Source organism: Pseudomonas aphyarum, assembly GCF_028657055.1.
Classification (GTDB): domain Bacteria; phylum Pseudomonadota; class Gammaproteobacteria; order Pseudomonadales; family Pseudomonadaceae; genus Aquipseudomonas; species Aquipseudomonas aphyarum.
Window position 1 is genome coordinate 1 of sequence record NZ_JAMDGS010000014.1, and the last position, 223004, is coordinate 223004.

Here is a 223004-nt window from a genome sequence, read left to right on the forward strand (position 1 = left end):
AAGGGCAACGCCTACAGCTTTCAGTTGAGCCAACCGTGCCCGGATCGCGACTACTGCGTGCAGTACGACGAAGCCGACCTGCACTTCGTCCAGCGCCTGTGCGAGGAGGAAGGCATTCACTACCACTTCCAGCACAGCAAGAAAGGTCATCTGCTGGTGTTCGGCGATGACCAGACCGTGTTCCCGAACCTCGGCCAACCGACCGCGTATGTACAGGGCAGCGGCATGGTCGCCGAAGAGCCGGTGATCAAGAGCTTCCGGCTGCGTCTGGAAACACGCACTAGCCGCACCACCCGCCGCGACTACGACTTCGAAAAACCGCGCCTGCAAATGGAAGCCGCGTACAAACCGGACGGCGAGAGCACTGAACCGGATCTCGAAGACTACGACTACCCCGGCCGCTTCATCGACCGCGCGCGCGGCAAGTTCCTCAGCCAGCGCGCCCTCGAGCGCCACCGCGCCGACTACCGTCAGGCCGAAGGTCGCGGCGACCAGACCAGACTCGTCAGCGGCCACTTCATGGAAATGTCCGACCACCCGCGCAGCGAGTGGAACGACCTGTGGCTGCTCACCGAAATCTTCCACGAAGGCAAACAGCCGCAAGTCCTCGAAGAGTCGGTGACCAGCGACACCACCGACAACAAGGACGACTTCCACCAGGGCTACCGCAACACCTTCCTCGCCACCCCGTGGGACGTGTTCTACCGCCCGGCCCTGGAACACCCGAAACCCCGCGTGCTCGGCAGCCAGACCGCCATGGTCACCGGCCCCAAAGGCGAAGAAATCCACTGCGACCAGTACGGCCGCATCAAGGTGCAATTCCACTGGGACCGCGAAGGCCAGGCCGACGACAAGACCAGCTGCTGGCTGCGCGTCTCCAGCTCCTGGGCCGGCGACCGCTACGGCGCCATCAGCATCCCGCGCATCGGCATGGAAGTCCTCGTCACCTTCCTCGAAGGCGACCCCGACCAGCCACTGGTCACCGGCTGCCTGTACCACAAGGAAAACCCGGTGCCCTACGCCCTGCCGGCGAACAAAACCCGCAGCGTCTTCAAAACCCTCAGCTCCCCGGGCGGCGGTGGCTACAACGAACTGCGCATCGAAGACAAAAAAGGCGCCGAACAAATCTTCATCCATGCCCAGCGCGACTGGGATGAAAACGTTGAGCACGACCAGAAGATTCGCGTCGGGAATGAACGTCACGACACGGTGGTGAAGAACACTTATACCGAGCTGAAGGCTGAAGAACACCGCACCACGATTTCCGACCGCAAGATCGAAGCGCGGATGGACGACCACCTGACTATTGGTGAGAGCCAGCATGTGAAGCTGGGGACTGCGCAACTGACCAGTGCCGGGAAAGAGATACACATCAAGGCTGGGGACAAGATTGTCATTGAGGCGGGGACTGAGCTGACGATTCTCGGCGGCGGCAGTTTCATCAAGCTGGATGGCGGTGGTGTGACGGTGGTTGGGCCGGTGGTGAAGATTAATGCTGGCGGTTCGGCGGGTAGTGGCACCGGGATCGGGATTAAACCGCCGGTGTTGCCGGGGGCGGCGGATAAGGATAAGGCGGGGAGTTTGATGGATCAGGCGTTGTTGAATGCACCGCCTGAGAAGGTTAAGCCGAAGGCTTTTTTTGTGTTTTCTGAGTGATCAATGATTACGCTGAAGGATCTATATTATGAATAATCAGAATCAACTTATCTTTGCGTTAGTTATATCTGCGGTCGCATTTTTTTCGAATAGCGCAACTGCAGGTGGTACTGACATTGAGTCCTGCCCATCGAAGACATTCTCAAGTTTTTTAGCTGCTTATACGGAGAGCCCTGCCGTTCAGCGTGAATTTACTCACAATCCATTGAAGAAAATGATAACGGTAGACGCCGAACCAGAGCCAGAGCAGAAAGTGGTTTTAGTAGAAAGGCAAGATATAAACTTCCCTTTAGTTCCTAATGCAAGTAGAAGAGCATCGGAAGGAATTCAGATTGAGATTCTTGAAGAAGCCAAAAAGACTGCGAAAGTGAAAATTGAAAAGCCGGATACTGACTATCAGGTTTTATATATTTTTAAACTTGATCGCTGTTGGTTTTTGGAAGAAATTCAAGACTACTCGCTTTGACAAAATTTAAAAGGATGTTTTATGTCTTTCAGTGAAGTAATGCATCGTGTTCTGCCCCCAGTTAATGGCCATCAACCTCATATCACGGGAGTTTATGGCGAACAACGTGCGAACGGCCCTCACGGAGGAACTGATTTTAATTATGAAGGTGGCCAGAACGGCATCAATCTGCAGAATCCTAAAGTTTATGCACCAATCTCCGGTACAGTCACATTTACCGGTGGTAATTACGGTACGATAAAAATAAAAGACGCGGACGGTAACAGTCACGAAATTCTACACACCAGTAGCCATTCGGTAAGCCAAGGGATGACTGTTGCGGCAGGTGACGAAATCGGAACGATGGGAGGAAAAGGACCGAATGGTATAACTCAATATCCTCGCCATGTTCACTATCAAATGAAAAGTCCTAGTGGCAACCTGATAAGCCCTGAGGTTTGGTGGAGCCAACAGAGTGCTGCGACACCCGCGGCTGCTCCTGTCGCTGCCCAAGGGCCTGCGCCTTTGATGAATTTTCAGTACCCATTCAGACAAGCGGATGGGAAACAGTTTTCCGATGCAGAAGAGGTTTACAAAACTTTAGCGAACGAGCGGTCAGGGCATTATCTGCTGGGCAGCAATAAATTTTGGCATGGCGGCATTCATATCAGCGAAATATCTATACCACAATGTGTGTTGAATGAACCGATTCGCTGTGTCGCTGATGGTAAAGTAGTTGCTTATCGGCTAAATGAAGATTATTTGGAATCGACTTTTGGTGACGGCGAAAAAAAGCTCAAATATTCGAACTCATTTTGCCTTGTGCGCCATGAATATAAATCCGCACCCAATCCTGAGGAAGGGGTGAATAAGGGTAAACAAAACAAACTTAACTTTTACAGTCTATACATGCATTTGCTGCCTTATCAGGGATATCCTCTAACAACCCAAGAGAAGCCGACACCGAAAGTCACAATGAAGGTGGGAGATTTTAAGGCTTACGACGAGGCACCTGTATCAGCACAGACACCTTCACCAGGTAAAGTAGCAAGCGGTACGAAGCTGGAGATCATAGACCAGAAAGATATTGGGAACTTGACGTACGCCAAAGGAAAGATTCTATCTGGCAGTGTAAAGAGCGGGTCTCACAAAGTACGTGGCGTAGGGCGCGAAATCTGGTTTGCTTACATGAAAGACGGTGAACCATACAAGAACTCCAAAGGTAATCGTATCTGGTTAGGAGACGCTATTCCTGAGAGGGCTAGGCCTAATTATTGGCAGGGAAAAGTCAAAGCCCAAGCCACTAGACGCTTGCCGATCTTTCAGCCTCCAGCGGAACCTGTAAACGAAAAAGTCGCGGGTCCTCGTGTTGCTGGAAATTTAGAATTAGCCGTAAACAGTGTAATTGAATTTGACAGCACTATGGTTGTGAACCTAGTGGTCGGCAATGTGTTGCGCCGTATGGCTCCATGCACTTTGGTATCCGGAGGTGTATGGCAAGCGACTGGAAGCGCGCCCTCATCATTTTGGACAATCGTCGAGAATGATCCGTCTAGCCAGTTCGTCCGGTGGGATCTCACACCGACTAATTTCGACAACGTTATTAAAGTTGGTGCTGGCGTTAAGGCAGGCGACCCCGTTGGCTATTTAGGTTTAGTCGAGAATCTTGTTAGCGAACAAGGTGAAATAAGTGGAAGGCGGCAAGTCCATATTGAGATTTTCACAGATGAAGCTGATGTAAATAAGTTTCTTGAAAATTCTGCCGTTTTAAAGACTGGTAGGAAGTACTTGTGGTTGCCATCTAAGACTGTAGTGAAGAATAAAGCCCCTTCTCTAGAAAGTAAGGAGTTAAATAAGGATTGCGTGATAGATCTGAGCAAAGCGTCAGTCATAAAGGAGGGGGGCGAAGAGTATTATGAGGTGAAGTTGTTCGATGGAGATCAAGAAATTAACGGATTGGTAAAGAAAGCAGGAACGGAAGTAATTACACAGCATGATTGGGAAAAATTAGGTTTTCATATAGTTGAAGAGACTAATTCTGATGCTGACGGATTTCTTGACTCTGAAAATATGCCAAAATTTTTTAAAGAAATTTTTGCAAAGATAGATAAGAATCATGATGGGGAGGTTGATGCATCTGAGCTTGCTGACGCTTTGAGAGATCCTGCAATCAGAGATCAGTGGGCTAAGCTTGTCGCGCATCATCCGACGGAGTGGAAGTCAAAGTCAGATGCAGTGAAATGGGCCAAGCTAGATAAGCTTCTAGAGGGATTTCCAAAAACACTTAAGCATGAAAAAGAACGTATTGATAAGTATGTATTTTGGGATGAGCTTGTAAGTATACAAACTATGGCCTCGGACGTTGTTTGGCACTTCCATCCTATTGAATTCATATCTAATCATCTTCTTAAACCTGCCTTGGCTGGTTGGGCCCATAGTGCGTTTGGTAACTTATTGGCAAAAGTTGAGTCAAGTAATGACTATACCGCCTACAATCGAACTGTGGGTAATGAGGTTCAGCCATACTACAATACAAACTTGACGTCGCTGACCATAGCCGAGGTCCAGGCAAAACAAGAAAATAGTGAAATGTTTGCGACGGGAAGATATCAGATAGTTACTTCGACTTTGGCTGATGCAGTGGATAAGCTGAAGTTGGATACGTCGCAAAAATATGACGAAGCTATGCAAGATAAAATATTCGATCAGTACCTTATAAGGATCAAAAGGAAGGCAATTATTAACTACCTGGAAGGTAGCGGCGATGTTGAGGATGCAATCTATGCTTGGGCGAAAGAGTTTGCATCAGCAGGTGTGCGTCGAGGTAAAAGAATAAATCCTACATATCTTAAAGATTCTGCTGGTCACGCAATTCTTGATCCGGTAACTCATAAAAGGCAAATGATTGAACGAGTTGCGGAGGTCGAGGGGGTGTCTTATTATCAAGGTGATGGCCTGAATGTCGCTCATATTAAGCCTGATGAAATGGTTCGAGTTTTAGAGGAGTCAAAAAAGAATGCTAACTAAGATGTTGCCTAGGGTGCTCATGTTATTGTGCGCAGTCAGCTTTTCGGCGCTGGCTGAACCGCCTTTGTTTTCACAATATATGATCAAGGATGTGTATGGAGGAAGCGTTCATTCATTAGTTAATAAGGATACAGGTAGTCAATGGGATGGAATTAGGAAGGATGCAATAAAAGGATCTGTAAATTTTGCTGGTCATTACATTGTATATACTGGCGGATGTGGAGGCTCGTCAATCTGTGGGGAGGTTATAGATGCGAAAACTGGTGAAGTTATCAAGACCCTTCCAAATGCTTATAAGGGGGAGGATGAGGAAACAGGTAAGCCTTTTGATATTGAGTATCATGTAGATAGTAGTTTGATCGTTATAATGGGTGTCACTGAAAATAAAGAATTGGGGGTTGATGGTAATAAGGTCTCGCATAAGTATCGTACACGGTATTACGATTTTGATGGAAAGGAGTTTCATTTGATTATGAGCGAGGATGAGTAAGTTGTTTGTGTCAGCGGTTATATTGGTGTTGAAGCTTTAAAAAGCTAGCGGGATAGATTGTTTGTTGTGCTTAATTAAAATGGACAAATTTATTTGTTACGCTCAGTAAGTTAAAGTGGCGGATTTGTTTGTTCTATATGATCAGATGAAACGAATGTTTCCAGCATCTTCCAGAAAAGGTGACAGATTTATTTGTGGTGTTGCGCTCGGCGGCTTCGATTTTGGTGCGGTGTTTAAATAGATCAGTTTCGTATGTTTGGATTAAAACAGGTTCTAGTTTGCTGTTGGATTTTTGCGGACATCAAGGGATTATGAATTTTAGATTTATTCTTGTTGTGGCTTTTTCTCTGCTGTCTTCAGTTGTGAAAGCAGAAGGAACTATGATTGCGACCGTGCTTCAGGCAGATTTTTCCAAAGATCCAGAAATACAACTGCTCGTCAGGGTGATAGACATTGCAGCGGGGCCGGATTCGCCCTCTATGGCGCTTCGTAAGGAGTGTCTGGCGCGGGTGAAGTCGACCGACCGTCCCGGCCCGGACCCATGCTTTTCGATCGAAATAACCGAGAATAAAAAGCAACGGTCCATCGTTCGCCAAACGCTGCTGAATGATCCTCAGCGCTCAACCGATCCGATCTATCTGGAAATTGTCTACCAATCTGAAGTCAGTGCGAGCGATCCCACCAATCATTATGGGCGTTCTGCCTGGCTGAAAATTGAAGAGAACGGTTTCTACAATTGGAACAACGAAACCAAGCAGGCGTTGGCGGACGTTGTGTGGCCAACTGCGTCGAGTGGGGCGCTTGATCTGGTTGTGACGGATACGGATGCACTGCTCAACCTCGTTTACCGGGAGCGCATGGAACGGTTGGACGAAAATGCACGGAAAGGCCTGAGAGAAACCCAAAGGGCTTGGATAAAATTTCGCGATGCGGAGTGTCTGCCTGAGCCGAAATCGTCTAAATCGGTTTTCGGGGAATGGTCGAACTCCTGCTTGATTCGCGCGACGATAGAGCGAGCCCGTCAATTGGCTATGGCTCCGGACAAGAGCAAACAGTGAACTAAAGCATTTGATCAGCAGGTTTATGGAGTGGGTGAGTCTTGAAAGGATTTCCGCTGTTTTCAGCTTTGTGTTTTTCATGTTGTGCATTTTCAGGCAACGCACGAGAGCCGGTCGTCGATATATACAAAGCCGATGTCGATCAAGTTTCCGGAAAGCTGGTCCGTTATTACCAAACATTCGATAGCCCCTGCGTCAATATTCAGATTCTCAAGCCTGGGGGACAGGGGATTGCGAGCGACTCGATGGAGTTCTGCGACATTGAAGGCAAGAATTTTAACAACGGCTTCACCGATGTCTCATTGGATAGGGCCACGTTTTCCGACACCGAATTGCAGTTGACCTTCAAGCTGATGTCGTTGGTTGGAGTGAATGAAACTACCGAATTATGCAAATTCCGCGTTGATGGTGAACATCTCGCTGAACCTGAATGTACGGCGCAGTAAGGGTCGTGCATGTACATCGCTCAGCCACGCCATCGGAGAGTCAAAGTGAAAGTCGTTCCCCTGTTGTTCCTGGCGTTGACGTGGGCGTTGTCCGCAAGCGCAGCTCCAACCGGTGTCAGTACAAGCCATACAATGCCCACCGCTATGGTCGCTGCACTCACGAAGGAAAACCAAATGCCTGCCGAGAGTTTTCGCGCCATTGCAGATGGCGTGGTGAGCTGGAGCGGGGGAACGATGGCTGCCGTGGTGATTGAGGATCCGAATGGCATTTGCGCGATTTACAGGTATCAAGACGGCCGGTTGGATCTGCCTTTTGACGGCGTGCCCTGTAAGTTTCTGGGGCCACCCATGCTGATGTCGGATAGAAAAACTGCTTTGCCCGATGTCGTGTTCGCCGTCGAGTTGTTCGTCCCCAACCGGGGTGGGATGGCCAAGCACAAGGTCGCGTTTTATTACGATGCCGAGAAGAACGCTTATTGCGAGAGTCAGTCGCTTGCGAGTTGGTATCTGTCGGGAAATCGGGCGCTAGCTCCTGATCTTCAGGATGGGCAGTGTGTAGCGGGATCGGAATAGGCCCGGCCCCGAAAAACGTAAAGCGTTGCTCAGCACCTATTGGGAAATGAACATAGCCACGCAATGCGTCACTCGGTTCGCCAAACGCAAAGCTTGAATGACTCAAGGAAGAACACAGTGAAACGTTTTGTTTTTACCCTGCTGGCAATGCTGCTGCCTGTTACAGCGGTGTACGCGCAGGATGACTGCAGCCATGTCACCTCAAGCCTGGAAATGGTGCCCTGCTCGGAGGCGGCGAAGAAGGCTGCTGATACGCAGTTGAACCTCAGCTACAAGCAATTGATGGCGCGGCTTGAGTCTGATTATCGAGCGGATCCGGCATTGGGCGCGGAGTACGCGGCGAAGGTCAAAGAGTCGCAACGTGCGTGGTTGAAATTGCGCGATGCGAACTGCCCTTTGGAGGCATTCGAGATCGAGACGGGGATGCCGGCGCATGTGTTCGCGGTCAACTCGTGCATCGCCAGAATGAGCCGCGAGCGCTCGGCGTACCTGGACAAGATCGTCCCTGCTCTTGCATCCGACAAGAGCACTTCTACGGCGCCGGCCAACGGCGCTTGTCCTTCGGAGGAATTCCCTGCTTTCCTGACAGCGTTTTCCGCCAGCATTGAATCACAGCGCCGTCTCACTGCGATGACGGTCAAGTCGCTTGTGTTGAAGCCGGTTGCCGGCAAGGACCGTAGTACCTTTGAGCCTTCGACCTCGGGCGTCAGCGGAGCTTCCTTCACCTACCCGCTGATGGCTGCCGTCACACCCGGCAAGACACCTGGAGTCGAGATCGAAGAGGTCGATGACAGTCACGTCAACGTGGTCGATAAGCGGGCGGGCAACAGCAATGTAAAAATCTTCAATTTCTCTCGTCAGGCGTGCTGGGTGCTTGAAGGCGTTGAAGACTGGTCGATCAGCGAGAAGGATCTTGTCGCAACACGTAACCCCGGAATGAGCCGCGCTGAGAATTTCTGCGAACAGCGTGCTGAAGCTTTAGGAGGGTTAGGTTTTCTTGAGCAATACCCTCTGACTGTGGAATTGATTGAAGCGTCCCTGGAAAATTATGTCTGCGCAGCAGAGTCGGGTGATCCAGAGGCGAGCGAGTCAGCGGCAAGACTGAGCCTTTCGCAGATGGCGTCCCAGCTGGAAACCAGCAAGGTTGAGGCATTGTTCAAAGCCGCTTCAAAGACGCCGAGTGGTGCGTTGGGTTATGCCTCGTTTTTTTGTATGGGGAACTCCACCGATTACGATGGTCCTTGCCTCCACCCCAAGCAGGCAGAAGAGCAGGTCATTCGAGCAATCAACATGGGCTCCATAGAGGCGATGAGTTATCTGGCTTCTACCTTTGAGGGTGGCAAGTTGGGAACAAAGGATATGTCCCGAGCGTTAGCCTGTTATCAAATGGCGGCTGATAAAGGTCACCGGTTGAGCATCGACAACGTGGCGCGATTGAAGTCGCAAGGGCCAGAGCCGATCAAGGCGAGCCACTGCATTTGAAACTCGGAGCGCGGATGTGTCGCGATTCTTTGCCGTTAAATTCCAAGTGAGTGGAACTGTGCCTGACTTGTCGATTCCGGGTTTCGTGAGAGCTCCATATCTGCGGGTATTGCTGATTAGCGTTGCTGCGTTCGCGCAGGCCAGTCATGCAGCCGCAAGTGTTGTCTCGGTGGGCAATACGTCGAGTCAGTCGCAGATCGCGCAAGGACCTACCGAAGCTGCGGTCGACATGACACCTTGCCGGTTTTCAATGGCGCTGATTTGAACAGGTGCGCAGCATAGCTTTTGATTGAGCCTGCAATAACCGAATGGAGTTACAGCGTGAAAGGATGTTCAGTTCTACTCGGTGGCCTCTTGGCCATTGCCACATCCGTGGCTTTCACCGCACACGCGTTTGCGGCACCCCAAGTTTTCAAGGAAATTCCGGCAAGTCTGTTGGGGGATGGAACACGACAAAACGTGTTCGTTCTGGCGGGAGACGCGGACGAGGCATCCAATCGGTTGTTGATCGCGCCGGTTCAAGGGCGCAATGAGGACATATTGCTCGATACGTCCAAGGCTTTGCCTCTTACGAAGAGTCAGTACTCGTCTGATCTTCTGGATATTTTTAGCGTGCGGGTTTTCAACGGCCGGCCTGGAGCCATGACGGTTGTGGATCCACAAGAGGAAGAGATCCTGGTCAAACAGCGGTTCGTTGAGGCGGGGGACTACATTGCGCTGGTGACCAGCGAAGAAGACAACGCTGTTTTTAACTTCAATCTTTTGTTCACCTCCAATAACGGCTCAAAGCAGTTTGAGCTGAAGAAAGTGCTGCAAGTGGTCAATAACCACTACTGCGATCGCTCGCTTGTGAGCGTAGCGGAGCTGCCGATTGAGACGCTTGGCCCAACCACTTTGGCTTCATTCAACGGCCTCGAAGCGCTTAAAAAGTTGCGGGCTGCAAACGTGGGCAGCCCTCAGGGCGGTTATAAAAAACTGATGACAGTCGGTTCGGCTGACCTGCTGGATAAAGCGCTGGCGGCCTATCGAAAGGGCGACAGCAGCTCGTTCAAGGAAGTGATGAGTAATATGTTGATGGGAAATGACTCGCATGGCGCGTGCTCTCCGGAAAGTTATATCGTCGGAAAGTACTACTTCTCACAGCACCCTGGTTGGTCCAACGACGTCGGTTTTCTGCTGGGCGAGGCGGGTTACTACACGGAGTCTATCCAGTTACTGAATGCAGTGATTGCCCACAACCCGGAACGGACGGTGGCTTACCTGAATCTCGCAGATAGCTATTGGGCCATGAACGATAAAGAGCGAGCAGTGCCGGCGTACAAGCAATATGCATCGCGTATGTCGGAAGCAGGAAAGGCTTCGAAGATTCCCGCTCGGGTTGCTGAGCGCAGTGCCGGAGTATCGGGATCATGATCAAACTCAAGGCGTTCTTTGGGCTGGTCGCAGGTGCTTCTTTGACTGCTTTGCTGGTTCCTGCGCATGCCAAGGAAGCCTGCAATCCCGACAGCCTTTCCAATCCCGATTTGATCATTTGCGGTCAGCAGACTTTCGAGAAAGTCGATGCAGTGTTGAATGAGCAATACAAGAAAGCGCTGGCCAGTTTGGCGCCCGCCGACAAGAAGCAACTGACCGATGTGCAAAAGAAGTGGGTGCGCTTCAAAGAGGCGAATTGCGAGGATATCTATCAGTCGGCCTTGCCCGGTGCAGAGGCGCCCATCGAAAAGCTTGGGTGCCTGGTGCAAACAACCAATGCCCGGTTGGGGGAATTGGTTGCTCTGCAGACTGGGTTACCCCTGGACGGTTTTTATAAAGCTGCATCGGCCATGGCGGGGCAGGATCGAGAAAAAGGTCTGACGGCTTCCATGGAGCGATTGGGGGGTGACAACTTCGACGATCCGTTGTGGCGGCAGTACGTCGATGGGCACTGCGAAATGAGTGAACGTGTGCTCCGGGAAGACATCGCTAACTGCGCAGTGCGAATGCGTTTTCAGTTACCTCTGAATCGTTGAAGGAATGATCAGATTGAAGTTAATGCGAGTTTTATCTGCTGCACTGTTTGTTCTCTTTCCTATGGCGGCGCACAGTGAGGTCTCGACGGAAATTTATTGCTTCCGTTCGCAAGAGAGCGCCAAAAGCATCAATTTCGAACTCAGAACTTATTACGACTCCTTCTCCAAATGGAGCGGAGCGGCTGTCAGGTACAGCAAGTCGAAGAAGGCCATTTCTCTGGTGTATCGGAATACCGAGCAAGAAATACTGGCAGAGGATCGTCCGTATCAGTTCACGACGACTTGGGTTGAGGTTTCGGAGGGCGCGCTGACGGGGGAGTATGAAATGGTGAGTCAGGGTGCCCGGGTCTATGGAATGACCTATACGAACTACAAAACCGGGAAGAAGTACTCCTTCGAACACGATTTCAGTATGGATTTCTCACCGGAGACGGGCTGTCAGTGGTGAGGAATTGGAAAGTTGGAAAAGGGGACTCAACGTCCCCTTTTTTTCCGTCCGTAATTCAGCTACGGCTTGGTCTGATACTCCCGAAACTCAATGTGATCGAGCGTGCCTTCCACCATCAACCGCACGCCATCCGCCATTCTGCTCAGGCCCAGTGCCATCGAGCGGCGGGGGCCGTCGAGGTCGTCGGCCAGATTGGCGGCGATGGCGCTGATGGACAGGAGGTCTTCGGAGGCGTTGGCCATGAGGGCTTCGGCATCGGCGTTGGGGCAGAGCGCGAACAGGCCGCCGAGGCGTTTGGGGCGTGGGGCGGTGGGTTTGAAATGGTGGTCGAGGGCGCGTTCGGCGGCTTCATGGAGTTTCTTCGAGTCTGGGAATTCGTAGGGGGAAACTTCTTCGTCAGTGAGGGTTGGGTCGATCATCGGTGTAAATCCTTTTGAGTTGGAAAGATTTGCCCCGGTTTTCGGACTTGCACATCCGGTCACCGATTTTGCGGTGACGGAAAGAGGTTATCGATGAACCCCAAGCACGCCTAGTTCATGGACAGCACCGCAGTTTGAAGGACATTTCCCAAGGATTTGCGGGGTAGAGGAACAAGAAGCCACAGCCTTCGGCAGCTCCTACAGGAATGTGTTTCTTCAGGTGTAGGACGGGGGGGGTGTGATGCGGAGCGTCACGGGATGCATTCCCACGCGGAGCGTGGGAATGATCAAGGCTAGGGGCTGGAAATCGTGACTTGGTAGTCATCTGGCAGGAAAAGTCCAGCATCGTCTTCTATCAGTCCAACATAGTGGCGAATCCATCCGAATCCCTTACACTTCCCCAGCCGTTCATTTTCCTTTTGAGGCTGTGCGCATGAAATTTCGTTTTCTTCTGTGGATGCTGGGTCTGTTGATGGGTAAGGCCAGTCGGACAAATCCTGCGTTCCAGCAGCAGTTGGGTGACAAGGATCTGGTGTTTCAGCTACAGACTCTGGACGGGAAAGTGGCGCGGCATTTCGTGGTGAAGGACCAGCGCATTACCAGCAAGTCCGGGGTGGTGGCGGAGCCGGCGTTTGCGATTGCCTTCAAAGACGCGGCGTTCGGGTTTGCCACGATGCAGGCGAAGAACAAGCAGCTGGCGTTCATGCAGGGGATTCAGGACAAGTCGATCCAGCTCAAGGGCAATCCGGCACTGGTGATGTGGTTTCAGGGGTTAATGAAGTATTTGAAGCCGCGGAAGGCCAAGCCGAAGGCATAGGTCTTTCAGGTAGCTTGCCGGCACGGTTCAGGCTCTTCAGCTGTCCGGCTCAGGAGGCTTGGCGTCCAGTGGCTGGCCCCGGTATGTCTTGTAGATCTGCTGGACTTTCGGGTTGTCCAGCTTCTCGTAAGTGATGTCTTCCTTGTCCAGGCCATCCAGGCCTCGGATGCCACTGATGGTCTCTGGCCATTCGTCACGACTGCATATATCGATTACGAACGGGTTGAGGTAGTTATCGAGATGCCTTTCGCGCGGCTCTCGGATCTCGTCGCTGAGGGCCCGCAGGTAGTCGTCTTTGTTTGTTCTTGACCAGTCGATGGCGAATCCGGCTCGATAACAGAGTTCCATGAAGACCAATAGAATCGCGCGGCCATTGCCGTCCAGGAAGGGGTGTGCGAAAGCCAGTTGGCCCATCACTCCACCGGGATGGTCTCTGAAGCGTTTCTTGTCTGCTGCGAGCTTGAGCGCATAGTCGACAGACATTTTGATGGAGTCCGGGCGCTCGAAGACGGTGCTGCGAGGGTCGTCGAGAGAGCCCTTGAAGACTGCGAGGTGGGGGACAAGCTCGTTCCGGTCTTTTCCTGCCCAGTGATAAAAGCCTGAGAACAGGATCTCGTGAACGTTGAGTACAGTCTGGTAATCGATTGGCTTTTTCTTGGCCAGATAGGCAAGCGCTTCTTCGATACTCAATTCGAACGAAAGATGCTCTGACTCTTTTACTTCAACGGGATCTTTCAGTTGCAGCGAGTTTTGAAGATATCCAGCCGTTTCGAAGTCGCCGAACGGATCAAAAGTCATGCGCTACGTTTCTGTGCACGCCTTTCCTGAAGATAGCGCCCTTGGATCGCCAGGATTTCAGATTTGCTCAGAACGCCTTTTCTCTTGAGATTGACGAGCAACTGTTCGATGCCATCCAGCTCGACGACATCGCCAGCCAAACGAGTAATCCCCACGGCCATACGACTCATGCCGTCACGTCTGGCCGTAACCTTGTTGTCTTTGGCTAGCTTGCGGACTTCGCTTGCAACGCTGACAGCATCTGTTTGGGTCATCGGAAATTCCTCTGTTTGCCGTCAAATCATAGCAGCGCGCTTGTTTGCTGTCGTTGCTGGCAAAGTGACCGAAATCGGTGGAACCAGGGCCATATTTTCAATCAAAAAAGGCCCTGGTTGGCGTTCCGAAGATAGCTTTAAGCCTGGCTGAACTGCGAAGCCAGTTCACGCAGCAACACTTCCGCCTCCAGCACTTTGCTGACCACATCATTGGCCTTTTCGCGAGTCAAACCAACGCGTTCCAGCAGCGCATCCGGGATGTCTTCATCCGGGCCGGAGCCGATCCCGCGACCGCGCAGCAGGCGCACGGCCAGGCAGACGAGGTTCGGGTATTCGGCGTAGGCGCCGTCGTAGTTCGGGTCGTGCTGGAAGCGCAGGGCGGTGGCCAGTTCGTCCGGCATGTCCCAATAGCGCATCAGCCAGGAGCCGATCTGTTCGCGGCTGATGCCCAGCAGGTGTTGCTCGACATAGCTGTGGCACAGGTGCGGGTTGACCTCCAGGTGGCGGCAGATCAGCGAGAAGTGCGGCGGGAACACGTGGGCCAGCAGCAGGTAGCCGAAGTTGTGCAGCAGGCCGGCGAGGTAGGTCAGGCCGGCTTCCGGGCGCTGGGCGCGCGGCATGGCGCGGGTCAGGCCTTCGATGACGGCGGCGGTGTAGATCGACTGCTGCCAGTACGGCGTGGTGTGTTGCGGATGATCCTTGGGCAGGCTCAGGGTCTTGCCGAGGGCCAGGCCCAGCGCCAGGTTGATCACCAGATCGAAGCCCAGCACGCGCACGATCGCGTCCTCCACCGAACGGATCTTGCCCGGCGAGGCGTAGTACGGCGACGCCGCCCAGCTCACCACTTGCGCAGCCAGCGCCGGGTCGGTTTCGACCACGCCGGTGATGTCGTCGATGGTGGCGTTCGGGTCGACGCGCAGCTTGATGATTTTTTGTGCGGTTTCGGCCAGCGGCGGAATCTCGATGGTCGCTTCCAGACGCTGCTGGATGCGCCGCGCGGTGAACGCCTGCACGGCCTGGGTGATTTCCTCGCGGTCATCGTCCGGGCGGTCGAGGTTCGGGCGGATGCTGCTCAGGGCTTCGCCGAAGTTGGCGGCGCTGGCCTTGGTGAGCATGGTCTTGAAGTCTTCGCTGGCGATTTCCAGCAGCAGGCCCGGCTCGCCGGAGTTGATCAGCAACTTCGGCTCGCGCAGCAGGCTTTCTTCGTAGAGGCACGGCGAGCTGGTCAGCGCCGGCAGGCCCGGCAGCAGGCTCAGGCTGTGTTTGCCGAGCATCTTTTCCAGGCGCTCGGTGGATACGGCGGTCAGGCGACGGCCCGTCAGCTCGGCGAGGCGGTTGAGATCCAGCAACTGGCTCTGTGGAAACAGCACCATCAGCGCACCGACCGCGTCATCCAGCAACACGGCCTGCACTTTGCGCGAGGCGTTGAGGCCGTGGTGGTCGAGCACTTCTTCGTAGGCGACGCCCAGCTTGTTGAGCAGCAGCCGAATAACAGACGGAGCGTGCGGGGATTCGGGGGCGAGAGCAGCTTCGGTCATGGTCTGTATCCGTTTTTGAAACAATTGCTGGAGTATAACCAGCTTGGTTGGAACGAGCTTTGAGAAACTGCGACGGTGCTCACACTTGGCCGTATTGCTGCCCGTGTCGCAGCCATCGGTCGAGCAACGGGCTGACGTGGGTGGGCCAGCGTTCGAGCAATGCCTGGGCGGCATCGCGCACGGCGGGCAACAGATCGGCGTCGCGCATAAGGTCGGCGACCTTGAATTGCAGCAGGCCGGTCTGGCGGGTGCCAAGCATTTCGCCGGGACCGCGCAGTTCGAGGTCTTTTTCGGCGATGACGAAACCGTCGTTGGTCTCGCGCATGATGCCCAGGCGCTGGCGACCGATCTGTGACAGCGGCGGATGGTAGAGCAGCACGCAATGGCTGACCGCGCTGCCCCGGCCGACGCGGCCGCGCAACTGGTGCAGTTGCGCCAGACCGAGGCGCTCGGGGTTTTCGATGATCATCAGGCTGGCGTTGGGTACGTCCACGCCGACTTCGATCACGGTGGTGGCGACCAGCAGTTGCAGGTTGCCGGCCTTGAATTCGGCCATGACGGCGGCTTTCTCGGCAGGTTTCATGCGGCCGTGGATCAGTCCGACCTTCAACTCGCCGAGGGCGGCGGTGAGGTCTTCGAAAGTGGTTTCGGCGGCCTGACAGGTCAGCTCTTCGGACTCTTCGATCAGCGTACACACCCAATAGGCCTGACGACCTTCGGCGCAGGCGCTGCGCACCCGTTCGATGACTTCGACGCGGCGGGTGTCGGTGACCAGCACGGTGTTGACCGGAGTTCGACCGGGCGGCAGTTCGTCGAGGATCGAGGTGTCGAGGTCGGCGTAGGCGCTCATCGCCAGCGTCCGCGGAATCGGTGTGGCGGTCATGATCAGTTGATGCGGGCACATGCGCCCGCCGACGCCTTTTTGCCGCAGCGCCAGACGTTGCTGCACGCCGAAGCGATGTTGTTCGTCGATGATCACCAGCGCGAGATTCTTGAACTGCACCTCGTCCTGGAACAGCGCGTGGGTGCCGACCACCATCGGCGTGCCGCTGGCGATCTGTTCCAGCGCGGCGACGCGGTTCTTGCCCTTGAGCTTGCCGGCCAGCCACGCCACGTCGATGCCCAGCGGTTCGAGCCAGCGCTTGAAGGTGATGAAGTGTTGCTCGGCGAGGATCTCGGTCGGCGCCATCAGTGCGACCTGATAACCCGCCTCCAGCGCTTGCAGCGCGGCGAGGGCGGCGACCACGGTTTTGCCCGCGCCGACGTCGCCCTGAATCAGCCTCAGCATCGGTTCGTGCTGACTGAGGTCGTAGGCGATTTCGTTGCCGACTCGCTGCTGAGCGCCGGTCGGGTTGAAGCCGAGGTTGGCCAGGTATTTCGGCGGCAGTTTGGTGGCTTTCGGCATCGCCGGCGCGCGCAGGGAGCGCATGCTTTCGCGCAGGCGCTGCTGCGATAACTGGTGAGTCAGCAGCTCTTCGAAGGCCAGACGATGCTGGGCCCAGTGATGGCCGAGGGCGAGTTCGTCGACGTCGGCATCGGCGGGCGGGTTATGCAGGTAGCGGATCGCGTCGGCCAGCGGCGCCAATTGGTAGTCGCGGGCCAGTTCGGTCGGCAGCCAGTCGGGCAGGGTGGCCGGCTTGAGCAGGGTCAGGGTCTGCATGCACAACTGGCGCAGGCGCGCCTGGGTCAGGCCTTCTGTCAGCGGGTAGACCGGGGTCAGGGTTTCATCTACCGGTGGCGGCTCGTCGCCGTTGATGGCGCGGTACTCCGGATGGTAGATCTCCAGCCCCGAGGCGCCGGGCCGGGCTTCGCCGTAGCAGCGAATCCGCGTGCCGCGCTTGAGACCTTCTTTCTGCGCATTGCTGAAGTGGTAGAAGCGCAGGCTCAAGCCGCCGGTGCCGTCCTGCAAGCGCACGACGAGGCTGCGACGTCGGCCCATGACCACGTCGGCGCCGCTGACGGTGCCCTCGACCACGGCGTCCTGGCCCGGACGCAACGCGCCGATCGGTACTACGCGGGTGCGATCCTGATAACGCAGCGGCAGGTGGAACAGCACGTCCTGGAGGTTTTCCAGACCGACCTTGGCCAGTTTCTCGGCCATGGCTTCACCGACACCCTTGAGTGCGGTGACCGACACCTGCGACAGCTCAGTCATGACGCTGGCTTAACCGGCCGTGACCGGCGCGGCAGGTTTGGCGACCGAGCACAGGCGAATGGAGTCGGCGAGGATCTCGATGGCTTTCGGCCGTGGGAAACTGGCGCGCCAAGCGATGGCCACCGTGCGGAACGGCACTGGTGCCGACAACGGACGCACTTCGATCACGCCCGGGGCGTAGTGATGGCTGTCGACCGCCGACAGCGGCAGGATCGAAATGCCCAGACCGGACGCGACCATGTGGCGGATGGTCTCCAGCGAGCTGGATTCGACCGTGGTGTGCTTGGCGCCGTCGTTGCCCTTGGTCAGGGTCGGGCAGGCTTCCAGCACTTGATCGCGGAAGCAGTGGCCTTCGCCGAGCAGCAGCAGGCTCTTGTCGTTGAGCAGGGCGGCGTCGATGGATTCTTTCTGGGTCCACGGGTGCTGGGCCGGCATCAGGACGTAGAACGGCTCGTCGTAGAGTTGCAGGGTCAGCACGTCGGCTTCGTTGAACGGCAGGGCGATGATGATCGCGTCCAGCTCGCCGTTGCGCAGTTTGTCGCGCAGCACGTGGGTGAAGTTTTCTTCGATGTACAACGGCATCTGCGGGGCGACCCGGTGCAGTTGCGGAATCAGGTGCGGGAACAGGTACGGGCCGACGGTGTAGATCGCGCCGACTTTCAGCGGGGCGGTCAGCTGGTTCTTGCCGGCCTGGGCCAGTTCGCGGATGCCTTGGGCCTGCTCCAGCACCTTCTGCGCCTGGGCGACGATGCCTTCGCCGACCGGGGTCAGGCGCACGGCGCTTTTGCTGCGCTCGAAAATCAGCACACCGAGTTCGTCTTCAAGCTTTTTCACGCCCACCGACAGGGTCGGCTGGCTGACGTGGCAACGCTCGGCCGCGTGGCCGAAATGCTGCTCTTGGGCGAGGGTAACGATGTAGCGTAATTCTGTGAGGGTCATAGCAAGCGTCCATGAAGATGCGGGCCAAGCATACCGGCTGCAATCGATAGACGCACGTTATCAGACTGAGTGATGAATGCGACACCGGGCAATGCCGGTTTGCCGTGGATGGATAAGCAAAAGGCACCTTTCGGTGCCTTTTTGGCTGGATCAGGACGAGCTCCGCGAGTGCGGATCAGCGGCGGCGTTCCAGCGAGTACACGAACGGCGCAACGATTTCGATCGCGCCATTGGTCAGCATGTCGGCCGGTGGCTTGGGCAGCGGTTGGGCGCGGCGGATCATTTCCAGGGTGGCCCGGTCCAGATCGGCGTTGCCGGAGCGGCCCACCAGTTCGAACGACAGCACGTTGCCTTCGCCATCGACCACAAAACGCAACCGGTTCAAGCCTTCCTTGCCCCGCGCCTGAGCGCTGGCCGGGTACTTCTTGTACTTGGCCAGATGCGCGAGCAGGGTGCCTTGCCAGCTGGCCTTGGCGGCCATTTGTGCAGGCGACGGGCCCGGTGCAGGCTGGGCGGATTTCTCCGTCGGGGCCTGAGTCGGCTGGGTATCGGCCGGCTTTTCTTCGGACGGTTTCTCCTTCGGCGGATCGGGCAGTTTCTTCTCGATCGGCTTCGGCGGTTTTGGTTTCGGCTTGGGTTTCGGTTTCTGCACCGCGATCTCGGCTTTCGGCGCTTCGGCCAGTTTCGGGATCGGCAGTTCTTCGACCGGAGCCGGTGGCTGTGGTGGCGTGACGACTTTCGGCGGTGCGGGCGGTGGCGGGGCCGGAACCGGTGCCAGCTCGACCATCATTGCCTGCGGCGGCAATTCGATGGGCGGGCGGGCGGTCCAGTTCAGCGCCAGCGCGATGGCCAGCGCGTGAACACCCAGCACCACGGCCAGGCTACCGCTGTAACGCGTCAGCTTATGGCGCGTCGTGATCATTTCTTGACCGCGCTCTCGAGTCCGACCAGACCGACCTTCAGGTAACCGGCGGCGCGCAGGTTATCCATCACGCTCATCAGGTCGCCGTAATCCACGCCTTTGTCAGCCTGGAAGAAGATCGTCGTGTCTTTCTTGCCCTGGGTCTTGGCGTCGAGTGCGGCGCCGAGGGTTTCGGCTTTCACTTCGTCTTCGCCCAGGAACAGGCGCTGGTCAGCCTTCACGCTGAGGAACACCGGTTTCTCCGGCCGCGGTGCCGGTTTGGCGGTCGAGGCAGGCAGGTCAACCTTGATGTCCACGGTGGCCAGCGGCGCGGCCACCATGAAGATGATCAACAGCACCAGCATCACGTCGATGAACGGCGTGACGTTGATTTCGTGGTTCTCGGCCAGATCGTCGTCTGCGCCTTCTTTCAAATGCAGGCCCATGGCCGATTACCCCACTTTCACCATGTGCGGTTGCGAGCTGTTGCGCTCAGGCTGGTGGTCGAGGTCGCGGCTGACCAGCAGCAGTACCTGAGCCGACGCATCGGACACCTGAGCCTTGTAACCGGCGATGGAGCGGGCGAAGACGTTGTAGATGACCACGGCAGGAATCGCGGCAACCAGACCCAGTGCGGTAGCCAGCAGCGCTTCAGCGATACCCGGTGCTACGACGGCAAGGTTGGTGGTCTGGGTTTTGGCGATGCCGATGAAGCTGTTCATGATGCCCCACACGGTACCGAACAGACCGACGAACGGTGCGGTGGAACCGATGGTGGCGAGGACGCCGGTGCCGCTGCTCATGTTGCGGCCACAGGCGGCAACCAGGCGCTCGAGGCGGAAGCTGACGCGTTCCTTGATGCCTTCTTTCTCGCGGGCGTTGGTCGACAGGCGCATTTCTTCCAGCGCGTCGTGAACCAGCAGGTTGGCGAGGGTGCCTTCCTTCGCGGCGGTGGCGCTGGCTTCCTTGAGGGTGGCGGCTTTTTTCAGGGCGGCGATCTCGCCACGCAGGCGGCGTTTGGCGCCCATCAGCTCGAAGCCCTTGGCGATCCAGATGGTCCAGGTGATGATCGAGGCGATGGCCAGACCGATCATCACGGCTTTAACGATCACGTCGGCGTTCTGGTACATGCCCCATGGCGACAGGTCGTGGGCCATGCCCAGGGTGTTGTCGGCTTCGAGGACTTCCGGCGCGTCGGCGGCGCTGGCCTCTACGGCCTGCACCGGGTCGGTTGCGGCAGGTGCGGCGGCCGGAGCGCTTTGCTCGGTGGCGGCTGGCGCGGCGGGTGCCTGGGCGTCAGCGAATGCGGCGACCGGCGCCAGCATCAGGCTGAGCAGCAGGGCAGCCACGGCGCTCCAGGCGCGAGGTCGGTTGGTTGGCGAAGCGGAGTTTTGAATGCGTGTCATGCTGGCCGGACCTGAGATAGAAAAACGGTAATGCTCTTCCAGGCCTCGTGAGGCCGAGAACAAAAGTGGCGTGCATTATTGCAAGTAATTCTTGTTAACAGAAGTAATAGAGTTGCTTTTTTTCCTTCATTGCTAGCCGCTCGTCCCTTGCCGAGGCTAGTCTGTCGCTTTCCGATGGGAGATTTTTGATGTCCGCGCCTTCTGTTTTGATCGCCGGTTGCGGTGATGTCGGCAGCCGTCTGGCCACGCAATTGCTGGCTGCCGGCTTCCAGGTTTATGGCCTGCGCCGTGATATTTCACGTTTGCCGGACGGCGTTATCGGTGTGGCCGGTGACTTGTTCAATGAGGATTGCCCCGAGACCTGGCCGGTGGGTGCTATCGATTATCTGGTGTATAGCGCGGCGGCCACCGATCACGATGAGGCCGGTTATCGCGCGGCGTATGTGCAGGGTTTGCAGCATGTGCTGGGTTGGCTGAACGATTACGGTCAGGAGCCTGAGCGGCTGCTGTTCGTTTCCAGCAGCAGTGTTTATGGCCAGCAGAACGGCGAATGGGTTGATGAAAAATCCGAAACCGTCGCTGCGGGTTATTCCGGTCGGGTGATGCTGGAGGCCGAGCAGGTTGCGCTCAACAGCGGCATACCGGCGAGTATCGTGCGCCTGACGGGTATTTATGGCCCCGGTCGTGAGTGGCTGCTGACCCAGGTGCGTCGGGGTTATCGCGTGGCGGTCGATCCACCGTTGTATGGCAATCGCATCCATGCCGATGACGCGGCGGGGTTGATGGCGTTTCTGCTGGAAGCAGCTCGCAAAGGCGGGGCGCTGGATGACATCTATATCGGCGTGGACGACGCGCCAGCGCCGCTGGCCGAAGTGGTCGCGTGGCTGCGTGAGTATCTGGGTGTCACCGAATGGTCGGAAGATGAGAGCGTGCGTCGCACCGGCAGCAAGCGTTGCAGCAATGCCCTGGCGAAGGCGCTGGGTTGGGTGCCGAAGTATCCGAGTTATCGCGAGGGGTATGCCGCGATTCTTGAGGGGCGCTGCTGATCTTCAGGCGTAAAAAAGGCGGGAGCAAATGGTTGCTCCCGCCTATTTTGTCTCAAGCGCCGATCACTGCTTCTCGAGCAACCACTTGCGCTCACCCGGGGTGAACTGCGGTTGTTCGTCCGCCAGCGCGGTGTTCACGGCCTGCAGGATTTCCAGTTCTTTGCCCTTGCGCACAAAGATCCAGTTGTTGCCCTGGCCGTTCTGCTGCAGCCACATGCTGTCGTTGCCGCTGCTCATCGACGCGCAATCGCCGGCGAGGCACAGCGCATAGCGGTCGGCACCCGGCAGGCCGGAGACTTGCCCGTCAGCCTGGAATTGCACGGTGGCGCCTTCGCCCTGGCCGCTGGTGATCGTCCAGTTGCCGCCCAGATAAGCGGAATACAGCGCGCGTTCGAAGCTGGCGCCGATCGGTGCGCCTTCCGGCACCGGAATCTGTGCGCGGTCGAAGACCTGTTCCGGTTCGTTTTCGTTGGCAGCTTGTTGCAGTTGGCCGCCGTCACGTTTCAGCTCGCTGGCGGAGCTGCCATAGAAATCGACTTTCCAGGCGCCGGACTGTTCGCCGAGCAAGCGACCTTCGACGTTTTCGAAACCGTTGGTGTAGCGGGCCTGATTGGCCTTGGTGTTGACGTCCCACTCCAGGTTCGGGCCGTAAGCCTGAAGCGCTTCGCGCAGGGGGCCGCCCTTGGCAGCGGCATCGATGGCGACCTGATTGATCCAGGTGCCGCTGATGTCACGGTCGGCAGGGTTGCTGGCGCAACCGCCGAGGAAAATGGCGAGCAGCGAGAGAGCAAGCGCTTTGCGCATGGTGGAATCCTTTCAAAACCTTTTCTTTACCGCAGAGCAGTCGGCGCGGCGTCTGAGGCCGCGCCGTGCGCATTACTCGATGACCAGAATGGCATCCATTTCAACCTGCGAACCCTTTGGCAGGGCTGCCACGCCGATGGCGGCGCGCGCCGGGTACGGCTGGTCGAAGTACTTGCCCATGATCTCGTTGACCTTGGCGAAGTGGCTCAGGTCGGTGAGGAAGATGTTCAGCTTGACGATGTCCTTGAACGAACCGCCGGCGGCTTCGGCCACGGCTTTCAGGTTCTCGAACACCTGGACGGTCTGGGCTTCGAAGCCTTCGACCAGTTCCATGGTTTTTGGATCGAGGGGAATCTGACCCGACATGTAAACGGTGTTACCGGCCTTGATCGCCTGAGAGTAAGTACCGATGGCGGCCGGGGCCTTGTCGCTGGTGATAACGGTTTTGGTCATGAATGACTCCTTGTAATGGGGTGGTTATGCACGCATGCGGGTGATGCGGATCACCCCGGTCAGGGCGCGCAGTTTCTTGATCACGCGGGCCAGGTGCACACGGTCGTGGACGCTGACCACCAGTTGGACGACGCTGATGCGACCATCGCGTTCGTCCATGCTGATTTTCTCGATATTGCCGTCGGCTGCGTTGACGCTGCTGGCCAGCAGGGCGATCAGGCCGCGCTGGTGTTCCAGCTCGACGCGCAGTTCGACGTTGAATTCGCCGGTGACATCCTTGGCCCACGAGAGCTGGATGCATTTTTCCGGGTTATGGCGGATTTCGCTGATGTTGCGGCAGTTGTCCAGGTGCACGACCATGCCTTTGCCCGCCGACAGGTGACCGACAATCGGGTCGCCCGGGATCGGCGTACAACATTTGGCGTAGCTGAGGACCAGGCCTTCGGTGCCGCGAATCGCCAGCGGGCCTTCCGGGCTTGGCAGTTGTTCGCCTTCGCCGAGCAGGCGGCGCGCCACGACATAGGCCATGCGGTTGCCCAAGCCGATGTCTTCGAGCAGGTCTTCGATCAGCTCGAGGCGGTACTCGGTGAGCATCGCCTTTACGCGTTCGGCCGGAATCTGTTCCAGCGCACTGTCGAAGCCGTTGAGCACCTTGTTCAGCAGGCGTTCGCCGAGGCTGATGGATTCGGAGCGGCGTTGCAGTTTCAGCGCATGGCGGATGTGCGTGCGCGCCTTGCCGGTGACCACGAAGTTGAGCCACGCCGGGTTCGGCCGTGCGCCGGGGGCGCTGACGATCTCGACCGTGGAGCCGCTTTGCAGCGGTTCGGACAGCGGCGCGAGACGGCGGTTGATCCGGCAGGCGATGCAGCTGTTGCCGACGTCGGTGTGTACCGCGTAGGCAAAGTCGACCGCCGTGGAGCCTTTGGGCAGCTCCATGATCCGGCCTTTGGGCGTGAACACGTAGACCTCGTCCGGGAACAGGTCGATCTTCACGCTCTCGATGAATTCCAGCGAGTTGCCGGCACGTTGCTGCATCTCCAGCACGCCCTTGACCCACTGGCGGGCGCGGGCATGGGTGCCTTTCGGCTGCTCGTCGCCGCTGGATTTGTACAGCCAATGGGCGGCGATGCCGTTGTTGGCCATCTCTTCCATTTCGCGGGTGCGGATCTGGATCTCGATCGGTACGCCGTGCATGCCGAACAGCGTGGTGTGCAGCGACTGATAGCCGTTGGCCTTGGGGATCGCGATGTAATCCTTGAAGCGCCCTGGCAACGGTTTGTACAAATTATGTACAGCACCCAGCACGCGGTAGCAGGTATCGACCTTGTCGACGATGATCCGGAACGCATAGACGTCCATGATCTCGTTGAAGGCCCGACGCTTGCCGCGCATTTTCTTGTAGATGCCGTAGAGGTGTTTCTGACGACCGCTGACTTCACCCTGGATGCCGTCGATGGCGAGGCAGTGGCCAAGGGATTCTTCGATCTTGTTGACGATTTCCTTGCGGTTGCCCCGGGCGCGCTTGACCGCCTGGTAGATCCGCGCGGAACGCATCGGGTGCATCGCCTTGAAGCCGAGGTCTTCGAATTCGATGCGGATCGCGTGCATGCCCAATCGGTTGGCGATGGGTGCGTAGATCTCGAGGGTTTCCTTGGCGATGCGTCGGCGTTTTTCGCCGGACAGCACTTCCAGCGTGCGCATGTTGTGCAGGCGGTCGGCGAGCTTGACCAGAATCACGCGAATGTCGCGCGCCATGGCCATGGCCATCTTCTGGAAGTTTTCAGCCTGGGCTTCGGCCTTGGTCTCGAAGTTCATCTGGGTCAGTTTGCTGACCCCGTCGACCAGTTCGGCCACGGTTTCACCGAACTGCGCTTGCAGCGCTTCCTTGGCAATACCGGTGTCTTCGATCACGTCATGCAGCATCGCGGCCATCAGGCTCTGATGGTCCATGTGCATGTCGGCAAGAATATTCGCCACGGCAAGAGGATGCGTGACGTACGCCTCGCCGCTGCGGCGGCGTTGGCCGTCGTGGGCTTGTTCGGCGTAGAAATACGCTCGGCGGACCAGGTTGACCTGGTCATTGCCGAGGTAGGTCGATAAGCGATCGGCGAGGGCGTCTATGCTCGGCATGATGTCTCCTGCCGTAGGCTGTGATCCCGCGCCGTGCTACGTCGACCAGGCATAGGCTTAGACGGCCTCGTTGGACTCGTCCTCGAACGCAGCGAAGACAGGGTCTTCGTGGACGATTTCCTGCTCGGCGATGAACTCGTAGCTCATCAGGCCTTCAGCGATTTCACGCAGCGCAACTACGGTCGGTTTGTCGTTTTCCCACTGAACCAGGGGCTCTTTGCCGCCGGTGGCCAGTTGACGGGCACGCTTGGTAGAGAGCATGACCAGCTCAAAGCGGTTTTCCACGTGTTCTAGGCAGTCTTCAACGGTTACGCGGGCCATGGTATTCCTCGGAGCGAATGCAATATGCGCGCTGCCCGGTTGGGCGAGCGGACTCAACAGTTTAAAAAATCACCAGCGATTAGGGAAGCGCTGATTTTTTGACCAGACTCTTCAACGCGCTGCAAGTGCCAATGTAAAGCCCTTGCGGCGGTTTTGGGAAGTGCTGTTTCAGCCCAGCAATTCCGCCAGCAATTTGCCGAAACGCACTTGTTGGCGTTTCTGTTGCAGCTGATTGGCGCGGAAAATCGCTTTCAGATCGTCCAGCGCGTGGGCGAAATCGTCGTTGATGATCAGGTAGTCGTATTCGACGTAGTGGCTCATCTCGCTGACGGCTTCGCGCATCCGGCCGTCGATGATCTCGTCGCTGTCCTGGCCACGGTTGGTCAGGCGCTGGTGCAGGGCCTGCAACGATGGCGGCAGAATGAAGATCGAGCGGGCCTGCGGCATCAGCTTGCGCACTTGCTCGGCGCCTTGCCAGTCGATTTCCAGAATCAGGTCGTGGCCTTCGTCCAGGGTCTGCTGCAGACGGCTTTGCGAGGTGCCGTAGAAGTTGCCGAAGACTTCGGCGCGTTCCAGGAAGTCGCCGTGCTCGCCCATCTTCACGAACTCTTCGCGGGTCACGAAGTGATAGTTCACGCCGTCCACTTCGCCCGGGCGCATGGCGCGGGTGGTGTGGGAAATCGAGACGCGGATTTCCGGGTTGGCGTCGGTCAGGGCCTTGACCAGACTGCTCTTGCCCGCGCCCGAAGGGGCGGAAATGATGTACAGGGTGCCGGTGCTGTGGGTCATGTCGGGGTAGCCTTACTCAATATTCTGCACTTGTTCGCGCATCTGCTCGATCAACACCTTGAGGTTGACCGCCGCCTGGGTGCTGCGCGGGTCGAAGGCCTTGGAGCCCAGTGTGTTGGCTTCGCGGTTGAGCTCCTGCATCAGGAAGTCCAGGCGCCGGCCGGCGGCACCGCCGGATTTCAGCACCCGGCGAACTTCGATGATATGGGTGCTCAGGCGATCCAGTTCTTCGGCCACGTCGCTCTTTTGCGCGAGCATGACCATTTCCTGTTCCAGACGCTGCGGGTCCATCTCGGCCTTCATGTCGGCGAAACGGTCGAGGACTTTCTGGCGTTGGGTGGCGAGCATCTGCGGAACCAGTTCGCGCAGGGTCACCACGTCTTCCTCGATGGAGGTCAGGCGATCGTTGATCAGGCGTGCCAGCTCCGCGCCTTCGCGCTCGCGGCCGGCCTTGAGGTCTTTCAGGCCCTGATTGAACAGAGCCAGGGCCTCGGCGTTCAGCGCCTGCGGGTCGCTGGCGTCGGCCACCAGTACGCCCGGCCAGGCCAGCACTTCCAGCGGGTTCAGCGCGGCCGGGTTCTTGATCAGGCCGGCGACGGTTTCAGCGGCAGCGACCAGTTGCGCAGCGCGCTCGCGATCCACTTGCAGTGGCTTGCCGGTGCTTTCCTCGGTGAAGCGCAGGGTGCATTCCAGTTTGCCGCGCGACAGGCCCTGGCGCAGGGCTTCGCGGACGGCGCCTTCGAGGTCGCGAAACGACTCCGGCAGGCGCAAGTGGGGTTCCAGGTAGCGGCTGTTGACCGAGCGCAGCTCCCAGCTCAGGGTGCCCTGAACGCCGGCTTTTTCGACGCGGGCGAAGGCGGTCATGCTGTGCACCATGGGGTGACCTCGCGATACAGATCGGCGCGAATTGAAGCTCCGCAGCTCGATATCAATGAATTTAAGCCGACTGGCAGCAAAGGCGCAGGATTGTAGCGCAGTGCGGCAGATGCGCCCAAACACACGGTGTGACAAAGGGCTGCAGGCCGTCGGCGAAGCGCGTTTCAGGGCCTTCGGTCGTCGGCCGGATTTTTTAACGAGTGCCCAGGCGCGGTGCGCGGCTCTATAATGCTCCGCAGTTTTCCGTCCCCAGTACAGGTATCTCCTATGAAACGTCCAAGTGGTCGCGCTGCCGATCAGCTCCGCTCGATCCGCATTACCCGCAACTACACCAAACACGCCGAGGGATCCGTACTGGTCGAATTCGGTGATACCAAAGTCATCTGCACCGTCAGCGTCGAAAACGGCGTGCCGCGTTTCCTCAAAGGCCAGGGCCAGGGTTGGCTGACCGCCGAATACGGCATGCTGCCGCGCGCCACCGGCGAGCGTAACCAGCGTGAAGCGAGCCGTGGCAAGCAGGGCGGTCGTACCCTGGAAATCCAGCGCCTGATCGGCCGTTCCCTGCGCGCCGCGCTGGACATGTCCAAGCTGGGCGACGTCACCCTGTACGTCGACTGCGACGTGATCCAGGCTGACGGCGGCACTCGCACCGCATCGATCACCGGCGCTATGGTTGCGCTGGTCGATGCGCTGAAAGTGATCAAGAAGCGTGGCGGCCTGAAAGGCGGCGACCCGCTCAAGCAAATGATCGGCGCTGTTTCCGTGGGCATGTACCAGGGCGAGCCGGTGCTGGATCTGGACTATCTTGAAGATTCCGCCGCCGAGACCGACCTCAACGTGGTGATGACCAGCACCGGTGGTTTCATCGAAGTGCAGGGCACCGCCGAAGGCGCGCCGTTCCAGCCTGAAGAGCTGAACGCGATGCTGGAGCTGGCCAAGAAAGGCATGAACGAGATCTTCGAACTGCAAAAGGCTGCACTGGCCGACTGAGCAGGTTTGTAACCCGCAAGGAGGACGCGATGAGTGATGAGCAAGAGTTGCTGCCCAAGCCGAGCCAGGAGGTTCGCCAATGGGCCATGTTTTGTCACTTGTCCGCCTTGCTGGGGATCTGGATTCCGTTCGGCACGCTGATCGGGCCGCTGGTCCTGTGGCAGATGAAGCGCGAGACCGATCCGTTCATCGATGCGCAGGGCAAGGAAGCGTTGAATTTTCAGATCACCGTGGCGATTGCCTCGATGGTCTGCTTTGTCTTGATGCTGTTGCTTATCGGGTTCGTGCTGTTCGGCCTGCTGGCCATTGCGGCGCTGGTGTTGACGATTATCGGCGGGGTGAAAGCCAACGAAGGTTTCCCGTACCGTTATCCGTTCACCTGGCGGTTGATCAAATAACGAACGATCGCCCACAAAAAAACCGACAGTGATGTCGGTTTTTTTGTGTCTGCGAAAGGCCGCTTAGATGGTCAGCGTCCAGTCGTAGTCGACGATCAGCGGCGCGTGCTGCGAGAACCGCGGCTGACGCGGCAGGCGTGCGCTGCGCACGAAGCGCCGCAGGCCCGGGGTCAGGATCTGGTAGTCGAAGCGCCAGCCCAGATTCAGCATCTCGGCCTGTTCGTTGTCCGGCCACCAGCTGTACTGGTCGCCTTCGCGGCTGACTTCGCGCAGGGCATCTACGTAGCCCATGTTGCCGACAATCTCGTCCATCCAGGCGCGTTCCGGCGCCAGGAAACCCGGGGATTGCTGGCTGTCGCGCCAGTTCTTGATGTCGAGCTTCTGCTGCGCGACGTACAGCGAGCCACAATAAATGTACTCGCGACGTTTGCGCCGCTGTTTGTCCAGGTACTTGCCGAAGTCGTCCATGAGCTTGAACTTCTGGTTCAAGTCCTCATCGCCGTTCATCCCCGAAGGGAGCAGCAAGGTGGCAATACTGACTTTGTCGAAATCTGCTTGCAGGTAGCGCCCGTAGCGGTCGGCCGTCTCGAATCCGAGACCGCTGATGACAGCCTTCGGTTGCAACCGCGAATACAAAGCCACACCGCCTTGGGCAGGGACTTCAGCATCGCAGGCATAAAGGAAGTAGCCATCCAGTTGGAAGGCTGGGTCGTCCAGTTCAAAGGCGGAGGCACGGGTGTCCTGCAGGCAGATGACGTCGGCATTCTGTGCCTGCAGCCAACTGAGCAAACCGCGCTCGACTGCAGCCTGAATACCATTGACGTTCACACTGATGATCCGCATAAATGGCCCCAAAAATCGCGTGCGTGTATGATACACGGCGTCAAGCTAATTAGCTAAATCCGTGGTATTTGGGGTTTTTTTCATGCAAGCGTATCAGCGCGATTTCATTCGTTTTGCCATCGATCGCGGCGTTTTGCGCTTCGGTGAGTTCACCCTGAAGTCCGGGCGCACCAGTCCTTACTTCTTCAATGCCGGCCTGTTCAACTCGGGTTCCGCGCTGGCGCAGCTGGGGCGTTTCTACGCCGCAGCCATCGCCGAGAGCGGTATTCCGTTCGACGTACTGTTCGGCCCGGCCTACAAAGGCATCCCGCTGGCGGCGACCACTGCCGTGGCGCTGGCCGAACACCACAACCGTGACCTGCCATGGTGCTTCAACCGCAAGGAAGCCAAGGCCCACGGCGAGGGCGGCAGCCTGGTCGGCGCACCGCTGACCGGTGAAGTGCTGATCATCGACGACGTGATCACCGCCGGCACCGCGATCCGTGAAGTGATGCAGATCATCGCTTCCCAGGACGGCGCCAAGGCTGCCGGCGTGCTGATCGCCCTGAACCGTCAGGAGCGCGGCAATGGCGAGCTGTCGGCCATCCAGGAAGTCGAGCGCGATTTCGGCATCCCGGTCATCAGCATCGTGTCGCTGAACCAGGTGCTGGAGTTCCTGGCTGACGATCCGCAGCTCAAGCAGCACCTGCCAGCCGTTGAAGCCTATCGCGCCCAGTTCGGCGTCTGATCGCAGCTTCAGGCAAAAAAAGACCCCGCTCAGCCAGGCTGAGCGGGGTCTTTTTGTTTGCGCTACGGCTTACGGACGCTTGCGATTGCTGATCAGCGTACCCACACCGGTGTCGGTGAAGATTTCCAGCAGGATCGCGTTCGGTACGCGGCCGTCGATGATCAGCGAGCTGCCCACGCCGCCCTGAACCGCTTCCAGTGCACAGCGGATCTTCGGCAGCATGCCGCCGTAGATGGTGCCGTCGGCGATCAGGTCGTCGACCTGCTGGGTGCTCAGGCCGGTCAGTACGGTGCCCGACTTGTCCATCAGGCCGGCGATGTTGGTCAGCAGCATCAGCTTCTCGGCTTTTAGCGCTTCGGCAACCTTGCCGGCCACCAGGTCAGCGTTGATGTTGTACGACTCGCCGTTTTCACCCACGCCGATCGGCGCGATCACCGGGATGAAGTTGCCTTTGACCAGCAGGTTCAGCAGTTCGGTGTTGATCCCGACCACTTCGCCCACATGGCCGATGTCGATGATTTCCGGTTGGGTCATCTCCGGGGTCTGGCGGGTGACGGTGAGCTTTTTCGCACGAATCAGCCCGGCGTCTTTACCGGTCAGGCCGATGGCGCTGCCGCCGTGACGGTTGATCAGGTTGACGATGCTTTTGTTGACCTGACCGCCGAGGACCATTTCCACCACGTCCATGGTCGCGGCATCGGTGACGCGCATGCCGTCGACGAAGTGGCTTTCGATCGACAAGCGCTTGAGCAGATCACCGATCTGCGGGCCACCGCCGTGCACGACCACCGGGTTGATGCCCACGGCCTTCATCAGCACGATGTCGCGGGCGAAGCCGGTTTTCAGCTCCTCGCTTTCCATCGCGTTGCCGCCGTATTTGATCACCAGGGTCTTGCCGACGTATCGGCGGATGTAAGGCAGCGCTTCGGACAGGACCTTGGCAGTGTTGGCGGCGGCATCGCGTTCGAGGGTCATTCAGGGCTCCGGGTGAATCAGCAATCAGAACGGTAGTTGGAGATCAGGTGCAACGCGTTTCAGTTGGGCATGGAACACAGCCTTGATGCGCTGCAATTCAGCCTCGTCATCGGCCTCGAAGCGCAGCACCAGCACCGGTGTGGTGTTGGACGCGCGCACCAGGCCCCAGCCTTTGGCGTAGTCGACCCGCACGCCGTCAATGGTGGTCAGGTCGGCGCCTGGGCCCCACTGCGCATCGTGCAGTGCATCAATGATGCTGAATTTGCTCTCTTCGGTCACATGGATATTGATTTCCGGCGTGGAAATATCGTTCGGGAAGGTCGCGAACAGCTCCTCGGCCGAAGATTTTTCCTTGCTGAGGATTTCCAGCAGCCGTGCGGCGCTGTAAATGCCGTCGTCGAAACCGAACCAGCGTTCCTTGAAGAAAATGTGCCCGCTCATTTCGCCGGCCAGCAGTGCGCCGGACTGTTTCATTTTCTTTTTGATCAACGAGTGACCGGTCTTCCACATTAGCGGCCGACCGCCATATTCCTTGATCAGCGGGATCAGGCGACGGGTGCATTTGACGTCGAAGATGATCTCCGCGTCCGGATTGCGCGCCACCACGTCACGGGCGAACAGCATCAGCAGGCGGTCCGGGAACACGATGGTGCCGGTGTTGGTCACCACGCCGACGCGGTCGCCGTCGCCGTCGAAGGCCAGGCCGATGTCAGCCTTGGTTTCTTTGACCTTGGCGATCAGGTCGACGAGGTTTTCAGGCTTGCCCGGATCCGGGTGATGGTTCGGGAAGTTGCCGTCGACTTCGCAGAACAGCGGGATGACTTCGCAGTTCAGCGCTTCGATCAGTTGCGGGGCGATCACGCCGGCCGCACCGTTGCCGCAGTCGACCACGACTTTCAGGCGCCGGGCCAGTTTGATGTCCTGGACGATTTCGGTGTTGTAGCGGTCGAGGATCTCGACCTGGGTCACGCTGCCCGTGCCGCTGCTCAGGTTGCCGGTCTTGAGGCGCTCGTGCAGGGCCTGGATCTGTTCGTTGGCGAGGGTGTCGCCGGCGATCACAATCTTGAAGCCGTTGTAGTTCGACGGGTTGTGGCTGCCGGTGAGCATCACGCCGGATTTGCCGGCCAGCACGTTGGCGGCGTAGTACAGCGCAGGCGTCGGCACCAGGCCGACGTCGCTGACATGGCAGCCGCTTTCGGCGATGCCGCGAATCAGCTCTGCAACCAGTTCCGGACCGGACAGACGGCCGTCACGGCCAACGGACACGTTCGGTTCGCCCTGGGCCAGGCTTTGGGAGCCAATGGCGCGACCGATCCAGTAGGCGGTTTCGGCATTGAGGAATTCCGGCACGGTGCCGCGAATGTCGTAGGCGCGGAAGATGCTGTCGGGAAGCTTCGGGGCGACTTGGGCGGGGGTGCTCATCTGCGAAATTGCTCCATCTCGAAAGTGGCTGGACACACCGACGATTCATTCGACGGCAAGCTCAAACTGAAGGGTATGACGGCGGTTTTCACAGAGAGTTCGTGGTGTGAAAGGGCCATGACGCCTTGTCCGGCGTGGCTTTGGCCTGCCAATACCTTGATTTTCAGCGGTAAAGCTTCCAGATGAATCTGCGTATTTTTATGGCGAAGGAGCAGGCTCCCTCGCCACAAAACCAATCACTTGGTGCCGGAATGGCCAAAACCGCCAGCGCCGCGCTCGGTCTCGACGAACTCTTCGACCATTTCGAAGTGCGCCTGCACCACCGGCACCAGCACCAGCTGCGCCAGACGCTCGCCGACCGGCATGGTGAATTCGGTCTGGCCACGGTTCCAGCAGGAGACCATCAGCGGGCCCTGGTAGTCGGAGTCGATCAGACCGACGAGGTTGCCCAGCACGATGCCGTGCTTATGGCCCATGCCCGAGCGCGGCAGGATCAGCGCGGCAAGGTTCGGATCGCCGATGTAGACCGACAGACCGGTCGGAATCAGCACGGTTTCACCCGGTTTGATCACGATGTCCTCTTGCAGCATGGCGCGCAGGTCGAGGCCGGCGGAGCCCGGTGTGGCGTATTGCGGCAGCGGGAATTCGGTACCGATGCGTGGATCGAGGATCTTGGCTTGCAAAGCGTGCATGTAAATTAAACCTGGTTCAGACGTTCGGCGATAAAAGTGACCAGCTGGCGAGCGATCTTGCTCTTGCTGGTCTGGGCGAAAACCGTGGCGTGCAACGCACGGTCGATGACGCTGCAGGCGTTTTCTTCGCTGTTGAAACCGATGCTCGGGTTGGCGACGTCGTTGGCGACGATCAGGTCGAGATTCTTGTCCTTCAGCTTGCGTGCAGCGTAGTCGAGCAGGTGTTCGGTCTCGGCGGCGAAGCCGACACTGAACGGACGGTCGGGACGGGTCGCGATGGTGGCCAGTATGTCCGGGTTGCGCACCATTTGCAGGACGAAGCCATCGCCGCTCGTAGGGTCTTTCTTCAATTTTTGCGGGGCGACGACTTCCGGACGGTAGTCCGCCACCGCCGCCGAGGCGATAAAGATGTCGCAAGGGATCGCGGCTTCACACGCGGCAAGCATGTCGCGGGCGCTGACCACGTCGATGCGGGTGACGCGATCCGGCGTCGGCAAATGCACCGGGCCGCTGATCAGCGTGACGCGGGCGCCGGCTTCCACTGCCGCTTCAGCCAGGGCGAAGCCCATTTTGCCGGAGCTGTGGTTGGTGATGTAGCGCACCGGGTCGATGTTTTCCTGGGTCGGGCCGGCGGTAATCACCACGTGCTTGCCGGTCAACGCCTGACGCTGGAAGCAGTCCGCCGCGAGCTGAGCCAGATCGGTGGCTTCCATCATGCGGCCCATGCCGACGTCGCCGCAGGCCTGGCTGCCCGAGGCCGGGCCGAAGGTCTTCAGGCCACGGCTTTCAAGGAGTTGCAGGTTGGCCTGGGTCGCCGGGTCGCGCCACATGGCCTGGTTCATGGCCGGGGCGACCGCGACGATGGCGTCGGTGGCCAGCACCAGCGTGGTCAGCAGATCGTTGGCGATGCCTTGGGCCAAACGGGCCAGCAGGTCGGCGGTGGCCGGGGCGATCAGCACCAGATCGGCCCATTTGGCCAGTTCGATGTGGCCCATCGCCGCTTCGGCGGCCGGGTCGAGCAAGTCCAGGTGAACCGGGTGGCCGGACAGGGCCTGCATGGTCAGCGGGGTAATGAATTCGCTGCCGCCACGGGTCATGACCACGCGCACTTCGGCGCCCTGATCGATCAGGCGGCGCACAAGGTCGGCGCTCTTGTAGGCAGCAATACCGCCGCCGACGCCCAGAACGATGCGTTTCCGATACAGCCGCTGCATAGGTCTGCCTTTCATTTCGTTGGTGACATACGTGGCGAAACCCCCTCCCCAGGGTGAATTCGCCCGCAAAAAAGATGGGCTACGATATCACAGCGACCGCTACGGAACAGCGGCGCCCACAGACAAGGAAGGTGTATGAGTATTCGCGATTGGCCGGCGGCGGAAAGGCCGCGGGAGAAGCTGTTGGAACAGGGCTCGGGAAGTCTTTCCGATGCCGAATTGCTGGCGATTTTTCTGCGCACGGGTGTATCCGGCAAAAGCGCGGTGGATGTCGCGAGACACCTGTTGGGTCAGTTCGGCAGCTTGCGAGCCTTGCTTGAGGCCGATCTCGCAACGTTCAGTGAACAATTGGGACTGGGACCGGCGAAATTTGCTCAATTGCAGGCCGTGCTGGAAATGGGCCGGCGACACCTGGCCGAGCGCATGCGCCAGAAAACGGCGCTGGAAAACCCGCAGGTCGTGCGTGATTACCTCAAGGCCATGCTGCGCCACGAGCCACACGAGGTGTTCGGTTGCCTGTTTCTCGACTCCAAACATCAGGTGCTGACTTTCGAGACGCTGTTTCGCGGCTCGATCGACAACACCGCCGTGCATCCCCGGGAAGTGGTGAAGCGTTCCCTGGCCAACAACGCGGCGGCGGTGATTCTGTGCCACAACCATCCGTCGGGGAACAGCGATCCGAGTCAGGCTGATCGATTATTGACCAAGCGCTTGCAGAAGGCTTTGGAGCTGATCGATGTGCGGGTGCTGGATCACTTCATCGTGGGCGATGGTGAGCCGCTGTCGATGGCGGAGTGTGGTTGGATGTAGCTCGCAGCGACCGTGGTCGCTGCGAGCCGAGGCGGATTACTTGAGGGTGACCTTGGAGTAGTCCTGCCGCCCGAACGGGCTCACCGAATAGCCCTGCACGTCTTTACGCGTCAGCGCATAGGCGGTCGGATGCGCCAGCGGCAGCCACAATGCCTGCTGCTGGATCTGCGCCTGCGCCTGTTCGTAGAGCTTGGTGCGCACACCTTGCTCGCTGGTGGTCTTGCCGGCGCTGATCAGCTTGTCCAGATCGGCGTTGCAATAGCGGGCGAAGTTGGTGCCGGACTTCACCGCTGCGCAGGAAAACTGCGGCGTGAGGAAGTTGTCCGGGTCGCCGTTGTCGCCGGCCCAACCCATGAACAGCAGGTCATGCTCGCCAGCCTTGGCGCGACGGATCAGTTCGCCCCATTCGATCACGCGGATTTCTGCCTGAATGCCGATTTCCGCCAGGTCCGATTGCAGCAGTTGTGCACCCAGGCTCGGGTTCGGGTTGAGCAGGCTGCCGGACGGGCGCGTCCAGATGGTGGTCTGGAAGCCGTCCTTCAATCCGGCCTTGGCCAGCAACGCCTTGGCCTTGTTCACGTCGTGGGCGTAACCCGGCAAGTTCTTCGCGTAGCTCCAGGTGTTCGGCGGATACGGGCCGTTGGCGGCTTCAGCAGTGTCCTCGAACACGGCTTTAAGGTAGTTGGCCTTGTCGAAGGCGAGGTTGATCGCCTGGCGCACTTCCGGTTTGTCCAGCGGCGGATGCTGGCTGTTGATGCCGACGAATGCGGTCATGAACGCGTCAGTCTTTTCGACTTTCAGCGTCGGCTCCTGCTTAGCCGCCTGTACGTCCAGTGGTTTTGGCGACAGGGCAATCTGACACTCGTTACGCCGCAGCTTTTGCAGGCGCACGTTGGCATCCGGGGTAATGGCGAAAATCAGCGGATCTACCGCAGGCTTGCCGCGAAAGTAGTCCGGGTTGGCCTTGTAGCGGATCGACGCGTCTTTCTGGAACCGGGTGAACACGAACGGACCGGTGCCGACCGGCTGGCTGTTGAGCTTGTCGGTGGCATCGGCCTTCAGCAGCTTGTCGGCGTATTCAGCCGAATAAATGGAGGCGAAACCCATGCTCAGGGTCGCCAGGAACGTCGAATCCGGATGATCGAGGGTGAAGCGCACGGTCAGCGGGTCCAGCGCGTCGATCTTCTTGATCAGGCTCGGCAGCTGCATCGACTGGGCGTGAGGGAAGCCGCTCTGGGCAACTTTGTGCCACGGGTTGGCCGGGTCGAGCATGCGGTCGAAGCTGAATTTCACGTCTTCGGCGGTCAGTTCGCGGGTCGGCTTGAAGTAGTCGGTGGTGTGGAACTTCACCTGCGGGTGCAGCTTGAACACGTAGGTCAGGCCGTCGGTGCTGACTTCCCAGCTGTCGGCCAGGCTCGGGACGACCTTGCCGCTGGCGGTGTCGAAATCCACCAGGCGGTTCATCAGCACGTCGGCCGATGCGTTGGTGGTGGTCAGCGAGTTGTACTGCACCACGTCGAAGCCCTCGGGGCTGGCCTCGGTGCAGACGCTCAGGGCGGCGGCCTGGGCCAGTGGACTCAGTAACAGCGGGGCGAAGAGCAGGGGGAGGGCAGCGAGGCGCATGGTCGGCTTCCTTTACAGATCGAAGGCCCATCTGCAAGTGCAGTCTGGAAAAGGCCTACCCTAGTGGTCGCGATTGCAAATGACTATCCCCTTTTTGCATTTTCGGGGCTGCGCGGCGCAGGATTTGTCGGAAGAGACGGCGGGAAAAGTCTCGATCGCGGGTATGATCGGTTTTCTTCGACGAATGGTATAAATTGCCGGCAGCCTTTACCCAAAGCGCTTTCAGCCGGAAAAAGCGGCTTTTTAGCCATTCTTTGCACACGGAAAGTTGTTGCTCCGTGGTCTTTCTGGTATAAAGCAGCGCTCTTTTCTAGGGGCCCGGTTCCTTCGCTTGTAGGTGTAGCCGGTAAGACCTCTAAAGAATCGCGGCGCCTGGCGCCACAATGACTAGAGATTAAGCGGCCAACCCATGCCGGGTTGGGCATGTGGTTTTAGAGGGCTGAGGCATGTCTAGAGTATGTCAAGTTACCGGTAAGGGTCCGGTGACTGGGAACAACATTTCCCACGCAAACAACAAAACCCGTCGTCGTTTCCTGCCGAACCTGCAGCATCACCGCTTCTGGGTTGAAGAAGAGAAACGTTTCGTACGCCTGCGCGTTTCCGCCAAAGGCATGCGTATCATCGACAAGCGTGGCATCAGCGTTGTGCTGGCCGAGCTGCGTCGCGACGGCAAGGTTTAAGGGAGCTAATCATGCGTGAATTGATTCGTTTGATCTCGAGCGCCGGTACTGGTCACTTCTACACTACCGACAAGAACAAGCGTACTACCCCGGACAAAATCGAGATCAAGAAATATGATCCGGTTGTTCGCAAGCACGTGATCTACAAGGAAGGCAAAATCAAGTAATTGATTTTTCCCGACTTACGAAAAAGGCCCGTATCTCACGATACGGGCCTTTTTTGTTGCCTGACGAAAGGCCTCAGGCCTTCTGTTCGAAGATCACATAGACCTTGCGGCAAGCCTCCAGCACTTCCCAGGTACCACGGAAACCGGCGGGAATCACGAAGCGGTCGCCGACACGCAGGGTCTTGGCATTGCCTTCGCCATCACGCAGCACCGAAACGCCCTGCAGGATTTCGCAGTATTCGTGCTCGGTGTAATTCACCGTCCACTGGCCCACCGCACCTTCCCACACGCCGACGCCCATTTGCCCGCAAGGGCTGTCGTATTGATTGAACACCGCTTGCTCGGGATCGCCCTTGAGCACTTTGGCCGGGTCCGGGCGATAGCGTTCGGCTTCGGTTGTGGTCAGGCTGATGTCGACGACGTTCTGGATGTTCATTGTTGTTTTCTCCCGTGATGACGGCGCGATGGCGTGAAAGGGCCAAAGTCTATGTTGATTAAATTGAACGCCGCAAGGCCGTATGGCGAGCTTATGTCAAATATATTGAAACAACCCCGGCCGCTGGTTTAGGGTGGCGGATGCCTTGGGCCGAAAAGCAGGCTGGCCGGGCAGTATTCCTGAGGACGACCGCGACGATCGCGGCGCTCGTATTGAACAAGAGGAGGACACTCGAATGACCACCCTGACTCGTGCCGACTGGGAACAACGCGCCCGCGACCTGAAGATCGAAGGCCGCGCCTACCTCAATGGCGAGTACACCGATGCCGTCTCCGGCGAGACCTTCGAGTGCATCAGCCCGGTCGATGGTCGTCTGCTGGGCAAGATTGCCAGCTGTGACGCCGCCGACGCCCAGCGCGCCGTGGAAAACGCCCGCGCCACCTTCAATTCCGGCGTCTGGTCGCGCCTGGCACCGACCAAACGCAAAGCCACCATGATCCGTTTCGCCGGCCTGCTCAAGCAGCACGCCGAAGAACTGGCCCTGCTCGAAACCCTCGACATGGGCAAGCCGATCAGCGATTCGCTGTACATCGACGTGCCGGGTGCTGCGCAAGCGCTGAGCTGGAGCGGTGAAGCGATCGACAAGATCTACGACGAAGTCGCCGCTACGCCGCACGATCAACTGGGTCTGGTAACCCGTGAGCCAGTCGGCGTGGTTGGCGCCATCGTGCCGTGGAACTTCCCGCTGATGATGGCCTGCTGGAAACTCGGCCCGGCCCTGTCGACCGGTAACTCGGTGATCCTCAAGCCGTCGGAAAAATCCCCGCTGACCGCCATCCGTATCGCGGAACTGGCGGTCGAGGCCGGCATTCCGAAAGGCGTGCTGAACGTACTGCCGGGTTACGGCCACACCGTCGGCAGGGCGCTGGCTCTGCATAACGATGTCGACACTCTGGTGTTCACCGGTTCGACCAAGATCGCCAAGCAACTGATGATCTATTCCGGCGAATCGAACATGAAACGCGTCTGGCTGGAAGCTGGCGGCAAGAGCCCGAACATCGTGTTTGCCGATGCACCGGACCTGCAAGCCGCCGCCGAATCCGCCGCCAGCGCCATCGCCTTCAACCAGGGCGAAGTCTGCACCGCCGGTTCGCGTCTGCTGGTCGAGCGTTCGATCAAGGACAAATTCCTGCCGATGGTGATCGAGGCGCTGAAAACCTGGAAACCGGGCAACCCGCTGGATCCGGCTACCAACGTTGGCGCGCTGGTTGACACCCAGCAGATGAACACCGTGCTGTCCTACATCGAATCGGGCCACACCGACGGCGCCAAACTGGTGGCTGGTGGCAAGCGCATTCTTCAGGAAACCGGTGGCACCTACGTCGAGCCGACGATTTTCGACGGCGTGAGCAACGCGATGAAAATTGCCCAGGAAGAGATCTTCGGCCCGGTGCTGTCGGTCATTGCCTTCGACACTGCCGAGGAAGCGATCAACATCGCCAACGACACGCCTTACGGCCTGGCGGCAGCGGTCTGGACTCAGGACATTTCCAAGGCGCACCTGACTGCCAAGGCCCTGCGTGCCGGCAGCGTATGGGTCAACCAGTACGACGGCGGCGACATGACCGCACCGTTCGGCGGCTTCAAGCAGTCGGGCAACGGCCGTGACAAGTCGCTGCACGCGTTCGACAAATACACCGAGCTGAAGGCGACCTGGATCAAGCTGTAAACCGTTGAGGGAGCCTGCCGAGGCGGGCTCCCGAACGATACAAAGATCCCTGTGGGAGCGAGCTTGCTCGCGAAAGCGGTGTATCAGTCAGCACATTTGCTGAATGTGAAACCGTTTTCGCGAGCAAGCTCGCTCCCACAGTGTTTTGTGGTGCACATAAAAATTATCCACAGGAGCGTGGACCATGCGTTGGGCGACGTATTTCGCCGTGTTGGCGTCTGTCTTGAGTGTTGGCCTGGCCCTCGGTGTCAGCATGCCGCTGGTGTCGTTGCGCCTGGAGGGCTGGGGCTACGGCTCGTTCGCCATTGGCGTGATGGCGGCAATGCCGGCCATTGGCGTGTTGCTGGGGGCGAAGATTTCCAGTCATCTGGCAGCGCGTTTCGGCACCGCGAACCTGATGCGCCTGTGTCTGTGGGCCGGGGCACTGTCCATCGGCCTGCTGGCGCTGCTGCCGAGCTACCCGATCTGGCTGGTGCTGCGGCTGATGATCGGGGTGATCCTGACCATCGTGTTCATCCTCGGCGAGAGCTGGATCAATCAACTGGTGGTCGAGCAGTGGCGAGGACGATTGGTCGCTCTGTATGGCAGCAGTTATGCGTTGAGCCAACTGTCTGGTCCGTTGCTGTTGGGCGCACTGGGAACGGATCACGATTACGGTTTTTGGGTGGGTGTCGGTCTGCTGATCGCTTCGCCGTTTCTGCTGCTGGGTCGCAGCGGCGCACCAAGCAGTGAGGCCAGCAGCGTGACCTTCGGCGATCTGTGGGGCTTCGCTCGCGAATTGCCGGCCATCGCCTGGGCGGTGTCGTTGTTCGCCGCGTTCGAAGCGATGATCCTGACGCTGTTGCCGGTGTATTGCCTGCAACAAGGGTTCACCGCAGAGATTGCGCTGGCGATGGTCAGTACCGTGGTGGTGGGCGATGCGCTGCTGCAATTGCCCATCGGTGCGCTGGCCGATTATCTGTCACGGCGGACCTTGTTCACCGGCTGCGCAGTGGTGTTGATGCTGTCGAGTCTGGCGATCCCGATGCTGCTCGACACCTTGCTGATCTGGCCGCTGTGGGTGCTGTTCGGCGCCAGTGCCGGTGGCCTGTTCACCCTGTCGCTGATCCTGATCGGCGAACGCTACCGCGACGATGCACTGGTGCGCGCCAACGCGCATGTCGCGCAGCTGTGGGGCGTCGGTTGTCTGGTCGGGCCGTTGATGGCGGGCGCGGGCAGTCAGTGGATCAGCGGGCATGCGCTACCGTGGTTGATGGCAGCCGGGGCGTTCGGGCTGGTGATTCTGCTGTCGCGGCAAGGGGCATTCGGCAAGGTGCCGGAGCCTGCTTGATGAAGCGGCTGGAGCGGGCTGCTACAGCATCCGCTCCAGTCCCACCGTGGTGCTGAACCACGCATTGAAGCGCCGCCACCAACTGCCGGGCTCTTTGGTCAAGGTGTGCATCTGGCCGTTGTCCTCGGTGACCCACACCACTTTTCCGTCCTGCAGTTTCGCTTCGTAGCTGAGCGCTGGCGCCATGCCTTGCAAGGCCAGTTCGCGAACGTGGGCTGCCAGTTCAGGGCTGTCCACCAGCACCCCGACTTCGGTGTTCCACAGCACCGAGCGCGGGTCGAAATTGAACGAGCCGATGAACGATTTTTTGCCGTCGAAGATCATTGCCTTGCTGTGCAGGCTCGAATCCGAGCCGCGATAGGACTTGCTGTAAAACAGGTGCGGGCCGCTGCCGTAGTTATCCCCAGGCTGGCGCCGCAGCTCAAACAGCTTCACGCCATGTTCCAGCAACGCCTTGCGATACGGCGCATAACCACCGTGCACCGCCGGCACGTCGGTGGCTTCCAGCGAGTTGGTCAGCAGGCTCACCGACACGCCGGCATCCGCGCGGCCGGTCAGGTAGACCAGCCCCGGCTGCCCCGGCACGAAGTAGGCAGAAATCATCACCAGTTCTTTGCTGACGCCGGTCAGCTCTGGCGCCAGTTGGGTCGTCAGCAACAATTGCGGATCGGGTTCGCCCTTGGCCAGCACCTTGCTCGGCGCATCCCACAGCGCCTGGTTCCAGGCCCAGATCAGCTCCTTGCGCCAGATATCCATGCGCGGGTCGGTGCGGTAGGTCATCAACTGCTGATACAGCGCGTGATTCTGTTTGCGGGTTTCCTCCAGGGATTCTTCCAGGCGCGTGCGGGTGTTCTGCAGGTCTTTGGACGTGGGTTTGCTGGAGAGGAACTCGTCGATCGGCTTGCTCAGGGCGCTGTTCCAGTACTGGTCGAAACTGTGCCCGAGCTGCTCGGCGACCGGCCCGACACTCAGCATGTCGATATCGGTGAAGTTCAGGTTGGGCTCGGCATCGAAGTATTCGTCGCCCAGATTGCGCCCGCCGACGATGGCCGCGCTGTTGTCCGCCAGCCACAACTTGTTGTGCATCCGCCGGTGTTGCAGCGACAGGTTGAACAGCCGCCCGGCCGCCCGGGTCACGCCGGTGCTGCGCCCCAGGTGCAGCGGATTGAACAGGCGGATCTGGATCTGCGGATGTGCCGCCAGGGTGGCAATGATCAGGTCGAGGCCGTCGCTGGTGGTGTCGTCCAGCAGGATCCGCACCCGCACGCCACGATCGGCGGCCTTCAACACTTCTTCCACCAGCATTCGCGTACTGATGCCGTCATGGACGATGTAGTACTGCAAATCGAGGCTGCGTTGCGCGTTGCGGATCAGCTCGGCGCGAGCGGTGAAGGCTTCGGTGCTGTTGGATAGCAGGCGAAAGCCGGACTGGCCCTTGTAGGGCGCCGCCTGGGCCTGGATCGAACGACCGAACGCGGAGTCGGACGCCGGCAGCGCCTGGCTTGGTTCGCGCGGGACATCCAGCGAGGCGCATCCGGTGAGCAACAGGGCGGACAACAGTGCAGGTGGCAGGAAGTGTCTGGAGCTCAAGTCGGGTTGTTCCGGGTATGGGCGAGGTCTGGAGTATGGCACGGCATGCGCAGCGTGTTGCCCGTTCGCGCGGGCAATTGATCCGATCCCTTGGGCAGAGCGGTTTGTAGCTCATGGCTGTCGGCAGAACACCGTTTATTAAACATATTGAGGATTTTTCAGACTCATATCAGCTACGCCTTGCAGCGATTTTTCCGTTGCTGATTGTGCCCTCGCCTTACATCGCTGCCGGGAAGCAATCTGAATAATGACGGCGCTGATTCTGAGGCAGGAAAGTTCCTGTTTTTCAGCAGAAGAAGCGCAGCTGGCTGTCATCTTTCGATTCTTATGGAGTGAGAATTTTCATGCGCAAGACCTTTCGTGCAATCGCTGTCGCAAGCGCCCTGTGTCCGGCATTGGCCATGGCCGATGGTGCAGACCTGACCATAACCGGCACCATTATCCCGACCTCGTGCACGCCGTCCTTTGCCGGCGGCAACACAGTGGACCTGGGTGACATTTCCGCTGCGTCACTGAACCGGGACAGTCAGACCGAGCTGACCAATCACAACGTCTCCCTGAACGTGAGTTGTTCGGCTTCCGCACCCATGGCCATCAAGGTGCATGACAACCAGGCCCATACCCAATTGCCCGGAATCGTCGTCGATGGCTCGGACTGGGCCATGTACATCTACGGGATTGGCGAGGTGGCCGGCACAAAGATCGGTGGATATGGTCTGCGCTTCGGCACGCCGACCGTTGATGGTCAAACCTCGATCGTGATGTACAAGCAAGGTGCAAACGCCAATTGGGACGTCCCGGCGCCTGCCACGCTGGTCGGTAAAAACTATGAAGGCAATCTTCGTTACTCCTGGGGCCGCAGTCTGGCTGCCGGGCCGCTGCCTGGCGTGGTGCACACCTTTCCCATGACACTGGTGCCGGTGATCGGGCCGGCGTCGAGGCTTCCGATCGCCTCTGAAATCGCGCTCAACGGCTCGGCAACGTTCGAGCTGCTCTACCTCTGACAGATCGCGCAACGCGCAAATCATCGACAGGCGTCGGTCGCTTCCGAAGCCTGTCTTCTTCAATCAATGTTATCGGCTGGCCTGTGGCCCGGCATGGAAGCCGGCTGCGCGCTCGCCTGTGGACAACGTCATGAACGCCTTTGTGCGAAATGCCATCGCCAGCATCCTGCTGGTTTTCTTGTGGGTGCCCGGCCCTGTCCGGGCGGCGGGAATGGTGCCCGAGACGCCTGTCGTAGTGCTCGACGAAGGCGTGGGTGAGGCCGGTATCAATGTGTTCAACAGTGAATCGCATCCCGCGCTGCTGCACACCTCTGTTGAAGACGTGCCGCAGGACACCGAGTCATTGCTTCTGCTGACACCGCCGGTGGCACGGGTCGAGGCTGGTGCAACCCAGCGCGTGCGTTTCATCCTGCGCAGTGCAGAGCCTTTGAAGACCGAGCGCCTCAAGCGAGTGGTATTCGAAGGGATCGCGCCGCAGGACTCGACGGGCAAGGCGCAGGTGAGCCTGAGCGTGCGGCAGAACATTCCGGCAATCCTGCGTCCGGCGAATCTGCCGGTCGACCGCGAGCCGTGGAAGCATCTGGTCTGGTCGCGGCAAGGCGCTGAGATTCAAGTGCGCAATCCCAGTCCGTATGTGGTGCGGCTGGGCCATTCGGTGACGCTACTGCCTGGCAGTAAAGAGATGGATCTGGGACGCACCTATGTGCTGCCCGGCGAGCAACTGACCTTGAGCGGAACGCCTGATTCGAACCATGTGCCGCTTCAGGTGCGGCTGTTTCCGGTGACCACCTACGGTTTCGCCATTGCGCACTTCGATGCTCCTTTGGTGACGGATTGATGCATTGGCGTTGTCTGGCCGGCGCGGCGCTGATCATCGTTCTTGGCTCCGCTCCTGTCGCCAGAAGCGCCGAGGGTGTGTCCGTGCAGTTCAATCAGGATGTACTGAAATCACGCGGGCTGGATCCGCGCCTGGCCGAGTACTTCAGCCAGGCGCCGCGTTTTCGCGAGGGCGTGCAGGCCGTCGCGCTGTCGGTCAACGGTGTGCCGAAGGGGCGGGTGCAGGTGGTGTTCGATGCCGAAGGCGAGTTGTGCTTCACGCCGTCCCTTCTGGAGCGGGGCGGCATCCGGGCGGCGGATTACGTCGAGCCGTCGGGTAAGGCGGGGTGCGAACTGTTCGCCCGGCACTTTCGGGGTGCGGTGGTACAAGCCGATCCGTCACAGGAACACATCTCGCTGCTGTTGCCCACCGATGCGCTGGTGCCCGATCGCCCGGCCGATCGCAGCTTTCTGAACGGGGGCACGGCAGGCCTGTTCAACTACGACGCCTTGCTCCTGGGCAGTCGTTTTGCCGGCCAGTCTTCGCAGTTCCGCAACCTGAATGCCGAGCTGGGCCTGAATGCGGCTGACTGGTCGTTTCGCAGTCGTCAGGTGTACAGCGAGTTTGCCGGACAAGATCGTCTCGAGCATTTGTATGCCTACGCCTCACACACCTCGGAACGCTACCGGGCCAACCTGCAACTGGGTCAGTTGAACATGGTCTCGCCGCTGTTTGCCGGTGAGGCGTTCAACGGTGTTCAGGTGCAACCGGAACTGGCCCTGATGGCGCTGGACGATGACAGCTCAGGTGCGCGGGTTGAAGGCATTGCCTATTCCGCCGCGCGAATCGAAGTCACCCAGAACGGTGCGCTGATCTACACCACGGTGGTGCCCGGTGGGCCGTTCACGCTGGTGGGTTTGCCGCTGCTCAGCCAGAGCGTGGATCTGGAAGTGACGGTGCACGAAGAGGACGGGCAGCAACGGCGTTTCATTGTGCCGGCGACGCAGTTGCGGGGCGGGATGACGGGCAGGGCGGCGGGCTATGGGCTGGCGGTCGGTCAGGTACGGCGCTATGCCGGTGACGAGCGTGATGCGCCGTCCTTCCTTGCCGCCAGCAAGGACTGGCAGTTGGGTCCGCGCGGGCAGGTCACGGCCGGCGCCATGCTTGGCACAGGCTATGAGTCGCTGGGCTGGGCAATGCAGGGCGGCATCGGTGATCGGCTGATACTCGGTGGGCGCCAGGTGATTTCCAGGGCACAGGATCAGGCCGTGTCCGGCACGCAATTGCAGTGGACGGCCAGCGGTCGGTTGAGTGGAAGGTTGTCGACAAGTGTTGCGCTGACCCAGCAGACCCAGGGTTTCCGCACGCTGTCGGACACCACCTGGGATTCGCGCAATGATCGACCCTTCCAGCGAGTGCGCAATCAACTGACGGCAAACCTGAGCACCAGCAGCCCGGTGTACGGAGGCTTTTCCGCCAGCTACTCGCGCTTCTCCATGTTTGACGGGATGGCCACGTCCAGAGTCGCCCTGGCCTGGTCGCAGAGTATTCGGCGGGCCACTGTGACATTCACGGTTGAACGGGATGTCGCCGGGGCCTCCGATGATGCCCGTGGCACAGCGGCCTATCTGAGTGTCAGCTTGCCTCTGGGCGCCCGCCAGACCTTGCGCGGTTACGTGCGTAACGACGCCGTGAGCGGCACCCGCAGCGGTCTGCGCTTCAATGAACAATCCAGCGACACCCTGGCCTACAGCATCGGCGCCGAGCGACCGGATGACGGCAGCGCCGGGTTCAACGGGCGGGTCAATCTGTTGCCCCGCTACAGTCAGATGGACATGGGCTATTCCCGTAGCGGCGCCGGTAACCAGAACTATGACATCGGCCTGCGCGGCGGAGCGTTGGTACACAGTGACGGCGTGACGCTGTCGCCTTATCCGCTGCGCGAAACCTTCGCCTTGCTCAAGGCCGGTGACAGCGCCGGGGTGAAGTTGAACACCCCGCGTGGCCCGGTCTGGACCGATCATTCCGGGCACGCCGTGGCAGCGAGTCTGCCGGCGTACAGCAAAGGACGGGTCGAACTCGACACGGCTAGCCTGGGGCGCAATGTCGATGTGCACAACGCTTATCAGGAGGTTGAAGCCGGGCGTGCCGCGGTGGCAAACATGGCGTTCGACATGGTCACCGCACGGCGCGTGCTGTTGCAGGCGCGCATGCCGGACAGCCATTTTGTCCGCAAGGGTGTCGGTGTTTTTGATGACCAGGGGCGGTACGTCACCAGCGTGCTGGAGGCTGGGCAGATTTTCCTGCCGGACGTGCAGCCAGACCTCAAGTTGCATGTGCTGTTGCCGGATGGCCAGCGGTGTCACCTGGAATTCGCCATGAGCCTGGAGCCTGACGTCGACGCCTTGTATGAAACCGCATCGGCCATCTGCCGTACTGTCTGAAAAAGGAAAACACCATGCAAGGATTGAAGACAGGCGCCACGTGCGTGCTGCTGACGGGGCTTTTGGCATTCATGGAAGGTGTGGAGGCGAACCCCGATTGCACGGTCAGGCTCGGCCCGGCCGCCATCGATTTCGGCACCACGACGCGCGGGCAATTGCTGGCGCAATCGGTACAAGGTGAATCGTTGAGTTTCGGTCTTCGCCGTGCTCAGGCCACTGTCCAGTGCAGCCGGCCCGGTCCGTTGCGTCTGGAACTGATCGGGTCGGCCGTCGATGCCGGGCACTACCGCTTCGGCGCCGGTACGCTCAAAGTCCGTGTGTTGAACGTGCGGGTCGACGGCAGGCTGACGCAGTGGCTCATTGAGGGGCCGGATGCTGATGTCCTTCGTCCCGGTTCCAGACTGATACCTGCGCTCGCCGGAGTTGGAATCGAAGGTCAGGGAATGGAAGTCGAGCTGGAACTGGACGCGCGGGTTCCATCGGCGGCGAGCCGGGTCAGTGACCTGACCCGTTTCGACACCGATCTGGGATTTCGCTTGCGCTGAGGTGCGTCAGTTGTGACTGTCCGCCAGAAGCTTGATCGCCGCCGCGCCGACCTTGCGCACAGCCTCTTCGATCAGCGCTGTGGGTTTGGCCGCGTAGTTCATGCGCAGGCAATTGCGGTACTTGCCCGAGGCGGAAAAGATGCTGCCGACAGCAATCTGTACGCCCTGATCGTGCAACGCACGATTCAGTTTCAGCGTATCGAAACCTTCCGGCAGTTCAACCCAGAGCATGAAGCTGCCTTGCGGGCGGCTGGCGCGGGTGCCGGCCGGGAAGTAACGCGTCACCCAGTCGATCATCACGTCGCGATTACGCTGGTATTGCGTGCGCATCCGCCGCAAATGCGGTTCGAAGTGTCCGGCCTTGAGAAATTCGGCGATGGCGATCTGCGGCTGGGGCGCGGTGGAACCGGTGCTGATGTATTTCATGTGCAGCACGCGTTCGAGGTAGCGACCGGGTGCGACCCAGCCGATGCGCAGTCCCGGCGCGAGAGTCTTAGAAAATGAACTGCACAGCAATACGCGGCCGTCTTCGTCGAAGGATTTGATCGTGCGCGGGCGCGGGTAGGTGTAGGCCAGTTCGCCATACACATCGTCCTCGATGATCGCCACGTCGAAGCGCTGGGCCAGGTTGAGCAGGGCGCGTTTGCGCGACTCCGGCATGATGTAGCCGAGCGGGTTGTTGCAGTTGGGCGTGAGCTGGATGACCTTGATCGGCCATTGCTCCAGCGCCAGTTCCAGGGCTTCGAGGCTGATACCGGTGAGCGGGTCGGTGGGGATTTCCAGGGCTTTCATGCCCAGGCCTTTGAGGGTCTGCATGGCGCCGTGAAAACTCGGCGAGTCCACTGCGACGATGTCGCCGGGCTCGCAGATCGCGTGGATGCTGGTGGACAGTGCTTCATGGCAACCGGTGGTGACCACCAGATCGCTGGCGCTCAACTGGCAGCCGGAATCGAGCATCAGCCGGGCGATCTGTTCGCGCAGTTCGAGGGTGCCGTGGATGTTGTCGTAATACAGACCGGGCATGTCCTGACGGCGGCTGATACGGGCCAGCCCGCGCAGCAGCGGTTTCATCGTCGGTGACGAGATGTCCGGCATGCCGCGACCGAGTTGCACCACGTCCTTGCGCGGCACGGCGCGAATCAGTTCCAGCACCTGATCCCACTGGGAAATCTCCACCGGCCGTTGCGCCGGGCGCCCGATTGCCGGCAGTTCCGGCAACTCACGCCCGACCGGCACGAAGTACCCGGACTTGGGTTTCGGCGTGGCCAGGCCGCTGTCTTCCAGCATGCGATAGGCCTGCTGCACCGTGCTCAGGCTCACCCCGTGTTCTACGCTCAAGGCGCGCACCGACGGCAGGCGATCACCAGGACGGTAGAAGCCTTGTTCGATGCGGGTGCCGAGCAATTCGGCGAGGTTCACATAGAGCGTCATGGCACTGCCTCGATGCAGATGATTCGTTAAACCAGTACAGATGCGGCGTAAATCGACAATTCAGTCGCAGAGACAGCAAATCTGTATGGAAATAATACAGATGTGTTGAATCTGTAATGCTTTTGCTCGCCCGCGCATCATGGAATCTCTGGCTACCCAAGTAAACAGGAGCAATGAAAATGAACGGTTTGAGCGATGTGCGGCTGACGTTACACAGTCAGGAACTGGAGGCAGGGCAACAGGACAACGCGCGCAACGAGATCATGCGCAACGCACCGTCCGGCCTGAGTCGCTGGGGCCTGTTCTGGCATCGTCTGCACACGCGCAAGGCGTTGCTGCGCCTGACGCCCGAGCAGCTCAAGGACATCGGGCTGACCCGCGAGCAGGCGCTGGAGGAGGGGTTGAAGCCGTTCTGGCGGATTTAGAGGGATCGTTCCCACGCAGGAGCGTAGGAACGAGCTCACACCAATTCTTTAAGCCGGTGCCACAACATCCCCAACGCCAACAGCGGCGAGCGCAGATGCTTGCCGCCGGGGAAGGTGATGTGTGGCACTTTGGCGAACAGGTCGAAGCCGCCGCTGTGCTGGCCGCTGATGGCCTCGGCCAGCAGCTTGCCCGCCAGGTGCGTGGCATTCACGCCGTGGCCGGAATAGGCCTGGGCGTAATACACATTCGGCTGATCGGCGAGCCGGCCAATCTGTGGCAGACGGTTGGCACCGATGCCGATCATCCCGCCCCACTGATAATCGATCTTCGCTGAAGCGAGCTGCGGAAACACTTCGAGCATCTTCGGCCGCATGTACGCGCCGATGTCCTTTGGATCACGCCCCGAGTAATGGCAGGCGCCACCGAACAACAGACGACGATCCGCCGAGAGCCGGTAGTAATCCAGCGCCACCCGCTGGTCGCAGACCGCCATGTTCTGTGGCAGCAGAGCGTGGGCCTGTTCTTCGCTCAGCGGTTCGGTGGCGATGATGTAGCTGCCGGCCGGCAGCACCTTGCCGCTGAGTTGCGGATTCAGATTGTTGAGATAGGCATTGCAACCCAGCACCAGGGTTTTCGCTCGCACCGAACCTTGTGCTGTATGCACCCGGACTTCAGGGCCGTAGTCGATGCGGGTGACCGCCGATTGCTCGAACAGCTTCACCCCGAGTTGCTGCGCTGCTGCGGCTTCGCCGAGTGCCAGGTTCAGCGGGTGCAGATGCCCGGAACCCATGTCGATCAAACCGCCGACGTAGCGGTTGGAACCGACCACGGTGTGCATTTCGTTCGCTTGCAGCAGTCGGGTTTCGTAGCGATAACCGAGGCCGCGCAGCTCTTCGGCGTCCTCGGCAAAACCTTCCAGATCGGAAGGTTTGTTGGCGAGGTCGCAGTAACCCCAGGTCAGGTCGCAAGGGATCTGAAATTTTTCGACGCGCTGGCGGACGATTTCCACCGCTTCCAGGCCCATGAGTTTCATCTGACGCACGCCGTCGGCGCCGATCACGTTGGCGAACTGATCGAGGCCGTGACCGACCCCGCGAATCAGCTGCCCGCCGTTGCGGCCGCTGGCGCCCCAGCCGATCCGGTGCGCCTCCAGCAACACCACGCTCAAACCCCGTTCAGCCAGTTCCAGCGCGGTGTTCAGCCCGGAGAAACCGCCGCCGACTACGCACACGTCCGCGATCAGTTCACCTTGCAGCACCGGATGGTCGGGTTGCGGCAGGCTGCTGGCGGCGTAATAAGAGGCAACGTGGGGTTGGCTCGCGGTGGCTTGGGCGCGGGCATTCATGGGCGTCATCCTGAGCGGGTGTCGAGAAAATTTGACGGAGCATAAGCCGCAGGCCCGAGGCCGGGCAACATTGGTCGGCCCGTGGTGTCTGGATCACGGCTTTTGCGGCACAATTGCCGCCTATTTCGCTCCGGTTACCGCTGCAATGAGCTGCAACAGTCAGAAAATCCGCACCCTGCGTCAGCAGATTCCCACGTTCGAATGCGTGCCGGGCTGTCATGACTGTTGCGGGCCGGTGACCACCTCGCCCGAGGAAATGTCCCGCCTGCCGCGCAAGACCCGCGCCGAGCAGGACGCGGCCATGGAAGAGCTCAACTGTGTGCACCTGGGACCGAATGGCTGCACGGTGTATGACGAGCGGCCGCTGATCTGCCGGCTGTTCGGCACCACCCAGACCTTGCCGTGCCCCAACGGCCGGCGACCGGTGGAACTGATTCACCCACGGGTCGAGAAGCAGGTGTTCGAGTACATGGCCGAAAACCGGCAGGTGCTGGTTTGAGCGATCAGTCCGGAATCGGCAGGCTCAGGCTCTCTTTCACTTCTTCCATCACGATGTAGCTCTTGGATTCGCGCACGTGCGGCAGCTTGAGCAGGATGTCGCCCAGCAGCTTGCGGTACGAGGCCATTTCGGAAATCCGCGCCTTCACCAGATAGTCGAAATCCCCTGACACCAGATGGCATTCCAGCACGTGGGGCAATTTCAGCACCGCACGTCGGAACTCTTCGAAAGTATCGCCGGATTTGTAGTCGAGGCTGATCTCGACGAACACCAGCAGACTACCCTTCAAGTGCTGCGGATTCAGGCGGGCGTTGTACCCCATGATGATCCCCTCGCGCTCCAGGCGCCGCACCCGCTCGGTACACGGCGTGGTGGAGAGCCCGACCTTCTCGCCCAGTTCGGTGAATGAAATCCGCCCGTCCGCCTGCAGGATCCGCAAGATGTTGCGGTCGATCTTGTCCAGCTCACGTTTGGTCTGAGTGTTGGTACGCATAGGGGATGCGCCTCCGTGAAAAGGGTTTTTGCCGAGAATTGTCGCCAAATATAGGCGCTTATACAGTGAAAAGCACTGGCAAATCTTTTTTACACTGCGCGCATCATTGCTCTAACAACAGACGTACGCGGCACGCCGCGATGAGGGATACAAAATGCGCGTTATGGTCTTGGGTAGCGGCGTCATCGGTACCGCCAGTGCTTACTATCTGGCCCGTGCCGGGTTTGAAGTGGTGGTGGTCGACCGGCAGCCCGCCGCGGCCATGGAGACCAGTTTCGCCAACGCCGGCCAGGTCTCGCCGGGCTACGCCTCGCCGTGGGCTGCGCCGGGCGTTCCCCTCAAGGCCATCAAGTGGCTGCTGCAACGCCACGCGCCGCTGGCAATCAAGGCCACCGCCGATATCGACCAGTACCTGTGGATGGCGCAGATGCTGCGCAACTGCACCGCCAACCGTTACGCGGTGAACAAGGAGCGCATGGTGCGCCTGTCCGAGTACAGCCGCGACTGCCTCGATGAATTGCGCGCCGAAACCGGCATCGCCTACGAAGGCCGCAGCCTCGGTACGACCCAGTTGTTCCGCACCCAGGCGCAACTGGATAACGCCGCCAAGGACATCGCCGTATTGAAAGAATCCGGCGTACCGTTCGAAGTCCTCGACCGCGCCGGCATCGCTCGCGTCGAACCGGCGCTGGCCGGTGTCACCGACATCCTCGCCGGTGCCCTGCGCCTGCCGAACGACCAGACCGGCGACTGCCAGATCTTCACCACCCGCCTCGCCGAAATGGCCACCAAGCTCGGTGTGGAGTTCCGCTTCGGCCAGGACATCCAGCGCCTCGACTTCGCCGGTGACCGCATCAACGGCGTGTGGATCGACGGCAAGCTGGAAACCGCCGACCGCTACGTGCTCGCTCTCGGCAGCTACTCGCCGCAACTGCTCAAGCCGCTGGGCATCAAGGCCCCGGTGTATCCGTTGAAGGGTTACTCGCTGACCGTGCCGATCACCAACCCGGACATGGCCCCGACTTCGACCATCCTCGACGAGACCTATAAGGTCGCGATCACCCGTTTCGACAACCGCATCCGCGTCGGCGGCATGGCGGAGATTGCCGGTTTTGACCTGTCGCTGAACCCGCGTCGGCGTGAAACCCTGGAGATGATCGTCAACGACCTTTATCCTCAGGGCGGCAATCTGGCCGAAGCGAGTTTCTGGACCGGCCTGCGTCCAACCACCCCGGATGGCACGCCGATCGTCGGCGCCACCCCGTTCAAGAACCTGTTCCTGAACACCGGTCACGGCACCCTCGGCTGGACCATGGCGTGCGGCTCCGGTCGCTTGCTGGCTGACCTGATGGCGAAGAAAAAGCCGCAGATCAGCGCCGAAGGCCTCGATATTTCCCGTTATGGCAACACCACCCAGGAGTCCGCAAAGCATGGCAATCCAGCGCCAGCTCACCAATGAGCGCATGAGTCAGATCGTCAGCCACAACGGTACGGTGTATCTGTCCGGGCAGGTCGGCGATGACTTCAACGCCGGTGTCGAACAGCAGACCCGCGACGTACTCGCCAACATCGAGCGCCTGCTCGATCTGGCCGGCACCGACAAACAGCATCTGCTGTCGGCGACGATCTACCTGAACGACATCGAAGCGCACTTTGCAGGCATGAATTCGGTGTGGGATCAGTGGTTGCCCAAGGGCGCCGCCCCGGCCCGTGCCACGGTTGAAGCGAAGATGGCCAAGCCGAGCATCCTGGTCGAGATCTCCATCGTCGCCGCGTTGCCGTAACCCGTTGTAAAGATCCCTCTCCCGGTGCTGTTGGCGGTTCACGCCGTCAGCCAGCGCCGGTTTTTATTCCCATGACCGCCAAGAAGTCTGCTGCCATGCGTCCTGCCCGTGCCCTGATCGACCTTCAAGCCCTGCGTCACAACTACCGTATCGCCCGTGAAGTCACCGGTGCCAAGGCACTGGCGGTGATCAAGGCCGATGCCTACGGCCACGGCGCAGTGCGTTGCGCCCAGGCGCTGGAGGCTGAAGCGGACGGCTTCGCGGTGGCGTGCATCGAAGAAGCGCTGGAGCTGCGTGCCGCCGGGATTCGCGCGCCGGTGCTGTTGCTCGAAGGCTTTTTCGAGGCCGATGAGCTGGCGCTGATCGTCGAGCACGATTTCTGGTGCGTGGTGCATTCGCTGTGGCAGCTCGAAGCGATCGAGCAGGCGGCGTTGAGCAAACCGATCACCGTGTGGCTGAAGCTCGACTCGGGCATGCACCGCGTGGGCCTGCATCCGAAGGATTACCCGGCGGCTTACCAGCGTTTGCTGGCCAGCGGCAACGTGGCGAAAGTCGTGCTGATGAGCCACTTCGCCCGGGCCGATGAGCTGCACGAGCAGAGCAGCGCCGAGCAGGTTGCGGTGTTTGAAGCAGCGCGTCAGGGCCTGGCGGCCGAAGTCAGCCTGCGCAACTCGCCGGCGGTGCTGGGCTGGCCGCAGATTCACAGCGACTGGGTGCGCCCGGGCATCATGCTTTACGGCGCCACCCCGTTCGAAGAAGCCAACGCCGTGGCCGAGCGCCTGCAACCGGTGATGACGCTGGAATCGAAAGTCATCAGCGTGCGCGAATTGCCGGCCGGTGAGCCGGTGGGTTACGGCGCAAAATTCATCACCGACAAACCGATGCGCATCGGCGTGGTCGCCATGGGTTATGCCGACGGTTATCCGCGTCAGGCGCCGACCGGCACCCCGGTGCTGGTGGCCGGTCAGCGCAGCCGCATTCTTGGCCGGGTGTCGATGGACATGCTGTGCATCGACCTGACCGACGTGCCGCAAGCCGGCCTCGGTTCGACCGTCGAGTTGTGGGGCAAGAACATCCTCGCCAGCGACGTGGCGAAGTGGGCGGACACCATTCCGTACCAGATCTTCTGCAACCTGCGCCGGGTGCCAAGGCTCTATTCCGAGGGTTGAAGCGCGAGCGGGGCCCAAGTGTTGTAAATACTGAACGCTGTCGCCATGATAACGCTCAATATTTCTACAGCATCAGGAGGCTCCAGCCTTGGACGTCGGTGAACGACTGCAATCGATCCGCAAGCTCAAAGGGCTTTCCCAGCGTGAACTCGCCAAGCGCGCGGGCGTCACCAACAGCACCATTTCGATGATCGAAAAGAACAGCGTCAGCCCTTCGATCAGTTCGCTGAGGAAAGTTCTGGGCGGGATTCCCATGTCCATGGTCGAGTTCTTTTCCGAAGAGATCCTGCAGGAAAAACCGACCCAGATCGTCTACAAGGCCAACGAGCTGATCGACATTTCCGACGGCGCCGTGACCATGAAACTGGTCGGCCGCGCGCACCCTAGCCGGGCCATCGCGTTCCTCAATGAAATCTACCCGCCGGGCGCCGACACCGGTGAAGAAATGCTCACCCACGAAGGCGAGGAAACCGGGATTCTGGTGGAAGGGCGCCTGGAGCTGGTGGTGGGTCTTGAAACTTTTATCCTCGAAGCCGGCGACAGCTACTACTTTGAAAGTACCAAGCCGCATCGTTTCCGTAATCCGTTCGATGCACCGGCGCGACTAATCAGCGCAGCCACGCCGGCGAATTTTTAAACAAAGAGGCGCCAGGCCATACCGGCGAAGGCACCCGAAACGTTTTTCCACAGCGCGATATAACCCCTTCGACTTTGGGGTTGTTTCAGTGAAGCGGGCTAACCGCTATACTTGCGCCCGCCTGCGAACCGTGGCCGCAGGCGTGAATAGCCACCATTGAGGGTGAACGCGTGAACCTAATTATGAAAATGCTGGCTGCACCAGCAACCGTACTGGCCCTCTGGGCTGTCAGCGCTCAAGCTGCGACGAATGACGACATTGCCAAACGCCTCGAGCCGGTCGGCCAGGTGTGTGTTCAGGGGCAAGAGTGCAAGGGGATGGAAGTCGCTGCTTCGGCAGGCGGCGGTGGCGGCGCCAAGACGCCTGACGAAGTGATTGCCAAACATTGCAACGCTTGCCACGGCTCCGGCCTGTTGGGCGCACCGAAAATCGGTGACGCCGCAGCCTGGAAAGAGCGCGCCGATCACCAGGGCGGCCTCGACGGCATCCTGGCCAAGGCCATCACCGGCATCAACGCCATGCCGCCGAAAGGCACCTGCGCCGATTGCTCGGACGACGAGCTGAAAGGTGCGATCCAGAAGATGTCCGGCCTGAAATAAGCCGCGCTTCTGACGAAAAAAACCGTCTTCGGACGGTTTTTTTGTGCCCGAGAATCAGAAGCCCCCTCACCCCAGCCCTCTCCCCGAGGGAGAGGGGGCCGACCGAGGTGTCTTGCGTCCGACATCGACCTGAAAGACCTTGTCGATTATGGATTCGGCCTAGCTATTTCAAGTCGGCGTACCTCTCGAATATCCTCCATTTAGTCCCCTCTCCCTCTGGGAGAGGGCTAGGGTGAGGGGAGCGATCTGAAGCCTTGCACACATTCCGATCCAATCCCCAAGCTGTTCATTGCAGCAAACTCAAGGCAATCTCGGTCTACCCCTATTCACGGAACGGGCAGGAGGCTTCAGATGGTGCAGTTGTGTTCGATCGAACAGGCAGTGGACGACGTGCTGGCGCGGTTGCCGGCGCATATCCACATGGGCCTGCCGCTGGGGCTGGGCAAACCCAACCCCTTCGTCAACGCGCTGTACCGGCGGGTTGCCGGATTGCCCGAACGGCAGCTGACGATCTACACCGCCCTGTGCCTCGGTCGGCCTGCGTTGGGCGACGGTTTGCAGAAGCGCTTCATCGAACCCTTCGTCGAGCGGGTGTTCGGTGATTACCCGGAACTGGAATTTCTTGCCGACCTGCACCGCGACAGCCTGCCGTCCAACATCCGCATCGAGCAATTCTTCATGCAGCCCGGCAGCCTGCTCAACAGCGCGCCGGCCCAGCAGGATTACGTCAGCAGCAACTACAGCCACGCCGCCCGCGACATCAATGCCGCCGGGTTGAACCTGGTGGCGCAGCTGCTCGCCAGCAGTAGCGAACACCCGGATCGCCTGAGCCTGAGCTGCAACCCGGACATCACCCTCGACCTGTTCCCGATGATCGCCAAACGCCGGGCGGCGGGGGAGACCATTCTGCTGGTCGGCCAGGTGCACACCGAGCTGCCATACATGCCAGGCGACGCCGAAGTCGACATCGACACCTTTGACCTGCTGGTCGACGAGAAGGACAGCAGCACGCTGTTTTCCACGCCGAACATGCCCGTCGGGTTTCAGGATCACTTCATCGGTTTGCACGCCAGTACGTTGGTACGCGATGGCGGCACCTTGCAGATCGGCATCGGCTCGATGGGCGACGCGCTGACCGCTGCATTGCTGGCGCGTCAGGCCGACAATGTTGGCTACCGGGAGTTGCTGGCCGATGTGAATCTCAGCCAGTGGGCGCAATTGATCGAACGCGAGGGCGGCATCGAGCCCTTCGCCAAAGGCCTGTACGGTTGCAGCGAAATGTTCGTCAACGGCTTGCTGGTGCTGGCCGAAGCCGGGATCATCCGGCGCAAGGTCTACCCGGATGTACAGACTCAGGAGCAGGCCAACGCCGGCACCCTCGACGAGGCTGCGCAAACCGATGGCCTGTCGATCCATGGCGGTTTCTTCCTCGGGCCGCGCAGCTTCTATGAGCGCTTGCGTGAGTTGCCGCTGAGCAAACGCCTCGAATTCAACATGACCCGCATCAGCTACATCAACGAGCTGTACGGTCAGGAAGAGCTCAAACGCCTGCAGCGTCTGGATGCGCGGTTCATCAACACTGTGTTCACCATGACCCTGCTGGGCGCGGGTGTGGCGGATCAACTGGAAGACGGGCGGGTGCTCAGCGGCGTCGGCGGGCAGTACAACTTCGTTGCCCAGGGCCATGCGCTGCACGATGCGCGGTCGATTCTGCTGCTGCGCAGCTGGCGCGAATCCGGCGGCGATGTCAGTTCGAACATCGTTTGGGAGTACGGCCACTGCACGATCCCACGGCACCTGCGCGATATCGTGGTCACCGAGTACGGCATCGCCGATCTGCGCGGCAAGTCGGATGCGGTGGTAATCGAGTCGCTGTTGAACATCAGCGACTCGCGCTTCCAGCAGGGCCTGATCGAGCAGGCGCAGAAGGTCGGCAAGCTGCCGAAGGATTTCCGTCTCAATCCGCGCTTTACCGACAACACCCCGCAACGCTTGCAGGCGATTGCCGCGCGGCATCCGAATCTGTTTCCGGAGTATCCGCTGGGCTGCGATTTCACTGAGGTCGAGAAGGATCTGCTGCGTGCGCTGAACTGGCTCAAGAGCAAGTTCAAGCTGACCGAGATTCTGGAACTGGGCAAGGCAGCGCTGGACGCGCCTGAGGCTTCGACTTTCCCCGAGCATCTGGAGCGGATGCAACTCACGAACCCGGAAGGTCTGAAGGAAGACCTGTTTCAGCGGTTGTTGCTCACTGGCCTGAAGGCCACCGCGCAGTAGCATCCGCCGCATCCCGGGGATGCGGCGGCAAGCTTGCGCCTATCAGCGATTACTCGATGAAAGTCACCACGCCATCCTTCAGCGACTTCACGCGAGCCAGCGACTCGACGCGGTAACCCTGCGAATCCAGCTCTGCACGGCCGCCCTGGAACGACTTCTCGATCACGATGCCCAGGCCCGCGACGGTAGCGCCGGCCTGCTTGATGATCGAAATCAGTGCCTGGGACGCCTTACCGTTGGCCAGGAAGTCATCGATGATCAGCACGCGGTCGCTGCTGGTCAGGTGGCGCGGGGAGATGGCCACGGTGCTTTCGGTCTTCTTGGTGAACGAGTAAACGGTCGCCGACAGCAGGTTTTCAGTCAGGGTCAGGGACTGTTGCTTGCGGGCGAAGATCACCGGCACGCCGAGGTTCAGACCGGTCATGATCGCCGGGGCGATGCCCGAGGCTTCGATGGTGACGATCTTGGTGATGCCCGAATCCTTGAACAGCGTGGCGAATTCGTCGCCGATCAGCTTCATCAGGGCCGGGTCGATCTGGTGGTTCAGGAAGGCGTCGACCTTCAGGACCTGGTCGGAAAGCACAATGCCTTGTTCGCGGATTTTCTGGTGCAATGCTTCCATGAAGCTGTCCTCATTTGGCGCTTTGTGCGCCGAAGGTCTAGTAAAAAGTGGTCAATTCTAGCGCTTTAACATCGCGCGTATATCAGCCAATGCGCTGTTGCCCCGCACGGCTTTGACTTCGGTCGGTGTGTCGTCGTTGCCTTCCCAGGCCAGGTCGTCCGGCGGCAGTTCATCGAGGAAGCGGCTTGGCGCACAGTCGATGATCTCGCCGTACTGTTTGCGCTTGGCGGCGAAGGTAAACGCGAGGGTCTGGCGCGCGCGGGTAATGCCCACGTAGGCCAGGCGGCGTTCTTCTTCGATGGTGTCGGCTTCGATGCTGGAACGGTGCGGGAGGATTTCCTCTTCCATGCCCATGATGAACACGTAAGGGAATTCCAGGCCCTTGGACGCATGCAGGGTCATCATCTGCACGCCTTCGGCGCCGTCTTCCTCTTCCTGCTGACGTTCGAGCATGTCACGCAGGACGAGTTTGCCGATGGCGTCCTCGACGGTCATTTCGCCGTCTTCGTCTTTTTCCAGGGTGTTCTTCAAGGCTTCGATCAGGAACCAGACGTTGCTCATCCGGTAGTCCGCAGCCTTGTCGCTGGAACTGTTGGTGCGCAGCCAGTTCTCGTAGTCGATGTCCATGACCATGCTGCGCAGGGCGGAGATCGGGTCTTCGCCGGCGCACTGCTCGCGCACCTTGTCCATGAAGCGCTTGAAGCGCGACAGGCGATCGGTGAAGCGGCTGTCCAGATGCTCGCCCAGACCGAGTTCGTCGGTGGCGGCGTACATCGAGATCTTGCGTTCGGTGGCGTAGTTGCCGAGTTTTTCCAGGGTCGTCGAGCCGATTTCCCGGCGCGGCACGTTGATCACCCGCAGGAAGGCGTTGTCGTCATCCGGGTTCACGATCAGGCGGAAGTAGGCCATCAGGTCTTTCACTTCCTGACGGCCGAAGAAGCTGTTGCCGCCGCTCAAACGGTACGGCACCTGATGGTGCTGCAGTTTCAGCTCGATCAGCTTGGCCTGATAGTTGCCGCGATAGAGGATCGCGAAATCGCTGTACGGGCGGTCGGTGCGCAAGTGCAGGCTGAGGATTTCCATGGCCACGCGCTCGGCTTCGGCGTCCTCGTTGCGGCAGCGGATCACACGGATCTCGTCGCCGTGGCCCATCTCACTCCACAACTGCTTCTCGAATTCGTGCGGGTTGTTCGAGATCAGCACGTTGGCGCAGCGCAGGATGCGGCTGGTGGAGCGGTAATTCTGCTCCAGCATCACCACTTTCAGGGACGGGTAGTCGTCCTTGAGCAGCATCAGGTTTTCCGGGCGTGCGCCGCGCCAGGCGTAGATTGACTGGTCGTCGTCGCCTACCACGGTGAACTGGTTGCGCTTGCCGATGAGCATTTTCACCAGCAAATACTGGCTGGCGTTGGTGTCCTGGTATTCGTCGACCAGCAGGTAACGCACCTTGTTCTGCCACTTTTCGAGGATGTCGGCGTGCTCTTCGAAGAGTTTCACCGGCAGCAGGATCAGGTCGTCGAAGTCCACCGCGTTGAACGCCTTGAGCGTGCGCTGGTAGTGGGTGTAGACGATGGCGGCGGTCTGTTCCTTGGGGTTGCGGGCGTTTTCCAGGGCCTGGGCGGGCAGGATCAGGTCGTTTTTCCAGGCGCCGATCATGTTCTTGATCTCGTCGACGCCGTCGTCGCCTGCGTATTCCTTCTGCATGATGTCAGTCATCAGCGACTTGACGTCGGTTTCGTCGAAGATCGAGAAACCGGGTTTGTAGCCCAGCCGTTCATGTTCCTTGCGGATGATGTTCAGGCCCAGGTTGTGGAAGGTGCAGACCGTCAGGCCGCGACCTTCGCCGGCACGCAGCAGGGTGCCGACCCGTTCCTTCATCTCGCGCGCGGCCTTGTTGGTGAAGGTCATGGCGACGATGTACTGGGCACGAATGCCGCAGTTCTGGATCAGGTGCGCAATCTTGCGCGTGATCACGCTGGTCTTGCCGGAGCCAGCACCGGCGAGCACCAATAGAGGGCCGCCGACGTAGTTCACGGCTTCTTGCTGCCGGGGATTGAGTCGGGACATACGAAAATTCGGGAGTCGTTGACGAAATGGGCCGGCATTTTAACAGGCTCAGCGATTTGTGCTGCTCTCTCCGACTTGTGACGCAGCACGCGATTCAAATTTGCCGGTTTTGTTACTTTCACGCAGGATGCGCGGTGATTTTGCGGCTAATGTTCTCATTCGTGACACAAAATAACGTTCTGATAACCGTTGTCGTTTGGTCATTGGTTGCCGCAACGGCATAATGCCCGCCGCCCACATCATTGCAGAGTCTAGGGAGTCAGCTTGACTACGCCTGTCGAACCCTTGCGTTTGCTGCTACTGGCCGAAGAGCCAGCGTGGACAGCGTTATTGCGCGAGTGTCTGGCTCCGTTGGGGAGTGCGGCGGTGCTGATCAGCGCGCCGAACTGGGAGTCGGTCAGCAGTCTGTTCGAAGACAATCGCCACGCGGTGTTGTTGACCGTTCCCGCGTTGCAGCCGGCGCCTGGCCGTTGCAGCCTGCCGACGGTATTGCTTCTGGAACACGAGCCGGCGACCGCGCCCGATGGCGTCAGCGACTGGCTGGTATTCGATGCCCTCGATGCCGGCATGCTCCGGCGTTGCCTGCGGCATGTGCGCGAACGCGGCGTGCTGGAAAACACCCTGCAACGCCTGGCCGAACAGGATCCCCTGACCGGCATCGCCAACCGTCAGGGTTTCCAGACCCTGCTCACGGCACGCCTCGCCGAAAACGACGGCCGCGGCCTGGCCCTCGGGCACCTCGATCTCGACAACTTCCGTCACGCCAACGACGCCCTCGGCCACCAGGCCGGCGATCGCCTGATCCTGCAAGTCGTCGCGCGGCTGAAAAGTCAGCTGGAAGTCGGCGATCAACTGGCGCGCCTCGGCAGCGATGAATTCGCCCTGCTGATCGACACCCGCCGCGCCCCGCAACGGGCGGAATGGATGGCCGAACGCATCACCGAAGCTCTGGCCGAACCTTACTGGGTCGATGGCGAAAGCCTGCTGATCGGCTCCAGCCTCGGCATCGCCCATGCCCGCGCCCAGGGCGGCGCCGATCCGCTGATGTGGCACGCGCACATCGCCATGCAGCAGGCCAAGAGCACGCAGGGCTGCACCTTTCACATCTTCAACGAGCGGATCAACCGCAACGCGCGAAGCATGGCCGACCTCGAAAGCGAGCTGCGCCGGGCCTTGCGTCGCGATGAGCTGGAGCTGCATTACCAGCCGCGCCTGAACCTGCAGGACGGCCAGATCGTCGGCCTCGAAGCGCTGGTGCGCTGGCGCCACAGTGAGCGCGGCCTGTTGCCTCCTAGCGAATTCGTGCCGCTGGCCGAGCAGAGCGGTCTGATCGTGCCGCTCGGTTACTGGGTGATCTCCCGGGCCCTGCGTGACATGCAGGCATTGCGCGAGCGCGGTCTGCCGGCGCTGCACATGGCGATCAACCTGTCGTTCCGCCAGTTTCAGGACAGCCAGTTGCTGCCGACGCTCAGCCGTTTGATCGCCGAGCGCGGTGTTGAAGCGCAGTGGCTGGAATTCGAACTCACCGAAACCGCCGTGATGCGCCGCAGCGATCTGGTCAAGCAGACCATGGACGCTCTGGGTCGCCTCGGCGTGCGTTTCTCGCTGGATGATTTCGGCACCGGGTTCTCGTCGTTCGTGCACCTCAACAGCCTGCCAATCACCTTGCTGAAGATCGACAAGAGCTTTGTCGGCGGCATGGAGCAGCGCGAAGAGAACCGCAAACTGGTGCACGCGATGATCAACCTTGCGCACAACCTGCATCTGGAAGTGGTGGCCGAAGGGGTGGAAACCCGCGAGCAACTGGATCTGTTGCGCGGGTTCGGCTGCGATCAGGTGCAGGGTTACCTGATCAGCAAGCCGTTGCCGTTGGCAGAGCTGGTTGATTATCTGGTGGCTGATGCCAGTCAGCCTCCGCTGGGAATTGTGGTCTGAAGTACCAGTGGGCGGGAGCAGGGTTGCTCCCGCCGGCCTGTCATTCCGGTTGAGCGATCTTGAAGCCTTGAGGTTGCGGCTCGAGCCGAATCATCCGCTTCATCTTCCATTCGAACGCCAGCGTCAGGCTCACCGCTGCGCAGGCCAGGCCCAGCGCCAGCCCCCACCAGACGCCGGTCGGCCCCCAGTGCAGATGGAACGCCATCAGCCACGCCGCCGGCGCACCGATCAGCCAGTAGCAACCGAGCCCGACCAGAAACGTGGTCTTGGCATCCTTGAGCCCGCGAATGCAGCCCATGGCAATCGTCTGCGTGCCGTCGAACAGTTCGAACCACGCTGCCACGGCGAGCAGGCTCACGGCCAGACGAATCACCTCGGCAAACGCCGGGTCGTTATGGTCGAGGAACAAACCGACCAGCTGATTCGGCAGTAGCCAGAACACCATCGCAAACCCCAGCATCACCACCGCACCGAAGACGATGCCGACCCGCCCGGACATCCGCGCATCGCTCAATTGCCCGGCGCCGTAATGCTGGCCGACGCGCATGGTGATCGCATACGACATCCCCGCCGGAACCATGAATGCCACCGAGACGATTTGCAGGGCGATCTGGTGCGCCGCCAGTTGCGTGCTGCCCATGGTGCCCATGCACAGCGCCGCGAAGGCGAACAGCCCGACTTCCACCGCATAGGTGCCACCGATCGGCAGGCCCAAACGCCAGAGTTCTTTGAGGTACTGCCGGTTCGGCCGCGACAGGCCTTCGCGCAACGGGTACGCGTCATAGGCTGGATGCCGACGGATATGCCACGCCAGCGCCAGTGCCATGCAGTTGGCGACAATCGCCGTGACAAGGCCGATGCCTGTCAGCCCGAGTTTCGGCAGGCCGAACATGCCGGTGATCAGCGCGTAATTGAGCAGGAAGTTGGCCACCGTGCCGGCGAGGCTGATGACCATCACCGGTGTCGCCCGGCCGATGGCGCTGGTGAAACCGCGCAGGGCCATGAAGCTCAGGTAGCCGGGCAGGGCGAACGGCAAGGCGATCAGGAATTGTCCGGCGGCGTTGACGTTGGTCTCGGTCTGACCGAACAGCAACAGCACCGGTTTCAGATTCCACAACAGCAGCCCGGCACCGAGCGCCATCAGCCACGCCAGCCACAGCCCGGCCTGAGTCAGGCGGGCGGCGCCAATAATGTCGCCGGCGCCCTGACGAATCGCCACCAGAGTGCCGACCGCCGCGATCACGCCAATGCAGAAGATCGACACGAACGAATAACTCGCCGCGCCCAGACCGCCGCCGGCCAGTGCTTCGGGACTGAGGCGGGCCATCATCAGGGTGTCGGTCAGCACCATCAGCATGTGCGCCAACTGCGAGGCGATCAACGGCCCCGCCAGCCGCAGGATGGCCCAGAGTTCGGTACGCACAGGACGCTGCATGGCGTTCACATCCTTATAAAAGAGGGAGCAAGAGACCGTCGATTCTCAGGGTTTGGCGCAGGTTGCACAAAGGGATAAAAAGGATGGGTGGCATGATTAAAACTCATCCTGCCGCGATTCTGCTAAGTTGGCGCAATCCCGCCATTGGAGCGCTGTGCATGTCCCGTCGTCTTCCACCCTTGTATGCCCTGCGCGCATTCGAAGCGGCGGCACGCCACAGTTCGTTCACCCGGGCAGCCGAGGAGTTGTCGATCACTCAGAGTGCGGTGAGCCGGCACATCCGCACGCTCGAAGAGCACTTCGCCTGCCGCTTGTTCCACCGCAGCGGGCGCAACCTGCAACTGACCGAGTCGGCGCGCCTGCTGCTGCCGGGCATCCGCGACGGTTTTGCCGCGCTGGAACGGGCCTGCAATACCTTGCGCGCCGAAGATGACATCCTGCGCATGAAAGCCCCATCGACCCTGACCATGCGCTGGTTGCTGGCGCGGCTCAGTCGCTTCCGCCATTTGCAGCCAGGCAACGAGGTGCAACTGACCAGCGCGTGGATGGATGTGGACTCGGTGGACTTCAACAACGAGCCGTTCGATTGCGCGGTGTTGCTCAGTGACGGACATTTCCCGCCGGACTGGGAAGCCAGCCTGCTGTTTCCAGAGGAGCTGATTCCGGTCGGCGCGCCGAATCTGCTCAACGATCAGCCGTGGGACGTGGCGCGGCTGGCCAGCGCCGAGCTGCTGCACCCGACTCCGGATCGCCGGGACTGGCGTAGCTGGCTGGAACACATGGGGCTGTCGGATCAGGTGTCGCTCAAGGGCGGGCAGGTGTTCGATACCCTGGAACTCGGGATGATTGCGGCGGCTAGGGGCTATGGGGTGTCCATGGGCGATCTGCTGATGGTGGCCGAAGACGTTGCCCAGGGACGCTTGAGTCTGCCGTGGCCGACGGCGGTCGCCAGCGGACTGAATTATTACCTGGTGTGGCCAAAGACCCGTCCGGGAGGTGAACGTTTGCGTCGTCTAAGCGACTTCCTGCAAGGCGAAGTCCGCGCCATGACGCTGCCGGCGGTCACGCGCTTGAGCTGAAACGTTCGAGCCTGCACAATGCCGGCCTTTCGCTATACCCCTGCTGATCGCTCAAGTATTCGGTTTTACCGCCGAATACGTGCATGTGGAACCGTCGTGCCGGTCTCCACGATTCACCCCCACTATTAGAAAATTTCCGAGTCGGGATCAAGGAGGATCCCGTGGCTCGGCCAGGAGCTGTCCATGTCTCAACCTCGCGCTCGGATCGCCTCGCAGCTGGGCCTCGCGCTCGCCGTGATACTGGCGATAGTCATCAGTGGCAGTACGGTGTTCGCCCTGCGTTCGCTGGACACCGCCAACCTCGCCACCCGTGAAGAACACCTGGCCAGCGAGGCACGCCTGCTCGCCGATCAGCTGAGCACTTTTCACGGCACGCTGCGTGAAAGCACCCAGCGCCTGAGCGGGTTGTTCGAGAAGCGCTTCAGCGCGGGCCTGAGCATTCACCCGAGCGAGCCGGTCAATGTCGCGGGCACCCAGACTCCGGGCCTGCACCTGGGCAGCGAAGTGTTGAACAACAACTTCAAGGAAGTCGACGAGTTCAAGCAGATGACGGCGGGCGTTGCCACGCTGTTCGTGCGCAGCGGCGAAGACTTCATTCGCGTCAGCACCTCTCTGAGCAAACAGGACGGCACCCGTGCCATCGGCACCGTGCTCGACCACGCCCACCCGGCCTATGCGAAGTTGATGGCGGGGCAGGGCTACGTCGGCCGCGCCTTGCTGTTCGATCGTTCCTACATGACTCAGTACACCCCGGTGCGTGACAGCAGCGGCAAGGTGATCGCGGTGTTGTTCGTCGGTTTCGATTACACCGACGCGCAGAACGCCCAGTTCGCCAATCTCAAGCGCTTCCGTATTGGCCAGACCGGCTCGCTGGCGTTGCTGGACGAGAAGAACCAGTGGCTGGTCGCGCCTGCCGGCGTGCAGGCGCTGGATCAAGCGCTTCCCGTAATCAACGGTTTGGCGAAAGCGCCGGGTAAAGGACAGTTCTGGAGCGACAAGTCCGAAGACTTCTACAGTATCGCCGTGCCGTTCGAAGGCGGCCCGTGGTCGGTGGTGGCGAGCATGCCGAAAGCCGAGATCCGCGCGGTAACCTGGAGCGTCGGCACTCAGCTGGCCATCGGCAGTCTGCTGGCGATGTTGCTGGCGGTCGGTTCGGTGGTCTGGTTGCTGCGCAGCAAGCTGGCACCGTTGAGCGATCTGGTACGTCAGGCCGAAGCCCTGGGTGCCGGTGATCTGAGCGTGCGTCTGAGCGTGTCGAGCAACGATGAAATCGGTCAGCTGTCGCGCGCGTTCAACCAGATGAGCCAGGCCCTGTCGACCATGGTCGAGCACATTCGCCGCGCCTCGGAAGAGGTCAATCGCCGTGCTCAAGCCCTGTCTGGTCTGTCTGGCGGCGCGTATGAAGGCATGGAGCAACAATCCGGCGAGATCACCAGCATGGCCGGTGCCGTTGAAGAGTTCTCCGCTACGTCGCTGAACATTGCCGACAACATGGGGAACACCCAGCGTCTGGCCCAGGAAAATGCCCAGCAGACCCAGATCGGTCGCACGTCGATGGAAGAAGCGTCTTCCTCGCTGGAGCAGATTGCCGGCGCGCTGAACACCACCGCTACCGTGATCAACACGCTGGGTCAGCGTTCTCAGGAAATCGGCGGCATTGTCAGCGTGATCACCTCGATTGCCGAACAGACCAACCTGCTGGCGCTCAACGCGGCCATCGAAGCCGCCCGTGCCGGTGAACAAGGTCGCGGCTTTGCCGTGGTGGCTGACGAAGTGCGCAATCTGGCGTCGCGCACCCGTCAGGCGACGGATGAAATCTCCGGGATGATCCACAGCATCCAGCAGGAAACCGGCAACGCCATCAGCACCATGGAGCAGGGCAACGTGCTGATGCAGGAAGGCCTGTCGCGTAACGCCAATGTCGCTTCGGCGCTGGCGCGGATCGATGAGCAGAGCCGTTCGGCGGGGCAACAGTTTGCGGCGATCACCACCGCGACCCAGGAACAGAGCAGCACCGCGACGCTGTTGAGCAGCAATCTGCAGAGCATCGCGATGGCCAACAGCGAGCAGCGCGAAGTGGTGTCGAACCTGGCAATCACCGCCAAAGAACTGGAAGGCCTGGCAGCCGACCTGCGTCAGGAGGTCGACCGCTTCCGCTGAGGCGACGTATCGGCTTACTGGTACGCGGAGAGGTCTTCGCTGGAGTCGACCTCTCCCCATTCTCCGCTGTAGGCCACGGCCGCGACCGGAACCCGCCCCGCGTCGATGACACGTTGCAGGGTGTTGGTCATGTGCATCTTGTCGCGTTGTTCCGGGGTCAGTTCGGCTCGTAGCCGAACGACCTCTGCCCAGCCCTCCGGGGTGAAGCGCAGCAGCCCCATATACTGACCCTGAACTTCGTCCACCGATTGCGGCTTGTTGCCGATTTCGGCCAGCGTGCCGGCGTCGGTCAGGCGGAACGTTTCGGCATCCAGCAACGGATCGCCGAAACGCTGCGTCCACAGTGCCAGCCAATGGGGGTCGTAGGTGACGGCCAGCGATGCTTCGTTGGTCATCAACGACCTAACGGCGTCAGGGCTGTAGAAAATATCGGAATAACTCACGATGCACGGCTGGCCCTGCAGCCAGGATTCGGCGCACGCCAGCGACGACACCATGTTGGTGTCCGCCCAGCGTGGGTTATGGAATTCGATCAGGCCACGCTCGGCCAGCAACTCTCTTTTATAGCCGGTCACTATGGCGATTTCGCTGATGCCCGCCGCGCGCAAGGATTCCAGCTGCCATTCGAGCAGTGGCTTACCCCGCAATTCGACCAGGCACTTGGGGCGCTCATCCGTGAGGCTTTTCATGCGACTGCCACGTCCGGCAGCCAGAATAATGGCTTTCACAACACGTCTATCCCGTGAGTTATTGAAGGGGGTCGGGTTCGCCGAACAACAGCCGGATACGTTCAAGGTCGTGGGCGGCAAAATCCGCTTCGCGCTCCGGGTGCCACATCCAGCCTTCCCAAGGCAATTGAAGGTGGCGGATGGCTTCGATTTCACCGTCTTCGCTGCGCGCCATGACGTCGAAACCCTGCGGGCAACCGGCAAGAGCGAGGCCGTGATAGCTGTTCACCTCGGCGACGATCCGGCCGGACAGCTGATGCCGGGTTCGAACATGACCGGTCACCGGTTTCAACTCGCCGCCAGCCTCGTGCGCCAGCATCTGCATGCCGCGACAAATGCCCAGGACTGGCAACTGACGTTCGCGAGCGTGATCCAGTAACTCGCTCTCGGTACGGTCGCGGGGCGGGCACTGACCGATGTCATTGCCACCCGACAGCACAATGGCGTGTGGCGCGACGGCCGCCAGCCAGTGATCGAGCGGCAAGCCGTTGGGCACGGGTACCGGGATGAAACCGGCTGCCAGAAGGAACCCGATCAGTCGCTGATCCAGTGCATCCCGGGTTTCTTCGCGCTCTGGATGGCTGTCCACCCGTTGACTGACTGCGACCACCTTCATGTCATCATCTCCACCCGGCGGCCCGGGCAATCCAGGTGCAGGGTATCCGCGGTCGACCAGCGCCGGTAAAGCACTTCACCTGCCCCAATGACGGCCGGCAGGCCAAGCTCGCCGGCACGGATCGCCATGTGCGAGTTGGCGCCGCCCCAGGCTGTGATCAATCCGGCAATCGGGTAGGCGAACAACCAGTCGAACCCCGGATCGGCATTGGGAATGCAGACGATGGCCCCGGCGAGTTTGTCCCGGTCGTCACACAGTACAACCGGTGCGGTCACACGTTTCTGGGTGATGAAATTGGGCGCCGTTTCCGGCCACTCGAAGCTCCAGACATCTTCCGGCCGGGTGATCACCGGCGGCAGGGAGACCTTGAGCGTCTCGGCATAACGCGCCTTGCCCTGCTCGATGCTGCGCAGCAGCACCTCTTTGGGATCCGCTGCCGCCACGTGCAGTTCGGTGAAGGCGCGGATGTCGCAATAGGCCAGGTCTTCGCGATCGATACCGTGCTCGGCACCGACTTGCGCAATCAGGGCAAGGGCATCGGAGAGATTGCGGGTGAAGTGAAACTTGGCCAGCTCCCGCAGTTCGATACCGTTCTGCAGGAAGTCCAGCAAGCCTACCGGATCCGGCTGCAAGCCATGGGCTTCGAGCAGTTTCACGATTTCGCGCATCTGTGGCAGCGTCAGCGAAAACGGTTGCAGCGGTTCCGGGGCGGCCGGACGTTGAGTCCAGTCGAAATAGAGTTCCGGCGCTTCGTCGTAGCGGGGAGAAAGGATGTCGTAGGTGCCCGGCCGCAGATGGCCGTAACGGGCGAGGAAGGTCGTCTTGTCGAGCGTCGCCCGGTCGCGCGCCAGCTGCCCGCTGACGGTTGAAACCCCTGCCATGAACGCATCGTAGTCGGCCTGCGAGAACACGCCCACGGACACCAGCGACCTGAGCATCTGCACGGCGACGAAGCCCGCACGGGCCAGGCCGGCGAAGGGCAGGGTGCCGTAACGTTTTGCGTCTTCCAGCAGCCAGTAAATGCGCTCCAGCGGGTCGGCGTCGGAGGCCAGCAGCTCTTCACGACGGGCATTGAGTACATCCAGCTTGTTGGCATCGCTGCGCCACAGACCGTCCTTGGGATGGACGATGCGATTGGTCAGCTTGCGCAGGCTGGTGCTGATCGCTTCCAGCTCGTGGGGCTGAAAGCCTGCATCGGCGAGGCGCTCCAGTTGTTGCGAGAGATCCAGGGTGTAGCACGAGAACACGATTTCGAACTCCACCTTGTCGTGGAGTGTCGGTTCGGCCAGTAATCTGTCGATGTAATAGTCGACCAGTCGTCCCGCCAGATCCTCATCGAGGTCCGCCGGAATGAACGAGTTGAACGACAGGCGCACATCGATATAGGGCAGGCCGAAAAAGTGCGGCATCAGCGGAAAGCTGCGCAGATTGCGATAGCCGTAGTTGTGCCGCTGGTAGGCCCAGATGGAGTCGGTCACCAGATCCCGGTACAGCGAGAGCGCCAGCGGTTTGGGCCGGATTCCGATGATCTCCGCCGGGTTCCAGTCAGGCATCACGCCATAGACCGTGCGCTGGCCGATCAGGAACGGATGCGGTCGCATGCCACGCGCGACTTTGCGCTGAATGCTGTCCAGGCGGGCCGATTGCTCTGTATCGGATTCCGGACGGGAGGGCAGAATCAGCGGCCGGGCCTGTAACAGCCAGAGCGCTTCGCCTTCGGTTTCACGGGTGACTGCAAACTCGCAGTCGACAGGTCCGCCGCCGAACAGGTCCAGCAACTCTTCGAGCAAACCGACCACAGGCGCGAGCGCTGTGGGCGCTGAAACCATGCTGTGGGCGGCCTGCTGCCAGAGCCGACCGCCCATGCCACCGGTCACCGAGGCGGTGTCGCTGCCTTCCGACCAGTTCACCACGCGATACGGCGCGCAGGTGTTGGGGTCGTGGGAAAAGGCCACGCCGGAGCGCAGCACATTCCCCAGCATGGGCTGGATCAGGATCTCGTCCGATGGATACACCTCGCCATAGCTGTCGATCACCTGTTCAACCGCCGAGGCCAGCCCTGCGTCATCGACATCCGGGATCGACAGGAAGGCGCCCGCGAAGGACGCCTGGGCGCTGTCCTCGCGCCCGCAACTGGAACGCACGATCCACGGGGCGGCCGGCAATCGTTCCCGGATCGCCTGGACACAGGCTTGCCGATCCCGTCGCCAGTCCGCCACAGTGAATGCCAGCAGCGGAGCAATGCGGGCCGAGGTGAGCCGTCCTTGCAGGCTGGACAGCGTCCCAGCCTTGGTAGAGAAATGCAGGGCCATCAGGCGTTATCTCAGCTGGGCGACCCAAATGTTCGTCGAGTACGGGATCTGGATCGAAGGCGTCTTCAAGCCTTTGAGGTAGTCGTCGATGGCGCTGATCACTTCATGGAAATTCGCACCGGCCTGGCGCTCCAGCGTCGCGTGGGAGCGCCAGGCTTCCAGGCATTCCTCGATGCTCTGCTCGTGAATGACGCGGGCATCCAGGTGCACGACCGGGCCGAACAGTTCGCTGGCGTCGATCACGGCCGTCTGGTCTTCGCGGCGGGTGCCGTAGCCATAACCGGGTACGCGTTCCTTGATGATGGCTTCGATCCGGGCCTGGATCGGGTCTTCGAGGTTGCGGTGGTTCCACATGCAGGCGAACCAGCCCCGCGGCTTGAGAATGCGCGCGGTTTCCTTGAGCGCCTGCTGGCGGTCGCAGACGTTGAACGAGCTGCCGAAGGTGACCATGTCGAACGCCTGGGTCGCTTGCCCGGTCGCTTCGCCGGTGCCTTCGTGCCATTTGACATTGGCCAGCTCGGCGGTGCGCTTGATGCCGTTGGCGCGCATGGCGTCGTTGGGCTCCACGGCGGTGACGTCCAGGCCGCGAGCGGCCAGCATCAGCGTCAGGTGGGCAACGCCGGCGCCAACGTCACAGAATTTGTCGCCCTGCTCGGCGCCCGCGATCGAAAGCATCGCGTCGATGGCGGCATCGGCGTAGTCAGGACGCTTCAGGTAAGCGTCGGCCAGGGTGGTGTAATCCCATTCGGTTTTCATGCCGGATTCCTTGTGTGAATTTTATTGAGTAGATCGTCTGCCAGGTCTTGCCTGGAGCGCAGGGGGTCGAATTCAACCAGCCAGTCCGCTGCCTGCGGTTCATCCACAGGCAGGTCGAGTCCGGCAACGTTGTGCAGTTCTCCGGCGTGAAACCGGCGGTAGATGCCCTTGGGGTCGCGGCGAGTGAGTTCTTCTACCGGGACTTTGAGATAAACCTCGAAATAGCCGGGCAGATGGGTGCGGTTCCAGGCATGGACTTCATGAAACAGCGAAATCGTTGCGATCACCACGGTGTGACCTTGCGCGGCGATCATTCTGCAGAGGTGGGCGTATTGCATGGCCAGCGCGAGTCGGCCTTCGCGGCCATGGTTTTGCGAGTTGTTCGCAGTGGCGCCGAACACCTCGCGCAGCTCGTCGCCGTCGAGCATTACAACCGATTGGCCGTTGCTGCGCAGACGGGCTACGACTTCAGCGGCCAGCGTTGACTTGCCGGCGCCTGAAAGGCCCGTAATCCAGATCACTTGTGCGTTAGGGTTACATTTCATAGCGTTCTGACCCGTGTCCGGTTTGGATACCTGGCGTGATGAACCTGCTGCCGGTTCAACACGCGATGCAAGTATTCAGTCACGTTCTTTTAAGTTGCCAAAAGAGTCGATGGTTAGTTGGCAGAACATCGAGTCGTGCCTGTGTTCAATCAAGTCGTGAAACACATCCTGCGGTAATGGCAAGTTACTGTATTGACTCTCATAGAACTTCTTGTAAATGAAGTAGCAGTCTTCAGAGGACATCAGGCTGAAACCGAGTGCCAACTCTTTGAGTTCGTCGCCGTTCTTGGCGATGGGCAACAAGTTGTTCATCTGCTGCAGCCAGACCTCGACAGTCGGATTGGACTCGTCGGTCGTCGGAACGTAATAGATCGGCAGCTTGCACGTGTTGAGCATGAACGAGACACCGCCGGTCGAGGCGTCGGTGATGATGGTGTCGCACTGTTGATAGAAAACCGTGCTGCTGGTGCCTGCCGTGTCGATGGTGATCCATTCATACGCAGAGAGCTGGCTGCACAGGTCCTTCAGGGTTGGATGCTGAAGGTCGGCCATGTACGGACGCAGGATGAACCGGGCGTGAGGGATCTGTGATTTGACCGCGTTGATCACGGTTTGCAGGTTCTCGTACAGGGAGGCGCCGCTTGGGCAGATTCCCAGTTGGGTCGGCAGCAGTCCGACAACGAAATCATCCGACGCTTTGTCCGACCCGGGGGCGGATTCGAAGAATTTCGGAACCTTGATGGGCAGAGTCGCGACCGGACTGGTCTTGCGCAGGTCGGCGCGCAAGGCTATGCCATCGGCAATCAGCGATTTCAGGGCCTTTCTGTCGGGTCTGTAGCGTTGCAGGCCCGATCTGATCAGATCAAAACCCGATCGGGACGAAGAAATGACCACATCCCAATAGGACGTCAGTTCGGCGTAGTAATACTTGTCTTTGGTCGGCATTCCCACGTTGCCGTGGGTCATGAAAATACCGAAGTTTGAATCGTCGAGCAGTCGGCCAATCCAGGCATCGTTTGAAATGACGACTTGTGAGGCCAGTTTCGCGATGACTTCGACGTCCACCTGCTCAACCGGATAGTCAAGGATCTCTTCTGCCTCGTGCCTGCTCAGGCCGGTCTTGTCGGTTTGCAGCACGATACAGTTGTAGGTATGGCGCAGGGCATTGAGCGCCGGGATCAGGTATTCGAGGTAGGTTTTTCCGCCACGGGTGACATTGCTGATCAAATAAACGTTTTTCATTATTGATTTGTACTTATAAAGTTTGCCGTGGCAAAAAAAAGCTGGATCGGCTGGATTGTGCGTAGACAATTAATTGATTGATATTGTCTTCGTGCGTTCGCCATTCAAAATCTGTCATCGGCAGTTGTTTCAGTCTGCCGTTTCAAGACGATTTTAATTGATCAAGTATATTGCGCCCGCTGGGCTGAAGAGATCTTTTCCATGATGTGTTGCCTCCATTTTATATTGCTTTAAAGTTTGAAGTTTTTAACTAAAAGCTCTGGTGCCTGATGAAGAGCGCCGTCGTTATATCACATCTTGGCTAATGGCTATCAGTGCGTGCGGACTTTATTTTCAGCCGGCACAGATTGCTTTTAAGCAGCCTGTCCATCCCTTCATTGCGTCGCCGGACGATACTGAAGCGCTTCGGCCAGATGCTCACGGGAGATGGCATCAACCTTCTCTATATCGGCCAGTGTCCGTGCAACCTTGAGCAGCCGATGTGCCGAACGCAGCGACAGGGTCAATCGCTCACAGGCTGACTCCAGCCAGTTTTCATCGGCTGTGGATAACTTGCAGTGCCTGCGTAACCCCGACAGATCGAGAAACGCATTGGCGCAGCCCTGGCGTTTTTGCTGTCGCTCGCGTGCTTCGGCGACCTGGATTGCCGCCGTGGCACTGTCCTCTCCGGGTTTCACTGCCGGATTCAAGGCAGTGGCCTCTCGCGCAACGGTCAGGTGCAGATCGATCCGGTCCAGCAACGGCCCCGACAGTTTGTTGCGATAGCGCTGCACCATGTCCGGGGTGCACGAGCAGCGCCCGGTCGGCTCGCCAAGATATCCACAGGGGCAGGGGTTCATCGCGGCGACGAGCTGAAAGCGTGCCGGAAAGCGCACCCGCTCCTTGGCCCGGGAAATCACGATGTGTCCAGACTCCAGTGGCTCTCGCAGGACCTCCAGCACCTTGCGATCAAACTCCGGCAATTCGTCGAGGAACAGCACGCCATGGTGGGCGAGGGTGATTTCGCCGGGCTGGGGTTTTGAACTGCCACCGACCAGTGCCGGCCCGGAGGCCGAGTGATGCGGTTGGCGAAACGGGCGCTGCGGCCAGTGAGTCAACGGTGCGCCGCTGGCGACGGATTGAATCGCTGCCACTTCCAGCGCTTCAGTCTCGGCCAGCGGTGGCAGCAACCCCGGCAAACGGCTGGCCAGCAATGTCTTGCCTGTCCCCGGTGGCCCGCTGAACAGCAGATTGTGGCCGCCAGCAGCGGCAATCAGCAGCGCCCGTTTGGCGGCCAGTTGACCCTGTACTTCATTCAGGTCGGGATAGGGTTTGGCGGCATGGATAAGCCCATCCGAGACATAAGGCTCGACCGGTGTATGCCCATTGAAATGCGCCACGGCCTCCAGCAGATGATCGACCGCAATCACCCTCAGTCCGGACGCCAGACAAGCCTCCTCGGCATTCGCCCGTGGCACCACCAGCGTCCGCCCGGCCTTGCGCGCCGCCAGCGCCGCCGGCAACACCCCGCGCACCGCCCGCACTGCGCCGGATAACGCCAGCTCACCCAGACACTCCACGTCATCAAGCGTCAACGTCGGCACCTGCACACTCGCCGACAGAATCCCCAGCGCAATCGCCAGATCGAACCGCCCGCCATCCTTGGGCAAATCCGCCGGCGCCAGATTCAACGTGATCCGCCGCGCCGGAAACTGCAGACCGGAATTGATGATTGCACTGCGCACCCGATCCTTGCTCTCTTTCACCGCCGCTTCGGGCAGGCCGACCATGGTCAGCGAAGGCAAGCCGTTGGCCAGGTGGACTTCAACGGTGACGGCGGGGGCATCCACGCCAATCTGGGCGCGGCTGTGGACGATGGCGAGGGACATGGTCGTTCCTTGAGTTGAATCGAGGGGCCGCTTCCTGCGGGTTTTTGAAGGGTAGTTGAGCCGGGTTCTAGCGTTTGAGTAGAGGTTTACAAGACGTATCAGAAAGCGGTTGTGCGGCCCGATGCATTCATCTTCTGCCTGCTAACAGACCACTTGGCTCAAGCTCAGGTCCGCACGTAATGGCAACTTCAATAAGCCTCCGTTGATTGGCTGACAAATTTCCAGTCAGTCGAAGTGCTTCGAGGTGTAGTTCAACAACCTGAAGTAGCTTTGTCTTTCTCTTTTTATCCTTCACAGAGACCTCCTTTCTGATGGGTGTCGCTAATGTAATGACAGGCGTAAGGACAACTTAAATAGGCGCAGACGCTGATTTTTGTAGGGGCATGCCCTAATAGTTGTAGGACGCCAGCGAAAGCGACTCGACGGTCTTGTATCGCAAAGTCGGATGCTCCAGTTTGGCCACTCAATGCAGCCTCTGGAGGCGAAAAATGAACAACAACGGTGTGCGCCCAATCCATCCGGGCGAGGTTCTGAATAAGGAATTCATGGAGCCGTTGGGCATGACGGTCATGGACTTGGGCATGCCCACAAACTGGCCTGAAACCGAGATCGAGAAGCTTGTGAAATGCCAACTCAGGATCTGCACCGATCTGGCAATCAGGCTGGCCATTCACCTCAACACCACGCCTGAGTTCTGGATGAATCTTCAGTCGACTTACGATTTGCGAAAAGCTGAAGTTTAGAGAGGAGTTTCCGTCCGTGATCAAGTTGAGTGGCTGGCGCATTGCGCTTGATCTGAATCCAAGGTCTTACGGCGGGGAGCTGAACAGCTGCTGTGACTACTCCTCAGAAACCGATTGTTGCAGCTATCTCAAGGCGAAAAAAAACCGCCTTGAGGAGACGGTTTTCAGTTGCAGGCTTCGGTGAGGCCAAGGCCTGCGCATCCTTAGTGGACACACTCACGTTTGCTGAGGTTATGCAGGTTTGATCGCTGGCACAAGCACCAACGAAATTCCGCCAACCAGTTGCGGGCTGGGATGAGGCCTCACTCAGCCGGCGGCGTCAGCTTCGCTTCCATCTCCGCCACCTTCGCCTCAAGGCTCTCGAGCCGGGCGCGAGTGCGCGCCAGCACTACCATCTGACTGTCAAATTCTTCGCGGCTCACCAGGTCCAGTTTGCTGAAGGCACTTTGCAGCAGCATCTTGAACTGGCTTTCGATTTCGGCTTTTGGCAAGGGCGTGTCGCCGCTGAACAGGCGGGAGGCGGTGCCGCTCAGGGCGTCGAGGAAGTCTTTGGGCGCGAGCATGGGATATGTCCTGGAAACAATGGCCGGCAGTGTATCACGCAGTGTCTATAGTCATTGGCGCAGGCACGGATGCACGCTTTTCGCGCAACTGGATGCACGGCCACGCACCGTTGTTGTGCGTATCCCGAGTGCCATTTGGGTGATGGCATCTGCGGCAGCGGCCAAGGGATTGAAATCAGTGGTTTTTGGCGAGATGGCAAGCTTTCTGCTTAGTCACCTTCGACCCATGCACTGATGCAGTCGCTGTGACGAATGCAGTGCGGCAGACGGAGCGGGGAGTTTCGTCTGGAGCGGTTAGCTGGCGTCGACAACGAAGCGTTACAAAGCCAGGCACTGCGCTTAGACTTGAGTCGGGTTTGTTTTCCTGGGGCAAGTCCACCAATTCGGGAGAGAGTTTCATGAAGCTAGTCACTGCCATCATCAAGCCGTTCAAGTTGGACGACGTGCGCGAGTCGCTGTCCGAAATCGGCGTGCAGGGCATTACCGTTACTGAAGTCAAAGGCTTCGGTCGGCAGAAGGGTCACACCGAGCTGTATCGCGGCGCGGAGTATGTGGTCGATTTTCTGCCCAAGGTGAAAATCGACGTTGCCATCGACGACAAGGATCTGGATCGGGTTATCGAGGCGATAACCAAGGCTGCCAACACCGGCAAGATCGGTGACGGCAAGATCTTCGTGGTCAATCTGGAACAGGCGATCCGCATCCGTACCGGCGAAACCGATACCGACGCGATCTAAACGCCGCCACAAACCCAACGCCCCAGGAGAAAACAATATGACTCTGCGTAAATTCGCAGGGCTAGGAGCCCTGTTGTCTATCGTAATGCCCGGCCTGGCCATGGCGGCAGACGAAGTGGCAGCTCCAGTCCTGAACTCCGGCGACACCGCCTGGATGCTCACCTCCACAGCCCTCGTGCTGTTCATGACCATTCCTGGCCTCGCGCTGTTCTACGGCGGCATGGTTCGGTCGAAAAATATTCTTTCCGTGATGATGCAGTGCTTCGCGATTACCGGTGTGATCAGCGTCCTGTGGGTCATTTATGGCTACAGCATCGCGTTCGACACCACCGGCATGGAGCAGGGCGTCGTCAACTTCAACTCGTTCGTGGGCGGTTTCGGCAAGGCGTTCCTGGCCGGTGTCACGCCAGCGAGCCTGACCGGCCCCGCGGCGCTGTTCCCCGAGGCGGTCTTCATCACCTTCCAGATGACCTTCGCGATCATCACCCCGGCGCTGATCGTCGGTGCGTTCGCCGAGCGAATGAAGTTCTCCGCGATGCTGATCTTCATGGGCATCTGGTTCACCCTGGTCTATGCACCGATCGCACACATGGTCTGGTCCGGCAACGGCGGCCTGATGTGGGACTGGGGCGTACTCGACTTCGCCGGCGGCACCGTGGTGCACATCAACGCCGGTGTGGCCGGTCTGATTGCCTGCCTGGTACTGGGTAAACGCAAAGGCTTCCCGACCACCCCGATGGCGCCACACAATCTGGGTTACACCCTGATGGGCGCAGCGATGCTGTGGGTTGGCTGGTTCGGCTTCAACGCCGGTTCTGCTGCAGCCGCCAACGGCACCGCCGGCATGGCGATGCTGGTGACCCAGATCGCGACCGCCGCTGCTGCACTGGGCTGGATGTTCGCCGAGTGGATCACCCACGGCAAACCAAGCGCACTGGGTATCGCATCTGGCGTTGTTGCAGGTCTGGTTGCGATCACTCCGGCCGCTGGCACCGTGGGCCCGATGGGCGCACTGGTGATCGGTCTGGCGGCAGGCGTGGTGTGCTTCTTCTGCGCCACCACCCTGAAACGCAAACTCGGTTATGACGACTCCCTGGACGCCTTCGGCGTGCACGGTATCGGCGGTATCCTCGGCGCGATCCTGACCGGTGTGTTCGCCGCACCGTCGCTGGGTGGCTTCGGCACCGTCACCGACATCGCCGCACAAGTCTGGATTCAGTGCAAAGGCGTCGGCTTCACCGTGATCTACACCGCCATCGTCACCTTCATCATCCTCAAGGTGCTGGATGCCGTGATGGGGCTGCGCGTGACCGAGGAAGAAGAATCGGTCGGCCTGGATCTGGCACAACACAACGAGCGCGGCTACAACCTGTAAGCACGCGCCGCAAAAAACTTGCCCGGCTCGCCGGGCATTTTTTTGTCTGGAATTTGTCTTCCCTGATACAGCTGAAAGGATTTTTCGTACTGCTTTGGTCGTGTTTACGACGAGTGTTTTTCTGCGGCCAAAGGCTTACATCATTGAAGGAATATTAGGGCCTTTGTTTTTTTCCAGAGCGCGCTAGAATGCGCCCCGAACGTGCGGAGAACTGTATGTGGCAACAGACTCTGATAACCCTGCGGGCACGGCCCCGGGGCTTTCATCTGGTGACGGACGAGTTGCTCGCCGGCCTGCCTGAACTCAAGGCATGCCGGGTCGGTCTGTTGCATTTGTGGCTGCAGCACACCTCGGCGTCGTTGACCATCAACGAGAACGCCGATCCGGCGGTACGTCGCGACTTCGAACGATTTTTCAATCGTCTGATCCCACAAGGAGCAGACGGCTATGAGCATAACGACGAAGGCCTGGACGACCTCCCGGCGCACTTCAAGGCCAGCGTGCTGGGCTGTCAGATCAGTTTGCCGGTAACGGCGGGCCGACTGGCACTGGGCACCTGGCAAGGCGTTTACCTGGGCGAGCACCGTGATCATGGCGGTGCCCGTAAAGTCCTCGCCACCTTGCACGGTGAAGGGGCATAAACCGTTGGTCACCAATGGTTACCGATTTTTTTCCGGCGACTTTCGACAGTCGCCAAAGCTGGTCTATAACTAATCTGCTTTTCGCAAGTCATGAGGTAGAACATGAGCGACGATGATCTGGAAAACGACGACCTCGAAGTAGGCGACGAAGACGAGGCCGAAGACGGTCTGGAAGCAGCAGCGGAAGACGTTGCTGAAGACGATGGCGGTGACGATACGCCGGCCCCGGCTGCCAAAGGCAAGGCCAAGGCAGCGGTGTCGGTCGACGAGTTGCCGAGCATCGAAGCCAAGAACAAGGAGCGCGATGCCCTGGCCAAGGCCATGGAAGAGTTCCTTGCGCGCGGCGGCAAGGTGCAGGAAGTGGAGGCCAACGTGGTCGCCGATCCGCCCAAGAAGCCGGACAACAAGTACGGCAGCCGTCCTATCTGAGGCGTGCCGCTTGCTTGCTGAAAAAGCCCGCCGTCGCTGCGGGCTTTTTCATGGGCGAAAGAAAATCAGCTGCGGCTGTTCCAGCGGGCGAGCACCGCGGGCAGGTCGTTCAGGCTGCGAATCTCGGCATCCGGCAGGCGCTCCGCTTCCCAGACCTTGCCGGCCGGGTTGAACCAGATTGCACGCAAGCCGGCCTGCTGCGCCCCGGCGATGTCATCCCCTGGATGATCGCCGATATGCACCGCTGCTTCGGCGCTCACGCCGCCGCGTTGCAAAGCCTCGTGGAACAGTCGCGCATCCGGCTTGGCGATGCCGATGTCTTCGGCGCACAGCGCAAACTTGAAGTAGTCCGCCAGCCCGAGACGACGGACATCGGCGTTGCCGTTGGTGACCACCCCGAGGGCGTAGTGCGTGGCGAGGGTTTCCAGGATCGGCTCGACCTCCGGGAACACCTCGATCTGATGCCGCGCATGCAGAAACACTTCAAAACTCTTGTCCGCCAGATCCGACGCTTCGCCGTGGGCGTAGCCGGCTTCCTCCAGCGCATGGAACAGCACCCGCCGGCGCAGCGCGCTGATGCGGTGTTTCAAGCCCGGCTCGTTGGCCAGCACCCGCTCGCGGATCGACCACAGATGCTCTACTGGCACCGCGCCCAGATTCGGCGCATGTTCGCTCAGCCATTCGCGCAAAACCGCTTCGGCGCTGACGATCACCGGGGCGGTGTCCCACAAGGTGTCGTCGAGGTCGAAGGTGATCAACTGGATGCTCATGAATCGTCGCCTTTCATGCGTTTGGCCCGTGGATGGGCGCTGTCGTAGACCGCCGCCAGGTGCTGGAAGTCCAGGTGGGTATAGATCTGGGTGGTCTTGATGTCCGAGTGGCCGAGCAATTCCTGCACCGCGCGCAGATCCTGAGAGGACTCGAGCAAATGGCTGGCGAAGGAGTGCCGCAGCATGTGCGGGTGCAGGTTCTGCCCCAGTTCGCGCTCGCCGGCCAGTTTGACCCGCACCTGAATCGCGCGCGGGCCAAGGCGTCGGCCTTGCTGGCTGACGAATACGGCGTCGTCCGCCGGATTGGTCAGCGCCCGCAACGGCAGCCATTGCTCCAATGCTTCCCGGGCTTTTTTGCCGACCGGCAACAGGCGCGTCTTGCTGCCCTTGCCGAGTACCTGAACCATGCCGTCGGCGAGATCGAGCTGATCGAGATTGAGCCCGGTTAGCTCCGACAGGCGCAGGCCGGAGGAATAGAACAATTCCAGAATCGCCTGATCACGTCGAGCAAGAAAATCGTCCTCCACGGCACCTTCAAGCAGTTGCAGGGCGCGATCGGTGTCGAGGGTTTTCGGCAGCCGGCGTTCACCTTTGGGCGGTGCCAGGCCGGTGGCCGGATCGTGATCGCAGAGGCCTTCGCGATTCAGATAGTGATAGAGCCCGCGCACCGCCGAGAGCAGGCGCGCCAGGCTGCGCGAGGACTGGCCCTGGGCATGCAGGCGGGCGATCAGGCTGCGCAGGCGCTGGATGTCCAGCGCCTGCCAGCTGCCGATGTTCTGTTTGTTGCACCAGCCGAGGACTTTGTCGAGATCGCGGCGGTAGGCCGACAGCGTGTGCGGCGACACCTGCCGCTCACTGCGCAGGTGTTCGCAGTAAGCGTCCAGTTGTCGTTCCATGCTCAGCGTACCGAGCGCAGGGAGCTGTTGACCCGTGGCAGTACGCGACCCATGACTTCGGCGATGTAGCTGAGGAACAGCGTGCCGACCGAGCTCTTGTAGTGCTGCGGATCACGGCTGGCGATGGCCAGGATTCCGTGGATGCCTTGATGGCTGACGGCGACCACGGCGGTGGAGCCGATCTGCTTGCGCTGTTCTTCGCCGAACAGGAAGTCCAGCTCATGTTCACGCAGGCTGCCGCTGACGCTTTTACCTTCGGTGAGCAATCCGCCGATGGCGGTCTGCGCGTCGGCGTGGGTCACCCAGCGACCGACCGGGGCCGGGTTGTCGCCGAGCAGAATCAGGCTGACGAAGGGCACCTGGAAATCCTGGCGCAGGCTGTCTTCGACGCTGATCACCACGTCTTCCAGAGTGGCAGCGTCCATCAGCGCGAGGATCAGGCGACGGGTCTTGTCGAACAGGCGATCGTTGTCCCGGGCGACGTCCATCAAGTGCGAGAGGCGGTGACGCATCTCGATGTTGCGGTCGCGCAGGATGGCCATCTGGCGCTCGACCAGCGAGACGGTATCGCCGCGCTGATGGGGGATGCGCAGGGACGGCAGCAGTTCTTCATGCTCGACGAAGAAGTCCGGATGAGCCTCCAGGTACGCGGCAACCGCTGCCGCCTCCAGGCTCTCGGACGCTGATTCACCGGACTGTCGGGCGGGTACCTGAGGCTTATCGGTCATGGCTTCTGCTCACTCAAAGACGCACTTGTCCTTCGTATACGCGCACTGCCGGGCCGGTCATCAACACCGGTTGGCCGGGGCCTGCCCATTCAATGGACAGACGCCCGCCCGGCAGGTCGATCAACAGTGGCGAATCCATCCACCCCTGACTGATCGCAGCTACAGCAGCAGCGCAGGCACCGGTGCCGCAGGCCTGGGTTTCCCCGGCGCCGCGTTCCCAGACGCGCAGTTGTGCGCGATGGCGGTCGATGACCTGGAGAAAGCCGACGTTGACCCGCGCCGGAAAGCGCGGATGGTGTTCGATTTTCGGCCCCAGTTCATGCACCGGTGCAGTGTTGATATCGCTGACCCGCAGCACCGCATGGGGGTTGCCCATCGATACCGCCGCCAGATCGACCGGCGTACCGTCGACATCGACCTGATAACTCAGGGCCTGCTCCGGCGCCTGGAACGGAATGTCCGCCGGCACCAGGCGCGGGGCGCCCATGTTCACGCCGATCTGGCCGTCGTTACGCACGTCCAGTTCGATGATGCCGCCCTTGGTCTCGACGCGGATCTGCCGTTTGGCGGTCAGACGCTTGTCGAGCACGAAGCGGGCGAAGCACCGCGCACCGTTGCCGCACTGCTCCACTTCGGAGCCGTCGGAGTTGAAGATCCGGTAACGGAAATCCACATCCGGGTTGCTCGGTGCTTCAACGATCAGCAACTGGTCGAAACCGATGCCGGTGTGCCGGTCGCCCCACATTTTTGCGTGCTTGGGCTGAATATGCGCGTGCTGGCTGACCAGGTCGAGAACCATGAAGTCGTTGCCCAGGCCGTGCATCTTGGTAAAACGCAGCAGCATGGGGTTACTCCGGCAGCAGGCTTTCGCCGGCAAACAGCTCGGCCACGGTCTCGCGGCGACGCACTTCAAATGCCTGATCGCCATCCACCAGCACTTCGGCGGCACGGCCGCGAGTGTTGTAGTTGGAGCTCATCACGAAACCGTAGGCACCGGCCGAATGCACGGCCAGTAGATCGCCTTCTTCCAGCGCCAGCTCGCGTTCCTTGGCGAGGAAATCGCCGGTTTCGCAGATCGGGCCGACGACGTCGTAGGTACGCGCAGCGGTCTCGCGTGGCTTGACCGGGGTCACGTCCATCCAGGCCTGGTACAGCGCCGGGCGGATCAGGTCGTTCATGGCCGCGTCGACGATGGCGAAGTCTTTGTGTTCGGTGTGCTTGAGGTACTCGACCTGGGTCAGCAGCACGCCGGCGTTGGCGACGATGAAGCGGCCCGGTTCGAACACCAGCGCCAGATCACGACCGACCAGACGCTCACGTACAGCCTTGATGTAATCGGCGGCCAACGGCGGCTCTTCATCGCGATAACGCACACCCAGGCCACCACCGAGATCGATGTGGCGCAGGTGGATGCCGCAATCGCCGAGACGATCGACCAGATCCAGCAGGCGATCGAGGGCATCGAGGAACGGAGGCAAAGTGGTCAGTTGCGAACCGATGTGGCAGTCGACGCCGACCACTTCCAGGTTCGGCAGGTGCGCGGCACGCACGTACACGTCTTCGGCGTCGGCGATGGCGATGCCGAACTTGTTCTCTTTGAGACCGGTGGAAATGTACGGGTGGGTGCCGGCATCGACGTCCGGGTTCACGCGCAGCGAGATCGGCGCACGAACGCCCAGCTCGGCGGCGACCACTTGCAGGCGCTCGAGCTCGTCGGTGGATTCGACGTTGAAGCAATGCACGCCGACTTCCAGCGCACGGCGCATGTCGTCACGGGTCTTGCCGACACCGGAGAACACGATCTTGTCCGGGCTGCCGCCGGCGGCCAGAACACGTTCCAGCTCGCCACGGGAAACGATGTCGAAACCGGCGCCGATACGGGCCAGGACATTCAGGACGCCGAGGTTGGAGTTGGCCTTGACCGCAAAGCAGACCAGGTGCGGCATGCCGGCCAGCGCATCGGCGTAGGCCAGGTACTGGGCCTCGATGTGGGCGCGGGAGTAAACGTAGGTCGGTGTGCCGAAGCGATCGGCGATGGCGGACAGCGCCACACCTTCCGCGAACAGTTCCCCGCCACGGTAGTTAAAAGCGTCCATGGCGATCCCTTAGTAAACGTCGTGCTTGTGTGCCTTGGAGACAGGCTGCTTTTGCGAAGACTGGGCTTGCTCGGCCGGGTCCTGATCTTCATCGGGCAGGTACAACGGGCCTTTCTGACCGCAGGCCGAAACGAGACAGGCAACCGCGACGAGCGCAGCAAGGGAAGAGATCAGGCGCTTCATGGCGAAATCCTTGAAAATGCGTTAATTGCGCCGGAGTATACCGGCCACCCGGCAGCTTGCCTATGCGACGGAACTCCCGTCCGGCGGGGCTCGGGCTGCGGCGCGGAAACTTTTCCCGCGTGGCGGGTGGATATTTCGTCGCCGGGCAGGGCGCTTGGTCGTTATCCTTTGCAATCGGCTGGCAGCGTCCGTATCTTGCGGCGCTTGAGCCTGATCAGACATTTTTTGAGGTTGCCGCAATGAGTTTGTCCGAAGCCCGTTTCCACGATCTGGTCGATGAAACCCAGGAAAAACTGGAAGACATCTTCGACGACAGCGACCTGGACATCGACATGGAGAACTCGGCCGGTGTGCTGACCGTCAAGTTCGAGAACGGCACCCAGCTGATCTTCAGTCGTCAGGAACCGTTGCGTCAGCTGTGGCTGGCCGCCGTGTCCGGTGGTTTCCACTTCGACTATGACGAAGAAAGCGAACGCTGGATGTGCGACAAGAGCGAAGAACAGCTGGGCGAAATGCTCGAGCGCATCGTCAAGCAGCAGGCCGGCACCGAATTCGATTTCGAAGGCCTGTGATTTCGTGACTGATACTGCGCCCGTCCGTCCGCCGAAGCCGCTCTACAGCAACGTCAGCCCGGCCGTCCCTTCGCCGTGCACCGGCGTGTGCCGGCTGGATGAGCAGAAGGTCTGCCTCGGTTGCATGCGCCATGTCGAAGACATCCGCGAGTGGCGTTCGGCCGATGACGAGCGCCGCCGGGTGATTTGTGCGCAGGCGGCTCAGCGCCGGCAGCTCGCCGGAGCGTAGCTTGTATATTTTTTGAGCTGTGATAGTGTCCGGAAACGCCTCAACCCATCGAGGCCTGGTGAAAACCCCGTCTTTTTTGGCGGGGTTTTGCTTTTTTTGTGTGCAGAAGAAAGGAGTCTGCCCGGATCATGACCGCACCTTCCATCACCCTTACCCGTCTGGACGTGCAACGTCTGGAGCGCCTGATCGACAGCCTGGATGACACGCTGCCGGGCGTGATCGCGCTGCAAACCGAACTGGACCGCGCCGATACCCTGGTCGGTCACGATGAAGTGCCTGCCGATGTCGTGACGATGAATTCCCGTGTGCACTGCCGTGAAGAGAGCAGTGGCAAGGACTACCACCTGACCCTGGTCTACCCGAAGCACGCCAACGCCGACGAAGGCAAAGTCTCGATCCTGGCCCCGGTCGGCAGTGCGCTGCTGGGCCTGAAGGTTGGTCAGCACATCGACTGGCCGGCTCCGGGTGGCAAGACCCTGAAGCTGACTTTGCTCGAAGTCGAATCGCAGCCGGCCAACGGCGGTGATTTCCCGGAGTAACCCGCCTCAGACCTGCTCGAGCGCCTCGTTCAGAGAGCGTTCCAGGTCGGCCTTGTAACGCAGGTACAGATTGCTCGAACTCTGCCCGTCACCGATCACTCCCGACAGGTCCAGGTCGGTGATGTAGCAGCGGTAGCGCTCGCTTTCCCGGCGCTGCCCGACGATCTCCCGGGCGACCACGCTGAACAGCTGGTCGCCATGTTCCAGCTCGCTGAATTCCCGTTGATTGCAATACAGCGTGACCTGCACCTGGCCGGGCGCGGCTTTGCCGACGATCGCCTGCACGTCGTAGAACGGTTTGTTGACCGGCGTCTGCGGTGCCGGGCGCATTTCGACCCGTCGCGCGCGTCCCGGCCCTGATGGCAATAGCTGGTAATACAAGATTTCAAGGCTGGCGGCATGGCCCGAATCCATCGGCAGCAGCGCTTCGCGGCGGAACTGGATCGATTGCAGGAACCGCTGCAACGGCACCAACAGGCTTTGCTCGTCGTGATAGGGCAAGTGCTGTTGCCACAGCGCATTGAACTCGTCGAGCACGTACAGCTCGGCGGTTTGTTCGGTGATCCGGTAGAACACCTGAATGCATTCGGGCTGGCCCATCGGCAGGATCAACGCCAGGTCGTGGTCTTCCAGCGCCATCGGGTCCAGGTGCAGCGGGCTGTAGCGCGGCTGTTCCTCGCCCAGGTAATCGAGCAGCGCCGGCAGGGTGGCGAGGGCGACATGGCTGACTTGACCCGGCACCAACTCCAGCACGTGGTAATGCTGCTGCACCTGGATCAGGTAGCGGTGATTCAGATCGCTGAGCAACAGGGTTTGCGCGGTGTCGACAATTTCTTCCACCCGGCGGGCGATGAATTGCGCGCGGTTATGACAGAAACAGCGCACCCGCAGCGATGGCTGTTGCGGCCCGCGCGGCAGATTGTTGAGGTAATCGCGCAGGCAGTCCATCAAGGCATGCGGGCCGTCGAAGCGGTTGACCAGCACTTCGTTCCAGCTGTTGAGCGTGACCTGATCCAGGGTCAGCACCAGGTTTTCGCGTACGCCGGCGTAGCTCAGGGAGTCCGTGCGCTCGGTGGTCATCAGGATGTTCAGGTCGCGGTGATGCTTGAGCGGGTCGACCCCGACATTCACCAGCATCAACACTTCGCTCGGCACCGCGGCGCGCAGCAGCGGTTCTTCGGCAACGGTCGACAAGGGCAGGGCGATGCTTTGTTGCAGGCTGCCGAGCAGGTTGAACAGTTCGAACTCGCTCAAATCGCTGGTGCCGGGGTGCAGGGCCAGTCGGGTGCTGCCGTCGATCACGCCGTTGCGATGGCACCAGGTCAGCAGTTCCAGCAACTCGCGGCTGCGCTTGATCGGCGCGAAGTGTTCCCACTCCAGCGCCGTCAGGCTGCCGTTGTACAGGCCCCACTGGGTTTGGCCCGGTTCCTTTTTGTTCGGCGATTGCACCAGGGTCAGCGTGTCTTCGGCCAGGTCCGGGGCAATGCCGGGGTTGATGAACTCGACCTTGTCGGCCTTGCGTTCGAACGCTGCGTAGAGCCGCCGGCCGAGGACGTTGAGGTCGCGCTTGTTGATCAGGCTGACAGTCTGTTCGGTGCGGGCGAACTGGGTCAGGAAGCGGTAGCTGTAGTTCAGCTCGTTGACCAGCGCCCGGCGCTCGGCGCTGACCTGTCGTACTTTCCACTGGCTGCGGCTGTCGAGCAGCGCCAGTTGCCGCTGGTCCCAGTGCCATTCGCTGGCCAGCCTTTCCAGCAGTGAACGTTGCCAGCTCTGGGTGCGGGTATTGCCGGTGAGCTTGCGGTTGACCTTGAGGTACAGCGCCCGGCGCACCAGCTCAAGCCGCTCCGGTTCGTTGCGCGCAGTGAGGTATTCCTCGATCCGGCGGTAGACCACCATGTACGGGTCCAGCTCGTCGAGATCCAGCCGGTTGGCGAATACGGCCTGCTTGAAGCGCAGACTCAGACATTGCACCTGCGGATGTTCGCTGGCGTAGACCTCGGTCAGCAGCAGCTTGAGCACCGATTTGTAAGGTGACTCGATGCCCTTGAACAGTTGCCACAGCCCGGCGCCGACGAACTCGCCCGGCGGAATGTGCGCCATCGGCCCTAGGTCGAGGGTTTCATCGTTGCGGATGAAACGCTTGGAAATCAGGGTGTGGGTGTACGCGTCGTAGGCACGCTCTTCATAGACCGGCACCAGCCACCAGATCGGCGTGCGCCCGGCGAGCCAGATCGCGGTGCGGTAGAACTCGTCCAGCAGCAGATAGTGCTGGGTAGTGCCGCAATCTTCGGAGCTGAGCTGGGTGTCGCGCTCGCCTTTGACGAAGCGCACCGGGTCGATCAGGAAGAAGTGCGCCTCGGCCCCCTGGCTGGCAGCCCAGGTTTCGAGCAACTGGCATTTCTTGCGCAGCTCGGCGAGTTCGCTTTCGCTCAGGTCGGGGGCGTGGCAGACCCACACGTCCATGTCGCTCTGTTCGGCCTGAGCCAGGGTGCCGAGGCTGCCCATCAGGAACAGACCGTGAATCGGCCGTGGCGGGTTGCTGCCGTGACGTGGCTTGTAGGAGAACGAGCGCGTCAGGCGCTGGGCTTCGGCAAGCGCATCGGCGTCCGGTTCGTAATTCGACAGCCCGGCCGGCGTGCTGCCGGAGACATAACCGGGCAACAGCGGATGATTGACGTGAAAAAACAGCGGCAGCAGCGTCAGCACACTTTGCTGGCGCGTCGACAGGCCTTCGAGCGCCCGGTTCAGGCGGCCTTCATTGAGTTTGAGAAAACGTGCACGTAGCTGGCTGAGTACCTTGCGGTCGATGCCTTCGTCCAGGTCGGGGCGGATTTCATGGGTGCGGGTCATGTCGGCTCAAACCGGCGCGCAGGGCTCGGAGGCAAGGGGTCTCGGGTGTCCGGGAGTTTAGCGCCTGAGCGGCAGGAGTTTTAAGCTGAATTTGTTTTTTGACGTCAGATTTCTATCGCGCGGCGATGGGCGACGTTCATGGCTGGCCCGCGGAAATCCCGTGGCAGGGGTTTCCGTGGGCAAAGTCGGGAGGATCAGGCGGTTTGCTGCTCTTTGAGAATCGTCAGTACGGTTTGCACGTTCTGTGCGGCATCGCGACCGAGGCTGGTCAGGTAACCGCCATCAGGCTGGTCTGTCAGTTCTTTTTCGAACAGGCGTTGTGCGGCGGCAATGTGCTTCGGGGCAGCGGTCTGATGAATTTTCAGACCTTCCTGGGAACTGTCCAGGTTGAAGAGTGCGAGGACTTCCAGTTCGGCAACCAACTCAGGGGTAAGCGACATAAGGACTCCAGACTTTCTAGGAATTGGACGACAGCGCCCCTAAGGTGAACCTGCCGGCGCGGCCTGTCCAGTGCGCGTGTCAGGGTTTTTGTCCCGGGGTGGATTCCAGTGTAGTCAGGGGGCGGCAGAAGGCTGCGCAGATGGGTGACAAATTGTGTGGGAGCAGGCCTGCTCCCACAAGGCGGGGCCGTTTACTGCTTTTCCGGTGGCAGTTCCGGCAGTGCGCGCAGCGCGGTTTCGTACCACTCGGTATCGAACGCGCGGTCTTCGTCGAGCATCGCGTCGATTTCACAGGCCAGCACGTGGGCCATCAGATTCAGGATGTCGTCACGCTCGTAACCGACCAGCGTCAGCTTGTTGAAGGTTGCCTTGGCCGCTGGCGGGTTGTCGCTTTCGATCTGGTTCTCGATCGCTTCGATCAGCGTCGATTCGGTGAACTCTTCTTCATCATTGTCGATGTCAGTCGGCTCGCTCATGGCAGGCTCCTCAAGGAAAGGCGCCAGTTTACCCGCATTCAGCGGCGTGATGCTGCTGGCGAGAATCGCGGTAGCGATCTATAAACAGGCACTGCCCACCCCGCACGGCCTGGAGGCTATGTGATGTTCAAGCTCTATGGATTCTCCGTCAGCAACTACTACAACATGGTCAAACTGGCGTTGCTGGAAAAAGGCCTGCCATTCGAAGAGGTCACGTTCTACCCGACGCCAACGCCTGAATCTCTGGCCATCAGCCCGCGCGGCAAGGTGCCGGTGCTGGGGGCTGAAGGCGGTTACATCAACGAAACGATGGTGATGCTCGAATACCTCGAAAGCAGCCAGAAGGGTGTGCCGCTGTTGCCGACCGAGCCGTTTGCCCGCGCCCAGGTGCTGGCGGTGGCCAAGGAAATCGAGCTGTACATCGAGCTGCCGGCCCGTGCCTGTTACGGCGAAGCGTTTTTCGGTACGGCGCTGCCGGAGGCGATCAAGGAGAAAACCAAGGCTGAATTGCTGCTGGGCTTTGCGGCGCTGGGGCGTCACGGCAAATTCGCCCCGTATGTGGCGGGCGACACCCTGAGCATTGCGGACTTGTACTTCCTCTACAGCGTGCCGCTGGCGGCTGCGGTGGGGCACAAACTGTTCGGTCTGGATCTGTTGGCGGAGATGCCGAAGGCCAAGGCGCTGCTGGAGCGGCTTGAGCAGAATCCGCACGTGCAGAAGATTGCGGCGGATAAGGATGCGGCGATGCCGGCGTTTTTGGCGATGATCGCCGCCAAAAAGTAGAAAATCTGTTTTGGAACCAGTTCGCGGGCAAGTCGACCATTCGACTTGCCCGCGATGCTTTTAGCGGCTGGCGATCAGCGCCTGACCGCGAACCACGGCAGCCTTGACCTGCGCCGGCGCAGTGCCGCCGATGTGGTCACGGGCATTCACCGAGCCTTCCAGGGTCAGCACGGCAAACACGTCCTGCTCGATCTGGTCGCTGAACTGACGCAGTTCTTCAAGGCTCATTTCCGCCAGATCCTTGCCGGTGTCGACGCCGTACTTCACGGCATGACCGACGATCTCGTGGCAATCACGGAACGGCAGGCCACGGCGTACCAGGTAATCCGCCAGGTCAGTGGCGGTGGAGAAACCGCGCAGCGCCGCTTCACGCATGATCGCGTGCTTTGGCTTGATCGCCGGGATCATGTCGGCAAAGGCGCGCAGCGAGTCGCGCAGGGTGTCGGCGGCGTCGAACAGCGGTTCCTTGTCTTCCTGGTTGTCCTTGTTGTAGGCCAGCGGCTGGCCTTTCATCAGGGTCAGCAGGCCCATCAGGGCGCCGAACACACGGCCGGTCTTGCCACGCACCAGCTCCGGCACGTCGGGGTTTTTCTTTTGCGGCATGATCGAGCTGCCGGTGCAGAAACGGTCCGGCAGATCGATGAACTGGAACTGCGCGCTGGTCCACAGCACCAGCTCTTCGGAGAAGCGCGACAGGTGCATCATAGCGATGCTCGCGGCCGAGCAGAATTCGATGGCGAAGTCACGGTCGGACACGTTGTCCAGCGAGTTGCCGCCGACGGCATCGAAGCCCAGCAGTTGCGCGGTGTATTCGCGGTCGATCGGGTAAGTGGTGCCGGCCAGCGCGGCGCTGCCCAGCGGCATGCGGTTGGTGCGCTTGCGGCAGTCGACCAGGCGCTCGTAGTCGCGGCTGAGCATTTCGAACCAGGCCAGCATGTGGTGCCCGAAGGTCACCGGCTGAGCGGTCTGCAGGTGGGTGAAGCCCGGCATGATGCTCGCGGCTTCACGCTCGGCCTGCTCCAGCAGGCCTTTTTGCAGACGGGTGATCTCGCTCAGGATCAGGTCGATCTCGTCACGCAGCCACAGGCGGATGTCGGTGGCGACCTGGTCGTTGCGGCTGCGGCCGGTGTGCAGCTTCTTGCCGGTGACGCCGATGCGGTCGGTCAGGCGTGCTTCGATGTTCATGTGCACGTCTTCGAGGTCGACGCGCCAGTCGAACTGGCCGGCCTCGATTTCGCCCTGGATGGTCTTCAGGCCATCGATGATGCTGTCGCGCTCGGCATCCGTCAGCACGCCGACCTTGGCCAGCATGGTGGCGTGGGCGATCGAGCCCATGATGTCGTGGCGATACAGGCGCTGGTCGAAAGTGACGGAGGCGGTGAAGCGGGCGACGAAGGCGTCGACGGGTTCACTGAAGCGGCCGCCCCAGGACTGATTGGTCTTGTCAGTGCTCATGAATTCGCTCGTATCGGCTTGAAGAAAGAAGGCGTGAAACGCTGGCGCGGATAATAACAGGGTTGCCAATCCTGTCGCTGACACTGGTCGATACGTTTTTTTCTCATGGCCTGATCCATAGTCGCCGGTGTCGCCGGGGGATTTGCGCAAGGATATTTTCCGATTGAGCAATATCGGCCCGACGAGCGTCTACAGTAGGACATAGGGGTCGACGTGGCGGCGGATCGCGCAAAGGTCCGGCCACCGACTATAAGAAGAGAGAGGGGTGGGTGTATTGGCCATTGGCATACCCTGCGTAAAACGCAGTCGGCGACGGGCGTCAGGCGGTACGTTGCAGGTGTCGGCAAATATTGCCGGCCGACGTACGGCACTTTTTGGCGCTCACGCTAGTCTTAGCGTGGATCGCGGTGACGGACGTCACTCCACTTGTCTACGCTATCCTTGTGCGAGACTCACGCAGGAATCCAGCGCAATATGAATGTCCTGATCGTTGATGACGAACCACTGGCCCGCGAGCGACTCAGCCGAATGGTGAGCGAGCTCGAGGGCTACACAGTCCTGGAGCCCAGCGCCACCAATGGCGAAGAGGCGTTGGCGCTGATCGACAGCCACAAGCCGGATATCGTGCTGCTCGATATCCGCATGCCGGGCCTCGATGGCCTGCAGGTGGCTGCCCGTCTGTGCGAACGCGAAACCCCGCCAGCCGTGGTGTTTTGCGCAGGTCCCGATGAATTTGCCGTGGAAGCCCTGCAGGCCAGCGCCGTGGGCTATGTGGTGAAACCCGTGCGAACCGAACATCTGCATGACGCCCTGAAACGGGCTGAACGTCCCAATCGGGCCCAGCTCTCGGCCCTGACCCGCCCTGCCGCCGAAAGCGGTAACGGCCCGCGCAGCCACATCAGCGCCCGTACCCGCAAAGGCATCGAACTGATCCCGCTGGATCAGGTGGTGTATTTCATTGCCGACCACAAATACGTGACCTTGCGCCACGAAGGTGGCGAAGTCCTTCTGGATGAACCGCTCAAGGCGCTGGAAGATGAATTCGGCGAGCGCTTCGTGCGGATCCACCGCAACGCGCTGGTCGCCCGCGACCGCATCGAGCGTCTGCAACGTACACCGCTGGGTCATTTCCAGTTGTTCCTCAAGGGGCTCAACGGTGACGCGCTGATCGTCAGCCGCCGGCATGTGGCGGGTGTGCGCAAAATGATGCAGGGGCTTTAGTCCGCAGGCTCCGGGCGGTTCTTCGTTCTTTTCACCAGGCATCGCAGGCCAGGGAGGCCACGCCGTTTCTGATTCAGGTCAAAGTGGATTTGGCTGAGCTGTTATTATCCGCCGTATCTATTCAGTACGGATTGATCCATGTCCTCTCGCGAAATCCGCATCGCCACCCGCAAAAGTGCTCTGGCCCTCTGGCAGGCCGAATACGTCAAAGCCCGTCTGGAAGCAGCCCACCCGGGCCTGCTGGTGACGCTGGTGCCCATGGTCAGTCGCGGCGACAAGCTGCTTGATTCGCCCCTGTCGAAAATCGGCGGCAAGGGCCTGTTCGTCAAGGAACTGGAAACCGCGCTGCTGGAAAACGAAGCCGACATCGCCGTGCATTCGATGAAAGACGTGCCGATGGATTTCCCCGAAGGCCTCGGTCTGTTCTGCATCTGCGAGCGCGAAGATCCGCGTGACGCGTTTGTCTCCAATACGTATTCCAGCCTCGACGCGTTGCCAGCCGGCAGCATCGTCGGCACCTCCAGCCTGCGTCGCCAGGCACAGTTGCTGACGCGCCGTCCGGATCTCGAGATCCGTTTCCTGCGCGGTAACGTCAACACCCGTCTGGCCAAGCTCGACGCCGGCGAGTACGACGCGATCATCCTCGCGGCAGCCGGCCTGATCCGCCTCGGTTTCGAAGACCGCATCACCTCGGCCATCAGCGTCGACGACAGCCTGCCGGCCGGTGGCCAGGGCGCCGTCGGTATCGAATGCCGCAGCGCCGACACGCAAATCCATGCCTTGCTCGCGCCCCTGCATCACGCCGACACCGCTGACCGTGTCACGGCCGAGCGTGCCCTCAACAAACATCTGAATGGCGGCTGCCAGGTGCCGATCGCCTGCTACGCCGTGCTTGAAGGCGATCAGTTGTGGCTGCGCGGTCTGGTGGGCGAGCCGAGCGGCGGCAAGCTGCTCAGCGCGCAAGCCCGTGCGCCGCGTGCCGCAGCGCAGATGCTGGGCGTGCAGGTTGCTGAAGACCTGCTCAGCCAGGGCGCCGACGATATTCTCAAGGCAGTCTACGGCGAGGCAGGTCACGAGTGACCGCCTGGCGCCTGCTGCTGACGCGTCCGGCGGAGGACTGTTCGGCGCTCGCCACCGTGCTGGCCGAACAAGGGTTTTTCAGCAGCTGTCTGCCGCTTTTGGAAATCGCCCCACTGCCGGTCTCTGACACAATGCGCCGCACAATCACGCAACTGCCGCGTTACAGCGCAGTGATCGTGGTCAGCAAACCGGCGGCGCGTATCGCGGTGGATCTGCTCGACTCTTTGGGTCTGGCGACGCCGACGATGCCGTGGTTCAGCGTGGGGGCGGCGACCGCCGCTATCCTTCGGGATCGAGGGCTGGATGTAAGCTTCCCGGAAGCAGGTGACGACAGCGAGGCCTTGCTGCAATTGCCGCGTCTGCTGGCGGCGGTGGCGGTGCCCGGTTCGCAGGTGTTGATCCTGCGCGGGGAGGGCGGACGCGAGCTGCTGGCCGAGCGCCTGCGCGCGCTTGGTGCTAGTGTCGAATACTTGGAGTTGTACCGTCGCGACCTGCCGGACTATCCGCCGCAGGAGCTGCCTCGCAGGATTGCAGCGGAACGCCTGAACGGGCTGGTGGTCAGCAGTGGACAGGGTTTCGAGCACCTGCGCCAACTGGCCGGCGACAGCTGGCCTGCACTTGCGCAGTTGCCGTTGTTTGTTCCAAGCCCAAGGGTTGCCGAGCAGGCCAGTGCCGCCGGGGCCCGAACAGTTGTGGATTGTCGCGGCGCCAGTGCCGCGGCCTTGCTGACGGTGTTACGGGAGCATCCCGTGCCCGTTCTCTAATGCAAAGGATGGATACGTGAGCGAAACAGCCTTGCCTAAAGATGACGTTCAACCTGTGATCGATGCACCGGTTGATGCACCGCCACCGGCCGCGGAACCGCGCCGAGGCAACGGATTGGCCATTCTCGCGCTGCTGCTCGGCGCCGCCGGTGTTGCGGTGGGTGGCTGGGGTGTGTGGCAGGTGCGACACCTGCAGACCAGCACTCAGAATCAGTTGAGTCAGGTCCAGGCGTTGAACGATCAGGCCCAGACCCTGAAGCTCAACGAACAACGACTGACCGAGCGCCTCGGGCAATTGCCCGGTGCCGATGAACTTGCCGATCGCCAGCGTCTGGTGTCGCAACTTCAGGGCGATCAGCAACGCCTCAACCAACGTCTGGAAACCGTCCTTGGCGCCAGCCGCAAGGACTGGCGCTTGGCCGAGGCCGAGCACTTGCTGCGTCTGGCCAGCCTGCGTCTTTCCGCCCTGCAGGACATCAGCAGCGCCCAGGCGCTGGTGCAGGGTGCCGACGAAATCCTGCGCGAGCAGAATGATCCCGGCTCGTTCGCCGCCCGCGAGCAAGTGGCGAAAACCCTGGTAGCGCTGCGCAGTACCGCGCAGCCGGACCGCACCGGGCTGTTCCTGCGCCTGGGCGCCTTGCGCGATCAGGTCGTCGGCCTCACCGAGCTGGCACCGGAGTACAAGGATCGCGGTGATTCGCTGCTGGGCCTGACTTCCGATGGCGACGGCGCCAGTCGCTGGGCGCAGTGGTGGGATCAGATCTCGCGCTACATCCGCATTGATTTCAACGCCGACAAAAACGTCCGGCCGTTGCTCGCCGGCCAGAGCCTGAGCCAGGTGCGTCTGGCCCTGAGCCTTTCGCTCGAACAGGCACAATGGGCCGCGCTCAACGGTCAGGCGCCGGTGTACACCCAGGCCCTGGCCGAAGCACGTGATGTCCTCACGGGCAACTTCAATCCGGACAACCCGCAGAGCAAAATCATGCTCGAGCAGGTCGCGGAATTGAGCAAGCAGCCGGTTACCGTCAACACGCCGGATCTCGCCGGAACCTTGAGCGCGGTGCAGGCGTATCTGGAGCGCCGTAACGTCAACGCCGAAGACTCGGTGAAGCCCTTCGCCAAACCGGCCGCCAGCACCGCGCAGGAGGCGACGCCATGAAGCGCCTGTATGTGATCGTGTTTCTGGTGATTGCGGCAACGGCGGCGCTGGGCCTGGCGATTGCCGAGCATTCCGGTTACGTGCTGGTCGCCTACAAAAGCTTTCGTTATGAATCGAGCCTGTGGGCGACCCTGGCGGTGGTGGCGGTGCTGTGGCTGCTGGTGTGGGGCATCAAGGCGTTGGTCGAACTGGTGCTGACCTCCGGCGGCGTGGTCAATCCATGGTCGCGTCGCAACCGCAGCCGTCGCGTGCAAGTGGCGATCGAGCACGGTCAGCTCGATCTGGCCGAAGGCCGCTGGGCCAGTGCCCAGCGTCACCTTTACCGGGCCGCCGAGGCCGAGCGTCAACCGTTGCTGTATTACCTGGGCGCCGCCCGCGCCGCCAACGAGCAGGGTAACTACGAGGAAAGCGATCGCCTGCTTGAGCGTGCCCTCGAGCGTCAGCCGCAGGCCGAACTGGCGATCGCCCTCAGCCATGCGCAGTTGCAGACCGATCGTGGCGATACCGATGGTGCGCTGGTTACCTTGCAGGCGATGCACGAACGTCATCCGCACAACGTCCAGACATTGCGCCAGTTGCAGCGCCTGCATCAGCAGCGCGGTGACTGGTCGTCCGTGATCCGGCTGTTGCCGGAACTGCGCAAGGACAAAGTCCTGCCACCGGCCGAACTGATCGAACTCGAGCGTCGTGCCTGGGGAGAAAACCTGTCCCTGGCGGCCCAGCGTGAAGAGGATGGCGCAGTCGGTTTGCAGTCGCTCAACCGGGCCTGGCAGCAACTGACGTCTGCCCAGCGCCAGGAGCCGGCGCTGGTGTTGGCCTACGCCGAGCAACTGCGCCAGCTGGGCGCTCAGGTTGAGGCGGAAGAAGTGCTGCGCACGGCGCTCAAGCGCAAGTACGACAGCCATCTGGCGCGTCTCTACGGTCTGGTGCGCGGCAGCGATCCGGCGCGTCAGTTGCAGACGGCCGAAGGCTGGCTCAAGGATCATCCGGGCGATGCCAGCCTGCTGCTGACGCTGGGGCGTCTGTGCCTGCAAGCCAGTCTGTGGGGCAAGGCGCGGGATTATCTGGAAAGCAGCCTGCGAGTGCAGCGCAATCCGGAAGCATGCGCCGAGTTGGCGCGCCTGCTGGCCCGTCTCGGCGACACCGAACGCAGCAATCTGCTGTTCCAGGAAGGGCTCGGTATGCTGGATGAACGCCTGCTGGCTTCGCCATTGCCCGTAGCTGTTCGAGCGTGATCAGAAAGGGGGAGCATGCTCCTCCTTTTCTTTCCCGGTGACTGAATAGTTACCGGCAAATCCCCTCCCGGGCAAAGTCCTACAGAGGGCTACACCGATTCCTTCGGTGCCTGTCGGGATTTCCCTACACTTCTGCTGAAGTGTCGCCAGTGACCTGCCTTGAAAGCCCGAGGCCCTTTCCTCTACCGTAACTGCCTGTCTTTATTGTTACGGATAAGCCATGTCGTTGGCCTGCTCACGCTCCCTGTTCTTTATGGCTTTCACTGCGGGGATTCTGGCCCTGGGAGCTTCTTATTACCTCGAATACGCGGTCGGTCTGGTGCCTTGCAGTCTGTGTCTGGTCCAGCGTCTGTTCATGAGTGTCCTTACCCTTTGTTGTGGTGTGGCGGCGATCCATGGACCGCAACGTGTCGGTCTGTCGCTGTACTGGACGATGGCGTTGCTGACCAGCCTTGGCGGGACGACAGCGGCGTGGCGGCAAGTGCTGCTGCAAAGTGATTCCCTGCAAAGGCTGGCGCATTGCGGGCCCGGGCCGGAAGAAATGTTCAGCAGCTTGCCGTGGTTATGCGCCCTGATGCGCATGTTCAACGACACGGCCGATTGCGCGGAATTGTCCTGGACGCTGTTCGATCTGAGCATTCCGGAGTGGAGTCTGCTGTTTTTCGTGGGGGTGTCGATCCTGGCCGTTTACCAGTTGCTGCGACAGGTCTGGATGGCGTTGCAGCAACCGCTCAGCGGCCAACCGTCGCACCCGGTGCTGGTCAGGGATTAAACACTTGTATGAACTTTCTCTCCTGCGTACCTTGAAGCCATAGGCGTGCGGGCATAATCTGGCCCGCACGTGTCATTGGAATTGTGTTGCTCGATGACGCTCTGCCTGGCCGCCTCTCAAAGCAATATTCACAAGAAGGGGCGCGGGTGTAGAGCAGCATGACCCACAAGGGAAGAGAGATCGCCATGCTCGAAAGTTGTCAGAATGCTCAGGAACGTTGGGGTGGAGTTCATCTGCTGATCGACCGCTGGCTGCAGGAGCGTGAGGAATTGATCGCTGCCTATGACAAGCTGGGCGCCAAACCTCAGGCGCTGTCCGAGGATCGAAAGCCCTTGCAGGAATTCTGCGGCGTGCTGGTCGATTACGTCTCGGCCGGGCACTTCGAGATCTACGAACAGCTGACGGGCGAGGCCAAGGCCTTCAACGACAAGCGCGGCCTGGAACTGGCCGAGACGATCTATCCACGGATCGATGTCATCACCGAAAAATTGCTCGCGTTCAACGACCTTTGCGATGAAGGCAAATGCGTTGCGGAGAAATTCAAGGAGCTGGGCGGTCTGCTCCACGAGCGCTTCGAACTGGAAGACTGCCTGATCGAAGTGCTGCATACCGCACACAAGGAAGAGGATTCGGTTCAGGCCTGAATCGAACCTCGCAAGAACCAGAAACGGTGCGCCCACAGCGCACCGTTTTTTATTGGGCGATCAACTGGTCGCGCCGCGCAATTCCACTTCGAACACCAGTGGTGTGAATGGCGCGATCAAGTCGCCGGCACCGTCGGCGCCATAAGCCTGATCCGATGGAATCACCAGACGCCACTTCGCGCCCACCGGCATGTTCTGCAGCGCGGTGCGCCAGCCGGCGATCACGCTGTCGAGATTGAACCACTGCGGCTGGCTGTTCTGATCGAACACGGTGCCGTCGGGCAATCGACCGATGTACAGCACCTGCACTTTTCCATCCGGGCCGGCCTTCGTGCCATTTCCCGGCGCCAGCTCGGTCAGCAGGATGCCGTCGGCCAACTCCTTCACACCCGGTTTGGCTTTTTCGGCGGTGAGAAAACGTCGCTCGGTTTCCATCGCGGCTTCGGTTGAAGGCATCGCCGCCTGCTCGGCTGTCTGCGATTCGTGATCGGCGAGAATCTGCTCGATACGTGCTTCGCTCAGTGCCAGCGGCTTGCCTTGATAGGCCTGTTGCAGACCTTCGATCAACGCCTGGATCTGGAGCTGCGGCACTTCCTGACGCAGTCGTTCACCGAGGCTGGCGCCGAGGCTGTAAGCCAGATCGTGGGCGTCGTTTGCGGTGGTTTTTTCGTCGGCCTGAGCCACGGAAAAAATCATGCAGAGGGATAAAAAAAGGTAGCGCGACATGGGCACTCTCCGTCCTGAATTGCGGTGGATTATGCCAGCGCGAACGTCTGCAACGGTGAACTGCTTTTGCCAATGCGCAGAAGTTTTTCGCAAGCCTGCAACCGAGTGCTTTCGATACTGTCAACATGCCCTAGCGGCGGTAGCAGCAGAGGTCTAGTATGAGCCGCACTCACGTCAGCCAGGAGGTAAACCATGTCGGCCACCAAGAAGCCTGTAAACACTCCGTTGCATTTACTCCAACAACTCTCGGGCAGCCTGCTCGAGCATCTGGAAAACGCTTGCTCCCAAGCCTTGGCTGATGCTGAAAAACTGCTCGCCAAACTGGAAAAGCAACGCGGCAAGGCGCAAGAAAAACTGCACAAATCCCGCACCAAATTGCAGGACGCAGCAGCAGCCGGTAAAGCCAAGGCGCAGACCAAGGCCAAGGCTGCCGTGAAGGAACTCGAAGACCTGCTCGATGCGCTGAAGGATCGTCAGTCCGATACCCGCAGCTATATTCTGCAACTCAAGCGCGATGCCCAGGAAAGCCTGAAACTGGCCCAGGGTGTCGGTCGTGTTCAAGAGGCTGTCGGCAAGGCGTTGTCCCTGCGTTCGGCCAAACCTGCAGCGGCGCCTGCGAAGAAAGCTGCCGCCAAACCTGCTGCAAAAGCACCGGCCAAAGCGCCTGCGAAAGCCCCGGCAAAAGCGCCAGTGAAAGCCGCTGCAAAACCAGCCGCGAAGAAACCCGCAGCCGCCAGCGCTGCCAAACCTGCGGCTAAAACCACAGCAGCTAAACCGGCTGCTGCAAAACCGACTGCTGCAAAACCAGCCGCCAAACCTGCGGCGAAAACCGCTGCTGCGAAAGCGGCTCCGGCAAGAACTGCCGCTGCGAAACCTGCTGCCAAGCCAGCCACCAAAGCAGCCGCCAAGCCGGCAGCAAAACCAGCCGTTAAAGCCGCCGCTAAACCAGCCGCCAAAACTGCTGCTGCCAAGCCTGCGGCGAAAACCGCTGCCAAACCGGTTGCTGCCAAACCTGCAGCCAAAGCGGCGGCGAAACCAGCGGCCAAGCCTGCGGTAAAAGCTGCGGCCAAGCCTGCTGCAAAACCAGCGGCCAAACCCGCTGCTGCAGCGAAGCCTGCAACGACCGCAGCCAAGCCAGCGACCGCTGCCAAACCCGCAGTGAAAAAACCTGCCGCTGCCAAGCCGGCTGCCGCTAAGCCAGCAGCAAAACCAGCTGCAGCAAAACCGGCCACTGCACCTGCTGCCAAACCTGCCGCACCGGCAACCCCGGCTCCGACCGCAGCACCGGCAGCCGCCGCCACTACCTCGACCACCGCAACCACGCCATCGTCGGCGCCGGTGTCGAGCGTCGCCAGCAACCCGTCCAGCGCTTCCTAAGCGCCGGTCGCCGCGACGCGCAGCACTTGCAGCGCGTCGCGGTTCAGGTTGGCCGCAGGGCCGGCCAGCACTTCCAGCCAGTCACTCGATTCCTTCGAATTACGCTTCCAGCCCTGCGCGACGCCTTCAAGTCGTGACAGCAGCGCACGCTCCGCCTCCAGCTCCAATCTCTTGATTTGCTCGCGCATGCCCTTGAGCACCGGATCGGTGTCGGCCAGGGTTTTCCACCGCATGCGCAATGCGCGTAACGGCTGCACCACTTCCCGGTCCCAAGGCTCTGTCAGGTCCAGAAGCTGCCGCGCACGCGCCTCGTCACAAGTCGCATCGCGTTGTTCAAGCCATAAACCGCACAGCATCAGGCACACGTTGGCCCCCGCCGATTGCAGGCGCAGGCAGGCATCCTCCACGCCGGGACGGGCGTAGACGGCAAGGGCAAAGCTCCACAGGTCAGAGGACATCGTGCTACTCGCGCCAGTTGCGGGGGAAGCTGGTAGACTCCGCCGCCATTATGATCCGACTTCAGAACCTGACTTTACAGCGTGGCCCGCAACGTCTGCTAGAAGACGCCGAGCTGACCCTGCACGCCGGCCACAAAGCCGGCCTCATCGGTGCCAACGGCGCCGGCAAATCCAGCCTGTTCGCCTTGCTCCGCGGTGAGTTGCACCCGGACTCGGGCGACTGCCTGTTGCCGGCCGACTGGCGTATCGCCCACATGCGCCAGGAGGTCGACACGCTCGAACGCCTGGCGGTCGACTATGTGCTCGACGGCGATCTGCGCCTGCGCGAAGTGCAGCGTGAGCTCGCGGCAGCCGAAGAGGCCCACGACGGCACCGCGCTGGCCCGCCTGCATGCCGAGCTCGACAGCGCCGATGGCTACACCGCCGATGCGCGGGCGCGCAAATTGCTGGCCGGCCTCGGTTTCACCAACGAGCAGATGGATCGTCAGGTAGGAGATTTCTCCGGTGGCTGGCGGATGCGTCTGAACCTTGCGCAGGCTTTGATGTGCCCATCAGACCTGCTGCTGCTCGACGAACCGACCAACCACCTGGATCTCGACGCCATCATCTGGCTCGAAGAGTGGCTGAAAAGTTACCCCGGCACCTTGCTGCTGATTTCCCACGACCGGGATTTCCTCGATGAGGTGGTCGATCACGTGGCCCACGTCGATCAGCGCAAGCTGACGCTCTACCGTGGCGGCTACACCGCGTTCGAACGCGCCCGTGCCGAACGTCTGGCCCAGCAGCAACAGGCCTACGAGAAGCAGCAGGCGCAGCGTGCGCACATGGAAAGCTACATCGCCCGGTTCAAGGCCCAGGCTACCAAGGCCCGTCAGGCCCAGAGCCGGATCAAGGCGCTGGAGCGCATGGAAGAGCTGTCGGCGGCTCACGTCGATTCGCCGTTCGACTTCGTGTTCCGCGAGTCGACCAAGATCTCCAGCCCGCTGATCGATCTGTCCGATGCGCGTCTGGGTTATGGCGAGAAAACCGTGCTGGAGAAGGTCAAGCTGCAACTGACCCCCGGTGCGCGGATCGGTTTGCTCGGCCCCAACGGCGCGGGTAAATCGACCCTGATCAAGAACCTCGCCGGCGAACTCGAACCATTGGCTGGGCGCCTGACTCGCGGCGAGAACACCGTGGTCGGCTACTTCGCCCAACATCAGCTCGACTCGCTGGACGCCAAGGCCAGCCCGTTGCTGCACTTGCAGCGTCTGGCGCCGACCGAACGCGAGCAGACCCTGCGTGACTTCCTCGGTGGTTTCGACTTCCGTGGCGCGCGGATCGATGAGCCGGTGCTGAATTTCTCCGGTGGCGAAAAGGCCCGTCTGGCCCTGGCGTTGATCGCCTGGGAACGGCCGAACCTGCTGCTGCTCGACGAACCGACCAACCACCTCGATCTGGAAATGCGCCTGGCGCTGACCATGGCGTTGCAGGAATTCAGCGGCGCGGTGCTGGTGGTTTCCCACGATCGGCATTTGCTAAAGAGCACCACCGACAACTTCTTCCTGGTCGCGGACGGCAAGGTCGAAGAGTTCGATGGCGACCTCGAAGACTATGCTCGCTGGCTGGTGGAATACCGTCAGCGCAACGCCCCGGTCAGCAACACGCCGGTCAACCCGGACAAGACCGACAAGAAGGCCCAGCGTCAGGCTGCCGCTGCGTTGCGTCAGCAACTGGCGCCGCACAAGCGCGAGGCTGACAAGCTCGAAGCCGAGCTCGGCAAGCTGCACGAAAAACTGGCGAAGGTCGATGCCAGCCTTGGCGACAGTGACATCTACGAGCCGGCGCGCAAGAACGAATTGCGTGACCTGCTGGCCGAACAGGCCAAGCTGAAAGTCCGCGAAGGCGAACTTGAAGAAGCGTGGATGGAAGCTCTGGAAACGCTGGAAAGCATGCAGGCGGAGCTGGAGGCGTTGTCCTGATGGACGCCTTCAAACTTCCATTGCCGGCGATGTGGGTCGAGCCGATCTGGCTCGGCGTGCAGATTCTGCTGATCCTGCTCGCCGGCTACTTCGCCCAGCGCGTCGTTGCCCGATTCCTGACCCGCCTGGGCGAGAAGTATCCGTTCCCGCCACAGCTGCTGATGCCGCTGCGCGGCGGTCTGCGCTGGCTGATCATGGGCAGTGCGCTGATCTTCGTGCTGGAACGCCTTGGGGTCTCGGCCACGGTGCTGTGGACCGCGCTGTCGGGTTTCGTCGCGGTGGCGGCGGTGGCGTTCTTCGCCATGTGGAGCGTGCTGTCGAACCTGCTCTGCGCGATTCTGATCTTCACCGTCGGCCCGTTCCGTCTTGGCGACGTGGTCGAACTGGTCGACACCACCGACAAGCCGGGCGTCAAAGGCCGGGTGGTGGCGATCAATCTGCTCTACACCACCTTGATCGAGGCCGAAGAACTCGGCACCGGCAGCGCCATGGTGCAAGTGCCCAACAGCCTGTTCTTCCAGCGCTCGGTGCGCCGCTGGCGCGGCACGGATATCTTCCCTTCCAGCGGTTTCGAAAAGTGATCGGACGCCGGCCACGTTGGTCGGCGGCCGCAACATCCTGCAAAAAATCGGTAGTCATCCAGCCAAATCCGCATTAGCTTTGAGGATTGTCACGAGTCCGAAGTCGAGGTGTGCGATGGAGCTTCAAACATGGCTGGCGTTTTTTGCCGCCTGCTGGGTGATCAGTCTTTCTCCGGGTGCCGGCGCCATTGCGTCGATGTCCAGCGGCCTGCAATACGGTTTCTGGCGCGGCTACTGGAATGCCCTGGGCCTGCAGATCGGCCTGGCAGTGCAGATTGCCATCGTCGGCGCCGGTGTCGGCGCGATCCTCACCGCTTCGGCCACCGCGTTCCATGCGATCAAATGGTTCGGTGTCGCCTACCTGGTTTATCTCGCGATCAAGCAATGGCGCGCACTGCCGATGGACATGAGCGACGACGCGGCCGTTCGGCCGATCGGCAAACCGTTGGCCCTGGTGTTCCGTGGCTTTCTGGTGAACATCAGTAACCCCAAGGCCCTGGTGTTCATGCTGGCGGTGCTGCCGCAGTTCATCAATCCGCATGCGCCGCTGCTGATCCAGTACGTGGTGATCGGCGTGACCATGATTGCGGTCGACCTGATCGTCATGGCCGGCTACACCGGACTGGCTTCGAAGGTGCTGCGCCTGTTGCGTACACCGACCCAGCAGAAACGCATGAACCGCACGTTTGCCGGGCTGTTCATTGGCGCCGCGGCGTTCATGGCGACGTTGCGCAAAGCCGCCGCGTAAAGCGTACAGGCATAAAAAAGGCGACCTTTTCAGGTCGCCTTTTTTGTGTCTGGAACGCAGAGCGTCCCGGGCTGCATTCCCACGCGGACGCCTCGACGTGGGAACGATCATCGATCAGTGAAGAATCACCGGCGCCGTATCACGCGGCAGATTGTTGCGCTGTTGCGGTTCGCGCGGCTGTTCGTAACCGTTGCCGCCGAGCTGCATGCTCAGTTGTCCGGCCACGTCTTCGCCCAACGCTTTCGAGACATCACGCACCACCCGCGGTCGGTTGAGCGAGATCTTGATGTCGCGGTGGTTCACCAGTTTGGTGTCCTGCGCTTCACCCATCGCCGTGAAGGCCGAAGTGATCTCGAAGGTCTTGGTGTTGATCAGGCTGAAATCCGCCACCAACGTCAGGCCCAGCACGGCGGAATAGCTGTCGGTGTTCGCCAGCTCGTTGACGTCCTGGGTGAAGTCGATGTCCGACACGGTGCCGAACAGCACGTAGTCGGCGCCCTTGAAGTTGCCGGCCTTGATCCGCTTGATCACGTCGTAGACGTCACCCTTGGAGGACGCGGTGTACGGCGTGCCCTGCACCAGCTGGAACATGCCGGTACGCAGGATTTCACCCTTGATGTCGCCGGTGAACTTGCGCAGTTCGGTCTGTTCGATGTAGCTGGTGGTGGCTTCGAGCTCGTTATAGCTCGAAGACCCACTGGCGCTGTAGTAACCCTCGCGGTAATTGCTCTGCGCCGAAACGATGTGGATGTATTGCTCCACACGTTCCTGGTACGCCAGATCCGTTACCGCGACTTTCGGGGCCGCTTGCACGCTGAACGCGCAAGCCAGGGCCATCATGCCAATCCATGTGCGCATCGATTAACGCTCCGTGGTTTTGCGGATCTCTTTCTCGTCCATCCACTCGGCCAGACCGCTTTCAACGTCGATCAGTTGCAGGCTGAATTTGTAGAAGACGTCCTTGTAGTCGCTGCTGCGCTTGACGATCGAGCTGATCGAACCTTCAAGACGGTATTTGGCGGCGATCATGTTGCCGGTCTTGGCCACGGTGCTCTTCTTGTACAGGCCGCTCTGGTTTTGCAGCTTGAGCTGGTCGACCTGGCTTTGCATCGCGGTGTTGTCGCTGGCGAAGCGGGCGGTGCCGGACTTCATCAGCTGGGTCTTGATGCTGGTGGTGATTTCGCGAGTGTCGATGTATTCGCTGGTCTTGTTCTTCACGTCGTAGACCTGCACCACAGGGCGACCCTGCAGAATGCCGGACTGGGCCAGGGAACGGGTCATCGACTCGGCGATCATCTGCAGATCGGTCGAACCGAACTCGTTGGTCACGGTTTCAACGGCCTTGGTGTCGCCGTAGCTGATGTTCTTGCTGCCCAGGGTCGGCGAAGTGTTGGCGCAACCGGAGGCCAGCAGGGCGAGGACGGCGATGAAGGAAAAGCGTGCAAACATGGGAATGCTCTCTGAATCGGGAATAGGGTGTCGGGCTTAAGGCGTCTTGAGTTCCAGACGGAAGTCCACGGCTTTCGGCGTCGGGGCGATGCCCTGGATGAAGCTGGTCTGGGCGCCGTACATCATTTGGCTCTTCCAGACTTCTTCTTCGGCGATCGGGAAACCTTCCGCGCCGAGCCAGGCGAAACGGTAGTAGAACGTCTTGTTGCTGTTGAGGGTGTTGCTCAACTGCACGTTGACGGTCATGAAGCCGTTTTCGCGGGCCACGCGCATCGCGCCGACCACGATGTGTTTCTGCGGGCCCATGGCCACGACCTTGCTCGCGGCACTGCCCGGCTCCGGTGGTGGCGGGGTGGCGCAACCGCTCGCCAAAAGGGCGAGGGCGACGACGGCGATGAGTTTGAAGCGCATGCAAAGACTCCGTTCTTAAGGTTGTTTGAGGCTGGCCACGGCGGTGGCGCCAGCGCTCGGGGTCACGTGGGCGGCGAGGCCTGCGGCGAACACCTGATTGCCGACGGCGCGCAGGGTGATCACCTGATAACGCTGATCGACGGTGACCTTGACCTGAGAGCCACCGACGGCGCTCGGCAGAGTAACCTGGTGCTCACCCTTTTTCAGGCGCAGACGTACCACTTGAGTGGTGTCCGGCAGGGTGCGCCACGTACGGGTATCGGCACCTTCGAGCACAGCTGAAGAAATACCGACCGCCAGACCGGCCAGCGGGTTGGTTTCGTTGATCTTCTTCTGCGCCACACCTTTGGTGATCGCGCGCACGGTGGTGCGCAGGATGATCCCCGGCATGTCATCGCGCAGGGCGCGGCGGGACATGGCGGTGGTGCTGTTCAGTGCGGTCAGGTCGACCTGTTGGCCATCGACACCGATCTGCGCGAATGTCGCGGTGGAGGTGTCAGGTTTGATGATCGGGAACGACAGCGGAGTGATCACCACGTTGTTGGAGATTGGCAGCGGCAGTGGCACGCGGATCGAATCGCGGGCCGGCGCCAGACCGCTTTGCACCACGATCAGGATGTCGCTGTCGTCGCTCTTTACCGGCTTGTCGAGGTTGACCAGCGCCTGCTCCAGCAGCGGGGTGTTCGGGCGCAGCTCGGCAGCCTTGCGGTAGCCCGGCGCAGCGAGGTCTTTCTCGCCCAGGGCTTCATAGACGAAACCGGCCAGGTAATGGCTGAACGCACTCTGGTAGCTGTTTTTCAGGCCGACCACTTCCGGCGCGTCGAGGCTGGCGACCGGGTAGCCCTGCAAGTCCTTGTATTCGGTCTTGATGCCTTCTTTCTCGGCTTCCTCTTCGCTCTTGAGGTATTCCTTGTCGCGCAGGTCGGCGATCACCGCTTCACGCTCGTGCGTCTTCTTGATCGCGGTGCGGGCGCCATCGAAATCGTTGACCGCCAACAGGTTCAGGGCCATCTGCGTGGTCAGCATGACTTTTTCGTAGTCGTAGCCTTCGTAGCGGCGCACCTTGTCGTTGACCAGGAAACTGCCGAACTGGGCCAGGTACTTGTCGGTGTCGAGCTTGACCGAATCTTCCCACTTGCCCACCACCTGGTCGGCGCTGGTCCAGGCATTCTGGCTGCCGGACAGATCGCCCTTGGCGCGCAGCAGTTCACCCTTCTCGAAGTAATAGAGCAGGTCCTTGTTCGGGCCGGTGTTGTTCTTTTCCAGCAGGGTCAGGGCGGCGTCGACGTTGCCGGTGGCCAGTTGCTGGTTGGTCTGGGCCAGTTCGGAATCGTAGTTGCGAAACGCCGAGCAGCCGGACAGCAGGGTGACAGCGCTGAGCGCGATCAGAGTGGGGGCGCGAAATGCCATGGGGGTACTTCTTCCATGAGTAGCGACAGCCTCGGGTGCGGGTCGGGCTGCTGGGACCGATCGGCAGTGGCGCTGGCCTCCTGCCAATTCCTCATAACAAGAGGAGCTTTAATGCCGCAACGCGATAGCGGGGGCGCGGCATTATAAGCGGGCGATGCTGGCTATGTAATAGCTTTTTAATTGCACCGGTTAGTTAGGTGCCATTACTTATCCGGCAGTCTGGCATTGCCGATGACGTTGGCGATATCTCTCAGAACTCGCAGGTTGACCAGCTGGTGATCGCGGTCGATGCGCAGGGTGACCGATGACGCTCCGGGTGCATTGGGCGCATTGAATCGATGATCGCCTTTCTTCAGTCGAATGCGTGCCACCAGTGTCTTGTCGGGGAGCGTGCGCCACGTTCGGGTGTCGGCCTCCTCAAAGGGGTCATGCTCGGTGACGACCAGCGAGGCCTTGGCCGGATTGCGTTCGTTTTCCTGGGCCTGGGAAGTGGCGGCCATGTTGGCGCGGAACATCGCCCGGGAAATGATCGCCGGCATGTCATCGCGCAGCGTACGAAACGCCATGTCGGTGACGCTGTTGATCACGGTCAGCGGGTGTTTGCGGCCATCCACCATGATGTGGTCGAACGCCGGTGTGATGGTGTCCGGCACCAGGATGGGAAACGAGATCGGCGCGATAATGACCAGGTTTTCATTGAGCCGCACCGGGATCGGCACCGTTACCGAACTGCGGGCCGGCGCCAGACCGCTCTGGACGACGATCAGAACATCGCTTTCATCCTCCTTGGCCGGCGGTTTGTCGAGATTGCGCAACGCCTGTTCGAGGAAGGGGATATTCGGGCGCAACTCGATTGCCTGGCGATAACCCGGTGCGGCCAGATCCCGTTCACCCAGCGCTTCATAAGTGAACCCGGCCAGGTAATGGCTGAAAGCACTCTGGTAGCCGTTCTTCAGTTCAATCACCGCCGGCGCATCCAGGGTGGTGACGGGATAGCCCTGCAGATCCTTGTATTGCACGACGATGCCTTGAGCTTTGGCCTGTTCCTCGAGCTCTTCATACTGGCGCTCCCGCTGGCGGGCGATCAGTGCTTCACGTTCGTGGGTCTTCTTGATGTCTGCCCGGGCGCCGTCGAAATCACTTTCGCCCAATTGGTTGAGGGCCATCTGTGTGGTCAGCATGACTTTTTCGTAGTCGTAGCCTTCGTAGCGGCTGAGCTTGTCGTTGACCAGCAGGGTGCCCATTTCATAGGCGAATTGGTTGAGCAGCTTCATGGGGGCGGAAGGTACGGCTTCTTCGCGCTGGAACACCATCCGGTCTGCGCTGCGCCAGGCTTTCTGGCTCTGCGGGCGTGCGTTGGCGAAGCTGAGAATCGAACCCTTCTCGAAGTAGTAGAGCAGGTCCTTGTCTTCCCACGGGTTGTTCCACTCCAGCACATCCAGGGCGCCCTGATAGTCGCCGAGCATCAACCGGTCATTGGTCTGCTGCATTTCCAGATCGTAATTGCGGTAGGCGGCGCACCCGCTCAATTGCAGGAACGTGCTGAACAACAGGCAGAGCAGCAAGCAGTGGCGCATGGAGGCAAGTTCTTCCTTGAGCGAAGAGGCGCTGGGGTCGGGGCATTATAGGGGTGGGTGCTGGCCATGTGCTGCGCTGTTTTTGACAGATCAGATTGGTGCTAAAAGTGCACAGATCATGTTCGGGAACCGCCGTTGTTGACGATCAGTCGCCTTCCTAGACTGAGCGCCAACCTTCAGAACCTGTACAGGAATCGCACCATGACCCTGACTCAAACGCCGCGTTTTGTCTCGTTGTTCAAAACCTTTTTCGCCGGTCTCGGCCTCGCGGCCGCCAGCAGCGCGATGGCCAGCACGGCCGCCGATTCGTCCACCCATCCAACCTTGCGCGCCCTGTCCGGCGCGGCGCCGATCGAGCGCCTCGACCCGAAGACCACCGCGCTGGTGGTGATCGATTTCCAGAACGAGTACTTCAGCGGGCGTCTGCCGATTCCCGACGGCATCGCGGCCATGAACAAGGCTCGTGAGCTGATCCGCTTTGCCGATCAGGTGAAGATCCCGGTGTTCCAGGTCCAGCACGTCGCGCCCGCCGGTTCGCCGGTGTTCGCGCAGGGCGGCGAGGGCGTGAAGTTTCATCCGCTGATGCAGCCGAGGGCGCAGGATCACGTGCTGCAAAAGTCCACGGTCAGCGTTTTCGCCAGTACCGACCTCGATCGGCAGCTCAAGCAGGCCGGCATCAAGACCGTGATTTTCGCCGGGCTGATGACCCACGCCTGCGTCGCCGGCGGTGCCCGGGACGCGGCGCCGTTGGGCTATCAGGTCGTGGTAGCATCCGACGCTTCGGCGACCCGGGCGATCACCCGCGTCAACGGCGACACCGTCGACAAGGACAGCCTGCACCGCGCGGCGCTGGCCGAAATCGAAGACACCTTCGGTGACGTCATGACCACGCAGCAGATCGTTCGCCTGCCACTCGACTGAGGGCTTCGATGAATCAGCTGTTGGCCATGCGCGCGTTCCGTTGCATCGTCGAGTGTCGCGGCTTCACTGCCGCCGCCGAGCGGCTCGACACCACGCATTCGACGATCTCCCGCCAGCTCCAGCAACTGGAGGCGGAGCTCAGCACGCGCCTGATCAACCGCAACACCCGGCGCTTCAGCCTGACGACGGCCGGGCAGCAGTATTACGCCGCGTGCGTGGACATTCTCGATCGCCTCGATCAGGCCGCGCTGGCGGTCGGGCAGGCCCGTGAAACCCCCAGTGGACTGTTGCGCATCAGCTCGCCGGTGGTGATCGGCACGCTGGAGCTGGCGAGCTGGTTGCCGGCGTTTCAGCAGCGATATCCCGAGGTTGAGGTCGATCTGTCCTGCGATGACCGTTTTGTCGACCTGATCGCCGAAGGCTTCGACGTCGCGCTGCGCATCTGCGGGCCGCTGGCGGATTCATCCCTGGTGGCGCGGCTGCTGACGGTGTCCGAGCTGGTGCTGGTGGCATCGCCGACCTACGTCGCGCGGCACGGTCTGGTGCGCCAGGTCAGTGAGCTTGCCGAACATCAATTGCTCGCGTTCGCCGGCGGTGGCGACTGGTCGCTGACCGATGCGCGCGGGCTGACGACAGCGGTGCGCGCCCAGGGGCGGTTCAAGGCAGACTCGATCAGCTCACTGCATGCGGCGGCGCTGGCCGGTGTCGGGATTGCCGCGTTCACCCGGGCCACGGTGCAGGACGATCTGTTGCGTGGCCGGCTGGTGCAGATCCTGCCCAACTACAGCCTCGGCCAGCGGCATTACTACGCGCTGTATCCCCATGCCCGGCATGTGGCGCTGAAGGTGCAGGTGTTCGTCGAATACATGGCCGAACACTATCGCAAGACGAGTGCACCTCTGCGCTAAAACCCGTCGGGCCGCCAAGAAAGCTTGAGGGAAACGCGCTCGACGTGAACAATATGTAACTTCGCATTTCCATTTGAGACTCATTCATGACTGCCGCGTCCCGATTTCTGGCCTGGCTGGTGTTCCCGTTGTGCGCCCTGAGCAGCTTCAATCTGCTGGCCGACACCGTGGAAGGCGCGCCGCAAGCGCTGCACCTGCTCGATTACATCAGCGCCGATTACCCGCCAACGGTACAGGCAGGCAAGGTCATCGACGACGGCGAATACCGCGAGCAGCTGGAATTCACCCAGGTGCTGCAAGGGCTGATCGCCGGCCTGCCGTCCAAGCCGGAGAAAGCGGCGCTGGAGCAGGGCGTCACCGCCTTGCACGCCGCGATCACCACGAAACAGGACGGCGCGGACGTCGCCCGTCAGGCCCGGCAACTGGGGGCGAAACTGGCGGTGGCTTATGAAGTCAGCCAGGCCCCGATCATCACGCCTGACCCGACCCGTGGTGCGCCGCTGTACGCGCAAAACTGCTCGGTGTGCCACGGCGACACCGGTGCCGGCGACGGCCCGGCGGGTCTCGGCATGACGCCGGCGCCGGCCAATCTGCGCGACGCTGCGCGGATGGATCACCTGAGTCTGTACGCGATCTACAGCACCCTCGGCCAGGGCGTCGAAGGCACTGACATGCCAGCCTTCGCCGATCAGCTGGATGACCGTCAGCGCTGGGATCTGGCGACCTACATCGCGCAGTTCAGCGCCGATCCGGCCACGGCCAAATCCGACAAGACCTACAACATCGCCGACCTGGCCCGCCAGACCCCGGCCGAAGTGCAGGCTGCCGAAGGCCCTGAAGCCGCCGCGATCTTCCGTGTGCAACGGGCGCAGCCGCCGCAGGTCAAGCGCGGTCCGGCGCAGTTGCTCGACTACACCGCCGCGACGCTGGACAAGAGCCTGGCGGCGTACCGCGCCGGTGAACACGATCAAGCCTATGACCTGTCGGTGGCGGCGTATCTGGAAGGCTTCGAACTGGTCGAAAGCTCGCTGGACAACGTCGACGCCAACGTGCGCAAGGACACCGAAAAATCCCTGATGGCCTATCGGCAATCGCTGCAGGACGGCTTGCCGGTCGAGCAGGCCGAACAGCGTCTGGACGCGGCCAAGGCCAAACTCAAGGAATCCGCCGGCCTGTTGGGCAGCGATGGTCTGAGCTGGTCGCTGAGCTACATCTCCGGGCTGCTGATTCTGCTGCGCGAAGGTCTGGAAGCGATTCTGGTGCTGGCGGCGATCCTCGCGTTCCTGCGCAACACCGGCCAGCAATCGGCGGTGCGCAGCGTCAACGTCGGCTGGGGGCTGGCGCTGTTGGCCGGCCTCGGGACCTGGGCGCTGGCGGCGTATGTGATCGATGTCAGCGGCTCCCAGCGTGAATTGCTCGAAGGCGCCACGGCGCTGTTCGCCAGTGTCATGGTGTTGTGGCTCGGCGTGTGGATGCACGACCGTCGGCACGCGGCGGCCTGGCAGGATTACATCAAGCAGAGTCTGGTTGGTGGAGGCGGGCGTTTCGGTTTCGCGATCCTGGCGTTCTTCTCGGTGTACCGCGAACTGTTCGAAGTGATCCTGTTCTACGAAACCCTGTGGCTGCAGGCCGGTCCCGCCGGGCATAACGCTGTACTCGCCGGCGGCGCGACGGCGCTGGTGCTGCTGTTCGGTCTGGCGTGGGTGATCCTGCGTGGCTCGGCGAAACTGCCGCTGACGCTGTTCTTCAGCATCAACGCAGCACTGCTGTGCGCGTTGTCGGTGGTATTCGCCGGCCACGGCGTGAAGGCGTTGCAGGAAGCCGGGATCTTTGGCACGCGTCCGGTGGCGTTCTTCGATTTCGACTGGCTGGGGATTCACGCCGATGCCTATTCGCTGACGGCGCAGGCCGTGGCGATTGCGGCGATTATCGTGCTGTACGGTCGTAGCTGGGTGGCTGAAAAGCGCCGAGTGGCTGCTTGAGATGATGCGCGTATGGATCGATGCCGACGCCTGCCCGAAGATGGCCAAGGAGCTGGTGGTCAAGTTCGCCCTCAAGCGCCGCTTCGAAGTGGTGATGGTGGCGGGGCAGCCGCAGAGCAAACCGGCACTGGCGATCGTCAAGCTGATCGTGGTGCCGAGCGGCCCGGATGCAGCGGACGATTATCTGGTGGAGCACGCGGTGCCGGGCGAACTGGTGATCTGCAGCGACATTCCTCTGGCCGACCGGCTGGTGAAGAAGGGTGTGGCGGCGCTGGACCCGCGAGGCAAGGAGTTCGACGCGCAGAACATGGGTGAACGGCTGGCGACACGCAACCTGTTCACCGACCTGCGTGAACAAGGCCAGGTCAGCGGCGGCCCGGCACCGTTTGGTGACCGGGAGAAGCAGGCGTTCGCCAATGCGTTGGACCGGATCCTCACCAAGCTCACCCGCAAACCCTGAACATTACACAAATCCCTTGTGGGAGCGGGCTTGCTCGCGAAGACGGTGTGTCATTCAACGAATAGTTGTCTGACCTGACGTCTTCGCGAGCAAGCCCGCTCCCACATTGGTTTTGTATTCGACCAAGAGATCAGGCGTCGTTTTCGTGAGTCAGCTCTAGCACCCGATCCACCAGCTTGTTGATCCCCGAAGCCGCCTCGCTGATCGTCTGCGCCAGCATGTACGCCGGGGTGGTCACCAGTTTGCGTGCCTTGTCTTCGATGATATCGGTCACCGCGCAGTCTTCGTGGGTGGCGCCCATCTTGTTCATGGCAGCGGCCGTGTCGGCATCGTTGCCGATGGTGCAGGTCACGCCCGGGCCGTAGATCTTCGCGGCCAGTGCCGGCGAGATGCAGATCAGTCCCACCGGCTTGCCCGCTTCGGCGAAGGCTTCGGCCAGCGCCAGCACTTCCGGCTGTACGGTGCAGCCGGCGCCTTCGATGGCGAAGTTCGACAGGTTCTTCGCCGCACCGAAACCGCCGGGCACGATCAGCGCGTCGAAGTCCTCGACATCGGCCTCGCGCAGATCCTTGACGTTGCCCCGGGCGATGCGCGCCGATTCCACCAGCACGTTGCGCGATTCGGGCATTTCTTCACCGGTCAGGTGGTTGATCACATGCAATTGCGCGATGTTCGGGGCGAAGCACTGCACCTGTGCGCCGCGCTGGTCGAGGCGCAGCAGGGTGATGACGCTCTCGTGGATCTCGGCGCCGTCGTACACGCCGCAACCGGACAGGATCACTGCAACTTTTTTGCTCATGGGTTTCTCTCCAGATTCATGGCGTTAAATGTCCACTAATTTGTCGTTCGTTGCCATAGGGTGAAGCCGCGGCTACACCTAGGATCTGTCCACACGGATCTCGATCAGGGCGCGTCATGAACTTCATTCTGTATGCGGTGCCGTTTTTCTTCGTATTGATGGCGGCGGAGCTCATCGCCGACCGCTGGCGCGGGGTGAGTAACTATCGCCTGGCCGACGCGGTGAACAGCATCAGCACCGGGGTATTGTCGACCACCACTGGCCTGTTGACCAAGGGTGTGGGCCTGGTGACCTATGCGTTTGCCCTGGAGCATCTGGCGTTGGTCAGGTTGCCTGCGGACAGCGTCTGGGTCTGGGTGTTTGCCTTTGTCTTGTATGACTTCTGCTATTACTGGCTGCATCGCATGGGCCATGAACGCAACATCCTCTGGGCCGCGCATTCGGTGCATCACCAAAGCGAGGACTACAACCTTTCCACAGCCTTGCGCCAGACCAGTACCGGGTTTCTGCTGGGCTGGATTTTCTACCTGCCGATGGCGGTACTCGGGGTGCCGCTGCTGGTGTTCGTCAGTGTCGCGGCGCTGAATCTGCTCTATCAGTTCTGGGTCCACACCCGGCACATTCCCAGGCTCGGCTGGTTCGAGTGGTGCTTTGTCACGCCGTCCAATCATCGGGCCCACCATGCACAGAACGCTCTCTACATGGATCGCAACTACGGCGGGGTGTTCATTATTTGGGACCGTCTGTTCGGCTCGTTTCAGGAAGAGGACGACAATGAACCGGTGATTTTCGGCGTGACCACGCCGCTGGCGAGCTGGAATCCGTTGTGGGCCAACCTGCAGTTCTACGCGCAGTTATGGGATGACGCGCGCCGGGCCGAGCGCACGTGGGACAAGATCCGGATCTGGTTCATGCGCACCGGCTGGCGTCCGGCGGATGTCGCGGCGAAGTACCCGATGAGCAAGCCGGACCTGAGTCAGTTCCGCAAATTCGAGGTGCCGCTGGACAGCCGTCAGCAGTGGTACGTGGGGTTGCAGTTCGGCGTGTATGTGGCGCTGGGCAGTTATCTGCTGAATCTGGAACGCAGTCTGCCCACCGGCGCATTGCTGCTCGGCTGGGGCGCGGTGGCGTTCGGTTTGTTCGTGTTGGGCGTGGCCCTGGAGAATCGCCCGTGGGCGGGGAAGCTGGAAGTGCTGCGGCTGGCATCGAACCTGCCGCTGGTGTGGCTGGCGCCGCTGGTCGGGCTGTGGCCGACCAGCCCGGGGATGTGGGTCGGCCTGCTCAGTTACAGCCTGCTCAGCGGCATCGGGCTGTATTGCTGTCGCCAGCGACTTACTCGGCTGGCGTCTTAGGGTCGGCGGCCTTGGCCATTTCGGCTTTGTGCCGTTCGGCCTTGGCCAGTTGCTCGGCCTGCTCTTCTTCGTAGACCTTTTTCGCCAACCGGGCATTCTTGAAACGGCGGCGCAGCCACAGGCCCAGGCCGAGAACCAGCAGCGCGCCCAGTACCCACAACTCATACTTCTTGATGCTGCCGAGCATGCCTTCGAGCACGGCGCCGAAGTGGTAAGCAGCGGCGGCCAGGGCGGTGGCCCAGATCGCAGCGCCGATGCCGTTCAGCAGCAGATAACGTCCCGGCGGATAGCCCGACAGGCCGATCGCCACCGGCATCACCGTGCGCAGGCCGTACACGAAGCGAAAGCTCAGGACCCAGATGTCCGGGTGCTTGCGGATGTGTTCCAGCGCGCGGTCGCCCATCATCTGCCAGCGCGGTTTGCGCGCCAGCAATTTGCGCCCGTGCTTGCGGCCCAGGAAGTACCACAGCTGATCGCCGGCATAGCTGCCGAAGAACGCCACGACCACCACCAGTTTGATGTCCATGTATTCACGGAACGCGAGGAAGCCCGCGAGCACCAGGATGGTTTCGCCTTCGAAAAACGTGCCGAGAAACAGGGCAAAGTAGCCGAAGTCATGCAGAAATTGTTGGAGCATTGTCTGGGTGCTGGCGAAATGAACGCGCAGCCTAACCCTTCGGACACATTCAGGAAAGTGTCGAAATGTGTCTCGACGTGAACATTTCCTACACGGACAATGGAAAGCGACTACCTGTCGCAGGGGTGCACATAACTGTAATACGTTGGTCATAATGGCCATCTATAACTGTCACGCTCGCCCGTTTGCGCGGGCTCAGGAGTCTGCCGTGAGCTTTACCCCAGCCAACCGTCTGTTCCCTGCCACCCGCCTGCGTCGCAATCGCCGTGATGATTTTTCCCGGCGGCTGGTGCGTGAGAATGTGTTGACGGTCGATGACCTGATCCTGCCGGTGTTCGTGCTCGACGGTGAAAACCGCCGCGAAGCCGTGGCCTCGATGCCGGGCGTCGAGCGCCTGACCATCGACCTGCTGCTTGAAGAAGCCGCCAAATGGGTCGAACTGGGGATCCCGGCGCTGGCGCTGTTTCCGGTTACCCCGCCCGAACTCAAATCTCTCGATGCCGCCGAAGCCTGGAATCCCGAAGGCATCGCCCAGCGCGCCACCCGTGCCCTGCGTGACCGATTCCCCGAGCTGGGCGTGATCACCGACGTCGCCCTCGACCCGTTCACCACTCACGGTCAGGACGGCATTCTCGATGAAGAAGGCTATGTGCAGAACGACATCACCGTCGATGCACTGGTCAAGCAAGCCTTGTCCCACGCCGCTGCGGGCGCCCAGGTGGTTGCCCCGTCGGACATGATGGACGGCCGCATCCAGGCGATCCGCGAAGCGCTGGAGCTGGCCGGTCACGTCAACGTGCGGATCATGGCCTACTCGGCCAAGTACGCCAGCGCCTATTACGGCCCGTTTCGCGATGCCGTGGGTTCGGCCGCGAACCTGGGCAAGGCGAACAAGGCCTCCTATCAGATGGACCCGGCCAACAGCGACGAAGCGCTGCACGAAGTGGGCGCGGACTTGTCTGAAGGCGCGGACATGGTCATGGTCAAACCCGGCATGCCGTACCTGGACATTTTGTTCCGGGTAAAAGATGCCTTCAAAGTGCCGACCTTCGTCTATCAGGTTAGCGGCGAATACGCCATGCACATGGCGGCGATCCAGAATGGCTGGTTGAGCGAAGGCGTGATCCTCGAATCCCTGACCGCCTTTAAACGTGCCGGCGCTGATGGCATCCTGACTTACTTTGCTGTCCGTGCCGCTCAATTGTTACGAGAGCAGAAATAGCCCTCCCAGGAACATTCGATGAATACCGAAGGACTCACTGAAGTTGCCGTAAAAGAAGCTCAACCCGTGGTCGAGCAGATTACCGAAACCCCGCCGGAACTGGAGCCTGCGCCACCCGCGCCGGCAACAGAGCCCGCCGCGGCGGCGCCGGCGATCGCGATTCCCGGCCTGGATGACAGCAGCCTGTACATCCACCGTGAGTTGTCGCAACTGCAGTTCAACATCCGCGTGCTGGAACAGGCGCTGGACGAGTCCTATCCGTTGCTGGAGCGGCTGAAGTTCCTGCTGATCTTCTCCAGCAACCTCGACGAATTCTTCGAAATTCGCGTCGCCGGCCTCAAGAAACAAATCACCTTCGCCCGTGAACAGGCCGGCGCCGACGGCCTGCAACCGCATCAGGCCCTGGCCCGCATCAGCGAGCTGGTGCACGGTCACGTCGACCGCCAGTACGCGATCCTCAACGACATCCTGCTGCCGGAGCTGGAAAAGCATCAGGTGCGTTTCATCCGTCGTCGCAACTGGACGGCCAAGCTCAAGACCTGGGTTCGCCGCTATTTCCGCGACGAGATCGCACCGATCATCACCCCGATCGGCCTCGACCCGACGCACCCGTTCCCGTTGCTGGTGAACAAGAGCCTGAACTTCATCGTCGAGCTCGAAGGTATCGACGCCTTCGGTCGCGATTCCGGTCTGGCGATCATCCCGGCGCCGCGTCTGCTGCCGCGGATCATCAAGGTGCCGGAAGAAGTCGGCGGCCCTGGCGACAACTATGTGTTCCTGTCGTCGATGATCCACGCCCACGCCGATGACCTGTTCCAGGGCATGAAGGTAAAAGGCTGCTACCAGTTCCGTCTGACCCGAAACGCCGACCTTGCGCTCGATTCCGAAGACGTCGAAGACCTGGCCCGCGCCCTGCGTGGCGAGTTGTTCTCCCGCCGTTACGGTGACGCCGTACGTCTGGAAGTCGCCGACACCTGCCCGAAACACCTGTCGGACTACCTGCTCAAGCAGTTCAACCTGAGCGAGACCGAGCTGTATCAGGTCAACGGCCCGGTGAACCTGACGCGTCTGTTCAGCATCACCGGTCTGGACAGCCATCCGGAGCTGCAATACACACCGTTCACGCCGCAGATTCCGAAACTGCTGCAAAACAGCGAGAACATTTTCAGCGTGATCAGCAAGCAGGACATCCTGCTGCTGCACCCGTTCGAGTCGTTCACCCCGGTGGTCGACCTGCTGCGTCAGGCCGCGAAAGACCCGCACGTTCTGGCCGTGCGCCAGACCCTTTATCGCTCCGGTGCCAACTCGGAAATCGTCGATGCGCTGGTGGACGCCGCGCGTAACGGCAAGGAAGTGACGGCGGTCATCGAGCTGCGTGCGCGGTTCGACGAAGAATCCAACCTGCAACTGGCCAGCCGTCTGCAAGCGGCGGGCGCGGTGGTGATTTACGGCGTGGTCGGCTTCAAGACCCACGCCAAGATGATGCTGATCCTGCGCCGCGAAGCCGGCGAGATCGTGCGTTATGCGCACCTCGGCACCGGTAACTACCACGCCGGCAACGCCCGTCTGTACACCGACTACAGCCTGCTGACCTCCGACGATGCCTTGTGCGAAGACGTCGGCAAACTGTTCAGTCAGTTGATCGGCATGGGTAAAACGTTGCGCATGAAGAAGTTGCTGCATGCGCCGTTCACCCTGAAGAAGGGCATGCTCGACATGATCCTGCGCGAGACGCAATTCGCGCTCGACGGCAAGCCGGCGCACATCATCGCCAAGTTCAACTCGCTGACCGATCCGAAGATCATCCGCGCGCTGTACAAGGCCAGCCAGTCCGGCGTGCGCATCGATCTGGTGGTACGCGGCATGTGCTGCCTGCGTCCGGGCATCGCCGGGGTTTCGCACAACATCCACGTGCGCTCGATCATCGGTCGCTTCCTCGAGCACACCCGGGTGTTCTACTTCCTGAACGGTGGCGAGGAGCAGATGTTCCTGTCCAGCGCCGACTGGATGGAGCGCAACCTCGACAAGCGCGTCGAGACCTGCTTTCCGGTGGAAGGCAAGAAGCTGCTGACCCGGGTCAAGAAAGAGCTGGAACTGTACCTGACCGACAACACCCACAGCTGGAGCCTGCAATCGGACGGCCGCTACATCCGCAACACGCCGACCGGCAACCAGAACCCGCGCAGTGCGCAGGCGACGTTGCTGGAGCGGTTGGGTAGCCCGATTCTGCCGGTGAGCAGCTAAGCGCTTAAAAGCGAAAAGCAGAAAAGCCCCTCACCCTAACCCTCTCCCGGAGGGAGAGGGGACTGACCGAGTTGGATGTTCGAGGTACATCGACCTGACATGTCGAGTCGAACTCAGGTCTGGAAAAGCATGAAGATCGGCTCCCTTTCTCCCTCGCCCCCCCTGGGGGAGAGGGTTGGGGTGAGGGGGTGGCGATCTCAATCACGCTAAAAATCCCAAGCCTGAAACAAAAAGGCGATCCATCCGGATCGCCTTTTTTATGCCTGCCTGTTTCTCAATGCACAGTCAGAACAACCCCCACCCGCGTCAGCCACTCGGCCTCAAGGCCAAAGTCGGCTTGTGTCAGCTGGTTTTCATCCAGCCAGTTCTCCGGGAATTCCACGTCGAGGTTGTTGCCATTGGCATGCAGCGCAACCTGCGGCATCGCCTGGGTGCCGCGGATGTGGTGGAACAGGATGGCGAAACGCAGCAGCACGCACAGGCGGATCAGCTTGTCGCCCTCGTCGCCGAACTCGGCGAACTTGTCTTTGGGGATGTTGCGACGGTGGCCGCGCACCAGCAGGGCGAGCATTTGCTGGTCTTCGCGGGAGAACCCGGCGAGGTCAGAGTGCTCGATCAGGTAGGCGCCGTGCTTGTGGTAGTGATAGTGGGCGATGTCGAGCCCGACTTCGTGCACTTTCGCCGCCCAGCCCAGCAGTTCCCGCCAGATACCGTCGTCCAGCTCCCAATCCACGGCCACTTGATCGAAGGCGTGCAAGGCTTTGCGTTCGACCCGGGCGGCCTGTTCCAGATCGACGTGGTAGCGCTCCATCAGCGAGGTCAGGGTGCGTTCGCGCACGTCTTCGTGGTGATGCCGGCCCAGCAGGTCATACAGCACGCCTTCACGCAGCGCGCCTTCGCAGTGATCCATGCGTTGCAGCTCGAGGGCGTCGAAGATTGCTTCGAGAATCGCCAGACCTGCCGGGAAGATCGCCCGGCGATCCGGCTTGATGCCTTCGAAATCGATCTTGTCGACATCGCCGAGTTTGAACAGGCGGCGCTTGAGCCACGCCAGACCTTCAGCATTCACTTCGCCGGTGCCGTGACCGCCGGCCTTCAGCGCCAGGCCGATGGCGCGGATGGTGCCCGAGGAGCCGATGGCTTCATCCCAGGTCAGGCGGTGCAGGGCGTGTTCGATGCTCATGATTTCCAGCCGCGCCGCTGTGTATGCCTGGGCGTAGCGGGCCGGGGTGATCTTGCCGTCCTTGAAATAGCGCTGGGTGAAACTCACGCAGCCCATTTGCAGGCTTTCGCGCAGCAGCGGTTCGAAACGCTGGCCGATGATGAATTCGGTACTGCCGCCGCCGATGTCGGCGACCAGGCGTTTGCCCGGGGTGTCGGCGAGGGTGTGGGACACGCCGAGGTAGATCAGGCGCGCCTCTTCACGGCCGGAGATGACTTCCACCGGATGGCCGAGGATTTCTTCGGCGCGGCGGATGAATTCGCCACGGTTGCGCGCCTCGCGCAGGGCGTTGGTGCCGACGATCCGCACGGCGCCCAGCGGCATGCCGTTGATCAGTTGGGCAAAGCGCTTGAGGCAGTCGAGCCCGCGCTGCATGGATTCTTCGTTGAGCTGACGCTCATCGTCGATGCCGGCGGCCAGCTGAACCTTTTCACCGAGCCGTTCGAGAATACGGATTTCGCCGTTCTGGGCCTTGGCCACGACCATATGGAAGCTGTTGGAGCCCAGGTCGATCGCGGCGATCAGGGACAGATTCTTGGCTTGGGATTGCGGCATGGTCTGGGGGTCTCGGTCGATAACCCCGACATCGTGCCACGATCAAACGCTGCCGCCAACGCGCATGGTTCAAACCCTTGATTCAGCGCATAAAGTCTCAGCTCACTGCGGACGCCGATCGTTCCCACGCTCCGCGTGGGAATGCAGCCCGGGACGCTCCGCGTCCCAAAAGCGGACGCAGAGCGTCCATTGAGGCATTCCCACGCAGAGCATGGGAACGATCAGTACCACTCAGAGCTTTCAGGCAGTCGCTTCAACCGTGCCAATGAAATTCGCCAGCTCCGGCGTCTGCGGATCGGCAAACAGCTCTTTCGGGTCCCCCACCTCGTGCACCTTGCCCTGGTGCATGAACACCAGCTTGTCCCCGACCTCCCGGGCGAAGCGCATTTCGTGGGTGACCATGATCAGGGTCATGCCTTCCTTCGCGAGCTGGCGGACCACGCTGAGCACTTCGTTGACCAGCTCCGGGTCCAGCGCCGAGGTGATCTCGTCGCACAGCAACACTTTCGGCGACATCGCCAGCGCCCGGGCAATCGCCACCCGTTGTTGCTGGCCACCCGAGAGGCGCTCCGGGAACGCATCGAACTTCTCGCCCAGACCGACACGTTCGAGCATCTGCCGCGCCAGCTCTTGCGCCTTGGCCTTGGGCACTTTCTGCACCACCTGCGGTGCGAGCATCACGTTTTCGCCGACCGTCAGGTGCGGGAACAGGTTGAACTGCTGAAACACCATCCCGACTTTCTGCCGCAGGCTGCGCAGATCGGCGCGGGCGGCGTCGAGGTATTCGCCATCGACTTCGATCACGCCGTCGTTGATCGACTCCAGGCCATTGAGGGTGCGCAGCAGGGTGGATTTGCCCGAGCCGCTGCGGCCGATGATCGCCACGACCTGGCCTTCCTCGACGCTGAGGTCGATGCCTTTGAGTACGTGGTGATCGCCGTAGTATTTATGCAGGGCGGAAATTCTAAGCAGAGGCATGCAGTCTCCTTTCCAGGTAGCGCGCACTGAGGGACAGGGGGTAGCAGAGCAGGAAGTAGCCCAGGGCAACGAGGCCGTAGACCATGAACGGTTCGAAGGTGGCGTTGGCGAGCATGCCGCCGGTCTTGGTCAGTTCGGTGAAGCCGATGATCGAGGTCACGGCGGTGCCTTTGACCACTTGCACCGAGAAGCCCACGGTCGGCGCCACGGCGATGCGCAGCGCTTGCGGCAAGATCACGTAGCGCAGTTGCTCCAGCGGATTCAGCGCCAGGCTCGACGAAGCCTCCCACTGACCATTGGGAATCGCCTCGACGCAGCCGCGCCAGATCTCTGCCAGGTAGGCGCTGGTGAACAGCGTCAGGGCAATCGCCGCTGCCATCCACGGCGAAATCTCCACCCCGGCCAGCGCCACGCCGAAGAACACCAAAAACAGCTGCATCAATAGCGGGGTGCCCTGGAACAGTTCGATCCAGGTGCGGGCGATGCTGCTGGGCAGCGGGTTTTTCGAAATGCGCATGATCAGGATCAGCAACCCGACGATCCCGCCGCCTATGAATGCCACCAGCGACAACGCCAGCGTCCATTGCAGGCCGGTGAGCAGGTTGCGCAGGATGTCCCAGAACGTGAAATCGCTCATTGGCTGCTCCTTGCGCTGCTTTTCGACAGGTAGCGCCGACCGAGCCAGTTCAGCAACTGACGGATCAGCAGCGCCATGCACAGATAAATGAGGGTGGTCAGGGCGTAGGTTTCAAAGGCGCGGAAGTTGCGCGACTGAATGAAGTTGGCGGCAAAGCTCAACTCCTCGGTGGCAATCTGCGAACACACCGCCGAGCCGAGCATGACGATGATGATCTGGCTGCTCAGCGCCGGCCAGACCTTGCCCAGCGCCGGCAGCAGCACCACGTAGCGGAACGCTTCGAAACGGCTCATCGCCAATGCCGCCGCGGCTTCCAGCTGCCCGCGCGGAATCGCCTGGATGCCGGCGCGGATGATCTCGGTCGAATACGCACCGAGGTTGATCACCATCGCCAGCACCGCCGCCTGCCACTCGGAAATCTGCATGCCGAGGGACGGCAGGCCGAAGAAGATGAAGAACAGTTGCACCAGAAATGGCGTGTTGCGAATCAACTCCACATAAACGCCGAAGATCGTCGAGAACGGGCGGATGTTCCACGCCCGCACCAGCGCCCCGACGATGCCCACGCCAACCCCGAGCAGCGCGCCGATGGCCGTCAGCTCAAGGGTGAACAACGCCCCGCGCAGCAGCAGGTCGGTGTTTTCCACCACCGGCAAGAAATCGAACTGATAGGCCATGAAAGTCTCCCGCGGCGCCGGTCAGAGGTCGGCCGGCAGCGGCTCTTTGAGCCAGGTCTGCGCGTTCTTTTCCAGTGCGCCGTCAGCCTTGGCGGTGGCCAGGATCTCGTTGACCTTGCCCAGCAGCGCCGGCTCGTTCTTGTTCACGCCGACGTAGACCGGCGAATCCTTGAGCTTCACTTTCAGCGCGGGGACGCGTTTCGGGTTCTTTTCACTGATCGCGACCATCACCACGTTGCCGCTGGCGATCAGGTCGACCTGGCCTGCGAGGTAGGCGGCGATGGTCGAGTTGTTGTCTTCGAAGCGCTTGATGGTCACGCCTTCGGGAGCGACCTTGGTCAGCTCGATGTCTTCGATGGCGCCACGGGTGACGCTGATGGTCTTGCCCTTGAGGTCGTCGAAGGTGCTGACGGCTGCGTCCGGCGGGCCGAACACGGCGAGGTAGAACGGCGCGTAGGCGCGGGAGAAATCGATGACCTTCTCGCGCTCGGGGTTTTTGCCGAGGCTGGAAATCACCAGATCGACCTTGCCAGTGGTGAGGAACGGGATGCGGTTGGTGCTGTTGACCGGGGTCAGTTCGAGTTTGACCTTGAGCTGCTCGGCCAGCAGTTTCGCGGTGTCGATATCGAGGCCGCGCGGCTTCATGTCCGGGCCGACCGAACCGAACGGCGGGAAGTCCTGAGGCACGGCGACTTTCAGGGTGCCGCGTTTGACCACGTCGTCCAGACCGTCGGCATGGGCGGGGGCCTGGCTCAGCATCAGACCGGCAAACAGGGCGGCGAGGAGGGCGCTGTAACGCTTCGTCATGGACAATCTCCGGATCGGCGGGAAGTGAATTCTGCGATCGGACAGAGCATGGGCCGTGCCAAGACAGCGGTTCGACCCCGCAAAGCCACGGGTTTAGCGGGTTTTTTCGGTCTTACTGGTCTGAACAGTCAGGTCGGGTTTCGCACTGCGATAGCGCATCGACGCGCACCGTCGAACCCCGCTGGGGCACGACTTGCCTGATGCCTCGAATAGCATTACAACTGGCCGCACCTTGGCCTGGTCCGTCTGGAAAACCATGAACTCGATCTCCCGCGCCGTACCCGAAGTGGCGCTGCAAGCGATCCGCAAACTGATTACCGAGCAGGGCTTCGGCCCCGGCGATGCGCTGCCTTCGCAACGGGATCTGGCGGTTCAGCTGGGCGTCAGCCGCGCGTCGTTGCGTGAGGCGTTGTCGTCCTTGAGCGCGCTGGGTGTGGTCAGCATTCAGCCGGGCAAGGGCGTGTTCGTGCAGGCGCCGGTGGAATTGCCGCGCGGCGAGGGCGCTCCGGCCTGGCCGTTTGCCGCCCAGGCTTCGCCGCTGGAAATCTTTCAGTTGCGCTACGCGCTGGAAGGGTTCGCGGCCGGTTTGGCGGCGGTGACGTTGAGCACGTTTGATCTGGACGAACTGGACGACAACGTCGCGGCCATGCGCGAGCAACTGCGCGCCGGCGACTTCGAGGCGGCGGCGAAACTGGATTTCGAATTCCACCGGCGGATTCTGCTGGCCAGCGGCAATCAGGCGATGCTGAGCATCCTCACCGCCAGCGCCGACATCTTTCTGGAGAGCCAGAAACTACCGTTCATCCGCGCCGAGCGGGCCATGGAAACCTGGCAGGAACACCGCAAGATCCTCCGCGCCCTGGCTCGCCGGGCCTCCGCCGCCGCGCAGAAAGCCATGCAGGAACACGTGCGCAACGCGGCGCTGCGCACCGGAATATCGTTCATCGCCCCCGCCAGCGCGTGACTTGAGCTATACCCAAACTCATCGAGTGCCATAGCAAGACTCAATCATCTGCGGCTTCCTGAACAAGGGAAGGGCGGCTATGATGGGCCACGTTTTTTTGCTTACAACCTGGAGAATTCCATGAGCAGCGATCTGATCAAACACGTTAGCGACGCTAGCTTCGAAGCCGACGTACTCAAGGCCGAAGGCGCTGTCCTGGTCGACTACTGGGCTGAATGGTGCGGCCCTTGCAAAATGATCGCTCCGGTTCTGGACGAGATTGCAGAGACTTACAAAGGCAAGCTGACCGTTGCCAAACTGAACATCGACGAAAACCAGGAAACCCCTGCCAAGCACGGCGTACGTGGTATTCCGACCCTGATGCTGTTCAAGAACGGCAACGTGGAAGCGACCAAGGTCGGCGCTCTGTCGAAGTCGCAACTGGCTGCTTTCCTCGACGCCAACATCTAAGCGTCGCGGTAAAGATTGTCCTCAAAAAGCCCCGCAAATTGCGGGGCTTTTTGCGTATTCAGGGCTAGACGCTCCGAAACTCAGGTGATACATTCGGCCCCGCACTGGTTTCTCCACTGCCCCCTGCTAGCCGTCGCCGACGCACTCCTTTTCGAATAAGTACGCGATCCTGTCGCCTTCTCCGCGGCGCGGCCTCATTAAGCCAAAAGCTTAATTTCCCCCCTCCATAAATGATTACGTCATTCCTATATGAATCTGACTGAACTCAAGCAAAAGCCGATTACCGAACTGCTCGAATTGGCCGAACAGATGGGCATAGAAAATATGGCCCGTTCGCGCAAGCAGGACGTGATTTTCTCCCTGCTGAAAAAGCACGCTAAAAGCGGTGAGGAAATCTCCGGTGATGGCGTGCTGGAGATTCTCCAGGACGGCTTCGGCTTCCTGCGCTCCGCTGACGCTTCCTACCTCGCCGGTCCTGACGACATCTACGTCTCGCCGAGCCAGATCCGCCGTTTCAACTTGCGCACCGGTGACACCATCGTTGGCAAGATCCGCCCTCCGAAGGAAGGCGAGCGTTATTTCGCCCTGCTCAAGGTCGACACGATCAACTTCGATCGTCCTGAGAACGCAAAGAACAAGATTCTCTTCGAGAACCTGACCCCGCTGTTCCCGAACGTGCGCATGAAGATGGAAGCCGGCAACGGTTCCACCGAAGACCTGACCGGTCGTGTGATCGACCTGTGCGCCCCGATCGGCAAAGGCCAGCGCGGTCTGATCGTTGCACCGCCGAAAGCCGGTAAAACGATCATGCTGCAGAACATCGCAGCGAACATCGCCCGTAACAACCCTGAAGTTCACCTGATCGTGCTGTTGATCGACGAACGTCCGGAAGAAGTGACCGAAATGCAGCGCACCGTGCGCGGCGAAGTGGTTGCCTCGACCTTCGACGAGCCGCCGACCCGTCACGTGCAAGTGGCCGAAATGGTGATCGAGAAGGCCAAGCGCCTGGTCGAACACAAGAAGGACGTGGTGATCCTGCTCGACTCCATCACTCGTCTGGCCCGTGCCTACAACACCGTGATCCCGAGCTCCGGCAAGGTGCTGACCGGTGGTGTCGATGCCCACGCCCTGGAGAAACCGAAGCGTTTCTTCGGCGCCGCGCGCAACATCGAAGAAGGCGGCTCGCTGACCATCATCGCCACCGCGCTGGTTGAAACCGGCTCGAAGATGGACGAAGTGATCTACGAAGAGTTCAAGGGCACCGGCAACATGGAGCTGCCACTGGACCGTCGTATCGCCGAGAAGCGTGTGTTCCCGGCCATCAACATCAACAAGTCCGGTACCCGTCGCGAAGAGCTGCTGACCGCCGACGACGAACTGCAGCGTATGTGGATCCTGCGCAAACTGCTGCACCCGATGGACGAAGTCGCGGCCATCGAGTTCCTGGTCGACAAGCTGAAAACGACCAAGACCAACGACGAATTCTTCCTGTCGATGAAGCGCAAGTAACATCGTCGGTTGATTCAGAAAATGGCGTCCCTCAGGGGGCGCCATTTTTTTTGCCTGTTTTTTGTACAAATAATGGGAGGTTTTCGATCAGCTAAGGTCAGTGGGTTGGCACAACAAGAAACAGCGCTCGTGATGGGCAGGCTGTACAAAAAACAACCACCTGATTTGGCATTAAAGATTTATGAGCACACTCGCTTATCGAAGGGATATCGACGGCTTGCGGGCAGTCGCGGTAATTGCCGTGGTGCTGTTCCATTTTGGCGTCCCTGGGTTCACCGGCGGTTTTGTCGGTGTAGACGTGTTTTTCGTGATCTCCGGTTACCTCATCACCTCGATCATCTGGAATCAGCGCCAGGCTGGCCGGTTCAGTTTTGTCGAGTTCTGGTCGCGGCGTGCGCGGCGGATTCTGCCGGCGCTGTTTGCGATGATCATCGCGGTGCTGGCGGTGGGCTGGTTCCTGATGGCGCCCAAGGACTATGAAGAGCTCGGGCGTTCGGTGCGCTATCAGGTGCTGTTCGTTTCCAACATCCTGTTCATGCGCCAGGATGGATACTTCGATGTTGCCTCGGATCTCAAACCGCTGTTGCACACCTGGTCGCTGGCGGTGGAGGAACAGTTCTACATCGTTTTCCCGCTGTTGCTGACCCTGATGTCGAGCCGCTTGAAACACTGGCGGCTGGCGCTGTTCGGCGTACTGCTCGTTTCGTTCGGATTGAGCGTCTGGGCGGTTCAGCACCATCCGGAAAAAGCCTTCTTTCTGTTGCCGATGCGCGCATGGGAGCTGTTGGCCGGTGCGATGCTGGCGATCGCGCCGAAACAGGCCTGGCGTCTCAAACCGATGGCGGCGCAACTGTTGAGCCTGTTCGGAATAGGCCTGATTCTGTTGGCGGTGTTCGGTTTCGACAAGCGCACGCCGTTTCCCGGTGCGGCCGCGTTGCTGCCAGTGCTTGGCGTCGTGCTGCTGATCCTGGCCAACGGTCATCGCCAGACCTGGGTGGGTCAATTGTTGAGCAGCCGGGTCATGGTCGGGTTCGGCCTGATTTCCTATTCCTGGTATTTGTGGCACTGGCCGGTGTTCGTGTTTTCCAGCTACGCCAGCGTCGAGGAGCCAGGCGCTTTCGACAGCGCCGGGCTGATCCTGCTGACACTGGTGCTGGGTTATCTGTCATGGAAATTCGTCGAGACGCCGTTTCGCGAGCGGCGCGTGTTGGCCGGGCGTCGACAGATTCTCCTGGCCGGTGCTTTCGGTGTGCTGGTACTCGGGCTGGCCGGACAAACCCTGCGCTGGACCGATGGCCTGCCGTGGCGGTTGTCCGATCAGGCGCTGCAATACGCCAAGGGCCGCGAGTGGCGGCCGGAGTTGATGGCGTGCCTGGCGGACGACAAGACTTCAGACGACAAGCTGTTCTGTCATTACGGCGTGGAAAACCGGCCGACCCAGGCAATGGTATGGGGCGACAGCCATGCCACGGCGCTGATTCCGGTGTTTGACGATGGCGCGAAAGCCCACGGCGTCAGTGTGATCCTCGCCAGCTCTCCAGGTTGCATTCCGGTGGACGGGCTTGAGCATGACGGCGTTTGTGCGCGCTTCAATCGGCGGGTCGAACAGGGCTTGAGCGCGCAGCGCGTCAGTGATGTGGTGTTGGTTGCGCGTTGGAGTCTCTATCTGTATGGCGATGCCAAAGGTGACCTCGGGCATGTGCTCAGAACGCCCGACGGCAAGTATGACCGCGCCGCTGCCGAGCAGCGCCTGGCTGATGGCCTGCGCGCGCGGGTGGCGCAGTTGCGGGCAGGCGGGCATCGGGTCTGGCTGGTGAAAGAAGCGCCGTTGCAGGCTTTCAGTCCGCCGTACCGACTGACGCGGCTGGCGATGCTGGATCGCCCGGTGGATGACGTCGGGCTGAATGTCGTCGAACACCAAAAGCGCCAGGTTTTCATCAGCCAGCTGTTCGCCGATCTGGCCAAAGACCCGGCGGTGCGCGTGGTCGATCCCGCGCCGAAGCTGTGCGATGAAAGCGGCCTGTGCCGTGCCGAGCTCGGTGGTTACTCGCTGTACACCGATGACAATCACCTGTCGGAAGTCGGTGCGCGCTTCGTGGCGCCGATCCTAGAACCGCTGTTTGTCGGCCTGCAGGCGAGGGCAGATCTTGGAAAAGGTCAGGCGAATGCAGCCAAGTAAGCAGTGACGGGCTGCCAGCGACCGGCATAGCAGGTAGGATGTACGCCTATTTTGAGGGTGCCATCGTCAATGAAATTCAAGGATCTTCGGGATTTCGTGCAGCAGCTTGAGCAGCGCGGAGAGTTGAAACGCATCCAGATTCCCGTCTCGCCGGTGCTGGAAATGACCGAGGTGTGCGACCGCACGCTGCGTGCCAAGGGCCCGGCGCTGCTGTTCGAGAAGCCAACCGGTTACGACATCCCGGTGCTCGGCAACCTGTTCGGCACCCCCGAGCGGGTGGCCATGGGCATGGGCGCCGAGTCGGTCAGCGAACTGCGCGAAATCGGCAAGCTGCTGGCGTTCCTCAAGGAGCCGGAGCCGCCGAAGGGCTTGAAGGACGCGTGGTCGAAGCTGCCGATCTTCCGCAAGATCATCGCGATGGCGCCGAAAGTCGTCAAAGACGCGCCGTGCCAGGAAGTGGTCATCGAAGGCGACGACGTCGATCTGGCGATGCTGCCGGTGCAGACCTGCTGGCCGGGTGACGTGGCGCCGCTGATCACCTGGGGCCTGACGGTCACCAAGGGCCCGAACAAGGACCGGCAGAACCTCGGCATCTACCGTCAGCAAGTGATCGGTCGCAACAAGGTCATCATGCGCTGGCTCAGCCACCGTGGCGGCGCGCTGGATTTCCGCGAGTGGTGCGAGAAGCACCCGGGCCAGCCGTTCCCGGTGTCCGTGGCCCTTGGCGCGGATCCGGCGACCATTCTCGGCGCGGTCACGCCGGTGCCGGACAGCCTTTCCGAATACGCATTCGCCGGTCTGCTGCGCGACAGCCGCACGGAGCTGGTGAAGTGCCGCGGCAACGACCTGCAAGTGCCGGCCACTGCCGAAATCATTCTTGAAGGCGTGATCCATCCGGGCGAAATGGCCGATGAAGGCCCGTACGGTGACCACACCGGTTACTACAACGAAGTCGACAGCTTCCCGGTGTTCACCGTCGAACGCATCACCCACCGGATCAAGCCGATCTACCACAGCACCTACACCGGCCGTCCGCCGGATGAGCCGGCGATTCTCGGCGTGGCGTTGAACGAAGTGTTTGTGCCGATCCTGCAGAAGCAATTTCCGGAGATCACCGACTTCTACCTGCCGCCGGAAGGCTGCTCGTACCGCATGGCCGTGGTGACGATGAAGAAGTCGTATCCGGGCCACGCCAAGCGCGTGATGCTGGGTGTCTGGTCGTTTTTGCGACAGTTCATGTACACCAAGTTCGTTATCGTCACCGACGACGACATCAACGCGCGGGACTGGAACGACGTGATCTGGGCCATCACCACGCGCATGGACCCCAAGCGCGACACGGTGATGATCGACAACACGCCGATCGACTACCTCGACTTCGCGTCGCCGGTGTCGGGGCTCGGCTCGAAGATGGGCCTGGACGCCACCCACAAGTGGCCGGGCGAAACCACTCGCGAGTGGGGCCGCGTCATCGTCAAGGATGACGCCGTCACCCAACGGATCGATGCCATCTGGAATCAGTTAGGAATAGATTGATGCGTGTAACCCTGCAGCCCTCCGGAGCGGTGCTCGAGATACAGCCCGGAGAGCGGATTCTCGATGGTGCGCGGCGCCTGGGCTACGAATGCCCGCAAAGCTGCCGCAACGGCAATTGCCATGTGTGTGCGGCGCTGCTGGTGGAAGGCCGGGTCGAACAGGCCGGCAAGGTGCATGACCACGGCGAGTTCTACACTTGCATAGCGGAGCCGCTGGAAGACTGCATCGTGCTGTGGGATGGCGTGCTCGCGCTGGGAGAACTGCCCGTGCGCAGCGTGTCGTGTCAGGTCATCGAATGCCGGGACGTCGGTGGCGATACCTTTCGTGTGCGCCTGCGGGCGCCGGCCGGCAAACCGCCGCGCTACCACGCCGGTCAGTATCTGATGATCGAGCGCGAGAACGGCGAGAAGTCGGCGTTCTCCATGGCCTCGGCGCCCCACGGCGGGCGCGATCTGGAAATCCATGTGCTGGCGCGCGAATCCAGTGCGTTGAGCCTGATCGATCAGCTCACGCGCAACCCGATGGTGCGGGTCGAGCTGCCGTTCGGCGACACCCATCTGGCGGAACTGCCGGACGGGCCGCTGGTGCTGATCGCCGCCGGCACCGGCATGGGCCAGATCCACAGCCTGATCGAACATTGCCGGGCCAACGGCTTCAAACACCCGGTGCACTTGTACTGGGGCGTGCGTCGTCCGGAAGATTTCTACGAAATCGAACATTGGGACGAATGGCTGAAGTTGCCGAATCTGTTCCTGCACAAGGTCGTCAGTGATCAGTGCGGTTGGGAAGGGCGCTGCGGCATGCTGCATGAAGCGGTCTGCGAGGATTTCCCCGATCTGAAACCGCTGCACGTCTATGCCAGCGGCTCCCCGGCGATGGTCTACGGCACACTGGATGTGCTGGTGGAAGCGGGGATGGATGCCCATCAGATGCGTGCGGATGTGTTCGCATACGCGCCGCGTTCGTAAGTTCGTTATAACTCTCCATATAGCCGATCGGTATTTATGTAATTGCATAAATGCCGGTAGGTTATATATCAATCAGGCAATCAATTAAGAACTGTGCCATGGCACTCAAATTGCCTTAAAACATATGTGCCTTATTGTTACAGCGGTGCGTTCTATTAAGTAATTCTTCACCCGCGGGGAGCTGAACGCTATTCGCCATGAGCGCCATTGAAAACGCTTTTCTGAACCTGGCTTACCCTCCGCGGCTCGATCTTGGGCCGCAGCTGACGCACGAACAACTTCTCGCTTCCATGCAATCGACCATGGCGCGCCACAAGGGCGGGCCGGTGTGGCTGTTCGCCTACGGTTCGCTGATCTGGCGGCCGGAATGCTCCGCCGTCGAGCGGATGCGCGGGCGCGTGCATGGCTACCATCGTGGTTTGTACCTGTGGTCCCACGAGCATCGCGGCACGCCGGAAATGCCGGGTCTGGTCTTTGGTCTGGATCGTGGCGGTTCGTGCAGCGGTTTCGCCTATCGATTGCCGGAAGACAATCTGGACAGCGCGCTGTATGCGTTGTGGAAGCGCGAGATGCCGTTCCCGTCCTATCGGCCACACTGGCTCAACTGCCGACTCGAAGATGGCAGCCAGGTTCAAGCGCTGGGATTCGTATTGGAGCGACACCTGCCCAGCTATGCCGGCAACTTGCCGGATCATGTGCTGAGCCAGGTGTTCGAAAGCGCTTGCGGGCGTTACGGCACCACTCGCGATTATGTCGAGCAGACCGCCCACGCCCTGCGCAGCCACGCCATGCCAGACCGGAATCTGGAGGCGCGGCTCAAGCGCTGTAAGTCAAAGACCGATCAGGCGACTGCTTCGCGGCTCTGACTGGCGACTTGCTTGTGCCACAGGGTCGGGGCCAGGAAGGCCATCGACAGCAGGCAAGCGCCCACCAGCAGCACGAAACCACCATCCCAGCCGAAATGGTCCACGGTGTAGCCCATTGCTGCACTGGCCGCGACCGAACCACCCAGATACCCGAACAGACCGGTGAAGCCTGCGGCAGTGCCGGCGGCTTTCTTCGGCGCCAGTTCCAGCGCCTGCAGGCCGATCAGCATCACCGGGCCGTAGATCAGGAAGCCGATGGAGAACAGCGCGATCATGTCGACGGTCGGGTTGCCGGCCGGGTTCAGCCAGTACACCAGCGTCGCCACGGTCACCAGTGCCATGAACACCATGCCAGTCAGGCCACGGTTGCCACGGAAGATCTTGTCCGACATCCAGCCGCACAGCAGCGTGCCCGGAATCCCCGCCCACTCGTAGAAGAAATAGGCCCACGAGGTTTTATCCACGGTGAAACCCTTGGCTTCCTTCAGGTAGGTCGGCGCCCAGTCCAGCACGCCGTAGCGCAGCAGGTAAACGAAGACGTTGGCCATGGCGATGTACCAGAGCATTTTGTTGCGCAGCACGTATTTGACGAAGATTTCCTTGGCGCTGAATTCGTCTTCGTGGCTGGCGTCGTAGCCTTCCGGGTAGTCGTTCTTGTACTTCTCGATCGGCGGCAGGCCGACCGATTGCGGGGTGTCGCGCATGGTCACGAAAGCGAACACCGCTACTGCCAGAGCCACGGCGGCCGGGACGTAGAACGCGGCGTGCCAGTCGTTGAACAGGCCCATGCCGATCAGGAACAGCGGGCCGATCAGACCGCCACCGACGTTATGCGCCACGTTCCACACCGACACCACGCCGCCACGTTCCTTCTGCGACCACCAGTGCACCATCGTGCGACCGCTCGGCGGCCAGCCCATGCCCTGGGCCCAACCGTTGATGAACAGCAGGATGAACATCATGGTCACGCTGGAGGTTGCCCAAGGCGCGAAACCGAAAATGAACATCACCCCGGCCGATACCAGCAGGCCGAACGGCAGGAAGTAACGCGGGTTGGAGCGGTCGGACACCAGGCCCATGAGGAACTTGGACAGACCGTAGGCGATGGCGATGGCCGACATCGCCAGGCCCAGATCGCCACGGCTGTAGCCTTCGTCGATCAGGTAGGGCATGGCCAGCGAGAAGTTCTTGCGCAGCAGGTAGTAACCCGCGTAGCCAAAGAAGATGCCGGCGAAGATCTGCCAACGCAGGCGTCGGTAGGTGCTGTCGATTTTTTCTTCAGGCAATGGAGCCTGATGTGCGGCAGGACGAAAGAAAGCAAACATTCAAGAGCTCCAGATTTCTTGTTTTGACTGCGGATGCGAATGTTACAGTTTCGTTACCGAAAATAGCACCGCTTCCCATCGGCAAAACAGCGGAAATGTTGGAAGTCGCGCGTTCCTTTATGAACATGTCGCTCAGATATAAGTGTGGGGCGCTGTGGGAAATGTTACCCCGGCGTCTTCCTGCCGGGCTTCAGGATTTTGTAAGGCGCAGGTTTGGGAAATGTCCTGCGAACAATGCAGAAGGCGCGGCGTTCTGTTTCAGGCTTCCGGGCTCTACCCTTTTGCGGGTGCCAATCGGGCATTCGTGCGGTGAAGGGGGAGGGCTCATGCGGTGGTGTGTGTTGCTGATGTTGCTGATTGCATCGGGAGGCGCGCGAGCGTCCGAGGTGCTGCTGATTCCGGAAAACAACCCGAGGCCGGTCTATCCGTTGATGCTTTTCAGAGCGGGTGTTACAGGTGAAGTGGGTGCCGAGTTCACCGTCCATGCCGACGGTTCGGTCGACCGGATCAGCTTTGCACAAAACAGTCATCCGGAGCTGGTGGAGGCAGTGAGGGTCGCCATCGAGCAATGGCGATTCAAACCGTGGGCCGTCGAGGGTGACAGACCGGCAGAGAGGCGAGTCCTTGCGCCGATGGTGTTCAGGCTGGATCTGGATCAACCCATCCACATCAACCAGCAACTGAAAGCCTTGAAGTGCCGCACCCTGAACGAATATCTCGGCAACATTGCGGAACAGTCATGGATAGATACCAAGGTGTTCGTTCACACCAGGGCTTACCTTTCCAATGTCCTCCACAAAGCACAGCTGCCGGACGAGCAGCGGCTGGCGATGATCGCCAGACTGAACAAGCGGATTCCGACGATTGTCAGGGGATGCCGCGACAGCCCGGTCCGGACGTACATGAGCCTGTTGCCGGAGGACATTCGCAATCTGATGTAGGGCTGGAGTGCTCTGAAGGGCGGCCCGGAAGTTGCCATCAATCCCGGGTCGCCCGATCAGCTCATCGCACTTGCACCACAACCTTGCCAACAGCCTTGCGCTGCCCGAGATCATTGATCGCCTGCGCCGCATTGCCCAGCGGGTAGACCTGCGACACCAGCGGTTTCAACTTGCCTTCGGCAAACCAGCCGAACAGTTGCTGGAAGTTCGCCGCGTTGTCCTGCGGCTGGCGCTGGGCGAAGGAACCCCAGAACACGCCGAGCACTGCCGCGCCCTTGAGCAGGGCGAGGTTGACCGGCAGTTCGGGAATGCGGCCGCTGGCGAAACCGACCACCAGCAGGCGTCCGTTCCAGGCGATGGCGCGGATCGCCTGGTCGAACAGGTCGCCGCCGACCGGGTCGTAGATCACGTCGGCGCCCTGGCCGTCGGTCAGGCGCTTGATCTCGTCCTTGAGGCTGGTTTCGCTGTAGTTGATCAGTTCGTCGGCACCGGCAGCCTTGGCCACGGCGAGTTTTTCCGCGCTGCTGGCGGCGGCGATCACCCGGGCGCCCATGGCTTTGCCGATTTCCACGGCAGCCAGGCCAACGCCGCCGGAAGCGCCGAGTACCAGCAGGGTTTCACCCGGTTGCAGGTTGCCGCGCTGTTTGAGGGCGTGCATCGATGTGCCGTAGGTCATGCTGAAGGCGGCGGCGGTGTTGAAATCCATCGACGGCGGGATTGGCAGCACGTTGTAGCCCGGCACCGCGACCTGCTCGGCGAAGCTGCCCCAGCCGGTCAGGGCCATGACCCGGTCGCCGACCTTGAGGTGACTGACTTTTTCACCCACCGCGCTGACCACGCCGGAGGCCTCGCCACCCGGGGAGAACGGGAAGGGCGGCTTGAACTGGTACTTGCCCTCGATGATCAGCGTGTCCGGGAAGTTGACCCCGGCGGCGTGCACGTCCAGCAGGATTTCGTTCTTCTTGGCGACAGGACTGGCGACGTCTTCCAGCACCAGCGATTCGGCAGGGCCGAAGGCTTTGCACAGCACGGCTTTCATCAGGGCTATTCCTTTGGGAGTGATGGCCGATAAGTGTAGGTGTGGCAGTCAACGGGTCAACGAGCATGCCCGGCCCTGATAGTCCGCCATAAGCTTGTGCTTGCGCGGCGGGTCGTTATGCTAGGCCGCAAACCGGATAAGGAGCGTATTGTGAAAGCGTGGATCATGTTGTTGCTGGCCCTGTCTCTGCCTGTGGCAGCGCTGGCCGAAGAAGCCAAAGAAGGCGAGGCGCCGAAGGTCAACTACATCACCCTGAGCCCGCCGTTTGTGGGCAACTACGGGCTGGATGGCACCCCGAAGCTCAAGGTCTACAAGGCCGACGTGGCACTGCGGGTGACCGGCGAAGAGGCGACCAAACTGGTCAAGGCCAACGAGCCGCTGATCCGCAATCAGCTGGTGGCGCTGTTCACCCAGCAGACCACCGATGCGATGGGCAGCATCGAGGGCAAGGAAAAACTGCGTCAGGAAGCCTTGAAGCAGACCCAGCAAGTGATGAATGACGAGACCGGCAAGCCGGTGGTTGAAGATCTGTTGTTCAACAACCTGATCATTCAGTAAGGCATTCGTTGTCCGGGCGGGCCTCATCGCGAGCAAGCTCGATCCCACAGTGGTTTTGTGGTGCCACACATTTGTGTGATCGCCGCTGAACCCTGTGGGAGCGAGCTTGCTCGCGATGGCATTTTGTCAGGCGACAAATGACTCAGGGTTTGAGCGCGATAACCGCGGCCCACTGCTCGGCCGTCACCGGCATCACCGACAGTCGCGAACCCTTTTGCACCAGCGGCATCTCGGCCAGCGCGGTCTGCTGTTTCAGGTAATCCAGCTTCAAGACCCGGCTGAAAGTTTCGACGTGGGCGACATCAATCGCGCTCCAGGCGTTTTTCTCCGGCGTGGCTTTCGGGTCGTAATAATGGCTGTCCGATTCCAGGGCTGTGGGATCCGGGTACGCGGCTTCGATTATTTTGCCGATTCCGGCAATTCCCGGCTCCGGGCAGCTGGAGTGGTAGAAAAAGAATTCGTCCCCCACCGCCATGGCCCGCAGGAAATTGCGTGCCTGATAGTTGCGAACCCCGTCCCAGCGCGCTTTGCCGAGCTTTTCCAGGCCCTTGATCGAGAGCTCGTCGGGCTCGGATTTCATCAGCCAGTAGGCCATGGTGTGTGCTCCTCAAGCGGTCATTGGGCAGGTTGTCCGGCAATTTTATGACAAACCGACGGTCGGTTGACGCCAGCATTTGCGCAGAGGTTCACGTTGTCGCAAAATGCCGGCCTTTAAAGCTTGACGCTGCTGCACGGCCTACGAATGGAAACCGCTGCTGTCATCGTGATGATGTGCCTTGAGGGGGGCAATCGATGAAACGCAAACCGGATTTGCTGTGGACTTTGGTGATTTTGTTCGGTCTTGGCGTCGTGACCACCGGTTATGCGCAAAGTCTGTGGGCCAACAAGGCCGATGCACCGATTGAAGTAGCGCAACAAGTACAACAGTCGACAGCCTTCAAACGCTGAAACTGTCTTTTCGACGCCGCTGATCCGCGCGGCGTCTATCCTGCGAAATACCACGCCTTGTCTGTCACCGTTCCCTGCAACGGTACATCCCAGCTCGCTTGCGCGAGACGTTCGACTTTCTGACATTCATGGGCCAGCCCCAACAGCGTCGGCTTGCGCCAGTTCTGGCGTCGCGCCAGATACGCCAGACTGCGATCGTAGAATCCGCCGCCCATGCCCAGACGCCCGCCGACATCGTCGAATCCCACCAGTGGCAGCAACACCAGATCCAGTGCCCAGACCTTGCGCTGACGGGCCAGATTGGCGCGCGGCTCAAGAATGCGGAAGCGGTTGGGTTTGAGTTTTTCGCCGGGGCGGATTTGCTGAAAGACCATTTTGGTCCGTGGCCAGGCACTGAGCACCGGAAGGTAGGTTTTCTTGCCCCGACGCTGGGCGGCGCGCAGCAACAGGCGCGGGTCGATTTCACCGTCGGTGGGCAGGTACAGGGAGATATGTTTGGCCCGGCGAAAGTGCGGGTCTTGTGCCAGTTGCCTGTACAGGCCTTCGGCGGCCTGGCGTTGTTCGCTTCGCGTCAGCGAGCGGCGGGCCTTGCGCAGCAGGCGGCGCAGTTGGGGGCGGGGCAGCAACGCGGGTTCGGTCATGGTTCGGCTTCGGCAGGGTGGGACGAAAACGTACACATAAAAAATCCGATGCCGGCATGCACCGGCATCGGATTCGAATCAGGCTCCCCGGATGAGCCGCTGTCGACTTAGCCCTTGAACCCGAAAGTTCAAGGTGGAGGATGCAGTAGGCTTTAAGGCTTTCCGTCTGGCGGACATGCACACCAGCCCAACGTGCAACCCCCAGGGTAGTGCAAATCGGCTCAGGGACATCGTCAACTGGCAAGCACCCCAGGGAGTGCGGCGAGTATAACTCAAGCGGCCTGGCGAATCAGCCCTTGCTGATGTCCGGATCGTCGGCCAGCACCAGATCGACACGATCGAGCAAGTCACGCACCTGTTCACGGGTCGAACCGCTGGCCTGGATGTCCGGGCGCTCTTCTTTGTGCAAGAGGTCGTGGGTGATGTTCAGCGCGGCCATCACGGCGATGCGGTCGGCGCCGATGACTTTGCCGCTGCTGCGGATCTCGCGCATCTTGCCGTCCAGGTAGCGGGCGGCGCTGATCAGATTGCTGCGCTCTTCCTGGGGACAGATGATCGAATACTCTTTGTCGAGGATCTGCACGGTAACGCTATTGCTTGAACTCATGAGTCTTGCTCCAGGGCCTTGAGGCGCGAAATCATCGATTCGACCTTACGCCGGGCGATTTCGTTTTTTTCAATGAGGTGCGCGCGTTCCTCGCGCCAGGTCTTTTCCTGAGCAAGTAAGAGTGCATTTTGACTCTTTAGTTGCTCGACTCGGGTAATCAGCAGTTCGAGTCTGGCCATCAGCGCTTGCAGGTCGGTGTCTTCCATTGTGTCCACTGATTCGGTCTGATGGGTTTGGCTGGCGGACAGCCTTTAATGGTCTTGGCGAGTCTGTCGATGTAGGATACAAGGCCTTCATTCTAGACATAGCGCCGTCTGGCGCCTAGCTGCCCATGCCCATTCAGAATTCCCCGTACCAAGGCTTTGCCACCCTGCTGAACTCCAGCGGTCACTCCGTTTCGCCTGCCGAACTGCACGGCCTGTTGCTGGGCCGCAGTTGCGCCGGCGCCGGCTTCAATGCCGAAGAATGGCTGATCGATGCCGCCGAGCTGCTCGAAGGCGAGCCGCAGGACAACGTCCGCAACGCGCTGATCGGTCTGCAGGAGATGGTCAAGAGCGAACTCACCGGTGATGACGTCACCGTGGTTCTGCTGCTGCCGAACGATGACGCACCGCTGGCCGAGCGCGCCGCCGCGCTGGGCGAATGGTGTCAGGGCTTCCTCACCGGTTTCGGCCTGAACTGCCGCGACAGCAGCATGCTGAGCACCGAAGCCACTGAAGTGTTGCAGGATTTGGCAGCGATCTCCCAGGTGCAAGACGCACTGGAAGAATCCGAAGACGGCGAAAGCGACTATATGGAAGTCATGGAGTACCTGCGTGTCGCTCCGCTGCTGCTGTTCTCCGAAACCAAAAAGGCCGACGTGCCGCCAGCGGCCAAGCCGTCGCTGCACTGATCGCGTGCCAGGGAAAGCCATCTGCCCATGATCCATATCCCGAAAGCGGAATACGCCCGGCGCCGCAAGGCGCTGATGGCGCAGATGGAACCCAACAGCATCGCGATCCTGCCTGCCGCCGCGGTTGCCATTCGCAACCGCGACGTCGAGCATGTCTATCGTCAGGACAGCGACTTCCAGTACCTCAGTGGTTTTCCCGAGCCACAGGCGGTCATCGTCCTGATGCCCGGGCGCGAACACGGCGAATACGTGCTGTTCTGCCGTGAACGCAACGCCGAACGCGAACTCTGGGACGGCCTGCGCGCCGGCCAGGAAGGCGCGATTCGCGATTTCGGCGCTGACGACGCTTTCCCCATCACCGACATCGACGACATCCTGCCGGGCCTGATCGAAGGCCGCGACCGGGTGTATTCGGCCATGGGCAGCAACCCGGAATTCGATCGTCACCTGATGGACTGGATCAACGTGATCCGCTCCAAGGCGCACCTCGGCGCCCAGCCGCCGAACGAATTCGTTGCTTTGGATCACCTGCTGCACGACATGCGCCTGTATAAATCGGCGGCAGAAGTGAAGGTGATGCGCGAAGCAGCGCGGATTTCTGCCCAGGCTCACATCCGGGCAATGCAGGCCAGCCGTGCCGGCTTGTACGAGTACAGCCTCGAAGCCGAACTCGATTACGAGTTCCGCAAGGGCGGCGCGAAAATGCCGGCCTACGGTTCGATCGTCGCCGCCGGGCGCAACAGCTGCATCCTGCATTACCAGCAGAATGACGCGCTGCTCAAGGACGGCGACCTGGTGCTGATCGACGCCGGATGCGAGATCGACTGCTACGCCAGCGACATCACCCGCACCTGGCCGGTCAACGGCAAGTTTTCCGCCGAGCAGAAAGCGATCTACGAACTGGTGCTGGCTTCGCAGGAAGCGGCATTCGCCGAAATCGCCCCTAACAAGCACTGGAATCAGGCGCACGAAGCCACGGTTCGGGTGATCACCACCGGGCTGGTGAAGCTGGGGCTGTTGCAGGGCGAAGTGGACGAGTTGATCGCCTCCGAGGCCTACAAGGCGTTTTACATGCACCGCGCCGGCCACTGGCTCGGGATGGATGTGCATGACGTCGGCGAATACAAGGTCGGCGGCGAATGGCGAGTGCTGGAGGTCGGCATGGCGCTGACCGTGGAGCCGGGCATCTACATCGCCCCGGACAATCAGAACGTAGCGAAGAAATGGCGCGGCATTGGCGTGCGCATCGAGGATGACGTGGTAGTGACCAAAAGCGGTTGTGAAATCCTGACGGGTGGCGTGCCGAAAACCGTCGCCGAGATCGAAGCCCTGATGGCGCAAGCACGGACCTGCGCGGCATGAGTCGGGTCAATCTGGCAATCATCGGTGGCGGCCTGGTCGGCGCCAGTCTGGCGTTGGCCTTGCAGGCCGGGGCCAAGGCTCGTGGCTGGAAGATCGTGCTGATCGAACCGTTCGCCCCCGGTGACACCTGGCAGCCAAGCTACGACGCGCGCTCCTCGGCGCTGTCCTTCGGCTCGCGGCAGATTTATCAGCGGCTGGGCGTGTGGCAGGAAATTTCCCGCCGCGCCGAGCCGATCAAACAGATTCACGTGTCCGACCGTGGACGCTTTTCCACCGCTCGCCTGTCGGCGATGGAAGAGGGCGTCCCGGCGCTCGGCTATGTGGTGGAAAACGCCTGGCTCGGCCAGTGCCTGTGGCAGCACCTCGACAAAGACGTGATCAGCTGGCGCTGCCCGGCGGAAGTCACTCGCATGGAACCGCTGCCTGACGGCTACCGCTTGACCCTCAACGATGAAACCACGATCGAGTGCGATCTGGCGGTGCTTGCCGATGGCGGTCGTTCCGGTCTGCGCGAGCAACTGGGCATCAACGTTCGCAAGCGTCCGTATAACCAGAGCGCGCTGATCGCCAACATCACCCCGAGCGAAGCGCACAACGGCATGGCCTTCGAGCGCTTCACCGACGAAGGCCCGATGGCGCTGCTGCCGTTGCCGGAAAACCGCTGCGCGCTGGTCTGGACCCGTCTGGGCATGGACGCGCAACGGCTGGCGGACCTGAGCGAGCGTGATTTCCTCAGCGAGCTGCAAGGCGTGTTCGGCTACCGCCTCGGTACGTTGAAACAAGTTGGCGCGCGACATCTGTATCCGCTGTCGCTGGTGGAAGCCGAGGAGCAGGTGCGTTCGCATCTGGCCGTTCTCGGCAACGCCGCCCACAGCCTGCACCCGATTGCCGGGCAGGGTTTCAACCTGTCCCTGCGCGATGCCGATGCGTTGGCCGCCGCGTTGCTGGCCAGCGACAAACCGCTGGGGGATTTCGCCACGTTGCAGGCCTATCGCGAGCGTCAGCGCCTCGATCAGGATCTCACCGTCGGTTTCTCCGATCAGGTCACGCGCCTGTTTGGCAGCACCCAGCCGCTGGTGTCGCTGGGGCGCAACATCGGCCTGCTCGGCCTTGATCTGCTGCCGCCGGCCAAGCGCTGGTTCGCTCGTCAGGCCATGGGGCTGGGGACGCGGCCGGATGCGTGATTGGCTGATCAAGCAGTTTGGCAAGGCGCGGCTGATGCGCTGGATCATGACGTTCTACCCGCCGTACTTCGGCGCCGGTGTCCGGGTGAAGCACATCAGCGATGACTTTCGTGACATTCAGGTCTCGATGGGCCTGGGCTGGTACAACCGCAATTACGTCGGCACCCAGTTCGGCGGCAGTCTGTATTCGATGGTCGATCCGTTCTTCATGTTGATGCTCATGGAAAACCTCGGCTCGAAGTACATCGTCTGGGACAAGGCCGCCGACATTGACTTCATCTCGCCGGGCAAAGGCCCGGTGTTCGCCCGGTTCAACATCGACGACACCCTGCTCGACGAGATCCGTCGGCAGACCGCCAGTGGCGAGAAATACCTGCCGCAGTTGCAGGTCGACATTCATGACGGCGCCGGCAACCTGGTGGCGCGGGTCGGTAAAACCCTTTACGTGCGGCTCAAGCCGCCAGCGAGACAGGCTTAAAGCATGGAAATGCGCGCGGATGTGCTGATTGTCGGAGCCGGAATGGTCGGCAGTGCCCTGGCGCTGGCGTTGCAGGGCAGCGGGCTGGAAGTCCTGCTGCTCGACGGCAGCCCGCTGAGCGTCAAACCCTTCAATGGTGACGCGCCGTTCGAGCCGCGGGTGAGTGCACTGTCGGCGGCCAGCCAGCGGATCCTCGATCGCCTCGGCGTGTGGGACGGCATCGTCAATCGACGCAGCAGTCCTTACACCGACATGCACGTCTGGGACGGCAGCGGCACCGGTCAAATTCACTTCTCGGCCAGCAGCGTGCACGCCGATGTGCTCGGCCACATTGTCGAAAACCGTGTGGTCCAGGATGCCTTGCTCGACCGTCTGCACGATTGCGATATGGGCCTGCTGGCCAACGCGCGGCTGGAGCAGATGCGCCGTTCCGGTGACGACTGGCTGCTGACCCTGGCCGACGGCCGCACCTTGCGCGCGCCGCTGGTGATCGCGGCGGACGGCGCCAATTCTGCGGTGCGCCGTCTGACCGGTGTCGCCACTCGCGAGTGGGATTACCTGCACCACGCCATCGTCACCAGCGTGCGCAGCAGCAAGCCGCACCGCATGACCGCCTGGCAGCGTTTCACCGATCACGGGCCGCTGGCGTTTTTGCCGCTGGAGCGTGACGGTCAGCAGGACTGGTGCTCGATCGTCTGGTCGACCACGCCAAGCGAAGCCGAACGGCTGATGGCGCTGGATGAAGCGGACTTCTGCCGTGAACTCGAACGCGCTTTCGAAGGTTGCCTCGGCGACGTCATCAGCGCCGACCCGCGCCTGTGCGTGCCGCTGCGTCAACGCCACGCCAAGCGCTACGTGGCCGAAGGCCTGGCGCTGATCGGCGATGCCGCACACACCATTCACCCGTTGGCGGGGCAGGGCGTGAACCTCGGCTTCCTCGACGCCGCGGTGCTGGCTGAAGTGCTGCTGCAAGCGCACGAACGGGGCGAACGCCTGGCGGATGTGAAAGTCCTGAGCCGCTACGAGCGTCGACGCATGCCGCACAACCTGGCGCTGATGGCCGCGATGGAAGGCTTCGAGCGGTTGTTCCAGGCCGATCCGTTGCCGCTGCGCTGGTTGCGCAATACCGGGCTGAAAATCGTCGAGCAGATGCCTGAGGCCAAGGCGTTGTTCGTGCGTGAAGCGTTGGGGCTGACCGGGGACTTGCCGGCCCTCGCCAAGGCCTGATGAATGTCGTGCAACATCTGGTAACTCCTTGGGAAAGTGTTCGATTGAGCTCGTAAATGTGAGTCCTTATCATTTGGGCCACTTTTCCCGACCGAGAGACCGCTCCCATGTTGGCATCCAAGCGTGTTCTGACCGCACTGGCCATGACCCTGATCGGCAGCACTGCCGCCCAGGCCGCCGACGAGGTGGTGGTCTACTCCTCGCGTATCGATGAACTGATCAAGCCGGTGTTCGATGCCTACACCGCCAAGACCGGGGTGAAGATCAAGTTCATCACCGACAAGGAAGCGCCGCTGATGCAGCGGATCAAGGCCGAGGGCGAGAACGCCACCGCCGACCTGCTGTTGACCGTCGATGCCGGCAACCTCTGGCAGGCCGAGCAGATGGGCATTCTCCAGCCGTTCACTTCGAAAACCATCGACACCAACATTCCTCTGCAATATCGCTCGTCCAGCCACGCCTGGACCGGCCTGAGCCTGCGCGCGCGAACCATCGCCTACTCCACCGAACGGGTGAAACCGGGCGAACTGACCACCTACGAAGCACTGGCCGACAAGAACTGGGAAGGCCGCCTGTGCCTGCGCACGGCGAAGAAGGTCTACAACCAGTCGCTGACTGCCACCATGATCGAAGTCCACGGCGTCGAGAAGACCGAGAAGATCCTCAAGGGCTGGGTCTACAACCTGTCCACCGACGTGTTCTCCGACGACGTCGCGGTGCTGGAAGCGATCAACGCCGGCCAGTGCGACGTCGGCATCGTCAACACCTACTACTACGGCCGCCTGCACAAGCAGAAGCCGGAACTGCCGGTGAAACTGTTCTGGCCGAACCAGGCGGATCGTGGCGTGCACGTCAACCTGTCGGGCATCGGCCTGACCAAACATGCGCCGCACCCGGAAGCAGCCAAGGCGCTGGTCGAGTGGATGACTACGCCTGAAGCGCAGAAGATCTTTGCCGACGTGAACCAGGAGTTTCCGGCGAATCCGGCGGTGAAGCCTTCGGAAGAAGTGGCGGCGTGGGGGGAGTTCGTGGCGGATACGCTGCCGGTTGAAGTGGCGGGCAAGCGTCAGGCTGAAGCGATCCGGATGATGGATCGGGCGGGTTGGAATTGAGTCTTTCCTGACAGCACCGTTTATCATGAAACCGCTGCCCTCACCCCAGCCCTCTCCCGGAGGGAGAGGGAGCCGACTTGCGTCGAATTCGAAACCTGAGTTCGGCGCGATATTTCAAGTCGATGTATAGCGAAAGAACAATGCGGTCAGTCCCCTCTCCCTCCGGGAGAGGGCTAGGGTGAGGGCAGCAATCCCCACTTGAAATACTCAGCCAAACAACACCACGACTCCCTCAGAGACCCAAAAGTGGCCCACCCCGCCCAACGCCGCTGGTACCCCATCGTCTTCACCATCGCCGCGTTGGTGCTGCTCCCCCTCAGCGTGCTCCTGCTCTCATGGCAAACCATCGATCACCAGATCTGGTCGCACCTCTGGGAAACCCAGATGCCACGCCTGCTGGGCAACACCCTGACGCTGGTCCTCGGCGTAGGCGTCGGTGTGACATTGATCGGCGTAAGCCTCGCCTGGCTCACCAGCCTCTGCGAATTCCCCGGGCGACGCTGGCTCGACTGGGCGCTGATGCTGCCCTTCGCAATCCCGGCCTACGTGCTGGCATTCGTCTTTGTCGGCCTGCTGGACTTCGCAGGCCCCGTGCAAACCCTGCTGCGCGAATGGTTCGGCACCGGCCTGCGCCTGCCGCGAGTACGCTCAACCGGTGGCGTGATTCTGGTGTTGGTGCTGGTGTTTTATCCCTACGTCTACCTGCTGGCGCGCACTGCGTTTCTCGCGCAGGGCAAGGGATTGATGGAAGCCGCGCGAGTACTCGGCCAGTCGCCGTGGCAAGCATTCTGGCGTGTGGCATTGCCGATGGCGCGACCAGCCATCGGTGCCGGCGTGGCGCTGGCGTTGATGGAAACTCTGGCGGATTTCGGCGCAGTCTCGGTGTTCAACTTCGACACCTTCACCACCGCGATTTACAAGACCTGGTACGGCTTCTTCAGCCTGCCCAGCGCCGCGCAACTCGCCAGCCTGTTGCTGTTGGTGGTGATGCTGGTGCTGTACGGCGAGCGCCGTGCCCGTGGCGCGAACCGGGCAAGCAACGAGCGGCCACGGGTCAAGGCGCTGTATCACCTGCGCGGGCCCAAGGCTTGGGCGGCGACCGGCTGGTGTGGTCTGGTGTTCGCCTGCGCGTTTGTCATCCCGGTGCTGCAACTGGTGGTGTGGTTCTGGCAGCGCGGGCGATTCGATCTGGATGAACGCTACGCCGGGCTGATTCTCCACACGTTATATCTGGGCGGCATGGCGGCGCTGATCACGGTCAGCGTGGCGATGTTGCTGGCCTTCGCCCGGCGTCTGGCGCCCACCCGGACGATCAATTCCGCAGTCGGTCTGGCCAATCTCGGTTATGCCTTGCCGGGCTCGGTGCTGGCGGTGTCGATCATGCTCGCGTTCAGTTATCTGGACCGGGAGCTGGTGATTCCGCTGTCCGGCTGGCTTGGCGGGGCGGGCAAACCGTTGCTGCTGGGCAGTCTGGCGGCGTTGCTGCTGGCGTATCTGGTGCGGTTCGTGGCGGTGGCCTATGGGCCGCTGGAAAACAGCCTGGCGCGTATACGGCCATCTTTGCCTGAAGCGGCACGTAGCCTGGGCGTCAGCGGGCCGCGACTGTTTTTCAAAGTGTATCTGCCGCTGTTGCTGCCCGGCACGCTCAGTGCCGCGTTGCTGGTGTTCGTCGATGTGCTCAAGGAAATGCCCGCGACCCTGCTGATGCGCCCGTTTGGCTGGGACACGCTGGCGGTACGGATCTTCGAAATGACCAGCGAAGGCGAATGGGCGAGGGCGTCGTTGCCGGCGCTGACCCTGGTATTGGTCGGTCTGTTGCCGGTTATCGGTTTGATCCGGCGCTCGGCGCACAGAAACACTTAGTCGTCAGTCCTGAATCATGCGGCTACAATGCGCGGCATTCGGTGCGGTCCGTCTGACAGACCCTGTCGCTGAAATCGGCTGAAAGCCCTTTTTTACAGGGCTTTCCGATCCGTGCAGCAGCGCTCCGCACCTTCGCCACGCCCGGAAGGAGAAACCCATGGGACAGCGTACGCCTCTGTATGACCTGCATCTCGCCCTCGGCGCGAAGATGGTCGATTTTGGCGGTTGGGACATGCCCCTGCATTACGGCTCGCAGGTCGAGGAGCACCATCAGGTGCGCCGCGATTGCGGGGTGTTCGATGTTTCCCACATGACCGTGATCGATGTCGCCGGCCCCCAGGCCAAGGCCTGGCTCCAGCATTTGCTGGCCAATGACGTCGAACGCCTGCACAGCCCCGGCCGTGCGTTGTACAGCACCATGCTCAACGAGCGCGGCGGCATCGTCGACGACATGATCGTCTACCGCCTTGAAGACGGTTATCGCTTGGTGGTCAACGCCTCCACCCGCGATCAGGACCTGGCCTGGATGCAGGCACAGCTGGGCAGTTTCGATGTGCAAATGCACGAACGCGCCGAGCTGGCGATGCTCGCCATTCAAGGCCCCCATGCCCGGCACAAGATTGCCGAGCTGGTGACCCAGTCCCGCGCCAACCTGATCCAGATGCTCAAGCCTTTCGAAGGCCACGTCGACGGCGACTGGTTCATTGCGCGTACCGGCTACACCGGTGAGGACGGTCTGGAAATCGCCCTGCCGGCCAATCAGGCCCCGGGATTTTTCAACGATCTGGTGGGCGCCGGCATTTCCCCCATCGGCCTCGGTGCCCGCGACACGCTGCGGGTCGAAGCCGGCATGAACCTTTACGGTCAGGACATCCACCAGGACGTTTCGCCCCTGGCCTCGAACATGGCCTGGAGCATCGCCTGGGAGCCGGCCACGCGCCGGTTCATCGGTCGCGACGCGCTGGAAGCGGAAAAAACCGCCGGCGTGCAGCACAAACTGGTCGGCCTGGTGCTTGAGGAACGCGGGGTTTTGCGGGCCCATCAGGTGGTTCGTATCGCTGATGTTGGCGAAGGGGAGATCACCAGTGGTAGTTTCTCTCCTACGCTTAGCAAGTCGATTGCCCTGGCGCGTGTACCGATGGCGACTGCCGACCGCGCCGAAGTGGAAATCCGTGGCAAGTGGTATCCGGTACGAGTGGTCAAACCGACCTTTGTCCGTCACGGCAAAACCTTGATCTAAACCTTTTCCGGCGGGCACGACCGCTGACAATTTCTTGAGGACACCGAGCATGAGCAACATCCCAGCTGAACTGCGTTTTGCCGAAAGTCATGAATGGGCGCGTCTGGAAGCCGACGGCTCCGTCACCGTGGGCATCAGCGATCACGCCCAGGAAGCGTTGGGTGATGTGGTGTTTGTCGAGCTGGCAGAAGTGGGCAAGGTGTTCGCCGCCGGTGATGCCGCCGGTGTCGTCGAATCGGTCAAGGCCGCTTCCGACATCTATTCCCCGGTTGGTGGCGAAGTGATCGCCGTCAACGAAGACCTGGCCAGCGCGCCGGAAGAACTCAACAACGATCCATACGCCGCGTGGATCTTCAAGCTCAAGCCAAGCGACAAGGCCGAGCTGGACAAGCTGCTCGACGCTGCCGCCTACAAGGCTGCCATCGGCGAATAAGCTGCAGGCGCGACCCCAAAGCCCCGACCCGTCGGGGCTTTTTTCTGCCTGGGACTTTTGCCGTCGGGGTGGCTGCTATGCTGGTTTGACCGTGTTGCATTGACGCCGAGCCGCCAGCCAAGAGAGAGCCCGTCATGTCCCAGTTGCCATCCCTGAGCCAGTTACGCGATCCCCATGCCTTTCTGCGCCGCCACCTCGGCCCCGATGCCGCCGAGCAGCAGGCGATGCTCGACAGCCTCGGCCTCGGCAGCCGGGTCGAACTGATCGAACAGACCGTGCCGCCGGGCATTCGCCTCAACCGCGAGCTGGACCTGCCGCCGGCGCTGGACGAACAGGCGGCGCTGGCAAAACTGCGCGGTTATGCCGAGCAGAACCAGGTCTGGACCAGCCTGATCGGCATGGGCTACCACGGCACCCTGACGCCGACCGTCATCCTGCGCAACGTGCTGGAAAATCCCGGCTGGTACACCGCCTACACGCCTTACCAACCGGAAATCGCCCAAGGCCGGCTCGAAGCGTTGCTCAATTTTCAGCAACTGACCATCGACCTCACCGGCCTTGAACTGGCCAACGCTTCGCTGCTCGATGAAGCCACCGCTGCGGCGGAAGCCATGGCCCTGGCCAAACGTGTGGCGAAGTCGAAAAGCAATCTGTTCTTCGTCGACGAAAACTGTCATCCCCAGACCATTTCCGTGGTGCAGACCCGCGCCGAAGGCTTCGGCTTCGAGCTGATCGTCGACGCTGTGGATAACTTGAAGCAGCACCAGGTGTTCGGCGCGCTGCTGCAATACCCCGACACCCACGGCGAAGTCCGCGACCTGCGGCCGCTGATCGATCACCTGCACGCGCAGCAGGCGCTGGCCTGCGTGGCGGCTGATCTGCTCAGTTTGTTGCTGCTGACCCCGCCGGGCGAGTTGGGTGCTGATGTGGTGTTCGGTTCATCCCAGCGCTTCGGCGTGCCGATGGGTTACGGCGGCCCGCACGCGGCGTTTTTCGCCAGTCGCGAGGAATACAAACGGGCGATTCCCGGACGGATCATCGGCGTGTCGAAAGATGCTCGCGGCAACGTCGCGCTGCGCATGGCCCTGCAAACCCGCGAACAGCATATTCGCCGGGAGAAGGCCAATTCGAACATCTGCACCGCTCAGGTGTTGCTGGCCAATATCGCCAGTTTCTATGCGGTCTATCACGGCCCGGAAGGGCTGAAACGAATCGCCCAGCGGGTGCACCGGCTGACCTGCATTCTCGCCGCCGGGCTTGAACGCCACGGCATAAAACGGCTGAACGAACACTTCTTCGACACCCTCACGCTGGACGTAGGCGGTGCGCAAACCGCGATCATCGAAAGCGCGCAGGCTGTGCAGATCAACCTGCGCATCCTCGGTCGTGGCCAACTCGGTCTGAGCCTCGACGAGACCTGTGATGAAAACACCGTGGCCAGACTGTTCGATGTGCTGCTGGGCGCCGATCACGGGTTGAGCGTCGATGAGCTCGACGCCGAAACGCTGACCTCCGGCATTCCCGACACGCTGCAACGCAGCACGCCGTACCTGCGCCACCCGGTGTTCAACGCCCACCACAGCGAAACCGAGATGCTGCGCTACCTCAAGCAGCTGGAGAACAAGGATCTGGCGCTCAACCAGTCGATGATCCCGCTGGGTTCCTGCACCATGAAGCTCAACGCCACCAGCGAGATGATCCCCATCACCTGGCCGCAATTCGCCAACCTGCACCCGTTCGTGCCCCGGGAGCAGGCGGTTGGTTACACGCTGATGATTGAAGAACTGGAGCGCTGGCTGTGCGCGATCACCGGGTTCGATGCGATCTGCATGCAACCCAACTCCGGCGCCCAGGGCGAGTACGCCGGGTTGCTGGCGATCCGCAAATACCACGAGAGCCGCCAGCAGGGCGGGCGCGACATCTGCCTGATTCCTTCTTCGGCCCACGGCACCAACCCGGCCTCGGCGCAGATGGCCGGGATGCGCGTGGTGATTGTCGAGTGCGACGACGCCGGTAACGTTGATCTGGAGGATTTGAAAGCCAAGGCGTCCGAAGCCGGGGACAAGCTGTCGTGCCTGATGGCGACCTACCCGTCGACCCACGGCGTGTACGAGGAAGGCATCAGCGAAATCTGCGAAGTTATCCACAAGCACGGCGGCCAGGTGTACATGGACGGCGCCAACCTCAATGCTCAGGTCGGGCTGGCGCGGCCGGCGGACATCGGCGCCGATGTATCGCACATGAACCTGCACAAGACCTTCTGCATTCCCCACGGCGGAGGCGGGCCGGGCATGGGGCCGATTGGCGTGCGTGCGCACCTGGCACCGTTCGTCGCCAACCATCCGGTGATTCCGATCGACGGGCCGCAACCTCAGAACGGAGCGGTCAGCGCCGCACCATGGGGCAGCGCAAGCATTCTGCCGATCAGCTGGATGTACATCGCGATGATGGGGCCGCAACTGGCGGACGCCAGCGAAGTGGCGATCCTCGCGGCGAATTACCTGGCGCAGCACCTGTCCGGCGCCTTTCCGGTGCTCTACACCGGGCGCAACGAGCGGGTCGCCCACGAATGCATTCTGGATCTGCGGCCACTGAAGGCTGCCACAGGCATCAGCGAAGAAGACGTCGCCAAGCGCCTGATGGATTACGGTTTCCACGCGCCGACCATGTCGTTCCCGGTGCCGGGAACCTTGATGGTCGAGCCGACCGAGAGCGAGTCCAAGGCTGAACTGGATCGCTTCATCGGCGCGATGCTGAGTATCCGCGCAGAAATCACCGAGGTGCAAAACGGCAACTGGCCGGCCGAGGACAACCCGCTCAAACGGGCGCCGCACACCCTGGCCGATATCACCGGTGTGTGGGAGCGGCCGTACAGCATCGAGCAGGGCATCACGCCGGATGCGCACACCAGGGCGCACAAATATTGGCCGGCGGTGAACCGGGTCGATAACGTCTATGGCGACCGCAACCTGTTCTGCGCCTGTGTGCCGGTGGACGATTACCGCTGATTAGCGGGCAAAAAAATGCCGCTCATTTCGAGCGGCATTTTTTGTGAGCCTCTTATTCCGACGCCACGGCGTTCTTCGCCAGGATCGCATTCGCCAGTTCCATGTCCGTTGCCTGCAGGCCCGGGTTGTCGGCGCGGACTTTCTGCATCGCCGCTTCCAGGTACGGGCCACGGATACCGCCGTCGCTGGCGACGAAGCTGCCGGCATCGTCCTGGGCGGCAACGATCAGTTTGTGATCCTTGAAGGTCAGGTAAGTCGAACCGGTGGTGGCACCGGACGAAATGACGTTACGCCAAAAGCTGTCGGCCATTGCCGAACCGACGGGCAGAGACAGCAGGGCAAGGGTGGCGACAGCAAGTTTGAGACGCATGTTGGGTGACTCCACTGGTGTTGAATAACCGGTTGGATCGCCGTTTCCCCGATCCGGTTCCGTGAGCACTTATTTCTGCTCGCTCTGTGGCGTCACCCGCAGCACTTCCTCAAGCGTTGTCAGCCCGGCCGCGACTTTCTGCGCGCCGGACAATCGCAGGCTGCGCATGCCTTCCTTGAACGCCTGCCGGCGGATCGCAGTGAGATCGGTATCCGGATTGATCAACGCCTTGAGACCGTCGCTCAGTTGCATGATTTCGTAGACCCCGGCGCGACCGTGATAACCGGTGTCGCGGCATTCCAGGCAACCGATGGCACGTTGCGCATTGCCCGGCAGCGGCGCCTGCCATGGCCGGGTCAGGGTTTGCCAGTCTTCTTCATCAAGAGTCAGCGGCGCCTTGCAGTGCGGGCACAGTGTTCGCACCAGTCGTTGCGCCATGACGCCAAGCACGGTGGCCTTGATCAGGTAATGCGGCACGCCGAGTTCCAGCAGACGGCTGATGGCGCTCGGCGCGTCGTTGGTGTGCAGGGTCGAGAGCACCAGGTGCCCGGTCAGCGCGGCCTGAATCGCCATTTCGGCGGTCTCCAGATCGCGGATCTCGCCGATCATGATGATGTCCGGGTCCTGCCGCATCAGAGCCCGCACGCCGGCGGCGAACGTCAGGTCGATGTTGTGCTGGACCTGCATCTGGTTGAAGGCCGGCTCGACCATCTCGATCGGGTCCTCGATGGTGCAGAGATTGACCTCCGGGGTCGCCAGTTTTTTCAGCGTGGTGTACAGCGTGGTGGTCTTGCCGGAACCGGTCGGCCCGGTGACCAGGATGATGCCGTTGGGCTGGCGGGTCATGTCCTGCCAGCGCCGCAGGTCGTCGGCAGAAAAGCCAAGCTGATCGAAATCCTTGAGCAGTACTTCCGGGTCGAAGATTCGCATCACCATTTTTTCGCCGAACGCAGTGGGCAGGGTCGACAGACGCAGCTCGACCTCGCCGCCATCCGGGGTCTTGGTCTTGACCCGGCCGTCCTGGGGTTTGCGCTTCTCGGCGACGTTCATCCGGCCAAGGCTTTTCAGGCGACTGACGATGGCCATCGTCACCTGGGGCGGAAATTGATAGACGTTGTGCAGCACGCCGTCGATGCGAAAACGCACCGTGCCTTGCTCGCGCCGGGGCTCGATGTGGATGTCGCTGGCCCGTTGCTGAAAGGCGTACTGGAACAGCCAGTCGACGATGTTGACGATGTGCGCATCGTTGGCGTCCGGTTCCTGATCGCTGGCGCCGAGGTTGAGCAGTTGTTCGAAGTTGCCGAGGTTGCCGCTCTGCGCATCGGCGTTGCTGGCGCCGCTGACCGATTTGGCGAGGCGGAAGAATTCGACGCTGAAACGCTGGATGTCCGCCGGGTTGGCCACCACCCGTTTGATCGGCAGTTTCAGGACGTGAGTCAGATCCGCCTCCCAACCGCTGACATAAGGCTGGGCGCTGGCGACGGTCACCGCATCGCGGTCGACTGACACTGCGAGGATCTTGTGGCGCTGGGCAAAGGCATAGGACATCAGCGGCGTGATAGCGGCGACGTTGATCTTCAGCGGATCGATCCGCAGATACGGCTGGCCGGCCTGCTGCGCCAGCCACAGGGTCAGGCTTTCCAGATCGAGGTGTTTGCCCGGACGGCTGAGATCGTCCAGTTGCTGGCTGGCGATAAATTCCAGTGGGTGCTTCTGGCCGTGGGCGGCATGCCGACGCCGGGCATTCAGCGCCTGCTCGGCCGAGTCCTGGCAGATGAAACCCTGGGCGACCAGTTCACGCAGTACCTCATTGAGATCCAGCCAGCGGTCCTGAGTGGCGAGTTGAACGGACATGCGGGCTCCTTTTGAACGACAGTGCGCAAAGGATAGTCGTGGCCCCGTCGACCGTTGGGCCACTACCCGACGAAGACGTTTCGGTTCTTGTCAGCCGGCCGCCTGCGCCGGCGCATCCCACGCCGCGTCGGGGTTTTGCAGGTTTACCGAGCAGACGCTGATCAGGTTACGAAGTTTTTCCGCGATCACCTGGGCGCGGTGCCAGCTCAGGCCGCTCATGACGATGTCGATCGACAGCAGATCGTCCAGCCGCTGGACATTCACCTGTTCCGGGGTGAGGCACTGCAAGGCGAACAGGTTCAGCACCCGCACCAGCAAATCCGGCTCGGCCTCGGCCAGGATCTGGTACTGCGCGAGGCAATGGGCGTTGCTGGCGTTCCACACATCGGCACGGGGCGCAGGGGTGTTGATGGCTTCGAGGTGTGGCATGGCAGGTCTCCGGAATCAGTGGAGGAATTTTTACATCCGATGCCGGGCATTTCTTGTCTAAGATGAGCTGATCCGGCGATTGATAAGGTAGATCAATTCGCTATTGGCTTATTTTGAGGATTATTTATGCACAGTGAGCTGGACAGCTACGACCGGCGCATTCTCGCCCTGCTGCAAGAGGACGCTTCCTTGTCCAGCGCACAGATCGCCGAACAGGTGGGCCTGTCGCAGTCGCCATGCTGGCGGCGGATTCAGCGGATGAAGGAGGAGGGGATCATTCGTGGTCAGGTGACTTTGCTCGATCGCAAGAAGATCGGCCTGAACACGCAGATCTTCGCAGAAATCAAGCTCAACGCCCACGGCCGTTCGAACTTCACCGAATTCACCGAGGCGATTCGCGGCTTTCCCGAAGTGCTGGAGTGTTACGTGCTGATGGGAGCGGTAGATTTTCTGTTGCGGATTGTCGCGGCGGACATCGAGGCGTATGAGCGGTTCTTCTTCGAGAAGCTGTCGCTGGTGCCGGGAATTCAGGAGGTGAACTCTATTGTGGCGCTGTCGGAGATCAAGTCCACGACGAGCCTGCCGGTATTGCGCTGATTTGATGACCGTTCCCACGCTCCGCGTGGGAATGCAGCCCGGGACGCTCCGCGTCCCAAAGCGGACGCAGAGCGTCCATTGAGGCATTCCCACGCAGACGGTTCGACGCCTCGACGTGGGAACGATCTTTCGCGGAAATTACATGCGCAGCAGCATTTTCCAGGCGCGATTCTGGTACACCGCAATCGCCTGATGCTTGCGCGCATCGAGCAGTTCGTCGGTGATGGTCGGCTCGTTGGCCAGTTGCGCCAGTTTGTTCAGCTCGCCGTACAGGCGATCCATTTCCGGGATCTCCAGCACGTTGCGCGCGTGGTGCAGCCAGACCTGGATGCGCTCGATGCGCGGCAGTTGCTCGGCCAGATCTTCCGGCTGTTGCTGGTAACGCTGCAATTGCAGCGAAGTGGCTTCTTCGCCCAGCAGGCGCGGCAGCCAGCTTTGCAACTGCGCGGCACCCTGGCGATTGCCACGGGTGTTGCGGTCAGCCGTCCAGGTGCGGGCCAGCAACCAGCGCGAAGCGTTCAGCGAGAACAGGCCCCAGCGCGGGTCTTCCAGTTCTTCGAGGAACTGTTCCGGCGCGGCTTTGCGCACGTCTTCGTCTTCGATGCCGACCTGCACCAGCGGGCGCCAGTCTTCCAGCAGTGCATCCAGCGCCACGCGCAAGTCGTGGGTCGACGGACGCGGTGCGGCCTGGCCGAGGCTGCTCAGCAGGGCGCGCATTTCCGCGAGGTTCTCGACCCAGTCCTGCAGCAGGCGCCAGTGGCCGTTGAAGCGATACTGTTCGGCCAGACGCTGGCTGCTGCCGAGCAAGTGCCAGGCAAGGGCGGCGAAGGCGTCGTCCAGCGGGGTTTCAGCAGTGATGGCCGGCGCCGGCAGGCTCAGCGAGTAGCTGTTGGCGTCGTACAGACGGTAGCCGCGCTCGGCCTTGCTGATGTCGCACGGCATCAGGGCCAGGGTTTCGGCCAGTTCGGCAGCCAGTTCCAGCAACGCGGCAGGTTCGCCTTCGCGCAATTCCAGTTCCAGCTCGCAGATTTCTTCTTTCTGTTTGCCGACGACCACGTGGCCCAGGTCCAGCGCAGCTTCGATGACCACTTTGGTCTTGCCACGGCCCCAGGCGATTTCGGCGCGCTCGCGGACGAAATCGGTGGTGAAGATCGGCTTCAGGGTTTTCTTGTCCAGCTCGGCGAGGGACTCGGGCCAGCATTCGCCGTCGAGTTTTTTCACGTCGAGCTTGGCTTTGGGCAGGTTCCAGTCGTACTCGTTACGCTCGGACAGACCGGCGACGCTCTGGCCACGGGTCTTGAGGGTCTGAATCACCTCTTCGCCGTCCTTGCGCAGGCGCAGGGCAACCTTGGCCCGGGCCAGGTCACGCTCGGGCGTGTCGAAGTACTGATTCATCAACTCACGGCGTTCCCAGCCACTTTTGTTGCGTTTTTTCAGGAGAGGGTGCTCGCGCAGGGCGGCGAGGGTTTCGCGGCTGACGCGGAGTTTGATTTCGGTTTCTTTCTGCATGGCCGGAAAATCCAGGATCGGGAGCGCAGCCGGGGGAATGTGTGGCTGCCAAGGCCGTGCAGTGTACAGGACTGAACCTTCCTACGCTTTGCGGCGGTTTATTCTCGGCGCCGGATGGTTCTATGATGAACCTCAATCCGGGAGTTGGAGTCAGCGATGCCTTTGCCGTCCATGCAAGACCAGTTCGCTGCACTGATCGCCGCGCCGTCGGTCAGTTGCACTCAGCCGCGGCTCGATCAGTCCAACCGGGCGGTGATCGATCTGCTCGCGGGTTGGCTCGGCGATCTGGGTTTCAGTTGCGACATCCAGCAGGTCAGCCCCGGCAAGTTCAATCTCCTCGCCAGTTTCGGCAGCGGCCCCGGCGGGCTGGTGCTGGCCGGGCACAGCGACACGGTGCCGTACGACGATGCGCTGTGGAAAACAGATCCGCTGAAACTCACCGAAGTCGATGGCCGCTGGGTCGGTCTCGGCAGTTGCGACATGAAAGGCTTTTTCGCCCTGATCATCGAAGCCGTGCAACCGCTGCTCGACCAGCCGTTCAAGCAACCGCTGCTGATCCTCGCCACCTGCGATGAAGAAAGCTCGATGTCCGGCGCCCGGGCGCTGGCCGAAGCGGGGCGCCCGCTGGGCCGGGCGGCGGTGATCGGCGAGCCGACCGGGCTCAAGCCGATCCGCATGCACAAGGGCATCATGATGGAACGCATCGATATCCTCGGGCAGAGCGGCCATTCGTCGGATCCACGCCTGGGACACAGCGCCCTCGAAGCGATGCACGATGCCATCGGCGAGCTGCGTGGCCTGCGTCTGCTGTGGCAGCGTGAATTCAACAACCCGCAGTTCAGCGTGCCGCAGCCGACCATGAACTTCGGGTGTATCCACGGTGGCGACAATCCCAACCGCATCTGCGGCCAGTGTTCGCTGGAGTTCGACCTGCGGCCGCTGCCGGGAATGGACCCCAAGCTCTTGCGCAGCGAGATTCTGCGCAGGCTCAACCCGGTCGCCGAACGCCATCAGGTGAAGATCGATTACGCGCCGCTGTTTCCCGAAGTACCGCCGTTCGAGCAGGCCGAAGAAGCGGAGCTGGTGCGAATTGCCGAAAAACTCACCGGCCACGCGGCCGAAGCGGTAGCGTTCGGCACCGAAGCGCCTTATCTTCAGCGCCTTGGCTGCGAAACCATCGTGCTCGGCCCTGGCGACATCGCCTGTGCGCACCAGCCGGACGAGTACCTCGAAATGTCACGTTTGCAGCCTACCGTGCATCTATTGCGGCAGTTGATCGAACATTACTGTCTCAAAACTGTATAAATTGCCCATACACCCACCCGTATTCATGAGGAGAGCGCGCGTGTCGCCAAGCCTGTTCCGACGATAACCATCAGCCCGCTGTGCGTTTTCCGTTTCGCCCCTTTTCCGGCTGCTATTTATTACAGGCCCAGGTTCATGCCCGAATACGTCAATTGGCTTCGCCACGCGTCTCCCTATATCAATGCTCACCGTGATTGCACCTTCGTCGTCATGCTTCCGGGCGACGGTGTGGAGCATCCGAATTTCGGCAACATCGTCCATGACATCGTGCTGCTGCACAGCCTCGGCGTGCGGCTGGTGCTGGTTCATGGTTCCCGTCCGCAGATCGAAACCCGTCTTGCCGCTCGCGGCCTGACCCCGCATTACCACCACGGCATGCGCATCACCGACGCCGCGACGCTGGAATGCGTGATCGACGCGGTCGGCCAGTTGCGCATCGCCATCGAAGCGCGTCTGTCGATGGACATGGCTTCGTCGCCGATGCAGGGCTCGCGCCTGCGGGTGGCCAGCGGCAACCTCGTGACCGCGCGGCCGATCGGCGTGCTGGAAGGCGTCGACTATCACCACACCGGCGAAGTGCGCCGGGTCGACCGCAAAGGCATCAACCGTCTGCTCGACGAGCGCTCCATCGTATTGCTGTCGCCGCTGGGTTATTCGCCGACCGGTGAAATCTTCAACCTGGCCTGCGAAGACGTCGCCACCCGTGCCGCCATCGATCTGGGCGCCGACAAACTGCTGCTGTTCGGTGCCGACCTCGGTCTGATCGACGAAAACGGCAAACTGGTGCGCGAGCTGCGTCCGCAGCAGGTGCCGGCGCATTTGCAGCGTCTGGGCAGCAACTATCAGGCGGAACTGCTGGATGCCGCCGCCGAAGCCTGCCGTGGCGGCGTGGCGCGCAGCCATATCGTCAGTTATGCCGAGGACGGCGCGCTGCTGACCGAACTGTTCACCCGTGACGGTGGCGGTACGCTGGTGGCCCAGGAGCAATTCGAACTGGTGCGTGAGGCGGCGATTGAAGACGTCGGCGGCTTGCTCGACCTGATCAGTCCGCTGGAAGAGCAGGGGATTCTGGTGCGCCGTTCCCGCGAAGTGCTGGAGCGCGAGATCGAGCAGTTCAGTGTGGTCGAGCGTGAAGGGATGATCATCGCCTGTGCGGCGCTGTATCAGATTGCCGATTCGGATGCCGGCGAGCTGGCGTGCCTAGCGGTGAATCCCGAGTATCGCCACGGCGGTCGCGGCGACGAATTGCTCGAACGCATCGAGACCCGTGCCCGGGCGCAGGGCCTGAAAACCCTGTTCGTTCTCACCACCCGTACCGCCCACTGGTTCCGTGAGCGCGGCTTCGAACCGAGCAGCGTCGAGCGCCTGCCGGCGGCGCGGGCTTCTCTCTATAACTATCAGCGCAATTCGAAGATCTTCGAAAAGTCTCTGTGAGATGCGATTGCCCCCACGGGATGCGTGGGGGCAATTGTTTTACTCCGCTACAAACTTCGCACTGACATAAGGCGAGTAGTCAGGCAAAACGCTTTCGACCTTGCCCTGTTCCTTCAAAAACTTCGCCGTTTCACCAATCGCCTTCGCCGTGCCGCCGTCCAGCAGCGCCGTGGTCTGTTGCGCCTTGGCGTCCGGGAAGGCCGAACCGGCTAGCAATTCCGGAACGTCGGCAGCATTGGCACCGGTCAGTTTGGCGATTTTCTGTACAGGTACGGAATCGGCTGTCCAGCTGTCTTTATGGGCGGCGTAGTCGGCGAACGAGTCCAGTGTCACCTTGGCGAACTTGGCCACGACCTCAGGATGTTTCTCGGCAAATTCCTTGCGCGCTACCCAGACTTCGAAGGTCGGCGCGCCCCACTGGCCGACCTGCGCGGCATCGGTCAGGGTCTTGCCGGTCTTGCGGATTTCGCCCAGCGCCGGCGACCAGACAAAGGCGCCGTCGATGTCGCCACGTTTCCAGGCGGCCGCGATTTCTGCGGGTTGCAGGTTCACCACTTTGACTTTCGAGGTGTCCAGACCCCAGTGCTTGAGCGCACCGAGCAGGCTGTAGTGAGAGGTGGAGACGAACGGGGTGGCGATGGTCTTGCCGATCAGGTCTTCGGGCTTGTTGATACCGCTGCCGTTGCGCACCACCAAGGCTTCGGCGGCATTGATCTGCGCCGAGACGATGAAGGCAACGATCGGCAGATTGCGCGAGGCGGCAGCCGCCAGTGGACTGGAGCCGAGGTTGCCGATCTGCACGTCGCCGGAGGCAATGGCTGTCACAACTTCCGGCCCGCTGTTGAAACGACGCCAGTCGATTTTCTCACCGATGGTCTTCTCGTAGACGCCGTCGGCCTGGGGCACTTTGCTCGGGTCGATACCGGTCTGGTAGCCCACGGTGAGGTTGGCGGCATGGGCTGAAAAAGAAATCAGCGCTGACACACAAACTGTAACAAATTGACTAGATAGTGCGCGTTTGGCCATCATGGCGTCGCCTTTTTGATAGGGATTGACGAATCGGGGTTGCGTCAAAGCTAATCGATCTAAAAAAAGGCTAACAAATACCATTTAGTAATGAGCTTAGTCGCCGATACGCTTTATCCCGGTGAAGATGGCAATTGGCTGGCCATATAGCCGAATGGTATGAAAAAGAATGAATAAATTCTTTTTGGGTTTATCAGGAAGTCTTTACCCTGCAGGGACCAAATAACTGCGATTAGACCTTGGTCGTAGACACACAAGGTTACGATTGACTTGTCAGTCACGGTCTGGCGCTAATCGCGCATCTTAGGATCCAGGGGCATCAGACCCCGGACCAGGAACACAAGAATTAGAAACGAGAGGAGCGAAACATGAACAAGTCCACCTTGGCCCTGGCCGTGGCCGTAGGGGTTTTGGCGCAGCAGGCAGGCGCCGCCGGTTTCATCGAAGACAGCAAGGCCACCTTGGGGCTGCGTAACTTCTACATCAACACAGACAACCGTGACAGCGCTGCCAACACCCCTGCCAACAAGCGTGCAGGCGTTCAAAGCAAGCAGGAAGAATGGGGCCAAGGCTTCGATCTGCGCTTCATCTCCGGTTACACCCAAGGCACCGTAGGCTTCGGTATCGACGCCATCGGCCTGCTGGGCGTGCGTCTGGATTCGGGCGGCGGCACCAACGGTGCAACCTCGTCTTCCTACGGCGGCACTGTGTTCCCGAGCAAGTCCAACGGCGAAGCTGTTGATAACTTCTCGAGCCTGGGTCTGACCGCCAAGGCCAAGATCTCCCAGACCGAACTGAAGCTGGGTACCCTGCAGCCGAAGAACCCGGTGATCGTGACCAACGACGGTCGTCTGCTGCCACAAACCTGGCAGGGTGGCCAGATCACTTCCGCCGAGATCAAGGACCTGTCTCTGGTCGCTGGTCAGATCGAGGAAGTCAAAGGTCGTAACTCCAGCAACAACGAGAACCTGGCCATTGGTGGCGTGAACCCACGCATTTCCAACAGCAACAAGTTCATCTATGCCGGTGGTGACTACAAAATCACCAAAGACCTGACTGCCCAGTACTACTACGGCAACCTGGAAGATTTCTACAAGCAACACTTCCTGGGTCTGGTGCACAACTGGGCAATCGGCCCGGGCGTGTTGAAGTCGGATCTGCGCTACTTCAACAGCCGTAGCGACGGTGCCAACGGTCATGACAGCACCTACTTCACCAATGGTTACTACGGCGGCACAGTCACCAAAGGTAAAGTCGACAACAACCTGTACAGCGGTCTGTTCCTGTACACCGTTGAAGGTCACACCTTCGGCGGCGGTTACCAGGTCAGCAACGGTGACAGCGACTTCCCTTGGCTGAACCAGGGTGACGGTTCGTCCAACTACACCATCACCGACATGCAGATCCAGAAGTTCGGCCGTGCCGGCGAACGCACCTGGCAGGGTCGCTACTCGTATGACTTCGCTAAAGTGGGCGTGCCTGGCCTGACCGCCGGTGTTGTCTACCTGCGTGGTGATAACATCGACAACGCCACTGGCGACAAGACCGAGTGGGAACGTGACCTGACCATCGGTTACGTCGTACCTGAAGGCCCGCTGAAAAACGTCGGCTTCATGTGGAAAAACGCTGTATGGCGTAACGACATTCCAGGTCAGCGCGACCAGGACGAAAACCGTCTGATCCTCAGCTACTCGATCCCGCTGTTGTAATAGCGCGCTCAGGTAGCTGACGAAAAAAAGCCCCGTCCGGCATCGCGCCGGACGGGGCTTTTGCGTTTTCGGGTCCGGCTCACCCCCGTAAGCCTTTCCCGATGTTCCCCTCTTTACAGCAACTCAAGGCCTTCTCGAACCTTGAGGGCGATGTTCGTCGCGATGCGGCGGTGCGTCCAGTGAACAGATGTTTAATATTCTTTAAGGATATAAATATCTAGTTATTTATTCTTTTTCAGAAGATCGAATACCGAGCTACAGTTGAGGTCTCCAACCACTCATCAGGAGCCGCACCATGAGCCTCAGACTTGGCGATATCGCCCCCGATTTCGAACAGGATTCCAGCGCCGGCAAGATTCGTTTCCACGAATGGCTGGGCGATAGCTGGGGCGTGCTGTTTTCCCACCCGGCGGACTTCACCCCGGTCTGCACCACCGAGCTGGGCTTCACTGCCAAGCTCAAGGACGAGTTCACCCAGCGTGGCGTGAAAGCCATTGCACTGTCGGTCGACCCGGTGGACTCCCACCACAAGTGGATCGAGGACATCAACGAAACCCAGAACACCATCGTCAACTTCCCGATCCTGGCCGATGCCGATCGCAAGGTGTCCGATCTGTACGATCTGATCCACCCGAACGCCAACGACACCCTGACCGTGCGTTCGCTGTTCGTGATCGATCCGAACAAGAAGATCCGCCTGACCATCACCTACCCGGCGAGCACCGGGCGCAACTTCCACGAGATCCTGCGGGTGATCGATTCGCTGCAGCTCACCGACAACTACAAGGTGGCCACCCCGGCCAACTGGCAGGACGGCGAAGAAGTGGTGATCGTGCCGTCGCTCAAGGACGAAGACGAAATCAAGCAACGCTTTCCGAAGGGCTACCGCGCGGTGAAGCCGTACCTGCGCCTCACCCCACAACCGAACAAATAACCTACCTCGGATCGTTCCCAGGCTCTGCGTGGGGGCGATCGGCAAAAACCACGATGCAGGGTTTCAGGCCGTTTTCACGGCCTGTTTTTTTGCCCGCAGGAAAGGGAAATATATATCTCCAAAAAGAATAACCAAATGAATAAATATGATTTATGGATATATGAATCAGCTGGTAAGGTCACTGACATCGAAGCGAGATCGCAACCCGCGAATCGCCTGTAACGCGCAAGGAATCGTCTGAATGCTGGTCGTCTCACTCGGTGGCAGTCCCAGTCAACGTTCCCGCTCCGGGGTGTTGCTGGAGCGCTCGCAACGCTGGTTGCAGCAGCAAGGGGTGGAAGTGGTGAGTTATCAGGTGCGGGACTTCCCGGCCGAAGACCTGCTCCACGCCCGCTTCGACAGCCCGAAGGTGCTCGACCTGCTGCAACAGATTGAAAACGCCGATGGCCTGCTGATCGCCACGCCGGTGTACAAGGCGTCGTTTTCCGGCGCCCTGAAGACCCTGCTGGATCTGCTGCCCGAGCGTGCGCTGAACCACAAGATTGTCCTGCCGATGGCCACCGGCGGCAGCATCGCCCACATGCTGGTGGTCGATTACGCCCTCAAGCCTGTGCTGTCGGCGTTGAAGGCCCAGGAAATGCTGCAAGGGATTTTTGCCGAGGACAGCCAGATCGCCTACGGCGAAGGCAGTGCCCAGGCGCAGTTGGCGCCGGCGCTGGAGCAGCGGTTGCATGAAGCGCTGGACCAGTTTGTCAGCGCCATGGCCCGTCGGCCGAAGCCGCTGGAGCCGGGGCTGTTGAATGAACGTTTGTTGAGTGCTCGCTGGAGCATTTGAGCCTGCTTTCTAGTCACATCGAAACTTGAAGTACTCACCTTACTCAGCCGCCAACGGCCAAGCAGGTGCAGCCAAAACCCAACAGCAAAAAGGAGAGCGCTATGCGCACTGTATTTTTGCGTCGTGGTCTGGTCGCTCTGTTTGCTGCGGCTGTTACCTTCGGCGCCATCACTCAAGCTCAAGCGCTTTCTACCCATGAAGGCGTGCTTCGGATCGGTTATCAGAAGTACGGCACGCTGGTGCTGCTCAAAGCCAAGGGCACTCTGGAAAAACGCCTCGCCGCCCAAGGCGTCGACGTGCAATGGACTGAATTCCCCGGCGGCCCGCAACTGCTGGAAGGCCTGAACGTCGGCTCGATCGACTTCGGTGTCACCGGCGAAACCCCGCCGGTCTTCGCTCAGGCGGCCGGTGCCGATCTGCTCTACGTCGCTTACGAGCCACCAGCGCCGAACAGCGAAGCGATCCTCGTGCCGAAAGATTCGCCGATCAAATCGGTGGCGGATCTGAAGGGCAAGAAAGTCGCCCTGAACAAAGGCTCCAACGTCCACTACCTGCTGGTGCGTGCGCTGGAAGACGCCGGCCTCAAGTACAGCGACATTCAAACCGTATTCCTGCCGCCGGCCGATGCCCGCGCCGCGTTCGAACGTGGCAGCGTCGACGCCTGGGTCATCTGGGATCCGTACCAGGCCGCCGCCGAGAAACAACTGCAAGCGCACACCCTGCGTGACGGCAAAGGCATCGTCGACAACCACCAGTTCTACCTGGCGACCAAACCCTACGCACAGAAAAATCCCGAGGTGATCAAGACCCTCGTGGAAGAAGTGCGCGCCGTCGGCGAGTGGTCCAAGGCCAACCCGGAAGACGTGACCCAACAGGTGTCGCCGCTGCTCGGCCTGCCGGCAGACATCACCCTGACCTCGGTGAAACGCCAGGGCTACGGCGCGCTGTTCCTGACCCCGGAAGTGGTCGCCGCACAACAGAAAATCGCCGACACCTTCTACCAGCTCAAGCTGATTCCCAAGCCGTTGAGCATCAAGGACGTGATCTGGACCCCGCCGGCCGCTGTGGCAAAAGCGCAGTAATTCGAATCCCCAAGGAGACCACTCCATGAGCCTCAACATCTTCTGGTTCCTGCCTACCCACGGCGACGGCCATTACCTTGGCACCGCCGAAGGCGCCCGCGCCGTCGACCACGGCTATCTGCAACAGGTCGCGCAGGCGGCGGATCGACTGGGCTTCGGCGGCGTGCTGATTCCCACCGGCCGCTCCTGCGAGGACTCGTGGCTGGTGGCGGCATCGCTGATCCCGGTGACCCAGCGTCTGAAGTTTCTGGTTGCCCTGCGCCCCGGGATCATTTCCCCGACGGTGGCGGCGCGTCAGGCGGCAACGCTGGATCGTCTGTCTGGCGGTCGTGCGCTGTTCAACCTGGTGACCGGTGGCGATCCGGAAGAGTTGGCCGGCGACGGTCTGTTCCTCGATCACGAAGCGCGCTATCAGGCCTCGGTGGAATTCACCCGGATCTGGCGCCGGGTGCTGGAAGGCGAAACCGTGGATTACGACGGCGAGCACATCAGCGTGAAGGGTGCAAAATTGCTCTATCCACCGATCCAGCAACCGCGTCCGCCGCTGTATTTCGGCGGTTCGTCGGAAGCGGCGCAGGATCTGGCCGCCGAACAAGTGGAAATGGTTCTGACCTGGGGCGAGCCGCCCGCAGCCGTTGCCGAGAAGATTGAACAGGTGCGCGCCAAGGCCGCCAAGCTTGGCCGCACCGTGCGCTTCGGCATTCGTCTGCATGTGATCGTGCGGGAAACCAACGCTGAAGCCTGGCAAGCGGCGGATCGCCTGATCTCGCATCTCGACGACGACACCATCAAACGTGCCCAGGCGTCGCTGGCGCGGTTCGATTCGGTCGGCCAGCAACGCATGGCTGCGCTGCACGGTGGCAGCCGCGACAACCTCGAAGTCAGCCCGAACCTGTGGGCCGGCGTCGGTCTGGTGCGCGGCGGTGCCGGTACGGCGCTGGTCGGCGACGGCCCGACCGTGGCGGCGCGCGTGAAGGAATACGCGGATCTGGGCATCGACACTTTCATCTTCTCCGGTTATCCACACCTCGAAGAATCGTATCGGGTGGCTGAACTGCTGTTCCCGCACCTCGACGTCGAGCGCCCGGAATTGCCGAAAAGCGCCGGTTACGTCAGCCCGTTCGGCGAGATGGTGGCCAACGACATTCTTCCCAAAGCCGCGTCCCAGAGCTGAGGCGCCGCCATGAAGAAATTTATCCACAGCCTCGCGCCCTGGGCGTTGCCGGTGTTGTTGCTGGCGGTGTGGCAGTTGTCGGTGTCGGCGGGCTGGTTGTCGACACGGATTCTGCCGGCGCCGGTGGCGGTGATCGAAGCCGGCGTGAGCCTGGTGCGCAGCGGCGAAATCTGGACGCACCTGGCAATCAGCGGCTGGCGCGCCGCGCTGGGCTTCACCATTGGTGGCAGCATCGGCCTGGTGCTGGGTTTCATCACCGGCCTGTCGAAGTGGGGCGAACGCCTGCTCGACAGCTCGGTGCAGATGATCCGCAACGTGCCGCACCTGGCGCTGATTCCGCTGGTGATCCTGTGGTTCGGCATCGACGAGTCGGCGAAGATTTTCCTGGTGGCATTGGGCACGTTGTTCCCGATCTACCTCAACACCTATCACGGCATCCGCAACGTCGACTCGGCGTTGGTTGAGATGGCGCGCAGTTACGGCCTGTCCGGTTTCAGCCTGTTCTGGCAGGTGATTCTGCCGGGCGCGCTGCCCTCGATTCTGGTCGGCGTGCGTTTCGCCCTGGGCTTCATGTGGCTGACGCTGATCGTGGCGGAAACCATCTCCGCAAGCTCCGGCATTGGTTACCTGGCGATGAATGCCCGCGAGTTCCTGCAGACCGACGTGGTGGTGCTGGCGATTCTGCTCTACGCGGTGCTCGGCAAACTGGCCGACCTCGCGGCCCGTGGACTTGAGCGTGTGTGGCTGCGCTGGCATCCGGCGTATCAAGTGGCGAAAGGAGGTGCGGCATGACCGCTCAACAACCTCCACGCCTGCTGCGCGGGATTCCGCTGGCGGTGCGCAACCTGCAAAAGACCTTCGGCTCGCGGCAAGTGCTGCGCGGTATCGACCTGCACATTCCGGCGGGGCAGTTTGTCGCCGTGGTCGGGCGTAGCGGATGCGGCAAAAGTACTTTGCTGCGCCTGCTCGCCGGCCTCGATCAACCCACCGGCGGCGATTTGCTCGCCGGTGCTGCACCGCTCAGCGATGCGCGGGATGACACGCGGTTGATGTTCCAGGAAGCGCGACTGCTGCCGTGGAAAAAGATCATCGACAACGTTGGTCTCGGCCTCAAGGGCGACTGGCGTCCGCAAGCCTTGCAGGCGCTGGATGCAGTCGGCCTCGCCGATCGCGCCAATGAATGGCCGGCGGCGCTGTCCGGCGGACAGAAGCAGCGTGTGGCGCTGGCCCGGGCGCTGATTCATCAACCGCGTCTGTTGCTGCTCGACGAGCCGCTGGGCGCGCTGGATGCGCTGACCCGGATCGAGATGCAGCAACTGATCGAACGTCTCTGGCAACAGCATGGTTTCACCGTGTTGCTGGTGACCCACGACGTCAGCGAAGCGGTGGCGATTGCCGACCGGGTGATTCTGATCGAGGACGGCGAAGTCGGCCTCGACCTGCAGGTGGAGTTGCCGCGCCCTCGGGTGCGTGGCTCCCATCGCCTGGCCGCGCTGGAAACCGAAGTACTCAACCGTGTGTTGTCCCTGCCCGGCGAACCGCCGGCGCCGGAACCCGTTTCACCCTTGCCTACGCAACTGCGTTGGGCTCAATAACTCAAGCAAACGACAGGAATCAATGCCATGACTATCAAAGCCATCAACGTACGCAACCAGTTCAAAGGCGCGATCAAGGAGATCGTTCTCGGCGACGTGCTGTCGGAAATCGACGTGCAGACCGCTTCCGGCATCGTCACGTCGGTGATCACCACCCGTTCGGTCAAGGAGCTGGAACTGGAGGTCGGCAGCGAAGTGATCGCCTTCGTGAAGTCCACCGAGGTGTCCATCGCCAAGTTGTAAGGGCGTGGGACAAAAACAACCCCGAAGGGTGTGAGCCCTTCGGGGTTTTTTGTGCCTGTCGCAAGGGTTGCGTCAGAGGTTGCGTTTGGGCAGATACGGCGGCAGATACAACCCGATGTAGGCATCGAACACCCGCATGCCTTCTTCGGCCATGCGCGGGGTGATCTGCCCGTGCTGCTGCACCGAGCGGGCGTAGACGCGGTCGCCCAGTTCCATGGCCAGCGCGAACACATCCACATCGTCCGGCAGTCGCGGCAGTTCGAAGTGATGGTCGAACAGCTTGTGCATCAGGTCGCCCAGTTCGAGATCGTGCTGGCGGTCGGCCTGGGTCACTTCGGTAAGGCCGTGCTGCGCGAGGATCAACTGGCGGGCGGCGGCATCCTCGCCGTAGATCTCCAGCATCCGCTCCTCGACCAGCCGCGACAGGTCGCGCCAGTCGCGTAGGGCATCGTGATCGATCGGCGCTTGCAGGCAGGCGCGGAAGGCGGCGTGCACATCTGCGGTGAGCGCTTCGAGCAGCGCCGGGACGCTGGCGAAGAAGTGGTAGACCGAGGAGGGCGGAATCTGCGCGCGCTCGGCCACGCTGTAGATCGACAGGCTCGCCACGCCCTCGGCGGCCAGCAGCGTGCGCGCGGCGTCGAGTATCGAATCGATCCGCGCCTGACTGCGGGCACGGGGTTTGCGGACGGGGGCGGGACGCGTCATGAAAGTCTCCTGCGGGGCAGCGGGCATTGTACGCAGAGCTTGAATGTCTGCCACAGAGGCCAATAAAAAAACGCCGCTGGCTGAGAAGCCAACGGCGTTTTCCTTTGCTGCAGTCCGCTTAAACGGTGTGCAGGTACCAGTTGTACTCGAGGTCGGAGATGGAGTGTTCGAACTCCTCCAGCTCGCTTTCCTTACAGGCGACGAAGATATCGATGTATTTCGGATCGATGTACTTGGCCATCACCTCGCTGTCGTCCAGCTCGCGCAGGGCATCGCGCAAGTTGTTCGGCAGGCTCTGCTCGTTCTGCTCGTAGCTGTTGCCTTCGACCGGAGCGCCCGGCTCGATCTTGTTGACCAGACCGTGGTGCACGCCCGCCAGCACCGAAGCCATCAGCAGGTACGGGTTGGCGTCGGCGCCGGCCACGCGGTGTTCCAGACGGACCGCGTCGGCGGAGCCGGTCGGTACGCGCAGGGCCACGGTGCGGTTGTCCAGGCCCCAGCTCGGCGAGTTCGGCACGTAGAACTGTGCGCCGAAACGGCGGTAGGAGTTGACGTTCGGGCAGAGGAAAGCCATCTGCGCGGGCAGGGTCTCGAGCACACCGCCGATCGCGTGACGCAGCGCGGCGTTCTGCTCGGGATCCTCGCTGGCAAAAATGTTTTTGCCTTCTTTGTCGAGCACCGAAATGTGGACGTGCAAACCGTTGCCTGCCTGGCCCGGGTACGGCTTGGCCATGAAGGTGGTGTCCATTTCATGGTCGTAGGCGATGTTCTTGATCAGACGCTTGAGCAGGACCGCGTAATCGCACGCCTTGATCGGGTCGGCGACGTGGTGCAGGTTCACTTCGAACTGCGCCGGGGCACTTTCCTTGACGATGGCGTCGGCCGGGATGCCTTGCTCTTTGGCGCCTTCCAGTATGTCCTGGAGGCAGTCGACGTATTCGTCGAGGTCGTCGATCAGGTAGACCTGGGTCGAATGCGGGCGTTTGCCGGAGATCGGCGAGCGTGGCGGCTGAGGGCGGCCGTTCACGTTTTCCTGGTCGATCAGGTAGAACTCGAGTTCGAATGCGGCGCAGATGGTCAAGCCCAGCTCGTCAAACTTTGCAACAACTTGACGGAGCACTTCGCGCGGGTCGGCGAAGAAAGGGTCACCTTCGAGTTCGTGCATGGTCATCAACAGTTGCGCGGTCGGGCGCTTCTGCCATGGCTCGTTGCACAGGGTATCGGGGATTGGATAGCAGATACGGTCGGCGTCGCCGATGTCCAGGCCCAGGCCGGTGCTTTCCACCGTCGAACCGTTGATATCCAGAGCAAATAGAGAGGCCGGCAGGTTGATGCCTTTCTCGTAAACCTTGTGGAGGCTGGTGCGTTCGATGCGCTTGCCGCGCACCACACCATTCATATCCGCAATCAGAAGGTCAACGTACAGAACCTCAGGATGTTCCTTAAGGAACGCGTTCGCTTCGTTAAGCTGAACGGCACGCGGGGGTACCGACATGATGCAACACCTTTGTTGTTAAAAATATCAATCATTGATCTTTTCTGGTTTCAGTCAACCCGAACGGCCTGCCGAAGTCAAGCGAGGCCTTTTCTGCCCTGAAAAAGCGCCACGAGGGCATTTATGGGGCACTTTGGGGCATTTTTTTATCCGTGAAGGACGCGCCACCCGCAGGCTTGAGCAGGCCGTGTTGTATTTTTTACGGGGGTGTTGTGTAAAAAAATGAACAAGGCTAAGCTCGGATCAAACCCATAACAGCAATAATACCGGGGTGCTTCATGTCTCGCCTGCCGTTAATCGGCGTCACCGACTGCTCTTTGCAGTCCGGTCTGCATGCTTATCACATCAGTGGCGACACGTCCGTCCGCAGCGCGGCCAGCAAGGCCTGCAACGTGCCAGCGATCTCCCTGCCCATGGCAGATCGAGCGGCAGCGTCCGATATTCTGGACGTGTGCGAGGGCATCCTCTTTAGCGGTTCTCCTTTCAATATAGATCTCTTTCCCGCTCCCGGCCTGCACCGCGTTCGTCGCCGTGCCCGTGATTCTGCACGCCCGGGATGTGCACAGGAAATGCAACGCCAGCGTAAAGGGCAGGTAAGCTCCTCCTTCATTGTCTATGCGCGGTGCCGGGCGTAAGCCGGCACTGCGCGCAAGCAAGGCCCTTTAACGCGACGCCCCGTGCGTCAAACTTGCCTGACATGCGTCAGGAGACTCAGCCCAGAGGCATTTATGAGTAACAACCTCGACCAGCTCACCGATTGGTTGAAAGACCACAAGATCACAGAAGTCGAATGCATGATCGGCGACCTGACCGGTATCACCCGGGGCAAGATCTCGCCGACCAACAAGTTCATCGCCGAAAAAGGCATGCGCCTGCCAGAGAGCGTTCTGTTGCAGACCGTGACCGGCGACTACGTCGAAGACGACATCTATTACGAACTGCTCGACCCGGCCGACATCGACATGATCTGCCGTCCCGACCAGAACGCCGTGTACCTGGTGCCATGGGCCATCGAGCCGACCGCCCAGGTGATCCACGACACCTATGACAAGCAAGGCAACCCGATCGAGCTGTCGCCGCGCAACGTCCTCAAGAAAGTCCTGAAACTCTACGCCGACAAGGGCTGGCAGCCAATCGTGGCGCCGGAAATGGAGTTCTACCTGACCAAGCGCAGCGACGACCCCGACTATCCGCTGCAGCCGCCGGTCGGCCGTTCCGGGCGTCCGGAAATCGGTCGTCAGTCGTTCTCCATCGAAGCGGCGAACGAATTCGATCCGCTGTTCGAAGACGTCTACGACTGGTGCGAATTGCAGGAGCTGGACCTCGATACGCTGATCCACGAGGACGGCACGGCGCAGATGGAAATCAACTTCCGTCACGGCGATGCCCTCTCCCTGGCCGACCAGATCCTGGTGTTCAAGCGCACCATGCGTGAGGCCGCGCTCAAGCACAACGTGGCCGCGACTTTCATGGCCAAGCCGATGACCGGTGAGCCGGGCAGTGCGATGCACTTGCACCAGAGCATCATCGACATCGAGACCGGCAAGAACGTGTTCTCCAACGAAGACGGGACCATGAGCCAGTTGTTCCTGCACCACATCGGTGGCCTGCAGAAACTGATCCCGGAATTGCTGCCGCTGTTCGCACCGAACGTCAACTCGTTCCGCCGCTTCCTGCCAGACACCTCGGCGCCGGTGAACGTGGAATGGGGCGAAGAAAACCGCACCGTGGGCCTGCGCGTCCCGGATGCCGGCCCGCAGAACCGTCGGGTGGAAAACCGCCTGCCGGGCGCCGACGCCAACCCGTACCTGGCGATTGCCGCGAGCCTGCTCTGCGGCTACATCGGCATGGTCGAAGGCATCAACCCGAGCGCGCCGGTCGTGGGCCGTGGTTACGAGCGCCGCAACCTGCGCCTGCCGCTGACCATCGAGGACGCCCTGGAGCGCATGGAAAACAGCGCGACCATCGAGAAATACCTGGGCAAGACCTTCATCACCGGCTACGTCGCGGTCAAGCGGGCCGAGCATGAAAACTTCAAGCGCGTGATCAGTTCCTGGGAGCGTGAGTACCTGCTCTTCGCCGTCTGATACGCCGGGCGCGGTGGCCAGCCACCGCGCCTTCACCGATAACAAGGAGAATTGGCATGACCAGCAACAACCCGCAAACCCGTGAGTGGCAAGCCCTCAGCAGCGATCACCACCTGGCCCCGTTCAGTGACTTCAAGCAGCTGAAAGAAAAGGGTCCACGGATCATCACCAACGCCAAGGGCGTGTACCTGTGGGACAGCGAGGGCAACAAGATCCTCGATGGCATGGCGGGTCTGTGGTGTGTGGCGATCGGTTATGGACGCGATGAGCTGGCCGATGCGGCCGCCAAGCAAATGCGCGAACTGCCTTACTACAACCTGTTCTTCCAGACCGCGCACCCGCCGGCGCTGGAACTGGCCAAGGCCATCGCCGACGTAGCGCCGGAAGGCATGAACCATGTGTTCTTCACCGGTTCCGGCTCTGAAGGCAACGACACCATGCTGCGTATGGTTCGCCACTACTGGGCGATCAAGGGCCAGCCGAACAAGAAAGTCATCATCAGCCGCAAGAACGGCTACCACGGTTCCACCGTGGCCGGCGCAAGCCTGGGCGGCATGACCTACATGCACGAACAGGGCGACCTGCCGATTCCGGGCATCGTCCACATCGCCCAGCCGTACTGGTTCGCCGAAGGCGGCGACATGACCCCGGAAGAGTTCGGGATCTGGGCCGCCAATCAGCTGGAAGAAAAGATTCTGGAAGTCGGCGTGGACAACGTCGGTGCCTTTATTGCCGAGCCGATCCAGGGCGCCGGCGGCGTGATCATTCCGCCAGACACCTACTGGCCGCGCATCAAGGAAATCCTCGCCAAGTACGACATCCTGTTCGTGGCCGATGAAGTGATCTGCGGTTTCGGCCGTACCGGCCAATGGTTCGGCAGCGATTTCTACGACCTCAAGCCACACATGATGACCATCGCCAAAGGCCTGACGTCCGGCTACATCCCGATGGGTGGCCTGATCGTGCGTGACGAAGTGGTGGCGGTGCTCAACGAGGGCGGCGATTTCAACCACGGCTTCACCTACTCCGGTCACCCGGTGGCGGCGGCGGTGGGTCTGGAAAACATCCGGATTCTGCGCGAAGAGAAAATCATCGATCGCGCCCATGAAGAAACGGCACCGTATTTGCAGAAACGTCTGCGCGAACTGAACGATCACCCATTGGTGGGTGAAGTGCGCGGGGTCGGTCTGCTGGGGGCCATCGAGCTGGTGCAGGACAAGGCCACTCGCAAGCGTTACGAAGGCAAGGGTGTGGGCATGATCTGCCGCCAGTTTTGCTTCGACAACGGGCTGATCATGCGTGCCGTGGGCGACACCATGATCATCGCGCCGCCGCTGGTGATCAGCAAGGCGGAGATCGATGAACTGGTTACAAAGGCACGCAAGTGCCTGGACCTGACCCTGAGTGCGTTGCAGGGCTAAGTGCTAGGCTCTGAGCGATGGAGCTGTTGCGCTGTCGCTCGGAGCTGTCAGAAAGGCTGGTCTTTTCTTGAAAGACCGCCTCGGATCTTGCCAGACTAGCCGCGGTTCCAGTTGTCCGGGTTCGGCCGCTGAACAAAGTGGTTCAAAAAAGAAAAATTTGGAGCATTAACGCATGAAGGCATTAGGCAAAAAGCTCGCTGGCAAGACTCTGCTCGCCATGTCCCTGATGGGCGTGATGGCGGGTGCGGTTCAGGCGGACGACAAGGTGTTGCACGTTTACAACTGGTCCGACTACATCGCGCCGGACACGGTTGCCAATTTCGAAAAAGAGACGGGCATCAAGGTCGTCTATGACGTTTTCGACAGCAACGAAACCCTGGAAGCGAAGCTGCTGGCCGGCAAATCCGGTTACGACATCGTGGTGCCTTCCAACAACTTCCTGGCCAAGCAGATCAAGGCCGGCGTTTATCAGGAACTGGACAAGTCCAAGCTGACAAACTGGAAGAACCTCGACGAAGACCTGCTCAAGGCCGTTGGCGACGCCAGCGATGCGGGCAACAAGCACGCGTTCCCGTACATGTGGGGTTCGATCGGCATCGGCTACAACCCGGAGAAGGTCAAGGCTGCGCTGGGCGTCGACAAGATCGACTCCTGGGACATCGTGTTCAAGCCTGAAAACATCGAGAAGCTGAAAAGCTGCGGCGTGAGCTTCCTCGACGCTCCGACCGAAATGATTCCGGCGGCTTTGCACTACCTGGGCAAACCGACCAACAGCAAAGACAAGGCTGACCTGAAAGCCGCCGAGGATCTGTTCCTCAAAGTGCGTCCTTCGGTTGCCTACTTCCACTCCTCGAAGTACATCTCGGACCTGGCCAACGGCAACATCTGCGTGGCGGTCGGTTACTCGGGTGACCTGGAACAATCCAAGACCCGCGCCAAGGAAGCCGGTGACAAGGTCAAACTGGCCTACACCATTCCGAAAGAAGGCGCCGGTACTTTCTACGACATGGTCGCCATTCCAAAGGATGCCGAAAACGTCGAAGCCGCCTACAAGTTCATGAACTACCTGCTCGAGCCGAAAGTGATGGCCGAAATCACCAACGCCGTGCGTTTCCCGAACGGCAACAAGGCGGCCACGCCGCTGGTGGACAAGGAAATCACCAGCGATCCGAGCATCTACCCTTCGGCTGAAGTGAAGAAGCAGCTCTATGCGATCAGCGATCTGGACGCAGCCACCCTGCGCCTGATCACTCGCAGCTGGACCAAGATCAAATCCGGTAAATAAGCCGGTTTGAAGCAGTCACCGCTGGCCGTCGCCTCCACCCGGGCGGTCAGCGGTGCAATTAAATGACAGAAAGTTTTGCTGGAACGGTTTTTCGAAGGTAAGTTGCGCGCCGGTTTTGTTGCCGGGCAACCGTGACTGTCATGCAGCACGGGGCAACTTGGGCCCAACTAAATTAGAGGACCTCCACTTGCCTATTTTTTCTTCTTTGCGCAATGCCCTGCTGGCCGCTGCCGGCCTGACGTTCGCTGTCGGTGCCCAAGCCGCCGGTACTGTGCATATTTATAACTGGTCGGATTACATCGGCGAGACCACCCTGGCCGATTTCCAGAAAGACACCGGGATCAAACCGGTCTACGACGTGTTCGACTCCAACGAAACCCTGGAAGGCAAACTGCTTGCCGGGCGTACCGGTTACGACGTGGTCGTGCCGTCGAACCACTTCCTCGGCAAGCAGATCAAGGCGGGCGCGTTCCAGAAGCTCGACAAGGCGCAGCTGCCGAACTATTCCAATCTCGATCCGGTGCTGCTCAAGCGCCTGGAACAGAACGATCCGGGCAACCTGTACGCCGTGCCCTATCTGTGGGGCACCAACGGCATCGGCTACAACGTCGATAAAGTGAAGGCCGTGCTCGGCGTCGACAAGATCGACTCCTGGAGCGTGCTGTTCGAGCCTGAGAACATCAAGAAGCTGCACAGCTGCGGCGTAGCGTTCCTCGATTCGGCCGATGAAATGATGCCGACCGTGCTCAACTACATGGGCCTGAACGCCAACAGCACCGATCCCAAGGATTACGAGAAGGCCACGGCCAAACTGCTGGCGGTGCGTCCTTACGTGACCTACTTCCACTCCTCGAAATACATCGGTGACCTGGCCAACGGCGACATCTGCGTGGCCATCGGTTTCTCCGGCGACATCTTCCAGGCGAAGAACCGTGCCGAAGAAGCCAAGAAAGGCGTGAACATCGCCTACTCGATCCCGAAAGAGGGCGGCGCGCTGTGGTTCGACATGCTGGCGATTCCGAAGGATTCGGCCAACGTCAAAGAGGCCCACGCCTTCATCAACTATTTGCTTAAACCTGAGGTGATCGCCCAGGTCAGTGATTACGTCGGTTACGCCAACCCCAACCCGGGTTCGGACAAGCTGATGGAGCAGTCCATCCGCACCGACGAGTCGGTTTATCCACCGCAGGCCGTGCTCGACAAGACCTACGTGTCGATCGAGTTGCCGCCGAATATTCAGCGTTTGATGACCCGCAGCTGGACCAAGGTCAAGTCGGGTAAATAGCTTCAACGTACAAACTATCCTGGGTTCGTCTTGCGTGGGCGAACTGCACTCTTTTTTTCTGGGAGTTTTGTAAATGGCAGTTGCCTCCGGCGCCTATAAGAAAGCCCTCGAGGGCGACCAGACACCGAAACAGGTGCTGGTCAAAATCGACCGGGTCACGAAGAAGTTCGACGAGACGGTTGCCGTGGACGATGTGTCCCTGGAAATCAAGAAGGGTGAGATCTTCGCCCTGCTCGGCGGTTCGGGATCGGGCAAATCCACTCTGCTGCGGATGCTGGCAGGGTTCGAACGGCCCACGGAGGGGCGCATTTTCCTCGACGGCGTCGACATCACCGACATGCCGCCGTACGAGCGACCGATCAACATGATGTTCCAGTCCTACGCCCTGTTCCCGCACATGACCGTGGCGCAGAACATCGCGTTCGGCCTGCAACAGGACAAGATTCCCAAGGCCGAGATCGACGCCCGCGTGGCCGAGATGCTCAAGCTGGTGCAGATGAGCCAGTACGCCAAGCGCAAGCCGCATCAACTGTCCGGCGGCCAGCGTCAGCGTGTGGCACTGGCGCGTTCGCTGGCCAAGCGGCCGAAACTGCTGCTGCTCGACGAGCCGATGGGCGCACTGGACAAGAAACTGCGTTCGCAGATGCAGCTGGAACTGGTGGAAATCATCGAGCGCGTGGGTGTGACCTGCGTGATGGTGACCCACGACCAGGAAGAGGCCATGACCATGGCCGAGCGCATCGCGATCATGCACCTGGGCTGGATCGCCCAGATCGGCAGCCCGATCGACATCTACGAAACCCCGACCAGCCGTCTGGTCTGCGAATTCATCGGTAACGTGAACATCTTCGAAGGCGAAGTGATCGACGACGCCGAAGGCCACGCGACCATCACCTGCAAGGACCTCGACCGGCAGATCTACGTCGGCCACGGCATCAGCACCTCGGTGCAGGACAAGTCCGTGACCTACGCGATCCGTCCGGAAAAACTGCTGGTCACCGCCGACCAGCCGACCTGCGAATACAACTGGTCGAGCGGCAAGGTGCATGACATCGCCTACCTCGGCGGTCACTCGGTGTTCTACGTCGAATTGCCGAGCGGCAAGCTGGTGCAGTCGTTCGTGGCCAACGCCGAGCGCCGTGGCGCACGTCCGACCTGGGGCGATCAGGTCTACGTGTGGTGGGAAGACGACAGCGGCGTGGTACTTCGCTCATGAACATGCGCAAATTCAAACGCCGGCTCAATCGAATAATTCCCGGTGGCCGTCAGCTGGTCATCGGGGTTCCGTTCATCTGGCTGTTCCTGTTCTTCATGCTGCCGTTCTTCATCGTCCTGAAGATCAGCTTCGCCGAAGCGGACGTGGCCATCCCGCCGTACACCGAGATCTACACCTACGCCGAGCAGAAGCTGCAACTGCTGCTGAACCTGGGCAACTACGCGATGCTCGGCGACGACGAGTTGTACATCGCCGCCTACCTCGGCTCGCTGAAGATGGCGTTTTTCAGCACGCTGCTGTGCCTGTTGATCGGTTACCCGATGGCCTACGCCATCGCCAGCGCCCGCAAAGAGATGCAGACGGTGCTGGTGCTGCTGATCATGATGCCGACCTGGACCGCGATCCTGATCCGCGTCTATGCGTGGATGGGCATCCTCAGCAACAACGGCCTGCTCAACGGTTTCCTGATGAGCATGGGCCTGATCGACGAGCCGCTGCAGATCCTCAACACCAACCTCGCGGTGTACATCGGCGTCGTCTATTCGTACCTGCCGTTCATGATCCTGCCGCTGTACGCCAACCTGGTGAAACACGACACCAGCCTGCTGGAGGCCGCTTCCGACCTGGGTTCGAGCACCTTCAACAGCTTCTGGAAAATCACTGTACCGCTGTCCAAGAACGGCATCATCGCCGGCTGCATGCTGGTGTTCATCCCGGTGGTGGGCGAGTTCGTGATCCCGGAACTGCTTGGCGGTCCGGAAACCCTGATGATCGGTAAAGTGCTCTGGCAAGAGTTCTTCAACAACCGTGACTGGCCGGTGGCGTCCGCCCTGGCGGTGGTGATGCTGGCGATCCTGATCGTGCCGATCATCCTGTTCAACCGCAGTCAGGCCAAGGAAATGGAGGGTAAAGAATGAAGCGCTTCCGTTTCTCCAGCCTGATGCTGGTGCTCGGCCTGTTGTTCATCTACCTGCCGATGTTGATCCTGGTGATCTACTCGTTCAACGCCTCCAAACTGGTAACGGTGTGGGGGGGCTGGTCGGTGAAGTGGTACGTCGGCCTGCTCGACAACTCGCAACTGATGGGTTCGGTGGTGCGCTCGCTGGAAATCGCCTGCTACACCGCGATTGCCGCCGTGGCGCTGGGTACGCTGGCAGCCTTCGTGCTGACCCGCATCACCCGCTTCAAGGGCCGCACGCTGTTTGGTGGCCTGGTCACCGCGCCGCTGGTCATGCCTGAGGTGATTACCGGTCTGTCGCTGTTGCTGCTGTTCGTGGCCATGGCGCAGATGATCGGCTGGCCGCAGGAGCGGGGCATCGTCACCATCTGGATCGCACACACCACGTTCTGTGCGGCGTATGTGGCGGTGGTGGTGTCGGCGCGTCTGCGCGAGCTGGACCTGTCGATCGAAGAAGCGGCGATGGACCTCGGTGCGCGGCCGTGGAAGGTGTTCTTCCTGATCACCATCCCGATGATCGCGCCGTCGCTGGCAGCGGGCGGCATGATGTCGTTCGCGCTGTCGCTGGACGACCTGGTATTGGCGAGCTTCGTCTCCGGCCCGGGTTCGACGACCCTGCCGATGGAAGTGTTCTCGGCGGTGCGTCTGGGCGTGAAGCCGGAGATCAACGCCGTGGCCAGCCTGATTCTGCTGGCGGTGTCGCTGGTGACTTTCCTGGTCTGGTTCTTCAGTCGCCGTGCCGAAGAAGCTCGCCGCAAGGCGATCCAGCAAGCCATTGAAGAGAGCGCTGCCGATTCGTGGAAGCAACCGGACGTGCGCCGTGCGCCGACGCCGGAAGCGGCTTAAGTCTGCGGACACAAAAAACCTCGCGACCGGAAACGGCCGCGAGGTTTTTTTATGCCGGTCAGGAAACCCAGGGCGACTGGCGAATCACTTCGACGAAGTTCATCGGCTTGAACCCCGGGGCCTGATCCTTCAGCACATCGGTCTTCACATTGCCGAACGTGGTTTGCGGACGATGACGCAAGCCCTCGGCGAACGCGCAGATGATGCACTCCTTGCAGCCCTCGCCCCGTGGATGCGCATGCACCACCGCCTCACGCTGCACCGTGGTAAACGCCGCGTAGTCCATGCCCAGCACGTCCATCTCGACGCCTGCGGTCACCAGCGCCACGGTCGGACGCAGATGCTTCGGTACCCCCGGCGTGGTGTGCAGAGCGATCGACAGCCAGACCTGCTCGATGTCGTCGTCGCTCAAGCCGTACGGCTTGAGAAACGCGGCTGCTGCGTTGGCACCATCGACTTCGAAGCGCTCGTCATCGCTGCGGTGACCTTCGACCAGGCCCAGGTCGTGGAACATCGCGCCGACGTACAGCAGCTCCGGATCGTAAGCCAGTTGCTGGCGTTCGCCACTCAAGGCGCCGAACAGAAACACCCGGCGCGAGTGGTGGTAGAGCAGGTCGGATTCGATGTCGCGGATGTACTCGGTGGTGGCCCGGGAGAGGGCGCTGCCGGGGATCTGGATACCGGCGATGGTCGTGGTCATGTTGAGCTTCCTCGTCGAAAACGCCGTCACGGCGCTGATGGGGAAAGTCTGTTCCCGGGGGCAAAACCGGACAATCGATCCATGGCTGCGATCCTTGCCATTCCACCTGCAAATCGTGCCAGCTCGCTTCTGCGGCGAGGATTAGCTAGGGTTGGCGCTGATCCGCCATTCCTCGGGAGCCGAGATTGCCATGAACAGAACCGTCGCCATCGTGGTGTTCCCCGGCGTGCAGGCGCTGGACGTCAGCGGGCCGATGGACGTGTTCGCCGAGGCCAACCGCTTCCTGGCGCCGGAGGATCATTACCGGCTCGACGTGATCGGCGTCGAGCGCGGGCCAATGGCGTGCTCCAACGGGCTGACCCTGAGTGCTCACCAGCATTTCAGCGAAGCGCAGGAGGCTTATGACTTGCTGCTGGTGGCGGGTGGGCCGCAGTTGCCGTTTCTGGATTTCGGCGAGGCGTTCGATGGGTGGTTGCGTGAGGCCTGCGGGCGGGCGCGTCGTTTTGGCTCGATCTGCAACGGTGCGTTCATGCTCGCCCGTGCAGGATTGCTGGACGGGCGTACGGTCACCACCCACTGGAACGACGCCGAAGCGCTGGCGCAGTTGTGCCCGTCGAGCCGGGTCGAGGCCGATCGGTTGTACGTCGAGGATGGTCAGCTCTACACCTCGGCGGGGGTGACGGCGGGGATCGATCTGTCGCTGTACCTGCTGGCGCGTGACTACGGGGCCGAGGTGGCGCTGAGCGTGGCCAAGCGACTGGTGGTGTTCACCCAGCGCTCGGGCGGGCAGTCGCAGTTCAGCCCGTTCCTTACGCCCCATGCCGAGCCGACGTCGGCGGTGGCGATGGTGCAGTTGTATGTGCTGGCCAATCTTACGGGCGACCTGACCATCGCCGACCTTGCGAATGCAGCCAACATGAGCGCGCGGAATTTCTCTCGGGTGTTTGCGCGGGAGGCAAAAGTCACCCCGGCGGAGTTCGTCGAGCGGGCGCGGGTGGATGCGGCGCGGGTGATGCTCGAAAGCACCACGGCGCCGCTGAAGACGGTGGCGTATCAGTGCGGGTTTCGTGATGCGCAACATATGCGTAGCGTGTTCAACCGGCGGCTGGGTGTGACGCCGCAGCAGTTTCGGGTGAATTTTGCGGCGATGGTTTGAGCCGGGGTTGACCTGAGACCGCTGCCCCCTCACCCCAGCCCTCTCCCGGGGGGAGAGGGGGCCGACCGAGGTGTCTTGCGCCTTACATCGACCTGAATGAGTGGTGTCGATTATGGATTTGGCGCCGAATGCGTTGCTGCGATTTTGGATTCAGCCGAATTCGTTCAGGTCGGCGTATCTCTCCAATATCCCCCGATCGGCTCCCTCTCCCTCCGGGAGAGGGTTGGGGTGAGGGCGGCTTTTAAGGCTCTGTACGTTTGGGCAACAGTTTCAACGTACTCCGCGTATTCGCCGTAACCTCTTCCTCACTGAAATGCGCCTGCACATACATCCCGTCCACATACGCTTCCGCCTGATCGTCATAGTGGCTGTCGAACGGCACGCCGCTCTGGCCGACCGGGTTGATGGTCAGGCTGTGAGCCGGATCGGCGAAGTCCACCAACCGCCGCGTCGACGGCCCGTAGGTCACCGGCCACGGCGCCGGGCCGATCTTCGCCGAGAGGTTATTCGGCACTTCATGGGAGCCCGGTGCAGCGAAGGGGCCGACGTTGAAAATGCGATCCAGCGGCTTCTGCTGACCCAGCGGATGACCATGGGTCAGCGTATGCGCCTTGCCCCACTGCCAGCCGGAAGCGTTGTCGCCGAGGGTCGACTTCAGGTGCGCCATGCTCGCCTGCCACGCGGCGCGTACGGTGTCGGCGCGGGTCTCCTTGTTCGGCGTGCTGCGGTTGTCCCACCACGGTGAATCGGCATTCGCCGCGAGTCGGGGCAGCGCTGCATCGATCACTCGGGTCGACAGCAGGGTTTCGAAGAAATCATTGCCCAGCTCATCGCGCATTGCCGCGTCGGCCAGGTCATAGAGGAACTGGTTGAACACCGTCGCGCTGACCGAATCCAGCGGATAGTCGCCTTGCCACTGGGCCAGTTGCTCGACCAGTTTCAGCTGCGCCGGATCACGCACCACTTCACGCAATACCGGCAGCAACGGCGCCAGCAGGCGCGGGCCATAACCGGTGGCGGTGCCCAGTTGCAGCTTCTGGTTGGCCTCGTTGTCCCACTTCACGTTCTTGTCGGCGAGCTGGCGGTTGAGCTGTTGACCACGGTCGGCGAGGTTGTAGTAACCGGGAATCTCCATGCCGGTCGGCGACACGGGCTGGAAGTTGGCCGAGACGATATAGCCGCGCGCCGGGTTCTCTTCCTGCGGGTTGGCGCTGAACGGGAAGTAGCCCTCCTTGTCCGCCTGATTGCTGCTGCCGTCGAGAATGAAGCCCGGCTTCACGCCGGCCGGGCGCTTGGGCAACAGCGCCGAGGCCCACCACGCGATATCGCCCTTGGCATTGGCGTAGACGATGTTCAGCCCCGGTGCCTGCACCTTCGCGGCAGCGGCGCGGGCCTTGGCCAGGGTATCGGCGCGGTTGAGCTGGTAGAAGCCTTCGAGGATCGGATTCGGCGTTTCGAGGAACGCCCACCACATCGCGATCGGGGTTTTCCCGGCGGCGCTGCCGAGGGCGTCGTTGACGATCGGGCCGTGGGGCGACTGGCGCAGGGTGATGGTCACCGGCGTCTGGCCTTTCACCGCGATCTGCTGCTCGGTCTTGACCATGTCGGCCCACTGGCCGCGATACCAGACCTGATCCGGGTTGTCCGGATTGACCTTCTCGGCGATCAGGTCGAGGTCATCGTTCTGGAACATGGTCAGGCTCCAGCCGAAATCCAGGTTGTGCCCCAGGAACGCAAACGGCACGAGCGCCTGATGATGACCGTAGAGTTCAAAACCCGGCGCCGACAACTGCGCCTCGTACCACACCGACGGCACCGAAAAACGAATGTGCGGATCGCCCGCCAGCAAGGGCTTGGCGCTCTTGCTGTGGCTGCCGGCGATCACCCAGGCGTTGCTGCCTTCGAACTGTGGCAGGCCGTTGTCGATCAGCGCCTGTTCGCTGAGGCGGGCGAGGGCGTTCAGGCCTTTCCAGTCTTCGGCGGCGAGGGCCGGTGCGGTGCCGGCGTGGCCCTTGGCGAGCACGCCCTTGGGCTGCCAGTCGAGGTCGAAGATGTTGAGGTAGTCGGCGCCCAATTGATCGCGTACGTAGGTCAGCAGCGGTTCGGTGCGAAACGCGGCGGCAAAGCTGTAGGCCATGTAGCCGGCGACGCTGATGCTGTCCTCGGCGGTGAACGGCCGCTTGGGGATGCCCAGCACGTCGAACTCGACAGGGGCGGCGTGCGAGTCCTGATATTGATTGATGCCGTCCAGATAGGCTTGCAGGGCCTTCCACGCCGGTGACTGCTTGTCGAGGCTGGCCACGTAACTGGCGGCGCGTTCGCGGATACGCAGGCTGCGGAACAGCTTGTCGTTGTCGAGCAGTTTCGGCCCGAGCACTTCGGCCAGCTCGCCCCGGGCCAGGCGGCGCATGGCTTCCATCTGAAATAGGCGGTCCTGGGCGTGCACATAGCCGAGGGCGCGGTAGAGGTCGGTCTCGTTTTCGGCGCGGATGTGCGGCACGCCGCGCTCGTCGTAACGCACGGTCACCGAGCCTTGCAGGTTGCGCAACTCCACTTGGCCCTGACGCGTCGGTTGCTTGCTGTAGACATACCACCCGCCGGCGGCGAGCAGGACAACGATGAGCAAGGCAAGAACGGTGAAGACGCGTTTCATGGTGACTCCTTGTGCATTCGGGATTGCCGCCCGTGCGGGCTGCAAACAATTAGCACACGCCTCGTGTGCTGCGCATCGCCGTCCTTGAAATGTCCGGAATGCCTTACTTCGTCTCCGCCGGCCACGGGCAGTAGCAACCGACCGCCAGCGTATGGGTCGCATTGACCGGACGATCATCACTCAACGCTTGCAGGATCGGTTCGATAAAACTGTTGCTGGAGTTGCACGTCAGGCCTTCGCTGTACGGGCCGAAGTACGCCAGTCTGCCGCTGCGGTCCCAGATCGCCACGGCCGGGCTGGCGGGAATCTGTTCGGAGCCGGGCAGCACCGTGATGGTTTTGAGATTGCTGAGGGTGGCGGGCAACTGGCCGTGGCTGCCGGCCTTCTGCACGGCGAAGAACTCCACGCCCTTGGGGCCGAACTGTTCGACCATTTCGGTCAGGTGCTGTTGATTGCCGACGTTGCACGGGCAGGCAGGATCCCAGAAGTGCACCAGACGGATGTTGCCGGGACCGGCGAGGTCGTCGGGCAGGCGCAGCGGATCGCCGGAAAATACCGCGGTGTGTTCGCTGAAAGCCCGCAGGTAGCGGCCCTGAAACCAGTCGTACGCGGCCCACAGCACGCCGGCACACACGATGGCGAGCAGGCTGGCAAACAGTGCGGTGCGGTAGGGCGAACGCATGGTTTTGATTCCTCGAAGGCCGGCTAGCTTGCCATGCTTGCCGCGACAGATGAATATCGCAGGCCGATAAAGTCCGTTTACCGTTCTGGAATTGCCCATGTCTGTTGCCTTCGATCCCGATCACCTGCGTGCGAGCCTCAAGCCTCTGGCCGAGTGGCAGCCGTTGTCCGAGGAGGCGAAGGCGTATCAGCGGTTCTACAAGAGCGACTTTCCGGAGCGTGATGTCTGGCGCGGCATGGGCCGGTTCGACATCAATGGCTATCAACTGGTCAGCCATTGCTGGTGGCCGGCGGAAACAGCCAAGGCCACGCTGTTTCTGTTGCACGGTTTTTATGATCACACTGGTCTTTACCGGCATGTGATCGAGTGGGCGCTGGATCAGGGCTTCGCGGTGATTGCCTGCGATCTGCCGGGGCATGGCTTGTCCAGCGGCGAGCGGGCGAGCATCCGCGATTTCTCCGAGTATCAGGATGCACTGCAAGGCCTGTTCGCCGAGGCGCGCTCGATTGCCCTGCCGCAGCCGTGGCACCTGTGCGGGCAAAGTACCGGCGGCGCGATCATTGTCGATCACGTGCTCAATCATGGTGAAAACAGCCCGGCGCAGGGGCAGTTGATTCTGCTGGCGCCACTGGTGCGTCCGCGTGCCTGGGGCTGGTCGCAGTTCAGTTATTACCTGCTGCGGCCCTTTGTCAGGGGCATCGCCCGGCGTTTCAGCGAGAACTCCAACGATCCGGATTTCCTGCCGTTCCTGCAGGCTGATCCGCTGCAGCCAAAACGCTTGCCGACCGCATGGGTCGGGGCGTTGTCACGCTGGATCAACCGGGTGGAATACGCAAAGAAAAGTCCGCGCCGGCCACTGATCGTCCAGGGCCAGGCGGACATGACCGTGGACTGGCAGCACAACCTGCAGGTGATGAAATGGAAGTTCGACCGGCCGCAGATTCTGTTGCTGGCCGAGGCGCGGCATCACCTGGCCAACGAGACGGCGGAAATGCGCGAGGAGTATTTCGAGTTCTTGAGCAAGCGGATCAAGGGCCGCAACCCCTAGATCACTGGCTGAGGTTCGAGGTGCTCTGGCCGACGGCCAGCCCGGCGCGGATCGCGGCCAGCGCAGCTTGATAGTAGGCCTTGCCTTCGGTGGATTCGGCAAAGGTCGCGAACTCTTCCAGCTCTTCATCCGACAGGTCGCGATAGACATACAGCAGCGTGTTGTTCAGGTCGGCACCGATCTGATCCATCAGGCGCTGGCGTTGACCGTTCAGCATGCCCTGGGCCTGACCGCCGCCGAGCAGGCCGGGAATCATCGAACTCAGGCTGTCCGCCGCCACGCCGGCAATCGCAAGGCTGACTTCGGCACCGGCTTCACGGGCGGGCAGGGCCTGGGCGAGGTGGCCGATGATCAGCAGGCGGCTGTCGCTGGCCGGCATCTTCGGCAGGCCCTTGGCGTTCTTCGCCAGTTGATCGCGGCGGGTCGCCAGCAGTTCAGCGGCGACGATCTTCTTGCCCAACGGAGACTGAAAGAACGACAGGGCCGGTTTCGGATCGGCGAGGTTCTTGCGCAGCTGTGCTTCGGCGCGTTGATCCACGGCCTGAGGGGCGAAGCGCTGATTGCTGTTGTTCACCAGCGCCTGAAACACCGCCGGCGGCAGGCTGTTCTGGTAGCGCTGCTGCGCGGCACTCAGGGCGTCGTTGAAATGCGCGCGTTGTTCTGGCCAGCCGGCGACCTTGTACAACTGGTCGTGGCCGTCCGCCCAGGCGGGCAAAACGCAGAACATCAACAGTGAAAAAAGCAAACGGCGCATAAGGACTCCTGTCGGCAGCCGACTATTCTCCGTGCGGTGCCAGTACTTGTCGAGAATTCGTATCAAGCCGCCGCGTGGCTCTGTCGGATTTCTTGCCGCAGGCATACTATGCGCGCCATGCAAATATCCTCTGATCACCCGCTGCTGTTACGTATCGTCGACGACCTGGCCGAGCGCGGCTGGTCGCAGCAGAACATTTTCCTGCCTGAGTATTTGACCCGCGCACTGGCGGCCGAGTGCCGCAAACGTGACGCCGAAGGTGAACTGGCGCCGGCGGGGGTCGGACGTGGCCCGTTTTCGGAGATCCGCGAGGGGATTCGTGGCGACCATATCCAGTGGATCGACCCCGGTCAGGCCGAGGCCAGCGACCGCTACCTGAACCTGATGGACAGCCTGCGTGAAGCGCTCAATCGCGGGTTGTTTCTGGGCCTGGAAGACTTCGAGTGCCACTTCGCCCTGTACCCGCCGGGTGCGTTCTATCGCAAGCATGTCGACCGTTTCCGCGACGATGACCGGCGCATGGTCTCGGCGGTGATCTACCTCAATGACGGCTGGCTGCCGGAGGATGGCGGGCAACTGCGCATGTACCTGGAGAATGACCGCGTTCATGACGTACAGCCTACGGGCGGTTGTCTGGTGGTGTTTCTCTCCGGCGAAGTCCCTCATGAAGTGTTGCCAGCCAGCCGCGAGCGGCTGTCGCTGACAGGCTGGTTCCGCCGCCGTGGCAACGAGCCGTTCTGATATGCACAGGATTCTGGTCAGTCGCTGCCTGTTGGGTCACCGCGTGCGTTATGACGGTGGGGCCAGCGGGCCGTTCGATCTGCTGGAGCAGTGGATTGCCGAAGGGCGCGTAGTGCCGCTGTGTCCGGAAGTCGCCGGTGGTTTGCCGACGCCACGGGCAGCGGCAGAGATTCCGGGCGGGCAGGGCAGCGAAGTACTGGACGGGCTCGCTTCGGTGATCACTACCGAGGGTGAAGATGTCAGTGCGCAGTTTCTGGATGGCGCGCGGCAGGCGCTGGCGCTGGTGCAACAGCACGGGATCCGGGTGGCGGTGCTCAAGGCCAACAGTCCTTCGTGCGGGAATCTGTTGACCTATGACGGGACGTTCAGTGGGGTGAAGGTGAGTGGCGAGGGGGTTACTGCTGCTTTGCTGAAGCGCCATGGGGTGCAGGTCTTCAGCGAACTTGAGTTGGCTGAGGCGGCGGTGGCTTTGGAAATGTTGCACTGATCCGGAATCTTTACCCTCACCCCAGCCCTCTCCCGGAGGGAGAGGGAGCCGATTGGGGGATATTCACGAGGTTTACCGATATGCACCAACGCCAGTGAATCCATAATCGCCACGCTATTTCAGGTCGGCGTATAGCAAAAGACACCTCGGTCAGTCCCCTCTCCCTCCGGGAGAGGGTTAGGGTGAGGGGGCTTTCAAGGTTTCAACCACTTCTTCGACAACGCCTCCAGCCGCCCATCCGCCCTGATCCGCTGCAAGGCATTCTCCAGACTCGCGTGAAACGCCGGGTTACCCTTCTGAAACGGAATCGCCAGATCCACCGGCGGCCCGACCTTCGGTTTCTCTTCCGTCAGTGCCTGCACCAGCACCAGTGGCCGAGGCTGTTCGTCCTTTTTCGCCAGCAATTGCGCATTGACCTGCGTGTAAGGCTCGCTGACGTCGAAACGATCCTTGAGCTCGGGTGTCAGTGCTATGTGGTTGAGCGCGACGTCGTACTTGCCGCTTTCAACGCCCTGGAGCAGATCGGCTTCGTCGGTGACGATGAAGTCGGCGCGCACATCCAGTTCGTTGGCCAGCAGTTGCCCAAGCTCGACCTCGAACCCCGTGAGCGTGTCGCCGTCCTTGAAATTGAAGGGCGGTGTATTAGCCTCAAGGGCTATGCGCAACTCGCCACGGTCGTTGACGTCATCAATCAGTTCGGCGTGAGCCAGAGGGCTCAGAAGGGGAAGCAGGCAGATCAGGCCAGGCAGAAAACGCATGGTCACTCCTTTGAAATCGATATCGGCCTGTTTTCCAGGCTCGCTTTGCTATGGTTGTCGAGTGCCTTCGACAACGAATGGTCATGAAGTTGTCATGACCGTGCGGATTTTACGGAAAAACTGGAGAAGAAAATGAAAAGCTTTATGTCACGTGCAGCGTTGGCCGGTGTGCTGATGGGTGTTTCGGTACTGGCCAGTGCGGCCACACCGGCACCGAAGGGCGCCGAAGTGTTCATCGTTTCTCCCGAGGACGGAGCCACGGTTCCGCAGACCTTCACGGTCAAATTCGGTGTAAAGGACATCGCGCTGGCACCGGCCGGTGACGTCACCAAGAACACCGGCCATCACCATCTGCTGATCGATGCCAAGGAAATCGTTCCGGCCGGTTCCGTGGTGCCGACCGACGCCAACCACATGCACTTCGGCAAGGCGCAGACACAGGCCGACATCAAGCTCGCGCCGGGCAAACACACCCTGCAACTGGAGCTGGGTGACAGCGGCCACATGGCCTTCGATCCGCCGATCGTGTCGAAGAAGATCACCGTCAACGTCGAATGACGTTTTCGCGTGCATGAAAAAGGGAGCCCGAAGGCTCCCTTTTTTGTCGCTCAACGCTTGATCAGAACAGCACGCGGCTACGGATGGTGCCGTTGACGTGTTGCAGCTTCTCCTGCGCCAGCTCCGAGTACTCGGCGTCGACGTCGATCACCACGTAGCCGACCTTCTCGTTGGTCTGCAGGAACTGACCGGAGATGTTGATGCCGTTTTCGGCGAAGACCTTGTTGATCTCGCTCATCACACCCGGGATGTTTTCGTGGATGTGCAGCAGGCGGTGCTTGCCAGGGTGAGCCGGCAGGGCCACTTCCGGGAAGTTCACGGACGATACCGAAGTACCGTTGTCGCTGTACTTGACCAGTTTTTCTGCCACTTCCAGACCGATGTTGGCCTGTGCTTCAGCGGTGGAACCGCCGATGTGCGGGGTCAGGATCACGTTGTCCAGGCCACGCAGCGGGCTTTCGAACTCTTCGTCGTTGGAGCGCGGCTCGACCGGAAACACGTCGATGGCGGCGCCGATCAGGTGCTTGTCCTTGATCGCAGCGGCCAGGTGATCCAGCTCGACCACGGTGCCGCGTGCAGCGTTGATCAGGATGCCGCCCTTCTTGATGGCGCGGATTTCCTTCTCGCCGATCATCCACTGGGTCGCAGCGGTTTCCGGAACGTGCAGGGTGACGATGTCGGACATGCCCAGCAGCTCGTGCAGGTTGCCGACCTGGGTCGCGTTGCCCAGTGGCAGCTTGGTCACGGTGTCGTAGAAGAACACCTGCATGCCCAGGCCTTCAGCCAGGACCGACAGCTGAGTACCGATCGAGCCGTAGCCGACGATGCCCAGTTTCTTGCCACGGATCTCGAAGGAGTTGGCTGCGGACTTGATCCAGCCGCCACGGTGGCAGGAAGCGTTTTTCTCAGGGATGCCGCGCAGCAGCAGGATCGCTTCGGCCAGCACCAGCTCGGCCACGGAGCGGGTGTTGGAGTACGGCGCGTTGAACACGGCGATGCCGCGCTCGCGGGCCGCTTCCAGATCAACCTGGTTGGTGCCGATGCAGAAACAGCCGACCGCGACCAGCTTCTTCGCGTGATCGAAGATCTCTTCGGTCAGCTGGGTGCGCGAACGAATGCCGATGAAGTGAGCGTCAGCGATCTTTTCCTTGAGCTGGGCTTCCGGCAGGGAGCCTGTCAGGTATTCGATGCTGGTGTAGCCCGCCGCCTTGAGGACGTCGACAGCCGATTGGTGGACGCCTTCGAGAAGAAGGAACTTGATCTTGCTCTTATCGAGAGAAGTCTTGCTCATCTGCGTAAACCTGTATCCCGGAGAAAAATGGCAGGGAGGGGAGCAGCCTGGAGCTGACCCGCACGGCAAGAAAGCCGTCACCGCAGAACCGGCCTTGGGCACTGGCCTGCGGGGTCGGTATGCTAGCATAGCCACCCCGCTAAACACTCATTCCTGCGACGTGAAGCGTTCTCAGGATGACCATGAATTGTTCGAGAGTTCCGTCGATGACCAATCCTGCCCTGATTGATGAACTGAAGACCCTGGTCGAGCCTGGCAAAGTCCTGACCGATGCCGACTCCCTGAACGCTTACGGCAAGGACTGGACCAAGCACTTCGCCCCGGCGCCCAGCGCCATCGTGTTCCCCAAGACCATCGAGCAGGTGCAGGCCGTCGTCCGCTGGGCCAACGAACATAAAGTGGCGCTGGTGCCGTCGGGCGGGCGCACCGGTCTTTCCGCCGCGGCCGTGGCCGCCAATGGCGAAGTGGTTGTGTCGTTCGACTACATGAATCAGATTCTGGATATCAACCTGACTGACCGCACTGCCGTCTGTCAGCCGGGCGTGGTCACCGAGCAATTGCAGAACGCCGCCGAAGAACATGACTTGTACTACCCGGTGGACTTCGCTTCGGCAGGTTCCAGCCAGATTGGCGGCAACATCGGCACCAATGCCGGCGGGATCAAGGTCATTCGCTACGGCATGACCCGCAACTGGGTGGCGGGCATGAAAGTGGTGACCGGCAAGGGCGATGTGCTGGAACTGAACAAGGACCTGATCAAGAACGCCACCGGTTATGACCTGCGGCAGCTCTTCATCGGCGCCGAAGGCACTCTCGGTTTTGTGGTCGAGGCCACCATGCGCCTGGATCGTTCGCCGAAAAACCTGACCGCGATGGTCCTCGGCACCGCCGATTTCGATTCGATCATGCCGGTGCTGCACGCCTTTCAGGGCCGGCTCGACCTGACCGCGTTCGAGTTTTTCTCCGACAAGGCCCTGGCCAAGGTCATGGGCCGTGGCGATGTCCCGGCGCCGTTCGAAACCGACTGCCCGTTCTATGCCTTGCTGGAATTCGAGGCGACCACCGAAGAAGTGGCCAACACCGCCCTGGAAACCTTCGAGCATTGCGTCGAGCAGGGCTGGGTGCTGGACGGTGTCATGAGCCAGAGCGAAACCCAGTTGCAGAACCTGTGGAAGCTGCGCGAGTACATCTCCGAAACCATCTCCCACTGGACGCCGTACAAGAACGACATCTCGGTCACCGTCTCGAAAGTCCCGGCGTTTTTGCAGGAAATCGACGCGATCGTCGGCGAACACTATCCGGATTTCGAAATCGTCTGGTTCGGCCACATCGGCGACGGCAACCTGCACCTGAACATCCTCAAGCCGGACAACCTGAGCAAGGACGAGTTTTTCGCCAAGTGCGCCACCGTCAACAAGTGGGTGTTCGAAACCGTCGAGAAGTACAACGGTTCGATTTCCGCCGAACACGGCGTGGGCATGACCAAGCGCGACTACTTGACCTACAGCCGCTCGCCGGTGGAAATCGAATACATGAAAGCGGTCAAGGCGGTGTTCGACCCGAACGGCATCATGAACCCGGGCAAGATCTTCGCGGTTTGATTGGCAATCCCTGATGAATCAATGAAGGCAGGAGTCGGTAATGAGCTATCAGCACCAGTATGTCGACGGTACGCGGATTCATTTTCCGCTGGGGAAAGTGGTGTGCATCGGCCGTAACTACGCCGAACACGCCAAGGAGCTGGACAACCCGGTCCCTACCGAGCCGTTGCTGTTCATCAAGCCGGGCAGTTGTGTGGTGCCGCTGGAAGGCGGTTTCAGCATTCCGACCGAGCGTGGCTCGGTGCATTACGAGGCGGAAATCGCCGTGTTGATCGGCAAACCGCTGTCGACCAAACCGAGCCGTGAAGAAGTGCTGGACGCGATTTCCGGTTTCGCCCCGGCGCTGGACCTGACCCTGCGCGACAAGCAGGCCGAGCTCAAGTCCAAGGGCCTGCCGTGGGAAATCGCCAAGTCGTTCGACGGCGCGGCGGTGATTGCCCCGTTCGTGGCCGGCAGCACTTTCGCCGACCTGACCGACATCGGTATCCGCCTGACCATCAACGGCGAAGTGCGCCAGGACGGCAACAGCAGCGCGATGCTCAACCCGATCGTGCCGATGATCCAGCACATGGCCGGCTGCTTCTCGCTGCAGGCCGGTGACGTGATCCTGACCGGCACGCCGGTGGGCGTCGGTCCGCTGAACGTTGGTGATGAGATCGTGCTGGAACTGCCGGGCGCCAGTCGCTTCACCAGCAGCGTTCGCTGATCCGTACGTCGCGTTGCCAAGCGGGAGATTGCAGGTTTGAGCTCAGCCCTCAAGCCTGCAATCTCCCGTTTTGGTTTTGTGATGCGGCCTGCAAAGACGCAGGGCATTCCGGCCATTTGCCGTTTTTTTCACATTTTGTCCGGATAATTCCGGTCATTCTGGCGTCTGAGCCGGCCTCTTTGTGCTATTACCCGTAGCCTGAATTTTCGGAACGCGTCCTTCGATGTCATCTCAAACTCAGCTCAAACCCGCCCGCCGTTCACGCTTCGCCCTGCGCTGGTATTCCTGGCTGTTGTTGGCAGTCGCCGCTGCGTACGGGCTGGCGTTTGCCATGCATTGGGATGACCGCGGTGTGCTGTGGGTGCTGGAGCGTTTCGAAAGCACGGCCGAGCAGCAGGAAAGTGTCTGGCTCCCGGACTATCGCGTGGTCATCGACGCCAAGCTATTGCCGGGCATGGAAAAGGACGAAGCTTCGGATTTGTCCTATAACCCGCAGACCAAAACCCTGTTTTCGGTGATGGGCAAGAATCCATTTCTCGTCGAGCTGACCCTGCAGGGTGACGTGCTGCGCAAGATGCCGCTGGTGGGCTGGAGCAATCCGGAAGGCCTGACGGTGATGGAAAACGGCTTGATGGCGATTGTCGATGAGCGCGAGCACATGCTCTCCATCGTCAAGGTCGATGCCGAGACCCGCGAACTGAAGCGCGACGATTTCCCGAAATACGACCTTGGCCCGTCGAAAGACCAGAACAAGGCTTTCGAGGCCATCACCTGGGACGCCCGCAACCAGCAACTGCTGCTGGGCGAAGAGCGTCCGCCTGCGCTGTTCACCTGGAAAAGCGACGGCAGCCAGACGCTCAAGGGCGACAAGCAGAAACTCGACAGCGACGAACTGGACCTGCGCAACCTCTCGGCTCTGTCGATTGACCCGCGCACCGGCCACACGTTGGTGTTGTCCGCCGATTCGCACCTGTTGCTGGAGCTGGACGAGAAGGGTGAGCAGGTCAGCTTCATGACCCTGCTCGGCGGTTTCAACGGCTTGAAGAAAACCATTCCCCGCGCCGAAGGCGTGACCATGGATGAGGAAGGCACGCTGTACATGGTCAGCGAGCCGAACCTGTTCTACCGCTTCGAAAAGCAGAAGTAATTACTCCTACAGCAATTGCAGATCTGTGCAGTTGTGGCTTGAGGCAAGTGGCCATTAAGCTTCAGTTCAGACAGGCGTGATATTTCATCCGCCTGTTTTGACTCCGAGCCTGCCCGAATGCGTCGACTTGCCCGTCCCAAGCCTCTGTTCATCATCCTGTCGGTGATTGCCCTGATCGCACTGATTGCGATCGGCCAATACATGCGCCTGTTCGAGCGTGCCTGGTTCAACCTGCATACGCTCTGGCAGCCGATGAGCAGCGAGGCCATCGGGCTGGATCAATACCGGGTGGACATCGAAGCGAAGGTTATCGACGGGCTGAACGACGACGTCTCGGCGCTGACCTACGATCCGGTGCGCAAGAGCCTGTTCACCGTAACCAACAAGAATGCCGAACTGATCGAGCTGTCGCTGGACGGCACGATCCTGCGCCGTGTCGCCTTGATCGGCTTCGGCGATCCGGAAGCGGTGGAGTTCATCAGCGCCGACACCTACGTGATCACTGACGAGCGCCAGCAACGGCTGATCAAGATCCATCTGGAACACGACACCACGTTCCTCGATGCAGCGGACGCCGAGCAGATGACCCTCGGTGTACACATGAGCGGCAACAAGGGCTTTGAAGGCCTGGCGTACGACTCGGTGGGCAAGCGCCTGTTCGTGGCCAAGGAACGGGATCCGATGCTGATCTATGAAGTGCACGGTTTCCCGCACTTCAATCCGGAAAAATCCTACGCAGTACACGTGATCAACAATCCCAAGCGCGATGCCGGGATGTTCGTGCGCGATCTGTCGAGCCTGCAATACGACGAGCGCAGCGGCCATTTACTGGCGCTGTCCGACGAGTCACGGCTGATTCTGGAACTGGATGTGGACGGGCGCCCGTTGAGCACCATGTCATTGAGCGGTGGCCGGCAGGGCCTGAAGAAAACCGTGCCGCAGGCGGAAGGTATCGCGATGGATGACGACGGTACGTTGTATCTGGTGAGCGAGCCGAATCTGTTTTATGTCTTTAGAAAGCCTTTGCAGAACTAACCAACACCTTCAAACAATGTGGGAGCTAGCAAACTGGCTCCCACAGTTTTTTCATCTACCCACCAAAATGTGGGCAGTTTCGGCTTACTCAGCTTTCAGTGTTTTCACACCTTCGGAAGTACCCAGCAACAACAGATCCGCCGGACGCGCCGCAAACAAACCGTTGGTGACCACGCCGACGATCGCGTTGATCTGCGCTTCCAGCTCCACCGGATTGGTGATCTGCAGGTTGTGCACGTCGAGGATGATATTGCCGTTGTCGGTCAGCACGCCTTCGCGGTAGACCGGGTCGCCGCCCAGCTTCACCAGCTGGCGGGCCACGTGGCTGCGGGCCATCGGGATCACTTCCACCGGCAGCGGGAACGCGCCCAGCACCGGCACCAGTTTGCTGGCGTCGGCGATGCAGATGAAAGTCTGGGCCACGGCCGCGACGATCTTCTCGCGGGTCAGGGCTGCGCCGCCGCCCTTGATCAGGTTCAGGTGTTCGTCGCTTTCATCGGCGCCGTCGACGTAGAACTCCAGGTTGCTCACGGTGTTCAGCTCGTACACCGGAATCCCGTGGCCCTTGAGGCGCGCGGCGGTGGCTTCGGAGCTCGCGACCGCACCATCGAACGCGCCCTTGTGCTGGGCCAGGGCGTCGATGAAGCAGTTGGCGGTGGAGCCGGTGCCGACGCCGACGATGCTCTTGTCGTCGAGTTTCGGAAGGATGAAGTCGACGGCAGCCTGGGCCACGGCCTGTTTGAGTTGATCCTGGGTCATGCGGGCTCCGGAAGCGGGCAAGGTAAGAACGGAAAGGCCGGCATTATAGCCTCAAGCCGGGCTAAAACCTCTGCATTCGTGTGGTCGTCCGGCTGAAAGCCGGGTTAGACTCGCTGGTCCCGCCCAACCGCCAGTGATGCTTTCCGATGCTCGAACAGTACGTCAAGAAGATCCTCACCTCGCGCGTTTATGACGTTGCCGTAGAAACCCCGCTGCAGAACGCTCGCCAGCTCTCCGAGCGGCTGGGCAACGACATCTGGCTCAAGCGCGAAGACTTGCAGCCGGTGTTCTCGTTCAAGATTCGCGGCGCCTACAACAAGCTGACCCAGTTGAGCGACGAAGAGCGCGCTCGCGGCGTGGTCACCGCGTCGGCGGGCAACCATGCGCAAGGCCTGGCCCTGGCGGCGAAAGTGCTGGGCGTGAAAGCGACCATCGTGATGCCCAAGACCACCCCGGAGATCAAGGTCGAAGGCGTGCGCTCCCGTGGCGGCAAGGTCGTGCTGCACGGCGATTCCTTCCCGGAAGCCCTGGCCTACTCGCTGAAACTGGTCGATGAAAAAGGCTACGTCTACATCCACCCGTACGACGATCCGCACACCATTGCCGGGCAGGGCACCGTGGCGATGGAAATCCTGCGCCAGCACCCGCAGCCACTGGACGCGATCTTCGTTCCGGTGGGCGGCGGCGGTCTGATCGCCGGCATTGCGGCGTATGTGAAATACCTGCGCCCGGACATCAAGGTCATCGGCGTCGAGCCCGACGACTCCAACTGCCTGCAAGCAGCGATGGCCGCGGGCGAACGCGTGGTGCTGCCGGCCGTGGGCATCTTCGCCGACGGCGTGGCGGTGGCGCAGATCGGCCAGCACACCTTCGACATCTGCAAGGATTACGTCGATGAAGTGATCACCGTCAGCACCGATGAAATCTGCGCGGCGATCAAGGACATCTACGACGATACCCGTTCGATCACCGAACCGGCCGGCGCCCTCGGCGTGGCCGGGATCAAGAAGTACGTCGAGCAGCGCGGCGTCAGCTGCAAGACCTTCGTGGCCATCGACTCCGGGGCCAACGTCAACTTCGACCGCCTGCGCCACGTCGCCGAGCGTGCCGAACTGGGTGAAGGCCGCGAAGCGATCATCGCCGTGACCATCCCGGAGAAGGCGGGCAGCTTCAAGGCGTTCTGCGAGGCCATCGGCAAGCGTCAGATCACCGAATTCAACTACCGCTACAACAATGGCAGCGAAGCGCACATCTTCGTCGGCGTACAGACCCATCCGGACAACGACCCACGCAGTGCGCTGCTGGCAAGCCTGACCGAACAGGGTTTCCCGGTGCTCGACCTGACCGACAACGAACTGGCCAAACTGCACATCCGTCACATGGTCGGCGGTCGTGCGGCGCACGTGGTCGATGAAGTGGTGCTGCGCTTCGAGTTCCCGGAGCGTCCGGGCGCGCTGTTCAACTTCCTCAACAAGCTCGGCGGTCGCTGGAACATCTCGATGTTCCACTACCGCAACCACGGTGCGGCGGACGGCCGCGTGGTCGCGGGTCTGCAAGTACCCCACGACGAACGTCATCTGGTGCCCGCAGCCCTTGAGGAAATCGGCTACCCGTACTGGGACGAAAGCGACAACCCGGCCTATCAGCTGTTTCTTGGCTGAACGGCTACGCTGATGGGCAGGCCATAAGGAAATCGGATCATGGAAACGTTAACCGCCCTGAAAGCGGCGCACATGCTGGCGACTGCGGTGCTGTTGCTCGGTGCGCTGGGCCTGGGAATCCGGGTCTGGCGCGCACGACGCAATGGTGACGCGACGGCGGGCAGCCGTACGTTGCAGCGGCCATGGCTGTTTGTCTGGCTGTTGATCGTGCTGGCGCTGGTAAGCATGCCGTTCACCGGCTGGTGGATGGTGCATCTGGTGGGCTGGCCGCTGGGGCAGACGTGGATTCTGGCCTCGAGCGTGCTCTACACCGTGGCGGCGCTGGCGTGGTTCTGGCTGCTGGTGCGCTTGAACCGGTTGCGCAAGGCGCCGGGCGGCGTGGGTCGATTCAGCCTGGGGCTGGCGTTGTTCGGATTGGTCTGCTTTATCGCGATTGCCGGGTTGATGGGCGCCAAGCCGGTTTAAGGCTTGAGACCGAGTTGACCCCAATCGCGAGCAAGCTCGCTCCCACAGGGAATTTGTGTGCGACACAGATCCAATGTGGGAGCGGGCTTGCCCGCGAAGGCGTAGTCAGTCGCGCAGACTGATTACCGGCCAGCCGCGCTTCTCGGCTTCGGCCCGCAGGTTCGGATCCGGGTCGACTGCCACCGGATTCGCCACCTGCTCCAGCAGCGGCAGGTCATTCATCGAGTCGCTGTAGAAATAGCTGCCTTCCAGCGAATGCCCGGTTTCTTCCAGCCAGCGGTTCAGGCGCGTCACCTTGCCTTCGCGGAAGCACGGCACGTCGGTGCTGCGTCCGGTATAGCGGCCGTCCTCCATCTCGCACTCGGTGGCGATCAGGGTTTCAACGCCCAGGCGCACCGCAATCGGCGCGGTGACGAAGCGGTTGGTGGCGGTGATGATCACCAGTTTGTCGCCGGCGTCGCGGTGCTTTTTCAGCAGCTCGAGCGCCTTCGGCAGCACGATCGGCTCGATGCAGTCGCGCATGTAATCGTTGTGCCACTGGTCAAGCACGGCCATTTCGGTGCGGCCGAGGATCTCCAGGCAGAAGTTCAGGTAGGCCGCGTTATCCAGTTTGCCGGCCAGGTAATCCTGATAGAACTCGTCGTTGCGCGTCTTGTAGGCGATCGGGTCGAGGAAGCCGCGTTCGCACAGATAATCGCCCCAGGCGTGATCGCTGTCGCCGCCCAGAAGGGTGTTGTCCAAATCGAATAAAGCCAGGCGCATTGCAGTTACCCGCTGAAAAGTCAGTAAAAAGGCCACAAGAATACGGTCTTTTCACAAGAGTGCACATAAGCTCGGAACCTTCGTTGCCGCCTTCACAACCTTTGTGGAACAATGCGGCGACATGCGTTTGCGAGGTTGTTGCCGTGATCGACCCCGATGGTTTCCGCCCTAATGTCGGGATCATTCTGACGAATGACGCCGGCCAGGTGCTATGGGCTCGCCGTATCAATCAAGATGCCTGGCAGTTTCCGCAAGGGGGAATCAATCCCGAGGAGACGCCGGAAGACGCCTTGTACCGCGAGCTGAACGAAGAAGTTGGCCTGGAACGCGAAGATGTTGAAATACTGGCCTGCACCCGGGGCTGGTTGCGCTATCGTTTGCCGCAACGTCTGGTGCGAACCCACAGCCAACCGCTGTGCATCGGCCAGAAACAGAAATGGTTTCTCCTGCGCCTGATCTCCAACGAGCAGCGGGTGCGGATGGATTTGACCGGTAAACCGGAGTTCGATGGCTGGCGCTGGGTCAGTTATTGGTATCCGTTGGGCCAGGTGGTGACATTCAAGCGCGAAGTGTATCGCCGCGCTCTCAAAGAGCTTGCCCCGCGCCTTCTAGCGCGCGACTGACGACGGAGTTCGACCCCGAGCCATGCTCAATACGCTGCGCAAGATCGTCCAGGAAGTTAACTCCGCCAAGGATCTCAAGGCGGCGTTGGGGATTATTGTGTTGCGCGTCAAAGAGGCCATGGGCAGCCAGGTCTGCTCGGTCTACCTGCTTGATCCAGAGACCAACCGCTTCGTGCTGATGGCCACCGAGGGCTTGAACAAGCGCTCGATCGGCAAGGTCAGCATGGCACCCAACGAAGGTCTGGTCGGCCTGGTCGGCACGCGTGAAGAACCCCTGAACCTCGAAAACGCCGCGGATCACCCGCGCTACCGCTACTTCGCCGAGACCGGCGAGGAGCGCTACGCCTCGTTCCTCGGGGCGCCGATCATTCACCACCGCCGCGTCGTCGGCGTGTTGGTCATCCAGCAGAAAGAACGCCGCCAGTTCGATGAAGGTGAAGAAGCCTTCCTCGTGACCATGAGCGCGCAGCTCGCCGGGGTAATCGCTCACGCCGAGGCCACCGGCTCGATCCGTGGCCTGGGCCGTCAGGGCAAGGGCATCCAGGAAGCCAAGTTCGTCGGCGTGCCGGGTTCGCCGGGCGCGGCGGTCGGTACCGCGGTGGTCATGCTGCCTCCGGCGGATCTGGACGTGGTGCCGGACAAGACCATCACCGACATCGATGCGGAACTGGCGCTGTTCAAGACCGCCATCGAAGGCGTGCGCGCCGACATGCGTGCGTTGTCGGCCAAGCTGGCGACCCAGCTGCGTCCGGAAGAGCGCGCGCTGTTCGACGTCTACCTGATGATGCTCGACGATGCCTCGCTGGGCAGCGAAATCACCAACGTGATCAAGACCGGGCAGTGGGCCCAGGGCGCGTTGCGCCAGGTCGTGACCGATCACGTCAACCGTTTCGATTTGATGGACGACGAATACCTGCGTGAGCGGGCGTCGGACGTCAAGGACCTGGGCCGACGCCTGCTCGCCTACCTGCAGGAAGAGCGTCAGCAGAACCTGGTCTACCCGGAAAAGACCATTCTGGTCAGCGAAGAACTGACGCCGGCGATGCTCGGCGAGGTGCCGGAAGGCACGCTGGTCGGTCTGGTGTCGGTGCTTGGTTCGGGTAACTCCCACGTCGCGATCCTGGCCCGGGCCATGGGTATCCCGACGGTGATGGGTGTAGTCGACTTGCCATACGCCAAGGTCGATGGCATTCCGATGATCGTCGACGGGCTCAAGGGCGAAATCTACACCAACCCGAGCGAAGTGCTGATCAAGCAGTTCGCCGAGGTGGTGGAAGAAGAGAAACAACTGGCGCTGGGCCTCGACTCCCTGCGCGATCTGCCGTGCGTGACCCTCGATGGCCACCGCATGCCGCTGTGGGTCAACACCGGCCTGCTGGCGGATGTGGCGCGGGCGCAGAAGCGCGGCGCCGAAGGTGTCGGTCTGTACCGCACCGAAGTGCCGTTCATGATCAACCAGCGCTTTCCGAGCGAGAAGGAACAGCTGGCGATCTACCGCGAGCAGCTCGCCGCGTTCCACCCGCAACCGGTGACCATGCGCAGCCTGGACATCGGCGGCGACAAGTCGCTGTCGTACTTCCCGATCAAGGAAGACAACCCGTTCCTCGGCTGGCGCGGGATCCGCGTCACCCTCGACCACCCGGAAATCTTCCTGGTGCAGACCCGCGCGATGCTCAAGGCCAGCGAAGGCCTGAACAACCTGCGGATCCTGCTGCCGATGATCTCCGGCATCCACGAGCTCGAAGAGGCGCTGCACCTGATCCACCGGGCCTGGGGCGAAGTGCGCGACGAAGGCACCGACGTGCCGATGCCGCCGGTGGGCGTGATGATCGAAATTCCTGCGGCGGTTTACCAGACCAAAGAGCTGGCGCGGATGGTGGACTTCCTGTCGGTCGGCTCCAACGACCTGACCCAGTACCTGCTGGCAGTGGACCGCAACAACCCACGGGTGGCGGACCTCTACGACTACCTGCACCCGGCGGTGCTGCAAGCCCTGCAAACCGTGGTGCGCGACGCCCATGCCGAAGGCAAGCCGGTGAGCATCTGCGGCGAGATGGCCGGTGACCCGGCGGCAGCGGTGCTGTTGATGGCGATGGGTTTCGACAGTCTGTCGATGAACGCCACCAACCTGCCGAAGGTGAAGTGGATGCTGCGTCAGATCAACCTGAGCAAGGCCAAGGATCTGCTGGCGGAACTGATGACCATCGACAACCCGCAGGTTATTCACAGCTCGCTGCAACTGGCGCTGAAGAACCTCGGGTTGGCGAAGATGGTCAATCCGGCGGCGGTCAAGCCTCTCTGAATCAGTGGCGTATTCAAAAGCCACCCCTCATCGGAACGCCGCCCGCCCAACCCTCTCCCCAAAGGGGAGAGGGGGAAAGGGAGCAGATCTCCATGCTGTTCAAAGCCGGAGTTCGACTCGGAATCTCAGGTCGATGTCGCTAGAAAAAACAACTCAGTCGGCTCCCTCTCCCTCCGGGAGAGGGCTGGGGTGAGGGCTTGCTTCTAAAGGTAAATCTCAACTTCCCCCAAATGCCCACCATACGGCCCAAAACTGCGCTCCACCATCCGCCGCGTCCCGTCCGCCTGCACGATCAACGCCGTACTCGCCCGAGTCCCGTAACTCTGGCTGGCAATAAACACACTCGACAGCAACGACTCGGTCGCCAACCCCACGCCGGTATCCGGCAAATCAGCAAACGGCGCCGTTTGCGCATCCCCCAACAACGCCAACAACCGCTCGGGCTGCGGATCATCCAGCACCGCACTCAATGCCGCCTTCGCCTTGAGCAGTTTCGGCCACGGCGTATCCAGCCCGGCGTTGGACAGGCCATAGACGCCGGGCTGCAGCATCACCGGTTCCGAAGATCGGGCATTGAAGTGCCACAGTTCGTTGGCATTGCCCAGCAGCAGGTTGAAGCCGGCATAGTCCGGCGAACGGGCAACAACGTCGGACAAATAATCATCGATCGACAGGTTTCCGGTCAGAAAACCCGCCACCAGTTCACCCCGGGAGCGCCGGGCCGGCGGCTGATGCGGATCACGAATATTGGTCAGCGCCGCAAAACGACCGTTGGCGCCAAGACCGAGCCAGGTGCCCCCGGCCTCAAGATCGCGCCCGGCGTGAACATGCAGCGACTCGGGCCACTGCGCCAGCGGCAGGCTGGGCCGGGCGTAGAACTCGTCACGGTTGGCCGCGACGATCAGCGGCTGGGCATGCCCCGGTCGCCAGGCGAAAACAATCAGGCACATAAGGTGGTCCTTGTGTGTTTTTTGCCCACTCTACGCAGACATCGTCCGTGCATCCATCGCCAGTGGAGCCGAAGGGTATCCATCCGTTACCATGCCGCTCCGGTTTTGGGGATGCGCCTTGGGAGGCAGTCATGGAATTTCTGCTCTATCTGGCGCTGGGCGCCTGTGCGGGCGTACTGGCCGGGCTGTTCGGGGTAGGCGGCGGGATCATCATCGTCCCGGTGCTGGTGTTCAGTTTCACCTTGCAGGGCTTCGATCCGTCGATCCTGACCCACCTGGCGGTCGGCACCTCGCTGGCGACGATCATCTTCACCTCGGTCAACGCCGTGCGTGAACACCATCGACGCGGCGCCGTGCGCTGGTCGATCTTCAAGTGGATGACTGTCGGCATCCTGCTCGGTGCAGGCTTCGGAGCGCTGACCGCCGAAGCGATCTCCGGGCCCAACCTGCAAAAGATCATCGGTGTGTTCGCCCTGGTGATCGCCGCGCAGCTGGCGCTGGACGTCAAACCCAAGGCCAGCCGAACGGTGCCCGGCAAGCTCGGTCTGACCATGGCCGGCAGTGTGATCGGCTGGGCCTCGGCGATTTTCGGGATTGGCGGCGGCTCGCTGACCGTGCCGTTCCTGACCTGGCGCAGCGTGCCGATGCAGCAGGCGGTGGCGACCTCGTCGGCCTGTGGCCTGCCGATCGCCGTGGCCAGTGCAGTAAGTTTCATGATTCTGGGCTGGCATGATCCGTTGCTGCCGGCCCATAGTCTCGGTTTTGTGTATTTGCCGGCACTGCTCGGCATTGCCCTGACCAGCATGGTGTTCGCCCGTCTCGGCGCGCGGCTGGCGCACAGGTTGTCGCCGAAGTTGCTGAAACGGCTGTTCGCGGCTTTGCTGTTTTGCGTGGGCCTGAGCTTTCTGTTCTGAGCCGTCTGTTTTGGCAGGTCGCAATCCTGGCTTAATCCTGAGGTGACAGCGTCGCCCGGGAATTTTTGAAGATTTGAATGCTAACGAGGAGTCGCAATGCTGCCTTACCCGCAGATCGATCCGGTGGCCCTGGCCATCGGTCCGCTGAAAATCCACTGGTACGGCCTGATGTACCTGGTCGGCATCGGCGGCGCGTGGCTGCTGGCATCGCGCCGGCTCAACCGTTTTGACCCGACCTGGACCAAGGAAAAACTTTCCGACCTGGTGTTCTGGCTGTCGATGGGGGTGATTGTCGGCGGGCGTCTGGGCTATGTGCTGTTCTACGATCTGAGCGCCTACATCGCCAACCCGACGCTGATTTTCGAAGTGTGGAAGGGCGGCATGTCGTTCCACGGCGGTTTCATCGGCGTAATGCTGGCCGCGTTGTGGTTCGGCAAGCGTAACGGCAAGTCGTTCTTCCAGCTGATGGACTTCGTGGCGCCGATGGTGCCGATCGGTCTGGGTGCCGGACGCATCGGCAACTTCATCAACGCCGAGCTGTGGGGCAAGGCCACCGACGTGCCGTGGGCCATGGTGTTCCCGCCGTTCAGCGACCCGGCACAACTGCCGCGTCACCCGTCGCAGCTGTATCAGTTCGCGCTCGAAGGCGTGGCGCTGTTCCTGATCCTCTGGCTGTTCTCGCGCAAGCCGCGACCAACCATGGCGGTCTCGGGCATGTTCGCGCTGTTCTATGGCATCTTCCGTTTCATCGTCGAATTCGTCCGCGTGCCGGACGCGCAACTGGGCTATCTGGCCTGGAACTGGCTGACCATGGGTCAGGTACTCTGCGTACCGATGATCATCGGCGGGCTGTTCCTGATCTGGCTGGCCTACCACCGCGCCCCGGCGGCGCCGGTTGCACCGACAGCTTAAATATTCGGACCCCGGCGATGTCTGCCGGGGCTCAAGGACACAGGTAACTCATGAAGCAATATCTCGATCTGGTGTCGCACGTCATCAACAACGGCACCAAACAGGCCAACCGTACCGGCGTGAACACCATCAGCTTTCCGGGCGCCATGCTGCGCTTCGATCTGCAGGAAGGTTTCCCGGCGATCACCACCCGCAAGATGGCCTTCAAATCGGCCATCGGCGAGATGTGCGGCTTTCTGCGGGGCGTGAACAACGCCGCCGAATTCCGTGCACTGGGCTGCAAGGTCTGGGATCAGAACGCCAACGAAAACGCCCAGTGGCTGGCCAACCCGTTCCGCCAGGGCGAAGACGACCTCGGCGAAATCTACGGCGTGCAATGGCGCAAATGGCCGGCATACAAGCAGATCCCGCTGAGCAACACCGCCGCCATCGAACAAACCCTGAGCAACGGCTACAAGCAGATTGCCCAGGGCGAAGAAGACGGCCAGGCCTACGTGGTCTTGTACAAAGCCATCGATCAAGTGCGCCAGTGCGTCGACACGATCATCAAGGACCCGGGCAGCCGCCGCATCCTGTTCCACGGCTGGAACTGCGCCCAACTCGATGAAATGGCCTTGCCGCCGTGCCATCTGCTGTACCAGTTCCACCCGAATGTCGAGACCAAGGAAATCTCCCTGACCCTCTACATCCGCTCCAACGACCTGGGCCTGGGCACGCCGTTCAACCTCACCGAAGGCGCCGCGCTGCTGAGCCTGATCGGTCGCCTGACCGGCTACACGCCGCGCTGGTTCACCTATTTCATCGGTGACGCCCACGTCTACGAAAACCACCTGGACATGCTCAACGAACAGCTCAAGCGCGAGCCGTTCGCCATGCCGAAGCTGAAGATTTCGGATCGTGTGCCGGAGTTTGCCAAGACCGGTGTTTATCAGCCGGAATGGCTGGAACTGGTAGAGCCGAGCGACTTCTCGCTGGAAGGCTACGAGCACCATGCGCCGATGACCGCGCCGATGGCGGTCTGAAAACCGGGTGATCAAACACTGAGGGAGCCAAATTGCTCCCTCAGTTGTTTCTGGCGTTCTTAATGGCCGTGACTGCGGCCCACATGCGAATGCTCGACCTCTGTCGCCACAACCCCGCCGCTCACCTCCAGCCGTTGCAGAATCCCGCACTGATCCGCCTCCGGTCCTTCGCCACAACGCTGGCGCAGGTCGAGCAGTTGCGTCTGCAACGCGAGTAACCCATCGATCCGCGCCTTGACGTGCTGGATGTGCTCGTCGATCAGCGCATTCACGCTTTCGCACTGATCCTGCGGGCTGTCGCGCAAGGCGAGCAGGCTGCGGATTTCTTCAAGGGTCATGTCGAGGGTGCGGCAGTTGCGGATGAAGGTCAGGCGTTCGGCGTGGGCCTGGGTGTAGACGCGGTAGTTGCCGTCGCTGCGGGCCGGTTCCGGCAGCAGGTTTTCACGCTCGTAGTAGCGGATGGTTTCCACGGCGCAATCGGTTTGTTTCGCCAGTTCTCCGATCTTCATGACGGCAATCTCCAAAAGGGTGCTTGACCCTATAGTGGCTACAGGGTCTTTACTTGGCAACAGGCACCTTCATGGACGCGACCAATGAGCGATTCCCTGCACACCAACAAGCCCGGCGACGGGCACGACCACAGTCACAAACTGCAGCCTGTGCATAAACATGCCCACGCCGACGACTCCTGCTGCGGGTCGAAAACCGTTGCGCCGGCGCCGGTTCATTCGAGTGAAGATTCCTGCTGCTCGTCGAAAGCCGCCGCGCCTTCGCTGGTGCAACTGAGTGAGGCGAAAAGCGCCGACGCCCGGCTGAGTAGCTTCCGCATCGAGGCGATGGACTGCCCGACCGAACAGACGCTGATCCAGAACAAGCTCGGCAAACTGGCCGGGATCCAGCAGCTGGAATTCAACCTGATCAACCGCGTGCTTGGCGTGACTCACAATCTGCCGGACACCGCGCCGATCATCGACGCGATCAAATCCCTCGGCATGCAGGCCGAGCCGCTGGAGGCGGGCGTAGATGCGCCGGTCGCAGCGCCGGTGAAAAAACACTGGTGGCCGCTGGCGCTGTCCGGCGTCGGTGCGCTTGCTGCCGAAGTGATCCACTTCACCAGCGCCGCCCCGACCTGGGTGGTGGCGATCATCGCGCTGATCTCGATCCTCAGCGGCGGCCTCACCACCTACAAAAAGGGCTGGATCGCCCTGAAGAACCGCAACCTCAACATTAACGCCCTGATGAGCATCGCCGTGACCGGCGCCGTGTTGATCGGCCAATGGCCGGAAGCGGCGATGGTGATGTTCCTGTTCACCGTGGCCGAGCTGATCGAAGCGCGCTCGCTGGATCGCGCACGCAACGCCATCAGCGGTCTGATGCAGATGACGCCAGAGCAGGCCACTGTGTTGCAGGCGGACGGCAACTGGGTCGAACTGGACGTCAAAAACATCGATCTCGGCGCCCGTGTGCGGGTGAAACCCGGCGAGCGCATCGCGCTGGACGGTGAGGTCGTCAGCGGCAGTTCGACCATCGATCAGGCGCCGATCACCGGCGAAAGCCTGCCGGTGGAGAAAACCGTCGGCGACAAGGTCTTTGCGGGCACTATCAACCAGGCCGGTTCGCTGGAATATGCGGTGACCGCTGCGGCCAACAATTCCACCCTGGCGCGGATCATCCACGCCGTGGAACAGGCGCAAGGCGCGCGGGCGCCGACCCAGCGTTTCGTCGATCAATTCTCGAAAATCTATACCCCGGTGGTCTTCGTCCTGGCGCTGGCCGTGGCGATCATCCCGCCGCTGTTCATGGGCGCCGCGTGGTTCGACTGGATTTACCGCGCGCTGGTGCTGCTGGTGGTCGCTTGCCCGTGTGCGCTGGTGATTTCCACTCCGGTGACCATCGTCAGCGGCCTTGCCGCAGCGGCGCGCAAAGGCATTCTGGTCAAGGGCGGCGTGTACCTGGAGGGCGGATTCAAGCTCGACTATCTGGCCCTCGACAAGACCGGCACCATCACCCACGGCAAACCGGTGCAGACCGATTACCTGTCCCTCGACCCGACCGCCGACGCCACGGCCCCGGCGATTGCCGTCGCGCTGGCCGGGCGCTCCGATCACCCGGTGTCGCTGGCCATCGCCAATGCGGCTGTGGATAAAGGTTTCGCGACGCTGGTTGTGGATAACTTCGAAGCGTTGGCCGGGCGGGGTGTGAAAGGTGAGATCAACGGTCAGGCCTACCACCTGGGCAACCACCGTCTGGTTGAAGAACTGGGCCTGTGCTCGCCGCAACTGGAAGAAAAACTGTTCGCGCTGGAGAAACAGGGCAAGTCCGTGGTGTTGCTGCTCGACAGCTCCGGCCCGCTGGCGCTGTTCGCCGTGGCCGACACGGTCAAGGAAACCAGCCGCGAAGCGATCCGCCAACTGCACGATCTGGGCGTGAAAACCCTGATGCTCACCGGCGACAACGTCCACACCGCGCAGGCGATTGCGGCGCAGGTCGGGATCGATCAGGCCAAGGGCGACCTGTTGCCAACCGACAAATTGCAAGCCATCGAAGACCTGTATGCGCAGGGCCGTCGGGTCGGCATGGTCGGCGACGGCATCAACGACGCGCCGGCACTGGCGCGGGCGGAGATCGGTTTCGCCATGGCGGCGGCCGGTACCGATACGGCGATTGAAACCGCCGATGTCGCCCTGATGGACGACGATCTACGCAAGATTCCGGCCTTCATCAGCCTGTCGCGCCATACCGCCGCTATCCTGAAACAGAACATCGCGCTGGCGCTGGTGATCAAAGCGATCTTTCTTGGGGTAACCTTCGCCGGGCTCGCCACCATGTGGATGGCGGTGTTTGCCGACATGGGCGTAAGCCTGCTGGTGGTGTTCAACGGTTTGCGCCTGTTGCGCAAATAGAGGAAGAGGGACGGTTGTGCTGAGTGCCGAGCTGAAAGCGTTTTACATGGTGGCCCGCCTGGGCAGCATCACGCTGGCGGCGAAAAAGCTCGGCCTCAGCCAACCGACCGTGACCACTCAGATCCGGAATCTGGAAAGCCAGTATTCGGTGGAGCTGTTCTACCGTGGCGGCCGGCGCTTGAGTGTCAGCGACGAAGGCGCGCGGCTGTTGCCGATGGTCAAGGCGCTGTTGCAACAGGAGGCCGATATCGAGTTCTTCCTGCGCAACAGCGGCCAGGTGCAGGGCACGCTGCGCATTGCCGCCACCGCGCCGTATTACATCCTCGATCTGGTGAAGACCTTCCGCGAGCGTCTGCCGCAGGTGGAAGTGTCGGTGGAAATCGGCAACTCGCAGCAGGTGCTCGAAGCGCTGGAGGATTACCGGGTGGATGTCGCGGCGTCGTCGCAATTGCTCGACGATGCACGGCTGATCCGTCGGGTGTTGGGCAGCGATCCGCTGGTGCTGGCGGTGCATCGCAATCACCCGCTGGCGGCGCACGACCATGTGACGCTGAGTGCGCTGGCCGGGCATACCTTGCTGATGCGTGAATCCGGCTCGACCACCCGTCGCCTCACCGAAGAATTGCTGGCCAGCGCCGGGGTCAGTTTCGGCCCGTTGCTGGAGATCGGCAGCCGCGAATCGATCCGCGAGGCGGTGCTGCGCAACATCGGCATCAGCATCATCGCCCGCCAGGAAGTGCCGCACGATCCGCAGTTGCGGGTGCTGACGCTCGAAAATGCGCCGCAGATTCCCGAATATCTCTACTGCCTCAAGGAACGCAAGAACGCGCGCTTGCCGGCAGCGTTTCTCGGACTGGCGCAGGAAATGTCCCCGGCCTGATCAACCAAAATCCCTGAATACCACTATCGGTCGATTTTGCCTTGTTGCCATATGACCGACGCATTACAACTCTAGGATTCGTCTCATCTGCTTGATGAGGCCTTTCCATGAACCCTGCAATCGCAACTGCCCTGACCAACCCCGGCGCACCGATGAAAGTGCGCGGCGTGCAGAAGCGCTTCGGCGCCTTCACGGCGCTGGATAACGTTTCCCTCGATGTCGCGGCCGGTGAGCTGGTGTGCCTGCTTGGCCCGTCGGGCTGCGGCAAGACCACGCTGCTGCGTTGCATCGCCGGTCTGGAGAAACAGGACAGCGGCGAGTTGTACCTCGGCGAGCGCGACGTTTCCCACCTCGCCCCGCAGGCTCGGGACTACGGCATCCTGTTCCAGTCCTACGCGCTGTTTCCCAATCTGACCGTCGAAGCGAACATTGCCTACGGCCTCGCGGGCAGCGGTCGCGATGAAGCACGCCGTCGAGTCGGTCAGATGCTGGAACTGGTCGGCCTCACCGGCAGTGAGAAAAAGTACCCGGGCCAGTTGTCCGGCGGCCAGCAGCAACGGGTCGCATTGGCCCGCGCCCTGGCCCCCGCGCCATCGCTGCTATTGCTCGACGAACCGATGTCGGCCCTCGACGCCCGGGTTCGCGAGCATCTGTGCACCGAGCTGCGCCAACTGCAACGCAACCTCGGCATCACCACCCTGATGGTTACCCACAATCAGGACGAAGCCATGCTGATGGCCGACCGCATCGCCGTGATGAACAACGGCAAGGTCGAGCAGTACGCCACCCCGCAGGAAATCTACAACCGCCCGGCCACGCCGTTCGTGGCCGAGTTCGTCGGCCAGGGCAACTGGCTGCCGTTCCAGCGCAGCAGCGACAGCCACGCCAAGGTCGGCGGGATGAACCTGCGCCTGGCCGACGGCAGCGTCCACAGCCCGTCGGGCCGGCTGTTCTGCCGCCCGGAAGCGATCAACGTCAATCCACTGGTGCACGAAGAAAACCTGTTCCCGGCCAAGGTTCGCGAGATCACTTTCCTCGGTAACCGCTGCCGCATGAGCTTCGAACTCGATCAACTGCCAGGCCATGCCTTGCTCGCTGAACTGGCGCCGGAAGCCATGCCACGCCTGGGCGCCCAGCAGATCATGGTCGCCTTGCCGCCACGCAGCCTGCAGGTGTTTGCCTGATGAACAGCAACCTCGCACTGCCGCTACCGCAAAAGCAGGCGCGGCAGGTGTCCGGGGCCGAGGTCGGCGACCGGATCTTCGTCCTCGGCGGCAAACTCCTGCTGCTGGTGCTGCTCGGTGTGGCGGTGCTGTTGCCATTGCTGGCGATCTTCTGGCGCGGTTTCAGCAGCGAAGCCGGTCAGGGCGGTGGCTGGCTCGCCGCCAAGGAGCTGGTGACCAGCGACAACTTCCACTGGTTGCTCGGCAACAGCCTGAAGGTTTCCCTCAGCGTCGCGGCCATCGTCGTACCGCTGGCCTACCTGTTTGCCTACGCCTTGCAGCGCACGTTGATTCCGGCAAAAGGCATCTGGCGCGGGATCTCCCTGCTGCCGCTGATGGCGCCGTCGATGCTGCCGGGGATTGCGCTGGTGTATCTGTTCGGCAATCAGGGCATGTTGCGCGGGCTGCTGTCGGACAACATCTACGGTTTCTGGGGGATTGTTCTGGGTGAGGTGATCTACACCTTCCCACACGCCTTGATGATTTTGCTGTCAGCCCTGTCGCTGGCGGATGCGCGACTGTTCGACGCTGCGTCGAGCATGGGTGCGAGCCCTGCGAAAGCCTTCCGCAGTATTACTTGGCCGGCGACTCGCCAGGCCGTGTTCGCCGCGTTCTGTCTGGTGTTCACCCTGACCATCACCGATTTCGGTGTGCCGGTGGTGGTCGGAGGCGACTATCAGGTGCTGGCGCTGGAAGCCTACAAAGCGGTGGTCGGCCAGCAGCAATTCGGTCGCGGCGCGTTGATCGGCATGGTCCTGCTGCTGCCGGCGCTGTTCAGTTTCGGCGTCGATGCCTGGCTGCGCCGGCGTCACGGCGACTCCATGAGCGGCCGCGCCCAGGTGTTCAAACCGGCGCCGTCGAAGAAGCGCGATGCCTTTTATCTCAGCGTGGTCCTGCTGATCAGCGCCGCGCTGCTGCTGGTGTTCGGTATGGCGGTGTTCTCGTCGCTGGTGAAGTTCTGGCCGTACAACCTGTCGCTGTCGCTCAACCACTATCAGTTCAACGAGACCGCCGGCGGTGGCTGGCTGGCCTATGGCAACAGTCTGAAGATGGCGCTGGGCACGGCGTTGATCGGCAGTGTGCTGATTTTCACCGGCGCCTACCTGATGGAAAAGACCCGCAGCCAGCGCGGGCTGAATCTGACGCTGCGCATGCTCAGTTTCGTACCGATGGCGGTGCCGGGGCTGGTGCTGGGTCTGGGTTACGTCTTCTTTTTCAACCTGACCGGCAACCCGTTGCATGTGCTGTACGGGACCATGACCCTGCTGATCGTCTGCACCATTGCTCACTATTTGACCACCGCGCAGATGACCGCCACCACCGCGCTGCGTCAGCTCGACGCCGAGTTCGAGGCCGCCGCGCTGTCGCTCAAGGCGCCGCTGTACCGGCACTACCTGCGGGTCACCGTGCCGATCTGCCTGCCGGCGCTGCTGGACATCGTGCGCTACCTGTTCGTCTCGGCCATGACCACCGTGTCGGCGGCGATCTTCCTCTATAGCCCCGACACCATCCTCGCGGCGGTGGCGGTGCTGAACATGGATGACGCCGGCAACGTCGGCGGCGCGGCGGCGATGTCGACCCTGATTCTGTTCACCTCGGCGGGCGTGTCCTTGCTGCTGGCGTGGGCTTCGCGCGGCTTGCTGCGCCGTTCCCAGGCCTGGCGGCAAACGGCGCCCGGCCACTGATCCACGACTTGTCCCTATTGCCTCAACTCACCTACAGGAAAACGATCATGTTCAAGCCTATGGCCCTGGCCGCTGCTGTGCTCGCTACTTTCAGCCTGAATGCCTTCGCGGCAAAAACCGAGTTGACGGTGTACACCGCCCTCGAAGCCGAACAGTTGAAGTCCTACAAAGAGGCCTTCGAAAAGGCCAACCCGGACGTCGAGATCAAGTGGGTGCGCGACTCCACCGGGATCATCACCGCCAAACTGCTGGCCGAGAAGGACCGCCCGCAGGCTGACGCGGTGTGGGGCCTGGCGGCGTCGAGCCTGGCGATCCTCGATCAGCAAGGCATGCTGCAAAGCTATGCACCGAAGGATCTGGGCAAGATCGGCGCGAACTACCGTGATGCCGCCAACCCGCCAGCCTGGGTCGGCATGGACGTCTGGGCCGCAACCATTTGCTTCAACACCGTCGAGGCCGAAAAGCAGGGCCTGACCAAACCGGTGAGCTGGCAGGACCTGACCAAGCCTGAGTACAAAGGCAAGATCGTGATGCCGAATCCGGCTTCGTCCGGCACCGGTTTCCTCGACGTCAGCGCCTGGCTGCAAACCTTCGGCGAGAAACAGGGCTGGGCCTACATGGACGGTCTGCACCAGAACATCGGCCAGTACGTTCACTCCGGGTCCAAGCCTTGCAAACTGGCGGCGGCGGGCGAATTCCCGATCGGGATTTCCTTCGAATACCCGGCCGTTCAGCTGAAGCGCCAAGGTGCGCCGCTGGACATCATCCTGCCGAAGGAAGGCCTGGGCTGGGAGATCGAGGCGACTGCCGTGATCAAAGGCACGCCGCATGAAGAAGCCGCGAAGAAACTGGCCGACTTCTCCGCCAGCGCCCCGGCGATGGATCTGTACAAGGAAAACTTCGCCGTCCTCGCCCAGCCGGGTATCGCCAAGCCGCAGACCGAACTGCCGGCCGACTACGAGCAGCGCCTGATCAAGAACGACTTTGCCTGGGCCTCGAAGAACCGCGACGAAATCCTGACCGAATGGCGCAAGCGCTATGACGGCAAGTCCGAGAAAGTCGCTGCCAAGTAAGATCTTCATCGACTGACAGGGCCCCTTCGCTGGCAAGCCAGCTCCCACAGGTTTGGCGGTGTTCACACAATGTGTGTTTCACACCGGCCAATGTGGGAGCTGGCTTGCCAGCGATGGCGGTCTCGCATTCAGAGCACCTGTAAATGACTCAACACAAAGACCTGCACATCATAGGCGCCGGCATTCTGGGCCTGTCCCACGCCTATGCCGCCGCGCGACGCGGCCTCAAGGTCACGGTTTTCGAACGCACCGCCACGCCCATTGGTGCGTCGGTCCGCAACTTCGGCCAGGCACTGGTCACCGGCCAGCCACCGGGCCCGATGCTGGAACTGGCCAAGGCCAGCCGCGACATCTGGGGCCAGTGGGCACAGCTCGCCGGCCTGCAACTCAAGAGCAACGGCTCGTACCTCTTCGCCCGCACCGAGGCCGAAGAGCACTTGCTCGAAGCCTTCTGCGCCGGACGCGCCGTGGAGCACGACTACCGCGTCGAACTGCTGCGCGGTGCCGCGTTGCGTGATCTGTATGGCGGCCAGTTCAGCCATCACCGCGCCGCGCTGCACGGAATGGACGATCAACAGCTGTATTCCCGGGAAGCGATTCCGGCGCTGATCGAATACCTGCGCCGCGAACTCGACGTCGAGTTTCACGTCTCGACGCTGGTGCGCGACGTCGAGCCTGGGCGCCTGCAAAGCACTGCCGGTATTTTTACCGCCGAGCAGATCATTGTCTGCTCCGGCCACGATTATCAGACCTTGCTGGCCGAGCCGATTGCCGCCCTCGACCCGCAAATCTGCCGCCTGCAAATGCTCCGCGCCCGGCCGAAGATCGACCTGGACTTGCAACACGCCTTGCTCACCGGCCTCAGTTGCGTGCATTACGGCGCCTTCGCCGATCTGCCGGAAGCGGCCGCAGTGCAGGCGCAAATCCTGCGCGAACAACCGCACTTGCAGGAAAACGGTATTCACCTGCTGATCAGCCCGACGCCGTATGGCGAACTGATCATCGGTGATTCGCACCATTACGGCAGCGATCCGTCGCCGTTCAACGCCGAGCAGGTCGACAACTGGATGCTCGAACTGGCCGAACAAACCCTCGGCTGCAAGGTGCAAGTGGTCGAGCGCTGGCAGGGTGTCTATGGTTCCCGGGGGCCGGGGCCGTTTTCGTTCCTGCGTCCGGCGCCGGGGCTGAGCGTGGCGCTGATGCACAGCGGCGTCGGCATGAGCGTCGGCCCGGCCATGGCCGAGCGCAATGTTGCACAGCTTTTTGGAGAGCACTGATGTTGAGTCACGAACAAGTCATCGAGCGGGTGTTCGGCCTCTATGAGCGCTTCGGCGCCAGCGACTACATCGGCGAGCCGGTGTCGCAGATCGAGCACATGTCCCAGGCGGCGCAACTGGCCATCGCCGAAGGCTTCGACGACGAAGTGGTGCTCGCCGCGTTCTTCCACGACATCGGCCACTTGTGTGCCGAAGGCGCGGAAAACATGGGCGGTTACGGCGTGGTCAGCCACGAACGCCTCGGCGCGGACTATTTGCGTGAGGCCGGCTTCAGCGAACGCCTGGCGCGGCTGGTGGAATATCACGTCCAGGCCAAGCGTTATCTGACGCTCAGGGAATCGGGCTATTACGAGCGCTTGAGCGAGGCCAGCCGCCGCACTCTGGAGTATCAGGGCGGGGTGATGACTGAGGCTGAAGCGGATGCGTTCGAGCAGGATCCGTTGTGTGCCGTCAGTCTGAGGATGCGTCAGTGGGATGAGCTGGCGAAGGAGATGGCCGTGCCGGTGATGGATCTTGCCGTTCTCAAGCGCAAGGCTGAAGTTTTGTTGTCGACTGGGTGAGGGCGGGGATTTACAGCTCAAGCACCTTCCCGACCAACAACTCAATCTGCTCCTGCCGCTCAGCCTGATTCAGCTTCGGATGCGGATTCAGCGAAGACCATTGCGGATGCGCCCGCGCCTTGTTCAGCGCCTCCGGCAACTTGCCTTCGCGCCAGGTCTTGTCCTGCGGCGCGGCCACCTGAATGCTGTCCAGCGCCGCATGGCCGCGGGCATTCAGCGCTTGCAGCAGTTGCCGTTGACGCAATGCCAGCAGGCGCAGCACGTTGTCGTCGACCGTCAGCTCTCGCTGCCCTTTGATTTTGCCCAGCAGGCGGTTGCCATAGCTGCGGGCGGTTTGCAGGGCGCCGCCGGCAATGGCACCCGCCAGGGCGGCAGCGCCGAGGGTGATGCCGCCGACCAGCAAATCCACACCTGCACCGGCTGCGGCACCGGCGGCAATTCCGCCGCCGACTCGCACGCCCAGTTGCTTGAGGGTTTCTGGGTTGAACAGGTCATCGCCCCAACGCCCGTCGAGCAACGGCAGATCGCTGGCGGCGGCGTCTTGCGGGCGGAAGGCGTAGAGCTTGAGCAGCGCTTCGACGCAGCGTTGTTCGCGTTGGCGTACGGCTTTGCGCAATTCGCTGATGGCCTGTTGTTCCTGTTCGGCGTTGCTCGCCACACTGCGCCGGCACGCGGCGCAGTCGATCAGCAACTCGGCGATCAGGCGTGCGGCGCTTTGCTCACGGGCGACGCGTTGCGCTTGTTGATCGGCGATCAGACGCTCAAGTTGTGGGCGGGCGTTTTCCAGCAACAGGGCGAGGCTTTCATACAGCCGCCGCTCGCCATCTTCGGGCGGGGCGACGCTGTCGAAACGCACCAGCGCATGCAGGCCCAGACGCGCCAGTGCTTCGCGCCAGTCCGGTTCGCGGTGGTTGGCGCTGCTGACGAAATTCAGCACCGGCAGCAACGGTTTGCCGCAACTGGCCAGCACTTCCAGCTCGTCGCGGTACTTGGCCAGCACCGGTTCGCGGGCGTCGATCACATACAGGCCGGCATCGGAATCGAGCAGTTGCCGTAGGACTTTGGCTTCCTGTTCGAAACGCTGGCGCGCCTCGCTGCCGTCGAGAAATCGCGCCAGCCGTGCCGGGCCGTCGAGGCGTTCGCCGGGGCGTTCCAGACGCTCGAGAAAATCCAGCAGGGCGATGGCGTCTTCCAGGCCGGGCGTGTCATAGAGGTCGAGCAACGGTTCGCCATCCACCGACAGCCGCGCGCCTTCGACATGCCGCGTGGTGCTCGGGCGATGGGAGACTTCGCCGAAACCGACGTCGCGGGTCAGGGTGCGCAACAGCGAAGTCTTGCCGACGTTGGTGTGGCCGACCACCGCCAGTTTCAGCGGCGCTTTCCAGGCATCAGTCATGTCCGTGCTCCAGCCAGTTCAACGGGGCGCAATCGGCGAACGGCAGCTCCAGCTGTTGCAACGCCGCGTGCCAGTCGCCGAGGCGTTCGGCGTCCAGCGCCTGACCTTGCGGCGCCTGCAATAGCCAGACGCGTGTCGCGGCGGCGTTGCGCGCCAGTTCTGCAATCAGCGCCAGGCTGCCGCGATCCGGCGAACGCCGTGGGTCGCAGGCAATCGCGAGGCGCGCCGGCGGGAAGCGGCTGAGTTGTTCGAGCAGTTTGTTGCGCGATTCGCGACTGTCGAGGATGCCAGCGTTGCTGACGTTTTTCGGCAGCGTCGGCGGCCATGGGTGTTGATCGTCGAGTTCGATTGCCACCAGCAACGCGCCTTCGCTGGCGTGTTCGCCGACGCTGCTTTCGACGCGGTGCAATTGCGCAGGCTCAGGGTCGGTGATGCCGAGGCGTTCGCTGGTCGGCATCAGGCGTTCGCGCAGTTGGGCGTAACCGGGCAGGTTGAGGTCCAGACGCAATGCGGCTTTGCCGCTGTTCCAGCGCCAGAAGCAGAACAGCGCCAACAGCAGGCGCGGCAACACGCCGTACACCACCAGCACGCCGACCAGCCAGGTCGCCCAGGCCTGACGGGCGCTTTCGATGTTCAGCGCGGTGTCGCCGCTGGCGCGGATCATGTCCACGGTCGGCACGTTGAAACCCAGTAACGCCGGTAATGCGCCGAGGGCCTGGGTCATGTTGATGAATGTGTCGGCACTGAGAATCGTGGTTTCCCAGACGAAGCCGTAGCGTCGGGTCGCCATCAGTGTCAGCAGCAAAACCAGCGCGCTGAACATCGCCAGCAACCACAGGCCATTGACCAGCGAGCCGAGCGCCCAGCGATTGAGTTTCTGGCGTTGCAGCATCAATAGCAGGGCCGGCGCCAGTTGCGCCGCCTTGGCATCGCGGGCGAGTTTTTCACTGAGCCACAGCCACAAGCGGCCGAGGGTGGCGCCATGTTCGCCAGCGAAGATCAGCCCCAGCGCCCAGCTCAACAGCAAAATCAGATTCAGCCCGAGCAGGCTGCCCAGGGCCCAGAACACATTGACCGGCGTCTGGCCCAGTGCGGCGAAGGCCAGGCCGGCGCCGCTCAACACGGCGAAGATCGCCAGCAGCACCAGCGCCAGACGCGCGCCTTGCAGCCAGTGCTTGAGCGCCGAGGTCAGGCCGTCGCGCTCGGCCAGCCACAGGGCACGGCGTTGAATGCGTCCCGGCAGATCGCCGCCGGCCGCGCGGGCCAGGCGATTGGCTTCCAGATCGTCCAGCGGGCCTGCGTGTTCTTCGCGCAGGCGCACGGTTTCGGTGAGCCAGAGGTTTTGCAGTGAAGTCAGTTCAGTCACGCGGCATCCCGTTGCTTGATTGAGCCGTGAGCATAACCGCTGTGGCGCTTATCGGGGTAAGGGCGGCTCTGGTATCCTCGCCGGCATGACTAAATCACTCCCTCTCAGCCTGATCGCAGCCCTCGGTGAAAACCGCGTGATCGGCGTCGACAACAGCATGCCCTGGCACCTGCCAGGGGACTTCAAATACTTCAAGGCCACGACATTCGGCAAGCCGATCATCATGGGCCGCAAGACCTGGGATTCGCTGGGTCGTCCGTTGCCGGGGCGCTTGAACATCGTGGTCAGCCGCCAGGCCGATCTGGTGCTGGAAGGGGCGGAAGTCTATCCGTCGCTGGAAGCTGCCGTGGTTCGCGCCGAAGAATGGGCGAAAGAGCAGGGCGTCGACGAGTTGATGCTGATTGGCGGGGCGCAATTGTATGCGCAGGGGCTGGCGCAGGCGGATCGTCTGTATCTGACCCGTGTGGCGCTGAGCCCGGAAGGCGATGCGTGGTTTCCGGAGTTCGATGTGAACCAGTGGACACTGGTGTCGGATGTGCCGAATCCGGCTGAAGGCGACAAACCGGCTTACAACTTCGAAGTCTGGGAAAAAGCCTGAATCTGTGGCGAGGGAGCACACTCCCTCGCCACAACGTCAATCAAGCCTGAGCAAGCTCCGCATGCTCATCGGCATCCAGCAGTGCCTTGTCGGTCTGCTGCATCACCTGGCTGGTAATCGCGCCAGCGGTGATCGAACCGCTCACGTTCAGGGCCGTACGACCCATGTCGATCAGCGGCTCGACCGAAATCAGCAACGCCACCAGCGAAACCGGCAAGCCCATGGCCGGCAGCACGATCAGCGCGGCGAAGGTCGCACCGCCACCCACGCCCGCCACACCGGCCGAACTCAGGGTTACGATCGCCACCAGCGTCGCGATCCACAGCGGATCCAGCGGGTTGATGCCCACGGTTGGCGCAACCATTACCGCCAGCATTGCCGGGTACAGACCGGCGCAACCGTTCTGGCCGATGGTCGCACCGAACGAAGCGGCGAAGCTTGCCACCGATTGCGGAATACCCAGACGACGAGTCTGTGCTTCGATGCTCAGCGGAATGCTCGCCGCGCTGGAGCGGCTGGTGAACGCGAAGGTCAGCACCGGCCAGATCTTGCGGAAGAAGCGCAGCGGGTTGATCCCGGCCGCCGACACCAGCAAGCCATGCACCACGAACATCAGGCCCAGACCGAGGTACGACACCACCACAAAACTGCCGAGCTTGATGATGTCCTGCAGGTTGGAACCGGCGACCACTTTGGTCATCAGCGCCAGCACGCCGTACGGGGTCAGCTTCATCACCAGACGCACCAGACGCATTACCCAGGCTTGCAGGGTGTCGATGGCGTTGATCACTTTCTGACCTTTCTCGACGTCATCCTTGAGCAGTTGCAGCGCGGCAACCCCCAGGAACGCAGCGAAAATCACCACGCTGATGATCGAGGTCGGCTTGGCCCGCGCCAGGTCGGCGAACGGGTTTTGCGGGATGAACGACAGCAGCAGTTGCGGCACATTCAGGTCGGCGACCTTGCCGGCGTAGTCGGTCTGAATGGTTTGCAGGCGGGCCATTTCCTGCGTGCCGGCAACCAGACCTTCGGCGGTCAGACCGAACAGGTTGGTCAGGCCGATACCGATCAACGCCGCAATCGCGGTGGTGAACAGCAGCGTGCCGATGGTCAGGAAGCTGATCTTGCCCAGCGATGAGGCGTTGTGCAGACGGGCCACGGCGCTGAGGATCGAGGCGAACACCAGCGGGATCACGATCATTTGCAGCAGTTGCACGTAACCGTTGCCCACCAGATCGAACCAGCCGATCGAGGCTTTCAGCACCGGGTTGCCGGCACCGTAAATCGTGTGCAGCGCGACGCCGAATGCCACGCCCAGCACCAGCGCGAGCAGGACTTTTTTCGCCAGGCTCCACGTGGTGTGACGGGTTTGCGCCAGGCCGAAGAGCAGGGCGAGGAACACCAGCAAGTTGAGAATCAGGGGCAGATTCATGAGGACTCCAGAAAAGACTGTGCCAACAACCTTCCGGGGCTGTTGCGAACCGGTAAGCCTAACAGTTTGATTTCCAATGATTTAATACCGAAATCAAAGGTCGTCCGTCGTTTTTGGAATAAGCGGGTGTCGCTCTCGGGGATGCAGCTGGCGCGAAACGGACGTGGACGGTCGCTGACAGACGGGGACTGTCACATTTATTTGTTAGCGTCGATTTCTTTGACCCAGGGAGAAGCGCCAATGAAGTTTGCACCGAAATTTCTGGCTGTCGCACTGACTGTGGGGATGGGCCTGGCCACTCAGGCATTCGCCACCGACCTGAAACACTGGCCGGTGGATCAGGCCAAGGCGCTGGATGCGATGATCGCCGCCAACGCCAACAAGGGTAACTACGCGGTGTTCGACATGGACAACACCAGTTACCGCTACGACCTCGAAGAGTCGTTGCTGCCGTTCATGGAAAACAAGGGCCTGATCACCCGAGACAAGCTCGACCCCTCCCTGAAACTGATGCCGTTCAAGGACACCGCCGACCACAAGGAAAGCCTGTTCAGCTACTACTACCGCCTCTGCGAAGTCGACGACATGGTCTGCTATCCATGGGTCGCGCAGGTGTTTTCCGGCTTCACCCTCAAGGAACTCAAGGGCTACGTCGATGAGCTGATGGCCTCGGGCAAACCGGTGCCGGCGACTTATTACGAAGGTGACGTGGTCAAGAACCTGGATGTGAATCCGCCGAAGATCTTCACTGGCCAGAAAGAGCTGTACAACAAACTGATGGAGAACGGCATCGAGGTCTACGTGATGACCGCCGCTTCCGAAGAACTGGTGCGAATGGTCGCGGCCGATCCGAAGTACGGCTACAACGTCAAACCGCAGAACGTGATCGGCGTGACCACGTTGCTGAAGAACCGCGAAACCGGCGAGCTGACCACCGCGCGCAAGCAGATCACCGCCGGCAAGTATGACGAGAAAGCCAACCTCGGCCTCGAACTGACCCCGTATCTATGGACTCCGGCGACCTGGATGGCCGGCAAGCACGCGGCAATCCTGACCTACATCGACGAGTGGAAAAAACCGGTACTGGTGGGTGGCGACACGCCGACCAGCGACGGCTACATGCTGTTCCACGATGTGGACGTGGCCAAGGGTGGCATTCACTTGTGGGTCAACCGCAAGGACAAGTACATGACCCAGATCCAGGGCATGATGGCCAAGCACGCGGCGGCCCAGGCGAAAGAAGGCTTGCCGGTGACGGCGGACAAGAACTGGGTGATCGTCAAACCGGAAGAAATCCAGTAATCCTTTCTACGATCAAACTGAAGGCAAAAAAATGCCCCGCACTTGGCGGGGCATTTTTGTTTCTGCGAGTTGACGCTTACAGCCCGTCGAGCATCGCCTTGTTGCGCACGGCACCCTTGTCGGCGCTGGTCGCCAGCAGGGCGTAGGCCTTGAGGGCGGTGGTCACTTTGCGTGGACGCTGTTCGACCGGTTTCCAGCCTTTCTTGTCCTGCTCGACCCGGCGAGCCGCCAGTTCTTCGTCGCTGATCAACAGGTTGATCGAGCGGTTCGGAATGTCGATCAGCACCTTGTCGCCGTCCTGCACCAGACCGATCGCGCCGCCGGCCGCAGCCTCTGGCGAAGCATGGCCGATGGACAGACCGGAAGTGCCGCCGGAGAAACGGCCGTCGGTCAGCAGGGCGCAGGCTTTGCCCAGGCCTTTGGATTTCAGGTACGAGGTCGGGTAGAGCATTTCCTGCATGCCCGGGCCGCCTTTCGGGCCTTCGTAGCGAATGATGACGATGTCGCCTTCCTTCACTTCGTCGGCGAGGATGCCGCGTACGGCGCTGTCCTGGCTTTCGAAGATCTTCGCGTTGCCTTCGAACACGTGGATCGACTCGTCGACGCCGGCGGTTTTCACCACGCAGCCGTCCAGGGCGATGTTGCCGTACAGCACGGCCAGGCCGCCTTCTTTCGAATAGGCGTGTTCGAAGCTGCGGATGCAGCCGTTTTCACGGTCGTCGTCCAGGGTTTCCCAGCGGGTCGACTGGCTGAACGCGGTTTGCGTCGGAATGCCGGCCGGGCCTGCCTTGAAGAAATGGTGCACGGCTTCATCGTCGGTCTGGGTGATGTCCCACTTGGCGATGGCTTCTTCCATGCTGCGGCTGTGCACGGTCGGCAGGTCGGTGTGCAGCAGGCCGCCACGGGCCAGCGAACCGAGAATGCTGAAGATGCCGCCGGCGCGGTGCACGTCTTCCATGTGGTACTTCTGGATGTTCGGCGCGACCTTGCACAGCTGCGGCACAACGCGCGACAGGCGATCGATGTCGCGCAGGTCGAACGCAATCTCGGCTTCCTGGGCCGCGGCCAGCAAGTGCAGGATAGTGTTGGTCGAACCGCCCATGGCGATGTCGAGCATCATCGCGTTCTCGAACGCCTTGAAGTTGGCGATGTTGCGCGGCAGTACCGATTCGTCGTTCTCGCCGTAGTAGCGTTTGCACAGCTCGACAATGGTGCGGCCGGCCTGCAGGAACAGTTGTTCGCGGTCGCTGTGGGTGGCCAGGGTCGAACCGTTGCCCGGCAGTGCGAGGCCCAGGGCTTCGGTCAGGCAGTTCATCGAGTTGGCGGTGAACATGCCGGAGCACGAACCGCAGGTCGGGCAGGCGCTGCGCTCGTACTCGGCAACCTTCTCGTCAGAAGCGCTGGAGTCGGCGGCGATCACCATGGCGTCGACGAGGTCGAGACCGTGGCTGGCCAGTTTGGTCTTGCCGGCTTCCATCGGGCCACCGGAAACGAAGATCACCGGGATGTTCAGGCGCAGTGCGGCCATCAGCATGCCGGGAGTGATCTTGTCGCAGTTCGAGATGCAGACGATGGCGTCGGCGCAGTGGGCGTTGACCATGTACTCGACGGAGTCGGCGATGATCTCGCGGCTCGGCAGCGAATAGAGCATGCCGTCATGGCCCATGGCGATGCCGTCGTC

Annotated in this window: 214 protein-coding genes, 1 other RNA gene and 2 pseudogenes (1 of these 217 running past the window's edge); 128 read left to right on the plus strand and 89 right to left on the minus strand. The window is 61.1% G+C overall.

From position 1 onward, the window contains the following. The 11 genes from tssI to M5G18_RS20795 all read left to right on the plus strand — a co-directional run. On the plus strand, positions 1-1656 hold a 1656-nt coding region (tssI, locus tag M5G18_RS20745), incomplete at its 5' end, for a type VI secretion system tip protein TssI/VgrG (RefSeq protein ID WP_273896026.1). Positions 1657-1684: 28 nt separating this feature from the next. Further along, positions 1685-2122, plus strand: a complete 438-nt coding sequence (locus tag M5G18_RS20750; RefSeq protein WP_273896027.1) for a hypothetical protein — start codon at positions 1685-1687, stop codon at positions 2120-2122. 21 nt (positions 2123-2143) lie between these two features. Then, complete coding sequence (locus M5G18_RS20755) at positions 2144-5128, plus strand: peptidoglycan DD-metalloendopeptidase family protein (RefSeq protein ID WP_273896028.1); 2985 nt, start codon at positions 2144-2146, stop codon at positions 5126-5128. Further along, positions 5118-5618 (plus strand): hypothetical protein, encoded by a 501-nt coding sequence (locus tag M5G18_RS20760; protein ID WP_248740391.1) that lies wholly within the window; start codon positions 5118-5120, stop codon positions 5616-5618. The genes M5G18_RS20755 and M5G18_RS20760 overlap by 11 nt, the downstream gene beginning before the upstream one ends. Before the next feature lie 179 nt (positions 5619-5797). Next, positions 5798-6676 carry a lysozyme inhibitor LprI family protein gene (locus M5G18_RS20765; protein WP_273896029.1) on the plus strand — a complete coding sequence of 293 codons (879 nt, stop codon included), beginning with the start codon at positions 5798-5800 and terminating at the stop codon, positions 6674-6676. A 41-nt stretch (positions 6677-6717) separates the two neighbouring features. Beyond that, positions 6718-7122: a hypothetical protein gene (locus M5G18_RS20770; RefSeq protein WP_273896030.1), complete on the plus strand. Its 405-nt coding sequence runs from the start codon at positions 6718-6720 to the stop codon at positions 7120-7122. A 174-nt stretch (positions 7123-7296) separates the two neighbouring features. Further along, positions 7297-7695, plus strand: coding sequence for a hypothetical protein (locus M5G18_RS20775; protein WP_273896031.1), 399 nt, complete (start codon positions 7297-7299; stop codon positions 7693-7695). A 117-nt stretch (positions 7696-7812) separates the two neighbouring features. Continuing rightward, complete coding sequence (locus M5G18_RS20780; protein WP_273896032.1) at positions 7813-9177, plus strand: lysozyme inhibitor LprI family protein; 1365 nt, start codon at positions 7813-7815, stop codon at positions 9175-9177. 354 nt (positions 9178-9531) lie between these two features. Then, positions 9532-10590, plus strand: a complete 1059-nt coding sequence (locus tag M5G18_RS20785) for a tetratricopeptide repeat protein (protein ID WP_273896033.1) — start codon at positions 9532-9534, stop codon at positions 10588-10590. Continuing rightward, positions 10587-11186, plus strand: a complete 600-nt coding sequence (locus M5G18_RS20790; protein ID WP_273896034.1) for a lysozyme inhibitor LprI family protein — start codon at positions 10587-10589, stop codon at positions 11184-11186. The genes M5G18_RS20785 and M5G18_RS20790 overlap by 4 nt, the downstream gene beginning before the upstream one ends. Before the next feature lie 22 nt (positions 11187-11208). After that, the gene (locus M5G18_RS20795) at positions 11209-11634 is read left to right on the plus strand and encodes a hypothetical protein (protein WP_248740414.1); all 426 of its coding nucleotides are present in this window, start codon (positions 11209-11211) and stop codon (positions 11632-11634) included. Positions 11635-11693: 59 nt separating this feature from the next. On the opposite strand, the gene M5G18_RS20800 is transcribed toward M5G18_RS20795, so the two are convergent. After that, positions 11694-12053, minus strand: a complete 360-nt coding sequence (locus M5G18_RS20800) for a DUF6124 family protein (protein ID WP_273896035.1) — start codon at positions 12051-12053, stop codon at positions 11694-11696. A gap of 433 nt (positions 12054-12486) precedes the next feature. Here M5G18_RS20800 and M5G18_RS20805 point away from each other — a divergent pair, with 433 nt between their 5' ends. Beyond that, positions 12487-12870, plus strand: coding sequence for an SCP2 sterol-binding domain-containing protein (locus M5G18_RS20805; protein ID WP_096817262.1), 384 nt, complete (start codon positions 12487-12489; stop codon positions 12868-12870). Positions 12871-12906: 36 nt separating this feature from the next. Here M5G18_RS20805 and M5G18_RS20810 read toward each other — a convergent pair whose 3' ends face one another. From M5G18_RS20810 to exbB, 8 genes are all read right to left on the minus strand, one after another. Continuing rightward, the gene (locus M5G18_RS20810) at positions 12907-13668 is read right to left on the minus strand and encodes a Fic/DOC family protein (protein ID WP_273896038.1); all 762 of its coding nucleotides are present in this window, start codon (positions 13666-13668) and stop codon (positions 12907-12909) included. Beyond that, entirely contained in the window at positions 13665-13922 is a 258-nt protein-coding gene (locus tag M5G18_RS20815) for a hypothetical protein (RefSeq protein WP_273896039.1), read from the minus strand. Before M5G18_RS20815 ends, M5G18_RS20810 begins: the two co-directional genes overlap by 4 nt. A gap of 137 nt (positions 13923-14059) precedes the next feature. Beyond that, a complete protein-coding gene (locus M5G18_RS20820; protein WP_273896040.1) occupies positions 14060-15460 on the minus strand; it encodes an aminoacyl-tRNA deacylase and HDOD domain-containing protein in 1401 nt (466 codons plus the stop codon). 79 nt (positions 15461-15539) lie between these two features. Continuing rightward, positions 15540-17615: an ATP-dependent DNA helicase RecG gene (gene recG, locus M5G18_RS20825; RefSeq protein ID WP_192562856.1), complete on the minus strand. Its 2076-nt coding sequence runs from the start codon at positions 17613-17615 to the stop codon at positions 15540-15542. Positions 17616-17624: 9 nt separating this feature from the next. Continuing rightward, positions 17625-18554 carry a hydrogen peroxide-inducible genes activator gene (locus M5G18_RS20830; RefSeq protein WP_007954418.1) on the minus strand — a complete coding sequence of 310 codons (930 nt, stop codon included), beginning with the start codon at positions 18552-18554 and terminating at the stop codon, positions 17625-17627. A 175-nt stretch (positions 18555-18729) separates the two neighbouring features. Then, positions 18730-19476 carry a TonB family protein gene (locus M5G18_RS20835; RefSeq protein WP_007954422.1) on the minus strand — a complete coding sequence of 249 codons (747 nt, stop codon included), beginning with the start codon at positions 19474-19476 and terminating at the stop codon, positions 18730-18732. Further along, positions 19473-19901: a TonB system transport protein ExbD gene (exbD, locus tag M5G18_RS20840; RefSeq protein WP_007954431.1), complete on the minus strand. Its 429-nt coding sequence runs from the start codon at positions 19899-19901 to the stop codon at positions 19473-19475. Before exbD ends, M5G18_RS20835 begins: the two co-directional genes overlap by 4 nt. A gap of 6 nt (positions 19902-19907) precedes the next feature. Beyond that, the gene (gene exbB, locus M5G18_RS20845; protein WP_007954433.1) at positions 19908-20861 is read right to left on the minus strand and encodes a tonB-system energizer ExbB; all 954 of its coding nucleotides are present in this window, start codon (positions 20859-20861) and stop codon (positions 19908-19910) included. 188 nt (positions 20862-21049) lie between these two features. Here exbB and M5G18_RS20850 point away from each other — a divergent pair, with 188 nt between their 5' ends. Further along, positions 21050-21907, plus strand: a complete 858-nt coding sequence (locus M5G18_RS20850) for an SDR family oxidoreductase (protein WP_273896048.1) — start codon at positions 21050-21052, stop codon at positions 21905-21907. 63 nt (positions 21908-21970) lie between these two features. Here the strand turns inward: M5G18_RS20850 and M5G18_RS20855 are convergent, their stop codons facing one another. The 6 genes from M5G18_RS20855 to M5G18_RS20880 all read right to left on the minus strand — a co-directional run bounded on the left by M5G18_RS20855 (position 21971) and on the right by M5G18_RS20880 (position 27280). Next, entirely contained in the window at positions 21971-22711 is a 741-nt protein-coding gene (locus tag M5G18_RS20855) for a putative periplasmic lipoprotein (RefSeq protein WP_273896049.1), read from the minus strand. A gap of 72 nt (positions 22712-22783) precedes the next feature. Beyond that, positions 22784-23164: a RidA family protein gene (locus M5G18_RS20860; protein WP_003229509.1), complete on the minus strand. Its 381-nt coding sequence runs from the start codon at positions 23162-23164 to the stop codon at positions 22784-22786. A 24-nt stretch (positions 23165-23188) separates the two neighbouring features. Then, complete coding sequence (spoT, locus tag M5G18_RS20865; protein ID WP_007954439.1) at positions 23189-25294, minus strand: bifunctional GTP diphosphokinase/guanosine-3',5'-bis pyrophosphate 3'-pyrophosphohydrolase; 2106 nt, start codon at positions 25292-25294, stop codon at positions 23189-23191. Positions 25295-25351: 57 nt separating this feature from the next. After that, complete coding sequence (gene rpoZ, locus M5G18_RS20870) at positions 25352-25615, minus strand: DNA-directed RNA polymerase subunit omega (protein WP_003229503.1); 264 nt, start codon at positions 25613-25615, stop codon at positions 25352-25354. Between the two features lie 168 nt (positions 25616-25783). Beyond that, positions 25784-26404 (minus strand): guanylate kinase, encoded by a 621-nt coding sequence (gene gmk / locus M5G18_RS20875; protein ID WP_003229498.1) that lies wholly within the window; start codon positions 26402-26404, stop codon positions 25784-25786. Between the two features lie 12 nt (positions 26405-26416). Beyond that, positions 26417-27280: a YicC/YloC family endoribonuclease gene (locus M5G18_RS20880; protein WP_273896050.1), complete on the minus strand. Its 864-nt coding sequence runs from the start codon at positions 27278-27280 to the stop codon at positions 26417-26419. A 267-nt stretch (positions 27281-27547) separates the two neighbouring features. Here M5G18_RS20880 and rph point away from each other — a divergent pair, with 267 nt between their 5' ends. Together rph and M5G18_RS20890 are read left to right on the plus strand one after the other, a co-directional pair. After that, entirely contained in the window at positions 27548-28270 is a 723-nt protein-coding gene (gene rph, locus M5G18_RS20885; RefSeq protein WP_003229494.1) for a ribonuclease PH, read from the plus strand. Between the two features lie 29 nt (positions 28271-28299). Further along, positions 28300-28668: a DUF4870 domain-containing protein gene (locus M5G18_RS20890; RefSeq protein WP_039765199.1), complete on the plus strand. Its 369-nt coding sequence runs from the start codon at positions 28300-28302 to the stop codon at positions 28666-28668. 63 nt (positions 28669-28731) lie between these two features. Here the strand turns inward: M5G18_RS20890 and M5G18_RS20895 are convergent, their stop codons facing one another. Beyond that, positions 28732-29511, minus strand: a complete 780-nt coding sequence (locus M5G18_RS20895) for an exodeoxyribonuclease III (RefSeq protein WP_007920349.1) — start codon at positions 29509-29511, stop codon at positions 28732-28734. Positions 29512-29593: 82 nt separating this feature from the next. Between M5G18_RS20895 and pyrE the strand changes: the two genes are divergently transcribed. After that, the gene (pyrE, locus tag M5G18_RS20900; RefSeq protein ID WP_007954442.1) at positions 29594-30238 is read left to right on the plus strand and encodes an orotate phosphoribosyltransferase; all 645 of its coding nucleotides are present in this window, start codon (positions 29594-29596) and stop codon (positions 30236-30238) included. 69 nt (positions 30239-30307) lie between these two features. On the opposite strand, the gene argB is transcribed toward pyrE, so the two are convergent. The 4 genes and pseudogenes from argB to coaBC form a co-directional block, all read right to left on the minus strand. Continuing rightward, the gene (gene argB / locus M5G18_RS20905; RefSeq protein WP_007954443.1) at positions 30308-31213 is read right to left on the minus strand and encodes an acetylglutamate kinase; all 906 of its coding nucleotides are present in this window, start codon (positions 31211-31213) and stop codon (positions 30308-30310) included. A gap of 24 nt (positions 31214-31237) precedes the next feature. Further along, positions 31238-32614: pseudogene (locus M5G18_RS20910) on the minus strand (phosphomannomutase/phosphoglucomutase); the annotation flags it as partial. A 257-nt stretch (positions 32615-32871) separates the two neighbouring features. After that, the gene (dut, locus tag M5G18_RS20915; protein ID WP_007954445.1) at positions 32872-33327 is read right to left on the minus strand and encodes a dUTP diphosphatase; all 456 of its coding nucleotides are present in this window, start codon (positions 33325-33327) and stop codon (positions 32872-32874) included. Between the two features lie 5 nt (positions 33328-33332). Beyond that, the gene (gene coaBC, locus M5G18_RS20920) at positions 33333-34541 is read right to left on the minus strand and encodes a bifunctional phosphopantothenoylcysteine decarboxylase/phosphopantothenate--cysteine ligase CoaBC (protein ID WP_085606127.1); all 1209 of its coding nucleotides are present in this window, start codon (positions 34539-34541) and stop codon (positions 33333-33335) included. Between the two features lie 135 nt (positions 34542-34676). On the opposite strand from coaBC, the gene radC reads away from it, so the two are divergent. Continuing rightward, positions 34677-35351 (plus strand): RadC family protein, encoded by a 675-nt coding sequence (radC, locus tag M5G18_RS20925; RefSeq protein WP_007954447.1) that lies wholly within the window; start codon positions 34677-34679, stop codon positions 35349-35351. A gap of 36 nt (positions 35352-35387) precedes the next feature. Here the strand turns inward: radC and M5G18_RS20930 are convergent, their stop codons facing one another. After that, positions 35388-36974: an ABC transporter substrate-binding protein gene (locus M5G18_RS20930; protein WP_085606123.1), complete on the minus strand. Its 1587-nt coding sequence runs from the start codon at positions 36972-36974 to the stop codon at positions 35388-35390. Positions 36975-37420: 446 nt separating this feature from the next. Here M5G18_RS20930 and rpmB point away from each other — a divergent pair, with 446 nt between their 5' ends. Continuing rightward, positions 37421-37654, plus strand: a complete 234-nt coding sequence (rpmB, locus tag M5G18_RS20935) for a 50S ribosomal protein L28 (protein ID WP_003177273.1) — start codon at positions 37421-37423, stop codon at positions 37652-37654. 11 nt (positions 37655-37665) lie between these two features. Then, positions 37666-37821, plus strand: coding sequence for a 50S ribosomal protein L33 (gene rpmG, locus M5G18_RS20940; protein WP_003177274.1), 156 nt, complete (start codon positions 37666-37668; stop codon positions 37819-37821). A 73-nt stretch (positions 37822-37894) separates the two neighbouring features. Here rpmG and M5G18_RS20945 read toward each other — a convergent pair whose 3' ends face one another. Further along, on the minus strand, positions 37895-38257 hold the full coding sequence (locus tag M5G18_RS20945; protein WP_007954453.1) for a cupin domain-containing protein: 363 nt from the start codon (positions 38255-38257) through the stop codon (positions 37895-37897). Between the two features lie 235 nt (positions 38258-38492). Here M5G18_RS20945 and M5G18_RS20950 point away from each other — a divergent pair, with 235 nt between their 5' ends. Together M5G18_RS20950 and M5G18_RS20955 are read left to right on the plus strand one after the other, a co-directional pair. Beyond that, the gene (locus tag M5G18_RS20950) at positions 38493-39986 is read left to right on the plus strand and encodes an aldehyde dehydrogenase (RefSeq protein WP_273896051.1); all 1494 of its coding nucleotides are present in this window, start codon (positions 38493-38495) and stop codon (positions 39984-39986) included. A gap of 184 nt (positions 39987-40170) precedes the next feature. Continuing rightward, positions 40171-41316: an MFS transporter gene (locus tag M5G18_RS20955; RefSeq protein ID WP_273896052.1), complete on the plus strand. Its 1146-nt coding sequence runs from the start codon at positions 40171-40173 to the stop codon at positions 41314-41316. Between the two features lie 21 nt (positions 41317-41337). Here M5G18_RS20955 and M5G18_RS20960 read toward each other — a convergent pair whose 3' ends face one another. Further along, positions 41338-42906 carry a phospholipase D family protein gene (locus M5G18_RS20960; protein ID WP_273896053.1) on the minus strand — a complete coding sequence of 523 codons (1569 nt, stop codon included), beginning with the start codon at positions 42904-42906 and terminating at the stop codon, positions 41338-41340. A gap of 344 nt (positions 42907-43250) precedes the next feature. Between M5G18_RS20960 and M5G18_RS20965 the strand changes: the two genes are divergently transcribed. The 4 genes from M5G18_RS20965 (at position 43251) to M5G18_RS20980 (ending at position 47716) form a co-directional block, all read left to right on the plus strand. Continuing rightward, positions 43251-43910, plus strand: coding sequence for a DUF1120 domain-containing protein (locus M5G18_RS20965; RefSeq protein WP_273896054.1), 660 nt, complete (start codon positions 43251-43253; stop codon positions 43908-43910). A gap of 130 nt (positions 43911-44040) precedes the next feature. Further along, the gene (locus tag M5G18_RS20970; protein ID WP_273896055.1) at positions 44041-44748 is read left to right on the plus strand and encodes a fimbria/pilus chaperone family protein; all 708 of its coding nucleotides are present in this window, start codon (positions 44041-44043) and stop codon (positions 44746-44748) included. Continuing rightward, positions 44748-47171, plus strand: a complete 2424-nt coding sequence (locus M5G18_RS20975; protein ID WP_273896056.1) for a fimbria/pilus outer membrane usher protein — start codon at positions 44748-44750, stop codon at positions 47169-47171. Before M5G18_RS20970 ends, M5G18_RS20975 begins: the two co-directional genes overlap by 1 nt. A gap of 14 nt (positions 47172-47185) precedes the next feature. Next, on the plus strand, positions 47186-47716 hold the full coding sequence (locus tag M5G18_RS20980; RefSeq protein WP_273896057.1) for a DUF1120 domain-containing protein: 531 nt from the start codon (positions 47186-47188) through the stop codon (positions 47714-47716). Positions 47717-47722: 6 nt separating this feature from the next. Here M5G18_RS20980 and M5G18_RS20985 read toward each other — a convergent pair whose 3' ends face one another. After that, positions 47723-49147 carry an aminotransferase-like domain-containing protein gene (locus M5G18_RS20985; RefSeq protein WP_273896058.1) on the minus strand — a complete coding sequence of 475 codons (1425 nt, stop codon included), beginning with the start codon at positions 49145-49147 and terminating at the stop codon, positions 47723-47725. A 179-nt stretch (positions 49148-49326) separates the two neighbouring features. On the opposite strand from M5G18_RS20985, the gene M5G18_RS20990 reads away from it, so the two are divergent. Beyond that, positions 49327-49572, plus strand: coding sequence for a DUF1127 domain-containing protein (locus M5G18_RS20990; protein ID WP_007954481.1), 246 nt, complete (start codon positions 49327-49329; stop codon positions 49570-49572). A 35-nt stretch (positions 49573-49607) separates the two neighbouring features. Here the strand turns inward: M5G18_RS20990 and M5G18_RS20995 are convergent, their stop codons facing one another. Beyond that, positions 49608-50918 carry an NAD(P)/FAD-dependent oxidoreductase gene (locus M5G18_RS20995; protein WP_207984318.1) on the minus strand — a complete coding sequence of 437 codons (1311 nt, stop codon included), beginning with the start codon at positions 50916-50918 and terminating at the stop codon, positions 49608-49610. A 145-nt stretch (positions 50919-51063) separates the two neighbouring features. Between M5G18_RS20995 and M5G18_RS21000 the strand changes: the two genes are divergently transcribed. Beyond that, on the plus strand, positions 51064-51417 hold the full coding sequence (locus M5G18_RS21000) for a YkgJ family cysteine cluster protein (RefSeq protein ID WP_007954485.1): 354 nt from the start codon (positions 51064-51066) through the stop codon (positions 51415-51417). A gap of 4 nt (positions 51418-51421) precedes the next feature. Here M5G18_RS21000 and M5G18_RS21005 read toward each other — a convergent pair whose 3' ends face one another. Beyond that, the gene (locus M5G18_RS21005) at positions 51422-51910 is read right to left on the minus strand and encodes an Lrp/AsnC ligand binding domain-containing protein (protein WP_003177284.1); all 489 of its coding nucleotides are present in this window, start codon (positions 51908-51910) and stop codon (positions 51422-51424) included. A 154-nt stretch (positions 51911-52064) separates the two neighbouring features. Here M5G18_RS21005 and dadA point away from each other — a divergent pair, with 154 nt between their 5' ends. The 6 genes from dadA (at position 52065) to M5G18_RS21035 (ending at position 58373) form a co-directional block, all read left to right on the plus strand. After that, the gene (dadA, locus tag M5G18_RS21010; protein WP_262193178.1) at positions 52065-53369 is read left to right on the plus strand and encodes a D-amino acid dehydrogenase; all 1305 of its coding nucleotides are present in this window, start codon (positions 52065-52067) and stop codon (positions 53367-53369) included. After that, positions 53341-53694 (plus strand): RidA family protein, encoded by a 354-nt coding sequence (locus M5G18_RS21015; protein WP_039765240.1) that lies wholly within the window; start codon positions 53341-53343, stop codon positions 53692-53694. Before dadA ends, M5G18_RS21015 begins: the two co-directional genes overlap by 29 nt. A gap of 95 nt (positions 53695-53789) precedes the next feature. After that, entirely contained in the window at positions 53790-54863 is a 1074-nt protein-coding gene (gene alr, locus M5G18_RS21020) for an alanine racemase (protein ID WP_102685865.1), read from the plus strand. 88 nt (positions 54864-54951) lie between these two features. Next, a complete protein-coding gene (locus tag M5G18_RS21025) occupies positions 54952-55500 on the plus strand; it encodes a cupin domain-containing protein (RefSeq protein WP_003229444.1) in 549 nt (182 codons plus the stop codon). 182 nt (positions 55501-55682) lie between these two features. After that, positions 55683-56099, plus strand: a complete 417-nt coding sequence (locus tag M5G18_RS21030) for a c-type cytochrome (protein ID WP_045121730.1) — start codon at positions 55683-55685, stop codon at positions 56097-56099. A gap of 351 nt (positions 56100-56450) precedes the next feature. Continuing rightward, on the plus strand, positions 56451-58373 hold the full coding sequence (locus M5G18_RS21035; RefSeq protein ID WP_273896059.1) for an acetyl-CoA hydrolase/transferase C-terminal domain-containing protein: 1923 nt from the start codon (positions 56451-56453) through the stop codon (positions 58371-58373). 49 nt (positions 58374-58422) lie between these two features. On the opposite strand, the gene M5G18_RS21040 is transcribed toward M5G18_RS21035, so the two are convergent. Next, positions 58423-58995, minus strand: a complete 573-nt coding sequence (locus tag M5G18_RS21040; RefSeq protein WP_003229440.1) for a xanthine phosphoribosyltransferase — start codon at positions 58993-58995, stop codon at positions 58423-58425. A 57-nt stretch (positions 58996-59052) separates the two neighbouring features. After that, a complete protein-coding gene (rep, locus tag M5G18_RS21045) occupies positions 59053-61062 on the minus strand; it encodes a DNA helicase Rep (RefSeq protein ID WP_007954499.1) in 2010 nt (669 codons plus the stop codon). Between the two features lie 264 nt (positions 61063-61326). Here rep and M5G18_RS21050 point away from each other — a divergent pair, with 264 nt between their 5' ends. Continuing rightward, positions 61327-62997 carry a putative bifunctional diguanylate cyclase/phosphodiesterase gene (locus tag M5G18_RS21050; RefSeq protein ID WP_230734224.1) on the plus strand — a complete coding sequence of 557 codons (1671 nt, stop codon included), beginning with the start codon at positions 61327-61329 and terminating at the stop codon, positions 62995-62997. A 40-nt stretch (positions 62998-63037) separates the two neighbouring features. Here M5G18_RS21050 and M5G18_RS21055 read toward each other — a convergent pair whose 3' ends face one another. Next, positions 63038-64432: a NorM family multidrug efflux MATE transporter gene (locus tag M5G18_RS21055; protein WP_262158870.1), complete on the minus strand. Its 1395-nt coding sequence runs from the start codon at positions 64430-64432 to the stop codon at positions 63038-63040. A gap of 158 nt (positions 64433-64590) precedes the next feature. On the opposite strand from M5G18_RS21055, the gene M5G18_RS21060 reads away from it, so the two are divergent. Together M5G18_RS21060 and M5G18_RS21065 are read left to right on the plus strand one after the other, a co-directional pair. Next, entirely contained in the window at positions 64591-65511 is a 921-nt protein-coding gene (locus tag M5G18_RS21060; protein WP_085606083.1) for a LysR substrate-binding domain-containing protein, read from the plus strand. Positions 65512-65694: 183 nt separating this feature from the next. Next, the gene (locus M5G18_RS21065) at positions 65695-67671 is read left to right on the plus strand and encodes a methyl-accepting chemotaxis protein (RefSeq protein WP_273896067.1); all 1977 of its coding nucleotides are present in this window, start codon (positions 65695-65697) and stop codon (positions 67669-67671) included. A 14-nt stretch (positions 67672-67685) separates the two neighbouring features. On the opposite strand, the gene M5G18_RS21070 is transcribed toward M5G18_RS21065, so the two are convergent. The 7 genes from M5G18_RS21070 to M5G18_RS21100 form a co-directional block, all read right to left on the minus strand. Next, positions 67686-68399, minus strand: coding sequence for a phosphocholine cytidylyltransferase family protein (locus tag M5G18_RS21070; protein WP_273896068.1), 714 nt, complete (start codon positions 68397-68399; stop codon positions 67686-67688). Positions 68400-68418: 19 nt separating this feature from the next. Beyond that, entirely contained in the window at positions 68419-69015 is a 597-nt protein-coding gene (locus M5G18_RS21075; protein WP_273896069.1) for a gamma-glutamyl-gamma-aminobutyrate hydrolase family protein, read from the minus strand. After that, the gene (locus M5G18_RS21080) at positions 69012-71327 is read right to left on the minus strand and encodes a PEP-utilizing enzyme (RefSeq protein ID WP_273896070.1); all 2316 of its coding nucleotides are present in this window, start codon (positions 71325-71327) and stop codon (positions 69012-69014) included. The genes M5G18_RS21075 and M5G18_RS21080 overlap by 4 nt, the downstream gene beginning before the upstream one ends. Before the next feature lie 6 nt (positions 71328-71333). Next, positions 71334-72083, minus strand: a complete 750-nt coding sequence (locus M5G18_RS21085) for a class I SAM-dependent methyltransferase (RefSeq protein WP_273896071.1) — start codon at positions 72081-72083, stop codon at positions 71334-71336. Further along, positions 72080-72628 carry an adenylyl-sulfate kinase gene (locus tag M5G18_RS21090; RefSeq protein ID WP_273896072.1) on the minus strand — a complete coding sequence of 183 codons (549 nt, stop codon included), beginning with the start codon at positions 72626-72628 and terminating at the stop codon, positions 72080-72082. Before M5G18_RS21090 ends, M5G18_RS21085 begins: the two co-directional genes overlap by 4 nt. 75 nt (positions 72629-72703) lie before the next feature. Next, entirely contained in the window at positions 72704-73870 is a 1167-nt protein-coding gene (locus M5G18_RS21095) for a hypothetical protein (protein WP_273896073.1), read from the minus strand. 374 nt (positions 73871-74244) lie between these two features. After that, on the minus strand, positions 74245-75738 hold the full coding sequence (locus tag M5G18_RS21100; RefSeq protein ID WP_273896074.1) for a YifB family Mg chelatase-like AAA ATPase: 1494 nt from the start codon (positions 75736-75738) through the stop codon (positions 74245-74247). A gap of 488 nt (positions 75739-76226) precedes the next feature. Here M5G18_RS21100 and M5G18_RS21105 point away from each other — a divergent pair, with 488 nt between their 5' ends. Beyond that, a complete protein-coding gene (locus M5G18_RS21105) occupies positions 76227-76481 on the plus strand; it encodes a HigA family addiction module antitoxin (RefSeq protein WP_273896075.1) in 255 nt (84 codons plus the stop codon). Positions 76482-76783: 302 nt separating this feature from the next. Here the strand turns inward: M5G18_RS21105 and M5G18_RS21110 are convergent, their stop codons facing one another. Further along, positions 76784-77044, minus strand: a complete 261-nt coding sequence (locus tag M5G18_RS21110) for an accessory factor UbiK family protein (RefSeq protein ID WP_007920416.1) — start codon at positions 77042-77044, stop codon at positions 76784-76786. Positions 77045-77442: 398 nt separating this feature from the next. On the opposite strand from M5G18_RS21110, the gene glnK reads away from it, so the two are divergent. The 4 genes from glnK to sutA all read left to right on the plus strand — a co-directional run bounded on the left by glnK (position 77443) and on the right by sutA (position 80226). Next, a complete protein-coding gene (gene glnK, locus M5G18_RS21115) occupies positions 77443-77781 on the plus strand; it encodes a P-II family nitrogen regulator (RefSeq protein WP_002555808.1) in 339 nt (112 codons plus the stop codon). 37 nt (positions 77782-77818) lie between these two features. Next, on the plus strand, positions 77819-79156 hold the full coding sequence (locus M5G18_RS21120; RefSeq protein WP_273896076.1) for an ammonium transporter: 1338 nt from the start codon (positions 77819-77821) through the stop codon (positions 79154-79156). 215 nt (positions 79157-79371) lie between these two features. Continuing rightward, positions 79372-79797, plus strand: coding sequence for a secondary thiamine-phosphate synthase enzyme YjbQ (locus M5G18_RS21125; RefSeq protein WP_011336526.1), 426 nt, complete (start codon positions 79372-79374; stop codon positions 79795-79797). A gap of 102 nt (positions 79798-79899) precedes the next feature. Continuing rightward, positions 79900-80226, plus strand: a complete 327-nt coding sequence (sutA, locus tag M5G18_RS21130; protein WP_007951900.1) for a transcriptional regulator SutA — start codon at positions 79900-79902, stop codon at positions 80224-80226. A gap of 65 nt (positions 80227-80291) precedes the next feature. On the opposite strand, the gene M5G18_RS21135 is transcribed toward sutA, so the two are convergent. Genes M5G18_RS21135 through lptM form a run of 6 tightly spaced genes read right to left on the minus strand, consistent with a single transcriptional unit; the run spans position 80292 to position 84899 of the window. Then, on the minus strand, positions 80292-80996 hold the full coding sequence (locus tag M5G18_RS21135) for an HAD family hydrolase (protein WP_273896077.1): 705 nt from the start codon (positions 80994-80996) through the stop codon (positions 80292-80294). After that, a complete protein-coding gene (gene xerC / locus M5G18_RS21140; protein WP_007951897.1) occupies positions 80993-81892 on the minus strand; it encodes a tyrosine recombinase XerC in 900 nt (299 codons plus the stop codon). Before xerC ends, M5G18_RS21135 begins: the two co-directional genes overlap by 4 nt. A 2-nt stretch (positions 81893-81894) precedes the next feature. Next, the gene (locus M5G18_RS21145) at positions 81895-82620 is read right to left on the minus strand and encodes a DUF484 family protein (RefSeq protein ID WP_007951894.1); all 726 of its coding nucleotides are present in this window, start codon (positions 82618-82620) and stop codon (positions 81895-81897) included. Positions 82621-82633: 13 nt separating this feature from the next. Then, positions 82634-83464: a diaminopimelate epimerase gene (dapF, locus tag M5G18_RS21150; protein ID WP_011336523.1), complete on the minus strand. Its 831-nt coding sequence runs from the start codon at positions 83462-83464 to the stop codon at positions 82634-82636. Positions 83465-83468: 4 nt separating this feature from the next. After that, on the minus strand, positions 83469-84716 hold the full coding sequence (gene lysA, locus M5G18_RS21155; protein ID WP_007951889.1) for a diaminopimelate decarboxylase: 1248 nt from the start codon (positions 84714-84716) through the stop codon (positions 83469-83471). Positions 84717-84725: 9 nt separating this feature from the next. Then, positions 84726-84899: an LPS translocon maturation chaperone LptM gene (gene lptM / locus M5G18_RS21160; RefSeq protein ID WP_007951888.1), complete on the minus strand. Its 174-nt coding sequence runs from the start codon at positions 84897-84899 to the stop codon at positions 84726-84728. Between the two features lie 239 nt (positions 84900-85138). Between lptM and cyaY the strand changes: the two genes are divergently transcribed. From cyaY to rnk, 3 genes are all read left to right on the plus strand, one after another. Further along, the gene (gene cyaY / locus M5G18_RS21165) at positions 85139-85471 is read left to right on the plus strand and encodes an iron donor protein CyaY (protein ID WP_007951887.1); all 333 of its coding nucleotides are present in this window, start codon (positions 85139-85141) and stop codon (positions 85469-85471) included. 4 nt (positions 85472-85475) lie between these two features. Continuing rightward, complete coding sequence (locus M5G18_RS21170; RefSeq protein WP_045121669.1) at positions 85476-85700, plus strand: DUF1289 domain-containing protein; 225 nt, start codon at positions 85476-85478, stop codon at positions 85698-85700. Positions 85701-85828: 128 nt separating this feature from the next. Next, positions 85829-86239 (plus strand): nucleoside diphosphate kinase regulator, encoded by a 411-nt coding sequence (rnk, locus tag M5G18_RS21175; protein ID WP_007951886.1) that lies wholly within the window; start codon positions 85829-85831, stop codon positions 86237-86239. Positions 86240-86245: 6 nt separating this feature from the next. On the opposite strand, the gene M5G18_RS21180 is transcribed toward rnk, so the two are convergent. The 3 genes from M5G18_RS21180 to M5G18_RS21190 form a co-directional block, all read right to left on the minus strand. Further along, positions 86246-89089, minus strand: coding sequence for a class I adenylate cyclase (locus tag M5G18_RS21180; RefSeq protein WP_273896078.1), 2844 nt, complete (start codon positions 89087-89089; stop codon positions 86246-86248). A gap of 194 nt (positions 89090-89283) precedes the next feature. Continuing rightward, positions 89284-89529: a TIGR02647 family protein gene (locus M5G18_RS21185; RefSeq protein WP_007951883.1), complete on the minus strand. Its 246-nt coding sequence runs from the start codon at positions 89527-89529 to the stop codon at positions 89284-89286. A 191-nt stretch (positions 89530-89720) separates the two neighbouring features. Next, a complete protein-coding gene (locus tag M5G18_RS21190; RefSeq protein WP_007951881.1) occupies positions 89721-90005 on the minus strand; it encodes a hypothetical protein in 285 nt (94 codons plus the stop codon). 123 nt (positions 90006-90128) lie between these two features. Between M5G18_RS21190 and M5G18_RS21195 the strand changes: the two genes are divergently transcribed. Next, positions 90129-90788 carry a glutathione S-transferase family protein gene (locus M5G18_RS21195; protein WP_179693302.1) on the plus strand — a complete coding sequence of 220 codons (660 nt, stop codon included), beginning with the start codon at positions 90129-90131 and terminating at the stop codon, positions 90786-90788. 60 nt (positions 90789-90848) lie between these two features. Here M5G18_RS21195 and argH read toward each other — a convergent pair whose 3' ends face one another. Further along, a complete protein-coding gene (argH, locus tag M5G18_RS21200) occupies positions 90849-92243 on the minus strand; it encodes an argininosuccinate lyase (protein ID WP_011336517.1) in 1395 nt (464 codons plus the stop codon). Positions 92244-92559: 316 nt separating this feature from the next. Between argH and M5G18_RS29035 the strand changes: the two are divergent. The 8 genes and pseudogenes from M5G18_RS29035 to M5G18_RS21235 form a co-directional block, all read left to right on the plus strand. Continuing rightward, a pseudogene (locus M5G18_RS29035) lies at positions 92560-92721 on the plus strand (sensor histidine kinase); the annotation flags it as partial. Continuing rightward, positions 92718-93464 carry a LytR/AlgR family response regulator transcription factor gene (locus M5G18_RS21205; RefSeq protein WP_007951875.1) on the plus strand — a complete coding sequence of 249 codons (747 nt, stop codon included), beginning with the start codon at positions 92718-92720 and terminating at the stop codon, positions 93462-93464. The pseudogene M5G18_RS29035 and the gene M5G18_RS21205, both read left to right, overlap by 4 nt. 138 nt (positions 93465-93602) lie before the next feature. Next, the gene (hemC, locus tag M5G18_RS21210; RefSeq protein WP_273896079.1) at positions 93603-94544 is read left to right on the plus strand and encodes a hydroxymethylbilane synthase; all 942 of its coding nucleotides are present in this window, start codon (positions 93603-93605) and stop codon (positions 94542-94544) included. Next, on the plus strand, positions 94541-95308 hold the full coding sequence (locus M5G18_RS21215; RefSeq protein ID WP_273896080.1) for a uroporphyrinogen-III synthase: 768 nt from the start codon (positions 94541-94543) through the stop codon (positions 95306-95308). Before hemC ends, M5G18_RS21215 begins: the two co-directional genes overlap by 4 nt. A gap of 16 nt (positions 95309-95324) precedes the next feature. Then, positions 95325-96467, plus strand: coding sequence for a uroporphyrinogen-III C-methyltransferase (locus tag M5G18_RS21220; protein ID WP_273896081.1), 1143 nt, complete (start codon positions 95325-95327; stop codon positions 96465-96467). After that, positions 96464-97702 carry a heme biosynthesis protein HemY gene (locus M5G18_RS21225; protein ID WP_273896082.1) on the plus strand — a complete coding sequence of 413 codons (1239 nt, stop codon included), beginning with the start codon at positions 96464-96466 and terminating at the stop codon, positions 97700-97702. Before M5G18_RS21220 ends, M5G18_RS21225 begins: the two co-directional genes overlap by 4 nt. Positions 97703-97922: 220 nt before the next feature. After that, on the plus strand, positions 97923-98474 hold the full coding sequence (locus M5G18_RS21230; protein WP_207984300.1) for a disulfide bond formation protein B: 552 nt from the start codon (positions 97923-97925) through the stop codon (positions 98472-98474). 185 nt (positions 98475-98659) lie between these two features. Continuing rightward, the gene (locus M5G18_RS21235; RefSeq protein ID WP_007951863.1) at positions 98660-99118 is read left to right on the plus strand and encodes an Rsd/AlgQ family anti-sigma factor; all 459 of its coding nucleotides are present in this window, start codon (positions 98660-98662) and stop codon (positions 99116-99118) included. 60 nt (positions 99119-99178) lie between these two features. On the opposite strand, the gene M5G18_RS21240 is transcribed toward M5G18_RS21235, so the two are convergent. Next, a complete protein-coding gene (locus M5G18_RS21240) occupies positions 99179-99844 on the minus strand; it encodes an FKBP-type peptidyl-prolyl cis-trans isomerase (RefSeq protein WP_273896083.1) in 666 nt (221 codons plus the stop codon). Positions 99845-100036: 192 nt separating this feature from the next. Between M5G18_RS21240 and M5G18_RS21245 the strand changes: the two genes are divergently transcribed. Then, a complete protein-coding gene (locus M5G18_RS21245; RefSeq protein ID WP_273896084.1) occupies positions 100037-101221 on the plus strand; it encodes an AlgP family protein in 1185 nt (394 codons plus the stop codon). Here M5G18_RS21245 and M5G18_RS21250 read toward each other — a convergent pair. After that, positions 101218-101679 (minus strand): TIGR02444 family protein, encoded by a 462-nt coding sequence (locus M5G18_RS21250; protein WP_273896085.1) that lies wholly within the window; start codon positions 101677-101679, stop codon positions 101218-101220. The genes M5G18_RS21245 and M5G18_RS21250 overlap by 4 nt on opposite strands. A gap of 50 nt (positions 101680-101729) precedes the next feature. On the opposite strand from M5G18_RS21250, the gene M5G18_RS21255 reads away from it, so the two are divergent. The 3 genes from M5G18_RS21255 (at position 101730) to M5G18_RS21265 (ending at position 104969) form a co-directional block, all read left to right on the plus strand. Next, complete coding sequence (locus M5G18_RS21255) at positions 101730-103640, plus strand: ATP-binding cassette domain-containing protein (RefSeq protein ID WP_102685848.1); 1911 nt, start codon at positions 101730-101732, stop codon at positions 103638-103640. Next, entirely contained in the window at positions 103640-104221 is a 582-nt protein-coding gene (locus M5G18_RS21260; protein ID WP_007951853.1) for a mechanosensitive ion channel family protein, read from the plus strand. Before M5G18_RS21255 ends, M5G18_RS21260 begins: the two co-directional genes overlap by 1 nt. Positions 104222-104336: 115 nt before the next feature. After that, positions 104337-104969, plus strand: coding sequence for a LysE family transporter (locus M5G18_RS21265; RefSeq protein ID WP_007951851.1), 633 nt, complete (start codon positions 104337-104339; stop codon positions 104967-104969). Between the two features lie 114 nt (positions 104970-105083). Here M5G18_RS21265 and M5G18_RS21270 read toward each other — a convergent pair whose 3' ends face one another. From M5G18_RS21270 to M5G18_RS21290, 5 genes are all read right to left on the minus strand, one after another. After that, positions 105084-105827: a penicillin-binding protein activator LpoB gene (locus tag M5G18_RS21270; protein ID WP_273896086.1), complete on the minus strand. Its 744-nt coding sequence runs from the start codon at positions 105825-105827 to the stop codon at positions 105084-105086. A gap of 3 nt (positions 105828-105830) precedes the next feature. After that, positions 105831-106418, minus strand: a complete 588-nt coding sequence (lpoB, locus tag M5G18_RS21275; RefSeq protein ID WP_007951848.1) for a penicillin-binding protein activator LpoB — start codon at positions 106416-106418, stop codon at positions 105831-105833. A 36-nt stretch (positions 106419-106454) separates the two neighbouring features. Beyond that, the gene (locus tag M5G18_RS21280; protein WP_273896087.1) at positions 106455-106829 is read right to left on the minus strand and encodes a YcfL family putative periplasmic lipoprotein; all 375 of its coding nucleotides are present in this window, start codon (positions 106827-106829) and stop codon (positions 106455-106457) included. Positions 106830-106844: 15 nt separating this feature from the next. After that, entirely contained in the window at positions 106845-108239 is a 1395-nt protein-coding gene (locus M5G18_RS21285) for a COG3014 family protein (protein WP_273896088.1), read from the minus strand. 203 nt (positions 108240-108442) lie between these two features. Further along, positions 108443-109816 carry a COG3014 family protein gene (locus M5G18_RS21290; protein ID WP_273896089.1) on the minus strand — a complete coding sequence of 458 codons (1374 nt, stop codon included), beginning with the start codon at positions 109814-109816 and terminating at the stop codon, positions 108443-108445. A 201-nt stretch (positions 109817-110017) separates the two neighbouring features. Between M5G18_RS21290 and M5G18_RS21295 the strand changes: the two genes are divergently transcribed. From M5G18_RS21295 to M5G18_RS21310, 4 genes are all read left to right on the plus strand, one after another. After that, a complete protein-coding gene (locus M5G18_RS21295) occupies positions 110018-110737 on the plus strand; it encodes a cysteine hydrolase family protein (protein ID WP_273896090.1) in 720 nt (239 codons plus the stop codon). Positions 110738-110745: 8 nt separating this feature from the next. Further along, a complete protein-coding gene (locus tag M5G18_RS21300; protein ID WP_273896091.1) occupies positions 110746-111645 on the plus strand; it encodes a LysR family transcriptional regulator in 900 nt (299 codons plus the stop codon). 86 nt (positions 111646-111731) lie between these two features. Next, positions 111732-113627: an FTR1 family protein gene (locus M5G18_RS21305; RefSeq protein WP_273896092.1), complete on the plus strand. Its 1896-nt coding sequence runs from the start codon at positions 111732-111734 to the stop codon at positions 113625-113627. 4 nt (positions 113628-113631) lie between these two features. Next, positions 113632-114087: a YaiI/YqxD family protein gene (locus M5G18_RS21310; RefSeq protein WP_273896345.1), complete on the plus strand. Its 456-nt coding sequence runs from the start codon at positions 113632-113634 to the stop codon at positions 114085-114087. A gap of 130 nt (positions 114088-114217) precedes the next feature. On the opposite strand, the gene elbB is transcribed toward M5G18_RS21310, so the two are convergent. Continuing rightward, on the minus strand, positions 114218-114886 hold the full coding sequence (gene elbB / locus M5G18_RS21315; protein ID WP_085606045.1) for an isoprenoid biosynthesis glyoxalase ElbB: 669 nt from the start codon (positions 114884-114886) through the stop codon (positions 114218-114220). 116 nt (positions 114887-115002) lie between these two features. Here elbB and M5G18_RS21320 point away from each other — a divergent pair, with 116 nt between their 5' ends. After that, the gene (locus M5G18_RS21320; RefSeq protein ID WP_273896093.1) at positions 115003-116238 is read left to right on the plus strand and encodes a sterol desaturase family protein; all 1236 of its coding nucleotides are present in this window, start codon (positions 115003-115005) and stop codon (positions 116236-116238) included. On the opposite strand, the gene M5G18_RS21325 is transcribed toward M5G18_RS21320, so the two are convergent. Further along, positions 116219-116875 carry a DedA family protein gene (locus M5G18_RS21325; RefSeq protein WP_085606041.1) on the minus strand — a complete coding sequence of 219 codons (657 nt, stop codon included), beginning with the start codon at positions 116873-116875 and terminating at the stop codon, positions 116219-116221. The two genes, M5G18_RS21320 and M5G18_RS21325, sit on opposite strands and share 20 nt — an antisense overlap. A 208-nt stretch (positions 116876-117083) precedes the next feature. Between M5G18_RS21325 and hemB the strand changes: the two genes are divergently transcribed. Both hemB and ppk1 read left to right on the plus strand, forming a co-directional pair. Then, positions 117084-118097 (plus strand): porphobilinogen synthase, encoded by a 1014-nt coding sequence (gene hemB / locus M5G18_RS21330; RefSeq protein WP_007951836.1) that lies wholly within the window; start codon positions 117084-117086, stop codon positions 118095-118097. Between the two features lie 18 nt (positions 118098-118115). Continuing rightward, on the plus strand, positions 118116-120341 hold the full coding sequence (gene ppk1, locus M5G18_RS21335; protein ID WP_179693322.1) for a polyphosphate kinase 1: 2226 nt from the start codon (positions 118116-118118) through the stop codon (positions 120339-120341). Positions 120342-120615: 274 nt separating this feature from the next. On the opposite strand, the gene ppx is transcribed toward ppk1, so the two are convergent. The 5 genes from ppx to M5G18_RS21360 form a co-directional block, all read right to left on the minus strand. Further along, a complete protein-coding gene (gene ppx / locus M5G18_RS21340) occupies positions 120616-122118 on the minus strand; it encodes an exopolyphosphatase (protein ID WP_273896094.1) in 1503 nt (500 codons plus the stop codon). A 240-nt stretch (positions 122119-122358) separates the two neighbouring features. Continuing rightward, positions 122359-123096: an amino acid ABC transporter ATP-binding protein gene (locus M5G18_RS21345; protein WP_273896095.1), complete on the minus strand. Its 738-nt coding sequence runs from the start codon at positions 123094-123096 to the stop codon at positions 122359-122361. Beyond that, a complete protein-coding gene (locus M5G18_RS21350; protein WP_007951832.1) occupies positions 123083-123733 on the minus strand; it encodes an amino acid ABC transporter permease in 651 nt (216 codons plus the stop codon). The genes M5G18_RS21345 and M5G18_RS21350 overlap by 14 nt, the downstream gene beginning before the upstream one ends. Next, positions 123730-124410: an amino acid ABC transporter permease gene (locus tag M5G18_RS21355; protein ID WP_273896096.1), complete on the minus strand. Its 681-nt coding sequence runs from the start codon at positions 124408-124410 to the stop codon at positions 123730-123732. The genes M5G18_RS21350 and M5G18_RS21355 overlap by 4 nt, the downstream gene beginning before the upstream one ends. A gap of 21 nt (positions 124411-124431) precedes the next feature. Then, on the minus strand, positions 124432-125217 hold the full coding sequence (locus M5G18_RS21360) for a transporter substrate-binding domain-containing protein (protein ID WP_273896097.1): 786 nt from the start codon (positions 125215-125217) through the stop codon (positions 124432-124434). A gap of 256 nt (positions 125218-125473) precedes the next feature. Here M5G18_RS21360 and M5G18_RS21365 point away from each other — a divergent pair, with 256 nt between their 5' ends. From M5G18_RS21365 to M5G18_RS21395, 7 genes are all read left to right on the plus strand, one after another. Then, positions 125474-126181: a FadR/GntR family transcriptional regulator gene (locus M5G18_RS21365; protein WP_273896098.1), complete on the plus strand. Its 708-nt coding sequence runs from the start codon at positions 125474-125476 to the stop codon at positions 126179-126181. Positions 126182-126301: 120 nt separating this feature from the next. Then, a complete protein-coding gene (trxA, locus tag M5G18_RS21370; RefSeq protein ID WP_003206727.1) occupies positions 126302-126631 on the plus strand; it encodes a thioredoxin TrxA in 330 nt (109 codons plus the stop codon). A 249-nt stretch (positions 126632-126880) separates the two neighbouring features. Then, positions 126881-128140, plus strand: coding sequence for a transcription termination factor Rho (gene rho, locus M5G18_RS21375; RefSeq protein WP_007951825.1), 1260 nt, complete (start codon positions 126881-126883; stop codon positions 128138-128140). A 181-nt stretch (positions 128141-128321) separates the two neighbouring features. Next, positions 128322-130319, plus strand: coding sequence for an acyltransferase family protein (locus tag M5G18_RS21380; RefSeq protein ID WP_273896099.1), 1998 nt, complete (start codon positions 128322-128324; stop codon positions 130317-130319). A gap of 69 nt (positions 130320-130388) precedes the next feature. Continuing rightward, positions 130389-131855 carry a 4-hydroxy-3-polyprenylbenzoate decarboxylase gene (ubiD, locus tag M5G18_RS21385; protein ID WP_007951823.1) on the plus strand — a complete coding sequence of 489 codons (1467 nt, stop codon included), beginning with the start codon at positions 130389-130391 and terminating at the stop codon, positions 131853-131855. After that, complete coding sequence (locus M5G18_RS21390) at positions 131855-132823, plus strand: CDP-6-deoxy-delta-3,4-glucoseen reductase (RefSeq protein ID WP_273896101.1); 969 nt, start codon at positions 131855-131857, stop codon at positions 132821-132823. Before ubiD ends, M5G18_RS21390 begins: the two co-directional genes overlap by 1 nt. Positions 132824-133020: 197 nt before the next feature. Next, positions 133021-133689, plus strand: a complete 669-nt coding sequence (locus tag M5G18_RS21395; RefSeq protein ID WP_273896103.1) for a gamma-glutamylcyclotransferase — start codon at positions 133021-133023, stop codon at positions 133687-133689. Here M5G18_RS21395 and glpT read toward each other — a convergent pair. After that, positions 133665-135014, minus strand: a complete 1350-nt coding sequence (glpT, locus tag M5G18_RS21400) for a glycerol-3-phosphate transporter (protein WP_007951819.1) — start codon at positions 135012-135014, stop codon at positions 133665-133667. The genes M5G18_RS21395 and glpT overlap by 25 nt on opposite strands. Positions 135015-135340: 326 nt before the next feature. Between glpT and M5G18_RS21405 the strand changes: the two genes are divergently transcribed. Then, on the plus strand, positions 135341-135955 hold the full coding sequence (locus M5G18_RS21405; protein WP_273896106.1) for an energy transducer TonB: 615 nt from the start codon (positions 135341-135343) through the stop codon (positions 135953-135955). A 61-nt stretch (positions 135956-136016) separates the two neighbouring features. Here the strand turns inward: M5G18_RS21405 and M5G18_RS21410 are convergent, their stop codons facing one another. After that, on the minus strand, positions 136017-136994 hold the full coding sequence (locus tag M5G18_RS21410) for an NADPH:quinone oxidoreductase family protein (protein WP_085746752.1): 978 nt from the start codon (positions 136992-136994) through the stop codon (positions 136017-136019). Between the two features lie 150 nt (positions 136995-137144). On the opposite strand from M5G18_RS21410, the gene M5G18_RS21415 reads away from it, so the two are divergent. Continuing rightward, positions 137145-137552, plus strand: a complete 408-nt coding sequence (locus M5G18_RS21415) for a flagellar basal body-associated protein FliL (RefSeq protein ID WP_007951814.1) — start codon at positions 137145-137147, stop codon at positions 137550-137552. Positions 137553-137694: 142 nt separating this feature from the next. On the opposite strand, the gene M5G18_RS21420 is transcribed toward M5G18_RS21415, so the two are convergent. Continuing rightward, complete coding sequence (locus tag M5G18_RS21420) at positions 137695-138147, minus strand: EVE domain-containing protein (protein ID WP_273896107.1); 453 nt, start codon at positions 138145-138147, stop codon at positions 137695-137697. Positions 138148-138344: 197 nt separating this feature from the next. Between M5G18_RS21420 and M5G18_RS21425 the strand changes: the two genes are divergently transcribed. Beyond that, positions 138345-138500, plus strand: a complete 156-nt coding sequence (locus M5G18_RS21425) for a hypothetical protein (protein WP_007911192.1) — start codon at positions 138345-138347, stop codon at positions 138498-138500. Positions 138501-138535: 35 nt separating this feature from the next. On the opposite strand, the gene M5G18_RS21430 is transcribed toward M5G18_RS21425, so the two are convergent. The 4 genes from M5G18_RS21430 to M5G18_RS21445 all read right to left on the minus strand — a co-directional run bounded on the left by M5G18_RS21430 (position 138536) and on the right by M5G18_RS21445 (position 139954). Continuing rightward, positions 138536-139141: a 5-formyltetrahydrofolate cyclo-ligase gene (locus M5G18_RS21430; protein WP_011336472.1), complete on the minus strand. Its 606-nt coding sequence runs from the start codon at positions 139139-139141 to the stop codon at positions 138536-138538. Positions 139142-139221: 80 nt separating this feature from the next. Next, positions 139222-139400: non-coding RNA, 6S RNA (ssrS, locus tag M5G18_RS21435), on the minus strand. Positions 139401-139430: 30 nt separating this feature from the next. After that, positions 139431-139748 carry a cell division protein ZapA gene (locus M5G18_RS21440; protein ID WP_007951811.1) on the minus strand — a complete coding sequence of 106 codons (318 nt, stop codon included), beginning with the start codon at positions 139746-139748 and terminating at the stop codon, positions 139431-139433. Continuing rightward, positions 139745-139954: a TIGR02449 family protein gene (locus M5G18_RS21445; protein ID WP_007940359.1), complete on the minus strand. Its 210-nt coding sequence runs from the start codon at positions 139952-139954 to the stop codon at positions 139745-139747. Before M5G18_RS21445 ends, M5G18_RS21440 begins: the two co-directional genes overlap by 4 nt. 125 nt (positions 139955-140079) lie before the next feature. Here M5G18_RS21445 and M5G18_RS21450 point away from each other — a divergent pair, with 125 nt between their 5' ends. The 10 genes from M5G18_RS21450 (at position 140080) to gcvP (ending at position 152547) form a co-directional block, all read left to right on the plus strand. Continuing rightward, on the plus strand, positions 140080-140640 hold the full coding sequence (locus M5G18_RS21450) for a YecA/YgfB family protein (RefSeq protein ID WP_207984282.1): 561 nt from the start codon (positions 140080-140082) through the stop codon (positions 140638-140640). A gap of 27 nt (positions 140641-140667) precedes the next feature. Then, on the plus strand, positions 140668-142002 hold the full coding sequence (pepP, locus tag M5G18_RS21455; protein WP_039765352.1) for a Xaa-Pro aminopeptidase: 1335 nt from the start codon (positions 140668-140670) through the stop codon (positions 142000-142002). After that, a complete protein-coding gene (ubiH, locus tag M5G18_RS21460) occupies positions 141999-143186 on the plus strand; it encodes a 2-octaprenyl-6-methoxyphenyl hydroxylase (protein ID WP_273896108.1) in 1188 nt (395 codons plus the stop codon). The genes pepP and ubiH overlap by 4 nt, the downstream gene beginning before the upstream one ends. Next, positions 143179-143664, plus strand: coding sequence for a DUF4442 domain-containing protein (locus tag M5G18_RS21465; RefSeq protein ID WP_273896109.1), 486 nt, complete (start codon positions 143179-143181; stop codon positions 143662-143664). The genes ubiH and M5G18_RS21465 overlap by 8 nt, the downstream gene beginning before the upstream one ends. Positions 143665-143673: 9 nt before the next feature. Next, positions 143674-144891, plus strand: a complete 1218-nt coding sequence (locus tag M5G18_RS21470) for a 2-octaprenyl-3-methyl-6-methoxy-1,4-benzoquinol hydroxylase (protein WP_165369535.1) — start codon at positions 143674-143676, stop codon at positions 144889-144891. 107 nt (positions 144892-144998) lie between these two features. Further along, the gene (locus M5G18_RS21475; RefSeq protein ID WP_273896110.1) at positions 144999-146003 is read left to right on the plus strand and encodes an extracellular solute-binding protein; all 1005 of its coding nucleotides are present in this window, start codon (positions 144999-145001) and stop codon (positions 146001-146003) included. 246 nt (positions 146004-146249) lie between these two features. Then, entirely contained in the window at positions 146250-147866 is a 1617-nt protein-coding gene (locus M5G18_RS21480; RefSeq protein WP_273896111.1) for an ABC transporter permease, read from the plus strand. Between the two features lie 157 nt (positions 147867-148023). Then, entirely contained in the window at positions 148024-149106 is a 1083-nt protein-coding gene (gcvT, locus tag M5G18_RS21485; RefSeq protein WP_273896112.1) for a glycine cleavage system aminomethyltransferase GcvT, read from the plus strand. A 49-nt stretch (positions 149107-149155) separates the two neighbouring features. Continuing rightward, positions 149156-149539, plus strand: coding sequence for a glycine cleavage system protein GcvH (gcvH, locus tag M5G18_RS21490; RefSeq protein WP_273896113.1), 384 nt, complete (start codon positions 149156-149158; stop codon positions 149537-149539). Positions 149540-149673: 134 nt separating this feature from the next. Then, positions 149674-152547, plus strand: a complete 2874-nt coding sequence (gene gcvP, locus M5G18_RS21495; RefSeq protein WP_273896114.1) for an aminomethyl-transferring glycine dehydrogenase — start codon at positions 149674-149676, stop codon at positions 152545-152547. A gap of 52 nt (positions 152548-152599) precedes the next feature. Here gcvP and M5G18_RS21500 read toward each other — a convergent pair whose 3' ends face one another. From M5G18_RS21500 to M5G18_RS21510, 3 genes are all read right to left on the minus strand, one after another. Further along, entirely contained in the window at positions 152600-152917 is a 318-nt protein-coding gene (locus tag M5G18_RS21500) for a DUF2388 domain-containing protein (RefSeq protein WP_007951791.1), read from the minus strand. 69 nt (positions 152918-152986) lie between these two features. Then, positions 152987-154771: a type IV pilus assembly ATPase TfpB gene (tfpB, locus tag M5G18_RS21505; protein WP_273896115.1), complete on the minus strand. Its 1785-nt coding sequence runs from the start codon at positions 154769-154771 to the stop codon at positions 152987-152989. Between the two features lie 90 nt (positions 154772-154861). Beyond that, positions 154862-155200 carry a hypothetical protein gene (locus M5G18_RS21510; protein WP_273896116.1) on the minus strand — a complete coding sequence of 113 codons (339 nt, stop codon included), beginning with the start codon at positions 155198-155200 and terminating at the stop codon, positions 154862-154864. A gap of 126 nt (positions 155201-155326) precedes the next feature. On the opposite strand from M5G18_RS21510, the gene M5G18_RS21515 reads away from it, so the two are divergent. Continuing rightward, the gene (locus M5G18_RS21515; protein WP_007951785.1) at positions 155327-155797 is read left to right on the plus strand and encodes an Lrp/AsnC family transcriptional regulator; all 471 of its coding nucleotides are present in this window, start codon (positions 155327-155329) and stop codon (positions 155795-155797) included. A 138-nt stretch (positions 155798-155935) separates the two neighbouring features. On the opposite strand, the gene M5G18_RS21520 is transcribed toward M5G18_RS21515, so the two are convergent. Then, a complete protein-coding gene (locus M5G18_RS21520; protein WP_007951783.1) occupies positions 155936-157306 on the minus strand; it encodes a CYTH domain-containing protein in 1371 nt (456 codons plus the stop codon). Positions 157307-157462: 156 nt separating this feature from the next. Between M5G18_RS21520 and argE the strand changes: the two genes are divergently transcribed. Together argE and argA are read left to right on the plus strand one after the other, a co-directional pair. Further along, positions 157463-158611, plus strand: a complete 1149-nt coding sequence (gene argE / locus M5G18_RS21525; RefSeq protein ID WP_273896117.1) for an acetylornithine deacetylase — start codon at positions 157463-157465, stop codon at positions 158609-158611. Between the two features lie 135 nt (positions 158612-158746). Beyond that, on the plus strand, positions 158747-160045 hold the full coding sequence (argA, locus tag M5G18_RS21530) for an amino-acid N-acetyltransferase (RefSeq protein WP_007951778.1): 1299 nt from the start codon (positions 158747-158749) through the stop codon (positions 160043-160045). Between the two features lie 39 nt (positions 160046-160084). Here the strand turns inward: argA and tauA are convergent, their stop codons facing one another. After that, on the minus strand, positions 160085-161074 hold the full coding sequence (tauA, locus tag M5G18_RS21535; protein ID WP_420793297.1) for a taurine ABC transporter substrate-binding protein: 990 nt from the start codon (positions 161072-161074) through the stop codon (positions 160085-160087). A 365-nt stretch (positions 161075-161439) separates the two neighbouring features. Between tauA and M5G18_RS21540 the strand changes: the two genes are divergently transcribed. From M5G18_RS21540 to M5G18_RS21575, 8 genes are all read left to right on the plus strand, one after another. Further along, positions 161440-162780, plus strand: coding sequence for an OprD family porin (locus M5G18_RS21540; RefSeq protein ID WP_102685822.1), 1341 nt, complete (start codon positions 161440-161442; stop codon positions 162778-162780). A gap of 295 nt (positions 162781-163075) precedes the next feature. Beyond that, complete coding sequence (locus M5G18_RS21545) at positions 163076-163714, plus strand: peroxiredoxin (RefSeq protein WP_007951774.1); 639 nt, start codon at positions 163076-163078, stop codon at positions 163712-163714. A 241-nt stretch (positions 163715-163955) separates the two neighbouring features. Beyond that, the gene (gene ssuE, locus M5G18_RS21550) at positions 163956-164549 is read left to right on the plus strand and encodes an NADPH-dependent FMN reductase (protein ID WP_273896118.1); all 594 of its coding nucleotides are present in this window, start codon (positions 163956-163958) and stop codon (positions 164547-164549) included. Positions 164550-164650: 101 nt separating this feature from the next. After that, positions 164651-165631 carry a sulfonate ABC transporter substrate-binding protein gene (locus M5G18_RS21555; protein ID WP_273896119.1) on the plus strand — a complete coding sequence of 327 codons (981 nt, stop codon included), beginning with the start codon at positions 164651-164653 and terminating at the stop codon, positions 165629-165631. 25 nt (positions 165632-165656) lie between these two features. Further along, complete coding sequence (gene ssuD / locus M5G18_RS21560) at positions 165657-166805, plus strand: FMNH2-dependent alkanesulfonate monooxygenase (protein WP_011336452.1); 1149 nt, start codon at positions 165657-165659, stop codon at positions 166803-166805. Positions 166806-166814: 9 nt separating this feature from the next. Next, entirely contained in the window at positions 166815-167597 is a 783-nt protein-coding gene (ssuC, locus tag M5G18_RS21565) for an aliphatic sulfonate ABC transporter permease SsuC (RefSeq protein ID WP_273896120.1), read from the plus strand. Next, positions 167594-168400: an aliphatic sulfonates ABC transporter ATP-binding protein gene (gene ssuB / locus M5G18_RS21570; protein ID WP_262158913.1), complete on the plus strand. Its 807-nt coding sequence runs from the start codon at positions 167594-167596 to the stop codon at positions 168398-168400. Before ssuC ends, ssuB begins: the two co-directional genes overlap by 4 nt. Before the next feature lie 27 nt (positions 168401-168427). Beyond that, positions 168428-168643: a TOBE domain-containing protein gene (locus tag M5G18_RS21575; protein WP_007953520.1), complete on the plus strand. Its 216-nt coding sequence runs from the start codon at positions 168428-168430 to the stop codon at positions 168641-168643. 72 nt (positions 168644-168715) lie between these two features. On the opposite strand, the gene M5G18_RS21580 is transcribed toward M5G18_RS21575, so the two are convergent. Both M5G18_RS21580 and M5G18_RS21585 read right to left on the minus strand, forming a co-directional pair. Further along, complete coding sequence (locus M5G18_RS21580; protein ID WP_230734106.1) at positions 168716-169348, minus strand: TetR/AcrR family transcriptional regulator; 633 nt, start codon at positions 169346-169348, stop codon at positions 168716-168718. 118 nt (positions 169349-169466) lie between these two features. Continuing rightward, positions 169467-170843: a glutamine synthetase family protein gene (locus tag M5G18_RS21585; protein WP_007953516.1), complete on the minus strand. Its 1377-nt coding sequence runs from the start codon at positions 170841-170843 to the stop codon at positions 169467-169469. 278 nt (positions 170844-171121) lie between these two features. Between M5G18_RS21585 and M5G18_RS21590 the strand changes: the two genes are divergently transcribed. From M5G18_RS21590 to M5G18_RS21625, 8 genes are all read left to right on the plus strand, one after another. Beyond that, on the plus strand, positions 171122-171478 hold the full coding sequence (locus M5G18_RS21590) for a gamma-glutamyl-gamma-aminobutyrate hydrolase family protein (RefSeq protein WP_127800512.1): 357 nt from the start codon (positions 171122-171124) through the stop codon (positions 171476-171478). 93 nt (positions 171479-171571) lie between these two features. Beyond that, a complete protein-coding gene (locus M5G18_RS21595) occupies positions 171572-172930 on the plus strand; it encodes a glutamine synthetase family protein (protein ID WP_007953514.1) in 1359 nt (452 codons plus the stop codon). Between the two features lie 56 nt (positions 172931-172986). Next, positions 172987-174351: an aspartate aminotransferase family protein gene (locus M5G18_RS21600; protein ID WP_273896124.1), complete on the plus strand. Its 1365-nt coding sequence runs from the start codon at positions 172987-172989 to the stop codon at positions 174349-174351. A 172-nt stretch (positions 174352-174523) separates the two neighbouring features. Further along, positions 174524-175636, plus strand: a complete 1113-nt coding sequence (locus tag M5G18_RS21605) for a polyamine ABC transporter substrate-binding protein (RefSeq protein WP_262158915.1) — start codon at positions 174524-174526, stop codon at positions 175634-175636. A 187-nt stretch (positions 175637-175823) separates the two neighbouring features. Beyond that, a complete protein-coding gene (locus M5G18_RS21610) occupies positions 175824-176921 on the plus strand; it encodes a polyamine ABC transporter substrate-binding protein (protein ID WP_007953509.1) in 1098 nt (365 codons plus the stop codon). Positions 176922-176994: 73 nt separating this feature from the next. Next, the gene (locus M5G18_RS21615) at positions 176995-178137 is read left to right on the plus strand and encodes an ABC transporter ATP-binding protein (RefSeq protein WP_007953506.1); all 1143 of its coding nucleotides are present in this window, start codon (positions 176995-176997) and stop codon (positions 178135-178137) included. A gap of 35 nt (positions 178138-178172) precedes the next feature. Next, positions 178173-179054, plus strand: coding sequence for an ABC transporter permease subunit (locus M5G18_RS21620; RefSeq protein ID WP_238553816.1), 882 nt, complete (start codon positions 178173-178175; stop codon positions 179052-179054). Then, entirely contained in the window at positions 179051-179941 is an 891-nt protein-coding gene (locus M5G18_RS21625) for an ABC transporter permease subunit (protein WP_230734097.1), read from the plus strand. Before M5G18_RS21620 ends, M5G18_RS21625 begins: the two co-directional genes overlap by 4 nt. A 58-nt stretch (positions 179942-179999) precedes the next feature. Here M5G18_RS21625 and M5G18_RS21630 read toward each other — a convergent pair whose 3' ends face one another. Then, entirely contained in the window at positions 180000-180641 is a 642-nt protein-coding gene (locus M5G18_RS21630) for an HD domain-containing protein (RefSeq protein WP_273896128.1), read from the minus strand. A gap of 190 nt (positions 180642-180831) precedes the next feature. Here M5G18_RS21630 and M5G18_RS21635 point away from each other — a divergent pair, with 190 nt between their 5' ends. Further along, a complete protein-coding gene (locus M5G18_RS21635; RefSeq protein WP_273896129.1) occupies positions 180832-181797 on the plus strand; it encodes a GlxA family transcriptional regulator in 966 nt (321 codons plus the stop codon). A 241-nt stretch (positions 181798-182038) separates the two neighbouring features. Here M5G18_RS21635 and M5G18_RS21640 read toward each other — a convergent pair whose 3' ends face one another. Together M5G18_RS21640 and M5G18_RS21645 are read right to left on the minus strand one after the other, a co-directional pair. Beyond that, the gene (locus M5G18_RS21640; protein ID WP_273896131.1) at positions 182039-184450 is read right to left on the minus strand and encodes a penicillin acylase family protein; all 2412 of its coding nucleotides are present in this window, start codon (positions 184448-184450) and stop codon (positions 182039-182041) included. A gap of 103 nt (positions 184451-184553) precedes the next feature. Then, positions 184554-185132, minus strand: a complete 579-nt coding sequence (locus tag M5G18_RS21645) for a DUF6436 domain-containing protein (RefSeq protein WP_273896133.1) — start codon at positions 185130-185132, stop codon at positions 184554-184556. Positions 185133-185229: 97 nt separating this feature from the next. Between M5G18_RS21645 and bipL the strand changes: the two genes are divergently transcribed. Next, complete coding sequence (gene bipL, locus M5G18_RS21650; protein ID WP_273896135.1) at positions 185230-186180, plus strand: phospholipase BipL; 951 nt, start codon at positions 185230-185232, stop codon at positions 186178-186180. A gap of 1 nt (position 186181) precedes the next feature. On the opposite strand, the gene M5G18_RS21655 is transcribed toward bipL, so the two are convergent. Then, entirely contained in the window at positions 186182-186934 is a 753-nt protein-coding gene (locus tag M5G18_RS21655) for a DUF2059 domain-containing protein (protein WP_039765403.1), read from the minus strand. A gap of 108 nt (positions 186935-187042) precedes the next feature. On the opposite strand from M5G18_RS21655, the gene M5G18_RS21660 reads away from it, so the two are divergent. Next, the gene (locus M5G18_RS21660) at positions 187043-187675 is read left to right on the plus strand and encodes a 2OG-Fe(II) oxygenase (RefSeq protein WP_273896138.1); all 633 of its coding nucleotides are present in this window, start codon (positions 187043-187045) and stop codon (positions 187673-187675) included. A 1-nt stretch (position 187676) separates the two neighbouring features. Next, positions 187677-188162, plus strand: coding sequence for a 2-thiouracil desulfurase family protein (locus M5G18_RS21665; protein WP_273896139.1), 486 nt, complete (start codon positions 187677-187679; stop codon positions 188160-188162). Between the two features lie 194 nt (positions 188163-188356). Here M5G18_RS21665 and M5G18_RS21670 read toward each other — a convergent pair whose 3' ends face one another. Then, on the minus strand, positions 188357-188920 hold the full coding sequence (locus M5G18_RS21670) for a transporter substrate-binding domain-containing protein (protein WP_273896141.1): 564 nt from the start codon (positions 188918-188920) through the stop codon (positions 188357-188359). A 132-nt stretch (positions 188921-189052) separates the two neighbouring features. Here M5G18_RS21670 and M5G18_RS21675 point away from each other — a divergent pair, with 132 nt between their 5' ends. Further along, positions 189053-189478 (plus strand): DUF4399 domain-containing protein, encoded by a 426-nt coding sequence (locus M5G18_RS21675; protein ID WP_007953489.1) that lies wholly within the window; start codon positions 189053-189055, stop codon positions 189476-189478. 61 nt (positions 189479-189539) lie between these two features. Here M5G18_RS21675 and serA read toward each other — a convergent pair whose 3' ends face one another. After that, the gene (serA, locus tag M5G18_RS21680; protein ID WP_007953487.1) at positions 189540-190769 is read right to left on the minus strand and encodes a phosphoglycerate dehydrogenase; all 1230 of its coding nucleotides are present in this window, start codon (positions 190767-190769) and stop codon (positions 189540-189542) included. Between the two features lie 206 nt (positions 190770-190975). On the opposite strand from serA, the gene M5G18_RS21685 reads away from it, so the two are divergent. From M5G18_RS21685 to M5G18_RS21700, 4 genes are all read left to right on the plus strand, one after another. Beyond that, positions 190976-192370 carry an FAD-binding oxidoreductase gene (locus tag M5G18_RS21685; protein WP_085702378.1) on the plus strand — a complete coding sequence of 465 codons (1395 nt, stop codon included), beginning with the start codon at positions 190976-190978 and terminating at the stop codon, positions 192368-192370. Positions 192371-192410: 40 nt separating this feature from the next. Continuing rightward, positions 192411-193076, plus strand: coding sequence for a fumarylacetoacetate hydrolase family protein (locus tag M5G18_RS21690; protein WP_273896146.1), 666 nt, complete (start codon positions 192411-192413; stop codon positions 193074-193076). Positions 193077-193299: 223 nt separating this feature from the next. Continuing rightward, positions 193300-194223, plus strand: coding sequence for an SdiA-regulated domain-containing protein (locus M5G18_RS21695; RefSeq protein ID WP_273896147.1), 924 nt, complete (start codon positions 193300-193302; stop codon positions 194221-194223). A 117-nt stretch (positions 194224-194340) separates the two neighbouring features. Next, a complete protein-coding gene (locus tag M5G18_RS21700) occupies positions 194341-195258 on the plus strand; it encodes an SdiA-regulated domain-containing protein (protein ID WP_273896148.1) in 918 nt (305 codons plus the stop codon). Between the two features lie 84 nt (positions 195259-195342). Here the strand turns inward: M5G18_RS21700 and rpiA are convergent, their stop codons facing one another. After that, the gene (gene rpiA, locus M5G18_RS21705; protein WP_007953476.1) at positions 195343-196017 is read right to left on the minus strand and encodes a ribose-5-phosphate isomerase RpiA; all 675 of its coding nucleotides are present in this window, start codon (positions 196015-196017) and stop codon (positions 195343-195345) included. A 146-nt stretch (positions 196018-196163) separates the two neighbouring features. Here rpiA and ilvA point away from each other — a divergent pair, with 146 nt between their 5' ends. Together ilvA and M5G18_RS21715 are read left to right on the plus strand one after the other, a co-directional pair. After that, positions 196164-197678, plus strand: a complete 1515-nt coding sequence (gene ilvA, locus M5G18_RS21710) for a threonine ammonia-lyase, biosynthetic (protein ID WP_273896149.1) — start codon at positions 196164-196166, stop codon at positions 197676-197678. A gap of 39 nt (positions 197679-197717) precedes the next feature. Then, positions 197718-198143: a DUF2269 family protein gene (locus tag M5G18_RS21715; protein ID WP_273896150.1), complete on the plus strand. Its 426-nt coding sequence runs from the start codon at positions 197718-197720 to the stop codon at positions 198141-198143. A 105-nt stretch (positions 198144-198248) separates the two neighbouring features. On the opposite strand, the gene M5G18_RS21720 is transcribed toward M5G18_RS21715, so the two are convergent. Next, positions 198249-198905: a histidinol-phosphatase gene (locus tag M5G18_RS21720; protein WP_273896151.1), complete on the minus strand. Its 657-nt coding sequence runs from the start codon at positions 198903-198905 to the stop codon at positions 198249-198251. A 143-nt stretch (positions 198906-199048) separates the two neighbouring features. Between M5G18_RS21720 and M5G18_RS21725 the strand changes: the two genes are divergently transcribed. Continuing rightward, entirely contained in the window at positions 199049-199528 is a 480-nt protein-coding gene (locus tag M5G18_RS21725) for an RNA pyrophosphohydrolase (RefSeq protein ID WP_003229203.1), read from the plus strand. Positions 199529-199550: 22 nt separating this feature from the next. Then, positions 199551-201830: a phosphoenolpyruvate--protein phosphotransferase gene (gene ptsP, locus M5G18_RS21730; RefSeq protein ID WP_007953470.1), complete on the plus strand. Its 2280-nt coding sequence runs from the start codon at positions 199551-199553 to the stop codon at positions 201828-201830. Between the two features lie 203 nt (positions 201831-202033). Here ptsP and M5G18_RS21735 read toward each other — a convergent pair whose 3' ends face one another. After that, complete coding sequence (locus M5G18_RS21735) at positions 202034-202780, minus strand: NRDE family protein (RefSeq protein ID WP_273896152.1); 747 nt, start codon at positions 202778-202780, stop codon at positions 202034-202036. Between the two features lie 131 nt (positions 202781-202911). On the opposite strand from M5G18_RS21735, the gene M5G18_RS21740 reads away from it, so the two are divergent. The 3 genes from M5G18_RS21740 to M5G18_RS21750 all read left to right on the plus strand — a co-directional run bounded on the left by M5G18_RS21740 (position 202912) and on the right by M5G18_RS21750 (position 205628). Beyond that, positions 202912-203694, plus strand: coding sequence for a sulfite exporter TauE/SafE family protein (locus tag M5G18_RS21740; RefSeq protein ID WP_273896153.1), 783 nt, complete (start codon positions 202912-202914; stop codon positions 203692-203694). Positions 203695-203790: 96 nt separating this feature from the next. After that, positions 203791-204606, plus strand: a complete 816-nt coding sequence (lgt, locus tag M5G18_RS21745; RefSeq protein WP_007953463.1) for a prolipoprotein diacylglyceryl transferase — start codon at positions 203791-203793, stop codon at positions 204604-204606. Positions 204607-204656: 50 nt separating this feature from the next. Next, complete coding sequence (locus M5G18_RS21750) at positions 204657-205628, plus strand: thymidylate synthase (RefSeq protein ID WP_011336420.1); 972 nt, start codon at positions 204657-204659, stop codon at positions 205626-205628. 59 nt (positions 205629-205687) lie between these two features. On the opposite strand, the gene cadR is transcribed toward M5G18_RS21750, so the two are convergent. Beyond that, entirely contained in the window at positions 205688-206137 is a 450-nt protein-coding gene (cadR, locus tag M5G18_RS21755) for a Cd(II)/Pb(II)-responsive transcriptional regulator (protein WP_064600182.1), read from the minus strand. Positions 206138-206221: 84 nt separating this feature from the next. Between cadR and M5G18_RS21760 the strand changes: the two genes are divergently transcribed. The 7 genes from M5G18_RS21760 to M5G18_RS21790 all read left to right on the plus strand — a co-directional run bounded on the left by M5G18_RS21760 (position 206222) and on the right by M5G18_RS21790 (position 215229). After that, complete coding sequence (locus M5G18_RS21760; protein ID WP_273896154.1) at positions 206222-208531, plus strand: heavy metal translocating P-type ATPase; 2310 nt, start codon at positions 206222-206224, stop codon at positions 208529-208531. Between the two features lie 16 nt (positions 208532-208547). Next, positions 208548-209411 carry a LysR family transcriptional regulator gene (locus tag M5G18_RS21765; RefSeq protein WP_007953452.1) on the plus strand — a complete coding sequence of 288 codons (864 nt, stop codon included), beginning with the start codon at positions 208548-208550 and terminating at the stop codon, positions 209409-209411. Between the two features lie 107 nt (positions 209412-209518). Continuing rightward, positions 209519-210595 carry a putative 2-aminoethylphosphonate ABC transporter ATP-binding protein gene (locus M5G18_RS21770; protein ID WP_273896155.1) on the plus strand — a complete coding sequence of 359 codons (1077 nt, stop codon included), beginning with the start codon at positions 209519-209521 and terminating at the stop codon, positions 210593-210595. Further along, positions 210595-212319, plus strand: a complete 1725-nt coding sequence (locus M5G18_RS21775) for a putative 2-aminoethylphosphonate ABC transporter permease subunit (protein ID WP_192562750.1) — start codon at positions 210595-210597, stop codon at positions 212317-212319. The genes M5G18_RS21770 and M5G18_RS21775 overlap by 1 nt, the downstream gene beginning before the upstream one ends. Before the next feature lie 47 nt (positions 212320-212366). Further along, positions 212367-213392, plus strand: a complete 1026-nt coding sequence (locus M5G18_RS21780) for a putative 2-aminoethylphosphonate ABC transporter substrate-binding protein (RefSeq protein WP_064600170.1) — start codon at positions 212367-212369, stop codon at positions 213390-213392. A gap of 143 nt (positions 213393-213535) precedes the next feature. Further along, the gene (locus M5G18_RS21785; RefSeq protein WP_273896156.1) at positions 213536-214669 is read left to right on the plus strand and encodes a TIGR03364 family FAD-dependent oxidoreductase; all 1134 of its coding nucleotides are present in this window, start codon (positions 213536-213538) and stop codon (positions 214667-214669) included. Continuing rightward, positions 214669-215229, plus strand: a complete 561-nt coding sequence (locus M5G18_RS21790) for a phosphonate degradation HD-domain oxygenase (protein WP_273896157.1) — start codon at positions 214669-214671, stop codon at positions 215227-215229. The genes M5G18_RS21785 and M5G18_RS21790 overlap by 1 nt, the downstream gene beginning before the upstream one ends. A gap of 10 nt (positions 215230-215239) precedes the next feature. On the opposite strand, the gene M5G18_RS21795 is transcribed toward M5G18_RS21790, so the two are convergent. Both M5G18_RS21795 and M5G18_RS21800 read right to left on the minus strand, forming a co-directional pair. After that, the gene (locus M5G18_RS21795; protein ID WP_273896158.1) at positions 215240-216625 is read right to left on the minus strand and encodes a GTPase/DUF3482 domain-containing protein; all 1386 of its coding nucleotides are present in this window, start codon (positions 216623-216625) and stop codon (positions 215240-215242) included. Beyond that, the gene (locus M5G18_RS21800) at positions 216618-217991 is read right to left on the minus strand and encodes a DUF2868 domain-containing protein (protein WP_273896159.1); all 1374 of its coding nucleotides are present in this window, start codon (positions 217989-217991) and stop codon (positions 216618-216620) included. Before M5G18_RS21800 ends, M5G18_RS21795 begins: the two co-directional genes overlap by 8 nt. An 85-nt stretch (positions 217992-218076) precedes the next feature. Here M5G18_RS21800 and M5G18_RS21805 point away from each other — a divergent pair, with 85 nt between their 5' ends. Next, complete coding sequence (locus M5G18_RS21805) at positions 218077-218589, plus strand: dihydrofolate reductase (RefSeq protein WP_273896160.1); 513 nt, start codon at positions 218077-218079, stop codon at positions 218587-218589. Positions 218590-218629: 40 nt separating this feature from the next. Here the strand turns inward: M5G18_RS21805 and M5G18_RS21810 are convergent, their stop codons facing one another. Next, positions 218630-220021: an L-cystine transporter gene (locus tag M5G18_RS21810; RefSeq protein WP_064600151.1), complete on the minus strand. Its 1392-nt coding sequence runs from the start codon at positions 220019-220021 to the stop codon at positions 218630-218632. A 240-nt stretch (positions 220022-220261) separates the two neighbouring features. Here M5G18_RS21810 and M5G18_RS21815 point away from each other — a divergent pair, with 240 nt between their 5' ends. Next, the gene (locus M5G18_RS21815) at positions 220262-221323 is read left to right on the plus strand and encodes an HAD family hydrolase (RefSeq protein ID WP_273896161.1); all 1062 of its coding nucleotides are present in this window, start codon (positions 220262-220264) and stop codon (positions 221321-221323) included. Between the two features lie 76 nt (positions 221324-221399). Here M5G18_RS21815 and ilvD read toward each other — a convergent pair whose 3' ends face one another. Next, positions 221400-223004, minus strand: partial view of a dihydroxy-acid dehydratase gene (gene ilvD / locus M5G18_RS21820; protein ID WP_007953430.1) — the 3' portion only. It continues 237 nt past the right edge of the window; only the last 1605 of its 1842 coding nucleotides appear in the window; the start codon falls outside the window, past its right edge; it ends in the stop codon at positions 221400-221402.

What these genes read in the sequence shown, in the direction of transcription:
- M5G18_RS20750 (WP_273896027.1), top strand. Translation starts at nt 1,685, where the DNA reads ATGAATAATCAGAATCAACTTATCTTTGCGTTAGTTATATCTGCGGTC.
- M5G18_RS20755 (WP_273896028.1), top strand. Translation starts at nt 2,144, where the DNA reads ATGTCTTTCAGTGAAGTAATGCATCGTGTTCTGCCCCCAGTTAATGGC.
- M5G18_RS20760 (WP_248740391.1), top strand. Translation starts at nt 5,118, where the DNA reads ATGCTAACTAAGATGTTGCCTAGGGTGCTCATGTTATTGTGCGCAGTC.
- M5G18_RS20775 (WP_273896031.1), top strand. Translation starts at nt 7,297, where the DNA reads ATGCCTGCCGAGAGTTTTCGCGCCATTGCAGATGGCGTGGTGAGCTGG.
- M5G18_RS20790 (WP_273896034.1), top strand. Translation starts at nt 10,587, where the DNA reads ATGATCAAACTCAAGGCGTTCTTTGGGCTGGTCGCAGGTGCTTCTTTG.
- M5G18_RS20795 (WP_248740414.1), top strand. Translation starts at nt 11,209, where the DNA reads ATGCGAGTTTTATCTGCTGCACTGTTTGTTCTCTTTCCTATGGCGGCG.
- M5G18_RS20800 (WP_273896035.1), bottom strand. Translation starts at nt 12,053, where the DNA reads ATGATCGACCCAACCCTCACTGACGAAGAAGTTTCCCCCTACGAATTC.
- M5G18_RS20805 (WP_096817262.1), top strand. Translation starts at nt 12,487, where the DNA reads ATGAAATTTCGTTTTCTTCTGTGGATGCTGGGTCTGTTGATGGGTAAG.
- M5G18_RS20810 (WP_273896038.1), bottom strand. Translation starts at nt 13,668, where the DNA reads ATGACTTTTGATCCGTTCGGCGACTTCGAAACGGCTGGATATCTTCAA.
- M5G18_RS20815 (WP_273896039.1), bottom strand. Translation starts at nt 13,922, where the DNA reads ATGACCCAAACAGATGCTGTCAGCGTTGCAAGCGAAGTCCGCAAGCTA.
- M5G18_RS20820 (WP_273896040.1), bottom strand. Translation starts at nt 15,460, where the DNA reads ATGACCGAAGCTGCTCTCGCCCCCGAATCCCCGCACGCTCCGTCTGTT.
- recG (WP_192562856.1), bottom strand. Translation starts at nt 17,615, where the DNA reads ATGACTGAGCTGTCGCAGGTGTCGGTCACCGCACTCAAGGGTGTCGGT.
- M5G18_RS20830 (WP_007954418.1), bottom strand. Translation starts at nt 18,554, where the DNA reads ATGACCCTCACAGAATTACGCTACATCGTTACCCTCGCCCAAGAGCAG.
- M5G18_RS20835 (WP_007954422.1), bottom strand. Translation starts at nt 19,476, where the DNA reads ATGATCACGACGCGCCATAAGCTGACGCGTTACAGCGGTAGCCTGGCC.
- exbD (WP_007954431.1), bottom strand. Translation starts at nt 19,901, where the DNA reads ATGGGCCTGCATTTGAAAGAAGGCGCAGACGACGATCTGGCCGAGAAC.
- exbB (WP_007954433.1), bottom strand. Translation starts at nt 20,861, where the DNA reads ATGACACGCATTCAAAACTCCGCTTCGCCAACCAACCGACCTCGCGCC.
- M5G18_RS20850 (WP_273896048.1), top strand. Translation starts at nt 21,050, where the DNA reads ATGTCCGCGCCTTCTGTTTTGATCGCCGGTTGCGGTGATGTCGGCAGC.
- M5G18_RS20855 (WP_273896049.1), bottom strand. Translation starts at nt 22,711, where the DNA reads ATGCGCAAAGCGCTTGCTCTCTCGCTGCTCGCCATTTTCCTCGGCGGT.
- M5G18_RS20860 (WP_003229509.1), bottom strand. Translation starts at nt 23,164, where the DNA reads ATGACCAAAACCGTTATCACCAGCGACAAGGCCCCGGCCGCCATCGGT.
- spoT (WP_007954439.1), bottom strand. Translation starts at nt 25,294, where the DNA reads ATGCCGAGCATAGACGCCCTCGCCGATCGCTTATCGACCTACCTCGGC.
- rpoZ (WP_003229503.1), bottom strand. Translation starts at nt 25,615, where the DNA reads ATGGCCCGCGTAACCGTTGAAGACTGCCTAGAACACGTGGAAAACCGC.
- gmk (WP_003229498.1), bottom strand. Translation starts at nt 26,404, where the DNA reads ATGACCCACAGCACCGGCACCCTGTACATCATTTCCGCCCCTTCGGGC.
- M5G18_RS20880 (WP_273896050.1), bottom strand. Translation starts at nt 27,280, where the DNA reads ATGGTGCACAGCATGACCGCCTTCGCCCGCGTCGAAAAAGCCGGCGTT.
- rph (WP_003229494.1), top strand. Translation starts at nt 27,548, where the DNA reads ATGAAACGTCCAAGTGGTCGCGCTGCCGATCAGCTCCGCTCGATCCGC.
- M5G18_RS20890 (WP_039765199.1), top strand. Translation starts at nt 28,300, where the DNA reads ATGAGTGATGAGCAAGAGTTGCTGCCCAAGCCGAGCCAGGAGGTTCGC.
- M5G18_RS20895 (WP_007920349.1), bottom strand. Translation starts at nt 29,511, where the DNA reads ATGCGGATCATCAGTGTGAACGTCAATGGTATTCAGGCTGCAGTCGAG.
- pyrE (WP_007954442.1), top strand. Translation starts at nt 29,594, where the DNA reads ATGCAAGCGTATCAGCGCGATTTCATTCGTTTTGCCATCGATCGCGGC.
- argB (WP_007954443.1), bottom strand. Translation starts at nt 31,213, where the DNA reads ATGACCCTCGAACGCGATGCCGCCGCCAACACTGCCAAGGTCCTGTCC.
- dut (WP_007954445.1), bottom strand. Translation starts at nt 33,327, where the DNA reads ATGCACGCTTTGCAAGCCAAGATCCTCGATCCACGCATCGGTACCGAA.
- coaBC (WP_085606127.1), bottom strand. Translation starts at nt 34,541, where the DNA reads ATGCAGCGGCTGTATCGGAAACGCATCGTTCTGGGCGTCGGCGGCGGT.
- radC (WP_007954447.1), top strand. Translation starts at nt 34,677, where the DNA reads ATGAGTATTCGCGATTGGCCGGCGGCGGAAAGGCCGCGGGAGAAGCTG.
- M5G18_RS20930 (WP_085606123.1), bottom strand. Translation starts at nt 36,974, where the DNA reads ATGCGCCTCGCTGCCCTCCCCCTGCTCTTCGCCCCGCTGTTACTGAGT.
- rpmB (WP_003177273.1), top strand. Translation starts at nt 37,421, where the DNA reads ATGTCTAGAGTATGTCAAGTTACCGGTAAGGGTCCGGTGACTGGGAAC.
- rpmG (WP_003177274.1), top strand. Translation starts at nt 37,666, where the DNA reads ATGCGTGAATTGATTCGTTTGATCTCGAGCGCCGGTACTGGTCACTTC.
- M5G18_RS20945 (WP_007954453.1), bottom strand. Translation starts at nt 38,257, where the DNA reads ATGAACATCCAGAACGTCGTCGACATCAGCCTGACCACAACCGAAGCC.
- M5G18_RS20950 (WP_273896051.1), top strand. Translation starts at nt 38,493, where the DNA reads ATGACCACCCTGACTCGTGCCGACTGGGAACAACGCGCCCGCGACCTG.
- M5G18_RS20955 (WP_273896052.1), top strand. Translation starts at nt 40,171, where the DNA reads ATGCGTTGGGCGACGTATTTCGCCGTGTTGGCGTCTGTCTTGAGTGTT.
- M5G18_RS20965 (WP_273896054.1), top strand. Translation starts at nt 43,251, where the DNA reads ATGCGCAAGACCTTTCGTGCAATCGCTGTCGCAAGCGCCCTGTGTCCG.
- M5G18_RS20970 (WP_273896055.1), top strand. Translation starts at nt 44,041, where the DNA reads ATGAACGCCTTTGTGCGAAATGCCATCGCCAGCATCCTGCTGGTTTTC.
- M5G18_RS20975 (WP_273896056.1), top strand. Translation starts at nt 44,748, where the DNA reads ATGCATTGGCGTTGTCTGGCCGGCGCGGCGCTGATCATCGTTCTTGGC.
- M5G18_RS20980 (WP_273896057.1), top strand. Translation starts at nt 47,186, where the DNA reads ATGCAAGGATTGAAGACAGGCGCCACGTGCGTGCTGCTGACGGGGCTT.
- M5G18_RS20985 (WP_273896058.1), bottom strand. Translation starts at nt 49,147, where the DNA reads ATGACGCTCTATGTGAACCTCGCCGAATTGCTCGGCACCCGCATCGAA.
- M5G18_RS20990 (WP_007954481.1), top strand. Translation starts at nt 49,327, where the DNA reads ATGAACGGTTTGAGCGATGTGCGGCTGACGTTACACAGTCAGGAACTG.
- M5G18_RS20995 (WP_207984318.1), bottom strand. Translation starts at nt 50,918, where the DNA reads ATGAATGCCCGCGCCCAAGCCACCGCGAGCCAACCCCACGTTGCCTCT.
- M5G18_RS21000 (WP_007954485.1), top strand. Translation starts at nt 51,064, where the DNA reads ATGAGCTGCAACAGTCAGAAAATCCGCACCCTGCGTCAGCAGATTCCC.
- M5G18_RS21005 (WP_003177284.1), bottom strand. Translation starts at nt 51,910, where the DNA reads ATGCGTACCAACACTCAGACCAAACGTGAGCTGGACAAGATCGACCGC.
- dadA (WP_262193178.1), top strand. Translation starts at nt 52,065, where the DNA reads ATGCGCGTTATGGTCTTGGGTAGCGGCGTCATCGGTACCGCCAGTGCT.
- M5G18_RS21015 (WP_039765240.1), top strand. Translation starts at nt 53,341, where the DNA reads ATGGCAATCCAGCGCCAGCTCACCAATGAGCGCATGAGTCAGATCGTC.
- alr (WP_102685865.1), top strand. Translation starts at nt 53,790, where the DNA reads ATGCGTCCTGCCCGTGCCCTGATCGACCTTCAAGCCCTGCGTCACAAC.
- M5G18_RS21030 (WP_045121730.1), top strand. Translation starts at nt 55,683, where the DNA reads ATGAAAATGCTGGCTGCACCAGCAACCGTACTGGCCCTCTGGGCTGTC.
- M5G18_RS21035 (WP_273896059.1), top strand. Translation starts at nt 56,451, where the DNA reads ATGGTGCAGTTGTGTTCGATCGAACAGGCAGTGGACGACGTGCTGGCG.
- M5G18_RS21040 (WP_003229440.1), bottom strand. Translation starts at nt 58,995, where the DNA reads ATGGAAGCATTGCACCAGAAAATCCGCGAACAAGGCATTGTGCTTTCC.
- rep (WP_007954499.1), bottom strand. Translation starts at nt 61,062, where the DNA reads ATGTCCCGACTCAATCCCCGGCAGCAAGAAGCCGTGAACTACGTCGGC.
- M5G18_RS21055 (WP_262158870.1), bottom strand. Translation starts at nt 64,432, where the DNA reads ATGCAGCGTCCTGTGCGTACCGAACTCTGGGCCATCCTGCGGCTGGCG.
- M5G18_RS21060 (WP_085606083.1), top strand. Translation starts at nt 64,591, where the DNA reads ATGTCCCGTCGTCTTCCACCCTTGTATGCCCTGCGCGCATTCGAAGCG.
- M5G18_RS21065 (WP_273896067.1), top strand. Translation starts at nt 65,695, where the DNA reads ATGTCTCAACCTCGCGCTCGGATCGCCTCGCAGCTGGGCCTCGCGCTC.
- M5G18_RS21075 (WP_273896069.1), bottom strand. Translation starts at nt 69,015, where the DNA reads ATGAAGGTGGTCGCAGTCAGTCAACGGGTGGACAGCCATCCAGAGCGC.
- M5G18_RS21080 (WP_273896070.1), bottom strand. Translation starts at nt 71,327, where the DNA reads ATGGCCCTGCATTTCTCTACCAAGGCTGGGACGCTGTCCAGCCTGCAA.
- M5G18_RS21085 (WP_273896071.1), bottom strand. Translation starts at nt 72,083, where the DNA reads ATGAAAACCGAATGGGATTACACCACCCTGGCCGACGCTTACCTGAAG.
- M5G18_RS21090 (WP_273896072.1), bottom strand. Translation starts at nt 72,628, where the DNA reads ATGAAATGTAACCCTAACGCACAAGTGATCTGGATTACGGGCCTTTCA.
- M5G18_RS21095 (WP_273896073.1), bottom strand. Translation starts at nt 73,870, where the DNA reads ATGAAAAACGTTTATTTGATCAGCAATGTCACCCGTGGCGGAAAAACC.
- M5G18_RS21100 (WP_273896074.1), bottom strand. Translation starts at nt 75,738, where the DNA reads ATGTCCCTCGCCATCGTCCACAGCCGCGCCCAGATTGGCGTGGATGCC.
- M5G18_RS21105 (WP_273896075.1), top strand. Translation starts at nt 76,227, where the DNA reads ATGAACAACAACGGTGTGCGCCCAATCCATCCGGGCGAGGTTCTGAAT.
- M5G18_RS21110 (WP_007920416.1), bottom strand. Translation starts at nt 77,044, where the DNA reads ATGCTCGCGCCCAAAGACTTCCTCGACGCCCTGAGCGGCACCGCCTCC.
- glnK (WP_002555808.1), top strand. Translation starts at nt 77,443, where the DNA reads ATGAAGCTAGTCACTGCCATCATCAAGCCGTTCAAGTTGGACGACGTG.
- M5G18_RS21120 (WP_273896076.1), top strand. Translation starts at nt 77,819, where the DNA reads ATGACTCTGCGTAAATTCGCAGGGCTAGGAGCCCTGTTGTCTATCGTA.
- M5G18_RS21125 (WP_011336526.1), top strand. Translation starts at nt 79,372, where the DNA reads ATGTGGCAACAGACTCTGATAACCCTGCGGGCACGGCCCCGGGGCTTT.
- sutA (WP_007951900.1), top strand. Translation starts at nt 79,900, where the DNA reads ATGAGCGACGATGATCTGGAAAACGACGACCTCGAAGTAGGCGACGAA.
- M5G18_RS21135 (WP_273896077.1), bottom strand. Translation starts at nt 80,996, where the DNA reads ATGAGCATCCAGTTGATCACCTTCGACCTCGACGACACCTTGTGGGAC.
- xerC (WP_007951897.1), bottom strand. Translation starts at nt 81,892, where the DNA reads ATGGAACGACAACTGGACGCTTACTGCGAACACCTGCGCAGTGAGCGG.
- M5G18_RS21145 (WP_007951894.1), bottom strand. Translation starts at nt 82,620, where the DNA reads ATGACCGATAAGCCTCAGGTACCCGCCCGACAGTCCGGTGAATCAGCG.
- dapF (WP_011336523.1), bottom strand. Translation starts at nt 83,464, where the DNA reads ATGCTGCTGCGTTTTACCAAGATGCACGGCCTGGGCAACGACTTCATG.
- lysA (WP_007951889.1), bottom strand. Translation starts at nt 84,716, where the DNA reads ATGGACGCTTTTAACTACCGTGGCGGGGAACTGTTCGCGGAAGGTGTG.
- lptM (WP_007951888.1), bottom strand. Translation starts at nt 84,899, where the DNA reads ATGAAGCGCCTGATCTCTTCCCTTGCTGCGCTCGTCGCGGTTGCCTGT.
- cyaY (WP_007951887.1), top strand. Translation starts at nt 85,139, where the DNA reads ATGAGTTTGTCCGAAGCCCGTTTCCACGATCTGGTCGATGAAACCCAG.
- rnk (WP_007951886.1), top strand. Translation starts at nt 85,829, where the DNA reads ATGACCGCACCTTCCATCACCCTTACCCGTCTGGACGTGCAACGTCTG.
- M5G18_RS21180 (WP_273896078.1), bottom strand. Translation starts at nt 89,089, where the DNA reads ATGACCCGCACCCATGAAATCCGCCCCGACCTGGACGAAGGCATCGAC.
- M5G18_RS21185 (WP_007951883.1), bottom strand. Translation starts at nt 89,529, where the DNA reads ATGTCGCTTACCCCTGAGTTGGTTGCCGAACTGGAAGTCCTCGCACTC.
- M5G18_RS21190 (WP_007951881.1), bottom strand. Translation starts at nt 90,005, where the DNA reads ATGAGCGAGCCGACTGACATCGACAATGATGAAGAAGAGTTCACCGAA.
- M5G18_RS21195 (WP_179693302.1), top strand. Translation starts at nt 90,129, where the DNA reads ATGTTCAAGCTCTATGGATTCTCCGTCAGCAACTACTACAACATGGTC.
- argH (WP_011336517.1), bottom strand. Translation starts at nt 92,243, where the DNA reads ATGAGCACTGACAAGACCAATCAGTCCTGGGGCGGCCGCTTCAGTGAA.
- M5G18_RS21205 (WP_007951875.1), top strand. Translation starts at nt 92,718, where the DNA reads ATGAATGTCCTGATCGTTGATGACGAACCACTGGCCCGCGAGCGACTC.
- hemC (WP_273896079.1), top strand. Translation starts at nt 93,603, where the DNA reads ATGTCCTCTCGCGAAATCCGCATCGCCACCCGCAAAAGTGCTCTGGCC.
- M5G18_RS21225 (WP_273896082.1), top strand. Translation starts at nt 96,464, where the DNA reads ATGAAGCGCCTGTATGTGATCGTGTTTCTGGTGATTGCGGCAACGGCG.
- M5G18_RS21230 (WP_207984300.1), top strand. Translation starts at nt 97,923, where the DNA reads ATGTCGTTGGCCTGCTCACGCTCCCTGTTCTTTATGGCTTTCACTGCG.
- M5G18_RS21235 (WP_007951863.1), top strand. Translation starts at nt 98,660, where the DNA reads ATGCTCGAAAGTTGTCAGAATGCTCAGGAACGTTGGGGTGGAGTTCAT.
- M5G18_RS21240 (WP_273896083.1), bottom strand. Translation starts at nt 99,844, where the DNA reads ATGTCGCGCTACCTTTTTTTATCCCTCTGCATGATTTTTTCCGTGGCT.
- M5G18_RS21245 (WP_273896084.1), top strand. Translation starts at nt 100,037, where the DNA reads ATGTCGGCCACCAAGAAGCCTGTAAACACTCCGTTGCATTTACTCCAA.
- M5G18_RS21250 (WP_273896085.1), bottom strand. Translation starts at nt 101,679, where the DNA reads ATGTCCTCTGACCTGTGGAGCTTTGCCCTTGCCGTCTACGCCCGTCCC.
- M5G18_RS21255 (WP_102685848.1), top strand. Translation starts at nt 101,730, where the DNA reads ATGATCCGACTTCAGAACCTGACTTTACAGCGTGGCCCGCAACGTCTG.
- M5G18_RS21260 (WP_007951853.1), top strand. Translation starts at nt 103,640, where the DNA reads ATGGACGCCTTCAAACTTCCATTGCCGGCGATGTGGGTCGAGCCGATC.
- M5G18_RS21265 (WP_007951851.1), top strand. Translation starts at nt 104,337, where the DNA reads ATGGAGCTTCAAACATGGCTGGCGTTTTTTGCCGCCTGCTGGGTGATC.
- M5G18_RS21270 (WP_273896086.1), bottom strand. Translation starts at nt 105,827, where the DNA reads ATGCGCACATGGATTGGCATGATGGCCCTGGCTTGCGCGTTCAGCGTG.
- lpoB (WP_007951848.1), bottom strand. Translation starts at nt 106,418, where the DNA reads ATGTTTGCACGCTTTTCCTTCATCGCCGTCCTCGCCCTGCTGGCCTCC.
- M5G18_RS21280 (WP_273896087.1), bottom strand. Translation starts at nt 106,829, where the DNA reads ATGCGCTTCAAACTCATCGCCGTCGTCGCCCTCGCCCTTTTGGCGAGC.
- M5G18_RS21285 (WP_273896088.1), bottom strand. Translation starts at nt 108,239, where the DNA reads ATGGCATTTCGCGCCCCCACTCTGATCGCGCTCAGCGCTGTCACCCTG.
- M5G18_RS21290 (WP_273896089.1), bottom strand. Translation starts at nt 109,816, where the DNA reads ATGCGCCACTGCTTGCTGCTCTGCCTGTTGTTCAGCACGTTCCTGCAA.
- M5G18_RS21295 (WP_273896090.1), top strand. Translation starts at nt 110,018, where the DNA reads ATGACCCTGACTCAAACGCCGCGTTTTGTCTCGTTGTTCAAAACCTTT.
- M5G18_RS21300 (WP_273896091.1), top strand. Translation starts at nt 110,746, where the DNA reads ATGAATCAGCTGTTGGCCATGCGCGCGTTCCGTTGCATCGTCGAGTGT.
- M5G18_RS21305 (WP_273896092.1), top strand. Translation starts at nt 111,732, where the DNA reads ATGACTGCCGCGTCCCGATTTCTGGCCTGGCTGGTGTTCCCGTTGTGC.
- M5G18_RS21310 (WP_273896345.1), top strand. Translation starts at nt 113,632, where the DNA reads ATGCGCGTATGGATCGATGCCGACGCCTGCCCGAAGATGGCCAAGGAG.
- elbB (WP_085606045.1), bottom strand. Translation starts at nt 114,886, where the DNA reads ATGAGCAAAAAAGTTGCAGTGATCCTGTCCGGTTGCGGCGTGTACGAC.
- M5G18_RS21320 (WP_273896093.1), top strand. Translation starts at nt 115,003, where the DNA reads ATGAACTTCATTCTGTATGCGGTGCCGTTTTTCTTCGTATTGATGGCG.
- M5G18_RS21325 (WP_085606041.1), bottom strand. Translation starts at nt 116,875, where the DNA reads ATGCTCCAACAATTTCTGCATGACTTCGGCTACTTTGCCCTGTTTCTC.
- ppk1 (WP_179693322.1), top strand. Translation starts at nt 118,116, where the DNA reads ATGAATACCGAAGGACTCACTGAAGTTGCCGTAAAAGAAGCTCAACCC.
- ppx (WP_273896094.1), bottom strand. Translation starts at nt 122,118, where the DNA reads ATGCCGCAATCCCAAGCCAAGAATCTGTCCCTGATCGCCGCGATCGAC.
- M5G18_RS21345 (WP_273896095.1), bottom strand. Translation starts at nt 123,096, where the DNA reads ATGCCTCTGCTTAGAATTTCCGCCCTGCATAAATACTACGGCGATCAC.
- M5G18_RS21350 (WP_007951832.1), bottom strand. Translation starts at nt 123,733, where the DNA reads ATGAGCGATTTCACGTTCTGGGACATCCTGCGCAACCTGCTCACCGGC.
- M5G18_RS21355 (WP_273896096.1), bottom strand. Translation starts at nt 124,410, where the DNA reads ATGGCCTATCAGTTCGATTTCTTGCCGGTGGTGGAAAACACCGACCTG.
- M5G18_RS21360 (WP_273896097.1), bottom strand. Translation starts at nt 125,217, where the DNA reads ATGACGAAGCGTTACAGCGCCCTCCTCGCCGCCCTGTTTGCCGGTCTG.
- M5G18_RS21365 (WP_273896098.1), top strand. Translation starts at nt 125,474, where the DNA reads ATGAACTCGATCTCCCGCGCCGTACCCGAAGTGGCGCTGCAAGCGATC.
- trxA (WP_003206727.1), top strand. Translation starts at nt 126,302, where the DNA reads ATGAGCAGCGATCTGATCAAACACGTTAGCGACGCTAGCTTCGAAGCC.
- rho (WP_007951825.1), top strand. Translation starts at nt 126,881, where the DNA reads ATGAATCTGACTGAACTCAAGCAAAAGCCGATTACCGAACTGCTCGAA.
- M5G18_RS21380 (WP_273896099.1), top strand. Translation starts at nt 128,322, where the DNA reads ATGAGCACACTCGCTTATCGAAGGGATATCGACGGCTTGCGGGCAGTC.
- ubiD (WP_007951823.1), top strand. Translation starts at nt 130,389, where the DNA reads ATGAAATTCAAGGATCTTCGGGATTTCGTGCAGCAGCTTGAGCAGCGC.
- M5G18_RS21390 (WP_273896101.1), top strand. Translation starts at nt 131,855, where the DNA reads ATGCGTGTAACCCTGCAGCCCTCCGGAGCGGTGCTCGAGATACAGCCC.
- M5G18_RS21395 (WP_273896103.1), top strand. Translation starts at nt 133,021, where the DNA reads ATGAGCGCCATTGAAAACGCTTTTCTGAACCTGGCTTACCCTCCGCGG.
- glpT (WP_007951819.1), bottom strand. Translation starts at nt 135,014, where the DNA reads ATGTTTGCTTTCTTTCGTCCTGCCGCACATCAGGCTCCATTGCCTGAA.
- M5G18_RS21405 (WP_273896106.1), top strand. Translation starts at nt 135,341, where the DNA reads ATGCGGTGGTGTGTGTTGCTGATGTTGCTGATTGCATCGGGAGGCGCG.
- M5G18_RS21410 (WP_085746752.1), bottom strand. Translation starts at nt 136,994, where the DNA reads ATGAAAGCCGTGCTGTGCAAAGCCTTCGGCCCTGCCGAATCGCTGGTG.
- M5G18_RS21420 (WP_273896107.1), bottom strand. Translation starts at nt 138,147, where the DNA reads ATGGCCTACTGGCTGATGAAATCCGAGCCCGACGAGCTCTCGATCAAG.
- M5G18_RS21425 (WP_007911192.1), top strand. Translation starts at nt 138,345, where the DNA reads ATGAAACGCAAACCGGATTTGCTGTGGACTTTGGTGATTTTGTTCGGT.
- M5G18_RS21430 (WP_011336472.1), bottom strand. Translation starts at nt 139,141, where the DNA reads ATGACCGAACCCGCGTTGCTGCCCCGCCCCCAACTGCGCCGCCTGCTG.
- M5G18_RS21440 (WP_007951811.1), bottom strand. Translation starts at nt 139,748, where the DNA reads ATGAGTTCAAGCAATAGCGTTACCGTGCAGATCCTCGACAAAGAGTAT.
- M5G18_RS21445 (WP_007940359.1), bottom strand. Translation starts at nt 139,954, where the DNA reads ATGGAAGACACCGACCTGCAAGCGCTGATGGCCAGACTCGAACTGCTG.
- M5G18_RS21450 (WP_207984282.1), top strand. Translation starts at nt 140,080, where the DNA reads ATGCCCATTCAGAATTCCCCGTACCAAGGCTTTGCCACCCTGCTGAAC.
- pepP (WP_039765352.1), top strand. Translation starts at nt 140,668, where the DNA reads ATGATCCATATCCCGAAAGCGGAATACGCCCGGCGCCGCAAGGCGCTG.
- ubiH (WP_273896108.1), top strand. Translation starts at nt 141,999, where the DNA reads ATGAGTCGGGTCAATCTGGCAATCATCGGTGGCGGCCTGGTCGGCGCC.
- M5G18_RS21465 (WP_273896109.1), top strand. Translation starts at nt 143,179, where the DNA reads ATGCGTGATTGGCTGATCAAGCAGTTTGGCAAGGCGCGGCTGATGCGC.
- M5G18_RS21470 (WP_165369535.1), top strand. Translation starts at nt 143,674, where the DNA reads ATGCGCGCGGATGTGCTGATTGTCGGAGCCGGAATGGTCGGCAGTGCC.
- M5G18_RS21475 (WP_273896110.1), top strand. Translation starts at nt 144,999, where the DNA reads ATGTTGGCATCCAAGCGTGTTCTGACCGCACTGGCCATGACCCTGATC.
- gcvT (WP_273896112.1), top strand. Translation starts at nt 148,024, where the DNA reads ATGGGACAGCGTACGCCTCTGTATGACCTGCATCTCGCCCTCGGCGCG.
- gcvH (WP_273896113.1), top strand. Translation starts at nt 149,156, where the DNA reads ATGAGCAACATCCCAGCTGAACTGCGTTTTGCCGAAAGTCATGAATGG.
- gcvP (WP_273896114.1), top strand. Translation starts at nt 149,674, where the DNA reads ATGTCCCAGTTGCCATCCCTGAGCCAGTTACGCGATCCCCATGCCTTT.
- M5G18_RS21500 (WP_007951791.1), bottom strand. Translation starts at nt 152,917, where the DNA reads ATGCGTCTCAAACTTGCTGTCGCCACCCTTGCCCTGCTGTCTCTGCCC.
- tfpB (WP_273896115.1), bottom strand. Translation starts at nt 154,771, where the DNA reads ATGTCCGTTCAACTCGCCACTCAGGACCGCTGGCTGGATCTCAATGAG.
- M5G18_RS21510 (WP_273896116.1), bottom strand. Translation starts at nt 155,200, where the DNA reads ATGCCACACCTCGAAGCCATCAACACCCCTGCGCCCCGTGCCGATGTG.
- M5G18_RS21515 (WP_007951785.1), top strand. Translation starts at nt 155,327, where the DNA reads ATGCACAGTGAGCTGGACAGCTACGACCGGCGCATTCTCGCCCTGCTG.
- M5G18_RS21520 (WP_007951783.1), bottom strand. Translation starts at nt 157,306, where the DNA reads ATGCAGAAAGAAACCGAAATCAAACTCCGCGTCAGCCGCGAAACCCTC.
- argE (WP_273896117.1), top strand. Translation starts at nt 157,463, where the DNA reads ATGCCTTTGCCGTCCATGCAAGACCAGTTCGCTGCACTGATCGCCGCG.
- argA (WP_007951778.1), top strand. Translation starts at nt 158,747, where the DNA reads ATGCCCGAATACGTCAATTGGCTTCGCCACGCGTCTCCCTATATCAAT.
- tauA (WP_420793297.1), bottom strand. Translation starts at nt 161,074, where the DNA reads ATGATGGCCAAACGCGCACTATCTAGTCAATTTGTTACAGTTTGTGTG.
- M5G18_RS21540 (WP_102685822.1), top strand. Translation starts at nt 161,440, where the DNA reads ATGAACAAGTCCACCTTGGCCCTGGCCGTGGCCGTAGGGGTTTTGGCG.
- M5G18_RS21545 (WP_007951774.1), top strand. Translation starts at nt 163,076, where the DNA reads ATGAGCCTCAGACTTGGCGATATCGCCCCCGATTTCGAACAGGATTCC.
- ssuE (WP_273896118.1), top strand. Translation starts at nt 163,956, where the DNA reads ATGCTGGTCGTCTCACTCGGTGGCAGTCCCAGTCAACGTTCCCGCTCC.
- M5G18_RS21555 (WP_273896119.1), top strand. Translation starts at nt 164,651, where the DNA reads ATGCGCACTGTATTTTTGCGTCGTGGTCTGGTCGCTCTGTTTGCTGCG.
- ssuD (WP_011336452.1), top strand. Translation starts at nt 165,657, where the DNA reads ATGAGCCTCAACATCTTCTGGTTCCTGCCTACCCACGGCGACGGCCAT.
- ssuC (WP_273896120.1), top strand. Translation starts at nt 166,815, where the DNA reads ATGAAGAAATTTATCCACAGCCTCGCGCCCTGGGCGTTGCCGGTGTTG.
- ssuB (WP_262158913.1), top strand. Translation starts at nt 167,594, where the DNA reads ATGACCGCTCAACAACCTCCACGCCTGCTGCGCGGGATTCCGCTGGCG.
- M5G18_RS21575 (WP_007953520.1), top strand. Translation starts at nt 168,428, where the DNA reads ATGACTATCAAAGCCATCAACGTACGCAACCAGTTCAAAGGCGCGATC.
- M5G18_RS21580 (WP_230734106.1), bottom strand. Translation starts at nt 169,348, where the DNA reads ATGACGCGTCCCGCCCCCGTCCGCAAACCCCGTGCCCGCAGTCAGGCG.
- M5G18_RS21585 (WP_007953516.1), bottom strand. Translation starts at nt 170,843, where the DNA reads ATGTCGGTACCCCCGCGTGCCGTTCAGCTTAACGAAGCGAACGCGTTC.
- M5G18_RS21590 (WP_127800512.1), top strand. Translation starts at nt 171,122, where the DNA reads ATGTCTCGCCTGCCGTTAATCGGCGTCACCGACTGCTCTTTGCAGTCC.
- M5G18_RS21595 (WP_007953514.1), top strand. Translation starts at nt 171,572, where the DNA reads ATGAGTAACAACCTCGACCAGCTCACCGATTGGTTGAAAGACCACAAG.
- M5G18_RS21600 (WP_273896124.1), top strand. Translation starts at nt 172,987, where the DNA reads ATGACCAGCAACAACCCGCAAACCCGTGAGTGGCAAGCCCTCAGCAGC.
- M5G18_RS21605 (WP_262158915.1), top strand. Translation starts at nt 174,524, where the DNA reads ATGAAGGCATTAGGCAAAAAGCTCGCTGGCAAGACTCTGCTCGCCATG.
- M5G18_RS21615 (WP_007953506.1), top strand. Translation starts at nt 176,995, where the DNA reads ATGGCAGTTGCCTCCGGCGCCTATAAGAAAGCCCTCGAGGGCGACCAG.
- M5G18_RS21625 (WP_230734097.1), top strand. Translation starts at nt 179,051, where the DNA reads ATGAAGCGCTTCCGTTTCTCCAGCCTGATGCTGGTGCTCGGCCTGTTG.
- M5G18_RS21630 (WP_273896128.1), bottom strand. Translation starts at nt 180,641, where the DNA reads ATGACCACGACCATCGCCGGTATCCAGATCCCCGGCAGCGCCCTCTCC.
- M5G18_RS21635 (WP_273896129.1), top strand. Translation starts at nt 180,832, where the DNA reads ATGAACAGAACCGTCGCCATCGTGGTGTTCCCCGGCGTGCAGGCGCTG.
- M5G18_RS21640 (WP_273896131.1), bottom strand. Translation starts at nt 184,450, where the DNA reads ATGAAACGCGTCTTCACCGTTCTTGCCTTGCTCATCGTTGTCCTGCTC.
- M5G18_RS21645 (WP_273896133.1), bottom strand. Translation starts at nt 185,132, where the DNA reads ATGCGTTCGCCCTACCGCACCGCACTGTTTGCCAGCCTGCTCGCCATC.
- bipL (WP_273896135.1), top strand. Translation starts at nt 185,230, where the DNA reads ATGTCTGTTGCCTTCGATCCCGATCACCTGCGTGCGAGCCTCAAGCCT.
- M5G18_RS21655 (WP_039765403.1), bottom strand. Translation starts at nt 186,934, where the DNA reads ATGCGCCGTTTGCTTTTTTCACTGTTGATGTTCTGCGTTTTGCCCGCC.
- M5G18_RS21660 (WP_273896138.1), top strand. Translation starts at nt 187,043, where the DNA reads ATGCGCGCCATGCAAATATCCTCTGATCACCCGCTGCTGTTACGTATC.
- M5G18_RS21665 (WP_273896139.1), top strand. Translation starts at nt 187,677, where the DNA reads ATGCACAGGATTCTGGTCAGTCGCTGCCTGTTGGGTCACCGCGTGCGT.
- M5G18_RS21670 (WP_273896141.1), bottom strand. Translation starts at nt 188,920, where the DNA reads ATGCGTTTTCTGCCTGGCCTGATCTGCCTGCTTCCCCTTCTGAGCCCT.
- M5G18_RS21675 (WP_007953489.1), top strand. Translation starts at nt 189,053, where the DNA reads ATGAAAAGCTTTATGTCACGTGCAGCGTTGGCCGGTGTGCTGATGGGT.
- serA (WP_007953487.1), bottom strand. Translation starts at nt 190,769, where the DNA reads ATGAGCAAGACTTCTCTCGATAAGAGCAAGATCAAGTTCCTTCTTCTC.
- M5G18_RS21685 (WP_085702378.1), top strand. Translation starts at nt 190,976, where the DNA reads ATGACCAATCCTGCCCTGATTGATGAACTGAAGACCCTGGTCGAGCCT.
- M5G18_RS21690 (WP_273896146.1), top strand. Translation starts at nt 192,411, where the DNA reads ATGAGCTATCAGCACCAGTATGTCGACGGTACGCGGATTCATTTTCCG.
- M5G18_RS21695 (WP_273896147.1), top strand. Translation starts at nt 193,300, where the DNA reads ATGTCATCTCAAACTCAGCTCAAACCCGCCCGCCGTTCACGCTTCGCC.
- M5G18_RS21700 (WP_273896148.1), top strand. Translation starts at nt 194,341, where the DNA reads ATGCGTCGACTTGCCCGTCCCAAGCCTCTGTTCATCATCCTGTCGGTG.
- rpiA (WP_007953476.1), bottom strand. Translation starts at nt 196,017, where the DNA reads ATGACCCAGGATCAACTCAAACAGGCCGTGGCCCAGGCTGCCGTCGAC.
- ilvA (WP_273896149.1), top strand. Translation starts at nt 196,164, where the DNA reads ATGCTCGAACAGTACGTCAAGAAGATCCTCACCTCGCGCGTTTATGAC.
- M5G18_RS21715 (WP_273896150.1), top strand. Translation starts at nt 197,718, where the DNA reads ATGGAAACGTTAACCGCCCTGAAAGCGGCGCACATGCTGGCGACTGCG.
- M5G18_RS21720 (WP_273896151.1), bottom strand. Translation starts at nt 198,905, where the DNA reads ATGCGCCTGGCTTTATTCGATTTGGACAACACCCTTCTGGGCGGCGAC.
- ptsP (WP_007953470.1), top strand. Translation starts at nt 199,551, where the DNA reads ATGCTCAATACGCTGCGCAAGATCGTCCAGGAAGTTAACTCCGCCAAG.
- M5G18_RS21735 (WP_273896152.1), bottom strand. Translation starts at nt 202,780, where the DNA reads ATGTGCCTGATTGTTTTCGCCTGGCGACCGGGGCATGCCCAGCCGCTG.
- M5G18_RS21740 (WP_273896153.1), top strand. Translation starts at nt 202,912, where the DNA reads ATGGAATTTCTGCTCTATCTGGCGCTGGGCGCCTGTGCGGGCGTACTG.
- lgt (WP_007953463.1), top strand. Translation starts at nt 203,791, where the DNA reads ATGCTGCCTTACCCGCAGATCGATCCGGTGGCCCTGGCCATCGGTCCG.
- M5G18_RS21750 (WP_011336420.1), top strand. Translation starts at nt 204,657, where the DNA reads ATGAAGCAATATCTCGATCTGGTGTCGCACGTCATCAACAACGGCACC.
- cadR (WP_064600182.1), bottom strand. Translation starts at nt 206,137, where the DNA reads ATGAAGATCGGAGAACTGGCGAAACAAACCGATTGCGCCGTGGAAACC.
- M5G18_RS21760 (WP_273896154.1), top strand. Translation starts at nt 206,222, where the DNA reads ATGAGCGATTCCCTGCACACCAACAAGCCCGGCGACGGGCACGACCAC.
- M5G18_RS21770 (WP_273896155.1), top strand. Translation starts at nt 209,519, where the DNA reads ATGAACCCTGCAATCGCAACTGCCCTGACCAACCCCGGCGCACCGATG.
- M5G18_RS21775 (WP_192562750.1), top strand. Translation starts at nt 210,595, where the DNA reads ATGAACAGCAACCTCGCACTGCCGCTACCGCAAAAGCAGGCGCGGCAG.
- M5G18_RS21780 (WP_064600170.1), top strand. Translation starts at nt 212,367, where the DNA reads ATGTTCAAGCCTATGGCCCTGGCCGCTGCTGTGCTCGCTACTTTCAGC.
- M5G18_RS21785 (WP_273896156.1), top strand. Translation starts at nt 213,536, where the DNA reads ATGACTCAACACAAAGACCTGCACATCATAGGCGCCGGCATTCTGGGC.
- M5G18_RS21790 (WP_273896157.1), top strand. Translation starts at nt 214,669, where the DNA reads ATGTTGAGTCACGAACAAGTCATCGAGCGGGTGTTCGGCCTCTATGAG.
- M5G18_RS21795 (WP_273896158.1), bottom strand. Translation starts at nt 216,625, where the DNA reads ATGACTGATGCCTGGAAAGCGCCGCTGAAACTGGCGGTGGTCGGCCAC.
- M5G18_RS21805 (WP_273896160.1), top strand. Translation starts at nt 218,077, where the DNA reads ATGACTAAATCACTCCCTCTCAGCCTGATCGCAGCCCTCGGTGAAAAC.
- M5G18_RS21810 (WP_064600151.1), bottom strand. Translation starts at nt 220,021, where the DNA reads ATGAATCTGCCCCTGATTCTCAACTTGCTGGTGTTCCTCGCCCTGCTC.
- M5G18_RS21815 (WP_273896161.1), top strand. Translation starts at nt 220,262, where the DNA reads ATGAAGTTTGCACCGAAATTTCTGGCTGTCGCACTGACTGTGGGGATG.